Consider the following 226,764-nt stretch of genomic DNA (forward strand, 5'->3'; position numbering starts at 1 on the left):
CACCAGCAGCAGGCGCGGACGGCTTCCCGGTGCACGTGGTGTGGCCATGGCATCGTGTTCGACCGGTTGCTTGGGCGCATGCTTGATCGGCGAATCGGATTTGAGGTTCTGCCGCAGCGCCACGATGTAGTTGATCGGCGTGGCCAGGTAGCGCACCTCGCGGTGATTGCGCATCAATGCCGAGACGTCCTGCGACGACAGCATCGCGCCGGCCGCGCCGACCACTGCCACCACCAGCAAGAAGCCGGCGCGGATTGCCAGTGATCTGCCGATGCTGCGTGCCTGCAGGCGCGTGCGCCACAACAGCGTGGCCGGAATCAGGAAGTAGCACAGCAGCGGCAGGATCAAGCCGGGCGTGAGCAGTTCGCGCGATTCCTTGTGGTCGGTATGCAGCACATTGCGCAGCATGTCCGCATCCAGGTAGACGTTGTAGCTGTCCATGTAGTGCGCAGCCAGCGCGGTGGTGAACAGCAGCAGCGTCAACAGCGGCTTGGCGTTCCAGCGCCACACCAGCAGGCCCAGCAATAACGCATGCACGGCCACCAGCAAGGCCATCAACGAGATGGCAAACCCGAGACTGCCCGGATGCGTGGCCATGGCCGTGTGCCAGAACAGCTGGTTGCACACCAGTGCGAAGAACAGACTCGACAACAACACCAAGGTTTCGGTCGAGACCGTCGGTCGCGTCGTCCAGCTCAGTGCGCGCAGGCGCTTGAGCCCACGCGATTGCGGTAGATAGGTACTCATGCTGCATCCCCCGATTGCAACACCACATCATTGGCGCGATGCGGTCGAGCCAGCATCACGCAGTACAGTGCAAGTGCAGTTCCCCAACACACCGCCAGCGACCACAGGTCGTGCGACAGAAAATGCGCGCCGCGTAATTGCTGCGCAATCCCGAATAACAAGCCTGCCGCGATGCCCAGCCACAATGCAGGAACACGCCACGCAGGACGCAGTGCTAGCGCACAGAAATACAAAGCCACCCACGCATAACCGGCACTGGCGTGGCCTGCAGGGAAACAACCGGACGCAGCAATGCCGTTGCGCGATTCGAATAGCCCGATCATTGGATGGGTGCCGCCATAACGGCTTAAATCCCATGGGCAATCCATCGCCGTCCACGACTTGAGCAAGGAAACAAGCGACGTCGACAAGGCGATTGAGGTCGCGAGATATGTCAATGGCCAGCGCATTGCGCGCAGACGTTGGTTGCACCAAGCAAGCACAGCCAGCACCAATACACCGATGGCTGTAGCCGTGCTCAACCACTTTCCAATGCGATGGACGAGGTCGCTGGTAAACCAGTGGTCTTTCAGTAGCCAGTGTCCGCCTTCCAGTCGATACAGCGCATCGGCAATCCATTGGTCACCGCCGAGGTTCATCAATAGCGCACTGAGCAGTGCCACGCATGCCAGCGGAAGCCACAGGTGCAGAGCAAGAAATCGCGTCTGCAGCAATGCGAAAGAGCGCGCTGATCTCGGCGCGTAAATGGGAAGCGTGGTCATCGAAGAATCGGGCTGGTCGTCATTACCCTGCATCTTCGAAAGCGGCATGTCGGAAAGTGGTCGGACCCGAGTTGCGCGAACGTTAACGTTTATCGGGTATATCAATCCGCGTCGGAATCCGCACTTATCTCCTTTTCATCGGATATTCGTGAGATGCAGTCGACATGCCATGCCGTGCCGTGTATTAACTGCCATTGATTGCGGTTGGACTCGCCAATATCGATCCGTTGCGCCGGATCGATGCACGCCGGTACCGCCTGCTTGAGGACGAACAGCCAACGACGCTCAGGTGCGTGTGCAAGCCATGGACCGGCCTTGGCCCACTGCTGCTGCCAACTCGCCTTGAAGCCGAAGTCGGTGACCGGTCGATCCGCCTGCAGCATGTTCTGCTCGCGCCAGGCCAGCATGCCGAGCTCGGCCTCCGGGCCGATGCGCTGTCCCACGCGCTGCATCAAGCGGGCGGCAGAACTGTAAGGGTCCAGTGCCGGCATCAAGCCCAGGCCGTACACGCTCCATAGTGCGGCGGTCACCACCACCACCGCGGTACCGGTGCGCTTGCCACGCGACCATGCAATTGTCGCCAGGCCGACCACGCCCAGCCCGATCAACCAGAGACCCACCGATCGCAGCGAGGCCAACTCCATCCCGCGCTGCAGGGCGGTGTTTTCCGCCCAGTGCAGATGCAGTGCGATACCGCTGCCCAATGCAAGAGCGGCCAGCGCAAGCAGCAGCAGGTAGCCGGTCAGCAACACGCGGACGCCACGTTTGCGCAGCAGCCCGGCCAGAAGCGGTGCAGCGGCGATGCACAGGGCCGGCAGCATCGGAAAGATATAGACCTCGCGCTTGCCCGGGCTGGCGCTGAAGAACACCAGCACCAACACGCTCCAGGCAAGCAGCAACAGATAGCGCTGGTCGCCGCGTCGCAGCCGTCGCCACCAGGCCGGCAGCAACCAGGGCAACAGCAGGCAGCCGGGCAACCACAGCGTGGCGATCACCTGCAGGTAGTACCAGGCCGGCTTGACATGATGCCAGGCGTGCGCATAACGGGTACCGGTCTGCTTGAACAACAACTCGTGCGCGTAGGCATGCAGCGCCGGGTCGTTGCTCTGCCACAACGCGATACCCAGCGGACCGAGCCATACCGCGGTCCCCGCCAGGAACGCGGGCAGCACCAGCAACCAGCTGCGCCCGGCCTGTGCGCGTGCCGGCAGCACGCGCCAGTGCCTGCGCGGCAGCGCCATCCACGGCAGCAACAGCAGCAAGGGCAGAAAGCCCACGCCCTTGGTCACCGTGCCCACGCCGGCGGCGAACAATCCCAGCGTCCATGCGCGCCAGTCCGGCCCGCGCAGCAGATGCCGCAGCATCCCCCACAACGACAGCGTGGTCAGCGCCACCAGCACCATGTCGATCTGCGCACGCTTGGCCATCAGGCCGAACTGCAGCACCGCAAACAACGCAAGTACCGCATGCCGCGCCACGCGTCGGTTCCATAATCGCCGCGCGATGTCCCAGGTCAGCCATAACGTGGCGAGCGCAGCCAGCAGCGAAGGCAGCAGGAACGCGACCGACCAGTGCGGCACCAGCTCGTAGCTGGCTGCCTGCAACCACATGAAGACCGGCGGCTTTTCGGCGTACAGCTCGCTGCCCCGGTGCGGCAATAGCCACTGACCGGTCGCGACCATGCTGCGTGCGGCCAGCACAAAGCGCGGCTCGTCCGGCGGGTTGGGCTGGCGCAGGCCCAGCCCGGCCAGCAGGCTGACGATGATCAGCAACACGGCGGCGAGCAGTGCACGCTGGCGGGAAGTGGCGGCGGAGATGGCAGGCGACACGCGCACGCCCCGATCGGTGGGGCGCCACACTATCCGGCAAGCAGGTCGGAATTTTGTCGGAACCATCCAGAGCGGCTGTGTTCGGCCAGGCTCGGTTAGGATGCGCACATCGTCCCTGCCGGGCCGCCCTGGAAACGCGCTCATGCGGCTGCTGGTCATCGAAGACAACCGCAACATGGTTGCCAACCTGTTCGACTATTTCGAAGCGCGCGGGCACACCCTGGACGCAGCGCCCGACGGCATCACCGGCCTGCATCTGGCCACCACCCAGCAGTACGACGTGCTGGTGCTGGATTGGATGATGCCGCGCATGGACGGCCCGGAAGTGCTGCGCCGCCTGCGCGAGCAGCACCAGTCCGAGCTGCCGGTGATCATGCTCACCGCCCGCGACGAGCTGCCCGACAAGATCGCCGGCTTCCGGGCCGGTGCCGACGACTATCTGACCAAGCCGTTCGCGCTGCCGGAACTGGAGGTCCGCATCGAGGCCCTGCTTGCGCGTGCGCATGGGCGCCGACGCGGCAAGTTGCTGCAGGTGGCCGATCTGCGTCTGGACCTGTCCACGCTGGAAGCCACCCGCGCCGGCCAGGTGCTGCACCTGTATCCGGCCTGCCGCAAGCTGCTGGAAGTGCTGATGCAGGCCAGCCCCGCCGCGGTCACCCGCCAGCGGCTGGAGCAATCGCTATGGGGCGACGATCCACCCGATGGCGACATGCTGCGCTCGCATATCTATGAGTTGCGTCGCAGCGTGGATGGCCCGTTCGCGCAGAAACTGATCCACACCCTGCCGCGGTTGGGCTATCGCCTGGCGCCGCTGGAAGGTGCCGGCGATCCGGCCGCGGGCGAGTGCAGCGATGCTTAGGCAGCGCCCGTTGGGCCGCCGCGTGCTGGTGTGGTTGTTCGGCTACACGCTGCTGATGGTGCTGGCGGTGTTCGGCACCGCGCAGTATCTGCACGAACGCGCAGAACACGGCGTGTGGCGCTCGTTGTTGAATTCGGAGCTGGACAGCATCCTGGATCGCAGTGCGCAGAATCCGGATTACCGCTGGCAGGACTCGGACACCCTGCGGCTGTATCGCGTCGACGGCAGCGCGGCAGTGCCGCCGGTCCTGCGCACGCTGCATCCCGGCCTGCACGACGAGCTGGAAATCGCCGGCCGCCAGAGCGCGGTGATGGTGCGCGACACGCCGCATGCCGGGCGCCTGGCGCTGGTGCTGGACATCACCGATTTCGAAGCGCTTGAGCAGTTCATCACCCGCTGGATGCTGGCTGCAGGCGTCGCGCTGATCGGCATCACCTTGCTGATGGGGACTTATGCGATGGCGCGGCTGGTGCGCCCGCTGGTGGAGCTGGCGCGCGACATCGGCGCGCTGCGTCCGGAGCGGCGTGCGCAACGCATTGCTGTTGGCCCGCAGGGCAGCGCCGAGCTGTACGTGATTGCCGACGCGCTCAACGACTATCTCGATCGCAACGGCCAGTTCGTCGAACGCGAACGCGCCTTCATCGACAGTGCCAGCCACGAGTTGCGCACCCCGCTGGCGGTGATCGGCAACGCCGCTGAACTGGCGCTGGAGCAAGCCGGCACACCACCGGCGGTGCGCCACCAGCTGGAGCGCATCGCCCAGACCAGCGCCGCGGTGGAGCAGTTGATCACCTTGTTGCTGGTGCTGGCCAAGGACCCCGGCCGGCTGACGCGCACCAGCGATACGCTGCGTCTGGACCAGTTGCTGCCGGAGATCGTCGCCGACCACGCGCATCTGCTCGCCGACAAGGACCTGCAGGTACTCACCGATCCGCTTCCGCCATGCAGCCTCACCGCACCGGTGGCGATCGTGCAGACCGCCATCGGCAACCTGTTGCGCAACGCGATCGAGAACAGCGACCGCGGCATCATCCGCGTCTCGCTATCGGCACCAGGTGTGGTGCGCATTGCCGACCCGGGCCACGGAATGACGCCGGAGGAGATCAGCGCGATCTACGCGCGCCTGGCGCGCGGCAACGCACGCCAGGGCAACGGCATCGGGCTGGAACTGATCGGACGGCTCTGCGAGCATCTGGGCTGGCATCTGAACCTGGATTCCAATGCCGGGCAGGGCACGGTGGCGACGCTGGACCTGTCCGGGGCATTGGCCGCGACAGCGAAGGGATGATGGGGCAGTCACGCAGGCGGTGACATCGCACGTGGTCGCGCACACGCCGCGTGTGCGGCATCTGCCAGCGCCCGACGGCTGTTTACTACTTCGTGGCAGCCACTGCGTTGAGTGGACGCATCGACTGATCTCGAGAGCCGCATCCAGCGCAACGCCCCTCGACCACGGCGCGGGCACTCAGGCCGGCAGCAAACCGCGCGCGCTCAACCAGCTGCGCGCATTTTCCGCGTCCTGCTCGAACCAGGCACGCGTGGATCCCAGCCGGTAGGTGTAGCCCCAGGTGTCCATGTCGGTCATCAGGCGCGCGCTGCCCACGCCCGGCAATTGCTCGGCCAGCAGGATCTGCAGATAACAGGTGGCGTCTTCCTCATCCACCGAATCGGTGGCGTCGGTATGCACAGCCGCGCGTTTGTCGGCCGGCAGGACGATCAGGTGCCCGGCCTCGTGCAACAGCGAATGCACCGGCGTGTCGTCACGCACATAGACATCGCAGCCGATGATGCCGGCTTCCGGTTCGCCCCAGAAACTGCCGGGGATCGGCGCGCCGGCTTCCACGCGATGCAGGCGCAGGCCATAGCGGGCGAGCAGCGCGGCCGGCGCGTCCAGGCCGATATCGCCCACGCACAACACGCTGGCTGGCTCGGGGCTGGGAGAGGAATCGATGGTCACACGCAAGGGCTCGCGGTCGGTTCGGGCCGTCAAGGCGGCACCGTGCAAACACGGTGCCGCAGGGAACGCTTACTTGTCGCCGTCTTCGGGCAAGGCAACCGAAATATCGAGCACGTCATGCTCGCCATCCTTGACCAGATCAACCCGCACCGCATCGGCGTCGATGTTGACGTACTTCTTGATCACTTCCAGCAATTCGCGCTGCAGCAGCGGAAGGTAATCCGGCCCGCCGCGGTGGTTGCGCTCCTGCGCAATGATGATCTGCAGGCGGTTCTTGGCCGTCTCGGCGGTGTTCTTCTTGCTCTTGAGAAAATCGAGCAGGCCCATGCTTACCCTCCGAACAGCTTGCTGAAGAAGCCTTTCTTCTCCACGGATGTGAATCGCATCGGGCGCTCTTCGCCCATGATGCGGGCGACCGCGTCGTCGTAGGCCTGGCCGGCCGGGGACTCGGCATCCAGGATCACCGGCTCGCCCTTGTTGGAGGCGTTGAGCACATCGCCGGATTCGGGAATCACGCCGATGGCCTTCAGCCCCAGCACTTCCTCCACGTCGGTGATGCTGAGCATCTCGCCGCCTTCCACGCGGCCCGGGCTGTAGCGGGTCAGCAGCAGGAAGGCCGGCACGGTCTGGCCTTGCTCTGCCTTGCGGGTCTTGGAATCGAGCAGGCCGATGATGCGGTCCGAGTCGCGGACCGAGGAAACTTCCGGATTGACCACCACCACCGCACGGTCGGCGAAATACATCGCCAGGAACGCGCCTTTCTCGATGCCGGCCGGCGAATCGCAGACGATGTAGTCGAAGCCGTCGGCGGCCAGGTCCTTGAGCACCTTCTCCACGCCTTCCTGGGTCAGCGCGTCCTTGTCGCGGGTCTGCGAGGCAGCCAGCACGTACAGGTTGTCGAAGCGCTTGTCCTTGATCAGCGACTGCTTGAGCGTGGCTTCGCCATGCACGACGTTGACGAAGTCGTACACCACGCGCCGCTCGCAGCCCATGATCAGGTCCAGGTTGCGCAGACCGACGTCGAAGTCGATGACGGCGACCTTCTTGCCGCGCCGTGCCAGCCCGCAGGCCAGGCTCGCGCTGGTGGTGGTCTTGCCAACGCCGCCCTTGCCGGAGGTGACTACGATGATTTCAGCCAAAGGATTTCTCCGAATATTTCTGTGGTTGGGCTGCGTCAGTCCAGCGCAGCGATCTTGATCTGATCCTGCTCCAGCCAGACCTGGACGGCCTTGCCACGCAGGTCCATGGGAACATCGTCCAGCACCTTGTAGTGGCCAGCGATGGCAACCAGTTCGGCGTGGAAGTCGCGGCAGAAGATGCGCGCGTCAGGGTTGCCCTGGGCGCCGGCCAACGCGCGGCCACGCAGGGTACCGTAGATATGGATGCTGCCGTCGGCGATGACCTCCGCCCCGGCACCGACCGTACTGAGCACAGTCAGGTCGCAGTTCTCCGCATACAGCTGCTGGCCCGAGCGCACCGCGTTGCGTTGCATGCGTCCAGGCGCCGGCCGCGCCGCGGGCGCTGCGGGTTCGGCACGCGCCGGTGGTGGCGGCGGCGGCGGGCTCACCGCGGTCGGCTCGTATTGCGCACGGAACTTGGCCAACAGCGGCACGCCGAGCTGCTGCGAGAGCAGGTCGATCTCGCTGGTGCCGTAGGCCAGTGCCACCGGCAACACGCCGGCATCGCGCAGGCCGTCCAGCAGCGCCTTGGCCGTAGCCAGGTCCGGTACCTGCGACAAGCCGCCGAAATCCAGGATCACCGCCGCGCGTCCGAACAACTTCGGCGCGCGGGTCACGCGCTCGCGCATCTCGCGCACCAGGCGCGGCACGTCCAGCGTGCGCACGCGCAGGTTGGCAATGCCCACCTGGCCGATCTTCAGTTCGCCGGCCTGTTCAAAATCCACATTCACGCTCGCCACGCCTCAGCTCCCCGTCGACGGGTTGTCGGTGGCGGCGGCATGACGCGGCCGGCCGACCCACGGCAGGTGGTCGGGCAACTTGCCGGCATAGGTCTCCTTGACCCACGGATAGCTGCACATGTCTTTCATCAGCATGCTGGCGCGCACCTCGACATCGGCCATGGTGTTCTGGCCGACCTCGCGGAAGCCGAAGCTGCCATGGAACAGCAGCGCCGCATCGGCGCCATGGTCCAGGAACACCTCGCAGGCCAGTTGCGGGTAGCGCAACTCGGTGTAGCTCTGCACATCGGCGTAGAACGCACGCCCGACGCCACCGCCGCGACGGCGGCTGGCGACCACGATGCGGTCGATATAGAAGAATTCCGGGTAACGGTCCCGGAACCAGGCGAAATTGCTGCTGTCATGCGCACTGCCGCTGCCGAACCCGACCAGGAACCCGGCCAGGTTGCCGTCGCGCTCGGCGACGCGGAAATATTCGGCCTGCTCGTAGAAACGTTGCAGCTTGGTTGAATCCAGCGGCAGGATTGCCAGTCCGGCATTGTTGTTCAGGGCCAGGACGGAATCGAGCTCGTGCTCGCGCACGTCGCGGATAACGATCGACATTGGGACTCCGTGGGGTAACGCTCTCGACCCGAAATCGGATCTGCGTCGGATTATTGCATGCGTGGCCTGAAGCGGCGACCCGCCGTGTGCTGCCAGCCAGGCATGAGAACCGACTGCAGCATGCCAATGCCGGCAGCTCCTGCTGCCAGGCCCGGCGCGCCATGCCACACGCATGCATGACTTCCGGCAAGAGGGCAGCCGCCCGGCGAGCGCCTAAGATGCCTGCATGTTGGGATACCTCAGTCATACGCGCGTCCTGCGCTTCGCCGGCCTGTTCACCTGGGCAATGATCGCCATGCCCTTGGTGTACACCTACTGGCCGGCGGCCGAAGAGGGCGACCACCGCAGCGTGGCCGAAGGCCTGCTGATGTCGGCGTTCTTCGTCGGCTTCGGCGCCAGCTACTTCTGGCTGACCCGCGGCCTGAGCAGCGGCGGCCATGCGCATTGGTACGACCGGCTGATCCTGCTGCTGCTGACCATCTTCGCGCTGGCGGTCAGCTATCTGAGCGGGACCGGGCTGGGCAGCATCCTGATGATGGTGGCGGCCGGGGTGATCCCCTGGCTGCTGCCGCTGCGCATCGGCGTGGCCTGGCTGGTGCTCAGCCAGCTGGCGGTGCTGCCGGTGTTCTATTACCTGCGCCCGGACTTCACCCTGTTCGCCGCGCTGATGCAGTCGCTGCTGTACGGCGGCTTTTCGATGTTCATCTTCGTGACCAGCCTGGTCGCGCGCCAGCAGACCGATGCCCGCGAAGAACAGCGCCGGCTCAATGCCGAGCTGCGCGCCACCCGCGCGCTGCTGGCCGAAAGCGCCCGCGTCAACGAGCGCACCCGCATCTCGCGCGAGCTGCACGACCTGCTCGGCCACCACCTCACCGCGCTGAGCCTGAACCTGGAAGTGGCCGGCCACATCACCGACGGCCAGGCCCAGGAGCACGTGCGCCAGGCGCATACGCTGGCCAAGCTGCTGCTCACCGACGTGCGCGAAGCGGTCAGCCACCTGCGCGACAGCGGCGCGATCGATCTGGAAGCGGCCCTGCGCCCGCTGGTGACCCAGGTGCCGTCGCTGGACATCCACCTGGACATCGCCCAGCCGCTGACCCTGGACGACCCCGAACGCGCCCACGTGCTGCTGCGCTGTACCCAGGAAATCATCACCAATGCGGTGCGCCATGCCGGTGCGCGCAATCTGTGGATCCAGGTGCGGCGCGATGCCGACACCGTGTTGATCGACGCGCGCGACGATGGCCATGGCGCCGACACGGTGGCGCCCGGCAACGGGCTGCGCGGCATGCGCGAGCGGCTGAACCAGTATGGTGGTCAGCTCGAGATTCAAACCCGGCGGGGTGACGGCTTCGGCCTGCGCATCTCCGTCCCAGGCGCGCCGGCACTGATGCCTGCGGCCGTGACTCAAGGAGTGTTCTGATGATCCGTGTGTGCCTGGTCGACGACCAAACCCTGGTACGCCAGGGCATCCGCTCGCTGCTGGCGCTGGATAACGGCATCGAGGTGGTGGCCGAGGCCTCGGACGGCAAGCAGGCGGTCGAGCAGATCCCGCAGGTCCAGCCCGACGTGGTGCTGATGGACATGCGCATGCCGGTGATGTCCGGCCTGGAGGCGCTGCAGATGCTCTCGCGCAACGGCACGCTGCCGCCGACCATCATCCTGACCACCTTCGACGACGACCAACTGGTGCTGGCCGGGTTGAAGGCCGGCGCCAAGGGCTACCTGCTCAAGGACGTCTCGCTGGAACAACTGGTCGGCGCGATACGCACCGTGGCCGACGGCGGCTCGCTGGTGCAGCCGGCGGTGACCCAGCGCCTGCTGTCGGGCCTGGAGCACATGCGCAACGAGTTCGTCAGCCTGGACCGGCCCGATCCGCTGACCGACCGCGAGACCGAGATCCTGCGGCTGATGGCCAGCGGCTTCTCCAACAAGGAGATCGCCAACTCGCTGGGCGTGGCCGAGGGCACCATCAAGAATCACGTCTCCAACATCCTGTCCAAGCTCGGCGTGCGCGACCGCACCCGCGCGGTGCTGAAGGCCTTCGAGCTGCAATTGGTCTGATCGGCAGCGCAGGTGGCGCGGCATGCGGCATGGCGGCCACGCGTGCGCGACGCTGCGCGTACGCCAGGGCACCCGGCGGGGTGGTCTGGTCGTTTCCGACCTGATCACGCACGCGGCCGGGAGGCAGAACGTGGCGCCGGCGGCAATCGCATCACACACAGGCATCGCGCGATGTGCATGATAGCTGCGCGCAATCTGAGCAAACCCTTGTGCAGGTTGGGGTTGCGCAGTCATGGACTGCGCGGTTGCGCGGTGGATGACACCGCAAGACCGCGCTACCCGTCGCACAACTGAACATCTTTCTCGAAGCCTGCTAGGATGGCGGCTTCGCTTCACTCAACCCGGCCGTGGGATCGGCCCCGGAGACCTCCTGAATGACCCGTATTATCGAGTTCCTGATCGCCTTGGGGATCGTGGCTGGCTTGTTTGTCGTGGTGGGCTTGGTGTTGCCCTCGGAGCGGCAGATGTCCGAGAGTGTTGAGACCAACCGCAGGATGACGATTGTTTACGACACCGTGAACAGCTTCCGTCGTTTCAAGGATTGGAACCCGCTTGTGCTGCGTGACCCGAAGATCCAGCTGAAGCTGGTCGGCCCGACCGAGGGTAAGGGTGCACGCGTCGAATACAGCTCCACCGAAGGCTATATCGGCGACGGCAGCTGGGAGATCACCAACAGCGTCAAGAACGAGCGTGTTGAGATTTCGATCGACGATCCCACCAAGGGCTACGACAAAGTCACCAACTTCACCCTTGCGCCAACCGGCAAGAACAACAAGAACGTCAAGATCACCCAGGACTACAGCGTCAAGTACGGCTGGAACCTGTTCGGTCGTTATGCCGGCCTGTATGTCAGCCGCCACGTGGGCGACGACCTGAAGCTGGGTCTGTCGCGTCTGGCGACCGCACTGGCGACCGTGCCGAATTTCGACTACCGCGCCCAGCTCGACGGCAAGCCGGTGTTGAGCGATCTCAAGCTCGTCGATGTGCCGGCCGAGGACCTGCTGGTCGTCAACGCGGGCAACATCGATCGTGACAACGAGACGATCAAGAAGTCGATCAAGGACAACCAGGAGTGGATCAAGCGCGTGATGGACGCCAACGGCCTCGAGGCTGCTGGTCCGGTCCGCATCGTGACCACCGACTTCGCTAGCGACAAGTACGCGTTCGACGTCGTGCAGCCGGTCCGCAAGCGTGCCGGTGGCGCGCCGAAGACCGATGCCAAGGCCGACACCGCCAAGGCCGATGCCAAGAAGGATGACGCCGCGGCTGCCGCACCTGTGGATGCAACCCCGGTTGCTGCAGCGGGCGAGGAGTTGAAGGTCAACATCCCTTCGGAAGCACCGGTCAAGTACGAGCGCACCAAGGCACACCGTTCCGCGTTTGCGACCTACGCAGGCCACATGGCCGGCCTGGACGCAGTGCGCAGCTCCCTGCGTGCCTGGGCTGCCACCAACGGCAACGACGTGACCGAGCGTCCGTACGAGTCGTGGAAGGGCGGCGTGGACAAGTCGTTTACGCAGGACGGTACCTACGACGTCTACTGGGCCATCAAGTAATCGTCTCACCACGATGATCTGATCCAGACGAAAACGCGCCGCAGTCCTGCGGCGCGTTTTTTTTTGCGCCACGGTGCTGCAATGGAATCGCCTTTATGTCACTGCTCGAACGTCGCAAGAAACATCCGTCGCTGCTGGCGTTTTGCGGCGCCTTGCTGGCCGCCAGCGCGGTGGGCCTGTCGGCCTATGCCTCGCACGGGGTAGCCGATGCGCTGGTGCAATCGCGGCTGCAACTGGCAGCGCTGTATGCCTTTGGCCACGGTGCCGTGCTGACGGTACTCGGCACCACCGAAACGCGCGCGCTTGGCCGGCTCGGCCTGTATCTGCTGTTGCTCGGCACGCTGCTGTTTGCCGGCAGCCTGGTCGGCGGCGCGCTGCTGCACTGGCCCACCAGCCTTGCACCGGTGGGCGGCGTCAGCCTGATGCTGGGCTGGGCGGTGCTGGCGATCGGCGCGTTGAGGCGCTGAGCATGCCGCGCCATGCCCGCGGATTCGATGTGGAGGCCGCCTTCGCGCACCTGACCCGGCGCGATCGCGTGCTGGGCGCGTGGATGAAGCGCATCGGCCCGATCGCCGCACAGCCGGGTTGGCGCAAGCCGTTCGATCCGGTGGACGCGTTGGCGCGCGCGATCCTGTTCCAGCAACTCAGCGGCAAGGCCGCATCGACGATCGTGGCGCGGGTGGAGGCGGCCATCGGTGCGCCGCGCCTGCATGCAGACACGCTCGGTCGCATCGACGACGCGGCACTGCGCGCGTGTGGCGTGTCCGGCAACAAGTCGCTGGCGCTGCGCGATCTGGCGCGCCGCGAGCGCGATGGCGAGATTCCCTCCCTGCGCAGGCTCGCCTTCATGGACGAGGAAGCGATCGTGCAGGCGCTGATCCCGGTGCGCGGCATTGGCCGCTGGACGGTGGAGATGATGCTGATGTTCCGCCTGGGGCGCCCGGATCTGCTGCCCGTCGATGACCTGGGCGTGCGCAAGGGCGCCCAGCGCGTGGACAGGCAGGAACAGATGCCCACGCCGAAGGAACTGGCCATCCGCGGCGAACGCTGGGCCCCGTACCGGAGCTACGCCGCGTTCTATCTGTGGAAGATCGCCGACTTCAGCGTGGCAGCCAAAGTGCCGACGCCGCGCTCGCAGGAGTAGGGCGCTGCAGTGCGGTGCGTGCGGCTTGCCGCGCGCATTACGCCGCCGACCAACGCCAATGCCAGGGCTCGTAGATGATGCCGTAGGGATTGTCGCGCGGATAACTCAGCCGGTAGCCAAAGCGATCCGCGTGGTCGCGCAGCCACGCGAAGGCCGGCGTGGTCTCGAAGGATTCTTCCACCGGCGGCTCGCCGGGCGTGCCGATATCCAGTGCATCGCCGCTGTGGTGTTCGCTGAAGCCGGGCGCGGTGTTGACCGCCAGGATTTGCGGCACCGTCAGGCCGCGCGCCAGCTTGCGTTCGAAGATCGCCAGTTGGTAATCGTGGCTGCGATAGCCGGACAACGCATCCAGCAGCACGCCAGCGCGTGCAGCGTCGGCCTGCATCTGCCGCCATGCACGGCTTGCGCCGGCGCTGAGCCACAACGGCCGTGCAAAACGATCACGTCCGGCAAAGTGCAGGGCAGCAGGTTCGGCCACCAGGCTCAGCCCGGTCTGCCGTGGATACGCCTCCACGTCGATTTCCAGTTGCGCCAGCCGCTGCTGCACGCCGCTGACCGGCAACAGCGTGTTCGTACGGTCCGATGCACGCCCGCCTGGCAGTTCCAGCAGCGCCAGTGCCTCGTCCAGCCCCGGCTCGTACGCCAGTCGCGGGATCAACGGCATCACGCCCTGCGGCAGATGCGCGGCCAGGTAGCGTCCGTCGCGCTTGCGCCGCAGCAGCCAGTCGGCCTGCGCCAGCACGCGTGCATCCGCATTGCCGCGCGCACGCAGCAGGTCTGCCGGCCACAGTTCGATGTCGGAGGTGTTGAACAGAAAGCGTGGGGAGTTGCGCATCGCCGCAGCTTAGCGGGTGCCACGTGAGGGCTGCCAGTCCGGAGCGGCGCGAATGCTGGCGTGCGCCGATAGAGATGCTCCGTTGAGCAGCGGCGGGGCGGATGCATGCGAGCGGAAGCTGATCCGTTCTGACGATCACTCACGTCTGTGCTTGTTCTCAACCGGGCTTACTTTCAAGCATCGGCGTCCTTGTCGCCCTGCGGCTTCGGCAGGCGCCCGGCCTTGCGTAGCGCATCGCGCAGCACGTATTCGATCTGCGCGTTGAGGCTGCGCAGTTCGTCGTCGGCCCAGCGCTGCGCGGCGGCCAGCACGTCGGCGTTGATGCGCAGCGGGTAGGCCTTCTTCTCGCTCACTCGCGCTCCTGGCGGCCGCTGTGGCGGCGCAGGTGCATCACCATCGACACGATCAACACATTCACACCGACGAGCATGCCGATCACCACCGCGTAGATGCCGGCGCGGTTGTCGCCGGCCCAGTACAGGCAGGCAGCACCGATCAGGATGACCAGGCTGATCAGGGCCCAGCGCAGCCCCAGGCCGCGCGCGCGGTCGTCGTCGTCCGCACCGATGGAGGCGGCGATTGCCAATGCAGGCAAGCCGGAAAGCGCGACGACCAACGGCACCATGACATTCATTGCATCACCTCAATACAGCGAGCCGGCGTTGACCACCGGTTGGGTACCACGATCAGAACACAACACGGTGAGCAGGTTGCTGACCATGTGCGCCTTGCGCTCTTCGTCCAGCTGCACCACGCCGTTTTTCTGCAGTTCGGCCAGCGCCATTTCGACCATGCCCACCGCACCGGCAACGATGCGCGTGCGTGCGGCGATCACCGCATTGGCCTGCTGGCGTTGCAGCATGGCCTGGGCGATTTCCGGCGCGTAGGCCAGGTGGCTGATGCGCGCTTCGATCACGTCCACGCCGGCCTGGGTCAGGCGCTCGTCCAGATGGCGCTTGAGCTGTTCGCTGATTTCGGCCGGATGGCTGCGCAGCGAGATCTGATCGTCTTCGTGCTGGTCGTACGGGTAGCTGGTGGCCATCGCGCGCAGCGCCGCTTCGGACTGGATATGCACGAAGCTTTCGTAATCGTCGACGTTGTAGACCGCCTCGGAAGCGTCCAGCACCTGCCACACGATGACCGCAGCGATCTCGATCGGGCTGCCGTCCAGTTCGTTGACCTTGAGCCGGCCGCTCTCGAAGTTGCGCACGCGCTGGCTGACCCGGCGCTTGGAATAGAAGGGGCTGTTCCAGCGCAGGCCCGGGTCCTTGACCGTGCCGACGTACTTGCCGAACAGGCTCAGCACCGCCGCCTGGTTCGGCTCCAGCGTGTACAGGCCGGCCAGCATGAAGATGCCCGCCGCCACCACCAGCAGCGCAATCAGCAGCACGCCTGGAGTCGGGCTGCCGGCCGCCAGGGTGGTGAGAATGAACCAGGCGGCGCCCGCGCATGCGGCGCCAGCGGCGAGGATGACCGGAATGCCCGGCAGTGAGCTGATCGGCTTCTCTTTCATGAGGTGGGTGTCCTTGGGGAGTGGAAAAAAGATATCAAAGTGATATCAGTTGGTGCAAGTCGCGCAACCGGCGGCCATGGTGATGGCCCGTTAGAATGGCGGCCCCCTCCCGATCTGGACTGCGCTCATGACTACTCTCGGCACGCCGTTGTCGCCTTCCGCCACCCGCGTGTTGTTGCTGGGCTCGGGCGAGCTGGGCAAGGAAGTAGCGATCGAATTGCAGCGCTTCGGGGTGGAAGTGATCGCCGCCGATCGCTATGCCGACGCGCCGGCGATGCAGGTGGCGCACCGTTCGCACGTGCTGGACATGCTTGATCCCCAGGCGCTGCGCGCGCTGATCGCCCGGGAGCAGCCGCATCTGATCGTGCCGGAGATCGAGGCGATCCATACCGAAACGCTGCTCGCGCTGGAACGCGAGCAGGGCCAGCGGGTCATCCCGACCGCGCGCGCCGCTCGCCTGACCATGGACCGCGAGGGCATCCGCCGCCTGGCTGCCGAAACACTGGGCCTGCCGACCTCGCCGTATCGCTTCGTCGACACGGCTGCCGAGTATCGCGAGGCGATCGCCGCGGTGGGCCTGCCGTGCGTGGTCAAGCCGGTGATGTCGTCCTCGGGCAAGGGCCAGAGCACCCTGCGCAGCGAGGCGGACATCGAGGCGGCCTGGGACTACGCGCAGACCGGCGGACGTGCCGGTGCCGGCCGCTGCATCGTCGAGGGCTTCATCGACTTCGATTACGAGATCACCTTGTTGACCGTACGGCACGCCGGTGGCACCTCGTTCTGCAACCCGATCGGGCATTGGCAGAAGGACGGCGACTACCGCGAGAGCTGGCAGCCGCAGCCGATGTCAGCGGCCGCCTTGCAGCGCTCGCAGCAGATCGCGCAGGCCATCACCGACGACCTGGGCGGTCTGGGTCTGTTCGGGGTGGAATTGTTCGTCAAGGGCGACGAGGTGTGGTTCAGCGAAGTCTCGCCACGACCGCACGACACCGGCCTGGTCACGCTGGTCTCACAGGAGCTGAGCGAATTCGCCCTGCACGCGCGCGCGATTCTCGGCCTGCCGGTCGGTGCGGAAAACGGCGGCGTGATCCGTCAGAGCGGCCCGTCGGCCTCGTGCGCGCTGCTGGCGCATGGTCACGGCGTGCCGGTCTTCGACAATGTCGCGCAGGCCTTGCGCGACCCGGACACCGCACTGCGCCTGTTCGGCAAGCCGCGCGTGGACGGTCACCGCCGCGTCGGCGTCACGCTGGCGCGCGCGGACAGCATCGATGCCGCGCGCGCGAAGGCGCGGGTAGCCGCAGAGGCATTGCAGATCCGGCTGGACTGAGCGCTGCGCTCATCATGGCGCGGTTGCGGCAAACAGCCGCAATCGCACCACGACACAAGCAACCACCCGACGCGTCAAATCCCCAATCCCGAATCACCGCTGCCGAATCACCGCCCCCCAGCCACATCCACCCAAACCGCATGATGGTCGCTGCCATCGGCGATCGCCGCTTCCGGGGTGGTGCTGGCGGGCCAGAAGATGCCGCTGCCGACCAGGGTGAACTGGCGCGAAGGCAGCACGTAGTCCAGCCGCATCGTGCCCGCCTGCGGCCCGAAGTCGCCGGTGACCTGGCGTGGGTCGCCCGCATGTGCAATGCCTTGCGCGGCGTATTCGGCGGTTTTTTCCGGGCCGCCTGCACTATGCGGCGTGGGGTACTGCAGCACCCGCGGGTGCGTGATCAAGGCGCGGATCGCATCGTGCCGGCCGGCGCCGTCGACCGGGTCGTTATTGAGGTCGCCGAGAATGACGAAGCGCGCATCGGCGGGCAGCCCGCCGCAGCGGCCCTGGTCGTCGCACAGCCAGCTGGCGTCCTTGGGATTGTCCAGATACTCGCGCCACAGCCGCAGCTCGTCATGGTTGCGGGCGACGTTACGCTTCTCGGCGCCATCGAACACCGGCGGGGTGGGGTGCGAGACCAGCGCGTGCACCACACCAAGCGGCGTACGCACCGGCACGTCCCAATGCGATTTGGACGACAGCCGCAGTTGCGCCCAGATCGCGTCGCGATAGAACGCTTGTTTGCTGGACGGGTCGGTCGGGCGCAGCGCACCCGGCAGCGCGCTCCATTTCAGCAACTGGAAACTGCGCACCGCCTGCGTGTTGATCGGGTAGCGCGACAGCACCAGCATGCCGTACTGGCCGGGATGCAGCCCGTAACCCCAGGCATCGTTGCCGCGGGTGCGTCCATCGCCACCGACGCTGCCGTTGTTGTCCAGATCCAGGCCGCTCGGCACGCCGGTATTGACCGGGGCCAGGTAGCGATACGGGTAGCGCAACGCTGCGCCGCCGCCCGGCTGGGCGACCTCCAGATAGCGCTGCTGGAACAGATCGGCGGCGCGGTGCTCGGGGTCGAAGTCGAACTCGTTGAGCAGCACCAGATCCGGACGCACCCGCTGCAGCACCGCGGCGATCTTGCGCGCATGCGCGCTGTCGCCCTGCAGTTCGCGCACCAGGCCGCCGGCCTGATCCGAATACAGCGAGGTGTTGTAGGTCGCGATGCGTAGCTGGGCCGGCGCGGAGGCGGCAGTTGCCTTGGCGCTTGTCTCCGAAGAGGTCGCCTGATGGGCGCAGGCGGCGCAGAGCGCGGTCAGCGCAAGCAGTAAGAGAGGTCTGATCATCGCGATATTCTCGCATGTGCAAGACGACAGCCCGATGTCGTCCCGGCGGGGGTCACCCTTCCGGTGCAGCGGCAGGAAGCCCGCGCCATTGGCGGCCGTCGTAGGCCTCCAGCGCGCTGAAGCGGCGCTTGTAGTTCATCTTGGCATGGCCGTCGATCCAGTAGCCCAGATACACATGCGCGCGGCGCTCGCGTTGCGCCCACTGGATCTGCTGCAGGATCGCAAAGGTGCCCAGGCTGCGCGCAGTGGCATCCGGTGCGTAAAACGTATAGACCGCCGACAACGCATGCTCGGTGACATCGGTGACCGCAACGGCGAGCAGCCGCCCAGGCGCATGCGCCACCGCCGGTTCGCGGATTTCCAGGAAGCGTCCATGCGACCAGCCGCCGATCAGGAACTGGTCGAATTCGGTGGCGCCGTGTTCGTCCATGCCGCCGCCAGGATGGCGGTGCTTGAGGTACTGCCGGTACAACGCGAGTTGTTCGTCGGTGCGCTCGGCAGCGACCACGCGCACCACCAGGTCCTGGTTGCGCGCCAGGCAACGGCGCTGGCTGCGATCGGGCCGGAATGCATCCACCGCGATGCGCACCGGCACGCAGGCGCGGCAACGTTCGCAATGCGGCCGGTAGACCAGATCACCGGAGCGACGGAATCCCCATGCCAAGGCCTGCGGATAGATCGCACCCAGACGCGGATCGTGCGGATCCAGCACCAGGTCGCGCGCACGGCGCTCGGACCAGTAGCCACAGGCATGCTCGCCGGTCTGGAACAGGCGCAGGTCGTCATGGGTGTCGGCGTGGATGGCCATGGCGTCAGGATAGCGCCTGCGCGTCGCAACAGCGGCGACTGTCCGCCGGATGAATACGCCCGGTTGCCGCGTCAACGCGCGCGCCGATGGCTCGTTGATGTGGGTGTTGGTGGCAGCGCACGGTGGATCCGGATGCGCCACCCACGCGATGCGGCCCATGCAGGTGCCGCGTGTGGTTCCCACATTCCAGGAGTTTCTCATGACGTCTCGCAAACCGTTTCTCGCACTGGCCGTGCTGGCTGCCCTGTCCACCGGCGCGGTGTTCGCCGCTCCGCCTGCCGCCGGCGATGCGCCGCGTCCTGCCAAGCTCGACAAGAACGGCGATGGCGTGATCGATCGCAGCGAGGCCGCTGCCGATCCCAAGCTGGCCGCACAGTTCGACACGCTGGACACCAACAAGGACGGCAAGCTGTCGCGCGACGAGCGCCCGCATCATCGCGGCCCGGGGCGCGGTGGACGCGGCGAATGGCTGAGCAAGCTCGACACCAACAAGGACGGCCGCATCAGCCGCGAAGAGGCCAAGGCCGACCCCAAGTTCGCCGCGCGCTTCGATGAGATGGACATCAACAAGGACGGCTTTGTCGATCGCGCGGACCGTGAGCTGCGCATGCAGCAGCATCGCGACGCATGGTTTGCCAAGGCCGATACCGACAAGGACGGCAAGCTGAGCAAGGCCGAGTTCGATGCCGCATCCAAGCAGCGTGGCGAGCATGGCCGCTGGGGTCAGGGCGAGCATGGCGATCACGGCAAGCGTCCGATGCCGGCCAAGCCTGCCGCGGGCAACTGAGTTCATCCAGTCGCTTCCCCGGTCGCAGTGCTGCGACCGGGGCAGCACTTTCGTCATACGCAGCATGTAAACCGCAACACGCAACAAGGCGCCGATCGACCAACGGCCTCCCGCGCAAGCAGGAGGCCGTTTTTGTTGACAGGAATGGTCGCACTTGCCGCATGCGGCGATGGCGCCACGCCGGGATCAGAGCATCCCCAGCTTCATGTAGTGCCGCACGATGGGCAGCATGACCGCCGCCGTGCTCACCAGCATCGCGGCCGGGCTGAACATGCAGCGATACAGCAGCGGTGCCCGCGTGGTGCCGCGTCGTTGCGCATCGCGTTCCAGCATCGGGCGCATGACGCGTGGCAGCACCCGGATGGATTGGTAGTTGAGCACCGCCATGCCTGCGCCCAGCAGCAGCAGCGACGTCCATGCGCCGGCATCCAGGCGTTTGAGCAGCAGCGTGCTGCCCACCACCAGCACCGACGTCAGCGTGGTGATGTGCAGGAAACGACGAATCGCCGCTGCTTCGGCGGCGGTCTGCGCAAAGCGCAGCAGATACCAGCACGACCAGTACGTGCCGACGCCGGCAACCAGCACGGCGCCGGCGGCGAATAGAGACGGCAGGCCGAGCCAGAGGCTTAGCGCACCGGCGGCGCCACCCCCGCCCAATGCCGAGCCGGTCAGCCCGCTCACGCCTAATTTGCCCGCGCCCCCCATGCCCGTCAGCACGATGGCCGCGCTCGCCGTCCCCGGCGCGGCCAGCAGGGTTGCCGAGGTCACCGCGGTGGCAAAGGCCACGCTGGGCGCGCTGGCACGGGCCAACTCGCCGAACCGGCGCAGCAGCTCGCCGCGCACGCTGGCACGTGCCCGCGACAGGCGCTTGCGCACGGCCGCATCGCTCAGGCCGAGCAGCGAAGCGACCTGCCGCGAACTCTGGCCTTCGCGATAAAACAGCAGCAGCGTCTCGCGGCTCTCTTCGGGCAATGCAGAAATGATGTCGAGCGCGGCGATCTCTTCTTCCACCTGCAGCAACTGGTCGGCGGGCGAGGGGGCCGGGTCGGCGGCCATCGTGATCGCCAGGTCCGCCGCTTCGCCGCTGAGCGCGCGATGCCGGTTGGCGCGCAGCCAGTCGCGCGCCAGGTTGCGGGTGATCTGCCGCAGCCACGGCAGGAAACTGGCCGGCTGATGCAATTGCGCCAGCCGCTGCCAGGCGCGCAGGAAGGCTTCCTGGGCGATGTCTTCGCTGGCGGCGATATCGCGGGTGATCGCCAGTGCGATGGCGGTCACCGTGTTCTGGCAGGCGCGCACGATGCGGCCGTAGGCCTGCTGGCAGCCGGCGGCGGCGACCGGCAATTCGCGTTGCAACATCAGGTCCAGCGTGTCGGTGTGCATCGGCGCAATCCATGTCCTGGTCCCAGCATGACGCAGGCGAGCAGCGGATGTGACCAACGTGATGGCGGTGGCGCCTGGCGCACCGCCGGGTGACTGCGCTCAGCGCGCCGGCTGGATCCGTACACGCACTTCGTCATCCTCTGCGGCGGGCGGTGCGGTGGTGGCGGGCGCTGGCTGCGCGGCCGGGGGTGCCACTGGCCTGGCCGCATCCGGGGCATTGCGATGGCGCAGCACCACGAACATGGCGACCGCGCCGATCACCAGCAGTAGCACCAGCCGGATGCGCCAGGCCCAGCTGCGCGCATTGGTGCTCGAGCCGTTTTCGCCGTCGCGGAAGGTGTACTCCACATTCGGCAGATCGCGGCGGGTGGTGTCGAGCAGGCGTGCGTCGCGCAGCAGATCGCGGGCGCGCGGCTGATCGTCGGCGTGCACGATCCACACCGTGGGGTAGGCCTGGGCGTTGCCCTGTTCGAGATAGCTGAACTGGCCGCTGCGCTTGCTCTCGTAGGAGCGGCCGTTGCTCATGCGCACGTCGATACCGGCGTTGCGCAGGAGATCGGCCACGCCTTCGGCGGTTTCGATACGTTGACTGCTGAAGATCTTGCGCATGCTTAAAGAGTGCCAGCGATTGCCGAGCAGGGCGCGCTGCGAATGCGCTTGCTCGAGCTGAAAGAAAGGAGCGGCAAGGACGTCGATCCAGGCCGGAAAGTGCAGGCGGCCATCAGCATGCCTGCGCGCGACGAACGCGGTGCAGCGATCAACATGGCGAGTCGTTTGCCGGCACCGCGATCGCGTTGCCGTCGGGCACCACGCGGATCAGGCCTTCCTGGGTGGTGCTGGCGACCAGCACGCCATCGCGGGTGAAGAACTGCCCGCGCGCCAGGCCGCGCGCACCCTGTGCGGTGGGGCTGTCGAGTGAGTACAGCAGCCAGTCGTCGGTGCGGAACGGGCGGTGGAACCACAGTGCGTGATCGAGCGAGGCCATCTGCACATTCGGCGTGTAGTAGCTGATGCCATGCGGAAAGGTGGAGGTGCCCAGCAGCTGAAAATCCGAGGCATAGGCCAGCAAGGCCTGGTGCAGGCCGACGTCTTCGCCGACCGGGTCGCTCAGGCGCAGCCACATCTGCTGGAATGGCGGGCGCCTGGGCGGCTTGAGTTCGTCGCGCGGAAACACATGGCGAAACTCGAACGGGCCGCCACGCGACAGCCAGCGCTGCACCTTGGCAGGCAGTTTCTCCAGCACCTCCGCTGCCAGCGGCGGGGTGGGTTCGATGTCTTCGGGCGGCGGCACCACCGGCATCGCGGACTGGTGTTCGGCGCCGTCTTCGCGCTGCTGGAACGAGGCCGCGCAGAAGAAGATCACCTTGCCATGCTGGATCGCGGTGACCCGGCGCACCGAAAAACTGCCGCCATCGCGGGTGCGGTCGACGTCGTAGACGATCGGGTGGTCGATATTGCCGGCGCGCAGGAAATAGGCATGCAGAGAGTGCGCCTGGCGGCCGTTGTCCACGGTGGCCTGCGCGGCGGCCAGTGCCTGGCCCAGCACCTGTCCGCCGAACACGTACTTGGTGCCGATATCGCGGCTCTGGCCGCGGAACAGGTTGTCTTCCAGGCGCTCCAGCGACAGCAGGCTGATCAGTTCGGAGACGACGGGTTCGGCAGTGGCGGACAAGGGGCTGGCCTGGGCGTGCGACGGACCGAGATTATAGCGGGCCGCCCCCTGCGCGCCGCGCGGGAGCGCCTTCAGGCCTTCTGCAGCCGCGCCACCAGGCCGTGCAAGGCGGCCTGCGCATCCGGCGCGTACCAGCCGTCGATGAAGCGCTCCAGCTGGATCAGCTCCGGCGCCAGTGCCGCGCGCAGATCGGCGCGGGCGATCGCGCGCGTGGCCAGCATCGGCTGGCGCGGCAGCTGCTGCAGGTCCTGCAGCCAGGCCACCGCGCGGGCGGTGACCAATTCGCCATCGACCAGTTCGTCGACCAGGCCGATCGTGACCGCCTGCTCGGCCGGCAGCAGCTGCCCGGAGATCAGCAGGCGCTCGGCGCGGTGCGCGCCGACCACGCGGCGCAGCAGGCGCTGGATGCCTTCCGGCGCAGCCAGGCCCACCTGCACCTCGTTCAAGCCGATCGCATACGGTTTGGCGGTATCGGCGCTGCGTGCCATCACCCGGTAGTCGCAGCACAGCGCCAGCACGCAGCCGCCGGCCGGCGCATGCCCGCCGATGGCCGCGACCACCGGCACGCGGCTGTTGGCCAGCGCCTGCGCGGCCTCGAAGAAGGCCGTCCAGCTGGCCAGCAACGCGGCGCGGTCGGTGCCATGCGCCAGCAGGTGCGGCACGTCCATGCCACCGGAAAAGATCCGCTCGCTGCCCGACAGCACGATGCCGTCGGTCTCCTCGCCGGCCTGCTGCACCGCAACGCTCAGGGCCTGGCACAGCGCACTGTCCAGTGCATTGACCGGCGGGCGCGCCAGACGGATTTCGCGAAGACGGCCATGGTCTAAGATCTGGATGCTCATTCGGGGCTCCTGGAGGTTGGGTCATGATAGACGGCAGTCGAAGCAGGCAGCGCATATATGCACGCGTGCTCGGTGCATGGGTGATGCTGGCAAGTGCAGGCGCTGGCGCGCAGTGCCTGCCCGAGTTCAAGGGCGGCTGGATCCGCATTCCGCCACCCGGTGGCATGGGCATGGCAGCGGGCTTCGGGCAGTTCCACAATGGCTGTGCGCAGCCGTCGAAGGTCACCGCGGCCAAGAGCAGTGCGTTTGCCGATGTGTCCATCCACGAGACCACGCAAACCAACGGCGTCAGCCGCATGCGCGCGGTGCCGGAGCTGGCATTGCCGGCCGGCAAGTCGGTGCCGCTTGCACCGGGCGGCCTGCATCTGATGCTGATGGAAGCGCGTGCGCCGCTGCAGGAAGGCGCGCAGGTGCCGGTGACCTTTACCTTGCAGGATGGCCGCGAGGTCAAGACCACGCTGCAGGCGCGCAAGCGCGCGCCGGGTTCGTAGACGCGCGCAGTGCGCGGCTGAGCGGAGTCTGGGTCCTGCAGTGTTTGCCGAGCCCACTGCGCGATGTTGCCGATCAAACGCGATGCGTGGTGGCGAGCAGGCTGCCACTTCACTGTGTCGATCTCGATCACGCGGCCTGTCGGTGGTATCGCGCAGCGGCAGGACAGGAGCGCTGCAAACAACAACGGCGGCTCCCGGAAGAGCCGCCGTCGTCTTATGGCGCTGGCGAGCCAGCGCGCAACTGGCAAGTCTCAGCTGCTGGCGGCGCGTACCGCATCCGGCAGCGATGCGCTCTTGCCGGTCTGCGTATCGATCCACACCACCACCACGTTGCCATCGGAATACAGCACGCCCTCGTCCTTCTGGTCGAGGATGCGGTGGCCGATGGTGATGCTGCTGCTGCCCAGGCGCTCGACGAACAGTTCCACCAGGATGTCGTTCGGCCATATCAGCGGGCGCTTGTAGTTGACGTTGGTGGCCGCGACCACCGGCGCGATGCGGTCGGTCATCGCCACGCCTTCAACGCCCAGCATCCAGCGCACGCGCGCTTCCTCCAGGTACGAAATGTACTTGGCGTTGTTGACATGGCCCATGCTGTCCATGTCGCGCCAGCGCACGCTGATCGGGATGCGTGCCAACACCTTGTGCTCTTCGCTCATCAGCTTGCCTTCTTCTTTGCGGTTTTCTTGGTGGCGGACTTGGCGACTTTCGCCACCTTCTCCGGTTTGACCTTGCGTGGCGGGCGCGCATCGGGCTTGTTGGCCATCGCCGCCGGCCGGGTCTCGCGCGCCTTCACCGATGGCAGCATCTTGGCCAGGAACTGCCCGGTGTAGGACGCCTTGTGCGCGGCCACATCTTCCGGCGTGCCGGAGACCAGGATGCTGCCGCCGCGATGGCCGCCTTCCGGGCCCAGATCCACGATCCAGTCGGCGGTCTTGATCACGTCCAGATTGTGTTCGATCACCACCACCGTGTTGCCCTCGTCGCGCAGCTTGTGCAGCACGCCGAGCAGCGCTTCGATGTCGTGGAAGTGCAGGCCGGTGGTCGGCTCATCGAGGATGTACAGGGTGCGTCCGGTATCGCGACGCGACAGCTCCTTGGACAACTTGACGCGCTGCGCCTCACCGCCGGACAGCGTGGTCGCGCTCTGGCCCAGCTTGATGTAACTCAGGCCCACATCCACCAGCGTTTCCAGCTTGCGTGCGATCGACGGCACCGGCTCGAACAGCCGCAGCGCGTCCTCGACGGTCATCTGCAGCACGTCGCTGATGTTGAAACCCTTATAGCGGATCTCCAGCGTCTCGCGGTTGTAGCGCTTGCCGTGGCAGACATCGCAGGGCACGTAGACGTCGGGCAGGAAGTGCATCTCCACCTTGATCAGGCCATCGCCCTGGCAGGCCTCGCAGCGGCCGCCGCGCACGTTGAAGCTGAAACGGCCCGGCGAATAGCCGCGCGCGCGCGCTTCCGGCACCTGCGCGAACAACTCGCGCAACGGGGTGAACATGCCGGTGTAGGTGGCTGGATTGGAGCGCGGCGTGCGCCCGATCGGCGACTGGTCGATATCCACGACCTTGTCGAACAGATCCAGATTCTCCACCTCGCGATGCGCGGCCACCGGATGCGAGGCGCCGTTGATCTCGTTGGCCGCCAGCGAGAACAAGGTGTCGTTGATCAGCGTGGACTTGCCCGAGCCGGACACGCCGGTGATGCAGGTCAACAGGCCGGCCGGAATATCCAGGTCGACATTCTTCAGGTTGTTGCCGGTCGCCCCGCGCAGATGCAACATCATCTTCGGGTTGGGCTTGTGGCGCTGCTTGGGAATCTCGATGCGGCGCTTGCCCGACAGGTACTGGCCGGTCAGCGAGCCGGGTGCATCCAGGATGTCCTGCAACGAGCCTTGCGCGCAGATTTCGCCACCGTGCACGCCGGCGCCGGGGCCGATGTCCAGCACGTAATCGGCCAGGCGGATCGCGTCTTCGTCATGCTCGACGACGATCACGGTATTGCCCAGGTCGCGCAGCCGCGTCAGCGTGCCCAGCAGGCGTTCGTTGTCGCGCTGATGCAGGCCGATCGATGGCTCGTCCAGCACATACATCACCCCGACCAGGCCGGCACCGATTTGGCTGGCCAGCCGGATGCGCTGCGCCTCGCCACCGGACAAGGTATCGGCCTTGCGTTCCAGGGTCAGGTAATCCAGGCCCACGTCGACCAGGAAGCCCAGCCGCTCGCCGATCTCCTTGACGATCTTGCTGGCGATCTCGCCACGCCAACCCGGCAGCGACAAGCCGCGGAAAAAGCTCAATGCCTCGTTGACCGGCAGCACCACCAGCTCGGGCAACGGGCGGTCGGCGACGAACACGTTGCGCGCGGCACGGTTCAGGCGCGTGCCGTTGCAGGCTGGGCAGGGCTGCTGGCTGACGTACTTGGTCAGCTCTTCGCGCACGGCCGGCGATTCGGTTTCGCGGTAGCGGCGTTCCAGGTTCGGCAGGATGCCCTCGAAGCGGTGCTTGCGCGTGGTGCGCCCGCCCGCATCGGTGAAGTAGGTGAAACTGATCACCTCATCGCCGCTGCCGAACAGCACCGCCTGGCGCACCTTGGCTGGCAGCGTGTTCCACACCGCGTCCACGTCGAACTTGTAGTGCTTGGCCAGCGAGGCGATCAGCTGGAAATAATAGGCATTGCGCCGATCCCAGCCGCGCACCGCGCCGGCCGACAGCGACAGCTCCGGATGCACCACGACGCGATCCGGGTCGAAGAACTCGGCCACGCCCAGGCCATCGCAGCTGGGGCAGGCGCCCACCGGTGCGTTGAACGAAAACAGCCGCGGCTCCAGCTCCGGCAGCGAGTAATCGCAGACCGGGCAGCTGTACTTGGACGAGAACAGGTGCGGGGCCGCGGCCGGGTCGTCCAGCGACTGCACCGCGACCATGCCTTCGCCGAGCTTGAGCGCAGTCTCGAAACTTTCCGCCAGTCGTTGCTTGATGTCTTCGCGTGGACGGAAGCGGTCGATCACCGCCTCGATGGTGTGCTTCTGGCGCAGCGCCAGCGGCGGCACCGCGTCGATCTCGTATAGCTCGCCATCCACGCGCACGCGCACAAAGCCCTGCGCGCGCAGCTGCTCGAACACCTGCGCATGCTCGCCCTTGCGCTCGCGGATCACCGGTGCCAGCAGCATGTAACGCTGCTCCTGGTCCTGCGTGAGCATGTGGTCGACCATCTGGCTGACGGTCTGCGCCTCCAGCGGGAAGCCGTGGTCCGGGCAGCGCGGCTGACCGACGCGCGCGTACAGCAGGCGCAGGTAGTCGTAGATCTCGGTGATCGTGCCGACCGTGGAACGCGGGTTGTGCGAGGTCGACTTCTGTTCGATCGAAATCGCCGGGGACAGGCCTTCGATGTGGTCCAGGTCCGGCTTTTCCATCACGCTGAGGAACTGGCGCGCATACGCCGACAGCGACTCGACGTAACGGCGCTGGCCTTCTGCATAGATGGTGTCGAACGCCAACGACGACTTGCCCGAGCCGGACAGGCCGGTGATCACGATCAGTTTGTCGCGAGGCAGGTCGAGGTCGATGTTCTTGAGGTTGTGCGTCCGCGCGCCGCGGATGCGGATGAAATCCATCGCCATGGGGGATCCGATGTCGGGCCGGCGAACCGGCAGTGGTGCGAGCGTGCTCAGCAGGAATGAGTGGCAGTCGATCAGCCTACCCGCCGACCTAGGTGAGGGCAATTGCCCCAAATGCCAGTCTGACCGGGCGCCTGTGGCGGCCGGATGATGCGTTGCACGGGTGGATCGGGCGGGGTCACGGCCGGCTGGCCGGCAGGTTGACCCCAAACCCCGCCAGCCCGTACAATCCCGCTCCTGTCTGCCCTAGGGCACGTCAGTGCGACCATAATAACTACAGAGGAAAACCTGGTCATGTACGCAGTTCTGGTAACCGGCGGTAAGCAATACCGCGTCGCGCAGGGCGAAACGCTCCGCGTGGAAAAGCTCGATGTCGAAGCTGGCAACGAGATCAAGTTCGACACCGTCCTGATGCTGGGCGATAGCGATGGCATCAAGCTGGGCGATGCGCTGAAGGGCGCCTCGGTCACCGCCAAGGTCGTGGCCCATGGCCGCGCCGACAAGGTGCGCATCATCAAGTTCCGTCGCCGCAAGCACCACATGAAGCGTCAGGGACACCGTCAGCACTACACCGAAATCGAGATCACCGGCATCGCCGGTGGCGATAAGAAGTAAGGAGAACCAGTCATGGCACACAAAAAAGGCGTAGGTTCCTCGCGCAACGGTCGCGATTCCAACCCGAAGTACCTGGGTGTGAAGATCTTCGGTGGCCAGGCCATCGATGCCGGCAACATCATCGTGCGTCAGCGTGGCACCCAGTTCCATCCGGGCGCCGGCGTTGGCCTCGGCCGTGACCACACCCTGTTCGCGCTGGTCGACGGCAAGGTGGAGTTTTCCACCAAGGGCCCGAAGAAGCGTCGCACCGTCAGCGTGGTTGCCGAGGCGTAATCGCCCGCTCCATGCAGGCCAGTCCGTCAGGCATCGCTGCCTGGCGGACGAGACGGAAAGCCCCGCTTTTGCGGGGTTTTTCGTTTGACGGCCGGGAGTGGGGATTCGGGATTGGGGATTCGCAACGGCGGATTTCGAGAGTCCCGGTACCGCTGCTTCCTGCTGTTTCCGCGGCCGCCTAGCGGCGTCCTGCGGTGGTGTTACCAATCCCAAATTACGAATCCCAAATCTCATGAAGTTAGTCGACGAAGCAGAAATCCTGGTCATTGCCGGCAATGGCGGCAATGGCTGTGTCGGCTTTCGCCGCGAGAAGTTCATCCCGCTCGGTGGGCCCGATGGTGGCGACGGCGGTAACGGCGGCAGCGTATGGATCGTGGCCGACGAGAACGTCAATACGCTGGTCGACTTCCGGCATGAGCGCACCTTCAAGGCGCAGCGCGGCGAGAACGGCATGGGCCGCCAGGCCTACGGCAAGGGCGGCGAAGACCGCATCATCGTGGTGCCGGTCGGCACCGTGGTGATGAACGTGCAGACCGACGAAGTCATCGGCGACCTGACCCAGCATGGCGATCGCCTGCTGGTGGCCAAGGGCGGCAAGGGCGGCCTGGGCAACATGCATTTCAAGAGCTCGGTCAATCGCGCGCCGCGCCAGTCCACCACCGGTGAAGAGGGCGAAGAGCGGTTGCTCAAGCTGGAGCTGAAGCTGCTAGCCGATGTTGGCCTGCTGGGCTTTCCCAATGCGGGCAAGAGCACCCTGATTCGCGCGGTGTCCTCGGCAACCCCGAAGGTGGCCGATTACCCGTTCACCACCCTGTATCCGAATCTGGGCGTGGTCAGTGTCGAGGCATACCGCAGCTTCGTCATCGCCGATGTGCCGGGCCTGATCGAGGGCGCGGCCGACGGTGCCGGGCTAGGCACGCAGTTCCTGCGCCATCTGCAGCGCACCCGTCTGCTGCTGCATCTGGTGGACATTTCGCCGATGGATGGTGGGGTGGAGGCGTCGCCGGTGGATCAGGTGCGCACCATCGAGCGCGAGCTGGAGCGCCACGATCCGGAGTTGCTGAAGAAGCCGCGCTGGCTGGTGCTCAACAAGGCCGACCTGATGTTCGAGGACGAGGCGCGCGCTGCGGCCGAGACGATCGTGGCCGAACTCGGCTGGACCGCGCCGTGGTATCTGGTCTCGGCGCTGGGTCGCGATGGCACCTTCCCGATCATGAAGGACATCATGGCGTTCTTCGACCGTCAGCGCGAGGACGAGCTCGAGGCGCGCAATGCCGGCTGAGCGCATGCGCAGGCACACAAAAAACCCGGCCAAGGCCGGGTTTTTCTATGCCACCGCAAGCCAGGCCTGCGGTGATGCCAGCACGGCTCGCTTACGCGGCCTTGATGGCCTTGATGCGAGCGGTCAGGCGGCTCTTGTGACGCGCAGCCTTGTTCTTGTGAATCAGGCCACGGGCGCTGAAACGGTCGAGGATGGGCTGGGCAACGGCGAAAGCAGCTTCGGCGCCTGCAGCATCGTTGGCGTCAAGGGCCTTGATCACCTTCTTGACGGCGGTGCGCAGCATCGAACGCTGGCCCGTGTTGCGCTCATTGCGCACGACGGTCTGCTTGGCGCGCTTCTTGGCGGACTTGATATTGGCCACGGTGGTGGGTTCCTGAAAAATCGGTGTAGTGGAAAAAGCAAGCGGGAAAGTATGATGGGCTTAGTTATGTACGTCAAGTCAGTTGTCAAGAGGGATGCAGCGTGAGCAAGCCCGGCATGTTGAGAGGCCTGCTCTCATTCAGCAGTATGACCATGGTGTCGCGGGTGTTGGGCCTGATCCGCGACCAGGCGATCTCCACCACCTTCGGCGCCAATGCGGTGACCGACGCGTTCTGGGTGGCGTTCCGGATCCCCAATTTCCTGCGGCGGCTGTTCGCCGAGGGCTCGTTCGCCACTGCCTTCGTGCCGGTGTTCACCGAGGTCAAGGAGACCCGCCCGCATCCCGACCTGCGCGAGCTGATGTCGCGGGTGTCCGGCACGCTCGGCGGCATGTTGCTGCTGATCACCGCGCTGGGGCTGATCTTCACCCCGCAGCTGGCGTCGGTGTTTTCCGATGGCGCGGCCACCGATCCGGATAAATACGGCCTGCTGGTCGATTTGTTGCGGCTGACGTTTCCGTTTCTGTTGTTCGTCTCGTTGACCGCGCTGGCGGGCGGGGCGCTCAACAGCTTCCAGCGGTTTGCGATTCCGGCGCTGACGCCGGTGATCCTCAACCTGTGCATGATCGCCGGCGCGCTGTGGCTGGCGCCGCGGCTGGACGTGCCGATCCTGGCGCTGGGCTGGGCGGTGCTGGTGGCCGGGGCGCTGCAGTTGCTGTTTCAGCTGCCGGCCCTGAAGGGCATCGACCTGCTGACGCTGCCGCGTTGGGGCTGGACGCACCCGGATGTGCGCAAGGTGCTGACCCTGATGATTCCGACCCTGTTCGGTTCGTCGATCGCACAGATCAACCTGATGCTTGACACGGTGATCGCCGCACGGCTGGCCGACGGCTCGCAGTCGTGGCTGTCGCTGGCCGACCGGTTCCTGGAACTGCCGCTGGGCGTGTTCGGGGTGGCGCTGGGCACGGTGATCCTGCCGGCGCTGGCGCGCCATCACGTCAAGACCGACCGCAGCGCGTTCTCCGGCGCGCTGGACTGGGGGTTCCGCACCACGCTGCTGATCGCGATGCCGGCGATGCTCGGCCTGCTGCTGCTGGCCGAGCCGCTGGTGGCGACCTTGTTCCAGTACCGCCAGTTCACCGCCTTCGATACGCGCATGACCGCGATGTCGGTCTACGGCCTGAGCTTCGGCCTGCCGGCGTACGCCATGCTCAAGGTGTTGTTGCCGGCCTTCTACGCCCGTCAGGACACCCGCACTCCGGTGCGTGCCGGTGTGGCGGCGTTGATCGCCAACATGGTGTTCAACTTCGCGTTGCTGGCGGTGGTCTACCAGATCATGGTGCCGCCCGAGCTCAAGGCGCAGGGCGTGATGCAGGCGCTGGGCAAGCAGCCGGGCCTGCATCTGGCGCTGGGCATTGCCAGTGCACTGTCCAGTTATCTCAACCTGGGTTTGCTGTGGTACTGGCTGGGCAAGTCCGGCGTGTACCAGCGCCGGCCGGGTTGGGCTGGCTATGCGCTGCGCCTGCTGCTGGCATGCGCGGCGATGGTGGCGGTGCTGTTGGGCCTGCTGTGGTGGCTGCCATCGTTCACCGTGATGGACAAGTGGGATCGCATCGGCTGGCTGGTGGTGCTGGTCGGCAGCGGTGGGGCGACCTACCTGGTGGCGCAAGTGGCGCTGGGATTGCGGCCGCGGCATCTGCGCGAGGGCTAGTCGTCCGCCGAGCTGGCCGAGTGGGTGCAGAGCCAGCCGTCATGCACGGTGGGCGGGGCCGGTCCCGGGCCGGGAAGGCGCGCAATCGTCTGCCCGCTTCCGGGACGCGGCGGCACAGGCCCGCCCGGGGCCGCGCCCATGCGGATTGACAGGCACGGCTATACTTGCGGGTTATGCATCAACGAGGGTCGGCCGGCAGGCCGGCATCTGTTTGGATCGAGGAATGAGCAGGCTGTTTAGAGACGTCGAGGGCGGGACGCTGTTCCCGCACGGAAGCGTGGTCTGCATCGGCGCCTTCGATGGCCTGCACCTGGGGCATCGGGCATTGGTGCAGCACGCAGTCGCGCGCGCGCGCGCGCTGGGGGTGCCGGCGGTGGCGGTGAGCTTCGAGCCGCTGCCGCGCGAGTTTTTCGCCCCGGCCGCGCCGCCGCCGCGGCTGACCCTGGCCCGCGCCAAGATCGAAGGGCTGCACGGCTTCGGTGCCGACAGCGTGGGCATGATCCGTTTCGACGGTCGCCTGTCGGCGATGAGTGCCGAAGACTTCGTGCGCCTGGCCCTGGTCGGCCGACTGTGCGCCAAAGAGGTCTGGATCGGCCCGGAGTTCCGTTTCGGCCATCGGCGTGGCGGCGATATCGGCCTGCTGCGCTCGCTTGGTGCGCACTACGGCTTTGCAGCGGGCGAAATCGCGCCGGTGCACCTGCACGGCGAGCGCATCTCGGCCACGCGCATCCGCGAGCTGCTGGGCGCGGGCGAGTTCGCGCACGCCGGGCAATTGCTTGGCCGTCCGTATGCCATCGGCGGGCGGGTGGTGCGCGGCAAGCAGCTCGGCCGCACCCTCGGCTATCCCACCGCCAATCTGCGCTTTCCGCGCACGCCGGCGCTGTCGGGCATTTATGCGACCTGGGTGCATGGCGTAGCCGAGCGGCCGTGGCCGTCGGTCTCGAGCTTTGGCACGCGCCCGACCGTGGCCGGCGTGGAGCCGCTGCTGGAAGCGCATCTGTTCGATTTCCAGGGCGATCTGTATGGCCGGCATATCGAGGTCGAATTCGTCGCCAAGCTGCGCGACGAAGAGAAGTTCGATGGCCTGGACGCGCTGACGGTGCAGATGCATCGTGATGCCGAGCAGGCGCGTGCGGTGTTGGACAGGCACGCAGTTTCTGCAACACATGCGAGTTCCTCGCAACAGCCCGCCTATGATGCGAGTCCCTCGCAAGAGCCCGCACATCCATGTGCGGACTTTTTAAAAATCCAGCGCAACGGTAGAGACCTGTGACCCAAGACTACAAAGCCACTCTCCATCTGCCCGCGACGGAATTCCCGATGCGTGGCGACCTGCCCAAGCGCGAGCCGGCAATGCTGGACCGCTGGGAGCGCGAGGGGCTGTACGCGCAACTGCGCGCCAATGCGGCAGGGCGCCCGCTGTTCGTGCTGCACGACGGCCCGCCGTATGCCAATGGCCAGATCCATCTGGGCCATGCGGTCAACAAGATCCTCAAGGACATCATCGTCAAGTCGAAGTATCTGGCTGGCTTCGATGCGCCCTACATCCCGGGCTGGGATTGCCACGGCCTGCCGATCGAGATCGCGATCGAGAAAAAGTACGGCAAGGTCGGCGTCAAGCTCGATGCCGCCGAGTTCCGCCAGAAGTGCCGCGAGTACGCCACCGAGCAGATCGATCTGCAGCGCCGCGATTTCAAGCGCCTGGGCGTGATCGGCGATTGGGACAACCCGTACAAGACGCTGGATTTCCGCTTCGAAGCCAACGAGATCCGCGCGCTGGCCAAGGTGGTCGACAATGGCCACCTGACCCGTGGCGTGAAGCCGGTGCACTGGTGCTTCGATTGCGGCTCGGCGCTGGCCGAAGCCGAGATCGAATACGCCGACAAGGTGTCGCCGACGGTGGATATCGCCTATCCGGCGCGTGATCCGGCGGCTGTCGCTGCCGCGTTCGGCGCCAGCCTGCCGGCGGGCGTGGGCGTGGCGGTGCCGATCTGGACCACCACGCCGTGGACACTGCCGGCGTCGCTGGCGGTGAGCCTGGGCGCGGAACTGGACTACGTGCTGGTCGAAGGCCCGGCCGATCGCGGCCAGCCGCGCTGGTTGGTGGTGGCCGAGGCCCTGGCCGGCAAGGCGCTGTCGCGCTATGGCGTGGACACGGTGGTGGTGCACGGCCATGCCAAGGGCGCGGCGCTGGAGCAGATGCTGCTGAACCACCCGTTCTATGCCGAGCGCGAGATTCCGCTGCTGCTGGGCGACCACGTGTCGGCCGAGGACGGTACCGGCGCGGTGCATACCGCACCGGGCCATGGCCAGGAGGACTACCAGGTCTCCAAGCAGTACGGCCTGCTCGAGCGTTACGGCGCGGCGCAGATCAACCCGGTGGACGGGCGCGGCGTGTACCTGCCGTCGACGCCGCCGCTGGGCGACACTGTCTTGGCCGGGCTGCACATCTGGAAAGCCAACGACATCATCATCGAGGCGCTGCGCGATACCGGCGTGTTGCTGGCGGCCAGCAAGATGGAGCACAGCTATCCGCATTGCTGGCGGCACAAGACGCCGATCGCGTTCCGTGCCACGCCGCAGTGGTTCATCTCGATGGAGCAGGCCAACCTGCGCGCCGATGCGCTCAAGGCCATCGACAACGTGCACTGGTATCCGTCCTGGGGCCAGGCGCGTATCGCCGGTATGGTCGACGGTCGTCCGGACTGGACCATCTCGCGCCAGCGCACCTGGGGCGTGCCGATCGCCTTGTTCGTGCATCGCGAAACCGGCGAGCCGCATCCGCGCAGCACCGAGTTGCTGCGCCAGGTCGCCGACCGGGTGGAGCTGGGCGGCGTGGACGTGTGGTACACGCTGGATGCGGCCGAACTGCTGGGCGACGAGGCGGCCGATTACGACAAGATCACCGACATCCTGGATGTGTGGTTCGACTCCGGCGTGACCCACGAGGCGGTGCTGGTGGACCGCGGCCTGCCCAAGCCGGCCGACCTGTACCTGGAAGGCTCCGACCAGCACCGTGGCTGGTTCCAGTCCTCGCTGCTGACCGGCGTGGCGATGGACAAGGCGGCGCCGTACAAGCAGTGCCTGACCCACGGCTTCACCGTGGACGAGCACGGCCGCAAGATGTCCAAGTCGCTCGGCAACGGCATCGAGCCGCAGGACATCATGAAGACCCTGGGCGCGGACATCCTGCGCCTGTGGATCGCCTCGGCCGATTACAGCAACGAGATGTCGCTGTCGCAGGAGATCCTCAAGCGCAATGCCGATGCGTATCGCCGCCTGCGCAATACCGCGCGCTTCCTGCTCGGCAACCTGCACGGCTTCGATCCGCTGCAACACCTGGTGGCGCTGGACGACATGGTGCTGCTGGACCGCTGGATCGTGCACCGCGCGCACGAATTGCAGGAAAAGATCGTTGCCGCGTATGCGCGCTACGACTTTGCCGAAATCGTGCAGGCGCTGCTGAATTTCTGCAGCGTCGACCTGGGCTCGCTGTATCTGGACGTGACCAAGGACCGCCTGTACACGATGGCCGAGGATGCACGCGGCCGCCGCTCGGCGCAGAGCGCGATGTATCACGTGGCCGAGGCGTTCGTGCGCTGGATCGCGCCGGTGCTGAGCTTCACCGCCGAGGAACTGTGGGGCTACCTGCCGGGCAAGCGGGTTGACAACGTGTTGTTCGCCACCTGGTACGACGGCCTGGCGCCTTTGCCGGCCGACGCCGTGCTGAGCAGTGCCGATGTCGACAGGCTGCTGGCCTTGCGCGAGCAGGTGGCCAAGGTGCTGGAGCCGATGCGTGCCAACGGGGCGATCGGCGCGGCGCTGGAAGCGGAGATCACCGTGGCCGCCGATGCGCAGACCGCCGCGCGCTGGCAGCCGCTGGCCGACGAGCTGCGCTTCCTGTTCATCAGTGGAGATGTGACCGTGACCGCGGCCAGCACCGACGACATCTTCGTCAGCGCGCAGCCGACCAGCAAGGCCAAGTGCGTGCGTTGCTGGCACCATCAGGCCAGCGTGGGCAGCGATCCGCGTCACCCGGAACTGTGCAGCCGCTGCGTCAGCAATATCGAAGGCCCCGGCGAGCAACGCCGCTGGTTCTGACGGTGTTGCGTGAAGGCGCGCGGCGGGCAGGTCCTGCCACGCGTTGTCGAGACCCCGTACGGGCTGCGTGCGCCTCTATCGCGGCATCATGGGCAGGCGCTGGTGCCGGATGACGAGTGCCTCGGCGCTGCACGCACGCCCTTGCTGAAGCGTGGCGCATGCGGCACGGCGGAGCGGGGTAGCCGGCTCCGGTGCCCATGCCATCCTTGCCTGCCTGTCATCCAGCTTTCTTCAGCTTCATCTGCCACCGCCGTCACCTATCGCCATCCAGGCATCTTCTCCGGCGTCGGAGAAGTCACCACCAACTGCGACCTTCCGACATGAGTCAACGCCCCAAACCCTCCGGCCTGATCTGGTTGCTGCTGTCGGCACTCGTGATCGGGCTGGACCAGTGGAGCAAGGCCTGGGTGCTGTCCAGCCTGCCCGAATACACCCCGGTGCCGGTGATCGACGGCTTCTGGAACTGGTACCGCACCTACAACACCGGCGCGGCCTTCAGCTTCCTGAGCGATGCCGGCGGCTGGCAGCTGTGGTTCTTCACCGCGCTGGCGGTGGGCATCAGTGGGCTGCTGGCGTTCTGGCTGTCGCGCACCGCACGCAGCGAATGGCGCAGCGCGCTGCCGTATGCGCTGGTGATTGGCGGGGCGATCGGCAACGTGATCGACCGCCTGATGCACGGCCACGTGGTCGATTTCATCCAGTGGTACATCGGCACCCATACCTGGCCGGCGTTCAACATCGCCGACTCGGCGATCGTGGGCGGCGCCATCGGGATTGCGGTATTCGGTCTGTTCGACACGGCCGGCAAGCAGAAGTCGGAAATCGGGAATCGACGCTGAAGTCGTGGCGCACCGGCGCCGCCCGGTCTCATCCTCCAGTCCCCATTCCCGTAGAATGCCCGCCATGGATGTCCTGCTCGCCAATCCCCGTGGTTTCTGTGCCGGCGTCGACCGTGCGATCGAGATCGTCAAGCGTGCGATCGAAACGCTGGGCGCGCCGATCTATGTGCGCCATGAGGTGGTACACAACCGTTTCGTGGTCGACGACCTCAAGCAGCGCGGCGCGGTCTTCGTCGAGGAACTGGACGAGGTGCCCGACAACGCCACGGTGATCTTCAGCGCACACGGCGTCTCGCAGGCGGTGCGTCAGGAAGCCGAGCGCCGCGGGCTCAAGGTGTTCGACGCGACCTGTCCGCTGGTGACCAAGGTGCATTTCGAGGTGGCGCGGCATTGCCGGGCCGGCCGCGACGTGGTGCTGATCGGCCACGCCGGGCATCCGGAAGTGGAAGGCACGATGGGGCAGTGGAGCCGCGAGCGCGGTCCGGGCACGATCTATCTGGTCGAGGACATCGAGCAGGTCGTCACGCTGCAGGTCAGCCAGCCGGAGAACCTTGCCTACACCACCCAGACCACGCTGTCGGTGGACGACACCATGGGCATCATCGAGGCCCTGCGTGCGCGCTTCCCGGCGATGCAGGGGCCGCGCCACGACGACATCTGCTACGCCACCCAGAACCGCCAGGACGCGGTGCGCGATCTGGCGCGCCAATGCGATCTGGTGCTGGTGGTCGGTTCGCCCAACAGCTCCAATTCCAATCGCCTCAGCGAGCTGGCTCGGCGCGACGGGGTGGAGTCCTACCTGATCGACAACGCTGGCGAGATCGACCCGGCTTGGATCGTCGGCAAGCAGCACATCGGCCTGACCGCCGGCGCCTCCGCACCGCAGGTGCTGGTCGATGGCGTGCTGGCGCGGTTGCGCGAGCTGGGCGCTGAGGGTGTGTCCGAGCTGGAAGGCGAGCCGGAATCGATGGTTTTCGCGCTGCCCAAGGAACTGCGGTTGCGTCTGGTCAGCTGACGCCGGGCACGCCGGACTGGCTGAGCCGGCGTCCACTGCCTGCAGCAAGTCCGGGTGCCTTACCGTTGCAGGTGGCCATACCGGCCAGCTGCAGCCCGCGTCCGGCGCCGGACATGCCGTCTTCCGCCTGGCGGTGATTGACCGGGCACCGGCTCCGCTCCTACAATTCACGGCTCGCCGGAATAGCTCAGTTGGTAGAGCGGCGCATTCGTAATGCGTAGGTCGTAGGTTCGATTCCTATTTCCGGCACCATCGCTTCAGCACTGGGTCGACCATGGGTCGGCCCAGTTGCGTTTTGGGCCGATCACGCACATCCCGGCACTGCGCCGCCATATACGCCGCACATCACACAGGCCGCAATCGATGGCCGCAACCGCATCTTTTCCGCCCTGCGCAGCGCTGCGACAACATGTCGCACAGTTTTGCGCGCATTAATTGCGGCAGATCATTGCCGATGGGTTTCGTGCAGGTGCAGCAAAGTCTAAAATCAGGGAGCTAACTCGTGTCTTCGGTCTGCGTGGCTGCCTTCCCCCGGGAAGCGCGCCGTCAGGACGAGTCCACATGGATACGACGAACGAGGCTGGCGTTCCTTCGCACTTGGATCGACCGATGATTCCGTTGAAACATCTCGGGCGTGTACTTCGTCCAGGCCTGATGCTGCCGTTCCTGCTGTTGGCAGGCTGCAACTCGGCCATTCTCAATCCGAAAGGCCAGATCGGCCACGACGAGAAGCAGCTGCTGATCACCTCGGTCGTGCTGATGCTGATCGTGGTCATCCCGGTGATCGTGATGACGATTGCGTTCGCGTGGAAATACCGCGCGTCCAACACGAAGGCGCGCTACGAGCCGGACTGGTCGCACTCCACCGCCATCGAAGTGGTGGTGTGGTCGATCCCGTGCGTGATCATCCTGGTGCTGGCGGTGCTGACCTGGCGCTCCTCGCACGCGCTGGATCCGTACCGGCCGCTGGATTCGGACGTCAAGCCGATCACCATCGAAGCGGTGTCGCTGGACTGGAAGTGGATGTTCATCTACCCGGACCAGAACATCGCCACGGTCAACGAGATCGCGTTCCCGGTGCATACGCCGCTGAACTTCAAGATCACCTCCGATACGGTGATGAACTCGTTCTTCATCCCGCACCTGGGCACGATGATCTACGCGATGGCCGGCATGGAAACCAAGCTGCACCTGGTGGCCAACGAGCCGGGCGAATACTTCGGCCTGTCGACCAACTACAGCGGTCACGGCTTCTCGAAGATGAGCTTCAAGGCGCATGCGGTCGATCAGGCCGGCTTCGATGCGTGGGTGGCCAAGGTCAAGGCATCGCCGACCGCGTTGAACGCCGCCGAGTACCAGGTGCTGGCCGCCAATCGCAACGACAAGGAACAGTATCCGGTCACCTACTACTCGTCGGTGCAGGACGGCATGTTCCGCTCGCTCGTCGACAAATACATGAATGGTCCGGGCCATAACAAAGGCCATGGCGACCATCAGGCAGCGGCTGCAGAGCCGGTTGCCATGTGCACTTCTGGAGACAAGTGATGCTAGGCAAACTTACGATCGAGGCGGTTCCGTACCACGAGCCGATCATCATGGTCGCACTCGGTGGTGCCGGCCTGCTCGGCCTGCTCATCGCGGGCGCCATCACCAAGTACAAGCTGTGGGGCTACCTGTGGAAGGAGTGGTTCACCTCGGTGGATCACAAGCGCATCGGTGTGATGTACATCATCGTGGCGCTGGTCATGTTGCTGCGCGGCTTCGCCGATGCGGCGATGATGCGCACCCAGCAGGCGCTGGCGGGTAACGGCGGCGAAGGTGTGCTGCCGCCGCATCACTACGACCAGATCTTCACCGCGCACGGCGTGATCATGATCTTCTTCATGGCCATGCCGTTCATGACCGGCCTGTTGAACCTGATCGTGCCGCTGCAGATCGGCGCACGTGACGTGGCGTTCCCGTTCCTGAACTCGCTGAGCTTCTGGCTGTTCGTGGCCGGTGCGGCGCTGATCAACATCTCGCTGGGTGTCGGCGAATTCGCGCAGACCGGCTGGCTGGCCTACCCGCCGTTGTCGGGGCTGGAATACAGTCCGGGCGTAGGTGTCGACTACTACATCTGGGCGTTGCAGGTCTCAGGCCTGGGCACCTTGCTGACCGGCATCAACTTCTTCGTGACGATCATGCGGATGCGCGCACCGGGCATGACCCTGATGCGCATGCCGATCTTCACCTGGACCGCGCTGATCACCAACATCCTGATCATCGCCGCATTCCCGATCCTGACCGTGGCGCTGGCGCTGCTGGGTGCAGACCGTTACCTGGGCACGCACTTCTTCACCAACGACGGTGGCGGCAACGCCATGATGTACGTCAACCTGATCTGGATCTGGGGTCACCCGGAAGTCTATATCCTGATCCTGCCAGCGTTCGGCATCTTCTCCGAGCTGATCGCGACCTACAGCCGCAAGCGCCTGTTCGGCTACACCTCGATGGTCTACGCGACCTCGTGCATCGGCGTGCTGTCGTTCGTGGTGTGGTTGCATCACTTCTTCACCATGGGCTCGGGTGCCAACGTCAATGCCTTCTTCGGCATCACGACGATGATCATCTCGATCCCGACCGGCGTGAAGATCTTCAACTGGCTGTTCACCATGTTCCGCGGTCGTGTGCACATGACCTCGCCGGTGCTGTGGACGATCGGCTTCATCATCACCTTCACCATCGGCGGCATGACCGGCGTGATGCTGGCGATTCCGGCCGTGGACTTCGTGCTGCACAACAGCCTGTTCCTGATCGCGCACTTCCATAACGTGATCATCGGCGGCGTGGTGTTCGGCTACCTGGCCGGCCTGACCTACTGGTTCCCGAAGGCGTTCGGCTTCAAGCTCAACGAGAAGATCGGCAAGGCCTCGTTCTGGTGCTGGATCATCGGCTTCTTCGTGGCCTTCATGCCGCTGTACGTGCTCGGCTTCATGGGCATGACCCGTCGCATGAACACCTACAACCACCCCGAGTGGGCGCCGTGGCTGTACGTCGCTGCGGCCGGTGCTGCGATCATCGGCCTGGGTATCTTCCTGAACCTGGTGCAGATCGGTTACAGCGTGTGGAAGCGCAAGGAGCACATGGACTACACGGGCGATCCGTGGGATGGCCGTACGCTGGAGTGGGCCACCTCCTCGCCGCCGCCGTTCTACAACTTCGCCGTGCTGCCGCACATCGACGACCGCGATCAGTTCTGGGCCGACAAGCAGAACGGCAAGGGCTGGGTGCGTCCGTCCAAGTACGAGGCGATCCATATGCCGCGCAACACCGGGGCAGGCGTGTATATCGGTGCCTTCAGCGTGCTGATGGGCTTCGGTCTGATCTGGCACATCTGGTGGCTGGCCATCATCGGCCTGGTCGGCATGATCGGCAGCTTCATTGCGCGCACCTTCGATGACGACATCGATTACTGGGTGCCGGCCGACGAAGTGGAGCGCATCGAAAACGCGCGCTTTGCCCTGCTCGAACAGCAACATGCGGCGCAGGCCGCGAAGGTGGTATGACCATGTCTTCCTCGACCACGCTTGACCACGCCGCCCACGCGGGCGGCCACGACGACCACGAACATCACGACGCCGGTGGCAACACCGTCTTCGGGTTCTGGGTCTACCTGATGAGCGACTGCCTGCTGTTCGCCGGCCTGTTCGCCACCTATGCGGTGCTCTCGGGCGCCACGGTGGACGGACCGACCGCCAAGGAGCTGTTCGACCTGAAGTTCGTGCTGGTGGAAACCTTCCTGCTGTTGTTCAGCAGCCTGAGCTTCGGCGTTGCGATGATCTCCGCGCACAAGCGCAGCATGACCGGGCTGTACGCCTGGCTGGGCGTCACCGCACTGCTGGGTATCGGCTTCCTGTGCATGGAAGTGTGGGAGTTCAACCACCTGATCCATGAAGGGGCGGGTCCGGGGCGCAGCGCGTTCCTGTCGGCCTTCTTCACCCTGGTGGGCACGCACGGCCTGCACGTGGCCTCCGGTCTGTTGTGGATGGCAGTGCTGGTGATCCAGATCTCCAAGAACGGCCTGACCCCGCGCAACAGCACGCGTCTGGCCTGCCTGAGCCTGTTCTGGCATTTCCTGGACATCATCTGGATCGGTGTGTTCACCGTCGTCTACCTGCTGGGAGCGCTGTAATGGCCAATCACCACGCGCATGAAACCGCTGCCGACGCACATGCCGGCGGCCTGAAGTCCTACCTGATCGGCTTTGTGATGGCCGTGATCCTCACCGTCATCCCGTTTGCGATGGTGATGAGCGGGGCGTTCTCCAAGGGCGTCACCGTCATCGTGATCTCGCTGATGGCCGCAGTGCAGATGCTGGTGCACATGGTGTACTTCCTGCACATGGATCGCTCGCCCGAGCAGCGCTCCAACGTGCAGGTGGGCCTGTTCTCGCTGCTGATCATCGGCATCGTGATCGTCGGCTCGCTGTGGGTGCTACACAACATGAACGTCAACATGATGCATTGAGACGGCGCTGTGCCGGATTACGGCACGCCGGATCCAAGCATGCTGGACAAAAAGCCGCCGGGTCACCGGCGGCTTTTTTGTGTGTGAATCGCTGCGCAGCATGACCTATGGCATACGGGGAAGCGCGGGCAGGCGCTTAGCATCGTGGGCTTGCCTGTTCCAGGTCCCTGCGGAGTTGCGATGAAGATCCCCACCTTGTTGTCCGTGTCGTTGCTGGCGGCACTGTCGTTGCCTGCGGCCGCACAAACTGCCGCGCCGCAGGACGTGTCGTTCGACGGCACCTTGAAGATCGACGTCGATGCCACCGATCTGGCCCATCGCATCTTCAAGGTCAAAACCACCATGCCGGCCCGGCCGGGCCCGATGACGCTGCTGTATCCGCAGTGGATTCCCGGCAATCACTCGCCGACCGGGCCGATCGACAAGCTCGCCGGTCTGGTGATCAAGGTGGACGGCAAGGTAGTGCCATGGAAGCGCGACCAGTTCGATGTGTATGCCTTCACCGTGGACGTGCCGCAGGGCGCCAGCGAGCTGGTGGCCGAGTTCAAGTTCCTCTCGCCGCAAGCCCCCAACCAGGGCCGGGTGATGATGACCCCGGAGATGCTCAACCTGCAGTGGAACACCACGGCGCTGTATCCGGCCGGCGTCTTCGCACGCAACATCAAGGCCCAGGCCAGCGTCACGCTGCCAGCCGGCTGGAGCTATGCCACGGCGCTGGAGACCGACCGCCGGGTTGGCGACACGGTGACCTTCAAGCCGATCGACTTCGACGACCTGGTCGACTCGCCGATGTTCGCCGGCAAGTACTACAAGCGCGTGGAGCTGAGCGGCGGCAAGCAGCCGGTCTACCTCAACGTGTTCGCCGACGAAGCCAAGTCGCTGGAGGCCAAGCCCGAGCAGATCAAGGCGCATGCATCGCTGGTGCAGCAGATGGACAAGCTCTACGGCGCGCGGCATTTCGACCACTACGAATTCCTGCTGGCGCTGACCAAGAAGTTGGGCGGCATCGGCCTGGAGCACCATCGCTCCAGCGAAAACAGCGGCGTGCCGACCTACTTCACCGAGTGGGACAAGAGCTGGACCGGCCGCGACCTGCTCGCGCACGAATTCAACCATTCCTGGAACGGCAAGTACCGCCGTGGCGCCGACCTGGCCACGCCCAACTTCAACGTGCCGATGGGTGACAGCCTGCTGTGGCTGTACGAAGGCCAGACCCAGTTCTGGGGCGAAGTGATGGCTGCGCGTTCGGGCCTGTGGACGCAGGATCAGGCGCGCGAGATGCTGGCCGGCGTGGCGGCGAACTACGAGCGTGGTCGCCCCGGCATGGCCTGGCGCACCGTGCAGGACACCACCAACGACCCGACCATGTCGATGCGCCGGCCCAAGGCCTACCGTAGCTATCAGATGGCCGAAGACTATTACTCCGGCGGCCAGATGATGTGGCTGGAAGTGGACAGCAAGCTGCGCGCGCTGACCAACAACAAGCGTTCCATCGACGATTTCGGCAAGGCCTTCTTCGGCATGAAGAACGGCGACTGGGACGTCAACCCGTACACCTTCGACGACATCGTCGCCACGCTCAATGGCATCGCCGCCTACGACTGGGCGAGCCTGTTGCGCAGCCGCATGGACGGGCATGGCTCCTTGAACGGCGGTATCGAAGCCAATGGCTGGAAGCTGGTCTATAACGAGGAGCCGAACCTGGCCACCAAGGCCGACGAGAGCGACGACAAGGACGCCAGCCTGACCTATTCGCTTGGCGTGTCCCTGAAGGCCTCTGGCGATATCAGCGATGTGCTGTGGGACGGCCCGGCCTTCAATGCCGGCCTGATCGCCGGCAACACCATCGTGGCGGTCAACGGCCGCGCCTTCAGCAGTGAGGTGATCAAGGACGCGATCAAGGCGGCCAAGGGCACCACCGCGCCTATCGAACTGCTGGTCAAGCGCCTGGACCGCTACGACACCGTGCGCATCGATTACCACGGCGGCCTGCTGTATCCGCATCTGGAACGCATCCCCGGCAAGCCGGATCGCCTGAGCGAGTTGTACAAGCCGCGCTGAGTGGCAGCCGCCCGCTCGCAGCCGTTGAAGCGGGCAATGGCAAGACCTGGAGCTGCATGACCGGCTGCGATCGATCATGTAGCTCCAGACATTGGTTCTGGTCGGTACCGATGCCGACCGACCAAAAGACAGCGCGCCAGCCAAACGCTCGGCGCCATCGATGTCCGAGCGAGAACGCAGCAGCAGGAATGCGCGGTTGCATCCATTCCAGCGCCGCCGCAGCCTGGCCGACTCCCGACTCCCGACTCCCGACTCCCGACTCCCGATTCCCGATTCCCGATTCCCGAATCCCGAATCCCGAATCCCGAATCCCGAATCCCGAATCCCGAGCCAGCGTCGCGCATCCTGAGACCGACGCCGACTATCCTGTCGCTCCAGAAGCGATGGGTTAACTGACGATGGCGAAGGCGAAAACGGCCTATGTCTGCGGCGAGTGCGGCGCCGAATACAACAAGTGGCAGGGGCAATGCACCGAGTGCGGGGTCTGGAACACGCTCAGCGAGATCGTGCTCGAAAGCGCCACGCCCGGCGGCAAGGCCTCGCCTGCGGCATCGCGGCGTAGCGGCTGGGCCGGCAAGGCCGAGGCACCCAAGATCACCGCGCTCAAGGACGTGCAGCAGTCCGAGCAGGCGCGCGTGTCCACCGGCATTGGCGAGTTCGATCGGGTGCTGGGCGGCGGCCTGGTCGAAGGTGCGGTGGTGCTGATCGGTGGCGACCCCGGCATCGGCAAGTCGACGCTGTTGCTGCAGGCGCTGGCGAGCATGGCCAGCACACTGCCGGTGCTGTACGTCACCGGCGAGGAATCGCTGGCACAGGTGGCCGGGCGCGCAGTGCGGCTGGATCTGCCGTTGGAGGGCCTGAACGCGCTGGCTGAAACCGGCATCGAAAACATCCTGCAGCATGCCAGCGTGGCGCGGCCGAAGCTGATCGTGGCCGATTCGGTACAGACGCTGTGGACCGAATCGCTGACCGCAGCGCCGGGCTCGGTCAGCCAGGTACGCGAGAGTGCGGCGCGGCTGGTGCGTTATGCCAAGGAGACCGGCACCGCGGTGTTCCTGGTCGGTCATGTGACCAAGGAAGGCGGCATCGCCGGCCCGCGCGTGCTCGAGCATATGGTCGATGCGGTGCTGTACTTCGAAGGCGAGAGCGGCAGCCGGTTCCGGCTGTTGCGCGCGTTCAAGAACCGCTTCGGTGCGGTCAACGAGCTGGGCGTGTTCGCGATGGGCGAGAAGGGCCTCAAGGAGGTCTCCAATCCGTCGGCGATCTTCCTGTCCGGTGGCAGCACCCAGCAACCGGGCAGCTGCGTGATGGTCACCCGCGAAGGCACCCGGCCGCTGATGGTGGAGGTGCAGGCGCTGGTGGACGCCTCGCCGCTGTCCAATCCGCGGCGCGTGGCGGTGGGTCTGGAGCAGAACCGGCTGGCGATGCTGCTGGCGGTGCTGCACCGCCACGGCGGCATCGTGGTTGGCGACCAGGACGTGTTCGTCAATGTGGTCGGCGGCATCCGTGTGCAGGAAACCGCTGCCGACCTACCGGTGCTGCTGGCGGTGTTGTCCTCGCTGCGCGATCGGCCGCTGTCCGAGAAGACCATCGCCTTTGGCGAAGTGGGCCTGTCCGGCGAGATCCGGCCGGTGCCCAACGGCGAGGACCGTCTGAAAGAGGCCGCAACCCACGGCTTCAAGCGCGCGATCGTGCCCAAGGCCAACGCGCCCAAGACCACCAGCATCAAGGGTATGGAGATCGTCGCGGTGGAGCGGCTGAGCCAGGCGCTGGAAGCGGCCGCCGAGTGATACCGGGGCGGTAGGTGAGCGACTGTCTTTACGGGGCGTCGCTCTGCATGCGATGAGCTGACCCCGCACCGCCGTGCAGTGGGCGGTATGGCTGCCTGCGCCATGCTTGGATGACATCAATGAAGTTTCGGGCTGGCTGTCGCCAGCTCCGGTGACCGTCCGTCGGCCAGCAGGTCGCGATCCGCCATTCGTCGATAAGAAAACGTTTTCAGCGCAGGGCGGCTATGGCAACATGCGCGGCCCGTTGCACTGTGCACCGGATCACGGACAGCGCTCACTGCGCGTTATCAGGAGAAAACACGATGGAATGGATGTTGTTGCCACTCAAGCGCTACGCCGACTTCAATGGCCGCTCGCGCCGCAAGGAATATTGGATGTTCATGCTGCTGCAGGCGATCGTCCTGCTGGTGTTGGGCGGCCTGTTCGGCATCGCGGCTGCACTGATGGGCGGCGAGAACGGTCCTGGTGCACTGGCATGGCTGGTTGCTGCCGTCATGGGGATCGTGGTGCTGGCATTGATTGTGCCGAGCATTGCAGTGACCGTGCGTCGCTTGCACGACCAGGGCAAGTCGGGTTGGTTCTATCTGATCAGCCTGGTGCCTTATGTGGGCGGCTTCATCGTGCTGGTCTTCATGTGCCTGGAAGGCACGCCCGGCCCGAACGAGTACGGCGAGAATCCCAAGCAGTAACCGGGTGCAAGGCCTGATCGAACAATGGCGCGGAGACTCCTCCGCGCCATTGTCGTTTCTGGAGATGTACGGTCGGCGCAGGCTGACCAACAACACGCGTGCGTTTGAGTGCCGGATTCGGCTCGATTGATGCGTTCTTCAACTGCCGGCAAAAACTTGGACGTCCTGCCAGGGTGTAGGAAGCAGTCGGCCGGCAATGCGCCAAGCTCTATTTGTATATCCAATACATTATTGAACTATTAACTGGGTGCGTTTCCACTCAACATGGAGCCGGCGAACAAGCTCTGCCAGTTAATGCCTGACCAGCTCAACGCACGGCAACGGCCGATTCACTGCAATGCAGGCGCCGGTAGCAGGCAGCGAGCGCAGGTCGCCGCCGATCGCCGCGCCTCGCCTTTGCATGGCCGCATCGGTCAACAGGCCGCAGCATGATGGCCGGTGCTGGGGCTGACGACCTTGCCGGGCGTCGGTGCGTCCTTGTCCTGCAGGGCAAGTTCCAGCTTGTACCCATGCGAATACACGGTTCTGATGCGCACCACGCCGCTGTGATTGCACAGCTGCAGCTTCTTGCGCAGCTTGTAGATGTGTTGCTCCATCGTGCGGTCGGTGAACTCGGTGTGGCTACCCCACACCGCCTTGGCCAACTGGCAGCGGCGGAAACACACACCGGGGCTGGAAAACAGCAGCCAGGCGATCGAGAACTCGCGTGCGGTCAACACGATCGGCTTGCCGTGCAGGTATACGGTATTTTCGTCGCGGATCAGCTGGTAGGGGCCCACACTCAGCTGTTGGCTCTCGGGGCACGCCTCGGCCACCGGCGACAGCGCCAATGCTGCGCGCACATGCAGCTCGTGCGAATTGAAGGGTAGGGCGAGCACATCGTGTGCGCCGGCGCGGTACCAGGCCAGGATGTCGTGGGCACAGTCGAAACGCCCCAGCACGATCAGCGGCGTGGGATGGCCGCTGTGGCAGCGTTGCCAGGCCAGCAGCGAGCTGTCGTCCGACGCGACGCAGGTCGCATCGAAGATCAACAGCTCGCAAGGGGAATGCCGCAGCGAGCGCAGAAGTTCGAGTTCATCGGAAAACACCGCAAAACTCGGGGCCAGCGGTGCGAGGCTGGCATTGACCTGCGATGCCAGACGCGCGTCCTGCGTCAACAGGAAAGCCGATCCGTGCTTGCCGGGAAGGTTGCCGTGCATCAGCCGGCCTTCCCATGTCTGCACACGTACCAGGCGTGCGTCGGATGCCTGTTGCGGACAGCAGGCGTCAATACAAAACCCACATGTAGAGATAAGTGCATCGCCATCGCCTTCGGCTGCCAGGGGATCCGACCTGGGGTCGGACGAATGGTATGTACCATTGCCGAGCCAGAAAGTTTCACTGCTGCGTACTTTTCTTCGGCTTTGGGTAGGCCGGCTTTAACGTACGCTCATCTAGGCGTAAAGCAGCTCTTACATCCAGGGCATGCGTCGTCAGTAACTAACAAAATTCCGACATTGCGCAACGCGCAGTCGGTCGACGCGGCGAGACAACGGGCGCGGTCGCGGAGTCCATTCCATTGCGCGTCCAGGTCTATACCACGGTATTGCGATTTGCATGTGCTTGCAGCGCACATGGAATATCTGAGCGATCCGCCGATGCAGCACAACGGCGCGGCCATCGTTTGACGCGCATCTTTCATTTACTGAAGTACCGCGGATGCGGCCATTGCAACGTCATGCCGGGACATCAGTGAAGCCGACGCAAGGCATGGGATTTGGTTGGCCCTGCCAATCTTCTCCGGCTGCCGTCCTGTCTTCAATACGGTTTCGCATGGCGTGCAATGTCCTATGCACGACAGCGCCGGCGGTATGCAAAAAGTGCCCTTTATCTGCATGCCGCATAACTGGGTTGGCAGGAGACAGAGTGAGGTTTTTTGATTTTCTTAGTGCCTTGGAGTGAGAAATTCCATTGGATCCGCTGCATACAATCGGTTGCGCCAGCCAGACCGGCGCATTGTTGTTTTTGCTCATCCCCCTATGAGAGAGCCCGGCATGATCCTTTCAACCTACTTCGCGGCGATCTCTGCGTTGTCGTACGCAGACCGTCTTCCTACCTATACAAGCAGGATGCTGGTTGGTGCCTGGCCGCAAGGTCTGCAACATCTTCAACAACGCCGTGATGGCCAGGCCGCCGCGGATGGCGCCGACGACGAAGTCGGCCTGCTCGGCGCCAGCGGCGATGCCTTGTTGATCCTCGAATACCAGGAGGAGGCCGAAGATGCCTACCGCCACGCCTTGAAGGCGATGCGCGGGCATCAGCGCCAACTGCGGCTGCTGTCCTGCCGCAATACCGCCTGGTTGATGCTGAGCCAGCGCCGCCTGAGCGCTGCACTGAACTGCTTTGCGCAGCTGGCGATGGACCGCGAGACGCCGGCCTGCCTGTGTGGGGAAAGTCTGCTGGGCAAGGCGCTGACCCACTTCCACCTGGGCCAGAGCACCCTGGCACTGCAGACGCTGGAGCGTGCCAACGACGTGCTGGCGGAACTGGACAGCGGCGCAACCGAGTGGCTGCGCATCGCCACTGCGCTGCGCCTGGACATGATTGCGCAGTTGCGCATCCGGCGCGCCGACCGGATGAGCGACCACGTGTTCTGGCAGGCCACGCTGCGCCAGGAGGATGCGGCGCACGCGTTCGAGCCCAACGAGCTGCGCGCCTGCATCGCCGACCTGGCTGAGAGCATGCCGGTGCTCGCACAGCGCATGCGCCACGTGCGCAATCTGCTGCGCATCGCCGGTGGCGACACCTTCGGGTTCGATGCGCAGATCGATGCGCTGCCGGCCGCCGCCACCGGTTGCCCGCCCTGCGCCCGGCAGGATGCGCAGGTGGAGCTGGCGCTTGCCGCATTGGCGGTGGGGCGCGCCGATCTGGCAGAGCGTGCCCTGGCCGGTGCCGGCCGGCACCACGCGCCACGCTGGAATCTGGAGTTCGAGTATTGCCAGGCCAAGATCAGCCAGGCGCTGGGCAAGACCGAGCAGGCACTGCTGCTGTACAACCGCTACGCGCTGGGCGCGGTGCAGTGCCTGCGCAGCGAGGTACAGGCGCCGCGGCTGCTGGAAAGCGGCACGCCGGCGCATGTCAGCGACGACATCTCCGCGCGGCTGCCGGCCAAGTACCGGCGCGCCTACGCCTACATGATCACCAATGCGCACCGCTCGGATCTGTCGATCAACGAGGTGGCCGCGCAGATCGGCGTCACCGGGCGCGCCCTGCAGCAGGCGTTCAAGTCCGCTACCGGGCTGTCGCCGACCCAGGTGTTGCGTCGTTACCGGATGCAGAGCATTCGCGACGAACTGCTGGCCGAAGGCGGCTGCGGCAGCGTGCTGCAGGCGGCCAGCCGCTGGGGCGTGGGCAGCCGCTCGGCGCTGGCCAAGGGCTATCGCCAGCATTTCAATGAGGCACCGATGGAAACCCTGCAGCGCTAGGTCGTTGCGCGCCACGGCCGGGCGTCGATGCAGGCCGTGGCATGTCGTTTCCGAAGGCCATGCTGCAGTGGCGACCGAACGGCGGGCCAGCCATTGGAAGCCGTGAGAGTGCGGCGCGCGTGCGTACGGCGTGGCTTGCGGCTATCCTGTTCGGCTCGCACTGCCACCCAGGAAGGCGCGTCCGAGGATGGGCGTGGCCGCCAAGGAAACGACGAACGATCATGCAAGATCACACCTCCGAGGCGACGGACGCCTCCCAGATCCGCCGTGCAGGCGTCGATCTCAACGGACTGATGTCCGTCCTCAGCAAGCATCTGTATTCCACGCCGGTGGTCGCGCTGCGCGAGCTGGTGCAGAACGCGCACGACTCGATCCTGCGTCGCCGGCTGGAACAACCCGACTGGCAAGGCGAATCGCGCATCGAAGTGCATGCCGACGCTGCCCAGGGGATCGTGCGCATCATCGACACCGGCGCCGGGCTGACCCAGCAGGAGATCCACGATTACCTGGCCACGGTCGGCGTGGGGTATACGCGTGGCCTGCGTCAGGGCGGGCATGAGGACAGCGGCCTGATCGGCATGTTCGGGCTGGGCTTTCTGTCGGCCTTCGTGCTGGCGCGCCGCGTCACCGTGCGCACCACCTCCTATCAGAGCCCGACGCTGGGGCACTGCTATATCTCCAGCAATGCCGAGCAATACACGGTGAGCCCGATCCCGGCGCGTGCGCAGGTCGGGACGGAAGTGGTGCTGGAACTGCACCAGGACTATCTGTCGTTGGCCCAGGAAGCACGGCTGCGCGAGATCCTGTCGCGCTATTGCGCGCTGCTGCGCGAGCCGATCTGGATCGGCTCCGATACCCAGGCGATCAACCCCGAGCCGCCGCCGTGGCGCATGCACGATGCGGTGCCGTTGCATCCGGTGCAGGCCTGGCGGCGCCAACGCGAGTTTGCTGCACGTTTCGAGCGCAACTTCGAACCCTTGTGCTGCATGCCGGTGCGCGCGGAGGAGGGCAGCGATGCGGTCGGCCTGCTGTGGGTGCAGGACGGGGCCACCTACGGCACCAGCGACAACCGCAATCTGTCGGTGTTCCTGCGCGGCATGCTGCTGGACGACAACGCGCGTGAACTGTTGCCGCCGTGGGCGGGCTTTATCGGGGGCGTGATCGAATCCAATCGCTTGACGCCCACCGCCAGCCGCGAAGACCTGCAGCGCGACGCCACCTACGCGGCCGTGCAGCATGCCCTGTCCGAGGCGCTGGTGCAGGGCCTGGCCGATGTGGCGCGTCAGCAGCCGGAAGCCTGGCGGCGCATCCTGCTGCGGCACAACGAGGCATTGCTGGGCGCGGCGCTGTGCGACGAGCGTCTGTTCGAGTTGCTGATGGAACACGTGCGGGTGCCGACCTCGCAGGGCGACCTGCCGGCGCAGCAGTTGCCGGCGCGTGGTGCGGTGCACGTGATCCTGGACAGCGACAGCGGTTTCGAAGAAATGCTGTTCCGCGCGATGGGCGTGCCGGTGGCCTACGGAAATCGCTATGCGGTGGTGCCGTTCCTGCGCCGCTGGACGCAGGCCAAGGGCGTGCGCCTGGTCGAGCTGGGCACCGAGCAGGGCAACCGGCAGTTGTTCCAGCTGGACACGCTGCCGGCCGACGAACTGGCCTGGCTGGAACAGCATCTGGGCGATGGCGAAGCGCTGGTGCCGGCGCGTTTCAGCCCCGAGGCATTGCCGTTGGTGGTGGTGCCCGACCGCGAGGCCGAACTGAAACGCCGCCTGGAGCAGGACGAGAACGACAAGCGCGTGTCCACCGCTGCGCTGCGGCTGGCCCGGCAGTTCACTGCGGGGATCGAAGCACGGCAGACCCAGCGGCTGTACCTGAATCTCGACAACCCGGCGTTGCAGGCGCTGCTGGCGGCACAACGCGCCGGCAATCCGCAGGCGGCGGTGGCGGCACGGCTGCTGCGCTCACTGAAGGTGATCGTGTCGGCGCAGGGGCGCACCCAGCCGCAGCCCGGTGCCAACGCATCGGGCGGATCGGATTTGAACCGGGCCTTCGGCGATCTTGCCGAGGCCGTGACCCAATTGCTGGCACGCTGAGCGCCGCATCGAAGGAGCAACACGATGGAAATCTGGAACTGGGTGGAGAAGCTGCAGGACGATCTGGGCGAAGCTGGGCAGCCGCAGAATGCGCAGCTGCTGACGCGCCTGACCGACCATATCTGCGACCTGCAGATCGAACGCGCTGAAGCGCTGTTGCCCGAGGCGCGTGCGCTGGGCAAGACGCTGGCCAATCCGTGGCTGGAGGTGTTCGTCGGGCACTGGGAAATGCGCAACCGGGTCGGCAACCTGTGCGAAGGCGAGCGTGCGCTGAGCGATGCGGTGACGCTGTTCGAGCGCGCGCACCGCCCCGATGCGGTGGAATGCCCGCAGTCAGTTTGCGTGACCCAGGATCTGGCCGCGTGCTACGCCAACATCGATGGTCCGGGCTGGGTGGAAGAGCGCATCGAGGTGTGCGAGGAAACGCTGGGCCGCATCGATCCGAGCTGGTCGTGCTACCAGTGCCTGAGCTGCGAAAAAGCCGATGCCTTGCTTGACGACGGACGCGGTGAGGCGGCGCTGAGTTATCTGGACCAGCAATCGCAGACCATTCTTGCGCATGGCGGTCAGATCTACGACGGCGTGCCGGACATGCGCATCTCGATCCTGCTCTCGCTGGGCCGCGCGGAGGACGCGCTGGCACTGATCGAGCAGCGCGAGCGCGAGGCCGCGCGCGAAGGCGCGGAGTGGGCCAACTGCAGTCAGCCGCGGCGTTTGCAGAAAGCCCGCGCCTTGGCGATGTTGAATCGTGACGACGAAGCGCTGGAAGCGTTTCTGCCGTGGCGCGAGGTCGCGCCGCGCTATCGCCTGCACTGGTTGCGTGCGGTGGTGGTGCTGGTGTCGCGCCAGCCCGAGCGCAACACCTGGGATCTGGGCAGCCGCCTGCAGGTGATGCTCGATCATTACGCGCAGGTCGGTGCGCATCGCATCCTGATCGAGGCGGCCGAGATGGCGATCGGGCTGGCCTTGCAGCGTGGCGCGGTGTGGACTGCGCGCCGCCACCTGGCGCTTGCGCGTGCGCACGTGCCCAAGTTGCGCCAGGACCGGGGCGCCACGCAACTGCTGGACGGTCTGGCCGTGCGCATCGAAACCGCACCGGCCGGCGAGCCGGCGCCGGTACCCGCCGAGCAGTTGCTGGCATGGCTGGATGCGCAGGGCGAAGACGTGGCGCGTAACCCCGAGCGCGAGGCGCAGTGGTTGCTGCAGGCAGTGGCCGAGCGACCCGACGATGCCGAGTTGGTGGACACCACGGCGTCGGCATTGAGCGCGTGTGCGGCCGACGACGAGGCGATCGCGCTGCTGTGGGCCTTCGTGCAGCGGCATGCCGATCGCGAAACCAGCCCGACCTTCCGGTTGATGAATCTGCTGCTGGGCCGTGGCGACGAGGCCGGCCTGCGCCGGCTGGCGCAGCTGTATCGCCCGCTGGTGCCGGTGGCGGCGCTGTGGTGCGAGGCGCAGCTGGCCCAGCGGCTGGCCGATTGGCCGGCGCTGGAGCAGGCCTGCACCGCGTTGCTGGAACTGTCGCCCGGCTCGCACGGTGCGCGCGGCTTGCTGGGGCGCATGTATCTCAACACCGGCCGCTTCGCCGATGCCACCGAGGTGTATCGACAGCTGACCGAGTTGATGGAAGAACCGCGCTCCGCGCATTGGGATCACATGACCGCGGCCAGCGCGGCGCAGCAATGGGACGCAGTGCGCACCTCGGCGCTGGCGCTCGGCATGGAGCTGAGCAGCACCAGCGGCGTGGTCGAAGAAACCTGGGGTTGGGTGATCGTGCGCTGCGTGGATGACGGCGAGGCAGCCGAGTACTACGCGCGGCGCACCGGCCCGGTCACCGCGCGTATCGTCGAAAATGCACCGGCGCATCGGCGCCAGCATGTCGGCGACTGGGTGGTGTTCGATGCGGAGTTGTTGTATCCGCCGCCGGAGGACGAGGCCGAGCGCGAGCGCTTCGTGCCGACTTATGCGCAGGTGCATGTGCTGGAGGCGGGCGGTTACGGCAGCAGCTGGCTGGTGGATGGCGTGCATCCCGGCGAGCAGGCGATCGAGGCCTTGCGCGAGGACATCGAAGCGCGTGGCTGGAAACTGTGGCTGCATAGCCGCGACGACTATCGCGTGGTCGATCCGCAACACGCGGAGGCGTTCGACCCGGAAGATGCGAGCACGGGTCTGCCGGGCGTGCTGTTCACCGTGGCGCTGCCGGAAGCGGCGCCGCCGCTGGAACTGCATCGCGTCCTGCTGGCCACAACCGCGCAGTGGGCGCACCCGATGTGCTGGCTGCGCCTGGCCGAGGCCTGCGATCAGGACCCGCGTCCGCATCTGGACGCAGTGGAGCGCTACGGGCTGTAGGGCGGCGATCAAGCTCGTCGCGCATTAGCTGCTGACGCGGCCGCCGCCGGGATTGGGGATTGGGCATTCGGGATTGGCATGCGTGGTTGCATGCCAACTGCTGGCATGTCGTCAGGAATGGTGGCGCTCGGAAGAACGTGCAGCTCATCTGGCTGTTCGCATTTTTTTCCGCAACCGATAGCAATCGGTGGTGCTTGCGCGCGTACCGGTGTGGGATCTTGAGCGGCATGGATGCCGCGCCAGAGCCTACACGGATGTACTTGCGGCGTGTCCTACGCTGGTACGCGTGCAAGCTCCCTCGGCAGACCGAGGCATTCGCGTAAAACCGGTAAATGTCGTGGGCAAGATTGATCGGTGTGCGGAGTCGTTCGGCGGCGCGGCGCCGCATCCAGTGTCGGGACACGCCGTGAATCCGTCCCTGGAGGCTCGGTGGCGACATCCATGTCGCCACACGGTCCCGCCACCGGACGCGGCGCCACGCTCCCCATATTGCTATCGCTGATCGGCAAGCAATGCTTCAAGCAGGTGTTGATGCCTGCGGACTTCGTGGCCGATGTAATCAGTAAGCCTTCCATCTACGTCACGTCGCCAGGAATGGACGCTAGGAAGAACGTGCAGCTCAGCTGACCCTCCGCATTTCTTTCAGCAACCGACAACAACCGGTGGTGCTTGCACGCGTGCCGGCGTGGGACCTTGAGCGGAATGGATGCCGCGCCAGAGCCTACACGGACGTACTTGCGGCGTATCCTACGCCGGTACGCGTGCAAGCGCCTTCAGTAGACCGAAGCATTCGCATGGAACCGGCAGAGGTCTTGCACAAGATTGCCAGGGCTGCGGAGTCGGTCGGCAGCGCGGCGCCGCATCCAGTGTCGGGACACGCCGGGAATCCATCCCTGGAAACCCGGTGCAAGCGCCCGCAGCAGACCTAAGCATTTGCACGTACCGCAATCTCGCAGCGCATCGCAACTGTCTGATCAGCTGCGCTTGCCGTAACGCTCCAGCCAGTGCGCGTACGAGGGCGGCAGCACCCACGACGGGCGTTCTTCGCCCAAGGCCAATGCGGCGTCATACGGCCAGTGCGGGTTGGCCAGGTGCGCGCGGCCGACCATCACCAGCTCCATCTGTCCGGCGGCGACGACGCGGTCGGCTTCCAGCGGATCGTCGATGTTCCAGGACGAAGCAACCGGCAGCTGCGCCTCGCGGCTGACGCGTTCGGCGTAAGGCGCCAGCAAGGCCGGTCCCCACGGAATCTGCGCAGTCGGGGTGCTGAAGCCAATGCTGACGTTGAGCAGATCCAGGCCGCCTTGCCTGAAGTTACGCGTCAGTGCGATGGCTTCCTGCAGGGTCTCTTCGTCGCGGCCATCGAATTCGATCACGCCAAAGCGTGCGGTGAGCGGCAGCTGTTCCGGCCAGACCGCACGCACGGCCTGCAGCGTTTCCAGCAGGAAGCGCGCACGGTTGTCGGCCGTGCCGCCGTAGTGATCCTGGCGTTGATTGGCGTGTACCGAGAAGAAGCTCTGCGCCAGATAGCCATGGGCAAAATGCAGCTCCAGCCACTGGAAGCCGGCATCGCGCGCGCGCTGCGCGGCGGCGACAAAATCGCCGCGCACGCGGGCGATGTCGTCCAGCGTCATCTCACGCGGCACTTTGGGCAGGCCGCCGCCGAAGGCGATGGCCGAGGGCGAGATGGTGTCCCAGCCGCGCGGGTCGCCGTCGGGGATGTGGTCGTCGCCTTCCCACGGCAGGTTGGCACTGGCCTTGCGGCCGGCGTGGCCGATCTGGATGCCCGGCACCGCGCCGGCAGCGCTGATCGATGCCGCGATGCGCGCCAGTCCCTCGGCCTGGGCGTCGTTCCACAGGCCCAGGCACCCGGGGGTGATGCGTCCTTCCGGCGACACGCCGGTGGCCTCGACGATGACCAGGCCCGCACCGCCGCGCGCCATGCTGGCGTAGTGCACCTGATGCCACGCGTTGCTGAGGCCGTCGACGGCGGTGTACTGGCACATGGGCGGCACCGCGATGCGGTTGCGCAGGGTGACGTTCTTGAGTTGATACGGAGAGAACAGCGATGACATGGAGAGCGACCACCTGAGAAAAAGCAGGCTGCGATCAGACCACGCCCGGCTGCCGCGCAGACACCCTGCCGGTGGCACAGCGCGTTGCATGCGGTGCCGGTTGTGGACGAGCGGGCCAGCTGGCGCAGCGGGCGCGTCCGCTGGCATGGGATGCGCGCTTCCGACAGGTATGGGGCGGCGTCAGACGCGCTCTGCCCGCAAAACCATGACCACCGTTGCGTAGCGGTCGGCGGCTACACGCACGGCCGAGCCGGCGGTGGACGCCAACCGGCGGCCGTCGCGCCTGCAATCGTCGCGCCTGTGGCAAGGGAACGGGACGGCAGTTATCGCATCTTTCCAGGCGTGGTCGCGCTCACGTTCACCGCGTGCGCCGCAATGTCAAACTCTGTCTGCACGTTCCACTGACCGCTACAGGTTCGTCGCTGGTTGCCGAAACTGAATTGCTTTATTCTGCTGCGCTTCGGCGTGGGGGCGCCGCGCCAGTCAGGGGGCGCCATCGCCCCGCATGCCCAGCCTTCTCTCTTCTACTCTCGGCGGGTGATCTCATGGTGGCATTGCAGCAGCGCTCGATCGATGCGATTCGTGGCCAGGAAACGGCGTTGTTGGCTGCATGGCTGAGCTCCAGCCTGGGCAGCGATGGACGTATTTCCCGGCAGGACGTCGAAACCCAGAGCGCGGACTTTTTGCATCTGCTGGTCGCTTCCCTGAAGGACGGCGGCAGCAGCCTGGATAGCGTCGACTGGAGCGAGGTGCGTCGTTTCCTGGAAAACCTCTCGCGCGACCGCGCCACCCGTGGCTTCGATTCGCAGGAAACCGCCAACTTCATCTTCTCGCTCAAGCGGGTGCTGTTTGCGCTGATGCAGCGCGAGTATGCCGATGCGCCGGAGGATCTCGGCCAGCAGCTGTGGGCGCTGTCCGAGCTGCTGGACCGTCTGGGCCTGTACACCGTCAAGGCGTTCCAGAAGACCCGCGAAGACATCATCGTGCGCCAGCAGGAAGAAATGCTGGAGCTGTCCACCCCGGTGGTCAAGCTGTGGGAGGGCGTGCTGGCACTGCCGATGATCGGCACGCTGGATTCGCAGCGCACCCAGGTGGTGATGGAGTCGCTGCTGCAGCGCATCGTCGACACCGGCTCGGAAATCGCCATCATCGACATCACCGGCGTGCCCACCGTGGACACACTGGTGGCGCAGCACCTGCTCAAGACCGTCACCGCGATCCGCCTGATGGGCGCCGATGCCATCATCAGCGGCGTGCGCCCGCAGATCGCGCAGACCATCGTGCACCTGGGCCTGGACCTGCAGGGCATCGTCACCAAGGCCAACCTGTCCGACGCTTTGGCGCTGGCGCTCAAGCGCATCGGCGTGACCGTGGGCAAGGCGGGCTGACATGGAGCGCATCCCGATCCTGCGGATGGGCGACCTGCTGCTGGTCACCATCCAGGTGGACATGCACGACCAACTGGCGATGACGCTGCAGGAAGACCTGTCGGAAAAGATCAGCGCCACCTCCGCGCGCGGCGTGCTGATCGACATTTCCGCACTGGACATCGTCGACTCCTTCATCGGCCGCATGATCAGCACCATCTCCGGCTTGGCGGCAATCATGGATGCCAGGACCGTGGTGGTGGGCATGCAGCCGGCCGTGGCGATCACGCTGGTCGAGCTGGGCCTGACCCTGCCGTCGGTGCGCACCGCGCTCAATGTCGAACGCGGCATGCGCCTGTTGCAGCAACCCGATCACGCTTCATGACCACCGGTTCGCAACCGGTGCGCACCGAACAGGATGTGGTGCTGGCCCGGCAGACGGTACGCAAGCTGGTAGTGCAGTGCGGCCTGCGTCTGGTCGACCAGACCAAGCTGGTCACCGCAGCCAGCGAGCTGGCCCGCAACACCGTGATCTACGGCGGCGGCGGCGACATGGATTGGGCCCTGGTGGAAAGCGGCATCCGCAAGGGCGTGCAGCTGACCTTCCGCGACGAGGGCCCCGGCATTCCCGACCTGGATCTGGCGCTCACCGATGGCTGGACCTCCGGCAGCGGGCTGGGGCTGGGCCTGTCCGGCAGCCGTCGGCTGGTGGATGATTTCGTGCTGGACACCGCAGCCGGCAAGGGCACGCGGATCACCATCACCAAATGGAAGTGATGCTCGCCGGCGAGGTTACGCGCGCGTTTCGCGTCGACGAAACCAGCCAGGTCGGGCAGGCACGCCGCGAGGCGGCGGTGCTGGCTCAGGCGCTGGGTTTCGATGAGGCCGCCTGCGGGCGCGTGGCGCTGGTGGCTACCGAGCTTGCCACCAACATGGTCAAGCATGGACGTGGCGGCGTGCTGCAGTTGTCCACGGTCGCCACCGCCCAGGGCATGGGTGTGGAGATCTGCGCCATCGACGGCGGCCCCGGGTTCGCACTCGTGGACGGCCTGCGCGATGGCTATTCCACCGCCGGCACGCCAGGCACCGGGCTGGGTGCGATCCAGCGCCAGGCGCAGGTGCTGGATGCGTATTCCGATGCCAAGGGTGCGGTGGTGATGGCACGGTTGTTTGCGCAGCAACGCGCCGAGCTGGACCTGCCGTACGGCGCCATCCGCCTACCGCTGCACAACGAAACGGTGTGCGGCGATGCCTGGCATCTGGCGATTGGCGGGCAGCGGGCGACCGTTACCCTGATCGATGGCCTGGGCCACGGTCCGGGCGCCGCCGATGCCGCCGATGCCGGCGCGCGCGCGGCGGCGACGGCCCGCGGCGAACCCGGCGAGCGCATCGCGCAGCTGCATGCCGGCATGTCGGGTACCCGCGGCGGCGCGGCCGCGGTGATGCAGTTCGACAGCAGCACCGGCCGGGTGCGCTTTGCCGGGGTGGGCAATATCGTCGCCTCGCTGTGCGATGGCGACGGCGTGCGTGGCATGCCGTCGCATCCGGGCATCGTCGGGGTGCAGTTCCGCAAGGCGCAGCCGTTCGATTTTGCGGATGCCGCCGGCAAGCTGCTGGTCATGCACAGCGATGGCCTGCAATCGCGCTGGAACCTGCGCGATCACCCGGGCCTGCTGTCGCGCCATCCGCGTCTGATTGCGGCGGTGCTGTTGCGCGATTACACGCGTGGCCGCGACGATTGCGGCGTATTTGTCATGCGGCTGGGAGGCCTGCAATGAATGCTTCCGGTGAGACACCGCCGCTCGATCCGCTGGCCGAACTGGATGCGCTGCGGCGGCAGAACCAGGCCCTGCGCGAAGAGTTGGAAGAGACCAACCAGGGTGTGCTGGCGCTGTATGCCGAGCTGGATCAGCAGGCCGAACAGCTGCGCGATGTGTCCGAGCTCAAGAGCCGCTTCCTGTCGTACATGAGCCATGAGTTCCGCACCCCGCTCAGTTCGATCCTGAGCATCACGCGGCTGCTGGAAGACGGCATGGACGGGCCGCTGACTGCCGAGCAGTCCAAGCAGGTGCGCTTTGTCAGCGCCTCGGCGCGCGAGCTCACCGAGATGGTCGACGACCTGCTGGATCTGGCCAAGATCGAGGCCGGGCGCATCACCATCTCGCCGGGCTGGTTCGACCTGATGGACCTGTTTGCGGCCTTGCGCGGCATGTTCCGCCCGCTCACCGATGCCGGCAGCACCACCTTGATTTTCGAAGACCCGCCGGTGCTGCCGATGCTCTATACCGACGACAAGAAACTGGCGCAGATCCTGCGCAACTTCATTTCCAACGCACTCAAGTTCACCCCGCAAGGCCATGTGCGCGTATTCGCGCAGCTGGAAGGCGAGACCCATGTGCGCTTCAGCGTGCAGGACACCGGCATCGGCATTCCGGCCGAGCTTCACGACGCCTTGTTCGAGGATTTTGTACAGGTGGATTCGCCGTTGCAGAAACGCCTCACCGGCACCGGTCTGGGGCTATCGATCTGCAAGCGGTTTGCCGAGTTGCTGGGCGGCACGGTGGGGATCAACAGCGTGGTCGGGCAGGGCTCGGAATTTTTCGTGGTGCTGCCGGTCACGCTGGCAGCGGAGGATGCACTTGGGCAGTAAGCCACACATTCTGGTCGTCGACGATAACGCGGTGACGCGTTATTCGGTGCGCCGCGTGCTCGAACACCATCAGTTCGTGGTCGACGAAGCCGGCACCGGCACCGACGGCCTGGCCAAACTGGCCGAGCAGGCATTCTCTGCGGTGGTGCTGGACGTCAATCTGCCGGACATGAGCGGCTTTGACATCGTGCGCACGCTGCGCGCCGAGCCGCGCACCGCGTTGCTGCCGGTGGTGCACGTGTCGGCCGCGTCGATCGCCACCGGCGACATGATCACCGGCCTGGAGGCCGGTGCCGACGCCTACCTGATTCACCCGGTCGACCCCAGCGTGCTGGTCGCCACGCTGCGCACCCTGCTGCGCGCGCGCCAGGCCGAAGACGCCTTGCGCATCAGCGAGGCACGCTTCCGCGAGATCTTCGAGCACATCAGTGCACCGATTGCGGTGGTCGATGCGAGCTTGCACACGCATGAGGCCAACGCGGCGTTCCAGCGCTTGATCGGTACCGTCACGCCCGGCGAGGCGCTTGCCGTACCCGGCGTGGACCAGGCCGCCACCGTGCAGGCGCTGACCAACGCACTGGCGCAACGCGAGCGCTGGAGCGGTGCCTTGTCGATCCTGCGCGAGGGCAAGATGCGCGAAACCGAGTGGCGCGTGTCGCCGTATCGCGAACCGGATCTGGGCCTGCTGCTGGTCGAGGACGTCACCGAACAGCGCCTGCGCGAGCGTGAGCAGCGCCAGGAGCTGGATACCGCCACCACCGAGCTGGCCCACCAGATCGCCGAGCGCCAGCGCACCGAAATCCAGTTGCTGCAGGCGCAGAAGATGGAGGCGCTGGGCAAGCTCACCGGCGGCATCGCGCACGACTTCAACAATCTGCTGACCAGCATCATTTCCGGCCTGGACATGATCCAGCTGGCGGTCGAGTCCAACCGCATCGAGCGGGTGCCGCGGCTGGCCGAGATCGCCACCGGCTCGGCGCATCGCGCCGCCGCACTGACCCAGCGCATGCTCGCCTTCGCGCGCAAGCAATCGCTGGATGCGCAAGCCTTCGACATCAACACACGCGTGCGTTCGCTGGAAGACATGCTGCACCGCTCGATCGGCGAGAACATCGTGCTGGAGCTGGAGTTGGCCGACACGCCACTGGTGGCGGTGGCCGATGCCAACCAGCTTGAAAACGTGGTGCTCAACCTGGTGATCAACGCACGTGACGCCTTGAAGGGTCGGGGTACCATCCGCATCCAGAGCGCGGCCTACACCGCGCAAGGCGATCCGGAACTGGACGATGGTGATTACGTGGTGCTGAACGTGATCGACAATGGCAGCGGCATCGAACCGGCCATCCTCAATCAGGTCTTCGAGCCGTTCTTCACCACCAAGCCGATCGGCGAGGGCACCGGCCTGGGCTTGTCGATGACCTATGGCTTTGCGCGCCAGTCCGGCGGCACCGCACGCATCACCAGCACCGTGGGCCGCGGAACCACGGTGGCCTTGCTGCTGCCGCGCGGGCTCACTGCCAGCGCGGTGCCGCCGGCACCGGCACCGAGTTCGCCCCGTACACGCAGCGAGCGCATCTTGCTGGTGGACGACACCGATGTGGTGCGCATGATGGTGAGCGAGGTGCTCAGCGATGCCGGCTACCACGTGGTGGAAGCCGATGATGCCAACGGCGCGCTGGATCAGTTGCGTGCCGGGGTGGAGATCGATCTGGTGGTGTCCGACGTCGGCCTGCCCGGCATGAACGGGCGCGACATGGCCGACGTGGCGCGCGCGCTGCGGCCGGGCCTGCCGATCCTGTTCATCACCGGCTACGCCGAAAACGCCGCCACCCGCCAGGAATTCCTGGCCGACGGCATGGCGCTGCTGCCCAAGCCTTTCAGCCTCAACGATCTGCTCAACATGGTCGGGCAGATGCTCGATAGCAGCGTGATCGCCGCCCGCGCCTGACGCGGTTTACGCGCGTAGGCGCCAGCTGTCGGTGCCTGCGCCTGCCGCGCGACGATGACGATGTGCCGCGACGCCTCAGGCGTTGCGTGCGTCCAAACCAGCGTCCAGCTGCGTGTGTTTCAGGTGTGCGCCGCCTGTGCCTGACACGCCGTGTTGCACGCGCTGGATGCCTTTCCAGTGCGCCGGCAGCACCGGCGTGTCGTTGGCGTGCGTGCGCTCACTGCGCGTACGCGTACGGGCCGAACGTGGCACCCAGGAAACCGCCGGCGCTGTCGGTACTGAGCATGCGGGCATCGCCCTGTTCCTGCAGCGTGTGCCACTGGCCGCTGCCGACTGCGTAATCCACATGCACGCGTGCGCCATCCAGGGCGAAGCGCAGCGTGACCGGTTGGGTTGCATCGGCCAGCGGCGCGCGCGCCAGCACGGTGCCGCTGCCTGGCTCCTGCGTCCCGGCGCGGCGCGACAGCACCACCGACATGCCGGCATCCTCGCGCACCAGCAGTAAGGCCAGGTAATGCGTTTCCCTGGCGACGATCGCCAGCCCCGCCTGTTCGCCCGCTGCCAGCGTGCTGCCATCGACGGTCGCCGCCAGCGTGGCGTGGTGATGCTGCAGACGGTGGCCCAGATACGCCGGCTGCCCGCGGCCGATATCGCCCAGCGCCACGCTCGAGGGCGTGATGCGCAGACCCTGCGGGCCGGTGACATACCACGGCGCCGTTGGCGGATGGATGGTCATCCATTGCATCGGCACGCGCGCGTCCTGGAAATGCTCGCTCCACTGCATCGGCCCGCTGGTGGGTGCGTCCTGCGTGCCTGCCGGCAGCGGCGGGCGCGTGGCAACCGCAGGCACAGCCGTGCCGTGCGGCAGTATCACCGGCCAGCCGTCGCGCCATTGCACCGGCAGCAGGAAGGTTTCGCGACCCAGGGTGTAGTGGTTGCCTTGATACGGGCGGGTGGCCAGGAATACCGCCCACCAGGAGCCGTCCTGCAATTCGACCAATTGCGCGTGGGCGGCGGAGGTAATCGGCGCGCTGCGGCTGGGGTCCAGATCGCGCTGGGTCAGCACCGGATTGCCGCTCCAGGGCTGGTAGGGCCCGGCGATCTGGCGGCTGCGGTAGATCATCTGTGCATGCTGCTCGCCGGTGCCGCCCTCGGCTGCGGTCAGGTAGTAATAGCCATCGCGACGGAACAGGTGCGGGCCTTCGATATGCTCGGGGTTGCTGGCCGGCTGGAAGCCCGCATCCACCAGTACCTGGCGCGTGCCGACCAGTTTCATGCTGGCCAGATCCAGCCGCTGCAGCCAGATCGCGCGGTGCCCGTCGTAACGCAGCTTGCCTGCCGGCACATCGTTGTTGACCAGCCAGGCGCTGCCGTCGTCGTCGAAGAACAGCGATGGGTCGATGCCCTTGGCATCCAGCCAGATCGGGTCCGACCAGGGCCCGGCCGGATCCTTGGCGGTGATCAGGAAATTGCCGCCATCGCAGTAGAAGCAGGTGTTGGCGATGTAGAAGGTGCCGTCGTGGTGGCTGATGCTGGCGGCGAACAGGCCGCGGGTGAGTTCGTCGTTGCCGTATTTGATCTGATCGGGGCGATCGATCGCGTTGCCGATCTGCGTCCAGTGCACCAGATCGCGGCTCTTGAACACCGGCAGGCCGGGGAAATAGCCGAAGCTGGAATTGACCAGATAGAAGTCGTCGCCGACGCGGACCGCCGACGGGTCAGGATGGAAACCGGCCACGACCGGGTTGCGGTACTGTGCCGCGGTCGGTATCGGGCCGCCGTCATCGCCCTGGTAGTCGATCCGGCTGATCACCGCGCTGCCGGCCTGCGCCAGCTGACAACTCACTGCGGCCAGTACGCCCGCCATCCATCCAAGTCGTTTCAAGCTCTGTTCCTCTCCGCTGAGCGCGTCCGCATGGCGCCAGCATGACAGCACGCGGCCAGCGCAGGCATGCCGTTTCGAAATGCCTGGCGCGCGCCGCGGCATGGCTCTGCAACGGCGGCCATGTGCGCAACGCCACGCTTGCCATAGAGCTGCAACATTGCTGACATATCGTGCGCGCGGCGCCACCTTGCGTCGTCGGCCGGCATGCCCGGTGCCGACGGACGCTGGAGTGGCCAACAACACGTGGCGAGCAGGTGTCAGGTGGGTGCGGACGGTGGGGGAGGAACCGGCGTGTACGAGTGCGACGTGCCGATTCCAAGTACCGGCCGTGCCCGCCTGATCGCCGCGCAGTCATGTTGATCGCCACGTTTGCCTCCGTGTCACCCCTCGCGTCACCTACCCAAGGATCATCTCGCATGTCGTTGTACTCGTCTGTCTCCGCGTCCCTGACGTCCGCCACCACGCACGCACCCGCACGCCGTCGCGCCGCCTTGCAGCGCACGCCGCTGGCGCGTGCCTGCGCCGGCCTGCTGCTTGCCTCGCTGGCCGCTGCTGCCTCTGCGCAGCAGGCGCCGACGCGCCAGGGCGAGGGTGAGGGCAGCCCGACCGCGCTGGATACGGTCACCGTCACTGCCGAACACCGCGAGCAGAACCTGCAGGAAGTGCCGGTGTCGGTGGGCGTGGTGCAGGGCGCGGCGATGCGCGAGTTCACCGCCGGTGGCGACGACACGCTGCTGGCGCTGTCCGGCCGCGTGCCGGGCTTCTATGCCGAGACCACTACCGGGCGCATCTTCCCGCGCTTCTATATCCGTGGCCTGGGCAATATCGATTTCTACCTCGGCGCTTCGCAGCCGGTGTCCATCATCCAGGACGACGTGGTGCTGGAACACGTGGTGCTCAAGTCCAACCCGGTCTACGACGTGGACCAGGTCGAAGTGCTGCGCGGCCCGCAGGGCACCTTGTTCGGCCGCAACACCACCGCCGGCATCGTCAAGTTCGACACCATCAAACCCGGCGATACCTATACCGGCCGCGTCGATGCCAGCTACGGCAGCTACAACACGGTATCTCTGGACGGCGGCTTCGGCGGCCCGATCAACGACGTGCTGTCGTTCCGCGTGTCGGCCCTGTACCAGCACCGCGACGACTGGGTGGACAATACCTTCGCCGGCAGTAGCGCCGACGGCACGCGTACCCCGCGCAAGGATGCGATGGGCGGCTACAACGACCGCAATGCGCGCCTGCAGTTGCTGCTCAAGCCCAACGACGCGTTCTCGCTGCTGGGCTCGGTGCATACCCGCGACTACGACGGTACCTCCACGTTGTTCCTGCGCAATGCGGTCACGCGCGGCAGCGACAAGGTCGACGTGCCGCGCGATCGCGTGGCCTATGACGAGGCGCACGACAACCCGCAGGCGTATCAGACCGACGGCGGCTCGATCAAGGCGATCTACGATTTCGGCGGCGTGTCGCTGACCTCCATCACCGCCTACGAAACCACCTCCGGCTATAGCCGTGGCGACACCGATGGCGGCGCAGCGGCGAACTACCCGGTCAACGGCGTGCCGAACGGCTTCGGCCAGTCGATGGGGCAGATCCGCGACCTGGACCAGTACACCCAGGAACTGCGTCTGGCCAGCGAAGGCGACGACGCTCTGCAATGGCAGGTGGGCGCGTTCTACTTCGACGGGCGCGATACCACCGATTTCTATCAGCGGGCGTATTTCCTGCAGACCGCCGCGCGCAACCCCAACAACTGGGTGCGCCTGCGCAACACCAATACCTCCTGGGCCGGGTTCGGGCAGCTCAGCTACAAGGCCACCGACGCGCTCACCCTGACTGCCGGTCTGCGCCAGACCAAGGACAGCAAGGAAACCCGCCTGCTCAAGACCGCCGATACCGCCGCCGGTGCGGTGACCTATCGCGGCCGTCGCGACGTGCGCATGTCCGACACCCAGCCCAGCTGGGATCTCAGCGCGATGTATGAAATCAATCCCGAGCTGAGCGTCTATGCGCGCGTGGCACGCGGTTTCCGCGGCCCGACCATCCAGGGCCGCAGCGCGGTGTTCAATTCGGATTTCACCACCGCCGATTCGGAAACCATCCTGTCGTGGGAGGCCGGCATCAAGAGCAGCCTGTTCGACAATCGCCTGCGTCTGAACGTCAGCGGCTTCACCTACACCGTGGACGACATCCAGCTCAACGGCAACGATTCGGACGGCAATGGCGTGCTGTTCAATGCCGACAAGGCCAAGGCCTACGGCCTGGAGGCGGATCTGGACTGGCGCCCGATCTCCAACCTGTCGCTGACCGCCGGCCTGAGCCTGTTGCATAGCGAAATCCACGACGATCGCGTCTACGCGCAGGCCTGTGCGCTCAACGGCGTGGTGGTGTGCACGGTCAACGACCCGACCATCCGCGTCGGTGCCAACACCTTTGCGCAGATCGACGGCAACCCGCTGCCCAACGCGCCCAAGTACAACCTCAACCTGGCCGCGCGCTACGACATTCCGGTGGGCAACGATGGCGCCTTCTTCGTCTCCACCGACTGGAACAAGCAGGGCGAAACCAGCTTCGTGCTGTACGACTCCACCGAGTTCCGCGCCAACGGCAATTTCGAAGGCGGCCTCAAGCTCGGTTACACCGGCGGCTATGGTGCGTGGGAAGTGGCGGCGTTTGCGCGCAACATCACCAACGAGAAAAACGTCAAGGGCGTGATCGAAAACTACATGGCGGCGGTGTACAACGAGCCGCGCGTGGTGGGCGTGTCGGTCAACGTCAACTGGCAATAAGAGCGACTGAAAAGTCGCCAGCGGCTGCACAGTGCTCTGGTCAGCCGCTCCCGGTGCTTGATCGATCGACTGCATCACTGCGCGTGTGCCGTAGTGATGCCGATCGTAGAACGTAGAACAGACCCGCTGCGTGCATCATGCAGCGGGTTTTTTTGTGTCAACGGCTGCGCAACACCGACTGCACCCAGCTGACGATCTGCGCGCTGCTCACCGCGCCGGAGTGACGGCCCAGCTCACTGCCGCCGCGGATGACCAGCAAGGTCGGGATGCTGCGGATGCCGAAGCGCGTGCCCAGCGCCGGATGCAGATCGGTATCGACCTTCGCCAGCCGGACCTGCGGTTCGAGCAGTGCCGCGGCTGCGGCAAACTGCGGCGCCATGCTCAGGCACGGCCCGCACCACGGCGCCCAGAAATCCACCACCAACGGCAGCGCGCTACGCACCGCATGCTTGTCGAAATCGGCCTCCGACAGCGCCACCGGCGTGCCCAGGAACAAGGGCTTGTGGCAACTGCCGCAGTTGGGTGCATCGCGCAGACGCGCAGCTGCGACACGGTTCATCGCAGCGCAGCTCGGGCAGGCGATTAAAAGCGGTGCGTCGGTCATGCGGTGGTCTCCGGTGGCAGGCAATGCAGTCGCTGCGCCCGCGCATCGTGGGCGGCGAGCGCGGCTGCATGCGGCCAGTGTAACTGCCATTGTCTAAGGCCCGGTGCCGTCGGCCACTGCCGCAACACCGGGTGTGCGGCGCTCATGCCACAAGCTGGCGCACGCGCGCTGCAGTGCTCAGCCCGATTGCCCCAGGCTCAGGATCGGAACGAAGCCGCCGTAGATCAGTCGCTTGCCATCGAACGGCATCGGGTTGACCGACGGGTCCATGCGCGGGTCGTCCATCATCTTGCGCATGCCCGCATCGCGGGTCGCCTTGTCCGGCCATTCGATCCACGAAAACACCACGGTTTCGTCCTCGCCGGCAGCGACCGCGCGGTGGAAGTCGGTCAGTTGTCCATGCTGGACGTCATCGCCCCAGCACTCCACCACGCGCAGCGCGCCGTATTCGATGATGATGGCATCGCCCATGCGGGCATGTTCCAGAAACGCGGCCTTGTTGGCCGTGGGTACCGCGAGTGCAAATCCATCCACATACGACATGACCACCTCCTCGGACATGGCGCACGGCGTGCGCCGGATGATGACGACAGATGCTGGTGCGATCGAAACAGGCTGGAACGCTGCGCCGGGACGGGGCGTGGAGTACGAGCATACGGCGCATCCGTCATGCGGGCACTGGTCGCGCCCGCATGACGATGCAAACCGCTTTCGTGCCGGCTTCCGTTGTCGGATCGCAGGCGCCGCGCGCTGCGTGAGGCGTGCTGGATGAGTTCGTCAGAGGGATTATGTTGTCGCGATGGGCTGGGGTTGCGACAGGCCGCCAGCATCGGGATTGCATGGGTTTCGATCACCCCGCACGCCTTGCCGGGTGCGCCGTGGCGGCAGCCCGGCGTGCTGCCCGGCCGCCGCATGGCCGCGATTACGCGGCCAGGTTGTGTCGCCGCAGCACGGCTTCAAACACCACGTCGCCGTCTTCGTTGCGCGCCTGCAGCGTGCCGCCGTGCGCCTTGACGAACTGGTCGGCGATGAACAGGCCCAGCCCCAGGCCCTGGCTGGCATGGAAGCTGGCCTTGAACGGCTCGAACAGGCGCGGCATCAGGCTGTCCGGGATGCGCCCGACATTGCGCACCGACAGCCGCAGCGTGTCGCGTTCGCGTCCGTCCAGATGCACCCGCACCGGCTGGCTGCCGCCATGCAGCACCGCATTGCCGACCAGGTTGGACACGACCTGGGCCAGGCGATCGCCGTCGCCATCGCCGTCCAGATCGCCTTCGGTACGCAGGTCGATCGGCGTGTGCGGGTTGGCCTGCGCCACTTCGCCCACCACGCTATGGGTGACTTCGCCCAGATTGCAGGAGCCGAACTGCATCGACAGCCCGTCGCTCCGCAGGCGCGAGAAATCCAGCAACTGCTCGACCATCCGCGCCATCCGCCGCGCGCTGTTTTCCAGGTGATCGAGCGTGCGTGCGGCCGAGCCATCGGCCTCCACATCCAGGCCGAGCTTGTCGGCGCACAGCAGGATCACCGACAGCGGCGTACGCAGGTCGTGGGTGAGCACGGCCATCATGGTTTCGTTGAGCGTAAGCGCGCGTTCCAGCGAGGCGTTGCGTGCCTTAAGCAGGCGCCGCTGCTGGTACAACTCGATGAACACATTGACCTTGCTCAGGATCACGTGCGGCTCGATCGGCTTGTGCAGGAAATCCACCGCGCCGGTTTCGTAGCCCTGGAACGCGCGCATCGGATCGTTCGGCGATGCGGTCAGGAAAATGATCGGCACATGCCGGCTGCGCTGCGAGCCGCGCATCAGTTCGGCCAGCGAAAAACCGTCCATTTCCGGCATGTGCACATCCAGCAGCGCCAGCGCCACATCGTGTTCGAGCAGCAGCTCCAGCGCCTGCGCGCCGGACGCGGCACACAGCACCTGGAGGCCGTCGCGCTGCAGCAGCGCTTCCATCGCCACCAGGTTCTGCGGCACGTCGTCGACGATCAGCAGCTTGGCGGGTTCGTCGCCATTGCTGTGCGCAGCCAAGCCGGTCGCGGTGAGATTCATGGGTGAAAGGCTTCCAGTCGGCTGCAGATCGCCTGCAGGGTGAGCACCGCATCGGCGCCAGCATAGGCGAGAGCGGAGGCGGGCATCAGCGGTGAGGCGGCATCGTCGGGGCGCTGGATCCAGGCGGTGCCACCGACCGCGCGCACCGCCGCCACGCCGGCGCTGCCGTCGCTGCTGGCGCCGGTGAGCAGGATCGCCAGCAGGCGCTGCCCGAAGACGTCGGCCGCCGATTCGAACAGCGGGTCGATCGCCGGGCGCGAGAACAGCACCGGTGCATCCATCGACAACGCCAGGCTGTCGCGCGTTTCCACCAGCAGATGGTAGTCGGGCGGGGCGATGGTCACGCTGCCGGCAAGCAGCGGCTGCTTATCTTCGGCCTCGCGCACCGGCAAGGCGCAGCGTGCATCCATCAGCTCGGCAAGATGGCTGGTGCGGTCGCGCGGCAGGTGCAACACCACCAGTACCGGCATCGGCAGGTCTGCAGGCAGGCTGGACAGCAGCGCCTGCAAGGCCATGACGCCGCCGGCCGAGGCACCGATCACCATCGCGTCGAACTGCGCTGCCCCTGCGTGCATTGCGTTCATGCCGCCGCCTTGCGGAACAGGCGCTGCTCGCGTGCCACGGTCTCGAACGCCTGCGCATGCGCCCCGAACTGCAGCGATTCCTTACTGCCCAGGCCCAGGAACCCGCGGTGTACCAATGCATCGTGGAACAGGCCCACGGCACGGTCCTGCAGGCTGCGGTTGAAATAGATCAGCACGTTGCGGCACGACACCAGGTGTACTTCGGAGAACACCGTGTCGGTGGCCAGGCTGTGGTCGGCAAAGACGATGTTGCGCTTCAACCGGCGATCGAACACCGCGCCATCGTAGGCGGTGGTGTAGTAATCCGAGAGCGAGCCGCGGCCGCCGGCATCCAGGTAATTGCGGCTGAACTGCGCGATGCGGTCGATGCCGAAGGCGCCGGCCTCGGCCATGCCCAGTGCTTCGGGATTGATGTCGGTGGCGTAGATCACCGCCTTTTCCAGCAGGCCTTCTTCGTGCAACAGGATCGCCAGCGACCAGACTTCCTCGCCGGTGCTGCAGCCGGCCACCCATAGCTTGATCGACGGATAGGTGCGCAAGACCGGCACCGCATGCTCGCGCAGTACGCGGAAGTAGGCCGGGTCGCGGAACATCTCCGACACCTGCACGGTGAAGAACTGCATCGCCTGCGCAAAGGTGTCCGGTTCGTGCAGCAGGCGGTGCTGCAGATCGGCCACGCGCGTGCACTCCAGGCGTGCCATCGCGTGGCGCATGCGCCGGCGCAGCGACGACACCGCGTAATCGCGGAAGTCGTAGTGGTAGCGCTGGTAGACCGCTTCCAGCAGCACCCGCAGCTCCAGGTCGAACAGCTCCACCGCGTTCATTGCCGCGAGCACCACACCCGGCACAGCGACACCAGCTTGTCCACGTCGATGGGCTTGGCGATGTAGTCGTTGGCACCGGCCTCCAGACAACGTTCGCGGTCGTCGGCCATGGCCTTTGCGGTCAGCGCGATGATCGGCAGATCCTGCCACTGGCGGTTGGCGCGGATCTGGCGCATCGCGGTCAGGCCGTCCATCTCCGGCATCATGATGTCCATCAGCACCAGGTCCACTTCGTGCTTGGCCAGATGTTCCAGCGCCTCGCGGCCGTTGCGGGCGATCTGCAGCGTCACGCCCAGCGGCTCGAGCACGCTGGAGAGCGCAAAGATGTTGCGCACGTCGTCCTCGGCCAGCAGCACGGTGGCGCCGTCCAGCACCGCGTCGCGGCGGCGCGCCTCGCGCAGCAGGCGTTGCTGGTCGCTGGGCAGCGAGGCTTCCACGCTGTGCAGGAACAGCGTCACCTCATCGAGCAGGCGTTCGGGCGAGCGCACGCCCTTGATGATGATGCTCTTGGAATAGCGGCGCAGGCGTTGTTCCTCGTCGCGGGTGAGCGCGCGCCCGGTGTAGACGATGACAGGCGGAAACGCGACTGCGTCGTTGCCGGCCATGCGCTCGAGCAGGTCGTAGCCGCTGCCGTCGGGCAGCGCCAGATCGGTGACCATGCAGTCGAAGGTCGAGCCGGCCAGCTGCTGCATCGCCTCGGCGATGCTGCCCACCGCGATGATCTCCAGCTGATCGCGCGCCAGCAGCAATTGCAGATTCGCACGCAGCGCGCTGTCGTCTTCGACGATCAGCAGGCGGCGCACCGCGCGTGCATTGGTGTCTTCCAGTTGACGAATCGCGCCCGCCAGCAGCTCGCGCGTGGCCGGCTTGATTAGATAGCCCACCGCGCCCAGTTCCAGCGCAATCTGGCTGCGCTCCAGCGCGGACACCACATGCACCGGAATATGGCGCGTGGCCGGATCGCGCTTGAGGCGTTCGAGCACGCTCAGGCCGGACGCATCCGGCAGGCCGATGTCGAGCAGGATGCCGCTGGGACGCAGTTCGGCGGCCAGGCGCAGCGCCTCTTCGGCGCTGGGTGCCACCACGCAATCGAAGTCCAGCTCGTGCGCCAGGTCGACCAGCGCCTGTGCAAAGCGTGCTTCGTCTTCCACCGCCAGGATCAGCCGGCCGGGGCGGGTACGTTGGTCGCGATCATCGTCGGCGCGCTGCAGCGGCGGGGCGGCGGCTGCCGGAATCGGCAGCGGCATCCCCGTGGACGCACCCGTTGCGCGCCCATCGAGGCGCGAGGCCATGGCCGTGCCACTGGCGGATTGCGACAACGGCGTAGCGCCGATCGCCAGCGCACCCGCGTTGGCCTGTGCTGCGGTGACCAGCTCGGCCGGCGCGCCGTCGATCGGCAATTCCAGCGTGAAACAGCTGCCGCGTCCGGGCTGGCTGTCCACCCGAATGCTGCCGCCCATGCGCTGGGCCAGGTCACGCGAGATCGACAGGCCCAAGCCGGTGCCGCCGTAGCGACGGCGCGTGCTGCCATCGGCCTGACGGAACGCTTCGAAGATGATCTCGGTCTGTTCGTGCGCGATGCCGATGCCGGTGTCGTTGACCTTGAACAGCACTCGTCCCGGCGTGTGCGCCTGGATCGACAGGCTGACGCTGCCGTGCTCGGTGAACTTGATCGCGTTGGCCAGCAGGTTCTTGAGGATCTGCTGCAGGCGCTGGCTGTCGACGACCAGTTGCGTCGGTGCGTCCGATTCGGCAGCCAGCTGCAACGCCAGGCCCTTCTGGCGCGCCAGCGGCTCGAAGGTTTCGCGCAGGCGCTGCAGCACCGAACTGGTGGCGACGGTTTCGTCGGCCAGTTCCACATGCCCGGCCTCGATCTTGGACAGGTCGAGAATGTCGTTGATCAACGCCAGCAGATCGTTGTTGGACGACAGGATCGCCTGCGCGTATTTCACCTGCTCGGGGCTGAGCGTGCCGTCCTTGTTGTCCGACAGCAGCTTGGCCAGGATCAACGCGCTGTTGAGCGGCGTGCGCAGCTCGTGCGACATGTTGGCCAGGAACTCGGATTTGTAGCGCGAGGCGGTGGACAGCTCGTTGCTGTTGCGCACCAACTGATTCTGCGCGATGAGCAAGGCCTGCTTCTGCGCTTCCAACGCCTGGGTGCGTTCTTCCAGCTGCACGTTGGTCTGTTCCAGCTCGGCTTGCTGCAGTTCCAGATCGCTCTGCGACTGCTGCAGGCTGCGGCTTTGTTCCTCCAGCTCCTCGTTGGCCACGCGCAGCTCTTCCTGCTGGGTCTGCAGCTCTTCGCTTTGGCGCTGGGTTTCTTCCAGCAGGGCCACCAGCTGCGCGCGCAGCAATGCCGTGCGTAAGGCCAGGCCGATGTTCTCGCCGCAGCGCGTGAGGAGTTCTTCCTCGCGCGTGCGGGCAGTGCCCGGCGCAGCGGCGCGCCCCAGCTCGAGGATGCCGATCACCCGCCCATCGGCGATGACCGGTGCCAGCAGCAGTTCCTGGCAGGCGCTGCGGCCCAGGCCCGAGGCGATCTGCAGATGTCCGGCTTCCACACCGCGCACCCGGCGCACCGTGCCGCTGCGCAAGGCCTCGCCGAGTTGGCCGGCATCGGTCGGCAGTGTCCTGGACACATCGGCCGGCAGCGCGGCGCCGCCGGTCAGACGCAGGCGTTCGCCCTCGATGCGATACAACGCGCCGACCTGCGCATCCAGCGTGTCGCACAGCGCGCGCACGGCGGCATTGGCCAGATCGTCGGGGCTGTGATCGCCGCGCAAACTGGCTTCAACGGTGTTTTCGGCCTGCTGCAGCCACAGCGCCAGTTCGGCCTGGCGGCGCGCGCGGATCGCCTGCATCACCACCAGCGCCATCGCCAGGAACGACACCCCGCCGATGCTGCGGTTGATCGAGGAAAAACTCGAGCTGGTACTGGACGGCGCCAGCTGAAAACCGACGGCCAGCAGCACGCACGAGAGCGCGGCGACCACCAGGGGCACCTGCACGCGATTCTGGAAGACCGTCACGCCCACCGCGACGAAATAGGTCAGCCACACCGCATAGCCGAGCGGTGTGACCAATTCCACGCCGAGCGTTCCGGCCATCAGGGCCCCCGCGATCACCCACACCCAGCGGTCGCGTGTGGTCGAGATGTTCTGCATAAAGGCGCGGACCGGACGGGGAGGGCGGTCATGGTAGCCGATAACTTTCACGCGCAAATCGCCGGGATTTTGACGCTCTGCAGCCGGGTCGGCTTGCACGCAGCCTTCACGCACTCGTCACTATGGTCGCGCGCTTTTCCGGGGGAAAGTTGCGTGATGGATGCGGAAACGGCCGTCGACAGTGCGGGGCCGCTTTCTCACGACAGCCGGCAGTGCCAGCTGTTGGTGCAGAGCGTGTCCGATTACGCGATCTACATGCTCGATACGGGCGGCCACGTGTGCAGCTGGAATCCCGGCGGCGAGCGCATCAAGGGTTACACCACCGCCGAGATCATTGGCTCGCATTTTTCGCGCTTCTATCTGCCGGAGGATGCGCAGGGCGGCGAACCTGCCGGCAATCTGGACACCGCCAGACGCGAGGGGCGTTTTGCCACCGAAGGCTGGCGGGTGCGCAAGGACGGCAGCCGCTTCTGGGCAAGCGTGGCGATCGAGCCGGTGCTGGAATTCGGTGTGCTGGTGGGGTTTGCCAAGGTCACCTGCGACATCGACCAGCGGCACCAGGCGCAGCAGCTGTTGCAGCATGCGCAGCATGCCCTGCTGCAGTCGCAGAAGGTGGACGCGCTGGGTCGCCTGACGCTCGGCATGGCGCACGATTTCAATAACCTGCTGACCGTGATGGTGACCAGCCTGGACCTGATCGCGCTGCGTGCCGGCGACGACGCGCGTACGCGCATGCTGGTGGACGCGGCGCAGACGGCAGTCGATCGGGGCACCTTGCTGACACGCCAACTGCTCGCCTTTGCGCGCGGGCAGCGGCTGATTCCCGAACGCCACGGCGCCAACGCGGTGGTGACGCGCTCGCTGGAGCTGCTGCGGCGTGCCTGTCCGGCCGGGATCGTGCTGTCGCTGGCGTTCGCCGAACAGTTGCCCGATATCCGCGTGGACCCCGGCCAACTGGAGGCGGCCTTGCTCAATCTGGTGTTCAACAGCTGCGATGCCATGCCGGGCGGCGGCACCATCGTGCTGGAAACGGCGCTACAGCAGCGTGCTGCGCCATCCGATCCGCATGGCCGGCCGCGCGCTTACGTCAGCATTGCCGTACGCGATGATGGCCCCGGCATGTCGGCACACGTGGCGCAATGCGCCAGTGAGCCGTTTTTCACCACCAAGGACGTGGGCAAGGGTTCGGGCCTGGGATTGAGCCAGGTACACGGCTTTGCGTCCCAATCCGGTGGCTTCGTCGAGCTGGACACTGCGCCTGGCCGCGGCACCACCGTTACCCTGTTTCTCCCGGCCATCGAGGAGGCTGAGCATGACTGAATCCCTGCGTCTGTTGATGGTGGAAGATCAGCAGGAATTGCGCGAACTGATCGGCGAGGCGCTGCGCGACGCAGGCATCACCGTCGAAACCGCCGACGACGGCCACAGCGCCTTGCGCATGCTGCGCGAGAACGGCCCCTACGATGTGGTCTTCAGCGACATCCGCATGCCCAACGGCATGTCGGGCATCGAACTGAGCGAACACGTGGCGCAGCTGCTGCCGCAGGCGCGGGTGATCCTGGCCTCGGGGTTTGCAAAGGCGCAATTGCCGCCGCTGCCGGCGCAGGTGGATTTCCTGCCCAAACCGTATCGCCTGCGTCAGCTGATCGATGTGTTGAAAGGCGTGGCAACCAACGCCTGAGCGTTGGCTGCGGGTGTCCTGCGCTGCAGGGGCCGTGACCGAGCGTCCTGCGCCTGCGCTGCTCAACGGCTCTGGTAATACACCTTGTCGATGGCGATCTCCACTGGCGCAGCCGGCGGATCGGCCACCAGCATGAACATCTGTTTGACCGCCTGCAGATCCAGGTCGTAGAACGCACTGAAGGGAATGCTCACCTCATGCCAGGCGCCATCGCGCACCAGGCCGTACTGATTGCCGCCCGCGACAAAATCCACCCAGCTGTCGCCAAAGCTGGTGTTGATGCCGATCTTGAAGGTCGATGGCGTGGTGGTTTTCAGGTGCAGCTTCAGCGCGCCGCCGGCATAGGCGGCCATGTTGCGATAGTCGGTCTGGATGCCCAGGCCATACCAGGCACCGGCATTGGCGCGGTAGGCCATCACGTTACTGCCTTCGAACGGCGCCTGCGCAATCGGGGCGAGGTTGTTCCACAGATACAGTTCGGCATCCTGGCCGAAGTTGAGCCGCCCGCTGGTATCGGCCTGCTCGGTGAACACGCCGAAGCGCCCTGCGGGCGCCGCGTGTTGCGCGCCCACGTACAGCTGCGAACCGGGGTTTTGATACAGGCGGATGTAATCGATCTCCATCCTGCCCGGCAACGGCGCGGTCACCGCCGCAGGCGAGGTGATGCCGGTATAGGTGCCGCCCACGGCGAGATTGAGCAGCAGATACTGCTGCTGATGGAATTCGTGCAGCGAGGCGCCTTCGATATTGGAGATCGCAAACTCGAAGTACTGCTGGCCATCGATCGACACGCGGATGAACTGCGGGTCCCAGGTCATGCGGTACACATGGAAGTCGGCATGCAGATCCACCGGGCTGGTGTAGCTGGTGTCGTAGTCGGCCTGCTGGCCGTTGTAGTCCCAGTGCACCGCCGCGCCGATACGGCGATTGGCGGTGCCATTGGCGATCGCTGCGGCCATGCCGGCTTCCAGCAGGTCGATCTCGCCGCGACCTGGCCACACGCCGATGGTGCCCAGCATCCAGTACGCCGGCCATAGCCCGTTGCCCACTACCGGCGTCTTGATGCGCGCCTCCAGCGTGCCGTATTTGAAGTGCATGCGGCCTTCGGTCTTGAGACGCGCCGAGGTAAACGGCATGCCCTGGAACGCTTCGCGTCGCGCTTCGATCACCAGCCGGCCGTTATCGATGCGCGCGTTTTCGGCGCGGCTGGTGTAGTACTGCATCTCCCCGTTGCCCCAGCCGCACAGGCCGATCTGACAGCCGTTGCCGACGTCGTAGGTCCACTTGTTGCCGTCGATGCCGGGGCCGTTGAAATTGTCCTCCCACACCAGGGTTTGCGCGTGTGCGCCTGGTGGCATCGCCACTGCGCATAGCAAGGCGAACTGCACAGCGACACTGCGTAGCGTGTTCATAGCGTGCGTCTCCAAACGTGGATCGATGTCCATGGACACATGACGCTGCGCAGCGGATGGTTCAGTGTCAAAGCAATTGTGTGGCGTGTTTCAGTTCCGTGGTGTTCATTCCGGAATGATCAAGCATTGGCATGACGGCGGTCGCAGACTGCATTGGGCGGATGCTGCGTGGCAGCAGCTGGCTGCGGAGGTTTTGTTGCAGGCGCGACGGCACCTGCAGCGTCCAGCTCAATGCGTTCAAGCCGGCAGATGCTTCGAGCGCCAACGCATGCACGCGTTGGCAGGCTCTGGAGTGGCTACGGCGCTGGGAACGCCATCGGAATGCCACCGTGGCCGGCAAGCCAGGTGCTGCGGCACATCGATGGCCTTGCGGATGCATCGGCATGATTGCCTGCGGCAGCGTTTCGCGCATGCCGCATACGCCGGACTCAATGCCCGGCATGCACCGTCCAGGCCACCAGCCGTATCACCAACGGTCGCACCACCAGCACGCAGCAGAACGCGGTGGGCATCGCAATGCGGTAAGCGTCCAGCACGCGCCACAGGTAGCCGGGGGCAAGGCCGGTATTGGCGCCGGTGATCACCAGGCACATCAGCAAGGCCATGATCGTGGCCATATAGAACGCGAACACGAACGGGGTGGTGCGCACGCCGAGTTTCCAGCGCGGGCGCAGCAATGGGGAGGAGGGGGAAGATGACGACATGCAGTGGCCTCGGTTGCCGCGGATCGGCGTGATGGGCAGCACTGTAGAGACGCCACCGCGGGCGGGGTAGATCGCGTAGCCTTGCGGCTTACGTAAGAAAAAATTACGAATCGCTTGGTAATACTCGCCTGACCAATGAACATTCTTCAGTCCATCCGTAGCTTTGTCAGTACTGTCGATGCCGGCAGCATTGCCGGAGGCGCCAAGTTGCTGGGCATCAGTGCGGCTGCGGTCAGCCAGAACATCGCGCGGCTGGAGCAGCACCTGGGCGTGCGTCTGCTGCACCGGACCACGCGCAGCCTGGCGCTGACCGAGCGCGGCACGCTGTACTTCGAGCAGGTGCGGCAGCTGGAGCGCGACCTGGAGCGCGCGCGCCAGTCGGTGGCCGGGCCGCAGCAGGCGCCGGCGGGGCGCTTGCGGGTGGCCAGCACCGCGGCCTTCGCGCGGCACGTGCTCGCCCCGATGCTGCCGGCCCTGCGTCAGCAGTACCCGCAGCTGGAGATCGAGCTGCTGTGCACCGACCGGGCGGTGCAGCACGCGCAGGAAAGCGTGGATGTCAGCCTGCGCATCGAAGCGCAGCTGGAAGACGGCCTGGTCGCACGCTGCATCGCCCAGGTGCCGCTGGTGGTGTGCGCAGCGCCCGAGTATCTGGCGCGCTGCGGGACGCCCCAGGGTGCGGACGACTTGAAATATCACGATTGCCTGCTGTTGCGTTATCCGGTCGACGGGCGCTGCCTGCCGTGGAATTTCGTGCGCAATGGCGTGCGCTTCCAGCCCGAGCTGGGCAAGGCGATGGTCAGCGACGATATCGATGCGCTCGCCACCATGGCCGCGGCCGGCGGCGGCATCGCGCGCCTGGCCGCCTATGTCGTGCAGCCTTACCTGCAGCGCGGCGAGCTGCAGCCGCTGTTTGTCTCCGATCTCGGCAGCACCGCCCAGGCATTACCGGAGCCGCTGCGGATCTACCTCTGCGTCGCCGATCGCCGCGACTTCACCCCGAAGGTGCGCGCCTTCATGGAGCACGTGCTCGAACGCCTGCCGGTGCAATGGCGTATTGCCGAGCCCGCGCCGGCGCCGGCTCATGCAGCGACCGGGGGTGTAGCCAGCATCTGACATCTGGAGAGCGCCTGGTCCGTGCGCTGTTCGACAGGGCGCACGCGGGCGTGACGTGCTGATACGTGATGGACGCCGGGTTGCTTGAGAGCGAACGACGCTGAAGACGCAGTTTGCGCAGTCGTCGTTCTCGACCAACGACTAAGGCGGCAGTTGATGCTGCCGCCGCCATCGCTCACTCCAGCTTGAGCATCACCACCGAGCGTGCCGGCAGCTCGATAGTCACTGCGTTGCCTTGCATGCGTGCCCCCTTGAACGCCTTGGGTTCCACCGCATGTGGCTGGGCGAAAGTGTTGTGCGCAGTGATCGCCGGCCCGGTCAGAATCTGTCCGGTCACCCCGCGCGCCGTCAGGCCATCCACCTGCACACTGACGCTCGCGGCCGACGTCGCATCCAGATTGGTCAGGGCGATATAGACGTGTCCATCCCTGGCCTTGACCGCCGAGCCGTGCACTGCGGGCACGTGGACATCGCCATGGCGATACTCGGGTGTACTTAGTTGCAACGGCAGCTGGGTGGCGTCCTGGTAGGGCTTGTACAGCGCGAACACATGGTAGGTGGGCGTCAGCACCATCTTGTCGCCGTCGGTGAGGATCATCGCCTGCAGCACGTTGACCATCTGCGCGATGTTGGCCATGCGCACGCGCTCGGCATGCGCGCTGAAGATGTCGATGTTCAACGACGCCACCAGTGCATCGCGCAGCGTGTTCTGTTGATGCAGGAAGCCCGGGTTCGCATCCGGCAGCCCGGCGTACCAGGTGCCCCATTCGTCCACCACCAGCGCGACCTTCCTGCCCGGGTCGTAGCGGTCCATGATCGCGCTGTGTTTGCGGATCAGCTCGTCCATCACCAGCGTGCGCGACAGGGTGTCGATCCAGGCGGCTTCGTCGAAGTCGGTGGAGGAGGCGCGCGGTGGCCAGCCACCTGGCACGGTGTAGTAATGCAGGCTCAGGCCGTCCATCAGCGTGCCGGCCTCGCGCATCATCACCTCGGTCCAGTGGTAATCGTCGTTGTTGGGGCCGGGCGCGATCTTGAGGATCTTCTGATTGGCCGGCGCCTTGACGAAGGTCTGGTAGCGCCGATAGACGTCGGCCGCGTATTCCACGCGCATGTTGCCGCCGCAGCCCCACAACTCGTTGCCCACGCCGAAGTAGGGCACCTGCCACGGTGCATCGCGGCCATTGGCGCGGCGTTCGTTGGCCAGGCTCGAGCGGGTCGGCGCCGTCATGTATTCGGCCCACTGCGCAATCTCGTCCGGCGCCGCATTGCCCACATTGCCGGCGATATAGGCCTGGGTGCCGAGCAGTTCGGTGAAGTCCATGAACTCGTGCGTGCCGAAGCGGTTGGACTCTTCCACGCCGCCCCAGTGCGTGTTGACACTGACCGGGCGCTTGGCCGGCACACCGACGCCATCGCGCCAATGGTATTCGTCGGCAAAACAGCCGCCGGGCCAGCGGATGTTGGGCACTGCAATCGCCTTCAACGCGGCCAGCACATCGTTGCGATAGCCGCGCGTATTGGCAATCGCCGAGTCCTCGCCGACCCACACCCCGCCGTAGATGCCGGTGCCCAGATGCTCGGCGAACTGACCGAACAGCTGCCGCGACACCTGCGCACCGGGCTGGTCCACGCGCAGCGTGCCGGTCACCTTGACCTCGGCCGCAGGGGCGGCGAGCGCGCTGGCGAGCAAGGCCGCGCCAACGACAGCCTGCAACAGCCGTCCCGGTGAGATTCGCAAAGCGGGGGAAATCCACTGCATCGGCTTGGCGCTCCTGTGCTGATCGATCGAGGTGGTCACACGCCGCTGCGGGGCGGGCGCGTCGCTAGCCTAGTGCCTGCAATGGCAGGTTGTCGCTGCATCGCGATCAATCAGCCAGGGCTGGCGCAGGTCTCGCCGACACGATCATCGCATCGCACGCCAGGATGTGCGCCGGGGCATGGTCGGCGACCGCGCTCCCCCGCTATGCTCGCCAGCTTCCAGTATCGGCAGGACGATCCATGCAGCGAGTGTTCGGGCAGTTGCCAGACGGTGTCGAAGTCCACGCGCTCACGCTGCGCAGCACTGCCGGGCTGGAGGCGGAGGTGCTCACCTACGGCGGCATCCTGCATGCGCTGCGGCTGACCACCGAGCATGGGGTGGTGCCGCTGCTGCTGGCATTGCCGGATCTGCCGGCCTACGCCGCCGATGGCGACAGCCTCAACATCCTGGTCGGCCGCTTCGGCAACCGCATCGCCGGCGCGCGCTACACGCTGGATGGGGTCACCCACACGCTGGCCGCCAATGAGGGGCGCAACCAGTTGCACGGCGGCCTGCGCGGCTTCGGGCGGCGCGTGTGGAGCGTGCTGGAGCAGGCACCGGACCAGGTGCTGCTCGGTTACGACTCGCCCGATGGCGAAGAAGGCTATCCCGGCAATCTGCAGGTGCGTGCGCGGCTGCAATTGCGCGGATGCAGCCTGCAGCTGGACTTCGAGGCGCAATGCGATGCCGCCACCGCGTTGAACCTCACCCATCACCCGTACTTCAACCTATCCGGCGACCCGCATCGGCGCGCCGCGCTGCAGGTGCTGCGGGTGCCGGCCGATCGCTATCTGCCGGTGGATGCCGAATCGATTCCGACCGGCGAAATCGCCTCCGTCGCCGGCACGCCGTTCGATTTCCGCCATGCTGCGGCGTTGGCCGACAAAAGCGATCCGTCGCATCCGCAGGTGGTGCTCGGCAAGGGCTACGACCAATGCCTGGTGCTGGCCGCCGGAGCCGATTGCGTTGCCGAGTTGTACTCGCCGCACAGTGGCGTGGCGCTGCGCATCAGCAGCGACGCACCGGCGGTGCAACTCTACGAAGGCCAGCATCTGGACGACCACCATCCCGGACTCGGCCGCGGCGTCTGCCTGGAGCCGCAGGACTACCCGGACGCGCCCAACCACCCCAATTTCCCGTCGACGATCCTGCGGCCCGGGCAGGTCTACCGCCGCCGCATCGCCTATCGCTTCGCCAGCCCGGGGCCGGATCAGCCGTGGGCGGCGGTGAGCGCTGCGCTGGACGCCTGAGCGCGGGCGGTGTGGCGGCGGCGGGGCCTGGACGGGCCTGGAGCCAACGCGATCAGCGCGGCCCCAGCACCAGTTCGATCACGAACTTGCTGCCGAAGAACGACAACACCAGCAGCGCCATCGCGGTCAGCGTCCAGTGCACCGCTTTGGTGCCGCGCCAGCCATTGCGCCAGCGCCCGATCAACAGCGCACCGAACACGATCCACGACAGGATGCTGAGTACGGTCTTGTGCAGCAGCCGCTGCGCCAGGAAGTCCTGCACGAACAGCAGGCCGGTCAGCAGGGTCAGGCTCAACAGCACGAAGCCGACGGTGATCGTGCGGAACAGCAGCGTCTCCAGCTCGGTCAACGGCGGCAGCGCGCGCAGCCAGGTATGGAAGTCGCGCCGGCGCAGGGCGCGCTCCTGCAGCCACAGCATGATCGCCAGCAACGCGGCGATGCCCAACGTGGCGTAGGCCAGCAGCGCCATCCACGCGTGCAGTTCCAGCCGCCAGCCCAGGTCCGAGCTCGGTTCGTGGCCGTAAGCGTGATAGCAGGCCAGCAGGATTGCCGACAGCGGGAACACCACCACGCCCACCGCCGCCATGCGCCCGCGCGCGCCGAACACCGCCGTCAGCGCGGCCATGCCCAGGCCGCACAGCGATAGCGCCGCGAAGAAGTGCATGTCCGGCCCGCCGGCGGTGCGCAGCGCCACCAGCACGTGGTACCCGGCGTGCAGCGCCACGGCCGCCAGTGCCGGGATCAGCCAGCGGGCAGGCGCCTGGTTGCCATCGCGCAGCACCGAGCGGGTGAGCAGTGCCGTGGCCAGCAGATACAAGGCGAACGCGATGAGAACGATTGTCATCGTGGAAGTTTCGCATATTGGGGGCTGGGATTCGGGAATCGGGAATCGGGAATCGGGAATCGGGAATCGGGAATCGGGAATCGGGAATCGGGAAAAGCAGTTGCGAGCTGCGGGGGCTGGAGGTGGGCTGGCGTGCTGGGGGCGGAGCGCGAGCGGGCAGGGGCTACCTGCTGGCACTGCAGTTGCCGTTCCTGTCCTGGCGCTGCTGCGCTGGTTGGCCGTGCGCGTTGGTGAGGCTGCTCGCTAATCTGGCTTTGCCGGTCGGGCGCTGGCGGCCGCCGGGGCGGCCGGCTGGCCGGTGCCGCTATAATCGACGCCCGTTTCCCCTCACGCGGTCCCTTGCGCATGTTCGAGTCCCTTACCCAACGTCTCTCCGGCACCATGGAGCGCCTGCGCGGCCGCGGCCGCCTGACCGAGGAGAACATCCGCGAAGCCACCCGTGAAGTGCGCATCGCGTTGCTCGAAGCCGACGTGGCGCTGCCGGTGGTGCAGGCGCTGATCGAGCGCATCAAGGTGCGCGCGGTCGGTCAGGAAGTGCTCAAGTCGCTGACCCCGGGCCAGGCGCTGATCAAGATCGTTCGCGACGAGCTGACCGCCGTGATGGGCGCGGCCGCCACCGACCTCAACCTCAACGTGCCGGCGCCGGCGATCATCCTGATGGCCGGCCTGCAGGGCGCGGGCAAGACCACCACGGTCGGCAAGCTCGCCAAGCACCTGAAGGAAAAGCGCAAGAAGAAGGTCATGGTGGTCTCGGCCGACGTCTACCGCCCGGCCGCGATCGAGCAGCTCAAGACCCTGGCCGAGCAGGTCGGCGTGCTGTTCTTCCCGTCCGACGCCTCGCAGAAGCCGGTCGACATCGTGCGCGCCGCCATCAGCGATGCGCGCAAGTCGTTCGCCGACGTGCTGCTGGTCGATACCGCCGGCCGCCTGGCCATCGATGCGGCGATGATGGAGGAAATCAAGGCGCTGCACGCCGCGGTCAACCCGACCGAAACCCTGTTCGTGGTCGATGCGATGACCGGCCAGGACGCGGCCAACACCGCCAAGGCCTTCGGTGAGGCGCTGCCGCTGACCGGCGTGGTGCTGACCAAGACCGACGGCGACGCCCGTGGCGGCGCCGCGCTGAGCGTGCGCTACATCACCGGCAAGCCGATCAAGTTCGTCGGTACCGGCGAAAAGACCGACGGCCTGGACGTGTTCCATCCCGACCGCGTCGCCAGCCGCATCCTGGACATGGGCGATGTGCTGTCGCTGGTGGAACAGGTCGAGCACAGCGTCGACCAGGAAAAGGCCGCCAAGCTTGCCGCCAAGGTCGCCAAGGGCAAGAAGTTCGACCTCAACGACATGAAGGAACAGCTTGAGCAGATGCAGAACATGGGCGGCATCCATGGGCTGATGGATAAGCTGCCGGGCATGGGCCAGATCCCGGACAACGTCAAGCAGCAGGTCACCGGCAAGGAAGTGCCGCGCATGATCGCGATCATCAATTCGATGACCAAGAAGGAGCGCCGCAACCCGGCCCTGCTCAACGGCTCGCGCCGCGCCCGCATCGCCCGCGGCTCGGGCATGCAGCCGGCCGACGTCAACAAGCTGATGAAGCAGTATCAGCAGATGGAAAAGATGATGGGCAAGCTGGCCGGCGGTGGCATGAAGGGCCTGATGCGCAACATGAAGGGCATGATGGGCGCCATGGGCGGCCGCGGCGGCATGCCGTTCCGTTGAGTTTCAATCGGCGACGCGCGCGGTAAGTCCTTCGACAGGCACGCGTGGCGTTGAACTCGCGCATGACGCGTCATCACTTCAGGCCGCGCACGATGGGTTCGTTTTCGCAGATCGACGCCTTCCAGCAGCGTTTTGGTTTAGGCCTTCCCATCCTGCTCAGCCCCATGGCCGGTGCCTGCCCGGTGCCGTTGTCGGCGGCGGTTGCTGAGGCCGGCGGCATGGGCGCGATGGGTGCGGTGTTGTCGCAACCGCAGGACATCGTGGCGTGGATGGCGGCGTTTCGCGGCGCGAGCGCCGGGCCCGCCCAGGTCAATCTGTGGATTCCTGATCCGGCCCCTGTGCGCGACGCCGCGGCAGAGGCGCGCGTGCGTGCGTTTGTGTCGCAGTGGGGGCCGCCGGTTCCCGAGGATGCGGGCGACGCAACACCGGCCGACTTCGATGCCCAGTTCGACGCCTTGCTCGCCGCACGACCCGCCGTCGCCTCATCGATCATGGGTGTGTTTCGGCCCGATCAGGTTGCGCGGCTGAAAAGCGCCGGCATCGCCTGGTTTGCCTGCGCCACCACGCTGGACGAAGCGCGTGCGGCCCAGGCGGCCGGTGCCGATGCGGTGGTTGCGCAGGGCGCCGAGGCCGGTGGGCATCGTGGTGCATTCGATGCCGGTCGCGCCGAGCGGCAGATGACCGGGTTGTTCGCCTTGTTGCCACGATTGGTCGATCACCTGGATCTTCCGGTGATCGCCGCAGGCGGCATCGCCGATGCGCGCGGCATTGCCGCAGCGCTGACGCTGGGCGCGAGCGCCGTGCAGATCGGTACCGGCCTGCTGCGCACGCCCGAGGCGGCGCTGCCCAGTGCCTGGGCCGACGCCCTGGCCCAGGCCGAACCGGAACAGACCCAGCCGACCCGTGCATTTTCCGGCCGGCTGGGGCGTGCGTTCGCCACGCCCTATGTGCGTGCTGCCATTGCGGCCGAGGCGCCGGTGCCGGCGCCGTATCCGGTGCAGCGCGCGCTGACCGCACCGATGCGTCAGGCCGCCGCGCGCGACAACCGTCTGGACGCCATGCAGGCCTGGGCCGGGCAATCGGCCTGGATGGCACCTGCCCAGCCTGCCGCGCAATTGCTAACCCAGTGGTGGGCTGAAGCACAGGCGCTGTTGTGCCGCTGATCTTCTGCAACGGCGCAGTGGCGACAGCGCAGCAGTTGGGCGCGGCCGCATTGGTCAATTACGGCCACTTCACCACCCTGCAGGTGCGCGGCGGTGCGGTACGCGGGCTGGACCTGCATCTGCAGCGGCTGCAATACGACGGTGCTGCCCTGTTCGGTGCATCGATCGATGAGGCATCCCTGCGCGCCCAGTTGCGCGCTGCGTTGTCGGCTGCGAACTGCGAGGACGCCAGCGTGCGCATCACCGTGTTTGCGCAAGATTTCGACCTGCGCGATCCATTGCGCCAGCTTGCGCTCGATGTGCTGATCTCCATCGCGCCCGCAGCCCGGATGCCAGCTACCGCGTTGCGCGTGCAGCCGGTCCGTCATGTGCGCGAGCAACCCCGGCACAAGCATGTCGGCACCTTCGCGCTGCTGCATCTGCGTCGCCAGGCCATGGCGGCCGGTTACGACGACGCATTGCTGATCGACGCGCAGGCGCATCTGCTGGAGGGCGCCTTCTGGAATCTGGGCGTGTGGCAGCAGGGCAGGGTGGTGTGGCCGCAAGGGCCGGCGCTGCCCGGCACCCAGCAGCGTCTGCTGCAGGCCGGCCTGCAGACTCTCGGTATCCAGCAGGAGTTTCGCCCGGTCGTGCTGAGCGAGCTGGGCGGCTTCGATGGCGCCTTCAGCTGCAACGCGCGCGGCCAGCAGGCCATCGTGCAAGCCGGCGCGGCGTCGTGGCCGGCGCAGGCCGCGCAGCTGCCATTGCTGGAGCAGGCCCTGCAGACCCAGCCCTGGCAGGGGATCTGAGCGATTCCGGGGTGACTTGGCTTCGCCGCCGGAGCCCGCTATAATCGCCGGCTTACCGCGCCATTCTGGCGACTGGGCAACTCAGGAAAACGACACCATGGTCAAGATTCGACTGACCCGCGGCGGCGCCAAGAAGCGTCCGTTCTACCACATCATCGTGACCGACGTGCGCAGCGCGCGCGACGGCCGCAACATCGAGCGTCTGGGTTACTACAACCCGGTTGCGCAGGGCGCAGAACCGCGCGTCGTGCTGGACGTTGCTCGCGTCGACCATTGGGTCGGCCAGGGCGCTCAGCTGACCGACAAGGTGCGCAACCTGTATCGCGAAGCATCCAAGTCCCAGGCCGCTGCGGCCTGATCCTGGAGGGCCGGGCGCCAGCGCCTGGCCAGAGTCGACGCAGATGAAGCCGACCGAGCGCCGCATCCTGTTAGGCAGGATTGTCGGCGCTTTTGGTGTCAAGGGCGAGCTCAAGCTCGAATCCTGGACCGAGCCGCGCAGTGCGATCTTCCGGTATCAGCCGTGGATCGTGCGGACGCCCTCGGGGCAGGAATCGGTCGTGAGCGGCGTACGTGGGCGCGATCAGGGCAAGAATCTGATTGCGGTATTCCCCGACGTCACCGACCGTGACACCGTCGAGGCCATGCACGGAACCGAGATTTACGTCGCGCGCAGCGTGCTGCCGCCACCCAAGCCCGATGAATATTACTGGGTGGATCTGGAAGAGCTGCAGGTGGAAACCGTCGAAGGCGTCAAGCTCGGCACGGTGTCGCACCTGTTTTCCACCGGCTCCAACGACGTGATGGTGGTGCGCGGCGATCGCGAGCGGCTGGTGCCGTTCGTGCTGCCGGATTTCGTCAAGTCGGTCGACTTCGAAGCCAACCTGATCGTGGTGGACTGGGATCCGGATTTCTGACCGGAATGGCGCATCGCGCCGCTCCGCTATTGCTTTCCCCATTCCCACTTCCGATTCCCCAGTGCGCATCGACGTCATCAGCCTGTTCCCCGAGTTCATCGCGCAATGCGCGGCGTTCGGCGTGGTCGGGCGGGCGCAGGAGCGTGGCTTGCTGGAACTGCAGGGCTGGAATCCGCGCGAGCATGCGCAGGGCAATTACCGCCGGGTGGACGATCGTCCGTTCGGTGGCGGGCCCGGCATGGTGATGTTGATCGAGCCGTTGCGGGCCTGCCTGGACGCGGTGCAAGCGGCAGACGCGCGTCCGGCGCCGGTGATCTATCTCAGCCCGCAGGGGCGGCCGCTCACCCAGCCGCTCGCTCGCGAGCTGGCGCAGTTGCCACGCATGGTGTTGCTGTGCGGGCGCTACGAAGGCGTGGACGAGCGCTTTCTGGCGCAGGCGGTGGATATGGAAATCTCCATCGGCGACTACGTGCTGTCCGGTGGCGAGTTGGGCGCGGCGGTGCTGGTGGATGTGGTGACGCGGTTGCAGGAGGGCGTGTTGAACGACGCCGAATCCGCAGCCCAGGACAGTTTCGAAGGCCCGCAAGGCCTGCTCGACTGCCCGCATTACAGCCATCCAGCGACCCATGACTGGGGCGATGTGCCGGAAGTCTTGCGCTCGGGCAATCACGCTGCAATTGCGCGCTGGCGTCGGCAGCAGTCGCTGGGCCGGACCTGGTTACGTCGCCCGGACCTGCTCGATGAGGCCGTGTTGGACAAGAACGATCGCCGTCTGCTGGACGAGTTTCGCCGCGAACTCGCCCCGGGCGACGAGAAATAAGGGCTCACCCCTAGCTCTTGCACTATCGATTGGGGTACAATATGCGGCTTGCTGGCCAGCCTTGCGTCTGGCCCTCCTACGAACCTCGAGCAATCGCCGTGCGGCGACTGCCGGTCCAATATCACCAGACACGCGGTGCCCATCATGAGCAAACTCAACAAGACCATCCTGGCTGACTTCGAAGCCGCCCAGATTCAGCGCAAGCTTCCCGAGTTCAACCAGGGCGACACCGTCGTGGTGAACGTCAAGGTGAAGGAAGGCAACCGCGAGCGCGTGCAGGCCTATGAGGGCGTTGTGATCGGTACCAAGAACGCCGGCCTGAACTCGGCGTTCACCGTGCGTAAGATCTCGCACGGCTTCGGCGTCGAGCGCGTGTTCCAGACCCACAGCGCCATCATCGACTCGGTCGAAGTGAAGCGTCGCGGTAAGGTGCGCGCCGGCAAGCTGTACTACCTGCGTGGTCTGGAAGGCAAGGCTGCCCGCATCAAGGAAGATCTGGCCGCCGCTGCACAGGCCAAGGCCGCTCGCCAGGCTGCTGCCAAGGCTGAGTAAGTCACTGGCAGGCTGGTCCTGCTGTTGCCAGACGGCCGCCTTCGGGCGGCCGTTTGCGTTGTGGGGATTGGGGAATCGGGATTGGGGATTGGGGATTGGGGATTCGCCGGTTGTGCGTACGCGATGCTCATCGGTTTACACGTGAGCGCGCGGCTGCTGCGCAGTGGGCGGGATGTCTTTTCGTCGCGGCTCGGCGAGCGATGGCGTCGGTCGGCTGGGCCGATCACTCAAGAAATCCCTGCGCGCTGTATCGATCACTCAGTGCAGCGTCCGGCTCTTGCCTTCGCGTGTAATGTCGGCCGGTGTGGCAGCGTGCCGCCTGGTGCTAGCCGATGTCAGTGCCGGCGGGGCTGCGGCGCGTCCGCGATCGGCGCGGTATCGGCGACCGGCGAGGCCGGATGCGCCGGCACTTCTGCGGCGGCGGCCAGTTCGGCAGGATCTGCCGGCGTGGTCAGCATGCGTGCCTTGCGCCAGCCGCCCCAGCGGTAATACGCCAGCGACAGCAGCATCGAACACAGCGAACTGATCGGAAGGCTCCACCAGATGCCGTCGGCTCCCAGCTGCGGAATCAAGGCGTTTGCCAGCGGCACGCGCACACCCCACAGACCGAAGGCCAGGATCAGCAGCGGCGGGATCACCGCACCGGTGGCCCGCACCACGCCGGAAACCACAAAGCTCACGCCGAACAGCAGGAACGACCAGATTCCGATGTGGTTGAGATGCCGCGCGACCTCCAGTGTCGGGCTGTCGGACGGCAGGAACAGCGCCAGCGTCCAGCGATCGAACACGATCAGCAGCCCGATCAGTACGCCGGTCATCAGGAAATTGGCCGCGATGCCGGTGCGTGCGGTCGCATCCACGCGTGTCCACAATCCCGCGCCCACGTTCTGCGCGGCCATCGTCGAACATGCCGCGCCCAGCGCCATCGCCGGCATCTGCACATAGGTCCACAGCTGCAACGCGGCGCCGTAGGCGGCTGCGGTGTCGGTGCCGAAGCCGTTCACCAGCGTCATCATCGCGATCATGGCCAGCGAAATCAGCACCATCTGCAGGCCCATCGGCACGCCTTTGACGATGAGCGCGCGCAGGATGGTCGGCGCGATGCGGAACAGGTGCAGATCGTCGCGGCCCAGCCACAGCACATGGCGTTTGCTGCGCAGATACAGCAGCAAACCGCCCAGTGCCACCGCCTGCGCCAGCAAGGTGGCCCAGGCCGCGCCGGCGATGCCCAGCGCCGGGAACGGACCCAGGCCGAAGATCAGTAGCGGGTTGAACACGATGTCCAGCACCACCGACACCAGCAAGAAGCGGAATGGCGTGCGGGCATCGCCGGTACCGCGCAGCGCCGCCGACAGAAACGCAAACACATAGATCAGCGGCATCGCCAGGAAGATCACCCGCAGGTACTCCTCGGCCAGTGTCTGCGACGCCGGTGGCGTGCCCATGGCGGTCAACAGATGCGGGGCCAGAAACCAGCCCAGCACCGCGATCAGTGCCGACAGCCCGCCAAAGAAACTGGCACTGGTGCCCATGACCTTGCGCGCCTGCGCGATGTCGCGCGCGCCCATCGCCTGGCCGATCAGGATGGTCGAAGCCATGCCGATGCCGAACACCGAGCCGATCAGGAAGAACATGATGCTGTTGGCGTTGGCCGCCGCAGTCAGTGCTGCCTCGCCGAGGTAGCGGCCCACCCAGATCGCATTGATCGAGCCATTGAGCGATTGCGCGATGTTCCCGGCAAGGATCGGCATCGCAAACAGCAGCAGATTCTTGCCGATCGGGCCTTCGGTCAGGACAGCGGATTTGGGCATCGCAGGCGCGCCGTGGTGCGGAAGCTGCGAACACTAGCATTGGCAGGTGTGAGGCGTGCTGTCGCCAGGCCGATGACACGACGCACGCTGTGCGGATCAGTCTGTATGAGTCAGCCAGCGTGTGGAAGGAAGGCTGTACTTGGACGGCAGCCACGCTTGAGTTACAGCGGGCTCGCCCAGATATTTCCCGCTCAACGCAGCCCGTTGCGACGCGCCGATACAGTGGCGATCACGGCAGCGGCCCGCAGCCCATTGGATCCGACGGCAAGCACAACGCGATGACTCAACTGGTGGAACAAGCGACGACGGTCAGGCTGGATGTCTGGCTGTGGGCGGCGCGCTTCTTCAAGACGCGCAGCCTGGCCAAGACGGCGGTGGACAACGGCAAGGTGGACGTCGCCGGCCAGCGGCCCAAGCCCTCGCGCACGCTGCGCAGCGGCGAGCAGCTGCGCATCGACCGTGGCGGCGAGATCTTCGAAATCACCGTCGCCGCGCTGAGCGATGTGCGCGGCCCGGCACCGGTCGCACAGACGCTGTACGTGGAAAGCGATGCCTCACGCGAAGCGCGGGCGCAATGGCGGCTGCAGCGCGCCGCCGAACGTACCGGCTATCGCGCACCCGAGGGCAAGCCGGACAAGCGCGCACGCCGGCTGATCAACGCGCTGGGCGATATCGACGCGTTGTAGCACTGCGCGGGCTATTCGCTGCGAATCGACTGACGGAAACAAGAAACGCCTTGGCAACCGTCATGTTGTTCAATCAATAAAAACGGCGCTTCTCCATCGCGGGGGAAGCGCCGTTCGTGATGCTCTGCTCTCAACCATGCACACCGACCATCTCGACGGGTCCTTGCCCGCTCACCGTCGCGGGACCTTACGCGGCATGGATGCCGCGTAAGAGCCTACAAGGACGTACTTGCGGCGTGTCCCGCGATGGTGGGCGGGCAAGGGCCTTGCAGCCAAACCGCAGACCCGCCGCTCCACTGACGTCTTCCGTGCCGAGTCGGTCTCTTGCGTGCAGTTCAACAGAGAGTTGGAAGCGCACGCACGATGGCGTGCGCCTTGCCACTCACGCCAGATCGAAACGATCCAGCTGCATCACCTTGGTCCAGGCGGCGACGAAGTCCTGGACGAACTTCTCCTGTGCGTCGGCACTGGCATAGACCTCGGCCACCGCACGCAGGATCGAGTTGGAGCCGAACACCAGATCCACGCGCGTGCCGGTCCATTTGGCTTCACCGGTGCTGCGGTCGCGGCCTTCGTAGACCTCCTTCGATTCGGAGGTGGCTTTCCACTCGGTGCGCATGTCGAGCAGGTTGGCGAAGAAGTCGTTGCTCAGCACGCCGGGGCGGGTGGTGAACACGCCATGGCTGGAGTCGCCGACATTGGCGCCGAGCACGCGCAGGCCGCCGACCAGCACGGTCAACTCGGGCGCGGTCAGCGTCAGCAGCTGTGCCTTGTCGATCAACAGCGCCTCAGCGGGCACCGCATAGCGCTGCTTGGCGTAGTTGCGGAAGCCATCGGCCACCGGTTCCAGCACCGCGAACGATTCGACATCGGTCTGCTCCTGCGAGGCATCGGTGCGGCCGGGTGCGAACGGCACGGTGACGCTGTGACCAGCGGCCTGTGCGGCATGTTCGACCGCGGCATTACCGGCCAGCACGATCAGGTCGGCCAGCGAGATCTGCTTGCCGCCCGCCTGCGCGCCGTTGAAGTCGGCCCGGATGCGCTCCAGCGTGCCCAGCACCTGTGCAAGCTGCGCGGGCTGGTTGGCCTGCCAATCCTTCTGCGGTGCCAGACGGATGCGTGCGCCGTTGGCGCCGCCACGCTTGTCCGAGCCGCGGAAGGTCGATGCCGATGCCCACGCGGTGGACACCAACTGCGCCACGCTCAGGCCTGAATCGAGGATGGTCTGCTTGAGGGCGGCGGCGTCCTGCGCATCGACCAGCGGGTGGTCGACGGCCGGCACCGGGTCCTGCCACAGCAGTTCTTCGCTCGGCACCTCGGTCCCCAGGTAACGCGAGCGCGGGCCCATGTCACGGTGGGTGAGCTTGAACCAGGCCCGGGCGAACGCGTCGGCGAACTGGTCGGGGTGTTGGTGGAAGCGACGCGAGATGGCCTCATAGGCCGGGTCGAAACGCAGCGCCAGATCGGTGGTCAGCATGGTCGGCCGATGCTTCTTCGCTGCATCGTGCGCGTCGGGAATGATGGCGTCGGCATTCTTGGCCACCCACTGGTGGGCGCCGGCCGGGCTCTTGCTCAGTTCCCACTCGAACTTGAACAGATGGTCGAAGAAGTCGTTGCTCCACTGCGCCGGGGTGGTGGTCCAGGTGACTTCCAGGCCGCTGGTGATGGTGTCGGCACCCTTGCCGCTGCCGTAGCGGTTGTGCCAACCCAGGCCCTGGCTCTCCAACTCGCCGGCTTCCGGCTCGGCACCGACGTTGTCGGCCGGGCCGGCGCCGTGGGTCTTGCCGAAGGTGTGGCCGCCGGCGATCAGCGCCACGGTCTCTTCGTCGTTCATCGCCATGCGTGCGAAGGTGTCGCGGATGTCGCGCGCGGCGGCGACCGGGTCGGGCTTGCCGTCCGGGCCTTCCGGATTGACGTAGATCAGGCCCATCTGCACGGCGGCCAGCGGGTTCTCCAGATCGCGGGTGTGCGGCACTTCGCTGTCGTCGTCCTTCACCAGCACGCCGTGCGCTTCGTCCACGCCGGGCGAACCGCGCGAGTAGCGCTCGTCGCCACCCAGCCACTTGGTTTCGCGGCCCCAGTACAGGTCCTGATCCGGTTCCCAGGTGTCTTCGCGGCCACCGGCAAAGCCGAAGGTCTTGAAGCCCATGCTTTCCAGCGCGACGTTGCCGGTGAGGATCATCAGGTCGGCCCAGGAGATCGCCTGGCCGTACTTCTGCTTGATCGGCCACAGCAGGCGGCGCGCCTTGTCCAGGCTGACATTGTCCGGCCAGCTATTGAGCGGTGCGAAGCGCTGCTGGCCGCGACCGCCGCCGCCACGCCCATCGCCGATGCGGTAGGTGCCGGCGCTATGCCAGGCCATGCGCACGAACAGCGGCCCGTAATGGCCGAAGTCGGCCGGCCACCAGTCCTGCGAGTCGGTCATCAGCGCACGCAGTTCCTGCTTGAGCGCGGCCAGATCGATGCGCTTGAACGCCTCGGCGTAATTGAAGGTCTGGCCCAGCGGGTTGGACTTGCTCGAATGCTGGCTGAGCAGGTCCACGCGCAACTGCTTGGGCCACCAATCGCGGTTGGTGGTTCCGGTACCGACGACGGCGTGGTTGAAAGGGCACTTTGCTTCGGTTGTCATGGCAATACCTGTGTGCGTGAGCACTTGGGGAGCTGTGTGCCGAAACTGCGGACACGTGCTGGTGGAATCAAAAAGGTGGGCAATGCGTCAGCGGTGGTCATCGATCGAAGGCGCAGATGCGGCCGTGGGGTTATCGAGAATGGTCGCCGGGTGTGCCGATGCTAGCGCCTGCCTGCAGGCGCCGGTATAGGTCGATATGCAGACTGTGACTGGCAGACAGACGCATCAGGCGGACTCATCGTGGTGGCGTGCGCACACGATAAGCAGCATCGATCGGTTGGGGAATTCGAATTATTCAACCATATCGATAGCGAGACGCTATGGATGGCACGCCGGTGCCGAAACGACCTGTTGCTGCGATCTCAGCGCTTGCCGAACAGGCTGCCGCCGAGCTTCATGACATCGCCCAGTCCAAGCTTCCCGTCGCCGTCCTGATCCAGCACGCTGCCCAGCAAGCCGTTGATCCCGGTGTCGCTGCTGGCGCGCTGCTGTTCCTGCGCCAGGGCCGGGCCGAGCTGGCTGCTGGCATCGGCATTGCCGCCGAGGAAGCGCTTGGCCAGATACGCCATCACGATGGGTGCCAACAACTGCAGCAGTTGATTGGCCTTGCCGGTTTCCAGGCCGGTGGCCTGGCCCAGACCAGCGGCAGCCTGCGGCGCCCTGTCGCCGAACAGATGCCCCACGATGCCGGCGCCATTGCCTTGCGCACCGCTGGCCGAGCCGCCCAGCAACGTACCGAGCAGGCTGCCGATGTCCGGGCTGCCGGCATGATCGCGCTGCAAGGCACCCAGCAACGCATCGGTGCCGCCGGCCTGCTGGCTGTTACGGCCCAGGGCGCCCATCAACAGCGGCAGCGCGGTCTGCACCGCCGATTGCGCCTGCTCGGGCGCAATGCCGAGCCGGCTGGCGAGCTGCTGCAACTGCGGGCCTTGCAACTGCGCGGCGAGTTGATCGGTCAACGAGGCGGACGTGGTCATGGGTGTCTCCGGTTGGACAAAACGTTGCCGCAGCGTGCGCCCGTCGCGGCAGCAGAGCAATCCGCGCGCTGCACGTCACCGCGCGATGCAGCGTTATCGCAGCGCAGCATTCAAGCAACCACGCAAACCTGCAACAGCAATGGATTATCAGGCCCCGCAAGCATCAGTCATGCAGCTACACCGTGACGAACCTAAAAACCAGCATTCAAACGACCAGCCAACCTTGTCGCCGTAACAGATCCGTAAGCGCAGCAAGCTGCGCTATTACGAATCCCAAATCCCGACTCCCCAATCCCCGCCCTCAAAGCAACGCCTTCAACCGATACAAGGCTTCCAGCGCCTGCTTGGGCGTGAGTTCGTCCGGGTCCAGCGCCTGCAGCGCTTCCTGCGCAGCGGACGAGGGCGCGGTGAACAGGCCGAACTGTTGCGGGGCGTCCAATGCGGCCGGCGCCATCTGTGCGACATGGCTTTCGCCGCCGCGTTGTTCCAGTTCGGCCAGGCGATGACGCGCCTGGGTCACGGCGGTCTTGGGCAAGCCGGCGAGCGCGGCCACCTGCAGGCCGAAGCTGCGATTGGCCGGGCCGTCCTTGACCGCATGCATGAACACCAGGCGCTCGCCGTGTTCGACCGCGTCCAGATGCACGTTGGCGATGCCGCTGGCACCGCCAGCATGCGATTCGTCGGCCAGTGCGGTGAGCTCGAAGTAATGCGTGGCAAACAGCGTGTAACAGCGGTTGGTATGCGCCAGATGGCGTGCGACGGCATCGGCCAGCGCCAGGCCATCGTAGGTGGAGGTGCCGCGGCCGATCTCGTCCATCAGCACCAGCGATTGCGGCGTGGCGTGATGCAGGATGTAGCTGGTTTCGGCCATTTCCACCATGAAGGTGGACTGCCCGCGCGCCAGATCGTCGCCCGCGCCGATGCGGGTGAGGATGCGGTCGATCGGCCCGATCACCGCGCGGCTGGCCGGCACATAGCTGCCGATGTGCGCAAGCAGCACGATCAGGGCGTTCTGGCGCATGTAGGTCGATTTACCGCCCATGTTCGGGCCAGTGATGACCAGCATGCGGCGGTCGGCATGCAGCTCCAGATCGTTGGGTTCGAACGGCTGGTCGCGCACCGCTTCCACCACCGGATGGCGGCCGCGTTCGATACGCAGGCAGGGAGCACTCTCCAGTTCCGGCTGCGCCCAGTCCAGCGCCTGCGCGCGCTCGGCGAAGGCGGCCAGCACATCCAGTTCGCTCAATGCACTCGCGCAACGCTTGAGACCTTCCAGCTCGCTGCCGAGTGCATCGAGCAGGCCTTCATACAGCAGTTTTTCGCGCGACAACGAGCGCTCGCGCGCCGACAGCACCTTGTCCTCGAAGCTCTTGAGTTCTTCGGTGATGTAGCGCTCGGCGTTGGTCAGCGTCTGCCGGCGGCTGTAGTGCAGCGGGGCCTTCTCGGCCTGGCCCTTGCTGATCTCGATGTAATAGCCATGCACGCGGTTGTAGCCGACCTTGAGCGTGGCGATGCCGCTGCTGGCGCGTTCGCGCTGTTCCAGGTCGATCAGGAATTGATCGGCATTGGTGGACAGGCGGCGCAACTCATCCAGATCGGCGTCGTAGCCGGTGGCGATCACGCCACCGTCGCTGAGCTTGAGCGGCGGTTGTTCCGCCACCGCGCTGATCAACAGGTGCGCGGTGGCATCGTGCTCGCCGAGTTCGGCATGCAGCGTCTGCAGGCGCGGCGAATCCAGTGGTGCGAGGATCGTACGCACCTTCGGCAACAGCGCCAGGCCATCGCGCAAGGTGGAAAAATCGCGCGGGCGCGCCGAGCGCAGCGCCACGCGGGTGAGGATGCGTTCCAGATCGCCCAGCGCGCGGAAGGCCTCGCGCACGTCGGCATCGGCGCCGCTGTCGATCAGGGTGCCGACCGCGTGGTGGCGCTGCACCAGCACCTCGCGCAGGCGCAGCGGGCGGTGCAGCCAACGCCGCAGCAGGCGCCCGCCCATCGGCGTGACCGTGCTGTCCAGCACCCCGAGCAAGGTGTTGCGGGTGTCGCCATCGACGCGCGTGTCCAGCTCCAGATGCCGGCGCGTGGCCGCGTTCATCGAGATCGCTTCGCTGGCCACTTCCATCGCGATGGAGGTCAGATGCGGCAGCCGCTGTTTCTGGGTCTCTTCGACATAGCCCAGCAGCGCGCCAGCGGCGGCGGTAGCGCAGGGCTTGTCGTCGATGCCGAAGCCGGACAGGTCGTGCAACTTGAAGAACGCCAGCAACTGGCGCCGGCCGCTGTCGGCGTCGAACAACCACGGTGGCCGCCGCCGCACGCCGACGCGGCCACGCAGGAACTCCGGCCAGTTGTCTTCGTCGGGCACCAGCAGTTCGGCCGGTTCCAGGCGTGCGATCTCCGCTTCCAGCGCGTCCACGCTGTCCACTTCGTTGACCAGAAAACGCCCGCCGGCCAGATCGGCCCAGCCCAGGCCGTAGCCTTGCTTGCTGCGCGAGATCGCCATCAGCAAGGTGTCGCGACGCTCGTCCAGCAGCGCCTCGTCGGTGACCGTGCCGGGGGTGACGATGCGCACCACCTTGCGCTCGACCAGGCCCTTGGCCAGCGCCGGGTCGCCGATCTGCTCGCAGATCGCCACCGACTCGCCCAACGCCACCAGCCGCGCCAGATAGCCCTCGTAGGCATGCACCGGCACGCCGGCCATCGGGATCGGCGCACCGCCGGAGCTGCCGCGCTGGGTCAGGGTGATGTCGAGCAGCCGCGCAGCCTTGCGCGCATCGTCGTAGAACAGCTCGTAGAAATCGCCCATGCGGAAGAACAGCAGCAGGTCGGGGTAGTCCGACTTGGCAGCGAAGAATTGCTTCATCAGCGGGGTGTGCTCTACAGCCCCGTTGGTGTTCTTGGTTTTTTCTTTTGTATCAGTGCTTTGCAAGAAATGTTCTTCCGGGATGTGGCGGTCAATCAGGGTCGCCAGCGGCGAGTAACGGTGATTTGTTGCGAGGCTGTTGCGACGACCCTCCAAACGAGATCAATCGATGTTGCGACGAAACGGACGAAGCGTTGGAATGGCACAGGATGTTGCGACGGAACCAGAAGCCGCCTCACGTCGGCGCGGACGCAAGTTTAAGCCCACCCACCGACAAATCCTTGCGCTGGCGGTCGAGAGGGTGCCGGCCCTGGGTCCCGGTGGGCGATTTGCCATTGGGCCGGGGCCTTTCAAACGTCCACTGCCGGATCGCTCAACGCATACCGCCGCTGTCGCAGATGAATCGGCGACAGCGGCGCTAGTGCGCACCGCTGCCGGCTGGGCGGCCTGATCCCTGAGCGTGTGGCTCGGTCAGCCCAGGCACGTGCCGCTACGTCATGACCTGTGGACTTGCCGCAAGTCAGTACCAGCCAAGATGAGACCTCGACGGTCAATGTTGATGCCAAAACTTGGCAGGTGTTGGCACGCCGACGCTGTCGTGCGGTCCTTGTTGGTTGTCGTCGGTCAGCAATTGTCCGTTCTGTTCGCGGAACGCGCTTCGCGTACGCAAGATGCAGTCATGCGAGCACCCACAACGTAGCGTGCGGCGCGGCCATCAGCCGTTAAACGACGCATGCCCGGCTTGCTTGGCACGCTGTTCGGCGCTCGCCGCGCAAAGGCCCGCGTGCGCGCGGCGCATTGCACAAACCGCCTGTTGCTTTGGGACTCTTTCGCCTTGGGAAAAGCTAAGATCGAAACTTGTGCAAAGTCGGAGGCGCTAATGATCGATCGTCGTACCTTTCTTGCCACGGGTGTGGTGGCCGCCGCCAGCTTCAGTGCCTCGGCAGCTCGCATCGCGCAAACATCACGCGCCAGCAGCCCCGCGCCGTGGGGTGCGGTGCCCAGCGCGCGACAGCTGCGCTGGCATCGGTGGGAGCAATACGCCTTCGTGCATTTTGCGATGAACACCTTCACCGACAAGGAATGGGGCTACGGCGACGAGGATCCGCGCAGATTCGATCCCAGCGATTTTTCAGCCGATCAAATTGTTGCTGCTGCCAAGGCCGGCAATCTGAAAGGGCTCATTTTCACGGCCAAGCATCACGATGGGTTTTGTCTTTGGCCGACGCGCCTGACCGAGCATTGCATCCGGAACTCGCCCTACAAGAACGGCAACGGTGACATCGTCGGCGAAATGGCAGCGGCGTGTCGACGCGCTGGCCTGGCGTTCGGCATCTACCTGTCCCCCTGGGATCGCAATCATGCCGAGTATGGGCGTCCCGGCTATCTCGACTATTTCCGCAAGCAGATCGTCGAACTCTGCACAGGCTATGGCGACCTGTTCGAGTTCTGGTTCGACGGCGCCAATGGCGGCGACGGCTACTACGGTGGAGCGCGCGAATCGCGCAAGATCGATGCGCCCGCTTACTACAACTGGCCACGGATGATCGAGCTGGTGCATCGGCACCAGCCGATGGCCTGCACCTTCGACCCGCTCGGCGCCGATATCCGCTGGGGCGGCAACGAGGACGGTATCGCTGGTGATCCGAGCTGGCCAACCATGCCCAATGCCCCGTATACCCAGGAAAACGGCAATTCCGGTGTGCGCGGCGGGGCGCTGTGGTGGCCGGCCGAAACCAATACCTCCATCCGCCCTGGCTGGTTCTACCATGCCGATGAAGACGGCAAGGTGCGCAGCCCGGAGAATCTGGTGCGCTATTTCGACACCTCGGTCGCGCGCGGCACCAACATGAACCTCAATCTTCCGCCCGACCGACGCGGCCGCATCCCCGACCACGATGTGGCGGTGCTGCAGAGTTTCGGCGACGCGATCCGCGCCAGCTTCGCCATCGATCTGGCCAAGGGTGCCAAGGCCAGTGCCAGCGCATCGCGCGGCCCCGGGTTCGAGCCGGCGCGCGTCCTCGACCGCCAGCCGGACAGCTACTGGTCCACGCCGAACGAGGTCACCACGCCGACGCTGACGCTGGAGTTGTCGGCGGTGCACAGCTTCGATCTGATCCGGCTGCGCGAGTATCTGCCGCTGGGTGTGCGCGTCACCCGCTTCGCGGTCGAAGCCGAGGTCGATGGGCAGTGGCGGCGGCTGGCCGAAGCGCAGTGCATCGGTGCACAGCGCATCGTGCGGCTGGAGCGCCCGGTCGCCGCACGCCGAGTGCGCCTGGTCGTGCTGGAGGCGCCGGTGTGCCCGGCGATCAGCGAATTCGCGCTGTTCCGCGCCGTTGCGCCCGTGCCGGTCGCGCGGCCGACCACGAACGCGCCAGACGTGCTGTCCACCGCCGGCTGGCGAATCGTCGAGGCCAGCGCGCCAGGGGCGGACGCGTTGCTCGACGACGATGCCAGCACGATCTGGATCACGCCCGCTCCCACGCCGGGCCATCCCGTACAAGCGACCATCGACCTTGGTGCGCTGCGTCAGGTTGCCGGTTTCAGCCTCACACCCTCGCGCACGGTGATGAACGGTGCGGCGCCACCTAAAGGCTATCGCGCTGAAACCAGCGAAGATGGGCAGCACTGGCAGCCGGCTGGCGCCGGCGAGCTGTCCAATATCGCCTATGCGCTCTCGACCCAGCGCCTGAATTTCCCCGAGGTCCGCCAGATCCGCTACCTGCGGCTGTCGTTCGCGGAGACGGCGGTGCCCGCCGACCGGTTGGCGATCGCGGGTATCGGTGCGTTCTCGCGCTTGCGATGAGGCTTGCGCTCCCGCGCCGCCACGCGCCGCGCGGGAGCACATCGTTGCGGTGATGCAGTGTCGCGGGCCTGAGATGGCTCAGACGAAGCGATGGAGAGAGCAATCATGTGTTCGCATCACGTGGTGACCTGAATCTCGAACCGTGCTTGCACACGGCCGTTCCGGATGGCGCGCTATGGTGCGCGGCGCACGAGGCAAGCGAGTCGGTTGGGTATGGAACAGAAACAGCAAGAGTGGATGCAGGCCGTGACCGAGGCGCTCAGCGACCTGCTGGCCGCACGCGTGGCGCAGGCCACGCTGCTGGAAGCGATGATGGTCTCGCATCCCGATCCGGTGATGCTGCGCAAGGCGTGGGACGAGCTGTCGTCCCAGCGCATCGCGTATGTGGCGCAGAAAAAGGCGGTCGCCGCCGATCCACGGCCGATGGATGCCTACACGCTTGAGCAGTTCCAGGCGTGGGAAGAAAAGCTCAGCCGCTACTTTCCGCGTGCGCCGGATGCAGGGAGCACGGATGCTTGAACCCGCCCGCCAGCGGTCCAGTCGCGTGACCTAGCGGCGGTGGGCCGGGCGGGTGTCGCCACTGCCTGTCGCTTGCGCACGCAGGCGCAGGCGACTGACTGTGCCGGGAGCCGGTCATGGCTCCCGGCATTGCGGCGCGCTCAGGTGGTGCCAACCTGGTCGTTGGTGATCACTGCAGCCGCTGCGACGGCCTGCGTCAGGCCACCGATGCGCGCGGTTTGGCCTTGTCGGCCTCCAGGCGCAGGGTGGCAGCGGCAAGGCCGGGTGCGGTGGCCTGCAAGACGGTGCTGCCGGCGCTGCGCGTGCTCTGCAGCAGGGCCGCACACAGTCCATTGAAGGCCTTGCGTTGCGGCGCCTTGTCGTCCTCATGGCTGGCGGGGTCGCCGTTGCCCACGCCGATCAACCGCGCAGGGCCGCGCAGCGCGAACTGCACCAGGTTGTCGGCGGTCGGCACCAGGCGGCCCTGCGCATCGACGATCTCCACCTTGACCACCGCCACGTCTTCGGCATCCGCGCGCACTGCGTCGCGGTCGCAGCTCAGGCGGATCGCTGCCGGCTTGCCGGCCGTCTCGCGGCGTTCGCTGAGCACCAAGTTGCCGCCGCGATAGCCGCGTGCCTCGATCACGCCCGGTGCGTAGGCCACGCGCCATTCGACATGGCCGTAGGCCGGCACCTGCTGCAGGCCCTGGCTGACGCCGTTGACCAGCAGTTCCACCGCTTCGAGATTGCTGTGGCACCAGACCTGGACGCGGCCCTTGTCATCGGGCTGCAACAGGCCGTCCCAGTTCCAGTGCGGGAACAGATGCAGCACCGGTTCGCTGGTCCATTGCGCGCGGTAGTACCAGTAGTTGTCCTTGGGAAACCCGCAGCTGTCGAGCACGCCGAACTGCGAGGCGACATTCGGCCAGCGGTTGTAGGGCGTGGGTTCGCCGCGGTAATCGAAGCCGGTCCAGATGAAGCCGCCAGCGATATACGGGCGCTGCGCGACATAGCTCCACCAGGCTTCGGCGGTGCTGGCCCACCATGGGTGGTCGGTGTCGTAGGCGCGGGTGTAGCCGCGCGCATCGTCGCGCCGGTAGTTGCCACGCACCGACACCGTGCTGCCGGTTTCGCTGCCGTAGATCGGAATGTGCGGATATTGCGCGTGGAAGCCATCCATCTGGCTGGTGCGGTAGTTGAAGCCGACCACATCCACGACCTGGCCGACGCCATCGCCAAAGCCCTTGTCCATGGCGAAGGTGGTGGGGCGGGTGGGATCGAGCTGGCGCACGCGTTGCTGCATGCGGCTGACGATGCGCGCGCCGCGCTCGGTGACCTGCTGCGGCTCTTCGTTGCCGAGCGACCACAGGATCACGCTGGGATGATTGCGCCCGCGCCGCACCATCGTCTCCAGCTCGCCCATGGCTTCGGGGTCGGTGGACATGCGGCGGGTTTCCTCGATCACGAACATGCCGAGCCGGTCGCACAGCGCGAGCAGTTCGGGCGTGGCCGGATTGTGCGAGCTGCGGTACGCGTTGCAGCCCATCGACTTGAGCTGGCGCAGGCGCCATTCGTGCAGGCTGTCGGGGATGGCGGTGCCGACGCCGGCGTGGTCCTGGTGATTGTTGGTGCCGTGCAGCTTGAGCGGCGTGCCGTTCAACAGGAAGCCGCGTTGTGCATCGAAGACGGCCGTGCGCACGCCGAACGGGGTGACCAGCGCATCCACCGCCTTGCCATCGCTGTGCACGCTGGTGGTCAGGCGGTAGAGCTGCGGGGTGTCGATCGACCATAGCGCCGCTTCGCCGAGTGGCAGGGTCTGTTCGACGAGGTGCACCTGGCCGGGTGCAACAGTGACCGCGGCGCTGGCTGCCTGTGCGACGACGCGTCCATCCGGCGCGGTCACGCGCGCCTGCACCGTGCACTGGCGCGGGGTGCTGCCGTCGTTGCGCACCTCGGTGGACAGCTGCGCGGTGGCGGTGGCGCCTTGCAGCGTGCTGCGCACGAACACGCCGTCCTGCGGCAGATGCAGCGGGTCGGTCTTGTGCAGCCACAGATGGCGATAGATGCCGGCGCCTTCGTAGAACCAGCCTTCGCCCAGCGTGGCATCCACACGCACCGCAATCAGGTTGGGCTTGCCGTAGTCGAGCACCTCGCTGAGGTCGACCTCGAAGCCGCAGTAGCCGCTGGCGTTGCGCCCGACGATGTGGCCATTGCAGAACACGATGCAGTCGCGGAACACACCGTCGAACACCAGGCTGATGCGCTTGCCCAGATCGTCTGCGGGAATCTGCAGCACGCGCCGATACCAGCCCACGCTGGTTTCCGGAAAGCTCGTGCCCAGCGGCTTGTAGCCGTGCGCGGCGGCTGGATCTTCCTCGGTGATGGTGGCCGAGATCGGTTCCTGCCGGAAGGGCAGGGTGACGGCCCAGTCGTGCGGCAGATCCAGCAGTTCCCAGCCACTGTCGTCGAAGCCGAGTTGCGCGGCGGTGGCGGTGTCCTTGCCCGCCTTGGCGAAGCTGCGCTGGAAGGTGCCGAACTCGAAGTCGCGCGCTGGGTCGCTGGCATGGCCCAGATGGAAGCGCCAGCCGAAGTCGAACAGCAGCCGTTCGCGCGGTGCCAGGGCTGCATCGCCGAGCGCGACAAGCGGCGTGGCAGTATTACCTGCAGCTGGTGCTGCAGCGGCAATGCTGGGCAGCAACGCACCGGCCGTACCGACCGGGAGTGCGGCGCTCACGCCGCTGGCGAGCATGCCGCGCAGCAGTTCGCGGCGATTGATGCCGGTCATGGCTGGGTCCTCTTGTCGGTATCCGCAGCGTTGCCTTGTGTGCCCGCAGCAGGCTTGCTTGTCGTTGCAGGCACGCCGGTATACGGATGGCGCATGAAATCGATCGCCGGCAGCAGTTCATTGCCATGCTTGAAGTCGAAGAAGCTGGCGTTTTCCCACGACGAGCCGGTGCCCCAGCGTGTCTTGCAGCTGCTGCTGGTCCATGCCGGCTCCCAGTACACGACGCCGGCGCCGCCGGTGTCGATCACCAGCTGGGTGAGGTCGACCATGTAGCGGAACTGGCCCTGCGGCGTGGCCGGGTAGCCGGGAATCAGCGAGTCTTGGCCGAGCAGATTGTGCGAGGTGTCGCCGGAGTCCAGCGTCCACGGATAGGCGGTTTCCACCACCACCACGTCGGCATCAAAGCGGCCGCGCAGGCGCTTGATGGTCTTGCCCAGCTCGGCCATCGACTGGGTCGACCACTTGCGGTAGTAGCTGATGCCGATCAGATCGTAGTCGGTGACGCCGGCCTTGGTCGCGGCGGCAAACCACGGTTCCACATTCTCCGGCTGGGCGATATGCAGCATCACCCGCGGCTTGATCGCCGAGCGTGCGCCGATGTCGCGTACCGCCTTGATGCCGGCGTTGAACAGCTTGGCGTTGCGCTGCCAGTCGATGGGGCGCTTTTTGTCCCACGGCTTGCTGTCCATCAGATCGGAATTGCTTTCGTTGCCCACTTGCACCAGCTCCGGCATCAGGCCGGCACGGTCGAGCGCGCTGAGCGTGTCATAGGTGAAGCCGTACAGCGTGCGTGCCAGTTCATCGGTATCGGTGATGCTGGCCCAGGCCTTGGGAATCAGCTGTTTTTCGCCGTCGGCCCAGTCGTCGGAATAGTGCAGGTCCAGCAGCACCTGCATGCCTTGCGCGCGTGCGCGTGCGATGGTCTTCTTGACGTCCGACAGGTCGCTGTAGCGGGTCCAGCGGGCATCGTTCCACAACCGCACGCGCACCAGATTGGCGCCGTGCGCATGGAACAGTTCGAACGGGTCCTTGACCACGCCGTTCTCGCGGTACTGCACACCGCATTCCTCCATCTCGTTGACGTAGGACAGGTCCGCGCCCAGATACAGCGTGGCGGGGGCCGGGGCGGCGTGTGCGAAGGTGGAGATGGCCAGCGCGAGCAGCGCGGGCGTCCAGAGGCGGCGTGTGGAGCGCATGCAATTCCTCGACAGATGAAACGCGGAGCGGGTGACAGCCTGCCGCATGCGGCGGTGCCGTCGTGCGGGCGGTGCGCGCAATCACAACGTCAACGACGTAGGCGATTGCGCACACCGCGCGCAGTGGTGGAGCAGGCGTGCAACAGCGGTGTCAGCGGTGCTTTAGAACTTGTAGGTCGCTTCCAGCGCGTAGCGACGGCCGAACACCTGATAGCCGCCGTCGTCCTGGTTGGCCAGACGGTTGGGCTTGTTGTCGGTGTAGGCGCGCAGCGGTTCGTTGGTGAGGTTGCCGGCCTGGAAGCGGAAACCGAGCTGCTTGCTGTACTGCCAGTTCAGGCTCAGATCCACCGTGCCTTCGCTCTGCAACCGTGCCAGCCGCGCCGCATTCCAGCCGTACACCACGGTGTAGGGGCTGTGGTACTTGTAACCCACGCGCGCTTCGAAGCTGCCATTGCTGTACCACAGGTCGAAGGTGCCGGTCTTGCGTGCCAGCCCGCTCAGCGGCAGCGGGTTGTCTTCCGGCGAGAATTCCTTGAGGTTGGAATCGACCAGCGAGAAGTTGGAGTAGACGCCGAAGTTTTCCATGTGCGGGATGAAGTAGAACGGCGTCTGGAAGGTGAGTTCCACACCGTTGATATGCCCGCCGCCGCCATTGAACGGCGCACTGACCAGGTAATCCAGGCCGTTGATCACTTCGCGGTCGGTGCGGTAGCCGATGCTGGAATCCACTTCCTTGCGATACACCGCAATCGCCGCCAGCGCTTCCTTGTGGAAGTACCACTCGTAGGACAGGTCGACCTGGGTGGCCTTGAACGGATCCAGTTGCGGGTTGCCGCCGCTGCCGGTGAGCTGGCCGACGGTGACGTTGGGGTCGTCCAGGCGCCGGCCGGTGCGCAACTCGTCCAGCGGCGGACGTGCGATGACCTTGGCCACCGCAAAGCGCAGGATGCGTTGATCGTCGATCAGAAAGTTGACGGTTGCACTGGGCAACACGTCGGTGTATTCCTTGCTGTCGCTGCTGGCCTGCACGGTGGTGCCGACCGAATCGAAGCCGTCACTGGTGGTCTTGGTGTTGACCAGGCGCACGCCGATGTTGCCGGTGACATCGGTGCCGAACAGCTGCGAGCTGAACACCGCCTTGGCGAAGGCTTCGCGCACGTCTTCCTTGACGTTCCAGTGGTCGAGCAACTGCTCGTCGAGCGTGGCCGGGTCGAATCCGCCGAAGCCGATCTGGGCGATGGCATCCATGTTGCCGCCGGTCAGCGTGGGCACGTTCAAGTCCGGCATGGTGACCGGATAGATCAGGCCCTGGTACGCCGAGATCGGTTGGTCGTAACCGGACTGGTTGCTGATGAAGCGGCGGTTCTGCTTCTCGCGGCGCGCGGCGCGTGCGCCGAATTCCAGTGAGGTGAACGCCGCGGCATCGACCGGGCGGCTGGCGTTGAGCGCCAGCGCGGCGATCTTGTCGCGTAGCCCCTGCGGCTCGGTCTGGCCGGCGATGCCCCACTCGGGCGTGTCCGAGCTGGTGCTGATGGTGGGGGTGACGCTGCGGCGGAAATCGAACGAGACGGTGTCCGGGTTGCTGCCGAAGCGCACCGCCTGCCAGGTGTTGTCGCGCTTGGCCTGCGAGAACGACAGGTCGCTGCCCAGCGTCCACACGTCGCCGCTCCACTTGGCGTTGAGGCCGCCGGCGGTGAGCGTCTTGACCTCGTTGTAGTGGCTGACCACATGGTCGACCTGCAGGTTCGAGTTGGCCAGCGTGCCCGCCACCACGTCGCCATCGACGATGGTGTAGGACGAGCCCGGCGTGGTGTACGGATTGGCGCCGGTCGAGAAGGTGCTGTAGGCCAGGCCGTTGAACCAGTTCTGCAACTGGTCCTCGTCGATCTCGATACGCGAATACAGGCCGTCGAACTTCAACTCGAAGTTGCCCGAGCGCCATTGCACGGTGCCCATCGCACCGGTGCGGGTCTGCTCGGTGAGCTTGAGCTGGTCGGCCGCGCCCCACGGGGTCGGGTCCACGCGGCCGTCGCCGTCCACATCGCGCGAGGTGGTGGCATCGGTATAGCCCCAGCTGCCGATCGAGGAGTTGGAGTTCTTCTGTTTCTGGTAGGTGGCGCCGAGCGCAACCGCCAGGTTGTCGTTGATCTGGTGCACCCAGCTGGCACCGAGGCGGCTGCCCCACGGGGAATAGCCGTCCACGTCCTTGGCGTGGTCGTAGAACACCGGGCCGGCAGTGCCGACAAAGCCCGGGCCGGTGTAGTCCAGCGGGCTGATGGTGGAGATGTCCACCGTCGCGGCAAGGCCGCCGGCGACCAGGTCCGCCGACTGGGTCTTGTAGACCTTGACGGTGGAGACGATCTCGGTGGGAAACACTTCCCAGCGCACGGCGCGATTGGGCTCGGAGGAGGCGATTTCGCGCCCGTTGACGGTGCCCATGGTCATGCGCGGGCCAAGGCCGCGCACGGTGGCCAGGCTCTCGTTGCCGCGGTCGCGGGTACCGTTGACGCCGGGCAGGCGCACCAGCGCTTCGGCGACGGTGACATTGGGCATCTGGCCCATGTTGTCGGCGGAGATCACTTCCATGACGTGATCGGACATCTGCTTGGCCTGCACCGCCTGGTTCAGGCTGGCGCGCTGGCCGATCACGGTGATGTTGTCGAGCGTGACCGGCGGCGCAGCCGTGGTGGTGGCATCAGTGGCCGGCGGCGCGGCAGGCGCGCTGTCCTGTGCGTGCGCACTGAACGCGGTGGCCAGCACACAGGCGATGGTGGTGCAGAGAACGTCGCGCACGGGGGTGCGGCGCAGGCGCATGCGCCGGCTGGCCGGGTGGCCGGTGTGGTGAACGGGCATCGTTTGATCCCTCCCAGGACAAAGTTACCGAATGGACTAGTGGCCGCTGGTGCGGCGCTGTGGCGCGGCTGCGCGTTGGCGTGTCCAACGCGGGCATGGCGGTTGCTGCGGTGTGGAGCTGATTGATCGTTTGCGTGACGCTGCGACGATGGTCGATCGCCTTGACGTCCCCCTGTCCTGCATGTGTCCGCTTCAGGGTAGAAGCGCAAGTCATTCCATTCCAATGAAGCATTTTGCGGGAGCTATCTCGCGTTGGAATGCTGCAGTGCAGCGGTAGCGTCTGCCCGGTCACAGTTGCGGTGTGCGTGGCCTGTACCGCGGACCAAGGTTGCCTGGTCGGCGCGACGGACCAGGGTTCTGCACTAGCGCGGGTGGGCAGATAACCGGGGCAAGGCCGGAAAGGCGCGCTGCACGCAGTCGTTGCGTTCGCAGGTCAGGCAGCCGGGGCCGATCGGCACCGCATCGTCCACCGCGTCCAGATCCCAGCCGCGCGCATACACCAGTTGATCGGCATGGCGCAGGTCGCAGCCCATCGCCAACGCGAAGGTCTTGCGCGGGCGGCCGTAGCCGGGCGCGCCGCTGCTGACCTGGCGCGCCAGCCAGAAGTAGCGCCGGCCATCGGGCATGCGCGCGATCTGGGTCAGGATGCGGTCGGGCTGGTTGAAGGCCTCATAGACGATCCACAGCGGACAGGCGCCGCCGACATGCGAGAAGTGGAAGTCGGTGGCCGAGTGGCGCTTGGACACGTTGCCGGCACGATCGACCCGCATGAAGAAGATCGGCAGCCCGGCCGCACCGCGCCGCTGCAAGGTGCTGAGCCGGTGGCAGACCGCCTCGAAGCCGACGCCGAAGCGATCGGCCAGCCATTCGATGTCGTAGCGCGAGCGCTGGGCGCTGCGCAGGAATTGGCCATACGGCATCACCAGCGCGCCGGCGAAATAGTTCGACAGCCCGATCCGTGACAACGCGATACGCTCGGCATCTTCGAAGCCGGCATCGGCGATGCGTGCGTCGAGCAAGGGCGCGCATTCCAGCAAGGCCAGTTGCGCGGCCATCTGGAAGGCCTGCTGGCCAGGGCGCAGATGCGCGGGCAGCCACAGCACGCGCGCCTGCGTATCCACACTGCGCTTGTCGCTGTGCAGATCGGGCGCGTCCTGCACCAGCAGGCCGTGGCGATCGGCCAGGCGTTGGCGCAGCCGCAGCGGCAGGTTGTCCGAGGTCAGGCCGAGTTCGGCATACAGCGCCTCGGCGCGCTCATCCAGTTCCGGCAGATAGTTGTGCGCGCGGTTGAAGTAATCGCGCACCTGCTCGCCCGGCGACAGCGAGGGCAGTGCGGCGTGGTCGGCGCCGATCTGTATTTCCAGTGCGGCGGTGCGCTCGAGCAGGTGCTGGTGGGCGCGGTGCAGGTCCAGCAGGGCCTGGGCCACCTGCGGCAGGTTGCCGGTGAGCACGCGCAGTTCGGCGGCCGAGAGGCTGTGGCCCAGGCTGCGCAGCGATTCGTCCAGCGGCTCGACCAGCGCGGCCGGGTCGTCCAGGTCGAGCAGGCCGTCCAGATCGCCCAGGGTGGCTTTGAGCCGCTGCTGGATTGCCAGGGTCAGGGGGCGCTGGTTGCGCTCGATCTGGTTGAGGTAGCTCGGCGACAGCCCGAGCCGGCGTGCCAGCTCCGCCTGGGTCAGGCCGTGGCGCTGGCGCAGCCGCTGCAGGCGCAGGCCGAGCTGGTGGCGGAGCGGGAGGGACGACTGCGGCATTCGCAAGATTCGCAAAATAGTGGCGGCAGCTTAGCGCGATTAAGCAGTCTAGGGCTGGGAATGCCAGGTCACGCTGCGAACAATGCGAAGTATCCGTAGCGACCTTCTGCGAGCGACCCTGCAATGAGTGATCCCGTCCCGCGCGTTTCCCTGTTGATCGACGGCCAGTTCGTCACCTCCGCCAGCACCCACTGGCAGGACGTGGTCAACCCGGCCGATCAGTCGGTGCTGGCACAGGTGCCGTTCGCCACCACCGGCGAAGTGGCCGCGGCGGTTGCGGCGGCCAGCCAGGCCTTCGTGAGCTGGCGCAAGACCCCGATCGGCACGCGTGCGCGCATCTTCCTCAAGTACCAGCAGCTGATCCGCGAACACATGCCCGAGCTGGCCGCGCTGCTCAGCGCCGAGCAGGGCAAGACCCTGGCCGATGCCGAAGGCGATGTGTTCCGCGGGCTGGAAGTGGTGGAACACGCCGCGGCAATCGGCAACCTGCAGTTGGGCGAGTTGGCCAACAACGTCGCCAACGGCGTGGACACCTATAGCCTGCTGCAGCCGCTGGGCGTGTGCGCGGGCATCACCCCATTCAACTTCCCGGCGATGATTCCGTTGTGGATGTTTCCGATGGCCATCGCCACCGGCAACACCTTCGTGCTCAAGCCATCCGAGCAGGACCCGATGGTGACCATGCGGCTGGTGGAATTGGCGCTGGAGGCGGGCATTCCCAAGGGCGTGCTCAATGTCGTGCACGGCGGCGAAGACGTGGTCAATGCGTTGTGCGACCACCCGGACATCAAGGCGCTGTCGTTTGTCGGGTCGACCAGGGTCGGCACGCACGTCTATCGGCGCGCCTCGCTGGCAGGCAAGCGCGTGCAATGCATGATGGGTGCGAAAAACCATGCCGTGGTGCTGCCGGACGCCAATCAGGAACAGACGCTCAATGCGATGGTCGGCGCCGCCTTCGGTGCGGCCGGCCAGCGCTGCATGGCGGCGTCCACGCTGGTGCTGGTGGGCGAGGCGGGGCAATGGATTCCGGCGCTGGTGGCCAAGGCCAAGGGCCTGACCCTGGGCGCGGGCAATGCGCCGGGCACCGAGGTCGGGCCGCTGATCTCCTGCGCGGCGCGCGAGCGTGTGGAAGGCTTGATCGCCTCCGGCGTCGAGCAGGGCGCCACACTGGAACTGGATGGGCGCGCGCCCAGCGTGCCGGGCTTCGAGCAGGGCAACTTCGTCGGCCCGACGATCTTCTCCGGCGTGCGGCCGGGCATGCGCATCTACGACGAGGAAATCTTCGGCCCGGTGCTGGTGATCCTGGAGGCGGCCACGCTGGACGAGGCCATCGCCCTGGTCAATGCCAACCCCAATGGCAATGGCACCGCCTTGTTCACCCAGTCCGGCGCGGCGGCGCGGCGTTTCCAGGAAGACATCGACGTGGGCCAGGTCGGCATCAACGTGCCGATCCCGGTGCCGGTGCCGCTGTTCTCGTTCACCGGGTCGCGTGCCTCCAAGCTCGGCGACCTGGGCCCGTACGGCAAGCAGGTGGTGATGTTCTACACCCAGACCAAGACCGTGACCGCGCGCTGGTTCGACGACGAAACGCTGGGCCACGGCGTCAACACCACCATCTCCCTCAAGTGACACGATCGCCATGAATGCAGCCATCCAGCTACACGCCAATACAGCCGATTTGAATGACGAGCAGGAAGCCTTCCGCGCTGCCGCGCGCGACTTTGCCGACAAGGAACTCGCACCGCACGCCGCGCACTGGGATGCGGAAAGCCACTTCCCGCGCGAGGCGATCGCCAAGGCGGCCGAGCTGGGGTTCTGCGGGCTGTACACCGATGAGGGCGTGGGCGGCCTGGGCATGCGCCGGCTCGATGCCGCGGTGGTGTTCGAGGAACTCGCCACGGTCGATCCATCCACCTCGGCGTTCATCAGCATCCACAACATGGCCACCTGGTTGATCGCCAGCTACGGCAACGACGCGGTGCGCGCGCAGTGGGGCGAGGCGATGACCAGCGGTGCCAAGCTGGGTTCGTACTGCCTCACCGAGCCGGGTGCCGGCTCGGACGCGGCCTCGCTCAAGACGCGTGCACAGCGCGATGGCGACAGCTACGTGCTCAACGGCAGCAAGGCCTTCATTTCCGGCGCGGGCGCCACCGATGTGCTGGTGGTGATGGCGCGCACCGGCGACGACGGCGCGCGCGGCATCAGCGCCTTCGTGGTGCCCGCCGATGCGCCCGGCATCAGCTACGGCCGCAAGGAAGAGAAGATGGGCTGGAACAGCCAGCCCACCCGCGGGGTGAGCTTCGAGAACGTGCGCATTCCGGCCGGCAATCTGCTGGGCAAGGAAGGCGAGGGCTTCAAGATGGCGATGAAGGCACTGGATGGCGGCCGCATCAATATCGCCGCCTGTTCGTTGGGAGCGGCGCAAGGCGCGCTGGACGCCGCCCGCCGCTACATGGGCGAGCGCCGGCAGTTCGGCAAGAAGCTGGCCGATTTCCAGGCACTGCAGTTCAAACTGGCCGACATGGCCACGCAACTGGTGGCCGCGCGGCAGATGGTGCACACCGCTGCGCGCAAGCTCGATGCCGGCAGCCACGATGCCACCGTGTGGTGCGCGATGGCCAAGCGCTTCGCCACCGACGCCGGCTTTGCGATCTGCGACGATGCCTTGCAGATCCACGGCGGCTACGGCTATATCCGCGAGTATCCGATCGAGCGCCTGCTGCGCGACAGCCGCGTGCACCGCATCCTGGAAGGCACCAACGAGGTGATGCGCATGATCATTGCGCGCCACCTGCTCAACGGCGAGGAGGAATTGCGATGAGCGATTGGGCAACACGCACGCATACCGGTTTACATGTCGAACGCGACGGCCATGTCGCCATCGTCATCCTGCGCAATCCGCCGGCCAACACCTGGACCGTGCACAGTCTTGCAGCCTTGCGCGATCTGGTCCGCGCGCTGGATGCGGACCGCAGCATCTACGCGCTGGTGATCACTGGCGACGGCGAGAAGTTCTTCAGTGCCGGCGCCGATCTCAAGCAGTTTGCCGATGGCGACAAGGCTGCTGCACGGGAGGCCGCGCGCCGCTTCGGCGAAGCTTTCGAAGCCTTGAGCGCGTTTCGCGGCGTGTCGATCGCCGCCATCAACGGCTATGCGATGGGCGGTGGCCTGGAGTGCGCGCTGGCCTGTGACCTGCGCATTGCCGAGCAGCACGCGCAGCTGGCCTTGCCGGAAGCCAGCGTCGGCTTGTTGCCGTGCGCCGGCGGCACCCAGAACCTGCCGCGCCTGGTCGGCGAGGGCTGGGCCAAGCGCATGATCCTGCTCGGCGAGCGTCTGGATGCCGCCACCGCGCACCGTATCGGCCTGGTGGAAGAGGTGGTGGGCACGGGCGAGTCGCGCGCCCTGGCCATCGCCTGGGCACAGCGCGCCGGCAAGCAGAGTCCGGTCAGCGTTGCAGCGTGCAAGCGCCTGGTGCAGTCCACCCGCCACGGCACGCATGCCGCCGCGCTGGTGGCAGAGCGCGAAGCCTTCGTCGACCTGTTCGAGCAGGCGGATCAGGCCGAGGGAGTGGCGGCCTTTCTCGAGAAGCGCGCACCGCAGTGGAGCAATGGCTGATGCTGGATGTGAGCCTCCCCGAAGAAGCCCCGGTGCTGTTCGAACAACGCGATTGCGCCGACGGGCATCGCATCGGTATCGCCACCTTGAATGCGCCCAGGACGCTCAACGGCCTGTCCCTGCAGATGACGCGCCTGCTGGATGCACAGTTGCGCATCTGGGCCGACGATACCCAGATTGCCTGCGTGGTGCTGCGTGGCGCAGGCGAGAAGGCGTTGTGCGCGGGTGGCGATCTGCATGGTCTGTACCAGAGCATGCGCGCGCATCGCGAAGCGGTGCCGGATGCGCAGCAACGTCGCGCGCAACCGCAGGGCAATGCGCACGCCGCTGCGTTCTTCGAAGAGGAATATCGGCTCGACCATCGCATCCACACCTACCCGAAGCCGCTGCTGTGCTGGGGCCACGGCATCGTCATGGGCGGCGGTATCGGTTTGATGTCCGGCGCCAGCCATCGCGTGGTCACCGAGCGCTCGCGGCTGGCGATGCCGGAGATCAGTGTCGGCCTGTTTCCCGACGTGGGTGGCAGCTGGTTGTTGCGCCGCGTGCCGCACGGCGCCGGATTGTTTCTGGCACTGACCGGCGCGCCGCTGGATGCCAGCGATGCCATTTATGCCGGGCTTGCGGATGTGCGCCTGGAGCATGCGCAATACGCGGCAGTGCTGGACGCCCTGAACGCGCACGCCTGGACAGGCGATGCCGATGAGGATCGCGCCCAGCTCGGCGCATTCCTGCACGGGATTGCGCAACCGCTGGAGCCGGGCCCGCTGCAGGTGCATGCGGCGCTGATCGCGCAATTGGTGGCAGGCCAGACGCTGCAGGAGGTGGTCGCCGCAATCCTGGCACTGCAAAGCGAAGATGCCTGGCTGCAGGCCGCGCGTGCAACGCTGGCAGCCGGCGCCCCCGGCTCGGCGCGCTTGGCGTGGGAGCTGCAACGTCACCCGGGCACCGGCACGCTGGCCGACACCTTTCGCACCGAGTACGTGGTGGCGCTGCATGCCGCCGCACATGGCGACTTCGCCGAAGGCATTCGCGCGCTGTTGATCGACAAGGACCGCACGCCGCAGTGGCAGCCTGCCGCGCTCGAACAGGCCGATGCGCAATGGGCGGCGGCGTTCCTGCAATCGCCCTGGCCGCCTGCACGGCATCCACTTGCCGATCTTGGTACAGGTTGAGTCGCTGACGCGGGAGTGCGAACGGTCGGCGGATGCGGGCGCTGAGCAGCATCCGCAGTGCAGGACCGAGGGACGCCACTGCGCCCGTTTGCCGCACTGCGCTGCGGCCGGGCACACCATTCAACGGCCGCGCCAGTTGGTGATGGCCGCCCAACCCTGGAAAACCACACCATGAGCAAGATCGCTTTTATCGGCCTGGGCAATATGGGCGGGCCGATGGCCGCCAACCTGAGCAAGGCCGGGCACCAGCTACGGGTGTTCGATCTGGTGCCGGCTGCGCTGGACGCGGCAGTCGCTGCCGGCGCGCATGCCGCCAGCTCCGCACACGACACCCTGGCCGACGCCGAGATCGTGATCTCGATGCTGCCGGCCAGCCGCCATGTCGAAGCGCTGTACCTGGGCGAGGCCGGGATTCTGGCGCAGATTCCCGAAGGCGCCCTGGTGATCGACTGCAGCACCATCGCACCCGCCAGCGCACGCAAGCTCGCCGCCGAGGCGCAGGCGCGTGGCCTGGCGGTGCTGGATGCGCCGGTCTCCGGCGGCACGGCGGGCGCGGCGGCAGGCAGCCTGACGTTTATCGTCGGCGGCGCCGCGCAGGTATTGGAGCGCGCGCGGCCGGTGTTGCAGGCAATGGGCAAGAACATCTTCCACGTTGGCGACAACGGCGCCGGCCAGGTCGCCAAACTGTGCAACAACATGGCGCTGGGCGTGATCATGGCCGCCACCGGCGAGGCGCTGGCGCTCGGCGTTGCGCAGGGGCTGGACCCGGCGGTGCTGTCGCAGATGATGGCGGTCAGCACCGGGCGCAGCTGGGCCACCGAAGTGTGCAATCCGTGGCCGGGCGTGTTGCCCAGCGCGCCGGCATCGCGCGGTTACAGCGGCGGCTTCGGCAACGATCTGATGCTCAAGGACCTGGGGCTGGTCGCCGAATCCGCAGTGCAGGCGGGCGTGTCGATTCCGCTCGGCGAGCTTGCGCGCAATCTGTACGCGATGAACAGCCAGGCCGGCAACGGTGCGTTGGATTTCTCCAGCGTGATCAAGCTGGTAGCCAAGGTTTGAAGCGGCGAGCAAAAGTGTCTGCGCCCACCGTCAAGTAGGTGCGGCTGGAGTGGTGATTCGTCTCTGTCTGGAGAGTTGATCGAACTGGGGGTGTCGGCTGTAGAGCGGATGATCTGCGGCTTGGCTGCGAGGCCCTTGCCCGCCCACCATCGCGGGACACGCCGCAAGTACGTCCATGTAGGCTCTTACGCGGCATCCATGCCGCGTAAGGTCCCGCGACGGTGGGCGGACAAGGACCAGTCGAGTTGATCGGTGTGCATGGTGTTCAACAAAACAGCCGCAGCCGGTGCAGTGTCCTCGCCGCGCCCTCTACGCTGTGAGTTTGCTGCAGGCCCTTGCCCGCCTACCCTCGCGGGACACGCCGCAAGTACGTCCCTGTAGGCGCTTACGCGGCATCCATGCCGCGTAAGGTCCCGCGACGGTGGGCGGGCAAGGACCAGTCACGATGGTCGGGATGCATGGTTGCAAGCAGGGGTAGGTGGTGCATGCAGCGCAGCCGTCCGGCGAGGTGCGGTCTGATCAGCTTCTTCCTATCCCAGCAATGTCACTGCCAATACCCATCACTCCACCCGCTAACGAAAGCGAGGGTGGCCGACGAGTTGTCGCCATCGCTGCGGCGTTTGAGAGGTTCTGTTGGCCGCTCCAAGTCGCTACCCGCCCTGGGCAACAAGGTGCAGCGCCGCGCTCGCGTGATGTGATGTCATCACGCCCGGGTGTAATAGTCTCCGCCATCGCGTGCGCCTAAGGTGCGCGCATTGCACGAGGCCACCGCATCCATGGGACACGACCACAACCACGCACCCAGCGACATCCGCCACGAGACACCGCTGTGGTGGGCGCTGGGACTGACCGCCACGTTCCTGCTGGCGGAAGTCATCGGTGCGTTCATCACCAACAGCCTGGCGCTGCTGTCCGACGCCGCACATATGGCCACCGACACCGTCGGCCTGATGATCGCCCTGCTTGCCGTGCGCCTGAGCCGTCGCCCTGCCGATGCGCGCCGCACCTATGGCTATGTGCGGCTGGAAGCGCTCGGCGCGCTGGCAAACGGCGCGCTGTTGTTCGCAGTCGGCGCCTACATTCTCTGGGAGGCCGCGCAGCGCTTCCGCGCACCGCAGGATATTTCCTCCAGCGGCATGCTGCTGATCGCCGGCTTCGGCCTGGTGATCAATCTGATCGCCATGAAGCTGCTGCACGCCGGCAGCGGCGAGAGCCTGAACGTCAAGGGGGCCTATCTGGAGGTCTGGAGCGACATGCTTGGCTCGGTGGCGGTGATCATCGGCGCGTTGCTGATCCGCTGGACCGGTTGGCAGTGGATCGACCCGGTGCTGGCCGTGCTGATCGGCCTGTGGGTGTTGCCGCGCACCTGGGTGTTGCTGCGCGAAGCGATCAACGTGCTGCTGGAAGGCGTCCCCAAAGGCATCGATCTGCCGCAGGTGCAGCAGGCGCTGACCAGCTACCCCGGCGTCGAAGACGTGCACGACCTGCATGTCTGGGCACTGGCCTCCAGCACGCCCGCACTCACCGCACACGTGGTGGTCAGCGAAACCACCGACCGCGACCGCCTGCGCGACGCCCTCGCCGAGCTGCTGCACGCGCGTTTCGAAATCACCCACGTCACCTTGCAGGTGGAGAGTGGCGACTGCGGCACCGAGCCGTGTGGCGCGGCCCCGGCCGCGCAAGGCGCCGCGCATGACGATCACCGTGGTCACGCGCATTCGCACGGCGGCCACGCGCACTGACGCGGACCACGCCGCCAGTGGGCTTGTTGTCTGATCGGCGGTGGCATGGCGTTGCCTGGAGCAGCGCCCAGCCAGGTCATCGGGTCCGATCCAGGGGAGAACCGTCCTGCTTCCTGGCTGCCTCCCAGGCCGTATGATCGAGCCGGGGAAGACTGCGAGGCCGGCGGCGCGATGGCGGTACAGATCGAACAACGCAACGAACGCATCGCCGCGCTGATCGCCGAGGCGGGCGCGGCAGCATCGGCCGGGCAATGGCAACAGGCCGAGCAATTGTGGACACAGGTGCGCCAGTTGGCGCCGACGCACCCGCAGGCCTTGTACAGCCTGGGCGTGCACGCCTACCAGCGCGGCGATGCAACGGCGGCGCTGGAGTACCTGGCAGGCGCACGCGCAAGCAGCCCGGGCGATCCGATGATCGTGCTGACCATTGCGGTGGTGAAGCAGGCGCAAGGCGATGTGGATGGCGAATGGCAGGCCATCAGCGCGGCGTTGGCGCTGGATGCGTACTTTCTGCCCGGGCTGCTGGCAAAGGCCGCATTCCTGCAGGCGCGCGGCCGTCCGCGCGCCGCCGCCGGTGTCTATCGCGATGCGCTGAAGGTCGCGCCGCCGGAGCCGCAATGGCCTGCGGTGTTGCGTCGCAAGCTGGCCCTTGCCACGCAGGCGGTGGAGCAGGACACGCTTGAGCTGGAAGCGCAATTGCGCGCCGTCCTGGGCGCTCCTGGCATCGCCGTGAACGCCGCGCTCGCAGGACGCTGGGCGGAAGCGGCCGCGATCGCATGCGGGCGCAGTCGCCCGTTCCATTCCCAATCCAACCGCTTGTACATCCCGCGACTGCCAGCCCTGCCGTTTCACCCGCCGGACGCGTTTCCCTGGATCGCTGCAGTACAGCGTCACACGGCGGCGATCGCGCAGGAACTGCGCGCCGTCATGCACGAGGACAAGGGCGGCTTTGCGCCGTACATCGCCTACGCGCCGGACCAGCCGGTCAATCAGTGGAAGGACCTCAACCATTCGCCAGCATGGAGTTCCTATCCGCTGTGGGCACATGGACAGCCGGTGGATGAACATCTGCGGCAGTGCCCGGCAACCGCCGCTGCGTTGGCATTGGTCGATGCGGCGCAGATCGACGGCGTGTGCCCCAACGCGATGTTTTCGGTGCTTGCGCCGCAGACGGTCATTCCGCCGCACCACGGCGAGACCAACGCACGTCTGGTGGCGCATCTTCCGTTGATCGTGCCGGAGGGCTGCAGCTTCCGGGTCGGTTACGACTGGCGGCAGTGGGAGGTCGGCAAGGTGCTGGTGTTCGACGACTCGATCGAGCATGAGGCGCGCAACGCGAGCGCGCAGCTGCGTGCGGTGCTGATCTTCGATGTCTGGAACCCGCTGCTGAGCCAGGAGGAGCGGCAGATGGTCAATGCCATGGAGACGGCGATTGCCCACCACCGTGCGGGGTGAGGTGGTGCCGGTAGTCGGCCGGTTCAGTCCGCAGGCGTGATGCCAAACCGGGCAAGTGTGTCGCGCAGCGGCGCGAGCTGGGTCGCGTAGGGTTTCCAGCGTCCGGACGCATCGCCATGCAGGGGTTGGCGCACCTGCCAGTAGCTGGCTGTCCTGACGGCTCCAGGCGCCTCGTGGAAATCCAGGCAATCCGGTTCCCAGGGCAACTGCAAAAAGTCCAGCAGTGCGCGCAGGCTGGTTTCCGGCGCGGCGACAAAGGCGTCGTAGTCGAACGTGTGGATGCTGTCCGGATACAGCGACAGCCAATGTGCCATCAGTCGCTGGTAGGCGGCATAGAAATGCCCGATGTCCTCCAGCCGGCCCGCATAGTCAAAGCGTTGTGGATTGAGCTGCTGCATGAAGATCGACAGCCCGTTGTCCAGCGGGTGACGACGTGTGTGCACGATCCTGGCCGCCGGAAACAGCTGCTTGATCAGCCCGATCAGTAGAAAGTTGTCGGGGCGCTTGTCGGTGATGTAACGCAGTTGCGCATGCCGGGGAATGGCCGCAGCCACGCGTTGACGATAGGCCGCGGCCAGCTGCGCCAGCGTGTGCGAGGACAGATGCTGCGCGGCTTGCGGGAATGGCGACAGCGACTGTGCAACCAGTCGCGGCAGCGCATCCAGTTCGCCCCCGGCGACGATGCAGGAGTGGCGCGACAAGGCCTGTTCGATCAAGGTGGAGCCGGAGCGGAACATGCCGCAGATAAACAGTGCCGGCACCGCGTCGCCGACAGCATCCATGGGCGGTGGCTGGGGCGCGTCGCTTGCATCGGCAAATACCGCAGCGATGCTGTCGAACTGCTGCTGTGTGCGGATCGGGTCGTAGCGCCGCGCATGTGCATGGCCATGCCGGTTGGCGGCACTGGCCGCAGCGAATGACTGGCTGTGCAGGCCGAGGCGGTCGTAAGCATGGGCCAGTGCATGCAGCAGCGTGGCCGTCAACGCAGGATCCTGCCCCGCGACCGAGCCTGCCTGCGCAAGTGCAAGCAGGCGTGTGTCCTGCGCATGCGTGGGAGGATCCAGGTGCAGCAGGCGTGCGGTGGCTTGCAGCTGCAGCGCCCGTGTCTGGGCATCGACAGGAGGACTGGCGAGCAGTCGGCGATAGGCGGCGACCGCCTGGTCGCGTGCGCCCAGCTCTTCCTGCAGGTTGCCCAGATTGAGCAAGGCCGGGGCGTAGTCCGGCCGGCACTGCAGTGCCAGATCAAGTTCCTTCAGCGCTGCCGCCTCCTGATGTAGATGGTCGCTCAGCAACGCGGCGCGATTGAGATGGATTTGCTCCGGCAGCGCGGCACCGTGCTGCAATGCCTGCGCATAAGCGTCCAGTGCGGCGGATGCCTCGCCGGTCTGGCGCAGCAGATATCCCAGGTTGTACCAGGCATCGGCGCAGCGGGGCTGCGCCTGCAGGATGCGGCGATAGGCGGCGATCGCCTGCGCCAGATGGCCTTGTTGCAGTAAGCGTGCGGCGTGCTGCAAGGACGGGTCCAAGGCGTTTTCCAGGCATTCTTGCAGCGGGTGGGAGAGCTGCAGCTTAGGCGGCGCCAGCGGTGCGTTCAATCGCCCCGCGGCCGGACGGTGATGAGCGGTCTTTCCTGCGTTCGCCGCTTGCCTTGTATGCTCTGCTGCAATCGACGAGTGAAGATGCGCGCATGCACAAGCGAGTGGTGTGGGGGCTGACGGTGTTGAGTTGGGCCTGGGCGGCATCGGCGCAGGACGTGCCGACGCATCGCTGCGCCGCAGTACTCGATCCCTTGCCGCGGCTGGCTTGCTATGACGCCAGCTTCCCGCCAACGCAGGCGGTGCGGGCGGCGGAGGCGGACAGGGCAGTCAGGGCATTCGGCCGCAGCAGCCAACAGGCCTCGGCAGCGACAGGCGCGCAGCAGTCAGCGCCTGCGCAACTCACCGCGAAGGTGCTTGCAGTGGCGTATCAGCCAGACGGCACGCGTATCGTGTCGCTGGACAGTCGCCAGCGCTGGGCGCTGACAGAAGCGACCAGCCGCGGGCCGCTGGTCGAGGGCGAGGTCGTGGTGATCCGCAAGGCCGCAATGGGAAGCTACATGCTGGTCACCGCTGCCGGTGTGGCGCTACGCGCCCGCCGTATCGACTAGCCAGACCAACGACGGCATCGCAACAAACAGAAGAGAACGAATGACTGAGAGACAGCTGCGCGCACTGTTGCACAACGGGTATCAACTGCTGCGTCAGGGACGTTATGCCGAGGCAGCTGTTTTCGCCGACCGCGCCTGCGCAGAGCAGCCTGGCAATGCGCATCTGTTGGAGCTTGCCAGTGAAGCCCGGCTGGCCAACGGCGATCCGCAGGCCGCAGCCGACCGCATCGCACAGGCTGCGGCGGTTGCAACGTCACCGCTCCCGCTATTGATCAAGTACGCCAGCTTGCTGCTGCAGCTACGTCGCCGCCGCGAGGCCCGGCTTGTCGCCGGCCAGGCAAAGGCGCTGGCCGCCGCCGACGGCGCTGCATGGTGGCGGATCGGCGCGCTGTACAGCGGCTGCCACAAGGTGGCGGCCGCCCGCGACGCGTATCGGCATGCGATGACATTGCTGGGAGAACAGCCCGGCTTGCTGTACGACCTTGCCACCATGCAGTTCTTTGGCGGTGAATTCGATGCGGCTGAGCGCACCCTGGAGCGGCTATTGCAACTGGCACCCAGCACGGGCGATGCCTTGTACCTGCGCGCCACGCTCCGGCGTCAGACCGGGCAGCACAACCATCTGGACGATCTGCGTCACCGCTTGACCACGCTATCGGAACCATCCGCCCGAGCGGCCGGTCTGTACGCCTTGAGCAAGGAGCTGGAGGACCTGGGCCAGCATGCGGAGTCGTTCGAGACATTGGCCGCCGCAGCGGCCTGCAAGCGCAAGACTTTGCAATACGACGTTGCTGCCGAGTGTGCGCATATCGCTCAGGTGCGCGAGGCGTATGATTCGGCTGCCTTGCGCGCACTGCAGCCCGGTCATGCGGGCGAGGGGGCGATCTTCATCGTCGGTTTGCCACGCTCTGGCACCACTTTGCTGGAGCGCCTGCTGATCCAGCGCGGCGGTGCACGCTCGGCCGGGGAGCTGATGGATTTCGGTGCGTTGCTCGGCAGTGCGACCTCCGGCGTACTGTCGACCAATCCCGAACTGACCGCCGCCCAGGCTTCGTTGCAGATCGATTTCGCGGCGCTTGGGCAGGAGTATCTGCGCGGCGCCCGTGAGCTGGTGCACGACCATCCGGTGTTCATCGACAAGCTGCCGGTCAATTACCTGTATTGCGGCATGATTGCCGCCGCGCTGCCACGCGCACGCATCATCCATCTGGTGCGCGATCCGCTGGACGCCTGTTATGCGATGTACAAGACCTTGTTCTACAACGCCTATCCGTTCTCGTATGCGCTCGATGAGCTCGCGGATTACTACCTGGCCTACCAGCAGACCATGCGGCACTGGCATGCGGTGCTGCCCGGCAGCATTCTTGACGTGCACTACGAGGAGTTGGTGCGCGATACCGACCAGCAGATCACCCGGGTGCTGAGCTGGTGCGGGCTGACGCGCAGCGACACCATCACCGAACTGGAGCATGTGCCGTTCGTGACTGCGAGCGCAGCGCAGGTGCGCGGCGATGTCCACCAACGCTCGGTGCATAGCTCTCGGCGTCATCTGGACGGACTGCTTCCGTTGTTGAGGCGACTTCAGGCGGCTGGCGTGATCGTGCCCGGCACCGAAGTGGTGTAGCGATTGGCGCTGGCCGATCAACCGGTCCAATCCTTCGAGTGAGCGCGCCGCCGGCTCGCGAGCGACGAGCGAACACACGTGGCGGTATCGAGCCCTACATCAGACACCGGCGGAAAAGGGCCACTTTTTCCTGACTTTCGCACTGTTTTGGGGATTCTTCGCACCGATTCGGAGCATTTCTGAATGGCGCTTTAATTCTCCTCAACGTGGTCTTAACATCGGGTTGGCAACGTTTTTTCGGGCGCTCTTTCGTCCGGCCGTTCGCCAGTGTGGAAGCGCAGTTTGATGCGCTTGCCAACAACGTCGCAGCACGTGCCGGCATTGCCTCAGATGCCGATGCAGTGCGTCGCGCTCACCCGTTCGAACTTCTCGGAGAGAGAGATGAGATTGAAGACCACCAAGCTGCGCGACGCCATCCGGGTATCGCTCACGGTTGGCGCTGCCGCATTTGCCCTGTCGGGAACCGTGATGGCGCAGGAGCAGCCCTCGACGGAACTCAAGAGCCTGGACGCGATCAGTGTCACCGGTACGCGCATCAAGAGCCAGACGATGACTGCCTCCAGTCCGGTGGCAGAGATCAACAAGGAAGAATTCCAGTACACCGGCTCGACCAAGGTCGAAGATCTGATCAACCAGTACCCGCAGCTCTCGGCGAGCTTCGACAACTTCGCCAACAATGGCTCGCAGGGGTATGCGACCGTCGATCTGCGTGGATTGGGCGCGCAGCGCACCTTGACCCTGGTCAACGGCAGGCGCATTCCCAAAGGCATCGGCGAGAGTCCGGACATCAGCATCATTCCGGCAGCGCTGGTGCGCCGCGTGGACATCCTGACCGGCGGCGCCTCGGCGGTGTACGGCTCCGATGCCGTCGCCGGCGTGGTCAATTTCGTGCTCGACGACGAGTTCGAAGGTGTCAGTGTCGACATGGGCTACAACGCCTACCAGCACGACAACGGCAACACCTTGATGCGCGGCCTGATGGACGACGCCGGTTACGATTATCCGACTGGAAACTCCGGTTTCGACGGCATCTCCCGCAATGTGGACCTGGCCATCGGCGGCAGCTTCGGCGAGGCGGGGCATGCCACCGCATGGGCCACCTGGCGCGAAAACGATCCACTGCTGCAGGGCCAGCGCGATTACTCCGCATGCGCATTGAGCAACCGCGGCACCGCCTGCGGCGGCTCGGCCACCGCAGATCCGGCCAACTTCTATGTCGTCGCTCCGTCGGCTGGCGCGTTCTACGTGCAGCCTTCAGCCGGCGGCACCTGGTCGCAGGTCGCATCCCCTAACCTCTACAACTTCGCGCCGTTGAATTACTACCAGCGTCCGGACACGCGCTACACGGCCGGCACCAACATCAAGTACGAGGTCAACGAGCACTTCAAGCCCTATCTCGAAACCTTGTTCGTCAACCGCAAGAGTTCGACCCAGATCGCGCCGTCGGGTGCGTTTTTCACCGACCTCAACGTCAACTGCGCCACCTCGGTGATCGGCAGCCTGTGCAACGATGTGGGCATCACCGACGACGAGTTCACCGTCTACGTGGCCAAGCGCAATGTCGAAGGCGGCCCGCGCATCACCGACTCGGATACCAACAGTTTCAGCATCACCACCGGCGCCCAGGGCGACATCAACGACAACTGGTCGTACGACGCCTCGTTCACCTACAACCGCAGCACCACCAAGTCGGAAAACAGGAACGACTTCGTGACCACGCGTGTCCGCGATGCACTACTGGGCTGCCAGCCTGGTTCGTTCGATGGCTGCGTGCCCTACAGCGTGTGGACCGACAGTGTCACCGCAGCAGAGGCAGAGGCATTGCAGGGCGTGGGTATCGTCAACTACGAAACCTCGATGCGCGTGTTCAACGCCTATGTGACCGGCAATTTCGGCTACAGCCTGCCGTGGGCCGGCGATAACCCGATCAGTCTGGTCGGCGGTGTCGAGACCCGTACCGAAACCTTCAAGCGGGTGGCCGACAGCAACATGCAGACCGGCAACTTCACCGGCCTGGGTGGCCCGACCTCCAATGTGTCCGGCGACATCGGCGTCAAGGAACTGTTCCTCGAGGGCGCGGTGCCGCTGGTGGCGCAGGCCGGTAGCCTGGATCACCTCGACATGCAGCTTGGCTATCGCTATTCGGACTACGACACCTCCGGTGGCGTGAGTACCTACAAGGCCGGTCTGGGTGCAACATTCGTCGATGGCAAATACCACCTGCGCGCCGGCTGGAACCGTGCGATCCGCGCTCCGAACGTGACCGAGCTGTATAACGAAAATACGATCGGGCTATGGAGCGGTAGCGATCCGTGCGCCGGTGCCAATCCGGTCTTCACCCAGGCCCAGTGCGCCAACACCGGCGTGACGGCAGCGCAATACGGCCGCGTTGCGGCCAACCCGGCCGGCCAGTACAACGAAATCGGCGGCGGCAATACGACGCTGCAGCCGGAAACGGCCAACACCTGGACCGTCGGTTTTGCTGCCAGCCCGATCAAGGGGCTCGATCTGAGCGTGGATTACTACGACATCAAGATCGACGACGCGATCCGCAGCATCGGCTCGTCCAACATCCTCACCGCATGCGGCGTGACCGGTAATGCGGATATCTGCAGCCGCGTGCGCCGCAATGCCACCACGGGCGATCTGTTCCGCGGTAGCGACCCGGACGTGTCCGGTCTGATCCTCAATTCCCAGGATAATTTTGGTTCGCTGCATTTCCAGGGCGTGGATCTGACCGCATCGTATGCCTGGAGCGTTGGCCCCGGGCGCCTGACCGCCTCGATGATGGGCAGCTACGCCATCAAGCAGGAGTACGAGCCGGTTCCGGGTGTGCAGGAAGTGACCTACGACTGCGCGGGCGTGGTCAACGTGGCCTGCAACAGTGCCGAATGGCGGCATGTGCTGAGCACGCGCTACAGCTTCGATCGCTACACCGTCGGGTTGCGCTGGCGTTATATCGGTGAGCTGGATTACCAGAACACCGACGGCACCCGTGGCACAACCGACGTACGCCTGGTGAACCAGGGCAACAAGGTGTCGGCGTACAACTACTTCGACCTGTCCGGTTCGATGCAGTTGGGCGATTACGTCACCTGGACCTTGGGCATCAACAACATCGCCGACAAGGAGCCGCCGCTGGTGGGCGGCAGCCTGACCTTCAACGGCAACTCGCTCGCCGGTTACGACCAGGCAGGCCGTTACTTCTTCACCAGTGTGGGTCTGCGTTTCTGAGTGACTTTGCAAGTTGGTAAAAACAACGGCGAGCCTCGGCTCGCCGTTGTTGTTTGTTGCCTGCGACCGCGTGTGTCGATGGTTCGCCGCGCTGCAACCTACAGATCACCCCAGTCGCCGATCGCCCCCCGCTTGCGTGTCTGATCGACGTCGAAGACAGCGTCGACGGCTCACGCCACCGGTTCACGCAGCAACGGCGACTCCCAGCCCGGGCGCGGTGCGAAACGCTCGCCATAGCGCGCCTGCAGTGCCTGCAGACGTGCCAGCAAGGCGTCGGCGCCGACACTGCGGATGTGCTGGATCGGGCCGCCGCGGAACGGGGCAAAGCCGGTGCCGAAGATCACGCCGGCGTCGAGCAGGTCCGCGTCGGCCACCACGCCGTCGTGCAGGCAGGCGACGGCTTCGTTGAGCAGCGGCAGGATCAGGCGATCTTCCAGGTCTGCCGGCGCCTCGTAGCCGCTGGCGACCTCGGGCTTGACCGCGCGCCCGTTCTCCCACTTGTACAGGCCCTGGCCGTCCTTCTTGCCGCGCTTGCCCGGCTCTACAGTGGCCAGCGCCGCCGGAATCGGCAGGTGCAGGAACGGTGCGAGCTCCGCGCCCACGCCGGCGGCAACGTCCAGCCCCACCGTGTCGATCAGTTCGATCGGCCCCATCGGCATGCCGAACTTCACCGCGGTCTTGTCCAGCACCGGGCCCGGTACGCCTTCGGCATAGGCGGTGGCCGCTTCGAGCAGGTACGGGAACAGCACGCGATTGACCAGGAAGCCCGGCGTGCCGGCCACCGGTACCGGGAACTTGTCCAGCGCCTTGCAGAATGCCGCCAGGCGCGCGACGTTGGTCGGATCCAGCCCGTCGTGCTGCACAATTTCGACCAGCGGCATCATCGATACCGGATTGAAGTAGTGCAGGCGGGCAAACTGCGCCGGGCGCTGGATATGTCCGCGGAGCTCGGTCAACGGAATCGACGAGGTGTTGGTGGTCAGCAAGGCATCTGGCTTGAGCTGCGGCTCGATGGACTGATACAGCTCGCGCTTGGCCTGCGGGTTCTCGATGATCGCTTCGATCACCAGGTCCGCCTGCGCCACGCCCGCGCCGGCCAGGTCGCCACGCAGGCGCGCCGCCACCTCCGGCCGCTTGGCCTGGTCCTTGACGCGCTTGGCGAACAACTCGCCGCCGCGGCCCAGCGCCGTATCGATGAAGCGCTGCTCGCGATCCTGCAGCGTCACCTCGAAGCCCTTGTACGCCGCCCAGGCCGCGATATCGCCGCCCATCACGCCGGCGCCGACCACATGCACATGGCGGATCGGAGCCAGCGCCGCAGCGCCGGCATCCTTGCCGCCCAGTGCCTTCAGGCGCTCGGTGAGAAAGAAGATGCGGATCAGGTTGCGCGCGGTCGGCGTGCTGGCGAGCTTGACCACCGCCTTGCGCTCGGCCGCCAGGCGCGCCTGGATGCCGCTGCCGCCGGCCCGTTCCCACACGTTGATCAAGGCGTAGGGCGCCGGGTAATGCTCCTTGCGCGCCTTGCGTGCGACCTGCTTGCGCATCTGGGGCGCCAGCAGCTTGCGCGCGAGCAAGGTATTGGTGGCCCACGCGGTGGCGCGCTGCTTGAACGGGCGTTTGCTGCCGGTAAGCGCCAGCGCGGCGGCGACATCGACCAGCACCGCGGGCGCGGCGACCTTGTCGACCAGGCCCATCGCGCGTGCGGCCTTGGCCGCGACGGTGCGACCGGTCAGCATCAGGTCCATCGCCGCCGGCGCACCGATCAGGCGCGGCAAGCGGGCGCTGCCGCCCCAGCCGGGGAAGATGCCGAGCTTGGTTTCCGGCAGGCCGATGCGCGTGCCGGCATCGTCGGAGGCCACGCGATACCGGCAGGCCAGCGCAATCTCGGTGCCGCCGCCCATGCAGAAGCCGTGGATCGCCGCCACCGTGGGGCAGGGCAGTTCGGCCAGCTTCTGGAAGACGCTCTGGCCACGATGGATCGCATCGTTGACGGTGCCCTTGCGGTCGAACTCCTGGAATTCCTTCAGGTCGGCGCCGGCGATGAAGCCGTTGGGCTTGCCCGAGCGCAGCACCACGCCCTTGGGCGGGTCCAGCGCCAGACGTTCGACCAGCGCGCCCAGTTCGAGCAGCACCTCCTGCGAAAACGCGTTGACCGGTGCGCCCTGACGATCAAGGCTGAGCACGACCACGCCGTCCTCGCGCAGGTCGGCCTGCCAATGGCTGAATCGGAGCCCGTCGAAACCTGGAAGCATGCGTCTGGCCGTCCGGAGATATAAGGAAAGGTCGTTATCATCCAGAGGTTGTTTCCTTCACGTCAAATACCCATACCTGTCGGCAGGGCGGCGCGCGCCTCGTGCGAGGCGTCGCCAGTGGCGCATCGGTGCAGCTAGTCTGATGCGTGACGATCGTCCGGATCGGTATGAACTTTTCTTTTCAATGGTTGTCTCATTGCCCGACTTCGGTGGGCTGACAGGAGTGCGGCCCGACATGGCCGAAGTCGATACACCTCAGGAGCTGGACCTGGAACTGGTCCGGCGCGTGCAGCGCGGCGAGAGCGCAGCGTTCGATGTGCTGGTGCGCAAATACCAGCACCGCATCGTTGCGTTGATCGGGCGCTACATCGCCGACTGGAGCGAGTGCCAGGACGTGGCCCAGGATACGTTTGTGCGCGCCTACCGCGCGATCAACAGTTTCCGCGGCGACTCGCAGTTCTACACCTGGTTGCACCGCATTGCCGTCAACACTGCCAAGAACCATCTGGTTGCGCACAACCGCCGTCCGCCCACCGACGATATCGAGATCAGCGATGCCGAACAGTTCGATGGTGCCACCCGCCTGCGCGATACCGACACTCCGGAGCGCGAATTGATGCGACAGGAGCTGGAACAAACGGTGATGCGTGCGGTCCAAGCCCTACCGGAAGAACTTCGGTCGGCCATCACCCTGCGCGAGGTGGAAGGGCTGAGCTACGACGAAATCGCGCGAAAGATGGATTGCCCGATCGGAACGGTGCGCTCGCGCATCTTCCGGGCGCGCGAGGCCATCGACATCGAGCTGCGGCCTCTGTTGGAGACCGAAAGCGCCACCCGTGAGCGACACCGTGTATGAGCCATAACCCTGCCATGTCCACCACCGACAAGTTCGAGCGTCACTACCGCCAGCAGCTGTCTGCGCTGGTGGATGGCGAATTGAGCGCCGACGAGTCGCGCTTCCTGCTGCGCCGCCTGGCCCACGACGAGGAACTGGCCGGCTGCCACGAGCGTTGGCAGCTGTGCGGCGATGTGCTGCGCGGCGCGGCCAGCGCGCCGGCACCGCTGGATTTTGCCGCGCGCGTGCGCAGCGCCATCGCCGATGAGCCGGTGCCGCAGGCGCAGCCATCCACGCGTCCGGCCACGCGCTGGCGCTGGGGTGGTGGCGCAGCGATCGCGGCATCGGTCGCTGCGATTGCCCTGTTCATGGCGCGCGAGCGCCTGCCCGAGACCGTGCCGCCGGCCGAGCAGGTCCCGGTGTTCGCCACGACGGCGCAGCTGCCGGCGGCCACGCCGGCCCCCGCCACGCCCGCAGCACCGAAGGCTCCGGCCCAGCCCGGCCCGGCCGCTCCCGACGAGGTGGCCGCGCTGGCCGCAGCGGTGCCGGCCGCCGCGCTGGCATCCACGCGCCGTGGCGCGGCCACACGCAACCAGCAGGTCGCCCGCAGCGTCGCTTCGCGTCAGCAGCAGGCGCCAACCCGCATGCTGGCGTCCGCTGCTCCTGCTTCGACGACGGCCACGGCCGGTGCGGTGTCGCCATCGAATCCGTTCACGCATCCGGATACCACCTTGCAGGCACGCCCATGGCCGCGCGCGGCGCTGTCCGGTGCCGGTGAAAGTCCGCTCAATGCCAGCTTCCGCCAAGGCGGACAGGGCACCGCGTTCTATCCGTTCGAGCCTGCGCCGCAGGGTGTTGCCAGCCCCGCGCCCAATCGGCCGCTGCCGGTGCAGCCGCCGCAGGATTGATGTCGCCGCCGATCTTCATCCGTTCGGCGCCCTCCCTCCCGTTATCGTGCCGGACCCCTGCAGTGGCAGGGGCTTTGGCCCCTGTCGCCCTGCCATCGGAGGCAACCTGATGAACCATCGCATTCGCACCCAGATGTTCGGCCTGATCGCCATGACCCTGCCGCTGGCCGCCTGCGCGCAGCAGTCCGCGCCCACGGCCAAGGATGTTGCCCCGATTGCCGCCAACCGCAGCGCCAACCCGGCTCCGCAGCTGGTGGCCGGCTTGCCGGACTTCACCAATCTGGTCGAGCAGGTCGGCCCGGGTGTGGTCAATATCGAAACCACCATCACTCGCAAGGACGCCATGGCGCGCCAGCGGCGCGGTGGGCAGGACGGCGGCGCGATGCCCGGCGACGAGCAGATGCCGGAATTCTTCCGCCGCTTCTTCGGGCCGGATTTCCAGATGCCGGGCGGGCCGCGGCAGGGGCCGGGCCAGGGCGGCGATGACGATGGCGGCATCGCCGGCAAGTCGATGGGCTCGGGCTTCATCATTTCCGCCGATGGCTATGTGCTGACCAACCACCATGTGGTCGATGGCGCCAGCGAGGTCACCGTCAAGCTGACCGACCGCCGCGAGTTCAAGGCCAAGGTGGTCGGCAGCGACGAGCAGTTCGACGTGGCGCTGCTCAAGATCGAGGCCAAGGGCCTGCCGACGGTACGCCTGGGCGATTCCAACACGCTCAAGCCGGGCCAGTGGGTGGTGGCGATCGGCTCGCCGTTCGGTCTGGATCACTCGGTCACCGCCGGCATCGTCAGTGCCACCGGGCGCAGCAATCCGTATGCGGACCAGCGCTACGTGCCCTTCATCCAGACCGACGTGGCAATCAACCAGGGCAACTCCGGCGGCCCCTTGCTCAACACGCGCGGCGAGGTGGTCGGCATCAATTCGCAAATCTTCTCCGCGTCGGGCGGCTACATGGGCATCAGTTTTGCGATCCCGATCGACCTGGCCTTCAGCGCTGCCGAGCAGATCAAGGCCACCGGCCATGTGAGCCGCGGCATGCTGGGCGTGGCGGTCGGCCCGATCGACTCGCTCAAGGCGCAGGGCCTGGGCCTGCCGGATACGCGCGGCGCGCTGGTCAACGACATTCCGCCCGGCAGCCCAGCCGCCAAGGCCGGAATCGAGGTGGGCGATGTGATCCGCGCCGTCAACGGCAAGCCGATCGATGTCGCCAGCGATCTGCCGCCGATGATCGGGCTGATGGCGCCGGGCACCAAGGTCAACCTGGACGTGTTGCGTGATGGCAAGCCGCGCAAGGTGGCCGTCACCCTGACGACGCTGGACAACCCCGCCGGCAACGCCGCCCCGCGTACCGCGGCCGAAGACGCCAAGCCCAGCGCCCCGGCCAGCGTGGAACTGCTCGGCCTGCAGGTCGCCGATCTCACCGCTGCCGAGCGCAGCCGCCTGGGCCTGGAGGCCGGCGAGGGAGTGCGCATCGCCTCGGTGACCGGCGCGGCAGCACGCAGCACCCAACCGCCGCTGTCGCCGGGCCTGGTCATCGCCCGCGTCGGCCGCACCAAGGTCGGCAGCGTCGCCGACCTCAACCGCGCCCTGTCCAGCTACAAGAAGGGCGACGTGGTCATGCTGCTGGTCACCGACGGCAAGGCGACCAGCTATGTGGCCTTGAAGGCCGGCGGCTAACGGAGGGAATGGAGAATCGGGAATCGGGAATGGTAAGAGCGGCTCCGCGAGGCGATAGCCCGCCTGGCTTTTGCGATTCCCGAATCCCGATTCCCCAATCCCCGGCCCCAAAGGGGCCGACCGTGCGATAATGCTGCGTTACCCTGACGACGGCACCGCCGGCGCCCACCTCAATGTCCTCTGATTCAATGCGGAATATCCGCAACTTCTCCATCATTGCCCACGTCGACCACGGTAAATCCACCCTGGCCGACCGGATCATCCAGCTGTGCGGCGGCCTGCAGGCGCGCGAGATGGAGGCCCAGGTCCTGGACTCCAACCCGATCGAGCGCGAACGCGGCATCACCATCAAGGCGCAGTCGGTGTCCCTGCCGTATACGGCCAAGGACGGGCAGGTCTACCACCTGAACTTCATCGACACCCCCGGGCATGTGGACTTCTCCTATGAAGTCAGCCGCTCGCTGGCCGCCTGCGAAGGCGCGCTGCTGGTGGTGGATGCGGCCCAGGGCGTGGAAGCGCAGTCGGTCGCCAACTGCTACACCGCGGTGGAGCAGGGCCTGGAAGTGGTGCCGGTGCTCAACAAGATCGACCTGCCGACCGCCGACATCGAGCGCGCCAAGGCCGAGATCGAAGCGGTGATCGGCATCGACGCCGAAGACGCGGTTGCGGTCAGCGCCAAGACCGGTCTGAACATCGATCTGGTGCTGGAAGCGATCGTGCAGCGGATTCCGCCGCCCAAGCCCCGCGACACCGACAAGCTGCAGGCGCTGATCATCGACTCCTGGTTCGACAACTACCTGGGCGTGGTGTCGCTGGTGCGCGTGATGCAGGGCGAGATCAAGCCGGGCAGCAAGATCCTGGTGATGTCCACCGGCCGTACTCATCTGGTCGACAAGGTCGGCGTGTTCACGCCCAAGCGCAAGGAGCTTGCCGCGCTGGGCGCGGGCGAAGTGGGCTGGATCAACGCCTCGATCAAGGACGTGCACGGCGCACCGGTCGGCGACACGCTGACCCTGGCGGCCGACCCGGCGCCGCATGCGCTGCCCGGTTTCCAGGAAATGCAGCCGCGCGTGTTCGCCGGCCTGTTTCCGGTCGATGCGGAGGATTACCCGGATCTGCGCGAGGCGCTGGACAAGCTGCGCCTGAACGATGCGGCGCTGCGCTTCGAGCCGGAAAGCTCCGAAGCGATGGGCTTCGGCTTCCGCTGCGGCTTCCTGGGCATGCTGCACATGGAGATCGTGCAGGAGCGGCTGGAGCGCGAGTACAACCTCAACCTGATCTCGACCGCGCCGACCGTGGTCTACGAGGTGCTCAAGACCGACGGCAGCATCATCCCGATGGACAATCCATCCAAGTTGCCGCCGCTCAACAACGTGGAAGAGATCCGCGAGCCGATCATCCGCGCCAACATCCTCACCCCGCCCGATTACGTCGGCAACATCATCACCTTGTGCGAGGAAAAGCGCGGCACCCAGATCGGCATCAACTACCTGGGCAGCCAGGTGCAGATCAGCTACGAGTTGCCGATGGCCGAAGTGGTGCTGGATTTCTTCGACAAGCTCAAGTCGGTCTCGCGCGGTTACGCCTCGCTGGATTACCACTTCCTGCGTTTCGATGCCGGCCCGTTCGTGCGCGTGGATACGCTGATCAATGGCGACAAGGTCGATGCGCTGTCGATCATCGTGCACCGCAGCTACGCCGACCGGCGCGGCCGCGAACTGTGCGAAAAGATGAAGGATCTGATCCCGCGGCAGATGTTCGACGTGGCGATCCAGGCCGCCGTGGGCTCGCAAATCATCTCGCGCTCCACGGTCAAGGCGATGCGCAAGAACGTGTTGGCCAAGTGCTATGGTGGCGACGTTTCGCGCAAGAAGAAGCTGCTCGAAAAGCAAAAAGAAGGCAAGAAGCGCATGAAGCAGGTCGGCCGCGTGGAGATTCCGCAGGAGGCCTTCCTGGCTGTCTTGCAGATGGATAAGTAGCAGGGATTCGGGAGTCGTGATTGGGGATTGGCAACGACTTGCCAGCCCGTCATCTTTGCGAATCCCCAATCTCCAATCCCAAATCCCGTTCCGAAGGAACATCAATGAAATGGTTTGAAATCGCCCTCGTTGTGTTGACGCTGGGCACCGGCTTCATCTGGCTGCTGGACAAGCTGTTCCTGGCCAAGCGCCGCGCGGCACGCGCCGGTCTGCTGGACAGCGAGCCTGCCATCATCGACTACTCGCGCGCCTTCTTTCCGGTGCTGGCGGTGGTGTTGATCCTGCGCAGCTTCGTGGCCGAGCCGTACAAGATTCCGTCCAGTTCGATGATGCCCAATCTGCTGATCGGCGATTTCATCCTGGTCAACAAGTTCGCTTACGGTTTCCGTCTGCCGATCACCAATACCAAGTTCATCCCGACCGGCGAGCCCAAGCGCGGCGACGTGGTGGTGTTCAAGCCGCCGCATGCGCCGGACCAGAACTGGATCAAGCGCGTGGTGGGTCTGCCGGGCGACAAGATCGGCTTCCACGGCGATACGCTGTACATCAACGACAAGCCGATGCGCTACACGGTCAAGGGCGAATACATCGGCAAGGGCAAGGGCGCCGAGATGACCGGCACCACCTTGCTGGTCGAGGATTTGCCGGGCCGCACCCACACGGTGCTGGAGTGGGTCGATCGCAACATGCCGGCCGGGCAGGGTGACTGGACTGTGCCGGCGGACAGCTATTTCGTGATGGGGGATAATCGCGACAACAGTGAAGACAGCCGGTTCTGGACCCAGACGCACTTCCTGCCGGAAGCCAACCTGCGCGGCAAGGCGTTCCTGATCTGGCTCAATTGCGAAGGGTGGTTCTGCAAGGGGAGTTTCGATCCGTCGCGGATCGGGACCGGAATCCAGTAATGCACGCACGGCGTGCCGGGGGAAGCACAATGAAGCGCAAGCAGAGTGGTATGACGTTGACGTCGTTCGTGGTGGTGCTGGCGGTGGTGGGGTTCGCGCTGTACATCGGAATGAAGCTGTTTCCGATGTACCAGGAATACTATTCGGTGCGCACGGCCATGAAAGGCCTGGCCAAGGAACCCGACAGCGCCAACATGGATCCGTCCAAGTTGCAGGATCTGTTCTTTCGTCGGCTGTACATCAACTACTCGGAAAACGTCAAGAAAGAGGACGTCAAGTTCGAGCGCGTCGATGGTGGCTGGCGCATGAAGGTCAACTACGAAGTTCGCCGCGAATTGATCGGCAATCTGGATGTCGTCGGTAAATTCGAGACGTCCCAGGACATGACGGGACGTGGTGGCGAATAGGACTTTCCAGCGTGGCGATCCGATCGGGCATGCGTTTGCCGATCCGGGATTGCTCGCCCAGGCGCTGCGACACCGCAGCGCCGGGACACCGCATAACGAACGACTGGAATTTCTCGGCGACGGCATCGTCAACCTGCTGGTCGCCGAGGCGCTGTACCAGCGCTGGCCCAAGGCCGACGAAGGCGCATTGACCCGCGCGCGTGCCGAACTCGTACGCGAGGGGGCGCTGGCGGTGATCGGCCGCACCCTCAATCTGGGCGAGCGGCTGACGCTGGGGCCGGGCGAGCTGAAATCCGGCGGCCATCGACGTGATTCGATCCTGGCCGACGCGGTCGAGGCGATCGTCGCGGCGATCTATCTGGACTGCGGCTTCGAACGCTGCCGCGCGGTGGTGCTGCCGTGGTTCGAGCCCTCGCTGGCGGCGCTGCCGGTGGGCAAGGCCGAGAAAGACCCCAAGACCCGGCTGCAGGAATGGCTGCAGGCGCGGCAGCTGCCGTTGCCCACTTACGCGCTGATCAGCGAAAGCGGCGACGAACATGCCAAGCAGTTCCATGTCGCCTGCATCCTGGAACAGCCCGTCGCCCGCGCCGAAGGCCAGGGCAGCTCGCGTCGCCTCGCCGAGCAACAGGCGGCCACCCTTGTCATCGCACAACTGGATTCCAACACGTGAGCGAAACCTCTTCCCCCCACCGTAGCGGCAGCGTTGCGGTGATCGGCCGGCCCAATGTCGGCAAATCCACCCTGACCAATGCCCTGGTCGGCGCCAAGGTCAGCATCGTGTCCAACCGGCCGCAGACCACGCGCCATCGGTTGCTGGGCATTGCCACCTTCCCCGAGGGGCAGCTGGTGCTGGTCGACACGCCCGGACTGCATCGCGAGCAGAAGCGCGCCATGAACCGGGTGATGAACCGCGCTGCGCGCGGCTCGCTGGAAGGCGTGGACGCGGCAGTGCTGGTGATCGAAGCCGGCCGCTGGGACGATGAAGACACCCTGGCTTTCAAGGTCCTGAGCGACGCCGGAGTGCCGGTGGTGCTGGTGGTCAACAAGGTCGACCGGCTCAAGGACAAGACCGCGCTGTTCCCGTTCCTGGCCCAGGTCAGCGAGGGGCGCACGTTCGCTGCGGTGCATCCGGTGTCCGCGCTCAAGCGCAAGGGCCTGGAGGCGCTGGTCGGCGACCTGCTCAAGCTGGTGCCGGAGGCCGAAGCCATGTTCGGCGAGGACGAGATCACCGACCGCAGCCAGCGTTTTCTGGCCGGGGAACTGGTGCGTGAGCAGTTGATGCGTCAGCTCGGCGAAGAACTGCCGTATGCCACCACGGTGGAGATCGAACGCTTTGCCGAAGATGGCGCGCTGCTGCGCATCGGCGCGGTGATCTGGGTCGAGCGCGAAGGCCAGAAGGCGATCGTGATCGGCAAGGGCGGTACCCGCCTGAAGGACATCGGCGGCAAGGCGCGCCTGCAGATGGAGCGCCTGTTCGGGGCCAAGGTATTCCTGGAGACCTGGGTGCGCGTGCGCGAAGGCTGGTCGGATGACGAAGCGGCATTGAAGGCGTTCGGATACGAGTGAGGCCCTGGCTGGCGCCAGTGCCAGTGCCGTGCTGACAGCCTGTCGATGCGGTCGCCGGCACCGGCACGGACATGGGGCTGCGATGCAAGCGATGTCCCGATGCACCGGATGGCGCCTGGCCATTGCGGCGGCTGCCGTCGACGGTTGCGACCAACTGCGCTGCCGGCAGCGGCTCACGGCGGACATCGCTGCTGGCCGCTCTTGTGTCCTGCAATCGCGCTCCTTGCCGCATAACAGACCATGCTGATCGAACACGAACGCGGTTTCATCCTGCATGTGCGGGCCTGGCGCGAGACCAGCCTGCTGGTGGAAGTGTTGACCGAGCAGCATGGCCGGGTCGGGCTATTGGCGCGTGGGGTGCACGGACCTCGCAAGCAGGCCTTGCGGGCCGCGCTGCAGCCACTGCAGTTGATCCAATTCACTGCGGTGCAACGCGGCGAACTGGCCCAGCTGCGTCAGGCCGAGGCGCTGGACACCGCCCCCCGCCTGGCGGGCGAATCCATGCTGGCCGGCTTCTACATCAGTGAACTGCTGCTGCGCCTGGCGCCGCGCAACGACCCGGTGCCAGAGTTGTTCGATTGCTATGCGCAGGCGCGTGCGCATCTGGCATCCGGCCTGCCGCTGGCCTGGGGGCTGCGCCAGTTCGAGCGCGATGTGCTCGACGGTCTGGGTTTTGCGTTCGATCTGCAGCACGACCGCGATGGCCAGCCGATCGACCCGGCGGCGCGCTACCGGCTCGATCCGCAGGAGGGCGCGCTGCGCGTACTGAGCGAGGCGATGGCGCAGGACCGGCGCGACACCGTCACCGGTGCGGCGCTGCTGGCGCTGGGCCAGGACGTCATGCCGGCGGTCGACGACATGCCGGGCCTGCGTCGCAGCATGCGGGGCGTGCTGCTGCATCACCTGAGTGGACGCGGGCTCAAATCCTGGGAGATGCTCGAGGATCTAGCGCGGCGGCGTTGAGGCGCGCAAAGCGGGTAACCAATCTGGCGAGTGGTGGTCGACCACGCGTTGGGGTCCAGGCGAACTCGCTGCGCACGCGGGGTGCCCGATGTCACCTGTCCATCGCCGACGCTGCGCCGGGCCCAGGGACACCGCTGCAGTCCTCCTTCAGTGCAGCAGTGCAGCCACCGCCGCATGGAACTGGGTCTGCGCCGTGCTGGAGTGCGGGTCGCCGCGCAGCAGGCGCACTGCGCCGGCAAGCCGTGCCGCGCCGACAAAGCCGCAGCTGGCCTGTAGCCGATGCAGATGGCTGCGCAGTGCCTGATCGTCGCTGACCTGCAAGGCCGAATCCACCGCGTCGCGAGTGCCCGGCAACTCGGCCAGGAACAATTCGCGCAGCGCGTTGAGATGGTGTTGCTGGCCGTTGAGCGCGCTGAGCGCGGCCGCTTCGTCCCAATCGCTGGCGGCAATGTCGACCACGCCCACCGGCGCCACGCTGTAGCGGCCGCGCGCCAGCCCACGACGCACCGCCTGCAGTAGGCGCTCGGAGGTCAGCGGCTTCACCAGTAGTTCCAGAAAACCATCGGACTGCAGGCTGCGTTGCATGGCCGTGGTGGTGTCTGCGGTATGGGCCAGTGCAGGCACGTCCGGGTGCAGCAGGCGCAGTGCGCGCAGCAGGCCGCTGCCGGTGCCATCGGGAAGATTGACGTCGATCAGCCACAGGTCGTGGCGACGCTCGCGCGCACGGTCCAGTGCCGACGACAGCGAGTCTGCACAATCCACATGGGCGGGAAGACCTTCCAGCACCGCCTGCAGAAAGCCACGGCTGATCGGGTCGTCCTCTACCAGCAAGAGGCGTGGTTGGGGTTCCTGGCGTGTCGCCATGTTCATGCTGCCTCCTTGTCAGCGATGCCGCGTCCTAGCAGCCGCGTGCAGCGGAAGTGTGCCTGTGTTTGCGGGGCGCGACAATTGTTCCACCGCGCGAAGCGGCCGGGATCGGTCGCATCTGCGACAATACGCACCCTTTTTGCCCGCAGCTCGTCGCCACGTGGCCAGAACCCGAAACCGCTTCGACCGTACTCCGTTCCAGACCGCGATCACCGACCTCAGCCACGACGGACGCGGCGTGGCCCGCCGCGACGGCGAGGGCGGCAAGGTCACCTTCATCAGTGGCGCCTTGCCCGGTGAGCTGGTGCGGGCCGAACCCACCGCGCGCAGCCGGCATTTCGACGAGGCCAGGACGGTTGAGGTGCTGGAGGCATCGCCGCAGCGGGTGACCCCGCGCTGCCCGCATTTCGGCGTCTGCGCCGGCTGCGTGCTGCAGCATCTGGACGAGTCGCAGCAGATCGTGGCCAAGCAGCGCGTGCTGATGGACAACCTGGAACGCATCGGCCACGTCACACCGCAGGCGGTGCTGCCGGCACTGGTCGGCGATACCTGGGGCTATCGGCGCAAGGGCCGCTTTTCGGTCCGTCGCGTCGAAAAGAAGGACAAGACCCTGGTGGGCTTTCGCGAGCTGGATCCGCGCTTCGTGGCCGATCTGTCGGTCTGCTACACGGTGATCCCGCAGATCGGCGAGAAGATTCCGCAGCTGGCGGCGCTGGTCGAAGGCCTGGATGGCAAGCGCGACGTCCCGCAGATCGAATTCATTGCCGGCGACGAGGCGGTGGTGTTGACCATCCGCCATCTGCAGCCGCTCAGCGAGCGCGACCTGCAGGCGCTGACCGCGTTCGCCCAGGCGCACGGCTTTGCGATCTTCCTGCAGCCCGGTGGCGTGGAGAGCGTGCATCCGCTATGGCCGCAGGAGGTGCCGCTGTCGTTCCGCCTGCCGCAGTGGGATGTGGAGCTGGCATTCCGGCCGCTGGATTTCATCCAGGTCAACGCCTCGCTCAACCAGAAGATGATCGCGCATGCGCTGGCACTGCTCGACGCCGGGCCGGACGACCGCGTGCTGGACCTGTTCTGCGGGCTGGGCAATTTCACCCTGCCGCTGGCGCGCGGTGTGCGCGAAGTGGTCGGCGTGGAGGGCGATGCCGGGCTGGTGGCACGCGCCCGGGACAACGCGCAGCGCAATGGTCTGACCAATGCGCAGTTCCATGCGGCCGACCTGACCCAGGACCAGCGCAACGCGGCGTGGATGCGGCAGGGCTTCGACAGGCTGCTGCTGGACCCGCCGCGCTCGGGCGCGCTGGAAGTGCTGCAGCAGTTGCCGCTGAAAAAGTTCGAGCGCATCGTCTATGTGAGCTGCCACCCCGGCTCGCTGGCACGCGACGCCGGCTACCTGGTCAACGAGCAGGGCTTCACGCTCAAGGCCGCCGGCGCGATGGACATGTTTCCGCATACCGCGCATGTGGAGAGCATCGCGGTGTTCGAGAGGCGGTGATTGGGGATTGGGCATTGGGGATTCGCAGGAGCGCATTCCCTAAGCCCGCCAGTTAGCCGCTGTGACCAATCCCCAATCCCGAATCTCTAATCCCCCAAATCCCATGCCCATCGAAATCGAACGCAAATTCCTGGTCACCGGCGAGGGCTGGCGCAGTGCCGCGCATGCGGTGATCCCGATGGCGCAGGGCTATATCAACGACCAGGCGGCGTTGCGCAGCGGTGCGCAGAATGCGTCGGTGCGGGTGCGCATCCAGGGCGAGAGCGCGTTTCTCAATCTGAAATCGCGTGAGGTGGGGCATACCCGGCAGGAGTTCGAGTACCCAATTCCGGTGGTCGAGGCGCGTGCGCTGCTGGCGCTGTGTGTCGGCGGTCTGATCGACAAACGTCGTCACCTGGTCCAGTACCAGGGGCATGTGTGGGAAGTGGACGAATTCCTCGGCGACAACGCCGGGCTGGTGGTGGCCGAGATCGAACTCGGCAATGCCTACGAGGCCTTCGCCAAACCCGAGTGGATCGGCGCCGAAGTCACCGACGATGTGCGCTATTACAACCTGGCGCTGGCCTCGCACCCGTTCAAGCACTGGAGCGGGGATTTGTAGGTCGGGATTCGGGATTCGGTATTCGGGATTCGTAAAAGCTAACGCGATGCGTCGGAGTTGGGGCTGATTGCGTTGCGCCCCCCCAGTCCCTGCCTTGGTATTGGGTTTATGCTTTGCGAGTCCCCAATGACGAATCTCCAATCCCCGCCCATGCGCATCGATATCTGGTCTGACGTGGTCTGCCCCTGGTGCTGGATCGGCAAGCGCCGTTTCGAGCAGGCGGTGGCCGCACTCGGTGCGCAGGCACCGGCGCTGGACATCCATTACCACGCCTTCCAGCTGGACCCAGATGCTGGCCTGGAGCCGACCCCGCTGCGTGATGCGCTGGCGCAGAAGTTCGGCGGTGCTGCGCGCGTGGAGCAGATGCTGGCGCAGACCCAGGCCACTGCGCGCGCCGAAGGCCTGCCGTTCGATTTCGGGCGTGGGCAGGTGCAGGTCAGCACGTTGCGCGCGCATCGGCTGATCTGGCTGGCCAGCCGCGAGGGCGATGTCCAGGCTGTGATCGAAGCCTTGTTCCATGCGCATTTTGCCGAAGGCCAAAACGTTGGCGCCACCGAAACGCTGGTGGCTGCCGGGGCCGCCGGCGGTCTGGACGAGGCCCGCGTGCGCGTGCTGCTGGACTCCGACGAAGGCGTCGTTGCCGTCGAGGCGCAACTGGCGCAGGCCGCTGCGCTGGGAATCCGTGCGGTGCCCAGTTTCGTCATCGATGGACGCAGCCTGATCCAGGGTGCGCAGCCGCCGGAGAGCTTTGCGCAGGCACTGTTGCAGCTGGCCGCCGAATCGGCGCCGATCGGTGGTCCCGATGCCTGCGGGCCGGACGGCTGCGCGGTGTGAACGGCCGGCGGCGTGTTGCAACGGCCTGCCGCTGACGAGATGACGCGGCCCACTCCATCGAGGACGGTTGCGGTGATCGGCGCCGGGCTGGCCGGGCTTGCCTGCGCGCAACGGCTGCAGGCTTCGGGATTGGCTGTGACGTTGTTCGAGCAGGGCGACATGCCCGGCGGACGCATGCGCAGCTGTGGCGGCGCTGGCTGGCAGTGCGATCACGGCGCGCAGTATTTCACCGCCCGCGACCCGGCGTTTGCCGCAGTGGTGGATGCATGGATCGCGCGCGGCGTCGCGGCGGTCTGGCCTGCGCGCGTCGCCAGTTGGGATGGCACCGACCTGCGTGCGTCGCAGGGCGGGTTGACGCGCTTTGTCGGCGTGCCGGACATGGGCGCACCGGCGCGTGCGCTGGCGGCGGCCCTGAATGTTCGGTTGGGCGCCTCTGTGCGATCGCTGCAGCGCAGTGGCGACACCTGGCAACTGGAGGTGGCAGAAGACCGAACGACACGCAACTGTCGCTTCGACATCGTGCTGCTGGCGGTACCGGCACCGCTTGCAGCTGCATTGCTGGCGGACGGCGCGCCCACGCTGGCGACGACGGCCGCCAACGCACGGATGCAGCCGGCCTGGGCGGTGGTGCTGCGTTTCGACATGCCGGTCGACCCCGGGTACGACGCATTGTTCGTCAACGCCGGCCCGTTGCGCTGGGTGGCACGCAACGCCAGCAAGCCGGGCAGGGATGGCGTGGAAACCTGGCTGCTGCATGCCACTGCCGACTGGAGTCGGGCGCATCTGGACGCAACGCCTGAAACGGTGACTGCCAGCGTGTTGCCCGCGTTGGCCGCGCTCGGCCTGCCCCTGCCGCAGTCCTGCGATGCGTATCGCTGGACGGTGGCCAGCACTGAGCCTGCCTTGCAGATCGGCTGTGCCTGGGATGCGCCGCTGAGCATCGGCATCTGCGGCGACTGGTTGGCCGGTGGCAAGGTCGAAGGGGCCTGGCAAAGCGGTGTGGCCTTGGCTGCGCGTGTGTGTGCCGGCGATGCCGCCTGCAGTGGGCAGGAGTGATGCGGTGGCATGCGCGGCGGGAGATATGCGCTGGCGTGTCGATGCAGAGCGCGTCTGCACGCCAGGCCGTTCGCCAACGCAAACGGGCCGCGCAGGCATGACAGACCATGTGCCGCTATGCAGTGCGCGCGCGCGTGCGACCTCGATCGTTGCGACGCTTTGTGCGCGTGCACGCGTCCGGCATAGATGAGCAATCCTGACGCGACCGCAGGCGAGCGTCACCCGCAGCCAGCTGCACACACGCTGCGCCTGGTCCTGGGCGATCAGCTCAACCCGCAACACAGCTGGTTCGATGTCACCGATGCGGGCGTGGTCTACGTGCTGATGGAAGTGCGCGAGGAAACCGACTACGTGCTGCACCACGCGCAGAAGATCCTGGCGATCTTCGCGGCGATGCGCGCGTTTGCCGCGCGTCTGCGGCAGGCCGGTCATCGGGTGCGTTACGTGGCCATCGACAATCCCAGTAATCGGCAATCGATTCCCGCCAATCTGGACGCGCTGATCGCGCACTACCGCGCCAGCCAACTGGAGTATCAGGCGCCGGACGAATGGCGGCTGGACGAAGCATTGCAGCACTGGTGCGCGCGGCAGCCGTTCGCCACGCGCATGGTCGACAGCGAACATTTCCTGACCGAGCGCGATGAGGTGGCCGGGTGTTTTCGCGCTGGCGGCCAATGGCGCATGGAAGTGTTCTATCGAAAGATGCGCCGCCGGCACCGGATCCTGCTCGATGCCGCAGGCGAGCCGGAAGGCGGGCGCTGGAATTTCGATCACGACAACCGTGCGCCATGGCCAGGCGATCCGCCCGCGCCGCAGGAGTGGCGCGCCGCGCACGATCACCACGCGCTGTGGCGTGTCATCGAGGCAGCCGGCGTGCACAGCTTCGGTGCGCCGAATGCCGATGCGCTGCCGTGGCCGCTGGATCGCGACGAAGCCTTGCAGCACCTGGATGCCTTCATGACGCATGCGTTGCCGCACTTCGGTCGCTACGAGGATGCGATGAGCACGCGCAGCCCGCGGCTGTTCCATTCGCTGCTGTCGTTCGCGCTCAACGTCAAGCTGCTGCATCCGCGCGAGGTGATCGCGCGCGCGGAGGCGGCCCTGCATGACGGGCATGCGCCGCTGGCATCGGTGGAAGGCTTCATCCGTCAGATCCTGGGCTGGCGCGAATACGTGCGCGGCGTGTATTGGTCGCAGATGCCCGGTTACGCGCTGTCCAATCGGCTCGACCAGCATGCGCCGCTGCCGCACTGGTTCTGGGACGGGCAGATCGGCATGCGCTGCCTGGCCGATGCGATCGGCAATTCGCTGACCAACGCGCATGCGCACCACATCCAGCGGCTGATGGTGATCGGCAATTTCGCGCTGCTGGCAGGCCTGGATCCGCAGGCCCTGCATCGCTGGTATCTGGGCATCTACATCGATGCGTTCGAGTGGGTGGAGCTGCCCAATACGGTCGGCATGAGCCAGTTCGCCGACGGCGGCCTGCTCGGCAGCAAGCCGTACATCAGCGGCGCGGCCTACATAGACCGCATGAGCGATTACTGCGGTGGCTGCCGCTATCAGCGCAAGGTGCGGGTGGGCCCGCAGGCCTGTCCGTACAACGCGCTGTACTGGGATTTCCTGGCGCGGCAGCGCACGCTGCTGGGCGCCAACGAGCGCCTGGCGCTGCCCTACCGGCAGCTCGACGCCATGGCACCGGAGGTACTGGAGCAGGTGCAGGCGCAGGCCGCGCATTGGCGGGCGAATCTGGAGGTGCTTTGAGCTGCAGCCGAAGGGCAGCGACCGGGCCGAGACGGCCCGAGACACGGGCCTGCCTGAATGCGCGATCTGACGCTGCAACGCGCATCTGCGACAATGCCGCGCTGCGCCAACGTGGCGCCTGGCCCGGGAGTCCCCCAACATGCTTCTGATCGGCGTTGCCGGTACCGAACTCAGCGCACAGGAACGCGACTGGCTGCAGCACGACGCGGTCGCCGGCGTGGTGCTGTTCAAGCGCAACTTCGCCTCGCGCACGCAGGTGGCCGAGCTGTCTGCGTCCATCCGCGCGGCCGCACCGCGCCCGGTGCTGATCTGCGTGGACCAGGAAGGCGGGCGCGTACAGCGCTTTCGCGACGGCTACAGCGCCCTGGCGCCGCTGCAGAGCTTCGGCGCGCAGTACGCGCAGGACCCCGAGGCCGCGCTCGCCGCCGCGCGCGCGCATGCGCAGCTGATGGCCAGCGAAGTGCGTGCCAGCGGCGTGGACCTGAGCTTCGCGCCGGTGGTGGACCTGGGCCGCGGCAACCGCGCCATCGGCGATCGTGCCTTCAGCGACGATCCGCAGATCGTGGCCAGCTTCACCCGCGCCTATGTGCAGGCGCTGCACGGCGCCGGCATGGCCGCCACGCTCAAGCATTTCCCCGGCCACGGCACCGTGCTGGAAGACACCCACGTCGACCATGCCAGCGACCCGCGTCCGCTGGAGGTCCTGTTGGCCGAAGATCTGCTGCCGTTTATGGCCGGCATCGAGGCCGGTGCCGACGCGGTGATGATGGCGCACGTGGTCTACCCGCAGGTCGCCCCGGAACCGGCCGGCTATTCGCCGCGCTGGATCGAGCAAATCCTGCGCGGGCAACTGGGCTTTCGCGGCGTGGTGTTCTCCGACGACATCGGCATGGCTGCCTCGTTCAGCGCCGGCGGCGTGGCCGGCCGGGTGCATGCGCATCTGGATGCCGGTTGCGACGTGGTGCTGGTCTGCCACCCGGAACTGGTCGACGAATCGCTGCAGGCCGTGCAAGGCCGCAGCCTCAACACCGCAGCATTGATCGGCCTGATCGGCCGCGGCGCGCTGGGCTGGGATGGCCTGCTCGCCGGCTCCGACGCCTCATTCACCACTCCCCTTTCCGCCTCTTTCGGAACAACTGCCTGATGTCCACGCTCACCATTTCCCAGGCCCTGGCCCAAGCCGATCTGCTGGTCGACCGCCCTGCCATCGATGCGGCGGTCGCCAGCATTGCCGACGCCATCGCGCGCGACTATACCGGCGAAGTGCCGGTGTATCTCACCATCATGCACGGCGCGTTGCCGTTCTCCGGGCAGCTGGCGCTGGAGCTGGGCGCACGCGGCCAGGACCTGCAGTTCGATTACCTGCATGCCACCCGTTACCGCGGCGAAACCACCGGCGGCGAGCTGGTGTGGAAGCACCGTCCGGCCACTGCGCTGTTCGGTCGCCGGGTGATCCTGGTCGACGACATCCTCGACGAGGGCTACACGCTGCAGGGCGTGCGCCAGTGGTGCCTGGAGCAGGGCGCCACCGACGTGCGCGTGGCGGTGTTGACCGTCAAGCGTCACGACCGTTGCGTGCCTGGTGTGGCCGCCGACTACGTCGGCGTGGAAGTGGCCGACCGTTACGTGTTCGGCTTCGGCATGGACGTCAACGAGCAGCTGCGCGGCATTCCCGCCATCTACGCGATGAAGCAGTAACTGTCGCAGTTTGCCCGCGTCGCTGCGGGCAGCCCGGCGCGCAGGGCTGCGCGTCACCATCCTGTCTTTCGTTGCAGAGGTTGCTTGTGTCCTCCACTTTCATCGCATTGGCCGTCATCGGCGGCACCGGCGTCTACAAGCTCGCACAGCTGGATCAGGTGCAGACGCACGACATCGAAACACCGTATGGCGCGCCCTCCGGCCCGATCCGCGTGGGCATGTTGCTGGGCCACCGCGTGGCATTCCTGGCGCGTCATGGCGAAGGCCATTCGCTGCCGCCGCACAAGGTGAATTACCGCGCAAACATCGCTGCGCTGCAGCAAATCGGTGCTGCGCGGGTGCTGGCGCTCAATACCGTCGGCGGCATCACCGAGCAGTTCGGCCCACGCGTGCTGGCGTGCCCGGATCAGCTGATCGATTACACCTGGGGCCGCGTGTCCACCTTCTGCGAAGAGCCAGGCAGCGAGGTGCAGCACGTGGATTTCGGCCATCCGTATTCGCCGATGTTCCGCAGCAAGGTCATCGCCGCCGCCAAGGTGACCGGCGTCACGATGGTCGCCGGCGGATGTTACGGCGCAACCCAGGGGCCGCGACTGGAAACGATTGCAGAAATCGCCCGCATGCGTCGCGACGGCTGCGATCTGGTCGGCATGACCGGCATGCCCGAAGCGGCTCTGGCACGCGAAAAAGGCCTGGAATACGCATGTTTGGCGATCGTGGCCAACTGGGCGGCCGGCTGTGGCGACGCGCAGGAAATCACCATGGCGGAGGTGTTGGCCAACGTCGATGCCGCCTCGTCCGGATTGCCGGAGCTGATCGGCGAACTTGCACGCGGGTGATTGTCATCGGGGCATAAGCTTTGCATACTCGGCGCGTACGCATCGCCGTACACCACCCATTAATTATTGCAAAGGTCTCGCATCACCATGCCGAACGGTACCGTCAAGTGGTTCAACGACGCCAAGGGATTTGGCTTCATCTCACCGGAGGACGGCAGCGCCGATGTCTTCGCGCACTTCTCCGCGATCAACTCCAAGGGCTTCCGCAGCCTGCAGGAAGGCCAGCGCGTCAGTTATGACGTGACCCAGGGCCCCAAGGGTGCCCAGGCTTCGAACATCACGCCGGTCGAGTGATGTGACTCGATTGTGCGGTTGAAGAACCCCGCCACGGCGGGGTTTTTTTTGCATCGGCCCATGCGGGGTCGGTGCCGTCCAGGGAGCGAAGGACATGCAGCGAGCATTGCGCATTGCGGTAGTGGGTTATGGAACGGCGGGGCAGGCACTGGCCGTGCTGCTGGGCGCCGACGGGCACCGGCTGGACGTGTTCGAACGTGCCGCCACGCCCGGGCCGGTGGGAGCGGGCTTCCTGCTGCAGCCCAGTGGCCTGCAGGTGCTGTGGAAGATGGGCTTGCTGCCGCAGGCGCTCGCGCATGGCGCACCGGTGCGCCGGCTGTATGGCGAAACGCCGTGCGGACGCGCGGTGATGGACATGCAGTACCGCGATCTGGATGCGCGGCTGATGGGCCTGGGCATGCAGCGCGGCGCCTTGTTTGCGCTGTTGCGCGAGGCCTGGCCAGAGCACGCGCAGCTGCATGTGGATACCCGGATCACCGCGATCGATCACGACGGCGCGCGCGTGCAGGACCAGCGCGGGCACTGGCACGGCCCCTACGATCTGATCATTGCCGCCGATGGTTCTGCATCGAGCTTGCGCGCGCAGGCGCAGGGCACGCGGCTGGATCGGGTGTATCCGTGGGGTGCGTTGTGGTGCTTGCTGCCACGCGAGGACTGGCCGTTCGTCGATGAGTTGCGCCAGCGCTATGTCGGCGCGCGCAAGATGATCGGCCTGCTGCCGGTGGGCACGCGCCCGGGCGACGCCACCCCGCGGCTGAGTTTTTTCTGGAGCCTGCCGTGCAGCGATTTTGCCGCGTGGGAACAGCGCGGCATTGCCGCATGGCGGCAGGAGATTGCGCAGATGTGGCCGGATGCATATGCGCGTCTGGAAACCGTGCAAGTGCATGGCGCATTGGCGCGTGCGAGTTATCGCGATGCGGTGGTCACGCGCTGGCATCGCGGCCGCTTCGTGCTGGCCGGCGATGCCGCGCATGCGATGAGTCCGCAGCTGGGGCAGGGCGTCAACATGGCGCTGCTGGATGCGTTGGCGCTGCGCGATGCCTTGCGGGTCGGCGCCGATCTGGATGCGGCCTTGCAGCATTATCAGCGCGAGCGCCAGGCGCATGTGGCGATCTATCACCGCTGGAGCCGTTGGCTGACACCGTTGTTCCAGTCCGAACGCGATCTCTGGGCGCACGGGCGCGATCTGCTGCTGCGCCCGATGGGACGCGTGCCCGGCGGACGCGGGCATATGCTGCGGGTGCTCAGCGGCACCCAGCACGGCTGGTTCGGCAAGCTGGCACTGGCGCCGGACTTTGTGGACGCGTTGGCGCAACCGGTGCCGCGTGTTGCCGTCGACAAGGCCGAAGCGGCCGCATAGAAGAAGCGGCGGCCTACGCAGTGCCGCGCCCGCTAACGCACCGGCAATGCCAGCGCATCGTCTTCCACGCAGGCGACCAGGCGCTCGCCTTCGACCAGCGTTGGCACGATGCCCGCGGTGAAATGCGAGAACGCCGGCAGGATGGTGACGCGCTCGCGCAACCAGAACGCCGGCCAGCGACGCGACATGCCGGGCAGCGCAGCCAGCGGATGCAGGTGCCCGCACAGCACATGCCCGGTCGGATGCGGCAGCGGATCGTGGCGCAGCACGAAGGGGCCATCTTCTACCTGTTCGCCGGCCGCTTCGATATGCAGGTCGGCGCCCGACAATGCGCGGTCGTGATTGCCGCGGATGGCGATCACGCGCAACGCGCAATGGCGCTCGCGCCATGCGCTCCAGCGGCGATGCCAGGCCGCGCGCGGTACGGGGCCGTGCAGCAGGTCGCCGAGGATCCATAATGCGTCCACCGTGCGCTGTTGCAGCAGCGCATCCAGCCGCTCCAGATCGTGCGCGGTGCCGCCGGCCGGCATTCCGATGCCGGCGCGACGGAACACATCGGCCTTGCCCAGATGCAGGTCGGCGATCAGCAAGGCGCGTTGCGCCGGTCGATACAGCGCTCGTTCGCCCAGCAGTTCCACTGTTTCGCCGGCCAGCTGCAGTTGCACGCTATCGCCCATGTTTACGCTCCAGTTGTTCGGCAGCGCGCAACACGCGGGCCTTCCAGTCTTCGGTACTCAGTTGGCCGCGCACGCGTTCGGCCCATAACGGAAACGACAGTGGGGTGAGGCTGCGCGGTTTGCACAGGCGCAGTTCGCGCCGCGCGCAATCTTCCAGTGCATGCGCAAGCCGCGCCAGTTCGAGCTGGCCTTCGAACACTTCGCGCTCGGCCTGGGCAAGCAGCAGGTGATCTGGGTCGAAACGTTGCAACACGTCGTACAGCAATCCGCTGGAGGCCTGCAGCTGCCGCAGGCTGCGTGGTGCACGGCCGGGCAGCGATGGCGACAGCAAGCCGGCCACGCGCGCGATCTCGCGGAACTGGCGGCGTGCCAGTTCGCCCAGGTTGAGGCTGTCGCGCAGATCGGCAAACAGCTCCTCCGGCGACAGCAGCGCCTGCAGGACGCCCGCATCGAGTTCCACATCCTGCGCCGGTGACAGTACGAATCCGTAATCGTTGGCAGCAAAGCTGAAGGTATTGCGCTGACGCCTGCCCCAGCGCGCTGCCAGCAACGCGGCCAGCCCTTCGTTGACCTGGCGGCCAGCGAACGGATACACGAACACGTGCCGGCCATCGCGCGCCTTGATGCTTTCCACCACCAAATGGTCCGGGCCGGGCAGCGAGGACAGCGAGGCCTGCAGGCGCAGCAACGGCGCCAGCGCCTGCATTTCCGGCGCGTCGCTGGGATCGGCAAACACCGCTTCGACCTCGCGCCCCAGGGCCGAGGACAACGGCATGCGCCCGCCCATCCATTTGGGCACCACGCCGCTGCCACCCTTGGCCACGCGCACGTAGGCGGTCATGTCTTCCAGCCGCACCAGCTCCAGCAAGCGGCCGGCAAACTGAAACCGATCGCCACGGCGCAGGCGGCCGACGAACTGCTCTTCCACCGCGCCCAGGCGGCCGCCGCGCAGGAACTGCACGCGCACGCTGCCGTCGCTGGTGATCGTGCCGATGGACAGGCGGTGCCGCAGCGCGACGCGCCGGTCGATGACCCGGTACACGCCTTCTTCGTCGCGCACGACCTTGTGGAAATCGGGGTAATGCGCCAGCGCACTGCCGCCCTGCACGATGAAGTCCAGTACCGCCTGCCAGGTGGCGTGATCCAGTGCCGCAAACGCATCGGTGCCGCGCACCTGCTCGAACAAGGCATCGGCCTGAAAACCGCCGCCCAATGCCAGGGTCACGCAGTGCTGCGCCAACACGTCCAGCGACAGGCGCGGCGGCGGCCGTGCCTCGATCTGGCCATGCACGATGGCGCGTCGCGCGGCAGCGTATTCCACCAGTTCCAGCGCATGCGAGGGCACGCACACCACATGCCCGGATTCGCCCGGACGGTGGCGCGCGCGGCCGGCACGTTGCAGCAGGCGCGCAATGCCCTTGGGGCTGCCGACCTGCAGCACCTGATCGACAGCCGGGAAGTCCACGCCCAAATCCAGGCTGGACGTGGCGACCACACAACGCAGGCTGCCGTCGCGCAGGCCTTGCTCGGCCGCCGCGCGCAAGGACGGGTCCAGCGAGCCGTGATGCAACGCGAGTGTGGCCAGATCGTCCGGCCACACCGCACTCAAGGCCTGATGCCACAACTCGGCCTGGGCGCGCGTATTGGTGAACACCAGGCTGGTGCGCTGCTGCATGATCTTCTGCAGCACGCGCGCCAGCTGCGCCAGGCCCAGATGCCCGGCCCACGGAAAGCGCTCGCCGCTGTCGGGCAGCAGCGTCTCCAGGGTCATCGCGCGGGGTTTGACGCCCGACACCAGCGCGGCATCGGGGCGATGCGGCAACAGCACGTCGCGCGCCTGCGCCAGGTTGCCCAGCGTTGCCGACAGGCCCCAGATGCGCAGCTGCGGCGCCCAGCCGCGCAGCCGCGCCAGGCACAGCTGCAGCAGCACGCCACGCTTGTTGCCGAGCAGCTCATGCCATTCGTCGACGATCACGCAGCGCAGTGCCGACAGCTGCGGCGCGGTGTCGGGATACGACAACAGCAAGGCCAGCGATTCGGGCGTGGTGACCAGCACATCGAGCTTGCCGCTGCGCGCCAGCCGCTTGTCGCGCGCGCTGGCGTCGCCGGTACGCAGGCCCACCTGCCAATCCAGCCCCAGGGCCTCCACCGGCTCGCGCAGCGCGCGTGCGGTATCGGCGGCGAGTGCGCGCAGGGGCGTGATCCACAGCACCTGCAGCGTGCGCTGCTGTTGGCGTCGCGCGGCCGCGGCGGGCTTGCTCGCCGGCTTGCGTCCACGCGTGGACAAGGCCTCCAGCAGCGGCCCACCGAAGGCTGCCAGCGTCTTGCCGCTGCCGGTGGGCGTATGCAGCAAGCCGGACTCGCCCGCGAGATAGCGCTTCCACACATCGCGTTGAAACGGCAACGGCGCCCAACCGCGCTGCGCGAACCAGACACGCCATTGTTGCAAGGGCGTGCCGCGTGTCTGCGCCGCAGCACTCACCGTGCCAGCGCCTGCAGGCTGCTCAGGTGATCGGCCTCGCGCATCGGCTTGTCCTGTCGCCAGCGCAGGATGCGCGGGAAACGCACCGCAATGCCGGACTTGTGCCGCGCGCTGCGGTTGACCGCTTCGAACCCCAGTTCGAAGACATGGTGCGCGGTGACCGCGCGCACCGGGCCGAAGCGTTCGGTGGTATTGGCGCGGATCCAGCGATCCAGCTGCAGGATCTCCTTGTCGTCCAGCCCCGAGTAGGCCTTTGCGATCGGCACCAGCTGGCCCTCGTGCCACAGCCCGAAGGTGTAGTCGGTGTACAGCGTGCTGCGGCGGCCATGGCCGGCCTGTGCGTACAGCAGCACCGCATCGATGGTGAGCGGGTCGATCTTCCACTTCCACCAGTCGCCGCGCCGGCGGCCGGACTGGTAGCTGGAGCTGGCGCGCTTGAGCATCAACCCTTCCACGCCGCGCTCGCGCGCATCCAGGCGCAGCTGCGCGGCCGCCTGCCAGTCGCCGGCCTGCACCAGCGGCGAGGCAACGATGCGCGGGTCGGCGAGCGTACTCAGCACGCCTTCCAGCAATGCGCGACGCTCCTGCAAGGGGCGCTCGCGCAAATCCTCGCCATCGAGTTCGAGCAAGTCGTAAGCGACCACACGCGCCGGCGCCGCCGCCAATGTCTTCGGCCCGGGCTTGAGCCGCTGGATGCGCGTCTGCAAGGCGGTGAACGGCATCGGCAGGGGCTGCTCCGGTTGCCAGGCCAGCAGCTCGCCATCGATGACCGTGCCGTCGGGCAACTGCAGCGCGGCCTGTTCGATCTCCGGGAAACGGCCATCCAGGCGTTCCTCGCCACGCGACCACAACGCCGCTTCGCCAGCGCGCCGGATCAGCTGCAGGCGAATGCCGTCCCACTTCCATTCCAGCAACCAGTCATCGACCGCGCCCAGCGTTTCGACCTCCGCTTCGAGTGGCGAGGCGAGAAAGAACGGGTAGGGCTGCTGGCGATCGCCGGGCAGTTCCTCGGCGGTCAGCAGGGTGGCCAGATAGCCCGGATGCGGCCGCCAGCTGCCGAGCATGCGCTGTGCAATGCGCGCGATCTCTATCCCGGACATCTCGGCCAGCGCCTGCTGCACCAGTCGCTGCGATACCCCCACGCGCAGGGCGCCGGTGAGCAGCTTGTTGAACACCAGGCGCTCGTCGAAGGCCAGGCTGCGCCACGCCTGCACGATGCAGGCCTTGCGCACTTCCACGTCCTGGTTGGCGATCGGCAGCAACCGCTGTTCGATCCACTCGGCCAGCGGCAGATCGGCCGCTTCGGCGATCGGGTCGTCCAGCAACAAGGCCAGGGTCTCGGCCAGATCGCCGACATGGTCGTAGCTGTCGGCCACCAGCCAGTCGGCGATGCCGGCGGTGTCGGTGATCCATTCGCGCAGTTCGCCGCTGCTGGCGATGCGCATGCGCGTGCTGGCCACCTTGCCACCCGCCAGCAGGTACAGCGCCCACGCCGCATCGAACGGTGGCGCACTGCGGAAATACGCGACCAAGGCTGCACGCTTGTCGAGCGTGCCGGTGCTGCGATCCAGGGTGCGGTACAACGCGGCAAATCGCTTCACGCCGGGCCCTGCAGCTTGGTGCGGTTGTCGGCAGCACGCAGTTCCAGCGCGCGCCGCGTAAATGCGCCCAGACAGCGCGGGCGCCGGTAAGGCCGTGGCGGCCCGATCACCGCCGCCGGCAATGCGCGGTGCACGCGAAACGCCAGTGCGTGGCGACGGAACGCGAGTGCGCCGGTCAAGCGGATCCGTGGGCGCGCGCGCGCATAACGACGTGCAGGCAAGGGGTTCATTCCTCGGCTCCGAAATCGGTACGGAAAGCTTCGGCAGCGACGCCGCGTTCCAGCAGGTGCTGAATCAGGGCATCGGTGTTGCCGTGGGTGGCGATCACCCGCCGTGCGCCGGTGTCTTCGATGGTGCGCAGCAGGTCCGGCCAGTCGGCATGATCGGACACCACAAAACCGCGGTCGTAATTGCGCCGACGGCGATTGCCGCGAATGCGCATCCAGCCCGATGCGAAACCCTGTTGCGCGTGCCGGAAGCGACGGATCCAGGCGCTGCCGGCCGCCGATGGCGGCGCCAGAACCAGTTGCCCGGCGTAGTCGGCGCCACGCGCATGGTCGCTGACCGGTTGGGTGTCCAGCATCGGGATGCCGGCCTGGCGATACACCTCCACGCCCACCGCGATCGCGCCATGCAGCAAGGCCGGTTGCGTATCCCAGGCGCGCAATTCGGCCAGCACGCGTTGCGCCTTGCCCAAGGCATAGCAATACAGAATGGCGGCCTCGCCGCGCTCGGCGCATTCGTGGCGCCAGGCGACGATGTCGGCCGCGACATCGGCGGTATCCGGCCAGCGATACACTGGCAGCCCGAAGGTCGCTTCGGTGATGAAGGTGTCGCAGGGCACCACTTCGAACGGTTTGCAGGTGGGATCGTGCTGGCGCTTGTAGTCGCCCGATGCAACCCAGACTTCGCCATCCACCTCGATGCGCACCTGCGCCGAGCCGAGCACATGCCCGGCCGGATGCAGCGACACCCGCGCGCGTCCCAGCTCGAAGGCTTCACCGTCGGCATGCGTGTGATAGACCTGCTCGCCCAGGCGCCACTGCAGGATCGGCAAGCTCTCGTGCGTGCAGTGGTATTCGCCCATGCCGCTGCGTGCGTGGTCGCCATGCCCATGCGTGATCACCGCACGTGGCACCGGTCGCCAGGGATCGATATGGAAGTCGCCCTGCGGGCAATACAGGCCTTCGGGGCCAAGCACCACCAGATCGCCAAGTTGTCCGTTGCCGTTGCGCATGCGGCAACTCTGGCCAAGCCGGTGTGCAGATCCTGAGAATGGGAATGGCACGCATCGACGCACCACTGCGCCAAGGCCTGCAGATCGCAATCGCTAGTCGAGCCAGTGCGCGATCAAGGCAAGGCCATCGACTCGAGCAAGCGCCTGGCGTGGCGTGAGCTGGCCGTCAATGGAGCATGCCCGCCGCCAGCTCGCACCATTGCGTATCGAATAATCAGTCAGCACTCGAAAATCGAACACCCACGCAGGCGCTGGCCCGCATCATCCGCCCCGACTCCCGACTCCCGACTCCCCGCCCCAACCGCTAATGCCGCGACCGCCGCCCAGGCGAACGCACCGCAGTCGCCTCCACCGCCAGCGTAAAGCCGCGCTCCTCGCCACCCTGCATTGCGCCGACATCCACGACCTGGCGCCGAATCTCCTCGCCCTTGCCGTTACGCACCACCACCACCACGGTGTATTCCCATGGATCGCCATCGGCGGGATGGCGAATGGTGCCGTCGACCTTGAGCGGCACGATCGGTGCCGGCTGTGCGTGCTGCGCCGCCGCCGAGTCGAAGCGCAGGTGGTGCCTGCACGCAGGGCAGACGCTGGCGCTTTCCAGGATCGTCGCCTTGCAGTGCGGGCAGCTGCGCGTGGCACCGGGCGTGCCCGGGCGGGGCGCACTCATGTGGCGTCGCTGTCTCCGCTGACGACCGGCTTGGCCGTAACGACCGGTTTGCCGGTGTCCTCGCCCCAGCCGAAATCGGCCTGGCCGCGCATGCGCGCACCCGAGGCCACGGTCAGGCTGCCGGCCTTGACGTCGCCGACCAGCACGCCGGAGGTCTGCAGCTCCACCTGCGCGGCCGATTCGATATTGCCCTCCAGCTCTCCGGCGATGATCACCTTGTTGGCGCGCACACCGCCGTTGAGCTTGGCGCCGCGCTCGATGGTCAGATCGCCCTTGACGTTCACATCGCCCTTGAAGCGGCCGGCCAGACGCACGTGACCGGCGCCCTCGATCTTGCCTTCGATGCTGATGTCGGCGGCGATCAGCGATTCCTTGGCCTCGCTCTGGCGCTGCGGTGTGGCCGCGGCGGGTGCGGCGCTCGGTGGCGCGGCGGCGGGCACTGGCGGTGCCGGGCTGGCCTCGGCGGTGAACAGCCGCCCATCGGCAGCCGGGACCTCAGGGGCTGCGGGAACGCCGTCTTTCTTATTGGGACCTTGATCGCGCCACATCGACATCGGACTGTCTCGCTCGGGGGTCAAGACCGACTATCGCCGCGCGGACCGATCTTTTGTGTGACGGGTTACGCAAACCAGCACCGATGGCGCGCGTGCTCAGTCCACTGCGGGCGTGGCGGCGCCATGCCGCTCGACCCGGTTACGACCGCCGTGCTTGGCGACATACAGGGCCGCATCGGCCTTCTGGATCAGGCTGGCCCCCAGTTCGCCATCGACCGGGAAGCTGGCCACGCCGATCGAGGCCGTCACCCGCGGCAACGAGCGCGGGCCGTCGCTGACTGCCAGGGCCGCGATATGGCCGCGAATGTCCTCGGCCACGCGCAGCCCCTCGACGCCATCGGCCTCGGGAAGAATGACCGTGAACTCTTCGCCGCCGTAGCGGCAGGCGACGTCTTCGGCACGCAGCCGGGTCAGCAGCAACTCGCCCAGCGCCGCCAGCAGCAGATCGCCGCCGGCGTGGCCCTGGCTGTCGTTGAATTGCTTGAAGTGGTCCACGTCCAGCATCAGCACCGACAACGGCAGGCCGCGGCGTGCGCAGCGCGCCAGTTCGTGGCTGAGCGATTCTTCCAGATAGCGGCGGTTGTACAGTCCGGTCAGCGGGTCGCGAATCGACTGCCGGCGCAGCGATTCGCGCAGGCGCAGATTGCTCAACGCCAGCGACAGCTGTTCGGCGGCCGCCTCGGCGATTTCCAGGCGGGGCATCGGCCCCGGACCCGGCGAAGACAGGAACAGGAAGCCGAGCTGGGTGCCTTGCGCGGACATCGGCAGGCATGCGGTGGTGACGGCGCTGCCGGGCTCGGGCGTACCGATATGCGCGCACAGCGCATCCCGGCCCAGGTCGTCGACGATGTGCGGTTGACCACGGCGCAGCGCCCAGCACTCTTCAGGCAGCAGATGTGGCGCGCTGTGCACCAGCGGCTCGCCCCAATGGCTGATCGCCTCGGCGCGATCCTGCGAGGCACGCAGCAGATACACGCTTCCGGCAACGCCCGGCAGCAGGCTGGCCAGGGTGCGGCTGCTCACCATCAGCGCCTCTTCTGCGCTGATGCAGCTTTGCAGCAGGCCGGTATAGCGGCTGAGCAGATTGAGATCGGCGGTACTGCGTTGTAGCGCAACGACGCTGTCGCCCAACTCGCGATTGGCCTGCGCTGCCAGTTTCTCGGCCTGCGAGCGATGCCGCAGTTCGCGCATCAGCAAGGCATAGACGGTACCGACCACCGCCAGCCCGAACGGGATGCCGGCCAGTGCCAGAACCAGCAGCAAGGCCGCACTTTGTCGGCTGCTTTCGGCGCGCTGGGTCAGCAGCTCCTGCTCGCGTTGCACCATGGTCAGCGCCTGCTCGCGGATCGCGCTGGTGGTGCGGAAGGCGGTCTGCCGGATGCCCGCGCGGGCCGGCTCCAGGCCCTGCTGCGCGTACACGTCGAGCACGTGCTGGATCTGCTGCAGGCGCGTTTCCACCAGTCGCTGCAAGGTGTCCAGGTGCTGCACCTGGTCGGGATTGTCGGCAATCAGGCGACGCAGGTTATCGAGCAGGATCGGCAGGCGCTCGACGCTGGTCTGATAGTCGAGCAGATAGGCATCGTTGCCGGTGAGCAGAAAGCCGCGCTGCGCCGATTCGGCATCCAGTACGCGCGCCTGGATCTCGTCGACCCGGCCAATCACTTCATGCGTATGCGAGACCAGCGCTGCATCGGCCAACGAGCGACGGGCACCGACAAAGATGCCGATACCGATGGCGATGAAGATCAGGGCAGAGAACGCCAGCGCCAGCTGGTTGCGGCGGCGCGCAGTAAAAGAGGAGGGCATGGACGAATGCTAGCCTGCCAGCCTCGACAACACGAGGTCGCCGTTGGCGGGAAACAAGCGCGCCGGCCCAATTTGGCCGGCGCGTTCGCAAACTGCTGATACGGTCACACGATCAATCAATGCTGCGGATGTTCGGCGTCGTGCTTGTCGGCGTTCTGCTCGGCCTTGTTGGCCATCTCGCGGGTCTTGTCGGCAGTGGCGTCTGCGGCATTGGCAGTTGCGCGGCTCGCATCGGCGGCCAGTTCGCGTGCAGCCACGCGTGCATCGGCGGTGGCGGCCTTGGCCTGCACGGCGGCGCGATCGGCAGCTTGTTCGGTCGCGGCTGCGGCGTGCTTGGCAGCGGAGGCAGCATCGCGTTGCGCCTGCTCGGCGTCAGGGCCCTGGCAAGCGGCGAGGGTGAGAGCGGCGATGGCGCTCAGCGACAGCATGCGGATCGTCTTCATGGGTGGTCCTGTTCCTGTTCCGGTGTTGGAAGAGCGAGCTTATGCACGGGCCGATGCAGCCGGCGTCAATGCGCGGCCGGCCATTCAGCCAACGGGCGGCATGCACCGTGCACGTCGCGACAGGGAGCCGCTCCGGTGCAGGAACGGCAACGCTGGCCAGGCGCCTATAAATCGCGGGCAAAGAAAAAGCCGCTGGAAACCAGCGGCTTTTTCCGAACTCGCTTGGAGCTAAGAAGTGATTACTTCTTGGCTTCTTCGGCGGTGTCCTTAGCAGCTTCGGCGGTGTTTTCAGCCGTCTTGGCAGCGTCGGCAGCCTGCTCAGCAGCAGCGTCGGTGGCGGCGCCGGAAGCAGCCTGGGCAGCGTCAGCAGCGGTGTCAGCCGAAGCAGCGGCGGTGTTGGCAGCAGCCTGAGCGGCGTCAGCCGACTGCGAGCCCGAGGCAGCAGCCTGGTCAGCAGCGGTCTGAGCGTCGGCAGCAGCTTCGTTAGCCGAAGCAGCAGCGTCCTGAGCCTGTTCCGGCTTCGAGCAAGCGGTCAGGGCCAGGCCCAGAGCCATTGCGATCAGCAGCTTGTTAATGGTCATTGTTTCAATCCTCGTCGTTAGATTAGGCAACGCGCTATTGCGCGCCCCCGACATGATGACGGTCCAAAGACCAGTGTCAAGCGTGCGCGCATTCAGTTTTGCAAAATCGCCGTTAAAAACAATTAAATCAATTCGATAGCGATGGCAGTCGCCTCGCCGCCGCCGATGCACAGGGTCGCGATTCCGCGCTTGCCACCGCGCGTGCGCAACGCATTCACCAATGTCACCACCAGGCGGGCACCGGATGCGCCGATTGGATGCCCCAAAGCGCAGGCACCGCCGTTGACGTTGACCTTGTCGTGCGAAATGCCCAGCTCGGCGATCGGCGTCATCGCCACCACCGCGAATGCTTCGTTGATTTCGAACAGATCCACCTCATCCAGTTGCCAGCCGATCTTGCCGATCAACTTCTGGATGGCAGCGACTGGCGCAGTGGTGAACCACTCAGGTTCCTGCGAGTGGGTGACATGCCCCACGATGCGCGCCAACGGTGCGATGCCACGCCGCTGCGCCTCGTCTGCGCCCATCAGCACGGTGATCGCCGCGCCATCGGAGATGCTCGACGAGCTGGCGGCGGTGACGCTGCCGTCCTTCTTGAAGGCCGGCTTCAGGGTCGGGATCTTGGCGATGTCGGATTTGCCAGGTTGCTCGTCGCTGTCGACGACCACCTCGCCCTTGCGCGTGGCCACGGTGACCGGAACGATTTCATCGGCGAACGCGCCGCTGCGCTGGGCAGCCTGCGCGCGTTCGACCGAGGCGATCGCAAACGCGTCCTGATCGGCGCGGCTGAAACCAAACTTCTCGGCGGTGGCCTCGCCGAACACGCCCATCGCCTGGCCGTCGTAAGGGTTGGTCAGCCCATCCCAGGCCATGTGGTCGACCGCCTGGAAGTTGCCGTAGCGGTTGCCGGTGCGCGAATTGGGCAGCAGATGCGGCGCATTGCTCATCGACTCCATGCCGCCGGCGACAACGATGCTGGCCGAGCCTGCCTTGATCAGATCGTGTCCGAACATGATCGCCTTCATGCCCGAGCCGCACACCTTGTTGATGGTGGTGGCGCCGGTGGAGGTGGGGATGCCTGCGGCAATCGCCGCCTGACGTGCGGGCGCCTGGCCCAGGTTGGCCGGCAGGACGCAGCCAACGATGACTTCTGAAATGTCGGCCGGCGCGATGCCGGACTGCGCCAGCGCGCCGCGGATCGCAGTGGCGGCGAGCGTCGGCGCCGGCACACCGTTGAATTGACCAAGGAACGAGCCGATGGCAGTGCGTTTGGCAGCAACGATGACGATGTCGGACATGAAGGAGATACCGTTTAAAGTGAAACGATTATCTGCCTCATGCTCGGTTCGCGCCAGCACGCCCCCGGCGCTGCAACATTCGCTACGCAATCAGCTGCGACAGCCGTGTGAGGATGCAGTATAAAGACGGCGTTCGGGCCCGGGATTGGGCCCTATCCATGGAATGGGTTCGGGGAGAGCATCAAATGAACAAGACAGACGTCGCCAGGACTGTCCTGGCCTCGGCGTTGGCCGTGGCGTTGACCGCGTGTGGCGGCGGTGGTGGGGGCGGTGGTATCCGTCCGAGTACACCGACGGCACCGCCACCGACGTCGCCACCGCCGCCACCGCCGCCGACTTCACCGCCTCCGCCTCCGCCGCCGGTGGTGGCACCGCCGACGACCCCGGAACCCGCATTCGACGCGCATCTGGCGCTGACCAACGCACGCGCTGCGCAGGCGTTGGGGTTCACCGGTGCGGGCTATCGCATCGGCGTGATCGATACCGGCATCAATTCCAATCATCCGGCCTTGCAGGGGCGGGTCAGCAACAGCTTCATCTATGTGGATCCGCGTACCAACAACGTCGCTGCGGGCGATGTGGTGGGCCACGGCACGGTGGTTGCGCAGCTGGCAGCCGGGCGCGCAGTAGGCCAGTGGCCGGGCGGCATCGCCAGCGGCGCCGGCCTGGTGTCGGCACGCATTATCAGCGACGAAGCGCCGGACGATGACGGCAGCGGTCAGGGCAACGAGGTCGATGGCCCGCTTGGCCTGGGTCCGGTGCATGCCGATCTGATCAGCGCCGGCGTGCGCATCATGAACAATTCCTGGGGCGGGCTGTATTGGAACGACCCGGCGGTGACCAACCAGATTGCGCAGGAATACCGGCCGTTCGTCATCGGCAACGATGGGTTGGTGGTGTTCGCGTCGGGTAACGAATCGCGAGCGCAACCCTCCGATACCGCCGCGCTGCCCAGCCAGCTGGGCCCGAACGGCACGCTGCCGGCCGCCGATCTGGAACGCGGCTGGCTGGTCGTCGCTGCGCTGGATACCGCCAATCCCACGCAGCTGGCCTCGTACTCCAATGCCTGTGGCGTGGCGATGCGCTATTGCCTGGTGGCGCCGGGCACCTCGATGTTCCTCGACCCCGATGCGACCGCCAGCAATATCCGCTACTTCTACGGCAGCGGCACCTCGTTTGCGGCGCCATTGGTCTCCGGTGCGGCTGCGCTGGTGTGGCAGGCGTTTCCGTACTTCAGCAACGATCTGGTGCGGCAGACGCTATTGGGAACGGCCACCGATCTGGGTGTGGCCGGCATCGACCCGACCTTCGGCTACGGCTTGCTCAATGTCGGCAAGGCAGTGTTGGGGCCGGCGCGCTTTGATTGGGGCACGGTGGATGTCACCGTCAACACCTTGCGTTCCACCTGGGCCAACGACATCAGTGGCACGGGTGGCCTGACCAAACGCGGCACCGGTACGCTGGTGTTGAGCAGTGGCGCCAATACGTTCAACGGCGACACCCAGGTACTGGGCGGCACCTTGCAGACGGCCAGTCTGCAGAGTGCGCGCGTTGGTATCGCCAATGGTGCGACGTTGATCGGTGCGGGCAGGATCGGCGGACGCGTCGATAACGCCGGCACCCTGCAGGTCAACAGTGCGACGCTGTCGATCGCGGGCAATTACACGCAGGCCAGCAACGGTCGCCTTGCCTTGAACGTGGGCGACCGGGTGAACGTGACCGGGACCGCGACGATTGCAGGTGATCTGCAAGTGCTCGGCCGCCGCGATTACGTGGTCGACGACGCGACCTACACGCTGTTGCAGGCCAGCAGCGGATTGCAGGGCACGTTCGACACGCTCAGCCGCGGCGCGGCCGTGACCTTCCTGGATGCCTCGCTGACGTACGACAGCAATACGGCTTACCTTGCCTTGCGCAGCTTGAATGCCACCGCCGTCGCCGCCACGCTGGGTATGACCGGCACGGCAGCGATGGATTCGGCAATCCGCGTCGAGCAGGCGTTCCAGCAGGTGGATGCGCAGCAACTGCAGGGCACTGGCGGCATCAGCAGCGGGTTCATCCGCGCCGCAGCGGCGTTGCAGCAGTCGCCGGATGCCAAGGCTGCCGCCGATTCGCTGCGCAGTCTGTCCGGGCGTGCGCATGCCGAGTCGGCAGCGACGACCTTCGACACCATCGATCTGGGGCGGCGTGCGTTGGCCTCGCATTTCGACGGCTTGTCGCAGCAGCCGCGCATGCTGGGCGTCTGGCAGCGTGCGCTCGGCGGGCCGGGCGAAGGTGGCGTGACCACCGCAGGATTCGCCACCTCCGGCTGGATGATGGGCAACGACCTGCGCCTGGCGTCGGGCGCAGTCACTGGCTTTGCCTTCGGCGAAACGCGCTCCAACAGCCTGGGCGATCTGGACGGTGCACGCGGGCGCGATCGGCAGGTGCAGGGGCAGTTGTACTGGGGTACCACGCTGGGGTCGGCGTACACGCTGAGTCAGTTGGGTTTCGGCAACGTCAACCGGCAGATCGAGCGCAGCCTGCAGTTGGGCGAAGACCGAAGCAGTGCCTTCAGCGACTACAGCGGCAGTTACCTCAGCGGCAACCTGGAAACCGGGTATCGCCTGGGTGGCGCGCGCGCCAGCCTGACACCCTACATGGGGCTGGATTATGTGCGTCTGCGCAGCGAGGGATTCCGCGAAAGCGGTGGCGACGGCTTCGGCTTGCGTGCCGATGCCAGCACCTCCTCGCGCACCCAGGTGCTGGCCGGCGTGCGTTCGTCCTATCGCTGGCGCGGCGTGCAGCTGGGCGGTTATGCCGAATGGCAGCAGGCGTTGAGCAGCGACGGCCTGACGCTGGATGCCAGCTTCATCGGCGTGGACGCATGGGCGCCGTTGCGCGGCATGCAGCCGGCGCGCTCGGGTGGTCTGTTCGGGATCACCGCGGCCGCGCCGTTGGGGCCGCAGAGCCAGTTGCGCTTCGGCTACGACCAGCGGGTGGGCGAGCGCGGTGACGATCGCGCGCTTAGCCTGCGCTACAGCGCCGATTTCTGATCGGCGCGCCTGATCGGTGGTTCATCTGTCCAGGCAAGATGCCTGGACAGCTGGGTCACTCGCCGCGCAGCTTGTGCAGGAAGCGCGGTGCGGTGCGGCCCAGCGGCAGTTTGAGCTTGCTGATGGCCTCGATACGCGCCTCGGCAATCTGGTCGGCCGCCTGCTGCGGCGCGACACCCAACCGGGAGGACAGGTCGAAGACCTTTTCCAGGTTGTGATAGATGCTGCGGATCAGCCGCATCGCGCGTTCGCGGTTGTAGCCGTCGATCTCCAGCGACACGTTCATTACGCCACCGGCATTGACCACGTAATCGGGCGCATACAGGATGCCGCGCCTGTGCAGCTCTTCGCCGATGGCGGCGCTGGCGAGCTGGTTGTTGGCGGTGCCGCAGATGATCTTGGCCTTCAGCCGCGGCAACGTGTCTTCGTTGATCGCGCCTTCCAGTGCGCAGGGTGCGAATACATCGGCCGGCACCTGGTAGATCTCCTCGATGCTGACCGCTTCGGCACCGTATTCGGCCACCGCGCGATCCACCAGCGCCGGGTTCAGGTCGGCCACATAGAGTTTGGCGCCGCGCTCCTTGAGCAGCTTCACCAGCTCCATGCCGATATGGCCCAGGCCCTGGATCGCGATGCTGGTCTTGCCGACTTCCTCGTGGCCGAGCCTGCGATTGAGCGAGGCCATCAACGCCTGCAACGCACCGTAGGCGGTGAACGGGGCCGGGTCGCCGGAGCCGCGATGCACCTGGTGCACGCCGGTGACGTACTCGCTCTCCAGATAGATCTGTTCCATGTCGTTGACGTCGGTGCCGACGTCTTCGGAGGTGATGTAGCGCCCGCCCAGGGTGTCGACAAAACGGCCGAATGCGCGGAACAGCGCCTCGCTCTTGTCACTCTTTGGGTCGCCGATGATCACCGCCTTGCCGCCGCCGACATTCAATCCCGCCAGCGCGTTCTTGTAGGTCATGGTGCGGCTGAGCCGCAGCGCATCGTCCAGCGCCGCCTCGCTATTGGGGTAGGGGCGCATGCGCACGCCACCCAGCGCGGGCCCGAGACGGGTGCTGTGCAACGCGATGATCGCTTTCAGGCCGGCGTCGCGGTTGTGACAGAAAATCACCTGCTCGTGGCCGGTGGTGTCGAGGGTTTCGAAAAGCATCGAAGGCTCCGCGGGGCTGCGTGATGTGCCTTCCCTGAGGCCGGGCCGGAACCCGTGCAATGGGAAACAAAAACGCGACGTCTGCAGACCCTGTCCGATCACGTCGCGCTGCAACATTTTAAACCACGTCGGCGGGGGCTAGTGTATGAATCTGTTCACCAATGCCGATAGCGCTGCTGCCGGAACCACAGCGTTCCCAGCCATTTGCTCCCTGCGCTGACCGGCAGGCCGGCGTGCAGCGAGTCGGGGTCGGGGCGGCCATCGGCATGCAGATTGTCGAAGCACACCACCGACCCGGCACATGGACGCACGCGCACGCCGGCGACCGGGAAGTCGGTATCGCCCCCCGCTTCGACGTCGTTGAGGTAGACGCAGGCGGTGCGCAGGCGATTGCCGGCAGTGGGGCGGTCGGCGGCGATCGTGCCGGGCGGCAGGTAGTCGCGATGCGCGCGGTACTGCTCACCCGGCGCGTAGCACAGCACCGACAGCGCTTCGGCATGGGTCAGCGGCAGCTGCGCGCAGGCCGCCACGCGCGCCTGTGCCGCACGCGCGGCAAAGTCTTCGAGGATGGGGTCCAGGGTGGCGCCGCGGCTGGTGCGGATCGGCGCGCGGCGCGTGCTCGCATCGTCGGGGTCGACCACCTCGGAGGCGCGCAGGTGCGGCCGCGCCAGCAACATCAACAGGCGGCACTCGTCAGCAGACAGCACGCCGCAGACTTCTTCGATCATGGGCGCGTCGTGGCGGCGCGTTGCGACATGTCGGGCAGCGAAACGGATGCGGGGATCGTCGCCGAGCGGATCCGGCGGCGTGATCTGCACGGCAGGCGCCGCGGCGATACCCAGCGGCTGCAATTGCCGCAGCAGCTGCGCCGCAGCGTCGGGTTGCGGCGGGACGCCTTCGCCACGCAGCAGGCGCTCGGCCAGTAGCGCCGCAGCCAGTGCGTCACCGGCTGCGGCGGCGCGCTCCAGCAAGGCAACGCAGCTGCGTTGCTGCGCGGGGTGATCGATCCGGCCGTGCTGGATGGCCAGCGCGCGCAGCGCAGGCGGGTAGTTGGCTGCGGCCGCTGCATGCAAGCGGGATTGCGCCTGCGTGTCGAGCATCAACGGGGCGTCGGTGATGGCCACGGTCGCTAACAGATAGCGCGCTGCCGCAACATCCTGGCGCTCGGCGTGTTGCCAGTGCTCCTGCGCACGGGCCAGGTCCACCTCGCAACCCACACCGTAGGCCAGCATGCGGCCGGCTTCGATCTGCGCGCCGGCATCGCCTGCGGCCGCACTGCGCGTGTACCACGCCAGCGCCTGCTCGGGCTGCCCGGTACGCACCAATGCATGTGCCAGCGCCGTCATTGCCGCGGGTTGGGCGGTCTGTGCGGCCTGGGTGAGCTGCTGGAGGGACGGTGCCTGCATGGAGGCATTCTAGGAGAGGCCGGCAACCCTGTCGTGCCTGATCCCAGGCGGGCGCCGCTGCGGCCCGCGTAGGTCGATGGCGGTCTCGCCGAGATCAATGCAGGTCGTGCGTCCCCGGCGGGCGACCGGTGGCCATGGACCGGTGGTCGCAGCGATGGGCTGCCTCGTCTAGCCGGTGCACGATCACGCGTCCGTGGACAGCGCCAGGTGGGTCAGATAGAGGCGCAGGTCGAACTCCAGTTGGTGGTAGTCCGGGCTCATGTGGTTGCACAGCTGGTAGAAGGCCTTGTTGTGATCGGCCTCCTTCAGATGCGCCAGTTCGTGGGCGACGATCATCTGCAGGAACGGTTCGGGCGCATCGCGGAAGATCGAGGCGATGCGGATCTCGCGGCTGGCCTTGAGCCGGCTGCCGTGGACGCGCGAGATCGCCGTATGCGTGCCCAGCGCATGCTTCACCACCTGCAGATGGTTGTCGTAGAGCGCCTTGTGCAGCGTAGGCGAGGAGCGCATGTAGCGCTCCTTCATGGCCTTGACGTAGTCGTACAACTGCCGGTCGGTGCGGATGCTGTGGCGGTCCGGGTAGCGGCGTGCCAGTACCAGGGCGAGTTTGTCCTGCGCGATCAGCTCGCGCACCTGATCCAGGACGGCGGGCGGGTAACCGGCGAGATAGCGAAGAGTGTCCATGCCAATCGATTGCTGCGAGCTGCGCATGATCGCCGATGCAGGCGCTGCTGGCGAATCTGCATGCGCGAATGTGGCGTCATGTGTCAGGCGTATTCACGAATGCGGCACATCCGGATGCGTAGCGTGCAGCGCATGTTTTGCGGCACGACCGCGCAAGCACACGACTGAACACGGCACCGTGCCGGATGAGGAGACAACAAACATGATCAAGTGGGCCATTATTTTCGCCATCATCGGACTGATTGCCGGTGCGCTCGGGTTTGGCGGCATGGCGGGCGCTGCAATGGGGATTGCCAAGTTCCTGTTCTGGGCCGGCATCATCATCGCTATCGTGCTGTTTGTGCTTGGCATGACGATCGCCAAAAAGGTGACCTGACGCCCGAGGCGTGCATCGGCATGCGGTTCGCATGCCGGCTACATCGCCCGGAGTGCAAAGGAGCGGCCAGTGGCCGCTCCTTTTTTTTATTCCTGCAAGCTAATCAACCAAGCTAATCAACCAACAAAACGACAAGCCGGCCGCGAGCGAGGTCTAGCGCAGGACACTCGCTGCGTTCTTGCGCGGATCAGACGCCAGTGTCGTCGGCAGTGGTGTGCAAGGCGATATTGAGTTGATCGATGGTCACGATCCAGTCGGCATCGTCGAGGCGCTCTTCACGCAGCAGCTGCGCCTGCGCCGGTGTCCAGAAGGGCGCTTCCTCCAGGCGCATGTCGCCTGGCAGCGGAGAGTGTTCGTCGATGAAGCTGCGGATGCTGACCTCATCCGACGGCAGGCCCAACTGGGCGAATAATTCGGAGAACGGGTGGATGTGTTGTTCCATTGCGACTTCCTCGAAGAGTGCGAATGGGCGGATGCTAAAGCACCTGATTTGAGCGCGCTGTGCACGTCCGGCTTGGATTTGCCTGGGCGCATGCCCATATTTGAGTTCTGAGCAGACAAGCCGAGGCGAACATGGCGACCGGATGGGCAGGTGATGGGGCGGTGCAGGACCAGATCGATGCGACCGTCGAGGACGCGATCAAGCGCGCGCGGAGCCAACTGCATCAGGGCCCGAGCCTGACTCACTGCGAGGAGTGCGATGCGCCCATCCCCGAGGCGCGCCGCAAGGCAGTACCGGGCGTGCACCTGTGCGTGAACTGTCAGCAGGCGCACGACCAGGAGCAGGCGGCGCAAGGCGGCTACAACCGTCGGGGCAGCAAGGACAGCCAGCTGCGTTGATTGCCACGCGGCTTCAGCGCAACCGGCAAACGACTGCGCTTGCCGCCAGGCGGCTGCGGCCATCGCTTGGGCCTACATGCGACATTCGTATGCCGTGTCCTTGCGACGCGCCGACCGAGTCACCCGATAACGGCTCACTACGTCCTGCCAGACGCCCTCAGCTGGCGTTGAAGTGGCTGGTCTCGCGCCAACGGCGCGTGGTGCGCTGGAAGAACAGACTGTTGGGAACCTGCAGCACGCTCCCGGCGTGATCGCCGGTTTCTTCCAGGGTCGTGTAAATGACGTTGATGTCGATCACCCGGCCCTTCAGGCCGGGCTTGTCGCCGCCTTCCAACAGCTCGATGTGGTCGTGCAGGCGGAACGGGCGCGTGGTGATGATCAGGAAGGTGCAGAAGATATTGGACAGCACGCTCCATGCCGCGAAGAACGCCACGGCACCGACCGCCGCGAATCCGGTGAACGCGGTCCACAAGGTGCCGCTGGAGACGCCCAGCACGTTCAGTACCGTCAGCACCGCGGTGACGGAGATGACGAAGCTGCCCACGCGACGGATGCCGATCATCATTTCCGCCGGCAGGCTGTAGCGCGTACACAGGCGGCGCAGCACTTGCCGCAGCAGCAACCGAACCAGCGCGGCAACGGCGAGGATCAGCGCGATCTGAACCGTCAGCACTGCCACGGTCAGCCACTGCGGATTCCAGTGCGGCAGCAGGCTACGGATCATGGTGGGCAAAGCGTCGGACGCGGACATCGGATCGTGCAGGTTCACAGAGACCGCCCATTGTAACGGGGGCGTCATTGCGCAGCCGGTGCGCGGGGTGAACGCGCGCTCAGCGGTGGCGGCAGCGAGCTTGATTCAAGGGTGCTGCGATGGATTGCCGCATCTCAGCTGTGCGTGGCCGGGGCGCTCGCTGCCATGCGCATCGATGGAGGCCAACACGGCGATACAGCAGCGACCGAAATTCATGATGACGCTGCAACCGGTCAACGCGTTGAACTGCGGCCATGCGCGGACAACGCGACAACGCGCCGCCACAGCTGCTCGGCGCGGCGTACCGGCAACCAGTGCGCCGGTGAGTTCAGCTCGACGCATGATAGCCGCGTCGACGGCAGGTGCAGCAGGCAGGCCTGCAGGCGCGCAGGCGTCAGCGTGAGCTGCACTGCATCCATCGGCAGCGGGGCCGGGCACTGGGTGGAGCACAGGCTCAGCAGGATTCCGAGAACATGCGGCATGGCGACGTCCGATCAGGGGGCCTGCGCCTGGAGCGGCCAATGGCCGTACTCCCGGCAAACGATGCGGCGCAGGATTGCGCCATCGCAGGCTTGGATGCGGCAAATGGCGAAAGGGTTTAGAACGGCAAAAAAGGAAGCGAGCAGTCGTCAGGTGGGTAAGGACGGCACGCTCTGAACCGAAGTGGCACGACGGGGCCATGCCGATTCCGACCACCGGCCGCGCCCGCCGGGCGGCGGCGCAGTAGGCTGGTCGGTCGCGACTGGAACCGTGCTCGAAAAAACCTGGGCGCGGTTTAAACCTTTGCGCTGCCCGGCGCATCGAAGTGGATATGCTCGACACCTCCATGCCCATCGATGCCTCAGCTTGTGACGGTCCGGCCGGACGCGACGATGCGGCGCTGGCGCGTGCCGCCGCAGGCGGCGATCGCACCGCCTACGAGGCCATCTATCGCCGTCATGCGCCGCGCCTGTATGCGGTGGTGTGGCGGCTATGCGGCGGCAATGCGGCGCGTGCCGACGATGTGCTGCAGGAGACCTTCATTGCCGCATGGAAGGCCTTGCCGCAATTCCGCTTCCAGAGCGCGCTGGGCACCTGGCTGCATCGGCTGGCCGTCAATACGGCCCTGATGGAGCTGCGTGCGCGTTCGGCTGCGGGCGATCAGATGGTGGACGATGCCGATGGCGAGATCCTCGCTGCCATTCCAGGCGCCGCTGCCTGCCAGGCCACCCAGATGGATCTGGAGCGCGCGCTGGAGACGCTGCCGCCGCGCGCACGCGCGGTACTGGTGTTGCACGACATCGAAGGCTGGAAACATCAGGAAATTGCTGACGAACTGCAGATGGCGGTCGGCAGTTCCAAGGCGCAACTGCATCGCGCGCGCGGCCTGCTGCGCGTGCGGCTGGGAGACATTGCATGAATCACGATCCGCTTGATCCGCACGCAACCGATGATGCCGCGTTGTCCGCGCGTCTGCGTGCGTTGCCGCAGCAACGTCAGCCACCGGCACAGCTCTGGGAGCGCATCGCGCCCGCACTGACGCCGCACACCAACGTGGTTGCCCTGCAGCCGCGCCGCCAGCGTGCCTGGGCCTGGCCCGCGTTCGGTGTGGCGCTTGCTGCTGCGCTGGCCGTGGTGGCAATCGTGCCAGGGCTCGATCGCTCGACCCAGGCGCCAGCGCCAGCGTCGGCGCGCTCTGGCCTGGTGGCGCAGGCGCAGGCAATGGCCGGCCAGTACCAGCAGGCCATCGATGCAGTGCCGGTGCAGCAGGTGCCGGCCGATCTGCGCCCGGCGCTGGCCGAGCTGGACCAGAGTGCACAGGCCATCCACCACGCCATCGCGCAGAGTCCGCGCTCTGCATTCCTGTTGTCGCAGCTGCAACGCACCTATGCCAAGCGCCTGCAACTGACCCGTCTTGCCGCGCAGGGCGAGACGTCCTTTCCAAGCTGAGGAGCATGCCCATGCGTTACGCCCATCTATCCGTGTTGTTGCTGCTTGCGTTTTGCGCACTGCCGGCGGCAGCGCAGACCACCGTGAAGCAGAGCCATCCGCTGACGCGCGGCGGGCGCGTGGAGCTGGACAACATCGCCGGGCAGATCCGCGTGCGCGGCTGGGACCGTGACGACGTGGCGCTGACCGGCACCCTGGGCGAAGGGCAACGCCTGGAGGTGGATGAAAGTCCGGACCGGCTGCAGTTCGAGGTGATCTACCCGCGTAACAACCGCAACAGCAGGGGGGCCCAACTGGAGCTGCGGGTTCCGCGCGCGGCGCTGCTGGAGGTGGAGGCGGTGAGTGCCTCGGTGGATGTCGATCAGGTCGATCTGGCGCGGTTGCAGCTCAAGTCGGTCAGCGGCAACGTGGTCGCAGCCGGACGCGCCAGGGAAGCGCAACTGGAAACCGTCAGCGGCGCTCTGCGCAGCACGGTGGCCAGCGCACGGCTGAGCCTTGGCACGGTCAGCGGGCAGATCGATGCGCCGGCCGGCGCCAGCGGCGTAGTGTCGGTCGAGTCCGTTTCCGGCCAGATCCGGGTCGGCGCGGGGCAGGTGTCGCAGCTGCGCGCCGAGAGCGTGTCCGGCGCAACGGCGCTGACGGTGGCCGGTCTGGCGCCGGGCGGCAGCATCGCTGCGGAGAGCGTCAGTGGCACCATCAGCCTGGGTGTGCCGCGCAACGTGTCGGCAGCGCTGCAGGTGGAGGTGTTCAGCGGCGACATCCGTTCGGTGGCCGGGCAGGTGGAGCGGCCGGAGTACGGCCCGGGCAAGAGCCTGAGAGCCCGGCTGGGGGCCGGCAATGGCGACATCAAACTCGAGTCGCATTCCGGCTCGGTGCGCATCGATTACGGCAACTGAGCGGCTGCGCCAACTGTGGCCGGAAACGAACGTGCCACCTTGCGGTGGCACGTCGGTACAACGCTTCGGCTTGCGGGGGGTGACGCTTAGGCGATCTTGTCGCCATCGTTACGCGCAGGGCCGAAGTTGGTGGTGAGCACTTCGATCCGGCCGCCGGTCTTGCGGAACGCGGCGATGTCGGCAGCGATGCGCTCACGACTGAGCGGCTGCGACTTGCCTTCGCTGCGAGCGATGCTGGGCTGGGATTTCTGCTTGGTCGCGGGACGTGCCATGTGGCCTCCTGTAGCGGGGAAGTGCGATGACACCGCGTGCGGCTAGGGTGGCGCGCGCGGAAGCGGTGTCGAGAGGTGCGGTCGCGTTCGGTGCGCAATCGCGGCGGCACGGCAAGCGTGCCTTGCTGACAAGCCGGCTAAGCGGTATGCAGCAACCGTGCATTGTAACGGATGGGCGCCCGCGTTGCCTTAACCGTCCGACGGACGGGCCTGGCGGGCCGCCGCCCAGGCCAGGCCCTGCACCACGCCGAAGGACGGATCGCCCTGCACCAGGCGCGATTCCGGGAACGCGGCAGCCACCGTGTCGCGGATATAGCCGGCACGCGACATGCCGCCGGTGAGGAACAGCGTGGCCGGCGGCGCGTCCATGTCGGCACGGACCTGTGCAAGCAGGCCTTCCAGTTCGCCCAGGTAGCTGGAAGCGGACGCAACCAGCGCGCTTGCCTGCACCTCTACTTCCAGCCCGCGTTCGATGAAGTCCAGCCCGGCCTGGTGCCGGTCGCGCTCGCTGAGCGCGATCTTGCAGGCTTCCACGCCGCGGTACAGGCGCGCGGTGTTGCCGGTGTCCTGCAGCGCCTGCAGGCGCTTGTCGAACGGGGCGGGGACGTCCTGGTACTTGTGCAGGCGGAATTCGCGCTGGCGGGTCATGTCCTGCACCATCGCCGCTTCCACGTAATGGTGGGTGGGCACGCGGGTGATGCCGCGGCCGAACAGCGGCATGTAGGCGGCCAGACTCAGCGCCAGATCGATATCGGTACCGCCGCGCGCGATGCCCCAGGCGCGGTGCACCTGCGGAGCGGCGCTGCCGCCGACGCTGGCATGGGCGATGTCGGTGGTGCCGCCGCCGATGTCCACCACCACGGTGTCGTGACGGCTGTCGTGGCTGACGTGGTAATGCATCGCGGCCGCTGCGGGTTCTTCGAGGAAATCCACGCTGTCGAAGCCGGCCGCGATGGCGGCGGTCTGCAGAATCTCCAGCGCCTGCGCGTTGCCGGCCTCGCCGATGGAACTGCGGAACTGCACTGGGCGGCCCAGCGTGGCGCTGCGGATGTTGATGTCGAACTGGCGCGAGGCGGTGAGCCGGATATGTTCCAGCACGTGCGTGGCGATGCCGGTGATGGTCTGGCGTGCACGCGGATGCAGGTTGTAGCCCAGCATCGATTTGGGGCTCTGCACCAGGCTGCCTTCGCCTTCCAGGAAATACGCATCCAGCGCTTCGTCGCCGTAGACCGCGTTCTGCAGCAGGGCGGCGGAGCTGCGCGGTTCGCGCACCTGCTCTTCCATCCACTGGCGGCGCACGATGCGGATCGCATCGCGGCGCAGGCTGTCGGTGCTGGACGTGCGGCCGGCCGCGGCGGCGTCGCGACGGCCGGAGTCGATCAGCCGTTCGACCTCGTATTCCAGCGCCGGGGTCAGGCTGAAATCGTCCGGGTCGCGCATGGTCTCGGGGAAATACACCGTGGTGCGGAACTGCAGGGCCTCGCCGAAGCGCACCGGTACCACCTGGCCATCGACGATCGCCGCAGCGGCGGAGTTGCTGGTACCGAAGTCGATGCCGAGTTTCATGCAAGCGGGCCTGTGAGCGGGCCGCGCACTTTACTACTTCTGTCGCCGGCGACGCCCGTCGCGCTGCGTTCGGACGTCGCAGCAGCCGAACTGCCGCATGCCCACAGGCACGCGGCACACCCAATCAGGCCGCGACGCTGGCGACCTGGCCTTCGTTCAGTTCTTCGGTGGTGGCTTCGCGCACCTCGATGACTTCGACCGCGAAATGCAGGGTCTGCCCGGCCAGCGGATGGTTGCCGTCGACGGTGACCTGCTCCGGGCCGACCTCGGTGACGGTGACCAGCACCGGGCCTTGCTGGGTGCGCGCCTCGAACTGCACACCCGGCACGACCTCGACATCGGTCGGAAATGCCTCACGCGGCACCTGCTGGATCAACTGCTCGTGGCGCGGGCCATAGCCCTGTTCGGGCACGACATCGGCAGTGAGTGTCTCGCCGACGCGCTTGCCGTCCAGTGCGTGTTCCAGGCCGGGCACGATGTTGCCGGCGCCGTGCAGGTAGCTCAATGGCGCGTCCGGCGTCGAGCGGTCCAGGACCTGGCCGCTGTCGTCGGAAAGGGTGTAATGAATGGTCGCAACGCGACCCTGGCTGATTTCCATCGGAAACCTCCATGACTTGTGATCGAGTGGGATGCGTCGGCTGACTCACGACGCCAAGAGGTGGTGCCCGCCTACCGTAGGCAATCGACCCGGATGATGCAACCGCAGCCGGGGCTGCGGTTAGGGCGAGGATCAGCTTGGTGGTGACGATGTCACCGCTGCGATGCAACTGCTTCCTGCGCGATGCGTCGGTGCGAAGATGAGCCGATCGATGCGCGTCACGTGCGGCGTTTGGCCGCGTGGCGATGCACGCATTCCACGGCCTGCCGTGCGCTAATCCTTCTCGGCGCCACGTTCGATCTGGGCGCGGCGCGCGTGCCAGGTTTCCGGCGTCTGCGGCTTGATGAACAGCGCGGTGAGCTCGGGGTGTTGACGCTTGGCGGCCGCTTCGATGCGCCCGACGCAGGCTTCGATCTGTGGCGTGGTGCGGCTGTCTTCGAACTCGGCGCTCAACGCGGCGACCACCTGGTTCGGGCCCATCTGCATGGTCAATACGCCGTTGGCGGCACGCACATCCGCATCGCTGGCGGCAATGCGCAGCAGCGATTCGGTGACGTGCGCATGCGCGGGCTCGCCGATCAGCAGGCCCTTGGTTTCGCGCGCCAACAGGAAGGCGGTAAAAGCCAGCACGCAAGCGATGCCGATCGAGGCGATGCCATCGAGTTCGGGCATGTCCAGCAGCTGCGCGCCGGCCAGGCCCAGCACCGCCATGAACAGGCCGATCAAGGCGGCGCTGTCTTCGAGCAGCACGGTGAACGTGCTGGGGTCCTTGCTCTGCCGGAATGCCTGGAAATAGCCCATGCGGCCCTTCTTGGCGCGGAATTCGCGCAGCGCCACCACCCAGGAAATGCCTTCGAACACGATCGACACACCGAGCACGATGTAAGCGAGCAGATGGCTCTTGGCCGGCTCGGGATTGCGCAGATGCACGATGCCCTCGTACAGCGACACGCCTGCGCCCATGGCGAAGACCAGCAGCGCGACGATGAAACTCCAGAAGTACAGCTCACGCCCGTAGCCGAACGGATGGGTCGGCGAGGGGGCCTGCGCGGCGCGGCGCAGGCCGTACAGCAGCAACACTTCGTTGACGGTGTCCACCAGCGAGTGCACGCCTTCGCTGAGCATCGCCGAGCTGCCCGAAATGCCTGCGGCGATGAATTTTGCGATCGCGATGGCAAGGTTGCCAGCCAGCGCGACGTAGACGACCAGATGCGAGCCGGTTTTTTTAGCCGTGCCCGGTTCGCCAACCGTAGGCGCGGTGGATCCTGGCGCAGCGCCGGGGGCTTGGGGAAGCGATGGGTTGGGCACGTGCGACCTGCAGGGCATTCGACAAGCGCCGCACTATCGCGCCGGCGCCGTGCCGGAGACGTGATCGCGCGGCCGGGGCGCTACAATCCACGCCCGTTTTGAACCTAGGAATCGCATGTCTTCCGTTCCCGCCTGCCCGCAATGTGGCCTGGACAATACCTATGCCGATGGCGCGTTGCTGATTTGCGCAGACTGCGGCTTCGAATGGAGCGCGGGCGAGTCCGCCGCGGCTGCGACGGTGGTGCGCGACAGCAACGGCAACCTGCTGCAGGCCGGCGACACGGTGACCGTGATCAAGGATTTGAAGGTCAAGGGCTCGTCGATTCCGCTCAAGCAGGGCACGCTGATCCGCAACATCCGCCTAGTCGAGGACGATGCCGAGCACATCGAAGGCAATTCGGAAAAGATCAAGGGCCTGGTGCTGAAGACCTGTTTCCTGCGCAAGGCCTGAGGCTGTTGCGGAGCCAGCAGCACAGCCTGCAGCGTGTGTAGGAGCGCGCTTGCGCGCGATGAAGCGGTATCGAGACCGCCTCATCGCACGCAAGCGCGCTACTGCGTTGCGGCGTGCTCAATCGCGCGGATACACCGCCGCCACCGTGCAACTCTGGCGCATCCGCGCGGCCAGGCCGCCACGCGTGGTGCTCAGGTCGCCCTGCTGGCCGGATCCGGCAGCCGCGCCGGCAAGCGCCATTTCGTCGAGCACATCGACCTTGTCGCCGGGATTGCCGCAGATCGCATTCAGGCCCATGCCGGAGACGAAGCGGATCGGCGGCGCGCCGCTGAGTTCGCGGCAGCTGTCCATCAGTTCGACGCGGTAGTGGCGATGCGTGCCGGGGTGACGTGGCGAGACTTCCACCACCAGGCCCTGGCCGTCTTCCGACCACGAACGCAGCATGCTGGGATTAAAGCAGTAGCTGGACGAACCGGCGAAATTGCGCCGGCGCGCTTCGCGCACGCTGACCCCATCCAGGGTCGGGATGCCGCTGTCGCGTTGCCGTGCCGCACTGGCGTATTCGCGCGCATTCAACGTGGCGATCTGGCTGACCGCGCAGTGCTGCTGGCCCGAGCGCACGTATGCCGGCGCACCGTTGCAGACCCAGCCGTGCGCCGCCAGCAGGCTCGCATCGGCTTGTGCGGCCAGTTGCGGGCAGTCCTGCGCCAGGCTGATGCGGAACAGCCGCCCGCCCTGTTCGGCCACTGCCAGCGTGCGCGGATCGGCTTGATGCAGCTCCGTCACCTTGCGCGCATCCAGGCACTCGGCGTTCGGTGCGGCAGGGCGCAGCGGCTCGGCCGCTGCGGTGGAGGACGCGTAACCGACTAGCGTGCTGCCGAGCAGAACCACAGTGAGTAAACGCATCACGCACATCCTTGGCAATGAGGGGATGTCCGCATCATCTGCCAAGCAGGTCGCGCTGACAATCGCAGCAACGCGCGTCGGGTCGCTCGCTCAACAACGCCGGGCGGGCGGCCAGTGCTCGGCACCGCCAACGCATACGAGTGCATGCCAATGCTGGGCTGCAAGCATGTGCGCGCGCGAGCTCACGCGCAGCTTGCAACTCGCCGCCGCGATAATGCGGCGCAGCCTGCGCTCAGGGTGCTTCGGGCGGGTCCGAATCCAGTACCTGCAGCTTACCGCCGGTGGTTTCGGGAAGGATGCGTTGGTCGGTGGCCACCAGCACCACACCAGGTGTCAGCAGCGGCAGCAGGCCGGCCAGGAATGCCGGCGGCACCTGCAGCCGCGCGATGGTGTCGGCATCCAGCGGCTGTCCTGCCGCGGCGCTGCTGCCCGGGATGCCGATGCGCATCCAGTTGGGCATGCGTTGACCGGGCAAGCCGGGCACTTCGCCAGGCAGGAAGCCCTGGCCGACGATGAACGCTTGCGTGCCCAGCGGCGCGGCGCCGGTCTGCGCGCGCAATGCCACTTGCGCGCGTCCGATCTCCACGCCGTTGCGATACACCACCAGTTGCTGATCGCTGCTGCTGACCAGCATCGAGATCGGGCCGGTGGGTGCCAGCGCCGGCTGCCACGCAAAGCTCTGGCCGTTGGGCAGCGGCAGCAATGCCCGCTGCGCACCGGTGGTCGGGTCGATCGGGCTGAGCGCGCGGGGATGCACCACCGCGTCCGCATCCACACCGGCTTGCGCGACCACCACCACCATGCCCATGTTGGAATTGTCGAACAGCAGCCGCGCGAATTCCGACGGCAGATGCACGCAGCCATGCGATTCCGGATAACCGGGCAGGCCGCCTGCGTGCAGGGCCACGCCGTCCCAGGTCAGGCGTTGCTGATAGGGCATGGGCGCGGCGTTGTAGAGGTTGGAGCGGTGGTCCTTGTCCTTCTGCAGGATGGTGAACACACCGGTCGGTGTCTCGTGCCCGGGCTTGCCGGAGCTGATGGTGGAAACGCCGATCAGGATGCCGTTGCGATACGCATACGCGCGTTGCTCGGTGAGGCTGACGATCACCGCCATCGGCCCCCAGCCCTTGCTGACGCCGCCCCAGATCCATTCGCCCGGCTTGAGGTCGGCCGGCGCCGTTTCGGCAGGGCTGGACTGGCGCGCGCCCCAGAACGGCACCGCAAGCGCTGGCCCGCAGAACAGCAGCGTGCAAAAAACAATGGCAGTGAGCAGGGGCCGCATCGGCATTCCAGAGAGCAGTGTCGGCACGATCCTAGCGGGGCCGGGTGTACGCGTCATGTGGTTGCTACCGGGATGGCTACGTTGCGAAGCTCCCGGCATTGCGAGGGACGTGCTGTGTATGCATTTGCGTATTTGCCGAGCCCAAGGCGCAACACACGCACAAGCGCCTGGCCTTGCGCGCCGGTTCAACGATTGACTTGGCAGATGCACGAGGACCGCCGCATTGCGTGGGCGATCGGGCAAGGGATGCGTATCGCGCCTGCACGAAATACCGGGCCGGCGACGTGCCCAGGTCCAACGTGCGCGTGCGGACCGGTCGATCCGATACGGCAGCTGCGCTCGCTTGATGCCGAGCGCAGCCGCTGTGTCGGCGAGACCTGGAGCGACTGACAAAACGGAGCGGGCAGTCGTCAGGTGAGCGCGGACGGCGCGCAGGAACCGGAATGTACGCGTGGTACATCCCGATTCCGGGCGCCAGCCGCGCCTGCCTGGCGGTGAGCGCAGGCGTCTTGCAGCCGCGCTCAGTTCGGCAGGGCGGGGTAGTCGGTGTAGCCCTTGGCACCACCGCCGTACAAGGTGGCCTGGTCGAGCTCGGCCAACTGGGCGTTCTCGCGCAGGCGACGCACCAGATCCGGGTTGGCGATGAACGGCCGGCCGAATGCGATCGCATCGGCGTAACCGCTTTGGATGGCGTGGTCGGACAGCGCCTTGTCGTAGCTGTTGTTGGCGATCCAGGCGCCGTCGAACTTTGCGCGCAGCGCGGCATAGTCGAAGGCAACGTTGTCACGCGCACCGCCGGTTGCGCCTTCGATCACGTGCACGAAGGCCAGCCCGCCGATCAGGTTGAGACGCTCCACCGCACGTTCGAACAGCGGCTGCGGATCGGAGTCATGCATGCCGTACACCGGCGTGACCGGCGACAGCCGCACACCGGTGCGTTCGGCGCCGATCTCGTCGGCGATCGCCTGCACCACTTCGGTCAGCAGGCGGGTGCGATTTTCGATGTCGCCGCCGTACGCGTCGGTGCGCTGGTTGGAGCCGTCACGCAGGAACTGATCGAGCAAGTAGCCGTTGGCCGCATGCACTTCCACGCCGTCGAAGCCGGCATCGATGGCGTTGCGCCCGGCGATGCGGTAGTCCTCGATCAGGGCGGGGATTTCGTCCAGCGCCAGCGCGCGCGGCTCGGAGACGTCCTGGAAGCCGTCCTTGGTGTAGGTCTTGCCTTCGGCGCGGATGGCGCTGGGCGCCACCGGCGATTCGCCGGGCGGCAGCACGCTGCTGTGCGAGACGCGGCCCACATGCCACAGCTGCAGCACGATCTTGCCGCCACGGCGATGCACTTCATCGGTGACCGCACGCCAGCCCTGGACCTGCTCGGCGGTGTGGATGCCGGGCGTATCCAGGTAGCCCTGACCCAGCGGGCTGATCTGCGTGCCTTCGGCCACGATCAGGCCGGCACTGGCGCGTTGGCCGTAGTACTCGGCGGCGAGCGGCGAGGGCACCTGCCCGGCGACGGCGCGATTGCGCGTCAGCGGCGCCATGATCACGCGGTTGGCAAGATCCAGTGCGCCCAGGCGCACGGCGGAAAACAACGGGGACTCGGTGGATTTGGACATCAGCAACCAATTGGGTGTGGATCACGCGCCAGGCGCGACACCGCGCCGATCGCGAGTGCCCCCTAGCGATGGTGGCGGAGCAGCGCCGATTCGAGCGATAGCGATAGGACACAGCGTCTCCTGGCGCATCGAGAGCGGCCAGACCGTGATGTGCCGGGGCTTGGCGCTGAATCGCAGCAGGCGCCGCGCTTCCGTTGATTGCTGCGTTGCACAATAATACGCTGCCCCGTCATCCTGGAGTCGGGCATGTCCGATACCGATCTTTCGACGCCGCGCGTATCACGGCGCGACTACGTGCTGATTCTGTTTGCGTTGGCGATGGGCGGCTTTGCGATCGGCATCAGTGAATTCTCCACCATGGGCCTGATGACCCAGATCGCGCAGGGCCTGCAGATCAGCGAGCCGCAGGTCGGCCACGTGATCAGCGCCTATGCGCTGGGCGTGGTGGTCGGTGCACCGTTGCTGGCGATCATTGGCGCGCGCTGGCCGCGGCGCACCTTGTTGCTGCTGTTGATGGTGTTCTACGCGCTGGGCAATCTGGCGAGCGCGTTGGCGCCGAGCTATCACACGATGTTGCTGTGCCGTTTCATCGCTGGTTTGCCGCATGGCGCGTACTTCGGCGTCGCTTCACTGGTGGCCGCGTCGATCAGCCCGCCCAACCAACGTGCCACTGCGGTGGGGCGGGTGTTGCTGGGCCTGAGCATTGCCTTGCTGGTCGGCAATCCGTTGGCGACCTGGCTGGGTCAGATCGTGAGTTGGCGGTGGGCCTACGCGGCGGTGTCGGTGCTTGCGCTGTGCACGGTTGCGGCAGTGGCGGCGCGCCTGCCGCCCGCGCCGGACGAGCCGCGGCAACAGCCGCTGCGTGAGCTGCGCGCGTTCAATCAGCCGCAGGTATGGCTGGCCCTGGCGATCGGCGCGGTGGGCTTTTCCGGCATGTTCTGCGTCTTCAGTTATCTGGCGCCCACCCTGACCGCGGTGACCGGCGTGGAGCCGGCGCGGATCCCGCTGGCGATGGTGGCGTTCGGGGTCGGCGGCGTGCTCGGCAGCATCCTGGGCGGCTGGCTGTTCGACCGCATGCAGTTCCGCGCGGTGCCGGTATTGCTGGTGTGGTCGGTGGTGGTGATGCTGACCTTTCCGTTGGCTGCGCAGTCGGGCCTGTGGGTGTTTGTGTCCATCGTGGCGGTCGGCACCATGGGCGCACTGGCACCTGCGCTGCAGACGCGCCTGATGGATGTGGCCGCGGAGGCGCAGACCCTGGCAGCGGCGTCCAACCATGCCGCATTCAATACCGCCAATGCGCTGGGCCCGTGGCTGGGCGGTATGGCGATCACCGCCGGGTGGGGCTGGACCTCGACCGGCTACGTGGGCGCGGCCACTGCGCTGGGCGGCTTGCTGGTGTATGCGCTGGCGGTCTGGCAGGAGCGCCGCCAGCGCGCGTCGCTGGCGAGCTGCTGAGGCGCTGCCGGCCTGCACTGCCTGCTGCAGTTGGAGTGATGAGTGGCAGAGTTGGCAGAAGGCGTGCTGGTTGCCACGTTGGTCAGTGCAGGACGCAAGGCCATATCCACGGCCAACTCACGAGCGCACGTCGAGACTGCACGCTTCACTGCAAGCGGACCGTACAGCGCCATGACCGAACACACGCCACCGCCCTGGAAGCGCGGCAAGCCCAAGGGTAACTCCGCCTCCACGCCGCTGACCGCAAGCCAAAAAGCCGCTGCCAAGCAGCGCGCAGAGGAGGCCGGTCGCCCCTATCCCAACCTGGTCGACAATATGTGGGCGAGCCGGCAGCCAAGGTAGGTTTGACCTGCTCTTGGCATCGATGAATCGCCATTCATTGCCTGCATGATCGCGTGAGGACAATCACCACATCACTCACATGTCGATTATGTGTGTCCCGCCAAGCTAAGTTCGTACACAAGGCCAAGGCATGCAATCAGCACATCGATTGCCTCATCCCCGAAAGCCAGCGCAAACGCATCCACAACTTGCGCAGCGCTGGCCCATCGCAACCAGGAGCGACACATGAGCATTCAGAGCAAGACCGAGCATAGCCTCAACGACCTCATCGCCATTTCCCGCGACGGCAAGGACTTCTACGAAGAAGCGGCCGCCAAGGTGGGTGATGCGGAACTTGCAACGTTGTTCCGCCGCATCGCCGGCGTGAAGTCCGACATCGTCAGCAATCTGAGCAGTGTGGTTGCATCGGTCGGCGGCAAGCCGGAAACCAGCGGCACCATGGTCGGCAGCATGCAGCAGTTCTACGGCAAGGTGCGCGCTACGCTGGGCGATACCAAGTACGGCTACGTCGCCGAGCTGGAAGAGTCCGAAGATCGCCTGTTGAAGGCGTTCGACGAAACCATCGCCGACCAGGATACCCCGGCCGCCGCACGCGACGCCGCACTGCGTCTGCTGCCGGAAGTGCGCGCATGTCACGACGTGATGCGTAACCGCAAGCATGCGATGAAGAACGCCGCGTAAGCTGCGTGCGTGACCCAGGCGCATCCAGGTGATGCAGCTTGCGGAGTGAACCGATAAAGGCGGAAACGGGCAGCGCAAGCTGCCCGTTTCTTTTTGTGTCGCGCGTGGTCAGTGCTGCGCGGTTGTTGTTCCACGCATTGCACGCGTTCCACGTTTTTGCATTGGCGTTGAATGCGTGTCACACATGCATCTGGTCTGCTAGTATCCGCCGCCCTTCTTCCCGGCAGGTCCGCGTACGCGGTCGTGGAATCAGCCCATGCAACAGCAGTTTCTGTACCTGTCCTCGGCCGAGGCGCAGTTGTCGCTCGGCCTCGGTGAGGAGAAGACCACCGAGCGCCTGTTCTTTGCGGTGATGGCCGATGCGGTCACCGCCCAACGCGCTGCGGCGATCGCCGATGGGCTGCTGCACAATGGTCATGTCGATGGCAAGCCGCTGGCGCGCGAGCGCTTGCATGTGACCCTGCATCATCTGGGCGATTACGCGGGCGGCTTGCCGCCTTCGCTGGTGAGCCGCGCCAGTCAGGCAGCCGAGCGTGTGGTGCTGGATGCGTTCGAGGTGGAGTTCGATCGGGTTGGCACTTTCGGGGGACGGCGCTCGCAGCTGCCATGCGTGCTGCGTGGCGAAGACAAGGTGCGCGGGCTGTACGAACTGCAGGGCGCGCTGGGCCGGCAGCTGGCGCATGCGGGCATTGCCGGCGACGCGCAGTACACGCCGCATATGACGCTGCTGTATTGCAACCAGTCATTGCCGCAACGGCGCTGCGATGCGCTGGCGTGGACGGTGCGCGAGTTCGCGCTGGTGCGCAGCTTCCTGGGCCAGTCGCGTTACCAGATCGAGGGGCAGTGGGCGCTGCGCTGATGTGCAGGCAGATGCGTACGCGGTAGCCTGCGTGCATGGATGCCACCACCACACCACTGCCACTGCAGCCCGAGCACCTGGCCGCGCTCGAACAGGCCTATGCCACGCCGCCGCGCGCCTATCACCACTTCGGCCATGTGCGTGCGCTGCTGCAGCACTACGCCGAGGTCGCCGCCGGGCCGGGTTGGCAGCAGCCGGTCGAGGTCTGGCTGGCGGTGCTGTTTCACGATGCGGTGTATCAGCCCGGACGCAGCGACAATGAGGCAGAATCCGCCAACTGGGCGATGGACTGCATCCCGCGCTGGTGGCCGCAGGCGTCGGTGGATCTGCAGCGCGTGCAGCGCCTGATTCTGCTCACCGCACGCCACGGACAACTGCAGCCGGCGGATGTGGACGCCGAAGCGGCATTGTTCCTGGACTGCGACATGGCGATCCTGGCCGCACCGGCAGCGGTGTTCGATGCGTATGACGAGGGCATTGCCGCCGAGTACCGCGGGCATGTCCCCAGCCTGCTGTTTCGGCTCAACCGCAGGCGCTTTCTGGCCGGCCTGCTCGAGCGTCCGCGCATCTTCCTGAGCGACTACTTCCATGCGCGCTGCGACGCCGCGGCGCGGGCCAATCTGCGCCGGCGACTGGGGCGCTGACCTGGCACGCTGCGCGCCGTGATTCATCCAGGCGCGGCCGTGGCGCACGCTACAATGCGCGCATGCACGACCGCGCAGCTTCCGATCACGATCCACGCCCGCAGCCACCCGAGCCGCCTGCGCCCAACGAGTGCTGCGAAAGCGGTTGCCCGCTGTGCGTGCACGATCTGTACGCGGAAGACTTGGCGCGCTACCGGCAAGCCTTGGCCGCCTGGGAAGCGCGCCAGCGAGCACATGCGCGATAAGCGAAGCGCCGCGCTTCGCGTGGCCGCCTGGAACGATTATCTTTGAACCACTTTTCCCGATGGTGCGACATGCGACGACTTGAGATGTGGAGCGCGCTCTGCGGCGCGGCGGTGTTGACGCTATCGGGCATGGCGGCTGCGCAGACCATGCAGCCAGTGAGCCACGGCCGCTTCGAGCAGGTGCCGGTGCTGATGCCCAAGGGCGAGCCACAGCGCGTGGTGATCTGGCTGACCGGCACCGGCAACAACGTCAAGCGCCAGACCCAGGCGGAAAGCCTGCGTGCCGATGGCGCGATGGTGGCGATGGTGGATACCGCGCATCTTTACGCGGTGCTGCGCAAGGCCGGCGGTACCTGCGCGTTCTCGGTCGGCGATGTGGAAAATTTCTCGCGCTACGTGCAGGCCTTCTACCACATCCCCACCTACCGCCTGCCGCTGCTGGTCGGCGACGGCGAGGGAGCTGCGCTGGCCTATGCGATCGCGGCGCAAGCCAAGCCGCATGTGCTGGCCGGCGTGCTGACCGACGGGCTCTGCCCGGCGACGGTGTCCGACCAGGCGATCTGCCAGCCGGGCGTGCGCCCGGGCAGCAACACGCTGCTGCCGGTGCCGTTGCAGATTCCCTGGGTGCTTGCCGGCAGCCAGGACAAGCGTTGCCCGGCCGCGGCCGAAGACGGCTTCCTCAAGCAGGTGCCGCAGGCGCGCACGTTCACGCGTTCGGCGCAGGGCGACATCCTGCCGGGCCTGCGCGCGGCGGCACGTTCGCTGGGCGAGCAGAAGGGCGTGGCGCTGCCGCCGCCGCCGGGCGGGCTGGAAGATCTTCCGGTGGTGGAGCTGCCGGCCAAGCCCGATGGCGACAGCGACGACGACACCTTCGTGATCTTCGTCTCCGGCGACGGTGGCTGGGCGGGTCTGGACGAAGAGGTTGCTGATGCCCTGGCCGCGCAGGGCATTCCGGTGGTCGGCCTGGATTCGCTGCGTTACTTCTGGACCGAGCGCACGCCGCAGGGCTTTGCCACCGATCTGGATCGCATCGCGCGTTTCTATGCGCAGCGCTGGCAACGCCAGCGGGTGGTGCTGATCGGCTTCTCGCAGGGCGCGGACGTGTTGCCGGCCGCAATCAACAAGCTGCCGGCGCAGACCAAGCAGAACCTGCGCATGACCGCGCTGTTGTCGGTGGGCAAGCTGGCCGATTACGAATTCCATGTCAGCAACTGGCTGGGCTCGGACGACGAAGGCCTGCCGATCGCGCCGGAAGTGCAGCGGCTGCCCGCTGGCACCACCGTGTGCATCTACGGCCAGGACGACCAGGACGCGCTCTGCCCAAGCCTGCCGGCGCAGGCCGCCAAGCGGGTCGCGCTGCCGGGTGATCATCACTTCAAGGGCGATTACGCGACCCTGGCCAAAGTGATCATGGAGCAGCTACACGCGCTGTCGAAGCCGTAAGCGAGCGCGGCATGTCTGACCTGGTTCGGCCCGACTCCAGGCCGACACAGGTCAACAACCCGGTCGTCACCGTTCGGTTTGGCCCCCCTGCAGCCCAGCAGGCCCCTGCATTTCTTTCCGTAACCGACAGCAACCGGTGGTGCTTGCGCGGGTGCCGGCGTGGGACCTTGAGCGGCATGGATGCCGCGCTAGAGCCTACATGGACGTACTTGCGGCGTGTCCCACGCCGGTACGCGTGCAAGCGCCCTCGGCAGACCGAAGCATTCGCGCGTAAACGAAAGATGTTCTGCACAGATTGATCGGTGTGCGGAGTCGGTCGGCGGCGCGGCGCCGCATCCGGTGTCGGGACACGCCGTGAATCCATCCCTGGAGGCTCGGTGGCGACATCCATGTCGCCACACGGTCCCGCCCCCGGACGCGACACCACGCTCCCAGCGTTGCCACTGCTGATCGGCAAGCAATGCTTTCAAAGCACGTGCGGCTGCCTATGCAGTCTGTGGCCAATGCAAATCGGTGAGCCATCTATCTGCTGCCACGTCGCCGGCGATGGTGACACTTCGAAGGCCCTCCGCATTTCTTTCAGCAACCGACAACAACCGGTGGTGCTTGCGCGGGTGCCGGTGTGGGACCTTGAGCGGCATGGATGCCGCGCCAGAGCCTACATGGACGTACTTGCGGCGTGTCCCACACCGGTACGCGTGCAAGGGCCCGCAGTAGACCGAAGCATTCGCGTGGAACCCCCAGATGCCGTGCGCAAGATTGATCGGTGTACGGGGTCGGTCGGCGTCGCGGCGCCGCATCCGGTGTCGGGACACGCCGTAAATCCATCCCTGGAGGCTCGGTGGCGACATCCATGTCGCCACACGGTCCCGCCCCCGGACGCGGCACCACGCTCCCAGCGTTGCCACTGCTGATCGGCGAGCAATGCCTTCAGGCACACGTGCAGGCGCCCGCAGGCATTCGCGTAAAACCGCAGGTATCGAGCGGCCTTACTCCTGCCGGCCCGGATCCGCCGAGATCAATCGGGTGACATCCAGCAGCGCCGCCGGCAGATGCATGCCACCGGGCGCGACCAGATAACGCGGGCGCCAGGTCGGGGCAAACTTCGACTTGAAGCGGCGCAGGCCGCTGAAGCCATAGAAGCGCTCGCCATGACGTGCGACCAGGCTTGCGAAGCGATTCCAGCGGCCGGCCAGGCGATGCTCGGCCAGGCCCGACAGCGGTGCCATGCCCAGCGAGAAGCGCGTATAGCCGTTGGCTTGCCCCCACAAGAACAGCTCGATGAACAGGAAATCCATCGTGCCCTTGGGTGCCTGCGCGCTGTGCCGCATCAGGTCCACCGACAGCTCGCCGCCGGCCGGCGCCCACCACACATTGGCGAAGGCCACGATTTCGCCCTCCGCCTCGGCCACTGCCACCGGGAAGCGGCGCAGGTAGTCCGCATCGAAGCTGCCCAGCGAGAAGCCCTTCTCTTCGCCGGACTTTTCTTCCAGCCATTGTTCGGACACTTCGGACAGGCGCGGCAGTACTGCGTCCACCTGTTCGGGCTGCAGCATGCGGAAGGTCAGGCCGCCGCGCTTGCCGCGGTTCCAGGCCTGGCGCAGATCGGCGCGGTCGCGGCCTTCCAGGGTGAAGCCTTCCAGCGGCACGATCGCCTCTTCGCCCAGTTTGACCAGGGTCAGGCCCATGTCGAGATAGGTCTGCCAGTATTTTTCGCCGACCTGGTAGAACACCGGGCGCAGGCCCATATGGTCGGCCTCCTCGCGGAAGCGCCAGATCAGGGCGCGCGCGACCTCCGGCGGGCCGACCGGGTCGCCCATCGAGATCAGCGAGCCACCGTAACGCTGCATCATCACAAACCCGCGGCCCTGCTCGTCGAGCAGGAAGGCCTTGTCGCCGGTCAGCGCCAGACATGCCTGGGTGTCGGTGCTGATGGCCAGGATCGGCGCCAGCGTCTGCAGGGTCTGCGCATCGGCGGACGGCATCGGGCGGCGGCCGCCACGCAGCAGGCGCGCCATGCCGAACACGATCACGCCCACGCACAGGATCAGCGCCGCGCGCAGCGCGCGTGGCGCGTTGGCCGAGGTGGCGAATTCCCACCACAGGTCGTTGCTGTATTCGACGTGGCTGTAGACGAAGAACAGCAGCCAGAACGTGGCCACCAGCACCAGGCCGAGGTTGCTCAGCCAGCGCCACGACCAGGCTTCGTCCAGCAGCGCGCCCTGGCGGTAGAACTCGCGGCGTGCCGCCCACAGCGCCACTGCGGCCAGTGCCGCCGACAACGACACCGAGATATGGCTGCCGCGCAACAGCGACAGCGGCGGCAGCAGGATGCACACGCCCAGCGCCAGCACCCAGGCCGCATGGCTGCGCCGTTGCAGGCCCTGGCCGATCAGCAGCAGCACCATGCCGCCCAGGCTGACCAGCAGGTGCGAGGTTTCGATCAGCGGCAGCGGCGCCACTTCCTGGCGCGCGCGCGGAGTGGGCAAGGTGCCGTCGATGACCAGCGCCGCGCCCACCGCAAACACCGCCAACGCCAGGATCTGCGGCAACCACGGGCGCAAGGCCTTCCATACCGTGCGTGCGGTGCTGGCGCTGGCGCGCACCGGTGCGCCCAGGCCGGAGGCTGCCGCCATCGCCACCGAGATCAGCAGCGGCACGATGTAGTAGGTAACCCGGTAGGCCAGCGCGGCGGCCAGCACCGCGGCGGGGGTGACATGCGGAAGCAGCTTGAGCAGGCTCCACTCGAACACGCCCAGGCCGGCCGGCACCGTGGAGATCAGCCCGGCGACCACCGCCACCAGCCAGATGCCGATAAACCCGAAGTAGCCGGTACCCGGGTCCGGCGGCAGCAGCACGTAGAACGCGGCGGCGGCCAGGCCCAGCTCGACCACGCTCAGCGCGGTCACGCCCAGGACCGTGGTGCGGTCGGGCAGCCAGAAGCGATGACTGCGGATCCCGAATTCGCGGCCCTGTCTGCCGACCAGCCCCAGCATCGCGACGTAGCCGACCAGCAAGGCGATGCCGGCGATGCGGATGCCTTCTGCGGTGATCGGCAAGGCACGTGCAGCCGCTTCCGGTTCCAGCAGCAGCGCCAGGCCAAGCAACACCCAGGCGCCGAAGACGAAGCCCAGCGTGCTCATCAGCACCACCTGGCCGATCTCGGCCAGGGTCAGCCCGACGCTGCCATAGCCGCGCAGGCGGACCGCGCCGCCGGTCAGTGCGGCAAAGCCCAGCGTCTGCCCCACCGCATGCGCCATGAAGGCGGTGATGCCCACGCGCGCCGGATGCAGCCGCTTGCCGGTGCGCTTGAGCCCGACCCAGTCAAAGCCCACCAGGCAGGCGTAGCTGCTCAAGCCCAGCAACAGGGTGAGCGCGATCTGGCCGGCACCCAGGGCGCGGAAGGCCTGGCGGATCTGCCGATAGCCATGGTCGGTGAATTGCCCCGACAGCGCGTGCAGCGCCATTGCCAGGATTGCCAGGCTGATGATCACCGGCAAGGCGCGGCGCCACCCGCTGGCCGGCGCTTGGGAAGACACGGAGGTATCCGTCATGAGGGAAACGGGATCTGCTGAAGGGGAAGAAGGGCACATGCACGGTGCGTGCCGCGCGGGCGGTTGCTCTGCATGGGACGGTCGGTGTCAAGGTACATGCAGGGTGATCGCACGGATGCCGAATGAGGTGAACGCAGGGTTCGGTCGCGCCGACAGGTGTCGGCTCAGGACGGCCGCGCGCATCATAGGGCATCGCCGCGCCCGCGTGCCGCAGGAGACCGACATGGACACGATGACCGTTGCAACACAGACAGGCTGCTGATGGAAGATCAACACAACAGCGGCACTGTGATGCCACCCGGGTCGGCCTGCCCGCCACGCTGGGCCGGGCAGGCCGGCGCAGTCGCCGCCTGCATGGGCCTGGCCTTCATCGCCTTGATCCTGCTGCTGCAATCGCTGCGCGGCGATCTGGACTGGATCGACGCACAGCTGAGCGCGTATCTGCACGGTGCCTACGGCCTGCTGCTGCGCACGGCCTATTGCGTGCTGGCTGCGGCGATGGCGTGGATGGCGCTGGGCCTGCATGCGGCACTTGCACCGCCCGCGCGCAGCCGCGCCGTGGTGGGGCTGTTCTGGGCGGCGGCGGTGGGCCTGTGCATGGTGTCGATCGGCGATAGCTGGATGCCGGAGCTGGCGCCCGACGCGGCCGTGCCGGTGCACCTGCTCTCGGCCGACATGACGTTTCTGTGCGTGATCGCGGCGGTATTGCTGCAGTCCTGGTACTTCCGCCGCGACCGGATGTGGCAACGCCACTTCGCCGCCGCGTTCGGCCTGGGGCTGTGCGCATTTGCGGTGTTGCTGTTCCACGTCACGGTCACCGGCGCGCCGCTGGGCATCAGCCAGAAGAGCGCCATCGTGTTGATCGTGGCCTGGATGGTGCGGGTGGGGGCGTGGTTGGCGCAGCACGTGCGCGCCGGGGCTGCACGTTTGCCGCATTCGCGGGACAATGCCCGGGTCAATCAACCGTAGGAAGTCTGAAAATGCTGCAGCGATTCGATGCGGGTCCGCGGATGTCGGAAATGACCGTCCATGGCGGCGTGTGCTACCTGGCAGGCCAGATTGCCGAAGACACCAGCCAAGACATCACCGGGCAGACCCGCCAGGTGCTGGGCGAAATCGACCGGCTGCTCGCGCAGGCGGCCAGCGACAAGACCAAGATCCTGCGTGCGGAAATCTTCCTGGCCGACATCGCCGATTTCGACGGCATGAACAAGGCCTGGGACGAATGGGTGCCGCACGGCTTCACCCCGGCGCGGGCCACGGTCGAAGCCAGACTGGCGCGGCCGGAATGGAAGGTGGAAATCGTGATCACCGCCGCGGCGAGCTGATCGCAACGCGGCGCGCGGCACGATCGCGCGCCGACGTCGCGTCATCTGCGCATATGCGCTCGGACATGCAGCGCAGCGTTGGTGGACGACAGCGGCGAAGAACCGCTCACACGTTTGCTTGGCAGGACCGCCAGCGCGCTTGTCGGCGCACCCCATGCGTGGAACGCCGACATGTCGCGCTTCACTTACGCGGGCCGCCTCGTCGTTTCGATGCGCGCGCGTGCGTAATCAGCGTTTGACGAAGCGGTAATGCGCCACGCCCCATTCGCGGCCCTGGTCGTAACCGAACAGCTCGGCGCAGGCCAGCCAGAACATCCGCCAGCGCTGCCACCAGCGCTGCGCATCGTCGCCATAGGTCTGCCGCAGTAGCGGCATGATCTGCTGGCGGTGGCGGTCCTGGTTTTCCAGCCAGGCGTTGGCGGTTTTTTCGTAATGCTCGCCCGATAGCACCCAGCGCTGTTCGATGACCACGTCCTGCTGGAAATGCAGCAGGGTATCGGCCGCCGGCATCAGCCCGCCGGTGAAGAAATGCCGTCCCATCCAGTTGTCTTCGCCGGCCACTTCGAACGGGTAGGCCAGGTCGCGGTGGCAGAAGATATGCACGAACAGCTTGCCGCCTGGCGCCAGCCAGCTGCCGACGCGCGCCAGCAGCTCGCGGTAGTTGCGCATGTGTTCGAACATCTCCACCGACACCACGCGGTCGAAGTTGCCCGGCGGCAGCGCCAGCGCGTTGACGTCGGCGGTGATGACCTGCACGTTGCTCAATCCGCGCACCCGGCACTGCTCCAGGATGTGCGCGCGCTGCGGACGCGAGTTGGACACCGCGGTGATGGTGGCGCCGGGATAGCGCTCGGCCATCCACAAGGTCAGCGAGCCCCAACCGCAGCCCAGCTCCAGAATGCGTTGGCCATCGGCCAGTTCGGCGCGCTCGCCGTACAGCGCCAGCATGCGTTCTTCGGCCGCATCCAGATCCGGCGTGGTGGCGTCCCAGTAGCAGCTGCTGTACTTGAGCCGGCGGCCCAGGCACAGGGTGAAGAACTGCGGCGGCAATTCGTAGTGCTGGCGATTGGCGGCATCGGTTTCGATCGCGATGGCGCTGGCACGCAGGCTGTCGATGAAGGCGCGTTGGCGCTCGCCGCTGGCGTCGGCACCGCCGGTACGCTCATCGCGCAGACGTTGCGCACACAGCCGGCGGATGCCGTAACGCAGTGCGGCGTCGGGGAGCACGCCGGATTCGGCCAGCCGGGTGGCGAAGGATTCTTCGGGCAGCGAGGAGGGCGGGATGGTGACAGTGGACATACGACTCTCCAGGCGACTCAGGACGAAGGGGGAAGTGGGAAAAACGCGCTGGTGCTGCGCTGGTATTGCGCGTAGTCCTCACCACGCGAGCGCAGCGCCTGCTGCTCGGTGTAGGGAATGCCGGTAAAGCGATACAGGAATACGAACATCACCACCGGCCCGAGCGCAGCCAGGGCAAGCGGCCACGGCCCGGCACCGACGGCCAGCGCCAGATAGGCGAACCAGTGCACGAACTCGAAGAAGTAGTTGGGATGGCGCGAATACCGCCACAATCCGCTGCGGCAGGTGACGCCGCGATTGGCCGGGTTGGCCTTGTGCGCAGACAGTTGCCGGTCGGCCAGGGCTTCGCCACCGACCGCGATCAACCACACCGCAATCGCCAGCGTGCTCCACGCGCTCCAGGCCGGAGTCGGATTGCTGGCAGCGGCCAGAAACGGCACACAAAACAGCACCACGACCACCGCCTGCGCCAGGAAGAAGCCCAGGAATTTGCGTTGGTCGCCGTTCCAGTGCTCGCGCAGGGCGCGATAACGGCCATCTTCGTGCGGGTCGCCGAACACGCGCACGCCCAGATGCAACGCCAGGCGCGCGCCCCAGACACCGCCGAGCACGCCGACCAGCACGCGCGGCAGCAGCGCGCCATCGGACATCCACGCGCAATACGGCGCCGCCACCGCCAGGCACGCGGCCCACAGCACGTCGACCGGGCCGGCATTGCCGCTGCGGCGTTGCCACAGCCAGCCGACCACCATCACCACGCTCGCAAACACGCCCACATGCAGCAGCGGCCAGGCATTCATTGCAGTTCTCCCCTCAGGTGTTCAGGCGATGGTCGCGCGAGGCGGCGTGCATACAGCGACAACAGACCGCAGGCCACGCCCCAGCCGATGCCGACCGCGACCGCCGCATGCAGCTGCGGCGGCTGGAATTGCACCGCCTGCCAGCTGCGTTGCGCCAACCAGTACGAAAACGGCCCGAAGATCGCGCCCAGCAGCACCGCCAGCCACGGCCGCTGCATCACCGACGCCAGCGAATGATTGAGCGTGAGCGCAAAGCCCAGCCACAACGCCAGGATCCAGGCCGGCGCCAGCAGGGTGCCCGGCCACGGCGCGGCATAACGCACCCAGCCTGCGGCGGCCAGCGTGGTGTCCAGCAGCAAGCCCAGCGACAGCGCGGCGACCAGCAATTGCAGATCGCCCGGCGCACGCCGCGACGGCCACAGCTGATACAGCGCGAACAGCGCCAGCACCAGCAGGGTGGGCCAGATGCGCGCATGCGCAGCGGCGCTGACGGCCACCAGCCACAGCACCTGCAGGCCCAGATAGTTGCCGAGCTGCTTCATGCGTCAACGGGAAGGCCGGGCACGAACTGCGGCGGGCGTGCGCCCGGCTTGCTCAGCCATAGATGCACATCGCCGATCGAGCGTTCCAGGAAACCGGCTTCGCAATAGGCCAGATAGAACTCCCACATGCGGATGAAGCGCTCGTCATAGCCGAGCGCGCGCACCTGCGGCAGCTGCGCCATGAAGCGCTGCCGCCAGGCGCGCAGCGTCAACGCATAGCTCGGCCCGATGTCTTCCAGGTTGAACAGGCGCAGGTCGCTGGCGCGTGCGATCGCGCCGGTCATCGCCGCCACCGACGGAATGAAGCTGCCGGGGAAGATGTGCCGCTTGATGAAGTCCACCGAGCGCAACGCCTGCGCATAGCGATGGTCTTCGATGGTGATGGCCTGGATCAGCGCCTCGCCATCGTCGGCCAGCAGGCTGCCGACCTTGGCGAAGTAGGTGTCCAGATACTGATGGCCGATCGCCTCGATCATCTCGATCGACACCACCCGGTCGTAGCGGCCGTCCAGATCGCGGTAGTCGCGCAGCAACACGGTGACCCGGTCGCTCAGGCCGGCCGCGGCGATGCGCTGGGTCGCCAGTTCGAACTGCTCGCGCGAGATGGTGGTGGTGGTGACGCGGCAGCCATGCTCGCGTGCGGCGTGCAGCGCAAAGCCTCCCCAGCCGGTGCCGATTTCCACCACATGGTGTTGCGGGCCGAGCCGCAGTTTCTGGCAGATGCGTTCCAGCTTGCGTGTGGCTGCGCGCTCCAGGGCGGCCTCGCCCTGGGCTTCTTCGCCCTCGACGAAGATCGCCGAGGAATACATCAGGTTCTCGTCCAGGAACAGGCGGAACAACGGGTTGCCCAGATCGTAATGCGCGGCGATGTTGCGCCGGCTGCCGCTGCGGGTATTGCGTGCGAACGCATGCAGGCTGCGCATCGCCCAGCCGCCCAGCCGCGCGGTGCCGGTCTCCATCGCATCCAAGCGCTCGCGATTGCGCAGCAGCAGGCGCATCAATGCGACCAGATCGTCGCATTGCCATTGCCCGTCCATGTACGACTCGCCGGCACCGACGCTGCCGTTGAGCGCGGCCTGGCGATAGAAGCCGGGGTCGATGACGCGCAACTGCATCTGCAGCGCATCCGCACCACTGGCGTTGCCGAGGGTGGTGACGCCATCGGCTTCGTGCAGCTGCAACTGTCCATCATGCAGCTCGCCGAGCGTAGCCAGCAGGCGCTTGCGCAATAGGCGGTCCGTCCAGGAAGCCGCGCGCGGCGCAGCGGTGTCGGGCAGGGACGTGGCGTTCATCGGGGTTCTCGCACAGGCGGATGAGGGTGATCGTGGACGGGGTTGCCGCGCAGCCACAGGCGCAGGGCCTGCCAGTGGATGGCCAGCACCACCTGCACGGTCATCAAGGGGTAGGCCAGCAGCGTGCGCGCCAGGGTGCGTGCGTTGAGCGGCTGGCGTTGCAGAACCAGGGTGGCATCGAAGCGGCGCGTGCCGCGCTCGCTGCCTGCGCCACCGGCGTCAGGATGAGCGGCCGGCGTATCGCCGCCGGGTGCATCCAGCACCTGCATATGCACGCGTAATTGCGCATCCGGCACACTGAAACGCCAGTCGTACTGGTGCTGCATGCCCATGAACGGCGAGACATGGAAGCGCTTGTCGAAGCGCCAGGCATGCACGTCGCGATGCGTGCGCGCCTGCGCGACCGGCAGCACGTAGGTGTGGCGCTGCTGCCAGGGCGTATTGGTGATTTCCGCAACGATCCAGCGCAGGCCACCGTGGCGATCGAAACAGTAGTAGAAGCTGACCGGATTGAACACATGGCCGAAGTAGCGCAGATGCGTGAGCAGGCGGATCGCGCCATCAGGGCGCTCGCCGGTCTGGGTCTGCACGCAATCGCGCACGGCCTGGTCCAGCGGAACGTTTGGATCGCCGAGATAATCGCTGCGCCGGAACTGCGCCAGGTTGGCGCGCCCCACCGACCACAGCCAACGGCGGGCAAACACCGCATCGAGCTCGGACAGATCCAGGTACATCAGGAACAGCCGGTAGCGGAACGCCAGCGCCCTGGGCGCGAACCGACGGTGCCGCACCCAGCCGGTGTAGATCGCGCTGCGCAGTGTGCCGGCCACGCTGCCGGCACCGCTGTCCTCGCCCGGAGGCAGCGGTACCGCATCGGAGCTGGCTTCGCGCAGCAGCTGCATCACCAGTCCACTCCCAGGCCACGGGCCACGTCCACGCCGCTGCGCAGGCCGTCCTCATGGAAGCCGAAGCCCCATGCCGCGCCGGCAAACCAGGTGTGCTGCAGGCCCTGGATCTCGGCCTTGCGCGTCTGCGCGGCGAGCGCGGCGGCGTTCTGTACCGGGTGGCGGTAGCGCATGCGCCGCAGCACCTTGTCCGGAGCGATGTCGTGGTCGCGATTGAGGCTAACGATGAACGGCTGCGGCGCTTTGATCGACTGCAGGGCGTTCATCCAGTAACTGACCGTGCACGGCGCCTGCGGGTCGGCCGGCACATGCGCATTCCACGCTGCCCAGGCGCGGCGGTCGCGCGGCAGCACGCTGGCGTCGGTGTGCAGGACGGTGTCGTTGTCCTGGTAGGTGATGCCGCCCAGGATCTGCTGCTCGGCCGCTGTGGCATCGCTGAGCAAGGCCAGGGCATCGTCGGCATGGCAGGCCAGCACCACGTTGTCGAAGTGCTCCTCGCCACGCAGGGAGCTGAGCACCACGCCGTTGGGCGCGCGCCGGATCGCATGCACCGGCGTGGACAGGCGCTCGAGCACCTGCCAGCGCCGACGCAGCGCACGCACATAGCTGTTGGAGCCGCCGCGCACCACCTGCCACTGCGGACGCCCGCTGAGCTGCAGCATGTGGTGATTGGCCATGAAGCCGATCAGCTGGCCCATCGGGAATTCGAGGATGCGTTGCGAGGGCGATGACCACAACGCCGAGGCCATCGGCACCAGATGCTGGTCGCGAAACGCGTCCGAGTACCCATGCCGCTGCAGATACGCGCCCAGCGTGCTGAAGCGCTCCTCGCTGTGCAGCACTGCCGGTGCCTGCCGGTAGAAGCGCCGCAGGTCGGCCAGCATGCCCCAGAAGCGCGGGCTGAGCAGGTTGCTGCGCTGGCAGAAGAGCCCGCCCAGGCTGCCGGCGTTGTATTCGAGCCCGCTGCGCGCATCGTGCACCGAGAAGCTCATCGTGGTCGGCTGCGCGGCCACGTCGAGCTCGGCGAACATGCGCGTGAGCAGCGGATAGTGCTGCGGGTTGAACACGATGAAGCCGCTGTCCACCGCATAGCGCTGGCCGTCCAGCTGGATGTCGTGTGTATGCGTGTGCCCGCCCAGATAATCGGCGGCCTCGAACAAGCTGACCTCGTAGCGGCGCGACAACAGCCACGCTGCGCCTAGGCCGGCGATTCCGCTGCCGACCACGGCAATCCTGCCCTCGCTCATCGGCTCACCCGCTCGGCACGTTGGGTGAGCGATTTCGGCATCGGCTTGAGGTCCCACACCAGGCCCACCCACGACATCGCGGTGAGCCCGTACCAGGTGACGTCGTACTCCCACCAGCGCAGGCCCTGGCGCGCCGAGCCGGGAAAGAAGTGGTGGTTGTTGTGCCAGCCTTCGCCGAAGGTGAGCAGCGCCAGCAGCCAGTTGTTGCGGCTGTCGTCGCGGGTGTCGAAGCGCCGGCTGCCGAAGCGGTGCGCCAGCGAATTGATGGTGAAGGTGGCATGGAACAAGGCCACGGTGGAGATCACAAAGCCCCACACCAGCAGCTGCGCACCGTTGGTCTTCAACGCGGGCGCGGCAACCGCCAGCCAGTCGCCGAGCAGGTACAGCCCGATCGCCAGCAGCACCGGCATCACGATGTCGAAGCGGTCCAAAAAGCGCAGCTCGGCAAAGCGACGCAGGTCGGGGATGACCTCCCAATCGGTGCGGAAGTTGCGCGGGGTCAGGAACCAGCCGGTGTGGCTCCACCAGAAGCCGTGCTGCGCCGGCGAATGCGGATCGCGGCCGGTGTCGGTATGGCGGTGATGGTTGCGATGATGCGCGGCCCACCACAGCGGCCCGCGCTGCACGCAGGTGGCGCCGATGGCCGCGAACAGGAACTGCAGCACGCGCGAGGTCTTGAACGCGCGGTGCGAGAAATAACGGTGATAGAACCCGGTCAGCGCGAACATGCGTAGCGCGTACAAGGCCACCGCCATGCCGACCGCGAACCAGGACGCACCGACCCAGAACACCGCCAGGCAGGCCAGGTGCAGCGCGATGAAGGGCAGGGCGCGCAGCCAGTCGATGCGGTCTGCGCGTGCTTCGTCCAGCGGCTCGTCGGTTTGCGAATCCACCCAACGACGCAGGCTGCCGGTGCGTGCTGCGAGCCACCCGCGACGGCGGGTGTCGGCAGGCTGCGGCGGCGCGGCATGTGGGTCAAAGCCAGTACTCGGCACGCGTGGTTCTCCGTGTGTAGTCGTGACCCTTTACGGACGCCGCCGGCAAACAGATGCACCAGCCGGTTTGATCGTCGCATGCGTGCGCACAGTTGGCGTGCCGGTGCGAACGAATCGCGCAATTGCGCACACATTCAACGGCGCACGCCAGGGTCGAGGCGGATGAGGCTGTTGCCTGGAGGCCGCCGCCTGCGACGTGGTCGCAGGCGGCGTCAGGCGCGCCGGATCAGGGCGCCATTGCCAGTGTGCTGATGCCGCCCTTGGCCACCACGGTCCCGGTGGCAATGCCGCCCGGTGCGCCGCCTGGCGGCTCCAGCGTGACGGCCAGGATGGCCTCGTTGCTGAGCATGGGCATCAGCTGATCGGGAATCTGCGCGCGGCGTGCCCGCTGGTCGTCGAAGGTACCCATCGAATGGGCCTTGCCGTCCGGCGTGATCAGCCACAGCTCGGGCACCTTGTCGGCGGTGGCGGTGCGATCCAGCGGCGTCACCGTGATGGTGTGCTTGTCGGCATCCATCAAGGCGACATAGCCCGGACGGCCGTCTTCGGTGGCCAGCGTGGAGGTCATCGCGATGCCGGTCGCCGGCGCGGTGGTGGTTGCAGGCGGCGTCACCGGTGTCTGTACCACCGGGCCGGTGCCCGGCGGCGGCTGCACCGCTGCCGGCGGCGTGCGCAGGTTCAGCAGCGCCAGCACGCAGACCGCGGCAGTGGCCAGGCCAGCGGCGCTTGCCCAGCGCCAGAACCGCACGCTGTTCCACACCGCTGGCTTTGGCGTGCCTGACGGCGGCGCTGCCGATGGCGCGGAGGCCACCGCATGCAACGGCGTATCGAAGCCCAGCGTCTGGCGGATGCGTGCCCAGACCTGGCCGGGCGGCGTCACTGCGGCGATCTCGTCCAGCAACGGCGCCAGATGTTCCTGCCACTGCGTCACCGCCTGGGCGAACTGGCCGTCGGTGGCGACGCGTTGTTCGGCAGCCAGGCGCTGGTCGGCACTGAGCAGGCCCAGCACGTATTCGCCGGCCAGCACGTCGCGCGGCGGTTCCTGGTCAATGGGAAAGGGCGTGCTCATCGTTCCAGACATGCCTTGAGTTTGGCCAGGCCGCGGCGGATCCAGCTCTTGACCGTGCCGATCGGTGTGTCGGTGCGCGCGGCGAGTTCTTCGTAGGTAATGCCATCGAAGAACGCGGTGCGGATCAATTCGCTGCGCGGCGGCTCCAGCTCGGCCAGGCAATGGTCGATGCGGCGACGCGTGCTGGCGCGCTCGGTGCGCTCCAGCGGCGAGGCATCGCCGGCGCGCAGTTCGCCGGCATCGTCCAGCGCCACGTTGCGGCGTTGCGGTGCATTGGCGCGCAGATGATCGATGGCCTTGTTGCGCGCGATCATCGCCAGCCAGGTGAGCCCGCGTGCACGGGCGGGATCGAACTGCCCGGCCTTGTGCCAGATCAGCGTGAACACGTCCTGCAGCACCTCTTCGGCTTCGGCACGTTGCGGGATCATGCGCAGGCAGACCCCGAACAGTTTCGGCGAGGTCTGCCGGTACAGCGCTTCGAAGGCATGCCGGTCGCCGCCCGCGGTTGCGGTCAGCAGTCGTCCGGTTTCATCGTCGTCGTGGCCAGGGATGGCACTCATGCGGTCGGGCGTTGTCTGAGGTGGGGGCGATGCTACCGGACTGTGCTGACGCTGTCCTTCACTTGCGCTGAAACCACAGCAGCACTGCCGCGAGCAGCAGCAGGATCTCGACGCCTGCCAATGCCACCGTGGGTGCGGAGACCGGCCACAGGCGCGCCAGCGAGACGCTGCGGAACAGCACGATCGGCACGTAGAACGCGAGTGCGACCAGCAGGCCGGTGCGCGGTTGATCGATCCAGGCGAAGTAGCCGAACAGGAACGCCATGCCCAGCTGCAGGCCGCCATAGATGACCAGGTATTCCGATTGCCCGGCCGGCGAGAGCTGGGTGTAACCCACGGCATTGGCGGTCTTGGCCGGCGAGAGCGTGCACCAGATTGCCAGGACGACGTAGAGCACTGCGTTGATCCAGAGGTAGGCCTTGGCCATGGCGATGGTCCTGTATGGGGAAGAAGTGACCGGGCCGTTGTACGCAACCGCGTGTGGTCGAACGTGAAGATGGCAGGTGTCTGGTTCACGGGGCGCTGCAGCTCTTGGCCAGCGGCTGCTCGCGCGCCTGGCGCAGTTCATCGGCGCCGACGGCACGCGCAGCGGTGTCCGGAAAAACGATGCGTACGTGCGGATAGCGGCCACGCGCGTCGCGCAGGTTGCCCACGCCACGGAACTGCAGCAGGCGCTTGTCGGCGATGGAATAACGCACTTCGAGCGAGGGCACCGCCGCGCCGTACCAGGCATCCAGGCTCAAGCGAAACCGCCGCTCGCCGCCGGTATCGCCGATACGCTCGACACGAAACGCCAACTGGCGTTGCAGGCTGGGCAGCACGAAGTCCACGCGTTGCGGCGCGCTGGCGAGCGCCTCCCAGTTGTTGCGCAGGTAGGCATCGAAGCCGGCATCGATCACGCGTGGGCCGTCGTCGGCCGGCAATGGCGTGCGCTGCTCGGCCTTGCCGGGCTCCTGCTGGAACATCTCGCGCACGCCGTTGCGTTGCCGCACGCCCTGGCGATAGCCGTCGCGGCCGTCGATCAGGCTGAAGTCGGGCGAGCTGCCGCCGCCATCGACCTGCTTGCGCGCGAACGGGCGCCCATCCGGGCAGCGATACAGCACCACGCGTCCGCCATCGTCGAGCAGCCAGTGCGACTCGCGATAGCGCAACGCGCCGCTGTCGCCATCGAAGGCATCGCCATCTACGCGGGTGACCGCAGCCGCACTCAGTGGCAGGCCGCCCAGCACCAGCAGCAGCAACGGCGGAATCGGCCGGCAGACGGTGGCGAGCGCGGCAACGGCGGCGGCGAATGGGCGCATCGGCGGATTCCTCGATGGGAGTGCCTACCAATACGAGCGCATCCGCAACACGGATGCGCCGGACGCGTCAGGACGTTCCTGACAAACAGGGCGTCGTTGGCGGCCGGTGCCGTTGGTCAGGGATCGCGTCGCGGTGAGATGCGCGCAACGCTGGCAGGCGTTGCGTTTGACGCGGCATGCCGCCTCGCCAGCCGCTCAGCTGCCTGGGTGCAGCGCGATGCAGTCCACCGGGCAGGCCGGCAGGCACAGCTCGCAACCGGTGCACAGCGCGGCGATCACCGTATGCATGTGCTTGGCGCCGCCGACGATGGCGTCCACCGGGCAGGCCTGGATGCATTTGGTGCAGCCGATGCAGTCGGCCTCCACGATCCAGGCCACCTGCGGCGGCGTGTGGCTGCCACGGCTGCGATCGTACGGGCGTGCCGGACGCTGCAGCACGTGCGCCAACGCGCGTGCCCCGGCGTCGCCGCCGGGCGGGCAGTGATCGACATCGGCCTGGCCGTTGGCCATGGCGTGCGCATACGGGCGACAGCCGTCGTAGCCGCACTGGCCGCACTGGGTCTGCGGCAGCAGGCGGTCGAGGCGTTCGACCAGATCGGGCGATGAGGCGGGCGTTGCGATGTGCATGTCAGTGCAGCAGGTTGCCGCGATACCAGCGCTGCTGCGCCAGCGCCAGCATCGGCTTGTCCTCGCGGCTGTCGCCGTAGGCATGCACGCATGCGTAGTGCGACAGGTCGTAGCGCAGGCGGATCTGCGCAGCCTTGTGCGGGCCGCAATCGCCGTCTGCATAGCGCCCGCTCAGCACGCCGGCGTGGTGTCCCAGCTTGTTGCAGATCAACGACAGGCCATGCTGGGCGCACCACGGCTGCAGATACAGGTCCAGCGATGCCGACACCAGCACGACTTCATGCCCCTGTGCCTGGTGCCAGTCGATGCGTCGCATCATCTCGGCGCGCAACATCCCGGGCAATGCGTTGCGTGCATGGTCAGCCCCATGGGCGGCCATCTCGTCCAGCGAGCGACCACTGAAGACCAGGCGCGTGACGCGCGCACGCAAGGCGTGTGCGGAGACCAGCCCGATCCGATAGCCGAACACCCAGAGACCGGCCTGCCATTTCGCCGTCGCCAGCTGCGCAGGCGTCGCCACCTTGCGCAGGAAGCGCGCATAGCTGTCGCAGGTGGTGATGGTGTGGTCGAAGTCGAACAGGGCCAGGTGCATGGGGGCGGGGATTGGGGAGTTGGGAGTGGGGATTGGTTGGAGGCGTGGTGTCTGTTCCTTCTCCTTTCGGGAGAAGGTGCCCCGCAGGGGCGGATGAGCGGTCGGGCCAGGCACGCGTGTCAGGTCTCCCTCAACAATCAGCTCCGGCTTTTACGAATCCCGAATCCCGATTCTCCAATCCCGCCCCCCAATCCCGCCTCACCGCACCGGCATCCCCGGCTGCGCACCACTATCGGCGTCCAGCAGTGCCAGCGCGCCGCCGTCGAAGCCGGCCGACAGGATCATGCCTTCGCTGATGCCGAAGCGCATCTTGCGCGGGGCCAGGTTGGCGATGAACACCACGCTGCGGCCGACCAGCGCTTCCGGCTCGCCATAGCTGGCGCGGATGCCCGAGAAGATCTGGCGCTTGCCCAGTTCGCCGGCATCCAGTTCGAAGCGCAGCAGCTTGTCCGAGCCTTCCACGAATTCGCACACCAGCACCTTGCCGATGCGCAGGTCGAGCTTGGCGAAATCGTCGATGCCGATGAGGTTGGAAGTGGCGGTCGGGGATTGGGGATTGGCAACGGCCGCCGGTTTCGTCTCGGCCTTAGACGGGGCGGGCTTGGCGGTAGTGACAGCGGGTGCCGCAGGTGCGGCCATGGTGTCTTTTGAAGCGTCGGTCATGGCGTCGATCAGTTTGGGGTCGATACGGGTGAACAGGGCGGTGTAGGGCTGGATCACGTGGGTGGTCAGCGGGCGGGCGACGTCTTCCCAGCTGGTCATCGGTGCCGACAGGAAGGCTTCGGCCTCGGCACAGGTGCGCGGCAGGATCGGCTTGAGCGCGGCCACCAGGATCCGGAACAGGTTCAGGCCCTGCGTGCACACCGATTGCAGTTGCGCATCGGCGCCGTCCTGCTTGGCGATCACCCACGGCTTGGTGTCGTCGATGTACTTGTTGGCCTCGTCGGCCAGCGCCATGGTCTGGCGGATCGCGCTGGCCGCATCGTTGCGCTCGTAGGCCTCGCGGATCGGCGCCAGCGCGGCGACGAAGCGGTCGTACTGTGCCGGGTCGGGCAGGGCGTCGGCCAGCTTGCCGTCGAAGCGCTTGCCGATGAAGCCGGCGCAGCGGCTGGCCAGGTTGACGAACTTGCCGACCAGATCCGCATTGACCCGCGCGATGAAATCGCCCAGGTTGAGGTCCAGGTCGTCCACGCCGCCGGACGACTTGGCCGCGAAGTAGTAGCGCAGCGCCTCCGGTTCCAGGCCCACGTCCAGGAAGGTCCGCGCCATCACGAAGGTGCCGCGCGACTTGGACATCTTGGCGCCGTCCACGGTGAGGTAGCCGTTGACGTGCAGCCGGGTCGGCGCGCGATGGCCGGTGCCGTGCAGCACCGCCGGCCAGAACAGGCCGTGGAAATTGACGATGTCCTTGCCGATGAAGTGATGCAGCTCGGTCTGCGTGCCGGCCACCAGATGCGCATCGAAGTCTTCGCCCATCTGCGCGCACAGCGTCTTGAAGCTGCACAGGTAGCCGATCGGCGCGTCCAGCCACACGTAGAAATACTTGCCCGGCTGGCCGGGAATCTGGAAGCCGAAATACGGCGCATCGCGCGAGATGTCCCAGGCGCGCAGGCCGCCTTCGGTGTCCAGCCATTCCTTGAGCTTGGCCTTGACCCCGGGCAGCGCCACATCGCCGGCCAGCCACTCGCGCAAAAATCCATCGAAATGGCCTACTTCGAAGAAGAAATGCTCCGAGTCGCGCAGCTCCGGCGTGGCGCCGGAGATCACCGATTTGGGCTCCTTCAGCTCGGTCGGCGCGTAGGTGGCGCCGCAGACCTCGCAGTTGTCGCCGTACTGGTCGGCGCTGCCGCAGTTGGGGCAGATGCCCTTGATGTAGCGATCCGGCAGGAACATGCCCTTTGCCGGGTCGTAGAACTGCGCCACCGAGCGGCGGCTGATGTGACCGGCGGCCTCGAGCTTTGTGTAGAAGGCTTCGGTGAGCGCGCGATTGACCGGCGAATTGGTCGAATCGTAATGATCGAAGGTCACCCCGAACGCGGCGAAATCGCGCTCATGGCTGGCCTGGATGTTGGCGATGAAGGCTTCCGGGGTGACCCCGGCCTTTTCGGCGGCGAGCATGATCGGCGTGCCGTGGGTGTCGTCGGCGCAGACGAACCAGGTCTTGTCGCCGCGCAGCCGGCGTGCGCGCACCCAGATGTCGGCCTGGATATAGCCGACCAGATGGCCAAGATGCAGCGGCCCGTTGGCGTAGGGCAGGGCGGTGGTGACGAGTGCGGTGCGGGTCATGGCAGGCGTAATGCGGGGGACAGCCGATTATCGCATTAGTCGGGAGCAGGGATTGGAGCTGGGAATCGGGAATCGGGATTGGGGAATCGGTCAAAGCAGGGTCATGCGGCCGTGTTGTCAAGGCGCGCCGGTGTTTGGGCACGCATGTAGCGTCAGGATGGAGGCGCACAAAAAAGGCGCCCTCACGGGCGCCTGCTCTTACCGATTCCCCAATCCCGATTCCCGATTCCCGGCTATTCGCGAATCCAGGTCTGGGTCCGGCCCAACGCCTCGATGCCGACATAGCCGCGCATCTGCAACTTCTTGCCGCCGTCGGTCAGGGTGACCTTGGCCTTGTAGGTCTTGCCCTTGGCCGGGTCGAGCACCGAGCCGCCGCTCCACACCGCGGTGCCGTCCGGCTTGAGGCCCCACAGGATGGTCATGCCCTTGATCGGCTTGCCCTTGAGCGCGCCATCGCACTTGTCGCAGGTCGGGTTGGGCCCGTGGTTGGACTGCAGGATGTCGACTACCTTGCCGCTCAGCGTGCCGTTGCCGAGCTGTTCGATCTGCACCACCGACTTGGGCTTGCCGGTCTCGTCGTCGATGGTCTTCCAGCGGCCCACCGGCGAATCGGCGGCCTGGGCCAGCAGCGAGGCGGCGGCCAGCGGCAGGGCCAGCATCAGGGTCTTGAAGGTCTTGCGCATGTGTCCCCTCCCAGGGATTGCTATGGCCGCCGTCGACGGCCTGACCGGAATGTATACCGTGGAGTATGGTGGCGGAAAGACGCGCTGCGGAATGCGTTCATTCGGCTACTGCAGCGTCACCTGCCTGCGGTTGTCCGCCGGCACGCGGTCGATCAGCTTGTTGTCCGGATCGAAGCCGGCTTCGACCGGCAGGCGGTCCACGGTCATGCTGAAACTGGGCGCGGCGCTGGTGACGTGCTGCCGTTGCAAGGCCAGCACCGGCGCTTGCGCGTCCTTGCCGGCCGGAGCGCCGTAGATCGCCACTTCGATCCAGTCGTCCAGCGGCACTGCATGCTCCTTGCCCTTGCCATCAGCCTGCAGCTTGGCCGCCTGCGCTTGCACGGTCACCTCGAAGCGGCCATCGGGGCGCTTGCGTGCCTGCGCGCTGACCACGCGGTTGTCGTAGAAGGTGATCTTCTCGAACAGGTCGGTGATCAGCCCTTGCTGGTCCGGGCGTGCTTCGGCGCGAATGGCCTGCAGCAACTCGGCCGAGGTGGTGTAGGGCGGTTGTTGAAACGCCTTGGCCGCCAGAAAGCGCTGCAATGCGCGATTGAGCGCCTGCTCACCGATGTCCTCGCGCAGCCGATAGAATGCCAGCGAGCCCTTGCGGTAGTGGATGTATTGCTGATCCTCCACCCGATACAGCGGCAACTCCTCGATGGTTTCGCCACCACGGCCTTCCAGGTAGCGATCCAGCTCGTAGCGGAGGAAACGGCGCATATGCGCGCGTCCGTACTCGCGCTCCATCACCATCAACGCCGAATACTGCGCCAGCGATTCGGACAGCAGGGTGGCGCCCTGCACGTTCGCACCGATCACCTGGTGCGCCCACCACTGGTGCGCCACTTCGTGCGCGGTGACATAGAACACGTAGTCGATGTCGTCCTTGTCGCGCAGGTCGGCGATGAAGCCGATCGACTCGGAGTAGGGAATGGTGTTGGCGAACGACTGCGCAAACCGCGCGTAGCCGGGGAACTCGATGATGCGCACCTGATGATGCTGATACGGGCTGAAGTTGGCTTCGTAATAGGCCAGCGATTTCTGCACGCTCTCGATCATGCGCTGCACGTTGTACGGATGCTTGGGGTCGTAATAGATCTCGATCGGGATGTTCTTGTAACGCGCCTTGCGCACTTCCCAGCGTGCCGACAGGTAGGCGTAGAAATTGAGCATGGGGCGATCCATCACGTAGCGGAAGCAGCGCCTGCCATTGCGTTGGAATTCCTGTTGCAGATAGCCCGGCGCCAGCGCGATCTGGTCCGGCGCGGTGCAGACGGTGCTGGCGAAAGCGAGCCAGTCGGCATCGTTGCTGACGTAGGTGTTGGCGCGCGCGGCCTGGTCTTCGAGCTTGGGCATGCGGGTGGGTTCGCCCAGGCCGCGCTTGCGGCGCTCGTTGCGGTCGCTGATCTCTGCCTGCGTGTTGTAGCCGAACCAGGGCAGCCGGGTGGTGTTGAAGAAGCTGCCGTTGGCGACCAGTTCGGTTTGCGCCTGCTCGGCGGTGAGGCCGTGCGGATGCTGGTCCACGCGGAAGCGGAACACGCGCTCCTGCCCGGGTTGCAGCGGTGTCTGCAGGCGGTAGATGCGATAGCCGGCCGGGATATCGTGCGTGGTCAGCGTCTGCCCGCCCAGATCCACCTTGACCAGGCTGCGGTCGCCAGTGCGGCCCTGCATGCCGATGTGCACTTCGCTGATCGGTGTGGGGTGGGTGTTGCGCACCGTCCAGGTGGCATCGACCACGACCGACTGGGTTTCCGGATGCAGGTCGACGTGGTTGTCGACGGCGACGATGCGCGGCTGCGGCAGATCCTTGTACTTGCGGTAATCGCGCTCGTAGCGTGCCTGCAGGTCCAGCTGTTGTTCCGGCGACAGGAAGCTGTTGTAGACGTTGGTGTTCCAGTACAGCCAGCCGCCGATCGCCGCGAAGCCGAGCAGGGTGATCGCCAGGGCCGCACCGGTCGGGCTGTGCAGGCGCCGTAACGCCAGCCGCACGCGCTGGTGCAGGCCATGGCCCACGCCGCGCGGCCAGAACGCCGAGGACAGCAGCAGCAGTGCCAGCAGGAACACGCCCCAATAGCCCTGAAACCACAACTGGCCGGGCAGGAAGTGCCCGTAGCCGTTCATGTCCGAATACGGCGCGTTGGGCCAGCCGCCAAAGGTGTAGAGGTTCTGGGCGTAGTCGAGCATCGACAGCACCGATTGCCCGATCAACACCAGCATCAGCAGCGCATAACCGACGAACTTGTTGTTGCTCAGCACCTGCAGCGCCAGCGCCATGCCGCCCATCAGCACGTACAGCACCGAGCCCAGCGCCAGCGTCTTGAGATACAGCAGCGGCTCGATGCTGGTATAGCCACGGCCCAGCTGCAGCGCGATCGAGGTCAACGCACCGGCGGCCTGGAAGCTGGCGATCACCGCCAGCAAGGCGACGAACTTGCCGAGCAGCGGCACCCAATCGGGGACCGGCATCGCGTCGGTGATGCCGTCGATGCGGTTGCTGCGCTCCTTCCACACCAGCTCGCCGGCATAGAACAGCACCACGATGATCAGCAGAAAGCTGTAGCTGTTCTGCAGCGCCTCCAGCATCAACGAGGTCACCGGCAGCACGGCAGTGCCGTAATAGCGCGCTTTGAACAGCGCGGTCGGAATGAAGTTGGCCAGGCCCAGCATCAGCAGCACCACGAACGGCGCGCTGCGCAGCACGCCCAGCGTGTCGAAGCGGATCTGGCGCAGCAGTTGCCGCCATGCTGTGGCCGCGCCGAAGCGCGGGGTGACCGTCAGGCGTGTCGTGCTGACGCGCGCGCTGGCGGGAGGTGCATCAGCGGGCGTAACCGACGCCACACCATGGCGCCGCCGCGTCCCGCTGCGCTCGGTACGGAACAGCGCGAAGGTGGCGGCAAACAACACACCGCTCATGCCCAGCCACACCGCGCGATTGGCGAGCAGGTAGCCGGTCAGCGGCGGTAGCTGGTGGTTGCGCTGCTCCACCGACCAGTAGCGCAGCGTCTGCGATAGCGCGCGAATGCCGAGCGGGTCGGCCAGCGTGGCAATCCACACATTGTCCAGGTCGGCCATCAGCGCACGGCTCACGCCGTACAGCACGAAGAACACGATCACGCCGATGTAGACCCACAGGATGCTGCGCGTGGTCACCGCCAGCACCGACAGCAGCGCGGTGGTGAACAGCAGGTTGGGCAGCACCAGCACCAGCAGCGACCACAGATAGGGCAGCACCGCGACCGGCCCGAGCCGCGCCCGATCGATCCACGGCATGAACTGCGCGGCGAACATGCCCAGCGCGATCACCACATACATCAGCATGCCGGCGATCAGTGCAGCACCGATGCGGCCGAGCAGGTAGTCGCGCCGCCGTATCGGTGTGGAAAACACCAGCTCGGCAGTGCCCAGGTCAAAGTCGCGCAGCAGGGCATTGCTGACGAACAGGGTGATCACCAGCAGGCCAAGCAGGCTGAAAAGCCCCAGCAGCGTGGCGATCACCGTAGGCGCATTGCGCAGCACGTTGCCGATGCCGCCGCCGATCTGCACCGCATCGCTGGACAGCGCGGCAAACGCCAGCAACGCGTACAGCGCGGCCAGCAGCCACAGCAAGGGTGAACGCAGTTGTTCGCGCAGCTCGAAGCGCAGGAACGCCATGATCATCGCCGCGCTCCGTCAGGCGGCCAGCGCTTGCTTGCGCAGGCGCTGGAAATAGACATCCTCAAGATCGGGAGCGACCTGTTCGAACCCCGGCTCCGGGCAGTCGGCACTGAACACGTGGATCACCGGGTGGCCGGCAATCAGGCGCGTGGACAGCACGGTGAAGCGCGCCTGGTAATCGGGCAATGCCTGCTTGCTGACCTGTTTGCGCCAGACCTGCTGATGCAGCATGTCGATCGCATCGGCGGGCCGCCCACTCAGCAGCACCTGGCCCTTGTTCATGATGGCCATCGTCGGACACAGGTCGGTAACGTCTTCGACGATATGGGTGGACAGGATCACCACCACGTTTTCGCCGATTTCGGCCAGCAGATTGAGAAAACGATTGCGCTCTTCCGGATCCAGCCCGGCGGTGGGCTCGTCGACGATGACCAGTTGCGGATTGCCCAGCAGCGCCTGCGCAATGCCGAAGCGTTGCCGCATGCCGCCGGAATAGGTGCCGAGCTTGCGCTTGCGCGCGTCCCACAGGTTGACCTGCTGCAATAGTCGCTCGACCACCTCCTTGCGTTGGCCGCGATCGGTAAGCCCCTTGAGCACGGCGAAGTGATCGAGCATGTCCAGCGCGCTCACCTTCGGGTACACCCCGAAATCCTGCGGCAGATAGCCCAGCCGGCGTCGCAATGCGTCCTTGTCGGCGAGTACGTCGATGCTGCTGCCATCGGCGTCGGTCAGGCTGACGCTACCCGAGTCGGGCTCCTGCAGCGTGGCCAGCGTGCGCATCAGCGACGACTTGCCGGCGCCGTTTGGCCCCAGCAAGCCGAACATGCCGCGCGGGATGTCGAGCGTGACGCCTTGCAGCGCATGCACGCCGTTGGCGTAGGTCTTGGACAGCGCACGGATCTGCAGCATGGACGGTTCCTGTGTCCTGGGTGGCCTGATCTTCACGGCGTGACCGCAGTGCCGCATGCGCCGAAAGTCACAGAGACGATCGACTACGCCTGCTCGACATGACCGTGCGGCGGATGTGACCGAACCCGCAGGGGATGCTGCGCTCAACCCACTTCGTACAACTCCAGCGGCAGGTCATCCGGGTCGGCGAAGAAGGTGAAGCGGCGGCCGGTGTACTCGTCGATGCGGATGTCTTCGGTGACCACGCCATGCGCAGTGAGATGCGCCACGGCCACGTCCAGATCCTCGACGCGGAAGGCGAGATGGCGCAGGCCGCGTGCTTCCGGGCGGCTGGGACGCAGCGGTGCGGCGGGAAACGAGAACAGCTCGATCTGGCCGCCGTCGGGCAGTGCCAGGTCCAGCTTCCAGGAATCGCGCGCCTGCCGGTAATGCTCATCGAGCACGCGCAGGCCCAGGATGTCGCAGTAAAACCGTTTGGACACTGCGTAGTCGCCGGCGATGATCGCCACATGGTGGATGCCGACAAGCTTCATGCGGCACCTCGCAAGCGCTGCGCGATCGGCTGCGACGCGCCCAGACTGTCGGCGAACGCCGATGCGTTGCGCGCAGCGGCGGTGTCACGTGGTGCGCGTGCGGGCACCACCGCGCTGGTCGAGCGAGACGTCTTCGCATGCATGGGTGGTTGCAGGGCGTGCGGCATGGCGACCTTCCGGGTGAACAGTACGCAAGCATACCCGCGGGCCGTTGCACGCTGGTGCACCGTCACAGCTTGCCATCGCATGGCTGTGCTCGCCTGGCTGCGCATGGCAGGATGCGTTGCCACCGATCAGACACGCCGATGCCCGAGCCGCCGTCCACCGCCGCACCGCAATTCCAGCGCAGCATGCAGGTGCGCCACCTGGTGATGTTGTCGCTGGGTGGGGTCATCGGCACCGGCCTGTTCTTCAATACCGGCTACATCATCGCCAGCACCGGCGCGCTCGGCACGGTGATCGCCTATCTGATCGGCGCGCTGGTGGTGTATCTGGTGATGCAGTGCCTGGGCGAGCTGGCGGTGGCGATGCCGCAGACCGGCGCCTTTCATGTGTATGCCGCGCGTTATCTCGGCCCGGCCACCGGGTACGTGGTGGCGTGGTTGTACTGGCTCACCTGGACGGTGGCGCTGGGCTCGAGCCTGACTGCGGCGGCGTTCTGCATGCAGTACTGGTTCCCGCACACACCGGCATGGCCGTGGTGCCTGCTGTTCTGCGCGCTGATCTTCGGCCTGAACACGGTGTCGGCGCGCTGGTTTGCCGAAGGCGAATTCTGGTTCTCGCTGATCAAGGTGATCACGATCGCGCTGTTCATCGTGCTTGGCGGCGCGGCGGTGATCGGCGTGCTGCCGTTGGCCGATGGGTCGCCGGCACCCGGATTGCGCCACCTGCGCGCCGACGGCTGGTTTGCGCAAGGCACGCTGCCGATCCTGATGACGATGGTGGCGGTGAACTTCGCCTTTTCCGGCACCGAGTTGATCGGCGTGGCCGCTGGCGAAACCGCGCAGCCGGCGCGTGCGATTCCGCTGGCAATCCGTACCACGCTGGTGCGGCTGGTGGTGCTGTTCGTCGGCACCGTGCTGGTGCTGGCCGCGTTGCTGCCGGCCGAGCAGGCGGCGGTGGACACCAGCCCGTTCGTGCGCGCGTTCGAGTTGCTGGGCATCCCGTATGCGGCCGATGTATTGAACGCGGTGATCCTGACGGCGATCCTGTCGGCGGCCAATTCCGGCCTGTATGCGGCCGCGCGCATGCTGTGGTCGCTGGCCAACGAGGGCACGCTGCCGGCGCGGCTCGCAGGCCTGACCCGGCGCGGCATCCCGTTGCCGGCCTTGATACTGAGCATGCTGGGCGGCCTGTTGGCGCTGCTCACCGGCGTCTATGCGGCCGATACCGTGTTCGTGGCGATTTCGGCAGTGTCCGGCTTTGCGGTGGTGGTGGTGTGGCTGAGCATCTGCGCCTCGCACTACCGGTTCCGGCGCCAGTTGCTGCGCGATGGCATCGCGCCGGAGAGCCTGGCCTATCGCGCACCGTGGTATCCGTGGACGCCGCTGCTGGGCTTTGCACTCTGTCTGCTGGCCTGCATCGGCCTGGCATTCGATCCGCAGCAGCGCATTGCGCTGTGGTGCGGCATCCCGTTCGTGGCGCTGTGCTATGGCGCCTATGCACTCACCCAATGGCTTGCGAGCAGGAGGCAACCCGCATGACGATTCTTCCGCGCCAGCCGCGTGCCGGTGCGCCGTTCAGCCAGGCGCTGCAGCACGACGGCTACGTGCTGCTCGATGGCGCGCTCGCCACCGAACTGGAGCAGCGCGGCTGCGATCTCAACGATGCGCTGTGGTCGGCGCGCGTGCTGATGGAGCAGCCGGAGCTGATCTACCAGGTGCATCGCGACTATTTCGCTGCCGGCGCGCAGTGCGCCATCACCGCCAGCTACCAGGCCACGCCGCTGGGCTTTGCCGCGCGCGGTCTGGATCTGGCGCAATCGCAGGCGTTGATCGCACGCAGCGTGGCCCTGGCGGCACAGGCGCGTGCCGATCATCTGCAGGCGCAACCGCAGGACGCGCCGTTATGGGTGGCCGGGTCGGTCGGGCCGTATGGCGCCTACCTGGCCGATGGCTCGGAATACCGCGGCGACTACGACCTGCCGCTGGCGCAACTGATGGACTTCCATCGCCCGCGCATCGCCGCGTTGGCCGAGGCGGGGGTGGATGTGCTGGCCTGCGAGACGCTGCCGTCGGCCAACGAGATCGTCGCGCTGCGCCTGCTGCTGGAGGAGTTCCGGCAGCTGCACGCGTGGTTCTCGTTCACCTTGCGCGATGCGGCACATTTGAGCGATGGCACCGCGCTGGCGCAGGTCGTACCCGCGCTGGATGCGTGTGCGCAGGTGATCGCGGTGGGCATCAACTGCATCGCGCTGGAGCAGGTCACCGCCGCGTTGCAGACATTGTCCGCGCTGACGGCGCTGCCGCTGGTGGTGTACCCCAATTCCGGCGAGCACTACGATGCCGGCGCAAAACAGTGGCATGCCGGCAGCACGACCGCCTGCACCCTGGCCGACCAGCATGCGCAGTGGCTGGCGGCCGGTGCGCGGCTGATCGGCGGTTGCTGCCGCACCACACCGCGCGACATCGCCGCGCTGGCGCGTGCGCGGGTGGCGGGCTGAGCTGCCTCAGCCCTTCTGCGTGGCGATCCAGCGCTGGATCTTGTCCTGCAGGATATCCAGCGGCACCGAGCCGTCCTTGAGCACTTCGGTGTGGAAGGCGCGCACATCGAAGCGCGGGCCCAGTTCGCGTTGCGCCTGCTCGCGCAACTGCGCGATCTTCATCTCGCCGACCTTGTAGGCCAGCGCCTGGCCGGGGATGGCCATGTAGCGGTCCACCTCGGCCTCGGCATCGGTCCGGGTCATGGCCGAGTTGTTGAGCATGTAGTCGATCGCCTGGGTGCGGGTCCAGCCCTTGCTGTGCAGGCCGGTGTCGGTGACCAGGCGAATCGCACGCCACAACGCATTCTGCAGATAGCCGTAGTAGTTGTACGGGTCCTGGTACAGGCCCAGTTCGCGGCCCAGCGATTCGGCATACAGCCCCCAGCCCTCGATATAGGCGGTCTCGCCGCCCAGGCGGCGGAACTTGGGCAGGTCGGTCAGCTGCTGCTGCAGCCCGAGCTGGAAATGGTGGCCGGGGATGGCCTCGTGCAGATACAGGCTCTCGGTCTCCCAGGTCCGGCGCGTGTCCAGGTCGGAGGTGTTGACGTAGAACACGCCCGGTGTGCTGCCGTCGCCGCTGGGGCGCATGTACGAGCCGCTGGCGGCCGACTGCGCACGCTGCGGTTCCACCACGCGCACTTCCAGCGCCGGCATGCCCTGCACATTGAACAGGCGCGGCACCGCAGCCTGTACGCGTCCCTGCAGGCCGCGGTAATAGCCCAGCAGTTCGGTCTCGCTGCGGAACGCAAAGCGCCTGTCGGTCTGCATGAACTTGTAGAACTTGGGCAGGTTGCCGCGGAACCTGACCTGCTTGGCCAGCGTGGCGATCTCTGCCTGCAGGCGCGCGACCTCGTCCAGCCCGATCTGATGGATCTGCTCCGGGGTCAGCTCGGAGGTGGTGCTCTGGCGCACATCGTAGGCGTACCAGGCCGCGCCATTGGGCAGCGCGGTCAGGCCGTCGGTGTCGCGGCAAGCCGGCAGGTACTCGGTGGCGATGAATCCGCGCAATGCCCGGTACGCCGGCATGATCCGCACTTCGATCAGCCGCTTGTACTCGGCGGTGATGCGCTGCTTGTCGGCCTCGGGCATGTCTGCCGGCAGGTTGCGCACCGGACCCCAGAACAGGCTGTCTTCGGCATTGCGCGCGATGATCGCGTCCAGCTGCGGCAGCACCTTCTGCATCAATACCTTCGGCTGCACCACGCCGGCCTGCATGCCCGCCCGCATGTTGGTGATGGCCTGGTCGAACAGCTCCGGGATGCCCACCGCGCGCCGCGACCAGTTGTCGTAGTCCTTGACCGTTTTGAACGGCTGCGCGCCGGTGCCCGAGCCCAGCACCACCGCGATGCTGGCGATGTTGTAGAACTGATTGATCGGCAGCATCCAGCTGGGGAACTGCTCGGCCGCCAGTGCGCTGCGCGCATCGCGCACGAAGATCTGGTAGCTCAGCAGGTCCTGCCCGCTCAGCCCGTCCGGCCCCAGCGCCTCGGCCTTGCCCAGCCACAGCACGGTGAAGTCGTGCGACTGCTGCCGGAACGCCGGCGACAGGAAGTTGGGCAACTGGTCGTTGTAGCGGGTCTCGCCCTGGAAGGTGGCCTGCAGCGGGTTGAGCTTGAGCGAGGCATCCCAGTACTGGTCGTAGAGCAAATTGAGCTGCTGCGCCTTGGTCAGCACCACCGGTGCGGCCACGGCACGCGGCCTGGGCTTGGCGGCCTTGCCACCCTTGGCGGCCTTGGTGGTCTTGGCCGCCGGCTTGGCGGTCTTCTTGCCCTTGCTCGCCTTGGCGCGGGTTTGCGTGGTCTGTGCCTTGCCGGTTTTCTTCTTGGCCGCGTCGGCGGGCGCTGCCACTGACAGGCTCAGCACGGCGGCCAGGGCCAGGGACAGCAGGCGGGAAAAGCTGAGGGGCATTACCGGCTCCGGGAACAAGCGAGCGGGGAGCTTGCCCGATCCGCACCGTTCCGGCCACCCATGCGGCACACGGGGCGCGCCTGGAATTCATGAAGCCCGCTGCGCACGCCTGCAGCACGCAGGCATGTTGCAGTGCGATAGGCTTGCGCACATGCCAAGGGATGAATCGACATGCGGGACGCAGCTGCCCGTGCAGGGCGGGCAGGGTTTCTGGCGCGATCCGGCGTTGCCCTTCGTCGAACTGCGCCAGGTGATCAACAGCCGCAGCCTGTGTTATGCCGCGCATACGCATGAGCAATGGTCGGTGGGCGCGATCGATCGCGGGCTTGCGCGCTATCGCAATGGACGCATGCAAGCGCAGGTGGGTGCGCGGTCGCTGACCCTGATCAACCCTGGCGATGTGCATGCCTGCAATCCGGATCAGCAGCAGGACTGGTCGTTCCGCATGCTGTATCTGGACGTGGCGTGGCTGCGCGAACAACAACGCGCACTCGGCCTGGCCGCCAATGCGGATGTGCACATGCTGGCAGCGCCGCTGTGCCAGACCCCGGCTGCCTATGCCGCGTTCGAGCGCATGCATGCCGTGTTGACCGATGGCAACGCCGATGCGCTGGCACGCGAGAGTGCGTTGATCGTGTTCGTGGCGCGGCTGCATCTGCATGTGGAGCCGATCAGTCGTGCGCTTGCGGTCGATACCGGGCCGATGCAGCGGGTGGCCGAGTATCTGCAGACCCATCATGCACGTGCGGTCTCGCTACGCGAGCTGTGCACGCTGGCCGGGATGCCAGCGCCGCGCTTGATTCGCGGCTTTCGTCAGGCGCACGGGCTGACCCCGCATGCGTATCTGCTGGATTGCCGTTTCCAGCGTGCGCGCGAGGCCTTGCGGCGCGGCGGTGACATTGCCGAGGTCGCCTACGCGCATGGCTACGCCGACCAGGCGCATCTGCAGCGCAGCTTCAAACGTGCCTGGGCGGTGACGCCAGGGCGTTACCGCAATGCCGTGCCCCATTCGGTCAGCAGATAGACCGCGCTCAGCACCAGCAGCGCCGCCAACACCCGGTTCAACCGCCGCAGCTGCCTTGGTACCTGCACGTGCCGCCGCAGCACGGCGCCGGCCAGCAACCAGCACCCCAGCGAGGGATAGCAGATCAGCGCATACAACGCCGCAAAACCCGCCAGCTGCGTGGTGCCTGCCGTCGCATACAGGGCAACACCGGAGGTCGCCGCCAACCAGGCCTTGGGGTTGAGCCATTGCATCGCCGCACCGGTCCAGAACGAGGCCGCCGGGCGCGTCCCGGTGGTCTGGATGACGCCATCGTCGCGCAGCAGGCGCCAGGCCATGTAGAGCAGAAACGCCACCCCGGCCAGATGCAATGCACGGCCGAGCAGCGGCCAGCGCAGCAGCACCTGCTGCAGTCCCATGCCCACCAGCAACAGCAGCGCGACGAAGCCGACGGTGGCGCCGATCACATGGCCGTGCCCGGCACGCGCGCCGGCGCTGGCGCCGGTGCTCAGCGCGACCAGGTTGACCGGCCCGGGCGAAATCGAGCACACCAGCGCGAAGCTGGCCATTGCGACAAGATGGTCCATGGCACGGAATCCATAGCGGGGCGCAACAGCATGGCCAGCGAGCGCGGCGACGGATTGAACAAAATTTCGATGGGCGGTCGCTGCGGGCGTTGCATGATCGGTAAACGCAGCCAGCGGTCGTCAGGCAGCGACACGTATGACCGACGAGGCGGGGTGCAAGCCACGGGCGCTAGCCGTCGCCTGGCAGTGCTGCGGTCGGCAGGTCTTGCGTTGTCAGCCGGCGGCGGCTTCTTCGCGCAGTTGCTCGGCGCGCTCGGCGCCCAGGTATGCGCCGATGGCGCGGCGCGCCAGATACAGCAGCGGGATCAGTGCGATCGCAAAGCCCATCTTGTAGACGTAGTTGAGCGTGCTCACTGCCAGGAACTGGTCGGTGGACCAATGCTGCGGGCCGAGCACGAAGGCGATGTAAATCACCACGAAGCTGTCTACCAACTGCGACACCGCCGTGGAGCCGGTGGCGCGCAGCCACACGTGCTTTTCGCCGGTGGCACGGCGGATGCGATGGAACACCGACACATCGATCAACTGGCCGAACAGGAAGGCCACCAGCGAGCCGCCGATCGTCCACAGCCCCTGGCCAAACACCGCTGCAAAGGCTGCCTGGTAATCGGGCACACCCTGGCTCTGCGCCGCCGTGACCCACCAACCCGCCGGCGCCAGTGCGATGGCGGCGAACGCAAACACGAAGCCGTAGCCGATCAGCGCCACCGCCACCCACGAGATGAAACGCACCCCGCGGCTGCCGAAGAACTCGTTGATGGTGTCGGTCATGATGAACACCACCGGCCACAGCAAGGTGCCGGCGGTGAAGCTGAGCGAGCCGGTCTGGCCGAACAGGTTCCAGTTCAACGGCGCGATGCCGAGGGTGTCTTCCAGCGCGAAGATCTTGACCCCGATGAACTCGGCCAATGCCGCGTTGACGCAGAAGAACGCGGCCAGCGCAATGAACAGGCGAACCGCACGATCGTCGAGGGTGCGCACCTGTGTCATGGCGTTAGCGATCCGCGGTCCGGGTAAAGGGAACCGATTCGGGCGCCACTGCGCCGCCGGAGATGATGAAGCTCATCGCCTGGTCCACGCTCCAGTCGGTGGGCGTGAGCAGCTCCACCGGCACGATCTCCAGATAGCCGGAGGTCGGGTTGGGCGTGGTCGGCACGTACACCGCTGCCAGCTCGCGGCCGGTGCCCTGTTCCTTGATCACCCGCGTGACCAGACCGACCGACTTCATGTCCCGGTGCGGGAAGTCGATCAGCACCACGCGCTGGGTGCTGCCGGGCTGGGTCTGCAGGATGTCGAGCAATTTGCGCGCGCTGTCGTACACCACGCTGGCCAGCGGGATGCGCCGCATGATCGCCTCGAACCAGCGCAGCAGGCGCTGGCCGATCACCCGCCGGCTCAGGATGCCGACAAACAGGATCGCGCCCACGGTGGCGATCAGCGCGATGGTGTTCTGCACCCACAGTGCCTTGATCCAGCCCAGATAGTCGGGGAACGAGGCAGCGATGCGTTCGGACAACGGCACCACCCATGGGCTGCTGATGCCCGACAACAGCGAGAACACGAACTTCACCACCACCCAGGTCAGCCAGACCGGCAGCAGGGTGAGCAAACCGGTCAGAAAGACGCGTTGCAGGGAAGGGCGGGTGGGCGGAGTGGGGGATTCGGACATACGCGCATTGTAGGCATTCGGCCGCGTCCGGTGCAGGCGCACGGTGCGCCTTGTTCGCCGGGGAGACGGCAAGTGCGCATCGGCGTATGCCACTCGCGGCTCTGTCCGGGCCGCTCTAAGATGGCACAGCTCATCCACGGACGGTTGCCCCCGCATGCTCGCCAAATTCCTCAAGTCGGCCCTGCTGGGGCTATGCATCCTGATCGCCCTGCTGGTGGCCCTGTACGCGATCTCCGCGCGCTGGCCGATTCCTGACGCGCAGCGCCAGGCGTTGGCGCAGATCGATCAACCACCAGCCGCACCGCCGGCAGGCTCGAATCTATTTGCTGCACTCTGGTTGCTGCCGTATGCCGTGCCGGCTACCGAACAGGACGTCGTGATGGCACGCGATCTGCAGCGGTTTGCGAACACCAGGACTGCGGCCGGTTTTGTCAGCGACGCAGCGCGCTATCCGCGCACGCCGCCGTGGCCAGTCGCCGCACCGCCCAAGTGCAACTGGTCCACTCCAGACTGCCTGGACAAGGTGCGCGCTCAGCCCCAGGCCTATGCCGATGCGCTGATGTCACAGGCACCGCTGTTGCAGCGCGCCGCCACGCTGTCATCGCGTGACTATTACCGCAATCTGTTTCCGACCCGTGCCGACACACCGCTGCCGGAGTTGCAGGGGTTGAGTGTGCCGATGACCCAGCACGCGCTGGACTTCGTCCAGGGCCACCAGCAGGCTGCGTTGTCTGGCGTGTGTGCGGACGCACAGGTGGCGCGCGTGCTGTTGCGCGGTCAGGACACACTGATCGCGACGATGATCGGGGCAGCCATGTTGCGCGGTAACGCCGAGCTGTTCACCGACATGCTGAGCGAACTGCCGTCCACCCAGCCGTTACCTGCGCATTGCCAAGCGGCATTTGCGCCGTTGACGATGGATGAGACCAGCCTGTGTAGAGGTCTACGCGGCGAAGCACGCTTGGTCAGCGCCAATTACCGCGCGGTCGTCGAAGCCGGCGGCGAGCAGCGGCGCTGGTACGACAGGTTGGTACCGCCGCTGCTGGACGTTGAACGAACCCGTGCACTGACCGCGCCGTATTACACCTGGGCCTGCCACACCGACGTGCGCACGCAGCTGGAGCAGGACCGAAAGGTGGCGACCAGTGCCATACCCGCCGCGCCAACAGTGACCTTCGCCTGTATCGCTAACGCAATCGGCTGCCTGTTCGCCGACGTGGAGCATATGGATAGCGCGCAGTATCAATGGCAGTTGCAGGATCTGGCCGCGACAACGCGGCTGACCTCGGCAGTGCTGTGGCTACGTGCGCATCCTGCCGAGCAACAGACGCTGGCGCAGCGCCTGGATCAACTGCCCGCCACGCTGATCCGACCAGGGCGCGACATCACCGCTGTAAAAGATGGAAAGACGCTAGAACTGCCGCGTTACGCGCGCAGCGATCACGCCAACTTGCAGATGCCATTGGCGGCAAGCAAGGTGGCACAGGCAGCAGCGATGCAGGGCAAGCCGTGACACTTGCGGCTGCAGAAGGCGACACCGGGGCAGGCAAGCACGCGTCGCTGATTGCATAACGGGCAACGCCACCCAGGAACGGATCCCGGGTGGCGTTGTCAGGCACTACATCAGCGTGATGCCCCTACTTAGAACCGGAAGTTCAACCAGCCCATCACGAAGGTCGAATCGCCGTAACCGGCCTTTTCGAGCGCGGGCCCGGCCATCAGGTGTTCGGCGCGGAAGGTCACCGACCAGTTCGGGTCGATGTTCCAGGTGGCGTTGATGCGCGGCATGGTGCCGATACGGCGCTCGCCGGTGTTCTGCGTGCGGGCGTAGGCGCGTGCCTGGTTGTTGTAGATCGCATCGCTGGTGGTCTGCCGCCACAGGGTTTCCCATTCCAGGTTCACGGTGATCTTGGAAGTGGGCGAGAAGGTGAACGTGGGCGCGGCGGTGACCAGGTTGACCGGGCCGAAGAACGTGGCCCAGCTGAAGTAGATCGTATTGCCGTACAGGAAGTTGTTGTTGCGCAGCGTGCCGGTGCCGGAGGTGCCACCGCCGCCGGAAGCGATTTCGCTATGGAAGCCCAGCCGCGGTTTCCAGCCCGATTCGCTCAGCGTCCAGGCATTGGAGGTGCTGGCCATGTAGGCACGCAGATCGCGCCCGCCGTAGCTGCCGCGCTGCACGGTCACGAACGAGTCGGTGCGCAGCTTGCCCACATTGCCCCACAGGCGCAGGCCGTAATAGTTGCGGTTTTCTTCGGCGGTCTGCCGGCCCCAGATCTGATTGTCGTTGCGGAACTGGTAGAAGAACGGCTCCAGGTACATCGGCTTGGCGGTCGGCATGCGATAGCCGCCGACCACGCCGCGGAAGTGCCGCGAGCGGTCGATGCGATCGTCGCCCAGGCCCTCGGTGCCATCGAGGTTGAAGTTGAAATCGAACAGGTCCACACGGGTCTTTTCGCCGATCGCCCAGGCGCGCACACCGTTGAAGGTCACGAAGATATCGGTGTTGTCGCGCAATGCCATCAGCGTGGTGGGGCCATCGACAAACACCTGACGACCGACTCGCAGGCCGAGGTCGGCATCTTTGACGCGTCCTTTCACATCGAAGAACACCTGCTGCAGGATCGCGTTGTTTTCCTGCGTGCCGGTCTTGGTACCTTCGTTGCGTCCATCCAGGCTGCCGTGCGCCAGTTCCGTATACAGACGGAAATGCTCGCCGACATGGAAGTCGGCGCCGAAGAACGCGCGCAACAGATACTGCTGCTGCGAATGGCTGCCGGGAATCAAACCGGGATTGGTGATGGTGTTGCTGCGCACGCGCAATTCATTGCTGAGCGAGACATACACATCGCCCGATTCATTGAGCGGAATATATTTGAGCGGATCGAACGGACTCTTGCGCTTGGACGGATCCTTCAGATACGACCAGTCTTCGGCCCAACGCACCTGCCACATGTTGCCGCCCTGCTTGGCGCCCCAACCCTGCGCTTCCAGGGGATAACCCTTCGCGGCAGCGGGCGCTGCCGGAGCGGCGGGCGCAGCCTTTGCAGGCTCCGGCTGGGTCTGCTCGGCGTTGACCGGCGCGGTCTGCGCCTGCGCAAACCCCAGTCCCGGCAGTGACAACCCGATCGCCAAGCACAGGCGCCGGGTGGCACCAAAGGAAGTTTCAGCCATGGCCGGCTGTGCCAAGCGTGCTAGTCGCATCGTGTCGCCCTATCGAAAAAAGTGAGTCGTCTGAGCGAGTGGTATCGGCTCAGTGGGCACTGACTGTAGTGGAGCGCTGCCGCAAAGGGAGTAACCCAATGGTTCTAAGCACATGAGCGGGAATTGGGGAGTCGTGATTGGGGATTTGCAAAAGCAGGCGTGCAAGTGATGCGTCAGTTCTTCTTCAGTCCGCTTGAGTCAACGCAAGGAAATTCTCGGCCGGAATGCTCTGCGAATCCCCAATCCCCAATTCCCGCCTCATGACTACCGGCACATCCACTATACCCAACTTCGCAATAGCATTGCCTTCGACCTAGCGGAGATGGCCGATGAGCGAACCCGATGCCTACCTGCGGAAATTTCAGAAAGAGCTGAGTGCCGGCACGGTGTCGCTGGCCTTGCTGGCGGTGCTGGCGCAGGCCGAGGAGCCGCTGTACGGCTATCTGATCGCCAAGCGCATGGAGCGGCTGGACGGCGTGCTGAGCGGCAAGCAGAGTGCGTTGTATCCGGTGCTGCGCAATCTGGAGGGGGCAGGGTTGCTGCAAAGTCATGTCGAGCCGTCGGCGTCCGGCCCACCGCGGCGCTATTACCGCATCACCCAAACCGGGCGTGATTGCCTGCGCGACTGGACCGCCGCCTGGCGCGCCACCCGCGATTCCGTTGACTCAGTGCTGGAGGGGACCCACTCATGACGACCATTGCGCAGGCACGCCCGTTGCCGACCACCATTCCCGATTACCTGGCACAACTGCGCCAGGCCCTGGCCGGCGCGGACCCGGCGATGATCCAGGACGCGCTCTACGACGCCGAAGAGTATCTGCGCGCCGAACTGGCCGAGCAGGCCGGCAAGAGCGAAGCGGAAGTAATCGCCGGCGTGGCAGGCAGCTATGGGGCGCCCGATGAAGTGGCCGAGATCTATCGCGAAACCGAAGTGACGGTGACACGTGCACTGCGCGCGCCGTTGCCGCGCAGACGCAGCACATGGTTCGGCAGGTTCTTCGGCGTGGCTGCCGATCCACGCAGCTACGGCGCGCTGTTCTACATGTTGTTGTCGTTGGTCACCGGCGTGTTCTATTTCACCTGGGTGATCACCGGCGCGAGTCTGTCGGCCGGCTTGATGATCCTGATCATCGGCGTGCCGTTGCTGGTGCTGTTCTTCGGATCGGTGCGGGTGCTGTCGCTGGTGGAAGGCCGCGTGGTGGAGACGCTGCTGGGCGTGCGCATGCCGCGTCGTCCCGCCCATCCGGGGCCGCAAGGCGGCTGGCTGCAACGCATCGGCGCGATGTTCACCGATGCGCGTACCTGGAGCACGATGCTGTACTTCCTGCTGATGCTGCCGCTGGGCATCGTCTACTTCAGCGTGTTCACCACCTTGTTGTCGTTGGCGCTGGGCCTGGCCGCTTCACCGCTGGTGCTGCTGTTCGACAACACGGCGGTGCTGACCTGGGATGGTGTGGATGTCACCAGCGCTTGGCTGACGCTGCCGTTGTTCGTCGTGGGCGTGCTGCTGCTGTTCGTCACGCTGCATCTGGCACGCGCCTTCGGCAAGCTGCACGGCATGTTCGCCAAGCACCTGCTGGTCAAGAGCGGTGAAGGCTGAGTGCATCGTGTGATTGCGGGTTGTGTGGCACGTGGCTGCGATCGCCGCAGTGTCACGTGGTCTGTAGTGAAAGGTCTGAAAGACGCAACGACTTGAAGTCCCGTAGTCGTGTAGGTGGTTGGACAGTGCGGATGGAGCGGTTGCAGGGCGGCCGCTCTGTGGCTTGGCAGCAGGGCCCTTGCCCGCCCACCCTCGCAGGACACGCCGCAAGTACGTCCTTGTAGGCTCTTACGCGGCATCCATGCCGCGTAAGGTCCCGCGACGGTGAGCGGGCAAGGACCAGTCGAGATGGTCGGTGCGCAGGGTTTTAAACAAACAATCGACCAACTCTCTGGTGCGGTGTCCTCGCCGGTTGCGGGACCCTCAGCGGCATGGACGCCGCTGAGGAGCCTCCAGGGACGGATTCACGGCGTGTCCCGCGAGCGGCGAGGGCACCGCACGCTCGACGACCCGAGGTGTTTGACTGCACTTAACTGACGCTGCTGCGCGAAGGCCTGGTGTTAGCTGCGTAGCGTTTGATCTGCAGCTTGGCTGCAGGGCCCTTGCTCGCCCACCCTCGCAGGACACGCCGCAAGTACGTCCGTGTAGGCTCTTACGCGGCATCCATGCCGCATAAGGTCCCGCGACGGTGGGCGGGCAAGGACCATCGAAGATGGTCGGTGGGCATGGTTGCAAGCAGTTTCAATAAAGCGACCGGCAAACTGTCTTGTGCGGGCGCCACGCACGTTGCCACGCAGTGCGCTGTCTTTACGCGAACCAAAAATCTGCGCATAAAAAAACGCCCCTTGATCGGTCTCGATCAAGGGGCGTTTTTTGTCGGCCGATCAGGCGCGCTTGCCGCGCTTGCGGATCGGGGTGACGGTGGCGGGGTCGCGGCTGCCGACCGGGTCGGCATCGTAGCGAGCGATGAATTCGCGCACCTGCGGGTACACCACTTCGCGCCAGCGACGGCCGCTGAAGATGCCGTAGTGACCGGCACCTTCCACCACCAGATGACGACGATGCGCCGCGTCGATCCCGGTGCACAGATCGTGCACCGCTTCGGTCTGACCAAGGCCGGCGATATCGTCCAGTTCGCCCTCGATGCTGAGCAGTGCGGTATTACGGATCGCCGACGGCTTGACCAGCTGGCCATCCACTTTCCACTTGCCCTGCGGCAGCAGGAAGTCCTGGAACACCACGCGGATGGTGTCCAGGTAATACTCGGCCGGCATGTCGAGCACGGCGTTGTATTCGTCGTAGAACTGCCGGTGCGCCTGCGCGTCCTGCAGGTCGCCCTTGACCAGGTCGGTGTAGAAATCCCAATGCGACATCACGTGCCGGTTGGGGTTCATCGACAGGAAGCCGGCATGCTGCAGGAAGCCCGGATACACCTGCCGGCCGTGGCCCGGATACGGGAACGGCACAGTGTGGATCAGGTTGTTCTGGAACCACTCGATGCCATTTTCGGTGGCCAGGTTGTTGACCTGGGTCGGGCTGCGGCGCGCATCGATCGGCCCGCCCATCATCACCAGCGAGCGCGGCGTGGGCTCATCGTTGGTGGCCATCAACGACACCGCCGCAAGCACCGGCACGGTGGGCTGACACACGCTCACCACATGCAGGCGCTCGGCGCCGATGTGACGGATGAACTCCTGGATGTAGCTGATGTAGTCCTCGAGCCGGAAGGCGCCGGCTTCCAGCGGCACCATGCGCGCGTCGACCCAGTCGGTGACATAGACCTTGTGGTTGCGCAGCAGGGTGCGCACGGTGTCGCGCAGCAGGGTGGCGTGGTGGCCGGACAACGGCGCCACCACCAGCACGGCCGGCTGCTGCTTCATCGTGCCGATCAGCTCGACATGGTCGCTAAAACGCTTGAAGCGCAGCAGGCGGCAGAACGGCTTGCTCAGCACCTCGCGTTCGATGATCGGCAACGAATGGCCGTCGACCTCGACATCGTCGAGCGCCCAGGCCGGCTTTTCGTATTCCTTGCCCAGGCGATGGAACAGCTCATTGCTGGCCGCCATGCGTTCGGCGCCCGGGAGCGAGGCCCACAGACTGTCGGGGTCGGAGAACATCTTGGCGTTCGCCTGGGCCTGGTGCACCCAAGGGGCTAGCAGATTGCGGGTCAGCTCGTGCAGTTGATAAAGCATTCCACCCATCCGTGCGGCTCTTTGCTGCCGCGCAGCATACCCCCTTTGGCGCATTTGCACCTTAATGGGGCTGCGGACGGTAGAGGCTGTCATACGACTTATGGCAGGCGTCAGCGCGTTGATTGGCCGCGATTTTGTTTGCCGCGATTGGTGATCCTTCGGATGGCTGTGCGAGCCGAAAGCGCGCGTTCGTCCCAGAACCCTATGGCTGCTGGACGCGTCCTCTTTCCTGCAGGGCAGGGATGGGTGAGGTGCGCGGCAAAGCCCAGTGCACTCAACCCTCATCAGCGCTCGATCCCCACCAGGCTTCGCACGCACCCTCATCCGCCCCTGCGGGCACCTTCTCCCGGCGGGAGAAGGAAATGAAGCCGCTCAGCCTGCGAGGAGGGATGCGTGAACTAAAGCCCCTCTCCTGCAGGAGAGGGGGTGGGGTGAGGGGACGCGGCGAAGCCACTCGCCGTGCGTGCCTCACCGGCCAACGTCTTGCTCAGCCGCGCTCCAGCGCAGCCGCCTCATCGGCCAACTGCGGCGACAACCAGCAGTGCGAGCCGAGTGCAGCAAACCCCACGCTGGCGAAGCGGCGCCGATACCAGCGCGCCGGCCGCGCCTGAAAACCATCGTGGTCGCCTTCGAAGGCATCCTCTTCGGCGAAGGTTTCCAGAAATGCCACGCCCGCGCACATCTCGGCCAACCCCGGCAGGCCCTGGTTGAACTCGCGCGTGGGTACGTAATGCAGCACGTCCGAGCAGATCAGCAGATCCACCGGCGCGCACGGGCGCAGCCAGGCGAAATCGCCGAAGCGGGCAGGGTGGATCTGCCGGCTGCGTCCGTAACGCTGCACCGCGTAGGCGCTGCTGTCGAAGCCCAGATAGCTCAGCTTGGGGCGTAACGCCAGCAATGGCGCACGCCAGGCCGCCTCGCCGCAGCCGATATCCAGCACGCTGCGGATCGGGCGCTCCAGGTAGTACTCGGCCTGGCTCACCGCCAGTGCGACCTTGCGTCGCAGACGCGCAGGGTCGGCCAGCCCGGCATCCCGGTACCAGCGGCGGAAATAGTGGGCGTCGTACTGCTTGTCGTCGGGTTCGGACATGGACGTCAGGTGCTTTCGCGTCGGCGGATAGGTGAAAATGCGGGCCATCCTACGCCAGCCAGCGAAGCCAGCACATGACCCTGTACCTGTGGATCAAGACCTTCCATCTGTTGTTCGTCACTGCGTGGATGGCGGCGGTGTTCTACCTGCCACGCATCCTGGTCAATATCGCCGAAGCCGGTGCCGAGCCTGCGGTGCGCACGCGCCTGGTGCTGATGGGGCGCCGCCTCTACAAATTCGGCCACAGCATGCTGGGACTGGCGCTGCTGCTGGGCGCGGTGCTGTGGCAGGGCTATCGGGTGATTCCGGATTTCCCGACGATGGTGGCCGGTGGCTGGCTGCACGCAAAACTGTTTGCGGTGGCCTTGATCCTGGCGCATTACATCGTGGCCGGGCGCTGGTTGAAGGGCGTGGATCAGGGCCGCAGCCTGCCCAGCGGCCGCGCATTGCGGCTGTTCAATGAAGTGCCGGTGGTGTTGCTGGTCGGGGTGATCTGGCTGGTGCTGGCCAAGCCGTTCTGACACAACACCCGGGCGGTGCATGCGCTCGCCGGATGCGCCGGTCGTCGCTGGCGTGTTCGCGCAGCACGGCGGTGATGTGGCGCGGATGGTCGAGGGATTCCGCCAGGGCGCGATTGCGAAACGGCTGCATCGACGATTGCAGCAGGTGATCGATCCGGGCCTTCAGGCTTGCCGCCATCCCAGGCTTTCTGGGCATCGCGGCACTCTATCGTTGCGTACCAGTCTTCTGGGAACACGGTGCTCTCACCATCCGTGTTTCGCCGCTTGAGTATCGCGTCAGGCGGAGATCACGCCTGGGCACCGAGCTCGCTCAGTCCCTTGCGCGCCAGGTCGATCCAGGCGCGCTGCTCGCGCTGGTAATGCTTGGGGGAGGCGGCTGCGTGGCGCAGCACCTGCTCGAAGACGGCCCTGGCGTCTTGCGGGCGCGCGGCGCGCAACAACAGCTGCGCATAACGCACGCGTGCTTCTTCGCCCGGATAGCCTTGCGCAAGCGTCTCGTACTCGTGCAGCGCCTCGTCGATGCTGCCGCTGTCTTCGACTGCGCGTGCGTACAGCAGGTGCCCGTCGTGCGAACGGAAATTCGGATTGGCCGCGATCAACGCGTCCAACGTCTTGCGTGTGTCTGCGGCCTGGCCCAGCCCGTATTGGGCCTTGGCCAGGCCCAGCATCAGGTCCGGATCGTCCTGGTAGATGCCGCGCAGCGCGCCCTGATACAGCTCGGCGGCACGCGCGTAGTCACCCTGTTCCAGCAGCGTCTGCGCGAGGCGACGGCGATTCTCGGGGGTGTCGGCCACATCCAGCTGGCGCGATGCGTCGCGTTGTTCGCGTTGCGGATCGATGCGCTGACGCACCTTGCGCAGGCCACGGCGCGCCGTCGGGTCGTTGCGCAGGTCCGGGATCACCGCCACGCACACGTAGACCAGGACCGCCAGCAACGAAAACGCCAGCAG

Annotated in this window: 198 protein-coding genes, 1 tRNA gene, 3 other RNA genes and 1 pseudogene (2 of these 203 only partly in view); 102 read left to right on the forward strand and 101 right to left on the reverse strand. The window is 66.3% G+C overall.

Going from position 1 to position 226,764, the window contains the following annotated elements; all coding sequences use genetic code 11:
* The 3 genes from ABQ137_RS06385 to ABQ137_RS06395 all read right to left on the reverse strand — a co-directional run.
* A protein-coding gene (locus ABQ137_RS06385; protein WP_065049271.1) for a phosphoethanolamine transferase crosses the window boundary here: on the reverse strand, nucleotides 1-747 show its 5' end (the start). It extends 909 nt beyond the left edge of the window; only the first 747 of its 1,656 coding nucleotides appear in the window; its start codon is at nucleotides 745-747; its stop codon lies off the left edge, out of view.
* A complete protein-coding gene (locus ABQ137_RS06390; protein ID WP_184516510.1) occupies nucleotides 744-1,508 on the reverse strand; it encodes a phosphatase PAP2 family protein in 765 nt (254 codons plus the stop codon). The genes ABQ137_RS06385 and ABQ137_RS06390 overlap by 4 nt, the downstream gene beginning before the upstream one ends.
* A 101-nt stretch (nucleotides 1,509-1,609) precedes the next feature.
* Nucleotides 1,610-3,343 (reverse strand): ArnT family glycosyltransferase, encoded by a 1,734-nt coding sequence (locus tag ABQ137_RS06395; protein WP_184615364.1) that lies wholly within the window; start codon nucleotides 3,341-3,343, stop codon nucleotides 1,610-1,612.
* A 136-nt stretch (nucleotides 3,344-3,479) separates the two neighbouring features.
* Between ABQ137_RS06395 and ABQ137_RS06400 the strand changes: the two genes are divergently transcribed.
* Nucleotides 3,480-4,196, forward strand: coding sequence for a response regulator transcription factor (locus ABQ137_RS06400; RefSeq protein ID WP_016901685.1), 717 nt, complete (start codon nucleotides 3,480-3,482; stop codon nucleotides 4,194-4,196).
* Nucleotides 4,189-5,484, forward strand: coding sequence for a sensor histidine kinase (locus tag ABQ137_RS06405; protein WP_184516516.1), 1,296 nt, complete (start codon nucleotides 4,189-4,191; stop codon nucleotides 5,482-5,484). The genes ABQ137_RS06400 and ABQ137_RS06405 overlap by 8 nt, the downstream gene beginning before the upstream one ends.
* A 177-nt stretch (nucleotides 5,485-5,661) precedes the next feature.
* Here the strand turns inward: ABQ137_RS06405 and ABQ137_RS06410 are convergent, their stop codons facing one another.
* The 5 genes from ABQ137_RS06410 to ABQ137_RS06430 form a co-directional block, all read right to left on the reverse strand.
* On the reverse strand, nucleotides 5,662-6,153 hold the full coding sequence (locus ABQ137_RS06410; protein ID WP_102252572.1) for a hypothetical protein: 492 nt from the start codon (nucleotides 6,151-6,153) through the stop codon (nucleotides 5,662-5,664).
* A 69-nt stretch (nucleotides 6,154-6,222) separates the two neighbouring features.
* A complete protein-coding gene (gene minE / locus ABQ137_RS06415; protein ID WP_005994583.1) occupies nucleotides 6,223-6,480 on the reverse strand; it encodes a cell division topological specificity factor MinE in 258 nt (85 codons plus the stop codon).
* 2 nt (nucleotides 6,481-6,482) lie between these two features.
* Nucleotides 6,483-7,292, reverse strand: coding sequence for a septum site-determining protein MinD (gene minD, locus ABQ137_RS06420; RefSeq protein ID WP_046342008.1), 810 nt, complete (start codon nucleotides 7,290-7,292; stop codon nucleotides 6,483-6,485).
* A gap of 35 nt (nucleotides 7,293-7,327) precedes the next feature.
* Complete coding sequence (minC, locus tag ABQ137_RS06425; RefSeq protein WP_046342009.1) at nucleotides 7,328-8,071, reverse strand: septum site-determining protein MinC; 744 nt, start codon at nucleotides 8,069-8,071, stop codon at nucleotides 7,328-7,330.
* 3 nt (nucleotides 8,072-8,074) lie between these two features.
* On the reverse strand, nucleotides 8,075-8,674 hold the full coding sequence (locus tag ABQ137_RS06430) for a GNAT family N-acetyltransferase (protein WP_024939465.1): 600 nt from the start codon (nucleotides 8,672-8,674) through the stop codon (nucleotides 8,075-8,077).
* A 226-nt stretch (nucleotides 8,675-8,900) separates the two neighbouring features.
* Between ABQ137_RS06430 and ABQ137_RS06435 the strand changes: the two genes are divergently transcribed.
* From ABQ137_RS06435 to ABQ137_RS06455, 5 genes are all read left to right on the forward strand, one after another.
* Complete coding sequence (locus ABQ137_RS06435) at nucleotides 8,901-10,097, forward strand: sensor histidine kinase (protein ID WP_016901692.1); 1,197 nt, start codon at nucleotides 8,901-8,903, stop codon at nucleotides 10,095-10,097.
* Nucleotides 10,097-10,738, forward strand: a complete 642-nt coding sequence (locus ABQ137_RS06440; RefSeq protein WP_016901693.1) for a response regulator — start codon at nucleotides 10,097-10,099, stop codon at nucleotides 10,736-10,738. Before ABQ137_RS06435 ends, ABQ137_RS06440 begins: the two co-directional genes overlap by 1 nt.
* 374 nt (nucleotides 10,739-11,112) lie before the next feature.
* Nucleotides 11,113-12,294: a polyketide cyclase gene (locus tag ABQ137_RS06445; RefSeq protein WP_039815379.1), complete on the forward strand. Its 1,182-nt coding sequence runs from the start codon at nucleotides 11,113-11,115 to the stop codon at nucleotides 12,292-12,294.
* A 95-nt stretch (nucleotides 12,295-12,389) separates the two neighbouring features.
* On the forward strand, nucleotides 12,390-12,761 hold the full coding sequence (locus tag ABQ137_RS06450) for a DUF423 domain-containing protein (protein WP_184516519.1): 372 nt from the start codon (nucleotides 12,390-12,392) through the stop codon (nucleotides 12,759-12,761).
* Nucleotides 12,762-12,763: 2 nt separating this feature from the next.
* Nucleotides 12,764-13,438, forward strand: coding sequence for a DNA-3-methyladenine glycosylase family protein (locus ABQ137_RS06455; RefSeq protein ID WP_184516522.1), 675 nt, complete (start codon nucleotides 12,764-12,766; stop codon nucleotides 13,436-13,438).
* A gap of 37 nt (nucleotides 13,439-13,475) precedes the next feature.
* Here the strand turns inward: ABQ137_RS06455 and ABQ137_RS06460 are convergent, their stop codons facing one another.
* The 4 genes from ABQ137_RS06460 to ABQ137_RS06475 all read right to left on the reverse strand — a co-directional run bounded on the left by ABQ137_RS06460 (nucleotide 13,476) and on the right by ABQ137_RS06475 (nucleotide 15,786).
* On the reverse strand, nucleotides 13,476-14,273 hold the full coding sequence (locus ABQ137_RS06460) for a M15 family metallopeptidase (protein ID WP_184516525.1): 798 nt from the start codon (nucleotides 14,271-14,273) through the stop codon (nucleotides 13,476-13,478).
* 173 nt (nucleotides 14,274-14,446) lie between these two features.
* A complete protein-coding gene (locus ABQ137_RS06465; protein WP_024939461.1) occupies nucleotides 14,447-14,626 on the reverse strand; it encodes a type II toxin-antitoxin system antitoxin in 180 nt (59 codons plus the stop codon).
* On the reverse strand, nucleotides 14,623-14,907 hold the full coding sequence (locus tag ABQ137_RS06470) for a hypothetical protein (protein WP_016901699.1): 285 nt from the start codon (nucleotides 14,905-14,907) through the stop codon (nucleotides 14,623-14,625). The genes ABQ137_RS06465 and ABQ137_RS06470 overlap by 4 nt, the downstream gene beginning before the upstream one ends.
* Before the next feature lie 9 nt (nucleotides 14,908-14,916).
* Nucleotides 14,917-15,786 (reverse strand): SPFH domain-containing protein, encoded by an 870-nt coding sequence (locus tag ABQ137_RS06475; protein ID WP_349781640.1) that lies wholly within the window; start codon nucleotides 15,784-15,786, stop codon nucleotides 14,917-14,919.
* Between the two features lie 127 nt (nucleotides 15,787-15,913).
* Between ABQ137_RS06475 and purT the strand changes: the two genes are divergently transcribed.
* Nucleotides 15,914-17,113: a formate-dependent phosphoribosylglycinamide formyltransferase gene (gene purT / locus ABQ137_RS06480; RefSeq protein WP_115043205.1), complete on the forward strand. Its 1,200-nt coding sequence runs from the start codon at nucleotides 15,914-15,916 to the stop codon at nucleotides 17,111-17,113.
* 107 nt (nucleotides 17,114-17,220) lie between these two features.
* Here purT and ABQ137_RS06485 read toward each other — a convergent pair whose 3' ends face one another.
* Together ABQ137_RS06485 and ABQ137_RS06490 are read right to left on the reverse strand one after the other, a co-directional pair.
* Nucleotides 17,221-18,450, reverse strand: coding sequence for an endonuclease/exonuclease/phosphatase family protein (locus tag ABQ137_RS06485; protein ID WP_349781643.1), 1,230 nt, complete (start codon nucleotides 18,448-18,450; stop codon nucleotides 17,221-17,223).
* A 52-nt stretch (nucleotides 18,451-18,502) separates the two neighbouring features.
* Complete coding sequence (locus ABQ137_RS06490) at nucleotides 18,503-19,417, reverse strand: arginyltransferase (protein WP_039519976.1); 915 nt, start codon at nucleotides 19,415-19,417, stop codon at nucleotides 18,503-18,505.
* Between ABQ137_RS06490 and ABQ137_RS06495 the strand changes: the two genes are divergently transcribed.
* The gene (locus tag ABQ137_RS06495) at nucleotides 19,308-20,045 is read left to right on the forward strand and encodes an EF-hand domain-containing protein (RefSeq protein WP_374057716.1); all 738 of its coding nucleotides are present in this window, start codon (nucleotides 19,308-19,310) and stop codon (nucleotides 20,043-20,045) included. The two genes, ABQ137_RS06490 and ABQ137_RS06495, sit on opposite strands and share 110 nt — an antisense overlap.
* A gap of 186 nt (nucleotides 20,046-20,231) precedes the next feature.
* Here the strand turns inward: ABQ137_RS06495 and ABQ137_RS06500 are convergent, their stop codons facing one another.
* The 4 genes from ABQ137_RS06500 to ABQ137_RS06515 all read right to left on the reverse strand — a co-directional run bounded on the left by ABQ137_RS06500 (nucleotide 20,232) and on the right by ABQ137_RS06515 (nucleotide 23,939).
* Nucleotides 20,232-21,425 (reverse strand): RNA polymerase sigma factor, encoded by a 1,194-nt coding sequence (locus ABQ137_RS06500; RefSeq protein ID WP_349781645.1) that lies wholly within the window; start codon nucleotides 21,423-21,425, stop codon nucleotides 20,232-20,234.
* A gap of 99 nt (nucleotides 21,426-21,524) precedes the next feature.
* Entirely contained in the window at nucleotides 21,525-22,034 is a 510-nt protein-coding gene (locus ABQ137_RS06505) for a putative signal transducing protein (protein ID WP_016901706.1), read from the reverse strand.
* A gap of 148 nt (nucleotides 22,035-22,182) precedes the next feature.
* Entirely contained in the window at nucleotides 22,183-23,097 is a 915-nt protein-coding gene (gene tesB, locus ABQ137_RS06510; protein WP_349781647.1) for an acyl-CoA thioesterase II, read from the reverse strand.
* A 71-nt stretch (nucleotides 23,098-23,168) separates the two neighbouring features.
* On the reverse strand, nucleotides 23,169-23,939 hold the full coding sequence (locus ABQ137_RS06515; protein ID WP_046342022.1) for an enoyl-CoA hydratase/isomerase family protein: 771 nt from the start codon (nucleotides 23,937-23,939) through the stop codon (nucleotides 23,169-23,171).
* An 83-nt stretch (nucleotides 23,940-24,022) separates the two neighbouring features.
* On the opposite strand from ABQ137_RS06515, the gene ABQ137_RS06520 reads away from it, so the two are divergent.
* A complete protein-coding gene (locus tag ABQ137_RS06520) occupies nucleotides 24,023-24,430 on the forward strand; it encodes a copper chaperone PCu(A)C (RefSeq protein WP_374057845.1) in 408 nt (135 codons plus the stop codon).
* A 251-nt stretch (nucleotides 24,431-24,681) separates the two neighbouring features.
* On the opposite strand, the gene ABQ137_RS06525 is transcribed toward ABQ137_RS06520, so the two are convergent.
* Both ABQ137_RS06525 and uvrA read right to left on the reverse strand, forming a co-directional pair.
* Nucleotides 24,682-25,089 carry an acyl-CoA thioesterase gene (locus tag ABQ137_RS06525; RefSeq protein WP_024940078.1) on the reverse strand — a complete coding sequence of 136 codons (408 nt, stop codon included), beginning with the start codon at nucleotides 25,087-25,089 and terminating at the stop codon, nucleotides 24,682-24,684.
* Nucleotides 25,089-28,055, reverse strand: coding sequence for an excinuclease ABC subunit UvrA (gene uvrA, locus ABQ137_RS06530; protein ID WP_016901711.1), 2,967 nt, complete (start codon nucleotides 28,053-28,055; stop codon nucleotides 25,089-25,091). The genes ABQ137_RS06525 and uvrA overlap by 1 nt, the downstream gene beginning before the upstream one ends.
* 291 nt (nucleotides 28,056-28,346) lie before the next feature.
* On the opposite strand from uvrA, the gene rplU reads away from it, so the two are divergent.
* The 3 genes from rplU to obgE all read left to right on the forward strand — a co-directional run bounded on the left by rplU (nucleotide 28,347) and on the right by obgE (nucleotide 30,222).
* Complete coding sequence (gene rplU / locus ABQ137_RS06535) at nucleotides 28,347-28,667, forward strand: 50S ribosomal protein L21 (RefSeq protein ID WP_046342025.1); 321 nt, start codon at nucleotides 28,347-28,349, stop codon at nucleotides 28,665-28,667.
* A gap of 12 nt (nucleotides 28,668-28,679) precedes the next feature.
* Nucleotides 28,680-28,940 (forward strand): 50S ribosomal protein L27, encoded by a 261-nt coding sequence (gene rpmA / locus ABQ137_RS06540; RefSeq protein ID WP_003484326.1) that lies wholly within the window; start codon nucleotides 28,680-28,682, stop codon nucleotides 28,938-28,940.
* 232 nt (nucleotides 28,941-29,172) lie between these two features.
* A complete protein-coding gene (obgE, locus tag ABQ137_RS06545; protein ID WP_349781651.1) occupies nucleotides 29,173-30,222 on the forward strand; it encodes a GTPase ObgE in 1,050 nt (349 codons plus the stop codon).
* A gap of 91 nt (nucleotides 30,223-30,313) precedes the next feature.
* Here obgE and rpsT read toward each other — a convergent pair whose 3' ends face one another.
* Nucleotides 30,314-30,583, reverse strand: coding sequence for a 30S ribosomal protein S20 (rpsT, locus tag ABQ137_RS06550; RefSeq protein WP_002807888.1), 270 nt, complete (start codon nucleotides 30,581-30,583; stop codon nucleotides 30,314-30,316).
* 116 nt (nucleotides 30,584-30,699) lie between these two features.
* Here rpsT and murJ point away from each other — a divergent pair, with 116 nt between their 5' ends.
* The 13 genes from murJ (at nucleotide 30,700) to ABQ137_RS06615 (ending at nucleotide 47,293) form a co-directional block, all read left to right on the forward strand.
* The gene (gene murJ / locus ABQ137_RS06555; RefSeq protein WP_349781653.1) at nucleotides 30,700-32,292 is read left to right on the forward strand and encodes a murein biosynthesis integral membrane protein MurJ; all 1,593 of its coding nucleotides are present in this window, start codon (nucleotides 30,700-30,702) and stop codon (nucleotides 32,290-32,292) included.
* 223 nt (nucleotides 32,293-32,515) lie between these two features.
* Nucleotides 32,516-33,565: a bifunctional riboflavin kinase/FAD synthetase gene (locus tag ABQ137_RS06560; protein WP_184455326.1), complete on the forward strand. Its 1,050-nt coding sequence runs from the start codon at nucleotides 32,516-32,518 to the stop codon at nucleotides 33,563-33,565.
* Nucleotides 33,562-36,393 carry an isoleucine--tRNA ligase gene (gene ileS / locus ABQ137_RS06565; RefSeq protein WP_167708605.1) on the forward strand — a complete coding sequence of 944 codons (2,832 nt, stop codon included), beginning with the start codon at nucleotides 33,562-33,564 and terminating at the stop codon, nucleotides 36,391-36,393. The genes ABQ137_RS06560 and ileS overlap by 4 nt, the downstream gene beginning before the upstream one ends.
* A 320-nt stretch (nucleotides 36,394-36,713) precedes the next feature.
* Entirely contained in the window at nucleotides 36,714-37,232 is a 519-nt protein-coding gene (gene lspA, locus ABQ137_RS06570; RefSeq protein WP_349781655.1) for a signal peptidase II, read from the forward strand.
* A gap of 64 nt (nucleotides 37,233-37,296) precedes the next feature.
* A complete protein-coding gene (gene ispH / locus ABQ137_RS06575; protein WP_184455330.1) occupies nucleotides 37,297-38,247 on the forward strand; it encodes a 4-hydroxy-3-methylbut-2-enyl diphosphate reductase in 951 nt (316 codons plus the stop codon).
* A 176-nt stretch (nucleotides 38,248-38,423) separates the two neighbouring features.
* Nucleotides 38,424-38,499, forward strand: a tRNA-Thr gene (locus ABQ137_RS06580).
* 357 nt (nucleotides 38,500-38,856) lie between these two features.
* Nucleotides 38,857-39,792, forward strand: coding sequence for a ubiquinol oxidase subunit II (gene cyoA, locus ABQ137_RS06585; RefSeq protein ID WP_024940071.1), 936 nt, complete (start codon nucleotides 38,857-38,859; stop codon nucleotides 39,790-39,792).
* Complete coding sequence (gene cyoB, locus ABQ137_RS06590; protein WP_039511404.1) at nucleotides 39,792-41,792, forward strand: cytochrome o ubiquinol oxidase subunit I; 2,001 nt, start codon at nucleotides 39,792-39,794, stop codon at nucleotides 41,790-41,792. Before cyoA ends, cyoB begins: the two co-directional genes overlap by 1 nt.
* Complete coding sequence (cyoC, locus tag ABQ137_RS06595; RefSeq protein WP_006450194.1) at nucleotides 41,789-42,418, forward strand: cytochrome o ubiquinol oxidase subunit III; 630 nt, start codon at nucleotides 41,789-41,791, stop codon at nucleotides 42,416-42,418. Before cyoB ends, cyoC begins: the two co-directional genes overlap by 4 nt.
* On the forward strand, nucleotides 42,418-42,753 hold the full coding sequence (gene cyoD / locus ABQ137_RS06600; protein WP_006450195.1) for a cytochrome o ubiquinol oxidase subunit IV: 336 nt from the start codon (nucleotides 42,418-42,420) through the stop codon (nucleotides 42,751-42,753). The genes cyoC and cyoD overlap by 1 nt, the downstream gene beginning before the upstream one ends.
* Before the next feature lie 180 nt (nucleotides 42,754-42,933).
* Complete coding sequence (locus ABQ137_RS06605) at nucleotides 42,934-44,814, forward strand: M61 family metallopeptidase (protein WP_349781658.1); 1,881 nt, start codon at nucleotides 42,934-42,936, stop codon at nucleotides 44,812-44,814.
* Between the two features lie 398 nt (nucleotides 44,815-45,212).
* The gene (radA, locus tag ABQ137_RS06610) at nucleotides 45,213-46,604 is read left to right on the forward strand and encodes a DNA repair protein RadA (protein WP_016901522.1); all 1,392 of its coding nucleotides are present in this window, start codon (nucleotides 45,213-45,215) and stop codon (nucleotides 46,602-46,604) included.
* Nucleotides 46,605-46,906: 302 nt separating this feature from the next.
* A complete protein-coding gene (locus ABQ137_RS06615; protein ID WP_016901521.1) occupies nucleotides 46,907-47,293 on the forward strand; it encodes a DUF805 domain-containing protein in 387 nt (128 codons plus the stop codon).
* 413 nt (nucleotides 47,294-47,706) lie between these two features.
* Here ABQ137_RS06615 and ABQ137_RS06620 read toward each other — a convergent pair whose 3' ends face one another.
* Together ABQ137_RS06620 and ABQ137_RS06625 are read right to left on the reverse strand one after the other, a co-directional pair.
* The gene (locus ABQ137_RS06620) at nucleotides 47,707-48,492 is read right to left on the reverse strand and encodes a winged helix-turn-helix domain-containing protein (protein ID WP_102581795.1); all 786 of its coding nucleotides are present in this window, start codon (nucleotides 48,490-48,492) and stop codon (nucleotides 47,707-47,709) included.
* 516 nt (nucleotides 48,493-49,008) lie between these two features.
* On the reverse strand, nucleotides 49,009-49,305 hold the full coding sequence (locus ABQ137_RS06625; protein ID WP_146010813.1) for a hypothetical protein: 297 nt from the start codon (nucleotides 49,303-49,305) through the stop codon (nucleotides 49,009-49,011).
* Nucleotides 49,306-49,401: 96 nt separating this feature from the next.
* Here ABQ137_RS06625 and ABQ137_RS06630 point away from each other — a divergent pair, with 96 nt between their 5' ends.
* The 3 genes from ABQ137_RS06630 (at nucleotide 49,402) to ABQ137_RS06640 (ending at nucleotide 55,196) form a co-directional block, all read left to right on the forward strand.
* The gene (locus tag ABQ137_RS06630; RefSeq protein ID WP_349782339.1) at nucleotides 49,402-50,757 is read left to right on the forward strand and encodes a helix-turn-helix transcriptional regulator; all 1,356 of its coding nucleotides are present in this window, start codon (nucleotides 49,402-49,404) and stop codon (nucleotides 50,755-50,757) included.
* A gap of 221 nt (nucleotides 50,758-50,978) precedes the next feature.
* Complete coding sequence (locus ABQ137_RS06635) at nucleotides 50,979-52,847, forward strand: ATP-binding protein (protein WP_024940066.1); 1,869 nt, start codon at nucleotides 50,979-50,981, stop codon at nucleotides 52,845-52,847.
* A gap of 24 nt (nucleotides 52,848-52,871) precedes the next feature.
* Nucleotides 52,872-55,196 (forward strand): tetratricopeptide repeat protein, encoded by a 2,325-nt coding sequence (locus ABQ137_RS06640; protein WP_349781660.1) that lies wholly within the window; start codon nucleotides 52,872-52,874, stop codon nucleotides 55,194-55,196.
* Nucleotides 55,197-56,170: 974 nt separating this feature from the next.
* Here ABQ137_RS06640 and ABQ137_RS06645 read toward each other — a convergent pair.
* Nucleotides 56,171-57,271, reverse strand: a complete 1,101-nt coding sequence (locus tag ABQ137_RS06645) for an NADH:flavin oxidoreductase/NADH oxidase (RefSeq protein WP_349781662.1) — start codon at nucleotides 57,269-57,271, stop codon at nucleotides 56,171-56,173.
* Between the two features lie 545 nt (nucleotides 57,272-57,816).
* On the opposite strand from ABQ137_RS06645, the gene ABQ137_RS06650 reads away from it, so the two are divergent.
* The 6 genes from ABQ137_RS06650 to ABQ137_RS06675 are packed head-to-tail and all read left to right on the forward strand — an operon-like array spanning nucleotide 57,817 to nucleotide 63,236.
* Nucleotides 57,817-58,659 carry an STAS domain-containing protein gene (locus ABQ137_RS06650; protein ID WP_349781664.1) on the forward strand — a complete coding sequence of 281 codons (843 nt, stop codon included), beginning with the start codon at nucleotides 57,817-57,819 and terminating at the stop codon, nucleotides 58,657-58,659.
* 1 nt (nucleotide 58,660) lies between these two features.
* Nucleotides 58,661-59,023, forward strand: a complete 363-nt coding sequence (locus tag ABQ137_RS06655; protein WP_104552896.1) for an STAS domain-containing protein — start codon at nucleotides 58,661-58,663, stop codon at nucleotides 59,021-59,023.
* Entirely contained in the window at nucleotides 59,020-59,415 is a 396-nt protein-coding gene (locus ABQ137_RS06660; RefSeq protein ID WP_016901512.1) for an ATP-binding protein, read from the forward strand. The genes ABQ137_RS06655 and ABQ137_RS06660 overlap by 4 nt, the downstream gene beginning before the upstream one ends.
* Nucleotides 59,406-60,416, forward strand: coding sequence for an ATP-binding protein (locus ABQ137_RS06665; RefSeq protein ID WP_104568784.1), 1,011 nt, complete (start codon nucleotides 59,406-59,408; stop codon nucleotides 60,414-60,416). Before ABQ137_RS06660 ends, ABQ137_RS06665 begins: the two co-directional genes overlap by 10 nt.
* A complete protein-coding gene (locus ABQ137_RS06670) occupies nucleotides 60,413-61,288 on the forward strand; it encodes a sensor histidine kinase (protein WP_065031873.1) in 876 nt (291 codons plus the stop codon). The genes ABQ137_RS06665 and ABQ137_RS06670 overlap by 4 nt, the downstream gene beginning before the upstream one ends.
* Nucleotides 61,278-63,236, forward strand: a complete 1,959-nt coding sequence (locus ABQ137_RS06675) for a response regulator (RefSeq protein WP_184516553.1) — start codon at nucleotides 61,278-61,280, stop codon at nucleotides 63,234-63,236. Before ABQ137_RS06670 ends, ABQ137_RS06675 begins: the two co-directional genes overlap by 11 nt.
* 217 nt (nucleotides 63,237-63,453) lie before the next feature.
* Here the strand turns inward: ABQ137_RS06675 and ABQ137_RS06680 are convergent, their stop codons facing one another.
* Both ABQ137_RS06680 and ABQ137_RS06685 read right to left on the reverse strand, forming a co-directional pair.
* The gene (locus ABQ137_RS06680) at nucleotides 63,454-65,103 is read right to left on the reverse strand and encodes a glycoside hydrolase family 43 protein (protein WP_184517776.1); all 1,650 of its coding nucleotides are present in this window, start codon (nucleotides 65,101-65,103) and stop codon (nucleotides 63,454-63,456) included.
* A 249-nt stretch (nucleotides 65,104-65,352) separates the two neighbouring features.
* Nucleotides 65,353-65,429: non-coding RNA, sX9 sRNA (locus ABQ137_RS06685), on the reverse strand.
* Between the two features lie 108 nt (nucleotides 65,430-65,537).
* Here ABQ137_RS06685 and ABQ137_RS06690 point away from each other — a divergent pair.
* Nucleotides 65,538-67,913 (forward strand): TonB-dependent receptor, encoded by a 2,376-nt coding sequence (locus ABQ137_RS06690; protein WP_039520026.1) that lies wholly within the window; start codon nucleotides 65,538-65,540, stop codon nucleotides 67,911-67,913.
* A gap of 157 nt (nucleotides 67,914-68,070) precedes the next feature.
* Here the strand turns inward: ABQ137_RS06690 and trxC are convergent, their stop codons facing one another.
* From trxC to ABQ137_RS06720, 6 genes are all read right to left on the reverse strand, one after another.
* Complete coding sequence (gene trxC, locus ABQ137_RS06695) at nucleotides 68,071-68,517, reverse strand: thioredoxin TrxC (protein ID WP_104576313.1); 447 nt, start codon at nucleotides 68,515-68,517, stop codon at nucleotides 68,071-68,073.
* A 177-nt stretch (nucleotides 68,518-68,694) separates the two neighbouring features.
* A complete protein-coding gene (locus ABQ137_RS06700) occupies nucleotides 68,695-69,060 on the reverse strand; it encodes a DUF1428 domain-containing protein (protein ID WP_046345870.1) in 366 nt (121 codons plus the stop codon).
* A 379-nt stretch (nucleotides 69,061-69,439) separates the two neighbouring features.
* Nucleotides 69,440-70,570 carry a hybrid sensor histidine kinase/response regulator gene (locus ABQ137_RS06705; protein WP_349781668.1) on the reverse strand — a complete coding sequence of 377 codons (1,131 nt, stop codon included), beginning with the start codon at nucleotides 70,568-70,570 and terminating at the stop codon, nucleotides 69,440-69,442.
* Nucleotides 70,567-71,145: a chemotaxis protein CheB gene (locus tag ABQ137_RS06710; RefSeq protein ID WP_349782342.1), complete on the reverse strand. Its 579-nt coding sequence runs from the start codon at nucleotides 71,143-71,145 to the stop codon at nucleotides 70,567-70,569. Before ABQ137_RS06710 ends, ABQ137_RS06705 begins: the two co-directional genes overlap by 4 nt.
* Nucleotides 71,146-71,150: 5 nt before the next feature.
* Nucleotides 71,151-72,002, reverse strand: a complete 852-nt coding sequence (locus ABQ137_RS06715) for a CheR family methyltransferase (protein ID WP_172454412.1) — start codon at nucleotides 72,000-72,002, stop codon at nucleotides 71,151-71,153.
* Entirely contained in the window at nucleotides 71,975-75,139 is a 3,165-nt protein-coding gene (locus ABQ137_RS06720) for a response regulator (protein ID WP_154831651.1), read from the reverse strand. Before ABQ137_RS06720 ends, ABQ137_RS06715 begins: the two co-directional genes overlap by 28 nt.
* A gap of 156 nt (nucleotides 75,140-75,295) precedes the next feature.
* On the opposite strand from ABQ137_RS06720, the gene ABQ137_RS06725 reads away from it, so the two are divergent.
* Together ABQ137_RS06725 and ABQ137_RS06730 are read left to right on the forward strand one after the other, a co-directional pair.
* Nucleotides 75,296-76,459 carry a PAS domain-containing hybrid sensor histidine kinase/response regulator family protein gene (locus tag ABQ137_RS06725; protein ID WP_349781670.1) on the forward strand — a complete coding sequence of 388 codons (1,164 nt, stop codon included), beginning with the start codon at nucleotides 75,296-75,298 and terminating at the stop codon, nucleotides 76,457-76,459.
* Complete coding sequence (locus ABQ137_RS06730; RefSeq protein ID WP_024938072.1) at nucleotides 76,452-76,820, forward strand: response regulator; 369 nt, start codon at nucleotides 76,452-76,454, stop codon at nucleotides 76,818-76,820. The genes ABQ137_RS06725 and ABQ137_RS06730 overlap by 8 nt, the downstream gene beginning before the upstream one ends.
* Nucleotides 76,821-76,882: 62 nt before the next feature.
* On the opposite strand, the gene ABQ137_RS06735 is transcribed toward ABQ137_RS06730, so the two are convergent.
* The 3 genes from ABQ137_RS06735 to ABQ137_RS06745 form a co-directional block, all read right to left on the reverse strand.
* Nucleotides 76,883-78,232: a glycoside hydrolase family 16 protein gene (locus tag ABQ137_RS06735; protein WP_349781673.1), complete on the reverse strand. Its 1,350-nt coding sequence runs from the start codon at nucleotides 78,230-78,232 to the stop codon at nucleotides 76,883-76,885.
* 67 nt (nucleotides 78,233-78,299) lie between these two features.
* Complete coding sequence (locus tag ABQ137_RS06740; protein ID WP_349781675.1) at nucleotides 78,300-78,674, reverse strand: hypothetical protein; 375 nt, start codon at nucleotides 78,672-78,674, stop codon at nucleotides 78,300-78,302.
* A complete protein-coding gene (locus ABQ137_RS06745; protein WP_104561649.1) occupies nucleotides 78,661-78,936 on the reverse strand; it encodes a DUF2798 domain-containing protein in 276 nt (91 codons plus the stop codon). The genes ABQ137_RS06740 and ABQ137_RS06745 overlap by 14 nt, the downstream gene beginning before the upstream one ends.
* A 135-nt stretch (nucleotides 78,937-79,071) precedes the next feature.
* On the opposite strand from ABQ137_RS06745, the gene ABQ137_RS06750 reads away from it, so the two are divergent.
* Nucleotides 79,072-80,049: a LysR family transcriptional regulator gene (locus tag ABQ137_RS06750; protein WP_102581767.1), complete on the forward strand. Its 978-nt coding sequence runs from the start codon at nucleotides 79,072-79,074 to the stop codon at nucleotides 80,047-80,049.
* Between the two features lie 175 nt (nucleotides 80,050-80,224).
* Here the strand turns inward: ABQ137_RS06750 and ABQ137_RS06755 are convergent, their stop codons facing one another.
* Entirely contained in the window at nucleotides 80,225-81,808 is a 1,584-nt protein-coding gene (locus ABQ137_RS06755; RefSeq protein ID WP_184516565.1) for an alpha-N-arabinofuranosidase, read from the reverse strand.
* Between the two features lie 239 nt (nucleotides 81,809-82,047).
* On the opposite strand from ABQ137_RS06755, the gene ABQ137_RS06760 reads away from it, so the two are divergent.
* Entirely contained in the window at nucleotides 82,048-83,097 is a 1,050-nt protein-coding gene (locus ABQ137_RS06760; RefSeq protein ID WP_024938066.1) for an aldose epimerase family protein, read from the forward strand.
* 52 nt (nucleotides 83,098-83,149) lie between these two features.
* Here ABQ137_RS06760 and ABQ137_RS06765 read toward each other — a convergent pair whose 3' ends face one another.
* Nucleotides 83,150-83,941 carry a cytochrome C assembly family protein gene (locus ABQ137_RS06765; protein WP_016901491.1) on the reverse strand — a complete coding sequence of 264 codons (792 nt, stop codon included), beginning with the start codon at nucleotides 83,939-83,941 and terminating at the stop codon, nucleotides 83,150-83,152.
* Between the two features lie 345 nt (nucleotides 83,942-84,286).
* Here ABQ137_RS06765 and ffh point away from each other — a divergent pair, with 345 nt between their 5' ends.
* The 7 genes from ffh (at nucleotide 84,287) to rplS (ending at nucleotide 89,900) form a co-directional block, all read left to right on the forward strand.
* Complete coding sequence (gene ffh / locus ABQ137_RS06770; protein WP_016901489.1) at nucleotides 84,287-85,663, forward strand: signal recognition particle protein; 1,377 nt, start codon at nucleotides 84,287-84,289, stop codon at nucleotides 85,661-85,663.
* A 92-nt stretch (nucleotides 85,664-85,755) separates the two neighbouring features.
* Nucleotides 85,756-86,826 (forward strand): NAD(P)H-dependent flavin oxidoreductase, encoded by a 1,071-nt coding sequence (locus ABQ137_RS06775; RefSeq protein WP_166771055.1) that lies wholly within the window; start codon nucleotides 85,756-85,758, stop codon nucleotides 86,824-86,826.
* Nucleotides 86,817-87,614, forward strand: a complete 798-nt coding sequence (locus ABQ137_RS06780; RefSeq protein WP_166771056.1) for an aminotransferase class IV family protein — start codon at nucleotides 86,817-86,819, stop codon at nucleotides 87,612-87,614. Before ABQ137_RS06775 ends, ABQ137_RS06780 begins: the two co-directional genes overlap by 10 nt.
* A 97-nt stretch (nucleotides 87,615-87,711) precedes the next feature.
* Nucleotides 87,712-87,972: a 30S ribosomal protein S16 gene (rpsP, locus tag ABQ137_RS06785; protein WP_011036396.1), complete on the forward strand. Its 261-nt coding sequence runs from the start codon at nucleotides 87,712-87,714 to the stop codon at nucleotides 87,970-87,972.
* Between the two features lie 43 nt (nucleotides 87,973-88,015).
* Nucleotides 88,016-88,528 (forward strand): ribosome maturation factor RimM, encoded by a 513-nt coding sequence (gene rimM, locus ABQ137_RS06790; RefSeq protein ID WP_016901486.1) that lies wholly within the window; start codon nucleotides 88,016-88,018, stop codon nucleotides 88,526-88,528.
* 61 nt (nucleotides 88,529-88,589) lie between these two features.
* On the forward strand, nucleotides 88,590-89,348 hold the full coding sequence (gene trmD, locus ABQ137_RS06795; protein ID WP_349781680.1) for a tRNA (guanosine(37)-N1)-methyltransferase TrmD: 759 nt from the start codon (nucleotides 88,590-88,592) through the stop codon (nucleotides 89,346-89,348).
* Nucleotides 89,349-89,492: 144 nt separating this feature from the next.
* Nucleotides 89,493-89,900: a 50S ribosomal protein L19 gene (gene rplS / locus ABQ137_RS06800; protein WP_005989873.1), complete on the forward strand. Its 408-nt coding sequence runs from the start codon at nucleotides 89,493-89,495 to the stop codon at nucleotides 89,898-89,900.
* Between the two features lie 335 nt (nucleotides 89,901-90,235).
* Here rplS and ABQ137_RS06805 read toward each other — a convergent pair whose 3' ends face one another.
* Nucleotides 90,236-91,711, reverse strand: coding sequence for an MATE family efflux transporter (locus tag ABQ137_RS06805; RefSeq protein WP_349781682.1), 1,476 nt, complete (start codon nucleotides 91,709-91,711; stop codon nucleotides 90,236-90,238).
* Between the two features lie 278 nt (nucleotides 91,712-91,989).
* Here ABQ137_RS06805 and ABQ137_RS06810 point away from each other — a divergent pair, with 278 nt between their 5' ends.
* Entirely contained in the window at nucleotides 91,990-92,397 is a 408-nt protein-coding gene (locus tag ABQ137_RS06810) for an RNA-binding S4 domain-containing protein (protein WP_016903197.1), read from the forward strand.
* 382 nt (nucleotides 92,398-92,779) lie between these two features.
* Here the strand turns inward: ABQ137_RS06810 and katG are convergent, their stop codons facing one another.
* The 3 genes from katG to mutS all read right to left on the reverse strand — a co-directional run bounded on the left by katG (nucleotide 92,780) and on the right by mutS (nucleotide 98,860).
* Nucleotides 92,780-95,026 carry a catalase/peroxidase HPI gene (gene katG / locus ABQ137_RS06815; protein ID WP_102256849.1) on the reverse strand — a complete coding sequence of 749 codons (2,247 nt, stop codon included), beginning with the start codon at nucleotides 95,024-95,026 and terminating at the stop codon, nucleotides 92,780-92,782.
* 362 nt (nucleotides 95,027-95,388) lie between these two features.
* On the reverse strand, nucleotides 95,389-96,003 hold the full coding sequence (locus tag ABQ137_RS06820; RefSeq protein ID WP_065031854.1) for a DUF937 domain-containing protein: 615 nt from the start codon (nucleotides 96,001-96,003) through the stop codon (nucleotides 95,389-95,391).
* 301 nt (nucleotides 96,004-96,304) lie between these two features.
* Entirely contained in the window at nucleotides 96,305-98,860 is a 2,556-nt protein-coding gene (mutS, locus tag ABQ137_RS06825) for a DNA mismatch repair protein MutS (protein ID WP_503021202.1), read from the reverse strand.
* 880 nt (nucleotides 98,861-99,740) lie between these two features.
* Here mutS and ABQ137_RS06830 point away from each other — a divergent pair.
* Together ABQ137_RS06830 and ABQ137_RS06835 are read left to right on the forward strand one after the other, a co-directional pair.
* The gene (locus ABQ137_RS06830) at nucleotides 99,741-101,666 is read left to right on the forward strand and encodes an alpha-L-fucosidase (RefSeq protein ID WP_349781687.1); all 1,926 of its coding nucleotides are present in this window, start codon (nucleotides 99,741-99,743) and stop codon (nucleotides 101,664-101,666) included.
* Between the two features lie 165 nt (nucleotides 101,667-101,831).
* Entirely contained in the window at nucleotides 101,832-102,185 is a 354-nt protein-coding gene (locus ABQ137_RS06835; protein WP_104552909.1) for a hypothetical protein, read from the forward strand.
* Nucleotides 102,186-102,381: 196 nt separating this feature from the next.
* On the opposite strand, the gene galA is transcribed toward ABQ137_RS06835, so the two are convergent.
* The 4 genes from galA to ABQ137_RS06855 all read right to left on the reverse strand — a co-directional run bounded on the left by galA (nucleotide 102,382) and on the right by ABQ137_RS06855 (nucleotide 110,746).
* Nucleotides 102,382-104,949 carry a beta-galactosidase GalA gene (galA, locus tag ABQ137_RS06840; protein ID WP_349781689.1) on the reverse strand — a complete coding sequence of 856 codons (2,568 nt, stop codon included), beginning with the start codon at nucleotides 104,947-104,949 and terminating at the stop codon, nucleotides 102,382-102,384.
* Complete coding sequence (locus ABQ137_RS06845; RefSeq protein WP_349781691.1) at nucleotides 104,946-106,145, reverse strand: glycoside hydrolase family 53 protein; 1,200 nt, start codon at nucleotides 106,143-106,145, stop codon at nucleotides 104,946-104,948. Before ABQ137_RS06845 ends, galA begins: the two co-directional genes overlap by 4 nt.
* Nucleotides 106,146-106,307: 162 nt before the next feature.
* Nucleotides 106,308-108,998 (reverse strand): TonB-dependent receptor, encoded by a 2,691-nt coding sequence (locus ABQ137_RS06850; protein ID WP_349781693.1) that lies wholly within the window; start codon nucleotides 108,996-108,998, stop codon nucleotides 106,308-106,310.
* Between the two features lie 362 nt (nucleotides 108,999-109,360).
* A complete protein-coding gene (locus ABQ137_RS06855) occupies nucleotides 109,361-110,746 on the reverse strand; it encodes a short-chain fatty acyl-CoA regulator family protein (RefSeq protein WP_102252527.1) in 1,386 nt (461 codons plus the stop codon).
* A 123-nt stretch (nucleotides 110,747-110,869) separates the two neighbouring features.
* On the opposite strand from ABQ137_RS06855, the gene ABQ137_RS06860 reads away from it, so the two are divergent.
* From ABQ137_RS06860 to ABQ137_RS06890, 7 genes are all read left to right on the forward strand, one after another.
* On the forward strand, nucleotides 110,870-112,375 hold the full coding sequence (locus ABQ137_RS06860; protein WP_349781695.1) for a CoA-acylating methylmalonate-semialdehyde dehydrogenase: 1,506 nt from the start codon (nucleotides 110,870-110,872) through the stop codon (nucleotides 112,373-112,375).
* Nucleotides 112,376-112,385: 10 nt separating this feature from the next.
* The gene (locus ABQ137_RS06865; protein WP_024938048.1) at nucleotides 112,386-113,567 is read left to right on the forward strand and encodes an acyl-CoA dehydrogenase family protein; all 1,182 of its coding nucleotides are present in this window, start codon (nucleotides 112,386-112,388) and stop codon (nucleotides 113,565-113,567) included.
* Nucleotides 113,564-114,361 (forward strand): enoyl-CoA hydratase, encoded by a 798-nt coding sequence (locus tag ABQ137_RS06870; protein WP_349781698.1) that lies wholly within the window; start codon nucleotides 113,564-113,566, stop codon nucleotides 114,359-114,361. Before ABQ137_RS06865 ends, ABQ137_RS06870 begins: the two co-directional genes overlap by 4 nt.
* The gene (locus tag ABQ137_RS06875) at nucleotides 114,346-115,533 is read left to right on the forward strand and encodes an enoyl-CoA hydratase/isomerase family protein (protein ID WP_349781700.1); all 1,188 of its coding nucleotides are present in this window, start codon (nucleotides 114,346-114,348) and stop codon (nucleotides 115,531-115,533) included. The genes ABQ137_RS06870 and ABQ137_RS06875 overlap by 16 nt, the downstream gene beginning before the upstream one ends.
* 156 nt (nucleotides 115,534-115,689) lie before the next feature.
* Nucleotides 115,690-116,592 carry a 3-hydroxyisobutyrate dehydrogenase gene (gene mmsB / locus ABQ137_RS06880; RefSeq protein ID WP_181097777.1) on the forward strand — a complete coding sequence of 301 codons (903 nt, stop codon included), beginning with the start codon at nucleotides 115,690-115,692 and terminating at the stop codon, nucleotides 116,590-116,592.
* Nucleotides 116,593-117,368: 776 nt separating this feature from the next.
* Nucleotides 117,369-118,334 (forward strand): cation diffusion facilitator family transporter, encoded by a 966-nt coding sequence (locus ABQ137_RS06885; protein WP_046342095.1) that lies wholly within the window; start codon nucleotides 117,369-117,371, stop codon nucleotides 118,332-118,334.
* A gap of 171 nt (nucleotides 118,335-118,505) precedes the next feature.
* Nucleotides 118,506-119,789, forward strand: coding sequence for an aspartyl/asparaginyl beta-hydroxylase domain-containing protein (locus ABQ137_RS06890; protein WP_349781702.1), 1,284 nt, complete (start codon nucleotides 118,506-118,508; stop codon nucleotides 119,787-119,789).
* A gap of 23 nt (nucleotides 119,790-119,812) precedes the next feature.
* On the opposite strand, the gene ABQ137_RS06895 is transcribed toward ABQ137_RS06890, so the two are convergent.
* Entirely contained in the window at nucleotides 119,813-121,315 is a 1,503-nt protein-coding gene (locus ABQ137_RS06895) for a tetratricopeptide repeat-containing sulfotransferase family protein (protein WP_349781704.1), read from the reverse strand.
* Between the two features lie 161 nt (nucleotides 121,316-121,476).
* Here ABQ137_RS06895 and ABQ137_RS06900 point away from each other — a divergent pair, with 161 nt between their 5' ends.
* The 3 genes from ABQ137_RS06900 (at nucleotide 121,477) to ABQ137_RS06910 (ending at nucleotide 126,793) form a co-directional block, all read left to right on the forward strand.
* Nucleotides 121,477-121,935: a hypothetical protein gene (locus ABQ137_RS06900; protein WP_167709872.1), complete on the forward strand. Its 459-nt coding sequence runs from the start codon at nucleotides 121,477-121,479 to the stop codon at nucleotides 121,933-121,935.
* A gap of 40 nt (nucleotides 121,936-121,975) precedes the next feature.
* Nucleotides 121,976-123,559 (forward strand): tetratricopeptide repeat-containing sulfotransferase family protein, encoded by a 1,584-nt coding sequence (locus tag ABQ137_RS06905; RefSeq protein WP_349781707.1) that lies wholly within the window; start codon nucleotides 121,976-121,978, stop codon nucleotides 123,557-123,559.
* Between the two features lie 381 nt (nucleotides 123,560-123,940).
* Complete coding sequence (locus tag ABQ137_RS06910) at nucleotides 123,941-126,793, forward strand: TonB-dependent receptor (protein WP_054591499.1); 2,853 nt, start codon at nucleotides 123,941-123,943, stop codon at nucleotides 126,791-126,793.
* Between the two features lie 170 nt (nucleotides 126,794-126,963).
* Here the strand turns inward: ABQ137_RS06910 and ABQ137_RS06915 are convergent, their stop codons facing one another.
* Nucleotides 126,964-129,045, reverse strand: coding sequence for a 3-hydroxyacyl-CoA dehydrogenase NAD-binding domain-containing protein (locus ABQ137_RS06915; protein WP_349781709.1), 2,082 nt, complete (start codon nucleotides 129,043-129,045; stop codon nucleotides 126,964-126,966).
* A 235-nt stretch (nucleotides 129,046-129,280) separates the two neighbouring features.
* Between ABQ137_RS06915 and rpoE the strand changes: the two genes are divergently transcribed.
* The 9 genes from rpoE (at nucleotide 129,281) to recO (ending at nucleotide 138,289) form a co-directional block, all read left to right on the forward strand.
* Nucleotides 129,281-129,901, forward strand: a complete 621-nt coding sequence (rpoE, locus tag ABQ137_RS06920) for an RNA polymerase sigma factor RpoE (protein WP_016903799.1) — start codon at nucleotides 129,281-129,283, stop codon at nucleotides 129,899-129,901.
* A complete protein-coding gene (locus tag ABQ137_RS06925; protein ID WP_349781711.1) occupies nucleotides 129,898-130,788 on the forward strand; it encodes a sigma-E factor negative regulatory protein in 891 nt (296 codons plus the stop codon). The genes rpoE and ABQ137_RS06925 overlap by 4 nt, the downstream gene beginning before the upstream one ends.
* A 109-nt stretch (nucleotides 130,789-130,897) precedes the next feature.
* A complete protein-coding gene (locus tag ABQ137_RS06930; RefSeq protein ID WP_024938036.1) occupies nucleotides 130,898-132,469 on the forward strand; it encodes a DegQ family serine endoprotease in 1,572 nt (523 codons plus the stop codon).
* 188 nt (nucleotides 132,470-132,657) lie between these two features.
* Nucleotides 132,658-134,448: a translation elongation factor 4 gene (gene lepA / locus ABQ137_RS06935; RefSeq protein ID WP_024938035.1), complete on the forward strand. Its 1,791-nt coding sequence runs from the start codon at nucleotides 132,658-132,660 to the stop codon at nucleotides 134,446-134,448.
* 104 nt (nucleotides 134,449-134,552) lie between these two features.
* Nucleotides 134,553-135,353 carry a signal peptidase I gene (gene lepB, locus ABQ137_RS06940; protein ID WP_011036465.1) on the forward strand — a complete coding sequence of 267 codons (801 nt, stop codon included), beginning with the start codon at nucleotides 134,553-134,555 and terminating at the stop codon, nucleotides 135,351-135,353.
* Nucleotides 135,353-135,760: a DUF4845 domain-containing protein gene (locus ABQ137_RS06945; RefSeq protein WP_024938034.1), complete on the forward strand. Its 408-nt coding sequence runs from the start codon at nucleotides 135,353-135,355 to the stop codon at nucleotides 135,758-135,760. Before lepB ends, ABQ137_RS06945 begins: the two co-directional genes overlap by 1 nt.
* A complete protein-coding gene (rnc, locus tag ABQ137_RS06950) occupies nucleotides 135,750-136,430 on the forward strand; it encodes a ribonuclease III (protein WP_039511552.1) in 681 nt (226 codons plus the stop codon). The genes ABQ137_RS06945 and rnc overlap by 11 nt, the downstream gene beginning before the upstream one ends.
* On the forward strand, nucleotides 136,427-137,326 hold the full coding sequence (gene era, locus ABQ137_RS06955) for a GTPase Era (protein ID WP_024938032.1): 900 nt from the start codon (nucleotides 136,427-136,429) through the stop codon (nucleotides 137,324-137,326). The genes rnc and era overlap by 4 nt, the downstream gene beginning before the upstream one ends.
* Nucleotides 137,327-137,566: 240 nt before the next feature.
* Complete coding sequence (gene recO, locus ABQ137_RS06960; RefSeq protein WP_046342104.1) at nucleotides 137,567-138,289, forward strand: DNA repair protein RecO; 723 nt, start codon at nucleotides 137,567-137,569, stop codon at nucleotides 138,287-138,289.
* 147 nt (nucleotides 138,290-138,436) lie between these two features.
* Here the strand turns inward: recO and ABQ137_RS06965 are convergent, their stop codons facing one another.
* A complete protein-coding gene (locus ABQ137_RS06965; protein WP_349781714.1) occupies nucleotides 138,437-139,159 on the reverse strand; it encodes a response regulator in 723 nt (240 codons plus the stop codon).
* Nucleotides 139,160-139,316: 157 nt separating this feature from the next.
* Here ABQ137_RS06965 and rlmD point away from each other — a divergent pair, with 157 nt between their 5' ends.
* The 10 genes from rlmD to ABQ137_RS07015 all read left to right on the forward strand — a co-directional run bounded on the left by rlmD (nucleotide 139,317) and on the right by ABQ137_RS07015 (nucleotide 149,097).
* Entirely contained in the window at nucleotides 139,317-140,651 is a 1,335-nt protein-coding gene (rlmD, locus tag ABQ137_RS06970) for a 23S rRNA (uracil(1939)-C(5))-methyltransferase RlmD (protein ID WP_349781716.1), read from the forward strand.
* A gap of 103 nt (nucleotides 140,652-140,754) precedes the next feature.
* Complete coding sequence (locus ABQ137_RS06975) at nucleotides 140,755-141,252, forward strand: CYTH domain-containing protein (protein WP_349781718.1); 498 nt, start codon at nucleotides 140,755-140,757, stop codon at nucleotides 141,250-141,252.
* Between the two features lie 150 nt (nucleotides 141,253-141,402).
* Nucleotides 141,403-142,086, forward strand: a complete 684-nt coding sequence (locus tag ABQ137_RS06980; protein WP_349781720.1) for a DsbA family oxidoreductase — start codon at nucleotides 141,403-141,405, stop codon at nucleotides 142,084-142,086.
* Nucleotides 142,087-142,101: 15 nt separating this feature from the next.
* Nucleotides 142,102-143,142 carry an NAD(P)/FAD-dependent oxidoreductase gene (locus tag ABQ137_RS06985; protein WP_503021209.1) on the forward strand — a complete coding sequence of 347 codons (1,041 nt, stop codon included), beginning with the start codon at nucleotides 142,102-142,104 and terminating at the stop codon, nucleotides 143,140-143,142.
* Between the two features lie 186 nt (nucleotides 143,143-143,328).
* Nucleotides 143,329-144,906, forward strand: a complete 1,578-nt coding sequence (locus ABQ137_RS06990; RefSeq protein WP_349781724.1) for a cryptochrome/photolyase family protein — start codon at nucleotides 143,329-143,331, stop codon at nucleotides 144,904-144,906.
* 139 nt (nucleotides 144,907-145,045) lie between these two features.
* Nucleotides 145,046-146,050 (forward strand): beta-N-acetylhexosaminidase, encoded by a 1,005-nt coding sequence (nagZ, locus tag ABQ137_RS06995; protein WP_024938024.1) that lies wholly within the window; start codon nucleotides 145,046-145,048, stop codon nucleotides 146,048-146,050.
* On the forward strand, nucleotides 146,050-146,604 hold the full coding sequence (locus ABQ137_RS07000) for a hypoxanthine-guanine phosphoribosyltransferase (RefSeq protein WP_349781726.1): 555 nt from the start codon (nucleotides 146,050-146,052) through the stop codon (nucleotides 146,602-146,604). The genes nagZ and ABQ137_RS07000 overlap by 1 nt, the downstream gene beginning before the upstream one ends.
* 86 nt (nucleotides 146,605-146,690) lie before the next feature.
* On the forward strand, nucleotides 146,691-147,443 hold the full coding sequence (locus ABQ137_RS07005; RefSeq protein ID WP_349781728.1) for an S-methyl-5'-thioinosine phosphorylase: 753 nt from the start codon (nucleotides 146,691-146,693) through the stop codon (nucleotides 147,441-147,443).
* Between the two features lie 87 nt (nucleotides 147,444-147,530).
* Nucleotides 147,531-147,737, forward strand: coding sequence for a transcription antiterminator/RNA stability regulator CspE (cspE, locus tag ABQ137_RS07010; RefSeq protein WP_003488188.1), 207 nt, complete (start codon nucleotides 147,531-147,533; stop codon nucleotides 147,735-147,737).
* 94 nt (nucleotides 147,738-147,831) lie between these two features.
* Nucleotides 147,832-149,097, forward strand: a complete 1,266-nt coding sequence (locus ABQ137_RS07015) for an FAD-dependent oxidoreductase (protein ID WP_349781730.1) — start codon at nucleotides 147,832-147,834, stop codon at nucleotides 149,095-149,097.
* A gap of 32 nt (nucleotides 149,098-149,129) precedes the next feature.
* Here the strand turns inward: ABQ137_RS07015 and pdeM are convergent, their stop codons facing one another.
* From pdeM to ABQ137_RS07070, 11 genes are all read right to left on the reverse strand, one after another.
* Entirely contained in the window at nucleotides 149,130-149,774 is a 645-nt protein-coding gene (gene pdeM / locus ABQ137_RS07020; protein WP_126965717.1) for a ligase-associated DNA damage response endonuclease PdeM, read from the reverse strand.
* Nucleotides 149,764-152,256, reverse strand: a complete 2,493-nt coding sequence (locus ABQ137_RS07025; RefSeq protein WP_349781732.1) for a ligase-associated DNA damage response DEXH box helicase — start codon at nucleotides 152,254-152,256, stop codon at nucleotides 149,764-149,766. Before ABQ137_RS07025 ends, pdeM begins: the two co-directional genes overlap by 11 nt.
* Nucleotides 152,253-153,857 (reverse strand): ATP-dependent DNA ligase, encoded by a 1,605-nt coding sequence (locus tag ABQ137_RS07030; RefSeq protein WP_349781735.1) that lies wholly within the window; start codon nucleotides 153,855-153,857, stop codon nucleotides 152,253-152,255. The genes ABQ137_RS07025 and ABQ137_RS07030 overlap by 4 nt, the downstream gene beginning before the upstream one ends.
* Nucleotides 153,854-154,087, reverse strand: a complete 234-nt coding sequence (locus ABQ137_RS07035) for a hypothetical protein (RefSeq protein ID WP_039528398.1) — start codon at nucleotides 154,085-154,087, stop codon at nucleotides 153,854-153,856. The genes ABQ137_RS07030 and ABQ137_RS07035 overlap by 4 nt, the downstream gene beginning before the upstream one ends.
* On the reverse strand, nucleotides 154,084-155,094 hold the full coding sequence (locus tag ABQ137_RS07040) for a ligase-associated DNA damage response exonuclease (protein WP_046342116.1): 1,011 nt from the start codon (nucleotides 155,092-155,094) through the stop codon (nucleotides 154,084-154,086). Before ABQ137_RS07040 ends, ABQ137_RS07035 begins: the two co-directional genes overlap by 4 nt.
* Nucleotides 155,095-155,398: 304 nt before the next feature.
* A complete protein-coding gene (locus ABQ137_RS07045) occupies nucleotides 155,399-155,764 on the reverse strand; it encodes a hypothetical protein (RefSeq protein WP_024938016.1) in 366 nt (121 codons plus the stop codon).
* Complete coding sequence (locus ABQ137_RS07050) at nucleotides 155,761-156,318, reverse strand: bactofilin family protein (RefSeq protein ID WP_102252384.1); 558 nt, start codon at nucleotides 156,316-156,318, stop codon at nucleotides 155,761-155,763. The genes ABQ137_RS07045 and ABQ137_RS07050 overlap by 4 nt, the downstream gene beginning before the upstream one ends.
* A 96-nt stretch (nucleotides 156,319-156,414) precedes the next feature.
* Nucleotides 156,415-158,124, reverse strand: coding sequence for a diguanylate cyclase (locus ABQ137_RS07055; RefSeq protein WP_226426638.1), 1,710 nt, complete (start codon nucleotides 158,122-158,124; stop codon nucleotides 156,415-156,417).
* A gap of 116 nt (nucleotides 158,125-158,240) precedes the next feature.
* Entirely contained in the window at nucleotides 158,241-158,567 is a 327-nt protein-coding gene (locus ABQ137_RS07060) for an XAC1346 family secretion chaperone (RefSeq protein WP_016904095.1), read from the reverse strand.
* Nucleotides 158,568-158,806: 239 nt separating this feature from the next.
* Nucleotides 158,807-159,148 carry a hypothetical protein gene (locus ABQ137_RS07065; RefSeq protein ID WP_016904096.1) on the reverse strand — a complete coding sequence of 114 codons (342 nt, stop codon included), beginning with the start codon at nucleotides 159,146-159,148 and terminating at the stop codon, nucleotides 158,807-158,809.
* A 122-nt stretch (nucleotides 159,149-159,270) separates the two neighbouring features.
* The gene (locus ABQ137_RS07070; RefSeq protein WP_127159296.1) at nucleotides 159,271-160,446 is read right to left on the reverse strand and encodes a thiolase family protein; all 1,176 of its coding nucleotides are present in this window, start codon (nucleotides 160,444-160,446) and stop codon (nucleotides 159,271-159,273) included.
* 185 nt (nucleotides 160,447-160,631) lie between these two features.
* On the opposite strand from ABQ137_RS07070, the gene ABQ137_RS07075 reads away from it, so the two are divergent.
* A complete protein-coding gene (locus ABQ137_RS07075) occupies nucleotides 160,632-163,481 on the forward strand; it encodes a S8 family serine peptidase (protein WP_349781739.1) in 2,850 nt (949 codons plus the stop codon).
* 55 nt (nucleotides 163,482-163,536) lie between these two features.
* On the opposite strand, the gene ABQ137_RS07080 is transcribed toward ABQ137_RS07075, so the two are convergent.
* From ABQ137_RS07080 to ABQ137_RS07090, 3 genes are all read right to left on the reverse strand, one after another.
* Nucleotides 163,537-164,637 (reverse strand): Glu/Leu/Phe/Val dehydrogenase dimerization domain-containing protein, encoded by a 1,101-nt coding sequence (locus tag ABQ137_RS07080; RefSeq protein WP_102581102.1) that lies wholly within the window; start codon nucleotides 164,635-164,637, stop codon nucleotides 163,537-163,539.
* Nucleotides 164,638-164,792: 155 nt separating this feature from the next.
* The gene (locus ABQ137_RS07085) at nucleotides 164,793-166,043 is read right to left on the reverse strand and encodes a 2OG-Fe(II) oxygenase (RefSeq protein ID WP_349781741.1); all 1,251 of its coding nucleotides are present in this window, start codon (nucleotides 166,041-166,043) and stop codon (nucleotides 164,793-164,795) included.
* Nucleotides 166,044-166,226: 183 nt separating this feature from the next.
* Complete coding sequence (locus tag ABQ137_RS07090) at nucleotides 166,227-166,754, reverse strand: M48 family metallopeptidase (RefSeq protein WP_039520180.1); 528 nt, start codon at nucleotides 166,752-166,754, stop codon at nucleotides 166,227-166,229.
* 175 nt (nucleotides 166,755-166,929) lie between these two features.
* Here ABQ137_RS07090 and ABQ137_RS07095 point away from each other — a divergent pair, with 175 nt between their 5' ends.
* A complete protein-coding gene (locus tag ABQ137_RS07095; RefSeq protein ID WP_003489471.1) occupies nucleotides 166,930-167,103 on the forward strand; it encodes a DUF1328 domain-containing protein in 174 nt (57 codons plus the stop codon).
* A gap of 187 nt (nucleotides 167,104-167,290) precedes the next feature.
* On the opposite strand, the gene ABQ137_RS07100 is transcribed toward ABQ137_RS07095, so the two are convergent.
* The gene (locus tag ABQ137_RS07100) at nucleotides 167,291-167,545 is read right to left on the reverse strand and encodes a DUF2789 domain-containing protein (RefSeq protein ID WP_349781744.1); all 255 of its coding nucleotides are present in this window, start codon (nucleotides 167,543-167,545) and stop codon (nucleotides 167,291-167,293) included.
* Between the two features lie 131 nt (nucleotides 167,546-167,676).
* On the opposite strand from ABQ137_RS07100, the gene ABQ137_RS07105 reads away from it, so the two are divergent.
* Nucleotides 167,677-167,943 (forward strand): DksA/TraR family C4-type zinc finger protein, encoded by a 267-nt coding sequence (locus tag ABQ137_RS07105; protein WP_024938007.1) that lies wholly within the window; start codon nucleotides 167,677-167,679, stop codon nucleotides 167,941-167,943.
* A 157-nt stretch (nucleotides 167,944-168,100) separates the two neighbouring features.
* Here ABQ137_RS07105 and ABQ137_RS07110 read toward each other — a convergent pair whose 3' ends face one another.
* From ABQ137_RS07110 to ABQ137_RS07120, 3 genes are all read right to left on the reverse strand, one after another.
* Nucleotides 168,101-168,694, reverse strand: a complete 594-nt coding sequence (locus ABQ137_RS07110; RefSeq protein ID WP_349781746.1) for a mechanosensitive ion channel domain-containing protein — start codon at nucleotides 168,692-168,694, stop codon at nucleotides 168,101-168,103.
* A gap of 233 nt (nucleotides 168,695-168,927) precedes the next feature.
* Nucleotides 168,928-169,176 (reverse strand): hypothetical protein, encoded by a 249-nt coding sequence (locus tag ABQ137_RS07115; protein ID WP_065046504.1) that lies wholly within the window; start codon nucleotides 169,174-169,176, stop codon nucleotides 168,928-168,930.
* Between the two features lie 123 nt (nucleotides 169,177-169,299).
* Nucleotides 169,300-169,375, reverse strand: a non-coding RNA gene (locus ABQ137_RS07120) — sX9 sRNA.
* Nucleotides 169,376-169,505: 130 nt separating this feature from the next.
* On the opposite strand from ABQ137_RS07120, the gene ABQ137_RS07125 reads away from it, so the two are divergent.
* From ABQ137_RS07125 to ABQ137_RS07135, 3 genes are read left to right on the forward strand one after another with little or no spacing between them, the layout of a single operon-like run.
* Nucleotides 169,506-170,093, forward strand: a complete 588-nt coding sequence (locus tag ABQ137_RS07125; RefSeq protein WP_054591650.1) for an RNA polymerase sigma factor — start codon at nucleotides 169,506-169,508, stop codon at nucleotides 170,091-170,093.
* A complete protein-coding gene (locus ABQ137_RS07130; protein ID WP_126965728.1) occupies nucleotides 170,090-170,623 on the forward strand; it encodes a hypothetical protein in 534 nt (177 codons plus the stop codon). Before ABQ137_RS07125 ends, ABQ137_RS07130 begins: the two co-directional genes overlap by 4 nt.
* Before the next feature lie 11 nt (nucleotides 170,624-170,634).
* Nucleotides 170,635-171,519 (forward strand): DUF4097 family beta strand repeat-containing protein, encoded by an 885-nt coding sequence (locus ABQ137_RS07135; protein WP_349781749.1) that lies wholly within the window; start codon nucleotides 170,635-170,637, stop codon nucleotides 171,517-171,519.
* An 86-nt stretch (nucleotides 171,520-171,605) separates the two neighbouring features.
* Here ABQ137_RS07135 and ABQ137_RS07140 read toward each other — a convergent pair whose 3' ends face one another.
* The 4 genes and pseudogenes from ABQ137_RS07140 to ABQ137_RS07155 all read right to left on the reverse strand — a co-directional run.
* Nucleotides 171,606-171,791 (reverse strand): hypothetical protein, encoded by a 186-nt coding sequence (locus tag ABQ137_RS07140; RefSeq protein WP_010366034.1) that lies wholly within the window; start codon nucleotides 171,789-171,791, stop codon nucleotides 171,606-171,608.
* 189 nt (nucleotides 171,792-171,980) lie between these two features.
* On the reverse strand, nucleotides 171,981-173,357 hold the full coding sequence (locus ABQ137_RS07145; RefSeq protein WP_349781751.1) for an Hsp70 family protein: 1,377 nt from the start codon (nucleotides 173,355-173,357) through the stop codon (nucleotides 171,981-171,983).
* Nucleotides 173,358-173,481: 124 nt separating this feature from the next.
* Entirely contained in the window at nucleotides 173,482-173,955 is a 474-nt protein-coding gene (locus ABQ137_RS07150; protein WP_024938000.1) for an FKBP-type peptidyl-prolyl cis-trans isomerase, read from the reverse strand.
* Nucleotides 173,956-174,228: 273 nt separating this feature from the next.
* Nucleotides 174,229-175,182: pseudogene (locus ABQ137_RS07155) on the reverse strand (cation diffusion facilitator family transporter); the annotation flags it as partial.
* A 196-nt stretch (nucleotides 175,183-175,378) separates the two neighbouring features.
* Here ABQ137_RS07155 and ABQ137_RS07160 point away from each other — a divergent pair.
* A complete protein-coding gene (locus ABQ137_RS07160; RefSeq protein WP_016904453.1) occupies nucleotides 175,379-175,714 on the forward strand; it encodes a zinc ribbon domain-containing protein YjdM in 336 nt (111 codons plus the stop codon).
* 117 nt (nucleotides 175,715-175,831) lie between these two features.
* On the opposite strand, the gene ABQ137_RS07165 is transcribed toward ABQ137_RS07160, so the two are convergent.
* From ABQ137_RS07165 to ABQ137_RS07180, 4 genes are all read right to left on the reverse strand, one after another.
* On the reverse strand, nucleotides 175,832-176,629 hold the full coding sequence (locus ABQ137_RS07165) for a hypothetical protein (RefSeq protein ID WP_349781753.1): 798 nt from the start codon (nucleotides 176,627-176,629) through the stop codon (nucleotides 175,832-175,834).
* Between the two features lie 223 nt (nucleotides 176,630-176,852).
* Entirely contained in the window at nucleotides 176,853-177,908 is a 1,056-nt protein-coding gene (locus ABQ137_RS07170; RefSeq protein WP_126965731.1) for a L,D-transpeptidase, read from the reverse strand.
* 378 nt (nucleotides 177,909-178,286) lie between these two features.
* Nucleotides 178,287-178,362, reverse strand: a non-coding RNA gene (locus ABQ137_RS07175) — sX9 sRNA.
* A 61-nt stretch (nucleotides 178,363-178,423) separates the two neighbouring features.
* Nucleotides 178,424-179,518 (reverse strand): alkene reductase, encoded by a 1,095-nt coding sequence (locus tag ABQ137_RS07180; RefSeq protein ID WP_349781756.1) that lies wholly within the window; start codon nucleotides 179,516-179,518, stop codon nucleotides 178,424-178,426.
* A 246-nt stretch (nucleotides 179,519-179,764) separates the two neighbouring features.
* Between ABQ137_RS07180 and ABQ137_RS07185 the strand changes: the two genes are divergently transcribed.
* From ABQ137_RS07185 to ABQ137_RS07215, 7 genes are all read left to right on the forward strand, one after another.
* On the forward strand, nucleotides 179,765-180,973 hold the full coding sequence (locus ABQ137_RS07185; RefSeq protein WP_039528349.1) for an MFS transporter: 1,209 nt from the start codon (nucleotides 179,765-179,767) through the stop codon (nucleotides 180,971-180,973).
* A 42-nt stretch (nucleotides 180,974-181,015) separates the two neighbouring features.
* Nucleotides 181,016-181,315: a hypothetical protein gene (locus ABQ137_RS07190; RefSeq protein ID WP_184380521.1), complete on the forward strand. Its 300-nt coding sequence runs from the start codon at nucleotides 181,016-181,018 to the stop codon at nucleotides 181,313-181,315.
* Nucleotides 181,316-181,540: 225 nt separating this feature from the next.
* On the forward strand, nucleotides 181,541-181,996 hold the full coding sequence (locus ABQ137_RS07195) for a PA2169 family four-helix-bundle protein (RefSeq protein ID WP_024937995.1): 456 nt from the start codon (nucleotides 181,541-181,543) through the stop codon (nucleotides 181,994-181,996).
* Between the two features lie 256 nt (nucleotides 181,997-182,252).
* On the forward strand, nucleotides 182,253-182,855 hold the full coding sequence (locus ABQ137_RS07200; RefSeq protein ID WP_184627404.1) for a 2'-5' RNA ligase family protein: 603 nt from the start codon (nucleotides 182,253-182,255) through the stop codon (nucleotides 182,853-182,855).
* Between the two features lie 35 nt (nucleotides 182,856-182,890).
* Nucleotides 182,891-183,499, forward strand: coding sequence for an HD domain-containing protein (locus ABQ137_RS07205; RefSeq protein ID WP_102581111.1), 609 nt, complete (start codon nucleotides 182,891-182,893; stop codon nucleotides 183,497-183,499).
* A gap of 62 nt (nucleotides 183,500-183,561) precedes the next feature.
* Complete coding sequence (locus ABQ137_RS07210; RefSeq protein WP_016903504.1) at nucleotides 183,562-183,744, forward strand: oxidoreductase-like domain-containing protein; 183 nt, start codon at nucleotides 183,562-183,564, stop codon at nucleotides 183,742-183,744.
* A gap of 69 nt (nucleotides 183,745-183,813) precedes the next feature.
* On the forward strand, nucleotides 183,814-185,187 hold the full coding sequence (locus ABQ137_RS07215; RefSeq protein WP_349781759.1) for a virulence factor: 1,374 nt from the start codon (nucleotides 183,814-183,816) through the stop codon (nucleotides 185,185-185,187).
* Between the two features lie 989 nt (nucleotides 185,188-186,176).
* Here the strand turns inward: ABQ137_RS07215 and mprF are convergent.
* Nucleotides 186,177-188,741, reverse strand: a complete 2,565-nt coding sequence (gene mprF, locus ABQ137_RS07220; RefSeq protein WP_065031816.1) for a bifunctional lysylphosphatidylglycerol flippase/synthetase MprF — start codon at nucleotides 188,739-188,741, stop codon at nucleotides 186,177-186,179.
* Between the two features lie 261 nt (nucleotides 188,742-189,002).
* On the opposite strand from mprF, the gene ABQ137_RS07225 reads away from it, so the two are divergent.
* Both ABQ137_RS07225 and ABQ137_RS07230 read left to right on the forward strand, forming a co-directional pair.
* Nucleotides 189,003-189,710, forward strand: coding sequence for a DUF998 domain-containing protein (locus tag ABQ137_RS07225; protein WP_024940519.1), 708 nt, complete (start codon nucleotides 189,003-189,005; stop codon nucleotides 189,708-189,710).
* A gap of 11 nt (nucleotides 189,711-189,721) precedes the next feature.
* Nucleotides 189,722-190,069, forward strand: a complete 348-nt coding sequence (locus ABQ137_RS07230) for a RidA family protein (RefSeq protein WP_024940520.1) — start codon at nucleotides 189,722-189,724, stop codon at nucleotides 190,067-190,069.
* A 228-nt stretch (nucleotides 190,070-190,297) separates the two neighbouring features.
* Here ABQ137_RS07230 and ABQ137_RS07235 read toward each other — a convergent pair whose 3' ends face one another.
* The 18 genes from ABQ137_RS07235 to gloA2 form a co-directional block, all read right to left on the reverse strand.
* A complete protein-coding gene (locus ABQ137_RS07235) occupies nucleotides 190,298-191,368 on the reverse strand; it encodes an SAM-dependent methyltransferase (RefSeq protein WP_047130759.1) in 1,071 nt (356 codons plus the stop codon).
* 17 nt (nucleotides 191,369-191,385) lie between these two features.
* A complete protein-coding gene (locus ABQ137_RS07240) occupies nucleotides 191,386-192,168 on the reverse strand; it encodes a DUF1295 domain-containing protein (protein WP_047124205.1) in 783 nt (260 codons plus the stop codon).
* Entirely contained in the window at nucleotides 192,165-192,710 is a 546-nt protein-coding gene (locus ABQ137_RS07245; RefSeq protein ID WP_047128427.1) for a DUF2878 domain-containing protein, read from the reverse strand. Before ABQ137_RS07245 ends, ABQ137_RS07240 begins: the two co-directional genes overlap by 4 nt.
* Nucleotides 192,707-194,002 carry a class I SAM-dependent methyltransferase gene (locus tag ABQ137_RS07250; protein WP_349781762.1) on the reverse strand — a complete coding sequence of 432 codons (1,296 nt, stop codon included), beginning with the start codon at nucleotides 194,000-194,002 and terminating at the stop codon, nucleotides 192,707-192,709. Before ABQ137_RS07250 ends, ABQ137_RS07245 begins: the two co-directional genes overlap by 4 nt.
* Nucleotides 193,999-194,904, reverse strand: a complete 906-nt coding sequence (locus ABQ137_RS07255; protein WP_349782344.1) for a DUF1365 domain-containing protein — start codon at nucleotides 194,902-194,904, stop codon at nucleotides 193,999-194,001. The genes ABQ137_RS07250 and ABQ137_RS07255 overlap by 4 nt, the downstream gene beginning before the upstream one ends.
* The gene (locus tag ABQ137_RS07260) at nucleotides 194,904-196,154 is read right to left on the reverse strand and encodes an NAD(P)/FAD-dependent oxidoreductase (protein ID WP_184516690.1); all 1,251 of its coding nucleotides are present in this window, start codon (nucleotides 196,152-196,154) and stop codon (nucleotides 194,904-194,906) included. The genes ABQ137_RS07255 and ABQ137_RS07260 overlap by 1 nt, the downstream gene beginning before the upstream one ends.
* The gene (locus ABQ137_RS07265; RefSeq protein ID WP_024940527.1) at nucleotides 196,151-197,149 is read right to left on the reverse strand and encodes an acyl-CoA desaturase; all 999 of its coding nucleotides are present in this window, start codon (nucleotides 197,147-197,149) and stop codon (nucleotides 196,151-196,153) included. Before ABQ137_RS07265 ends, ABQ137_RS07260 begins: the two co-directional genes overlap by 4 nt.
* A gap of 226 nt (nucleotides 197,150-197,375) precedes the next feature.
* Entirely contained in the window at nucleotides 197,376-198,218 is an 843-nt protein-coding gene (locus tag ABQ137_RS07270) for an anti-sigma factor (RefSeq protein WP_184433995.1), read from the reverse strand.
* Nucleotides 198,215-198,778 carry a sigma-70 family RNA polymerase sigma factor gene (locus tag ABQ137_RS07275; RefSeq protein WP_024940529.1) on the reverse strand — a complete coding sequence of 188 codons (564 nt, stop codon included), beginning with the start codon at nucleotides 198,776-198,778 and terminating at the stop codon, nucleotides 198,215-198,217. The genes ABQ137_RS07270 and ABQ137_RS07275 overlap by 4 nt, the downstream gene beginning before the upstream one ends.
* A gap of 58 nt (nucleotides 198,779-198,836) precedes the next feature.
* Nucleotides 198,837-199,205 (reverse strand): DUF4345 family protein, encoded by a 369-nt coding sequence (locus ABQ137_RS07280; RefSeq protein ID WP_024940530.1) that lies wholly within the window; start codon nucleotides 199,203-199,205, stop codon nucleotides 198,837-198,839.
* Nucleotides 199,206-199,290: 85 nt separating this feature from the next.
* A complete protein-coding gene (locus ABQ137_RS07285) occupies nucleotides 199,291-200,079 on the reverse strand; it encodes a hypothetical protein (RefSeq protein WP_184379932.1) in 789 nt (262 codons plus the stop codon).
* Between the two features lie 195 nt (nucleotides 200,080-200,274).
* Nucleotides 200,275-200,706: an Rnf electron transport complex subunit RnfB gene (rnfB, locus tag ABQ137_RS07290; protein ID WP_049818222.1), complete on the reverse strand. Its 432-nt coding sequence runs from the start codon at nucleotides 200,704-200,706 to the stop codon at nucleotides 200,275-200,277.
* A 1-nt stretch (nucleotide 200,707) separates the two neighbouring features.
* Nucleotides 200,708-201,298 (reverse strand): HAD family hydrolase, encoded by a 591-nt coding sequence (locus tag ABQ137_RS07295; protein ID WP_349781766.1) that lies wholly within the window; start codon nucleotides 201,296-201,298, stop codon nucleotides 200,708-200,710.
* 198 nt (nucleotides 201,299-201,496) lie between these two features.
* Nucleotides 201,497-203,584, reverse strand: coding sequence for a methionine--tRNA ligase (gene metG, locus ABQ137_RS07300; RefSeq protein ID WP_349781768.1), 2,088 nt, complete (start codon nucleotides 203,582-203,584; stop codon nucleotides 201,497-201,499).
* 233 nt (nucleotides 203,585-203,817) lie between these two features.
* Nucleotides 203,818-204,267 (reverse strand): DUF2147 domain-containing protein, encoded by a 450-nt coding sequence (locus ABQ137_RS07305; protein WP_016904108.1) that lies wholly within the window; start codon nucleotides 204,265-204,267, stop codon nucleotides 203,818-203,820.
* 105 nt (nucleotides 204,268-204,372) lie between these two features.
* Complete coding sequence (locus ABQ137_RS07310) at nucleotides 204,373-207,963, reverse strand: ABC transporter permease/M1 family aminopeptidase (protein ID WP_349781770.1); 3,591 nt, start codon at nucleotides 207,961-207,963, stop codon at nucleotides 204,373-204,375.
* 12 nt (nucleotides 207,964-207,975) lie between these two features.
* A complete protein-coding gene (locus ABQ137_RS07315) occupies nucleotides 207,976-208,869 on the reverse strand; it encodes an ABC transporter ATP-binding protein (RefSeq protein WP_228911057.1) in 894 nt (297 codons plus the stop codon).
* A 143-nt stretch (nucleotides 208,870-209,012) separates the two neighbouring features.
* The gene (gene gloA2, locus ABQ137_RS07320; protein WP_349781772.1) at nucleotides 209,013-209,402 is read right to left on the reverse strand and encodes an SMU1112c/YaeR family gloxylase I-like metalloprotein; all 390 of its coding nucleotides are present in this window, start codon (nucleotides 209,400-209,402) and stop codon (nucleotides 209,013-209,015) included.
* Nucleotides 209,403-209,707: 305 nt separating this feature from the next.
* On the opposite strand from gloA2, the gene mmuP reads away from it, so the two are divergent.
* Together mmuP and mmuM are read left to right on the forward strand one after the other, a co-directional pair.
* A complete protein-coding gene (gene mmuP, locus ABQ137_RS07325) occupies nucleotides 209,708-211,105 on the forward strand; it encodes an S-methylmethionine permease (protein ID WP_102252345.1) in 1,398 nt (465 codons plus the stop codon).
* Complete coding sequence (mmuM, locus tag ABQ137_RS07330; RefSeq protein WP_349781775.1) at nucleotides 211,102-212,064, forward strand: homocysteine S-methyltransferase; 963 nt, start codon at nucleotides 211,102-211,104, stop codon at nucleotides 212,062-212,064. The genes mmuP and mmuM overlap by 4 nt, the downstream gene beginning before the upstream one ends.
* 6 nt (nucleotides 212,065-212,070) lie before the next feature.
* On the opposite strand, the gene ABQ137_RS07335 is transcribed toward mmuM, so the two are convergent.
* Nucleotides 212,071-214,011, reverse strand: a complete 1,941-nt coding sequence (locus ABQ137_RS07335; protein ID WP_349781777.1) for a DUF885 domain-containing protein — start codon at nucleotides 214,009-214,011, stop codon at nucleotides 212,071-212,073.
* Nucleotides 214,012-214,237: 226 nt separating this feature from the next.
* On the opposite strand from ABQ137_RS07335, the gene ABQ137_RS07340 reads away from it, so the two are divergent.
* Entirely contained in the window at nucleotides 214,238-215,035 is a 798-nt protein-coding gene (locus tag ABQ137_RS07340; protein ID WP_349781779.1) for an AraC family transcriptional regulator, read from the forward strand.
* On the opposite strand, the gene ABQ137_RS07345 is transcribed toward ABQ137_RS07340, so the two are convergent.
* The 3 genes from ABQ137_RS07345 to ABQ137_RS07355 all read right to left on the reverse strand — a co-directional run bounded on the left by ABQ137_RS07345 (nucleotide 214,999) and on the right by ABQ137_RS07355 (nucleotide 217,270).
* Nucleotides 214,999-215,601 carry a LysE family translocator gene (locus ABQ137_RS07345; RefSeq protein ID WP_065031803.1) on the reverse strand — a complete coding sequence of 201 codons (603 nt, stop codon included), beginning with the start codon at nucleotides 215,599-215,601 and terminating at the stop codon, nucleotides 214,999-215,001. The genes ABQ137_RS07340 and ABQ137_RS07345 overlap by 37 nt on opposite strands.
* Nucleotides 215,602-215,814: 213 nt before the next feature.
* A complete protein-coding gene (locus ABQ137_RS07350; protein ID WP_016904276.1) occupies nucleotides 215,815-216,591 on the reverse strand; it encodes a queuosine precursor transporter in 777 nt (258 codons plus the stop codon).
* 4 nt (nucleotides 216,592-216,595) lie between these two features.
* Nucleotides 216,596-217,270, reverse strand: coding sequence for a DUF502 domain-containing protein (locus ABQ137_RS07355; RefSeq protein WP_024940643.1), 675 nt, complete (start codon nucleotides 217,268-217,270; stop codon nucleotides 216,596-216,598).
* Between the two features lie 154 nt (nucleotides 217,271-217,424).
* On the opposite strand from ABQ137_RS07355, the gene ABQ137_RS07360 reads away from it, so the two are divergent.
* Nucleotides 217,425-218,783, forward strand: a complete 1,359-nt coding sequence (locus ABQ137_RS07360) for a hypothetical protein (RefSeq protein WP_349781781.1) — start codon at nucleotides 217,425-217,427, stop codon at nucleotides 218,781-218,783.
* Nucleotides 218,784-218,911: 128 nt separating this feature from the next.
* Here the strand turns inward: ABQ137_RS07360 and ABQ137_RS07365 are convergent, their stop codons facing one another.
* Nucleotides 218,912-220,471 (reverse strand): alginate export family protein, encoded by a 1,560-nt coding sequence (locus ABQ137_RS07365; protein WP_164738872.1) that lies wholly within the window; start codon nucleotides 220,469-220,471, stop codon nucleotides 218,912-218,914.
* A 329-nt stretch (nucleotides 220,472-220,800) separates the two neighbouring features.
* Here ABQ137_RS07365 and ABQ137_RS07370 point away from each other — a divergent pair, with 329 nt between their 5' ends.
* Both ABQ137_RS07370 and ABQ137_RS07375 read left to right on the forward strand, forming a co-directional pair.
* Entirely contained in the window at nucleotides 220,801-221,163 is a 363-nt protein-coding gene (locus ABQ137_RS07370) for a PadR family transcriptional regulator (RefSeq protein WP_016904272.1), read from the forward strand.
* Nucleotides 221,160-222,071, forward strand: a complete 912-nt coding sequence (locus tag ABQ137_RS07375) for a sensor domain-containing protein (RefSeq protein ID WP_167762839.1) — start codon at nucleotides 221,160-221,162, stop codon at nucleotides 222,069-222,071. The genes ABQ137_RS07370 and ABQ137_RS07375 overlap by 4 nt, the downstream gene beginning before the upstream one ends.
* A gap of 824 nt (nucleotides 222,072-222,895) precedes the next feature.
* Here ABQ137_RS07375 and ABQ137_RS07380 read toward each other — a convergent pair.
* Entirely contained in the window at nucleotides 222,896-224,203 is a 1,308-nt protein-coding gene (locus ABQ137_RS07380) for a polyhydroxyalkanoate depolymerase (RefSeq protein WP_039520278.1), read from the reverse strand.
* Between the two features lie 487 nt (nucleotides 224,204-224,690).
* A complete protein-coding gene (locus tag ABQ137_RS07385; RefSeq protein ID WP_167704363.1) occupies nucleotides 224,691-225,293 on the reverse strand; it encodes a methyltransferase in 603 nt (200 codons plus the stop codon).
* A gap of 74 nt (nucleotides 225,294-225,367) precedes the next feature.
* On the opposite strand from ABQ137_RS07385, the gene ABQ137_RS07390 reads away from it, so the two are divergent.
* A complete protein-coding gene (locus ABQ137_RS07390) occupies nucleotides 225,368-225,814 on the forward strand; it encodes a CopD family protein (protein WP_016902407.1) in 447 nt (148 codons plus the stop codon).
* Nucleotides 225,815-226,101: 287 nt separating this feature from the next.
* Here the strand turns inward: ABQ137_RS07390 and ABQ137_RS07395 are convergent, their stop codons facing one another.
* A protein-coding gene (locus ABQ137_RS07395) for a tetratricopeptide repeat protein (RefSeq protein ID WP_046342159.1) crosses the window boundary here: on the reverse strand, nucleotides 226,102-226,764 show its 3' portion. Its footprint extends 93 nt past the window's final position; the window shows 663 of its 756 coding nt (coding positions 94-756); its start codon lies beyond the right edge, outside the window — the gene reads right to left on this strand; its stop codon occupies nucleotides 226,102-226,104.

Source organism: Xanthomonas sp. WHRI 8393, assembly GCF_040203315.1.
Classification (GTDB): domain Bacteria; phylum Pseudomonadota; class Gammaproteobacteria; order Xanthomonadales; family Xanthomonadaceae; genus Xanthomonas; species Xanthomonas arboricola.

What these genes read in the sequence shown, in the direction of transcription:
- ABQ137_RS06390 (WP_184516510.1), bottom strand. Translation starts at nt 1,508, where the DNA reads ATGACCACGCTTCCCATTTACGCGCCGAGATCAGCGCGCTCTTTCGCA.
- ABQ137_RS06400 (WP_016901685.1), top strand. Translation starts at nt 3,480, where the DNA reads ATGCGGCTGCTGGTCATCGAAGACAACCGCAACATGGTTGCCAACCTG.
- ABQ137_RS06405 (WP_184516516.1), top strand. Translation starts at nt 4,189, where the DNA reads ATGCTTAGGCAGCGCCCGTTGGGCCGCCGCGTGCTGGTGTGGTTGTTC.
- minE (WP_005994583.1), bottom strand. Translation starts at nt 6,480, where the DNA reads ATGGGCCTGCTCGATTTTCTCAAGAGCAAGAAGAACACCGCCGAGACG.
- ABQ137_RS06430 (WP_024939465.1), bottom strand. Translation starts at nt 8,674, where the DNA reads ATGTCGATCGTTATCCGCGACGTGCGCGAGCACGAGCTCGATTCCGTC.
- ABQ137_RS06435 (WP_016901692.1), top strand. Translation starts at nt 8,901, where the DNA reads ATGTTGGGATACCTCAGTCATACGCGCGTCCTGCGCTTCGCCGGCCTG.
- ABQ137_RS06440 (WP_016901693.1), top strand. Translation starts at nt 10,097, where the DNA reads ATGATCCGTGTGTGCCTGGTCGACGACCAAACCCTGGTACGCCAGGGC.
- ABQ137_RS06445 (WP_039815379.1), top strand. Translation starts at nt 11,113, where the DNA reads ATGACCCGTATTATCGAGTTCCTGATCGCCTTGGGGATCGTGGCTGGC.
- ABQ137_RS06450 (WP_184516519.1), top strand. Translation starts at nt 12,390, where the DNA reads ATGTCACTGCTCGAACGTCGCAAGAAACATCCGTCGCTGCTGGCGTTT.
- ABQ137_RS06455 (WP_184516522.1), top strand. Translation starts at nt 12,764, where the DNA reads ATGCCGCGCCATGCCCGCGGATTCGATGTGGAGGCCGCCTTCGCGCAC.
- ABQ137_RS06460 (WP_184516525.1), bottom strand. Translation starts at nt 14,273, where the DNA reads ATGCGCAACTCCCCACGCTTTCTGTTCAACACCTCCGACATCGAACTG.
- ABQ137_RS06470 (WP_016901699.1), bottom strand. Translation starts at nt 14,907, where the DNA reads ATGAATGTCATGGTGCCGTTGGTCGTCGCGCTTTCCGGCTTGCCTGCA.
- ABQ137_RS06475 (WP_349781640.1), bottom strand. Translation starts at nt 15,786, where the DNA reads ATGAAAGAGAAGCCGATCAGCTCACTGCCGGGCATTCCGGTCATCCTC.
- purT (WP_115043205.1), top strand. Translation starts at nt 15,914, where the DNA reads ATGACTACTCTCGGCACGCCGTTGTCGCCTTCCGCCACCCGCGTGTTG.
- ABQ137_RS06485 (WP_349781643.1), bottom strand. Translation starts at nt 18,450, where the DNA reads ATGATCAGACCTCTCTTACTGCTTGCGCTGACCGCGCTCTGCGCCGCC.
- ABQ137_RS06495 (WP_374057716.1), top strand. Translation starts at nt 19,308, where the DNA reads ATGAATACGCCCGGTTGCCGCGTCAACGCGCGCGCCGATGGCTCGTTG.
- ABQ137_RS06490 (WP_039519976.1), bottom strand. Translation starts at nt 19,417, where the DNA reads ATGGGCCGCATCGCGTGGGTGGCGCATCCGGATCCACCGTGCGCTGCC.
- ABQ137_RS06500 (WP_349781645.1), bottom strand. Translation starts at nt 21,425, where the DNA reads ATGCACACCGACACGCTGGACCTGATGTTGCAACGCGAATTGCCGGTC.
- ABQ137_RS06505 (WP_016901706.1), bottom strand. Translation starts at nt 22,034, where the DNA reads ATGCGCAAGATCTTCAGCAGTCAACGTATCGAAACCGCCGAAGGCGTG.
- ABQ137_RS06515 (WP_046342022.1), bottom strand. Translation starts at nt 23,939, where the DNA reads ATGAGCATCCAGATCTTAGACCATGGCCGTCTTCGCGAAATCCGTCTG.
- ABQ137_RS06520 (WP_374057845.1), top strand. Translation starts at nt 24,023, where the DNA reads ATGCTGGCAAGTGCAGGCGCTGGCGCGCAGTGCCTGCCCGAGTTCAAG.
- ABQ137_RS06525 (WP_024940078.1), bottom strand. Translation starts at nt 25,089, where the DNA reads ATGAGCGAAGAGCACAAGGTGTTGGCACGCATCCCGATCAGCGTGCGC.
- uvrA (WP_016901711.1), bottom strand. Translation starts at nt 28,055, where the DNA reads ATGGCGATGGATTTCATCCGCATCCGCGGCGCGCGGACGCACAACCTC.
- rplU (WP_046342025.1), top strand. Translation starts at nt 28,347, where the DNA reads ATGTACGCAGTTCTGGTAACCGGCGGTAAGCAATACCGCGTCGCGCAG.
- rpmA (WP_003484326.1), top strand. Translation starts at nt 28,680, where the DNA reads ATGGCACACAAAAAAGGCGTAGGTTCCTCGCGCAACGGTCGCGATTCC.
- obgE (WP_349781651.1), top strand. Translation starts at nt 29,173, where the DNA reads ATGAAGTTAGTCGACGAAGCAGAAATCCTGGTCATTGCCGGCAATGGC.
- murJ (WP_349781653.1), top strand. Translation starts at nt 30,700, where the DNA reads ATGTTGAGAGGCCTGCTCTCATTCAGCAGTATGACCATGGTGTCGCGG.
- ABQ137_RS06560 (WP_184455326.1), top strand. Translation starts at nt 32,516, where the DNA reads ATGAGCAGGCTGTTTAGAGACGTCGAGGGCGGGACGCTGTTCCCGCAC.
- lspA (WP_349781655.1), top strand. Translation starts at nt 36,714, where the DNA reads ATGAGTCAACGCCCCAAACCCTCCGGCCTGATCTGGTTGCTGCTGTCG.
- ispH (WP_184455330.1), top strand. Translation starts at nt 37,297, where the DNA reads ATGGATGTCCTGCTCGCCAATCCCCGTGGTTTCTGTGCCGGCGTCGAC.
- cyoA (WP_024940071.1), top strand. Translation starts at nt 38,857, where the DNA reads ATGATTCCGTTGAAACATCTCGGGCGTGTACTTCGTCCAGGCCTGATG.
- cyoB (WP_039511404.1), top strand. Translation starts at nt 39,792, where the DNA reads ATGCTAGGCAAACTTACGATCGAGGCGGTTCCGTACCACGAGCCGATC.
- cyoC (WP_006450194.1), top strand. Translation starts at nt 41,789, where the DNA reads ATGACCATGTCTTCCTCGACCACGCTTGACCACGCCGCCCACGCGGGC.
- cyoD (WP_006450195.1), top strand. Translation starts at nt 42,418, where the DNA reads ATGGCCAATCACCACGCGCATGAAACCGCTGCCGACGCACATGCCGGC.
- ABQ137_RS06605 (WP_349781658.1), top strand. Translation starts at nt 42,934, where the DNA reads ATGAAGATCCCCACCTTGTTGTCCGTGTCGTTGCTGGCGGCACTGTCG.
- radA (WP_016901522.1), top strand. Translation starts at nt 45,213, where the DNA reads ATGGCGAAGGCGAAAACGGCCTATGTCTGCGGCGAGTGCGGCGCCGAA.
- ABQ137_RS06615 (WP_016901521.1), top strand. Translation starts at nt 46,907, where the DNA reads ATGGAATGGATGTTGTTGCCACTCAAGCGCTACGCCGACTTCAATGGC.
- ABQ137_RS06620 (WP_102581795.1), bottom strand. Translation starts at nt 48,492, where the DNA reads ATGCACGGCAACCTTCCCGGCAAGCACGGATCGGCTTTCCTGTTGACG.
- ABQ137_RS06625 (WP_146010813.1), bottom strand. Translation starts at nt 49,305, where the DNA reads ATGAGCAAAAACAACAATGCGCCGGTCTGGCTGGCGCAACCGATTGTA.
- ABQ137_RS06630 (WP_349782339.1), top strand. Translation starts at nt 49,402, where the DNA reads ATGCTGGTTGGTGCCTGGCCGCAAGGTCTGCAACATCTTCAACAACGC.
- ABQ137_RS06635 (WP_024940066.1), top strand. Translation starts at nt 50,979, where the DNA reads ATGCAAGATCACACCTCCGAGGCGACGGACGCCTCCCAGATCCGCCGT.
- ABQ137_RS06640 (WP_349781660.1), top strand. Translation starts at nt 52,872, where the DNA reads ATGGAAATCTGGAACTGGGTGGAGAAGCTGCAGGACGATCTGGGCGAA.
- ABQ137_RS06645 (WP_349781662.1), bottom strand. Translation starts at nt 57,271, where the DNA reads ATGTCATCGCTGTTCTCTCCGTATCAACTCAAGAACGTCACCCTGCGC.
- ABQ137_RS06650 (WP_349781664.1), top strand. Translation starts at nt 57,817, where the DNA reads ATGGTGGCATTGCAGCAGCGCTCGATCGATGCGATTCGTGGCCAGGAA.
- ABQ137_RS06655 (WP_104552896.1), top strand. Translation starts at nt 58,661, where the DNA reads ATGGAGCGCATCCCGATCCTGCGGATGGGCGACCTGCTGCTGGTCACC.
- ABQ137_RS06660 (WP_016901512.1), top strand. Translation starts at nt 59,020, where the DNA reads ATGACCACCGGTTCGCAACCGGTGCGCACCGAACAGGATGTGGTGCTG.
- ABQ137_RS06665 (WP_104568784.1), top strand. Translation starts at nt 59,406, where the DNA reads ATGGAAGTGATGCTCGCCGGCGAGGTTACGCGCGCGTTTCGCGTCGAC.
- ABQ137_RS06670 (WP_065031873.1), top strand. Translation starts at nt 60,413, where the DNA reads ATGAATGCTTCCGGTGAGACACCGCCGCTCGATCCGCTGGCCGAACTG.
- ABQ137_RS06680 (WP_184517776.1), bottom strand. Translation starts at nt 65,103, where the DNA reads ATGGCGGGCGTACTGGCCGCAGTGAGTTGTCAGCTGGCGCAGGCCGGC.
- ABQ137_RS06690 (WP_039520026.1), top strand. Translation starts at nt 65,538, where the DNA reads ATGTCGTTGTACTCGTCTGTCTCCGCGTCCCTGACGTCCGCCACCACG.
- trxC (WP_104576313.1), bottom strand. Translation starts at nt 68,517, where the DNA reads ATGACCGACGCACCGCTTTTAATCGCCTGCCCGAGCTGCGCTGCGATG.
- ABQ137_RS06700 (WP_046345870.1), bottom strand. Translation starts at nt 69,060, where the DNA reads ATGTCGTATGTGGATGGATTTGCACTCGCGGTACCCACGGCCAACAAG.
- ABQ137_RS06705 (WP_349781668.1), bottom strand. Translation starts at nt 70,570, where the DNA reads ATGAATCTCACCGCGACCGGCTTGGCTGCGCACAGCAATGGCGACGAA.
- ABQ137_RS06710 (WP_349782342.1), bottom strand. Translation starts at nt 71,145, where the DNA reads ATGCACGCAGGGGCAGCGCAGTTCGACGCGATGGTGATCGGTGCCTCG.
- ABQ137_RS06720 (WP_154831651.1), bottom strand. Translation starts at nt 75,139, where the DNA reads ATGCAGAACATCTCGACCACACGCGACCGCTGGGTGTGGGTGATCGCG.
- ABQ137_RS06725 (WP_349781670.1), top strand. Translation starts at nt 75,296, where the DNA reads ATGGATGCGGAAACGGCCGTCGACAGTGCGGGGCCGCTTTCTCACGAC.
- ABQ137_RS06730 (WP_024938072.1), top strand. Translation starts at nt 76,452, where the DNA reads ATGACTGAATCCCTGCGTCTGTTGATGGTGGAAGATCAGCAGGAATTG.
- ABQ137_RS06735 (WP_349781673.1), bottom strand. Translation starts at nt 78,232, where the DNA reads ATGAACACGCTACGCAGTGTCGCTGTGCAGTTCGCCTTGCTATGCGCA.
- ABQ137_RS06740 (WP_349781675.1), bottom strand. Translation starts at nt 78,674, where the DNA reads ATGCCGGGCATTGAGTCCGGCGTATGCGGCATGCGCGAAACGCTGCCG.
- ABQ137_RS06745 (WP_104561649.1), bottom strand. Translation starts at nt 78,936, where the DNA reads ATGTCGTCATCTTCCCCCTCCTCCCCATTGCTGCGCCCGCGCTGGAAA.
- ABQ137_RS06750 (WP_102581767.1), top strand. Translation starts at nt 79,072, where the DNA reads ATGAACATTCTTCAGTCCATCCGTAGCTTTGTCAGTACTGTCGATGCC.
- ABQ137_RS06755 (WP_184516565.1), bottom strand. Translation starts at nt 81,808, where the DNA reads ATGCAGTGGATTTCCCCCGCTTTGCGAATCTCACCGGGACGGCTGTTG.
- ABQ137_RS06760 (WP_024938066.1), top strand. Translation starts at nt 82,048, where the DNA reads ATGCAGCGAGTGTTCGGGCAGTTGCCAGACGGTGTCGAAGTCCACGCG.
- ABQ137_RS06765 (WP_016901491.1), bottom strand. Translation starts at nt 83,941, where the DNA reads ATGACAATCGTTCTCATCGCGTTCGCCTTGTATCTGCTGGCCACGGCA.
- ffh (WP_016901489.1), top strand. Translation starts at nt 84,287, where the DNA reads ATGTTCGAGTCCCTTACCCAACGTCTCTCCGGCACCATGGAGCGCCTG.
- ABQ137_RS06775 (WP_166771055.1), top strand. Translation starts at nt 85,756, where the DNA reads ATGGGTTCGTTTTCGCAGATCGACGCCTTCCAGCAGCGTTTTGGTTTA.
- rpsP (WP_011036396.1), top strand. Translation starts at nt 87,712, where the DNA reads ATGGTCAAGATTCGACTGACCCGCGGCGGCGCCAAGAAGCGTCCGTTC.
- rimM (WP_016901486.1), top strand. Translation starts at nt 88,016, where the DNA reads ATGAAGCCGACCGAGCGCCGCATCCTGTTAGGCAGGATTGTCGGCGCT.
- rplS (WP_005989873.1), top strand. Translation starts at nt 89,493, where the DNA reads ATGAGCAAACTCAACAAGACCATCCTGGCTGACTTCGAAGCCGCCCAG.
- ABQ137_RS06805 (WP_349781682.1), bottom strand. Translation starts at nt 91,711, where the DNA reads ATGCCCAAATCCGCTGTCCTGACCGAAGGCCCGATCGGCAAGAATCTG.
- ABQ137_RS06810 (WP_016903197.1), top strand. Translation starts at nt 91,990, where the DNA reads ATGACTCAACTGGTGGAACAAGCGACGACGGTCAGGCTGGATGTCTGG.
- katG (WP_102256849.1), bottom strand. Translation starts at nt 95,026, where the DNA reads ATGACAACCGAAGCAAAGTGCCCTTTCAACCACGCCGTCGTCGGTACC.
- ABQ137_RS06820 (WP_065031854.1), bottom strand. Translation starts at nt 96,003, where the DNA reads ATGACCACGTCCGCCTCGTTGACCGATCAACTCGCCGCGCAGTTGCAA.
- mutS (WP_503021202.1), bottom strand. Translation starts at nt 98,860, where the DNA reads ATGAAGCAATTCTTCGCTGCCAAGTCGGACTACCCCGACCTGCTGCTG.
- ABQ137_RS06830 (WP_349781687.1), top strand. Translation starts at nt 99,741, where the DNA reads ATGATCGATCGTCGTACCTTTCTTGCCACGGGTGTGGTGGCCGCCGCC.
- ABQ137_RS06835 (WP_104552909.1), top strand. Translation starts at nt 101,832, where the DNA reads ATGGCGCGCTATGGTGCGCGGCGCACGAGGCAAGCGAGTCGGTTGGGT.
- galA (WP_349781689.1), bottom strand. Translation starts at nt 104,949, where the DNA reads ATGACCGGCATCAATCGCCGCGAACTGCTGCGCGGCATGCTCGCCAGC.
- ABQ137_RS06845 (WP_349781691.1), bottom strand. Translation starts at nt 106,145, where the DNA reads ATGCGCTCCACACGCCGCCTCTGGACGCCCGCGCTGCTCGCGCTGGCC.
- ABQ137_RS06850 (WP_349781693.1), bottom strand. Translation starts at nt 108,998, where the DNA reads ATGCCCGTTCACCACACCGGCCACCCGGCCAGCCGGCGCATGCGCCTG.
- ABQ137_RS06855 (WP_102252527.1), bottom strand. Translation starts at nt 110,746, where the DNA reads ATGCCGCAGTCGTCCCTCCCGCTCCGCCACCAGCTCGGCCTGCGCCTG.
- ABQ137_RS06860 (WP_349781695.1), top strand. Translation starts at nt 110,870, where the DNA reads ATGAGTGATCCCGTCCCGCGCGTTTCCCTGTTGATCGACGGCCAGTTC.
- ABQ137_RS06865 (WP_024938048.1), top strand. Translation starts at nt 112,386, where the DNA reads ATGAATGCAGCCATCCAGCTACACGCCAATACAGCCGATTTGAATGAC.
- ABQ137_RS06870 (WP_349781698.1), top strand. Translation starts at nt 113,564, where the DNA reads ATGAGCGATTGGGCAACACGCACGCATACCGGTTTACATGTCGAACGC.
- ABQ137_RS06885 (WP_046342095.1), top strand. Translation starts at nt 117,369, where the DNA reads ATGGGACACGACCACAACCACGCACCCAGCGACATCCGCCACGAGACA.
- ABQ137_RS06890 (WP_349781702.1), top strand. Translation starts at nt 118,506, where the DNA reads ATGGCGGTACAGATCGAACAACGCAACGAACGCATCGCCGCGCTGATC.
- ABQ137_RS06900 (WP_167709872.1), top strand. Translation starts at nt 121,477, where the DNA reads ATGCACAAGCGAGTGGTGTGGGGGCTGACGGTGTTGAGTTGGGCCTGG.
- ABQ137_RS06905 (WP_349781707.1), top strand. Translation starts at nt 121,976, where the DNA reads ATGACTGAGAGACAGCTGCGCGCACTGTTGCACAACGGGTATCAACTG.
- ABQ137_RS06910 (WP_054591499.1), top strand. Translation starts at nt 123,941, where the DNA reads ATGAGATTGAAGACCACCAAGCTGCGCGACGCCATCCGGGTATCGCTC.
- ABQ137_RS06915 (WP_349781709.1), bottom strand. Translation starts at nt 129,045, where the DNA reads ATGCTTCCAGGTTTCGACGGGCTCCGATTCAGCCATTGGCAGGCCGAC.
- rpoE (WP_016903799.1), top strand. Translation starts at nt 129,281, where the DNA reads ATGGCCGAAGTCGATACACCTCAGGAGCTGGACCTGGAACTGGTCCGG.
- ABQ137_RS06925 (WP_349781711.1), top strand. Translation starts at nt 129,898, where the DNA reads ATGAGCCATAACCCTGCCATGTCCACCACCGACAAGTTCGAGCGTCAC.
- ABQ137_RS06930 (WP_024938036.1), top strand. Translation starts at nt 130,898, where the DNA reads ATGAACCATCGCATTCGCACCCAGATGTTCGGCCTGATCGCCATGACC.
- lepA (WP_024938035.1), top strand. Translation starts at nt 132,658, where the DNA reads ATGCGGAATATCCGCAACTTCTCCATCATTGCCCACGTCGACCACGGT.
- lepB (WP_011036465.1), top strand. Translation starts at nt 134,553, where the DNA reads ATGAAATGGTTTGAAATCGCCCTCGTTGTGTTGACGCTGGGCACCGGC.
- ABQ137_RS06945 (WP_024938034.1), top strand. Translation starts at nt 135,353, where the DNA reads ATGCACGCACGGCGTGCCGGGGGAAGCACAATGAAGCGCAAGCAGAGT.
- recO (WP_046342104.1), top strand. Translation starts at nt 137,567, where the DNA reads ATGCTGATCGAACACGAACGCGGTTTCATCCTGCATGTGCGGGCCTGG.
- ABQ137_RS06965 (WP_349781714.1), bottom strand. Translation starts at nt 139,159, where the DNA reads ATGAACATGGCGACACGCCAGGAACCCCAACCACGCCTCTTGCTGGTA.
- ABQ137_RS06975 (WP_349781718.1), top strand. Translation starts at nt 140,755, where the DNA reads ATGCCCATCGAAATCGAACGCAAATTCCTGGTCACCGGCGAGGGCTGG.
- ABQ137_RS06980 (WP_349781720.1), top strand. Translation starts at nt 141,403, where the DNA reads ATGCGCATCGATATCTGGTCTGACGTGGTCTGCCCCTGGTGCTGGATC.
- ABQ137_RS06990 (WP_349781724.1), top strand. Translation starts at nt 143,329, where the DNA reads ATGAGCAATCCTGACGCGACCGCAGGCGAGCGTCACCCGCAGCCAGCT.
- nagZ (WP_024938024.1), top strand. Translation starts at nt 145,046, where the DNA reads ATGCTTCTGATCGGCGTTGCCGGTACCGAACTCAGCGCACAGGAACGC.
- ABQ137_RS07000 (WP_349781726.1), top strand. Translation starts at nt 146,050, where the DNA reads ATGTCCACGCTCACCATTTCCCAGGCCCTGGCCCAAGCCGATCTGCTG.
- cspE (WP_003488188.1), top strand. Translation starts at nt 147,531, where the DNA reads ATGCCGAACGGTACCGTCAAGTGGTTCAACGACGCCAAGGGATTTGGC.
- ABQ137_RS07015 (WP_349781730.1), top strand. Translation starts at nt 147,832, where the DNA reads ATGCAGCGAGCATTGCGCATTGCGGTAGTGGGTTATGGAACGGCGGGG.
- pdeM (WP_126965717.1), bottom strand. Translation starts at nt 149,774, where the DNA reads ATGGGCGATAGCGTGCAACTGCAGCTGGCCGGCGAAACAGTGGAACTG.
- ABQ137_RS07035 (WP_039528398.1), bottom strand. Translation starts at nt 154,087, where the DNA reads ATGAACCCCTTGCCTGCACGTCGTTATGCGCGCGCGCGCCCACGGATC.
- ABQ137_RS07040 (WP_046342116.1), bottom strand. Translation starts at nt 155,094, where the DNA reads ATGCGCAACGGCAACGGACAACTTGGCGATCTGGTGGTGCTTGGCCCC.
- ABQ137_RS07045 (WP_024938016.1), bottom strand. Translation starts at nt 155,764, where the DNA reads ATGAGTGCGCCCCGCCCGGGCACGCCCGGTGCCACGCGCAGCTGCCCG.
- ABQ137_RS07050 (WP_102252384.1), bottom strand. Translation starts at nt 156,318, where the DNA reads ATGTCGATGTGGCGCGATCAAGGTCCCAATAAGAAAGACGGCGTTCCC.
- ABQ137_RS07055 (WP_226426638.1), bottom strand. Translation starts at nt 158,124, where the DNA reads ATGCCCTCCTCTTTTACTGCGCGCCGCCGCAACCAGCTGGCGCTGGCG.
- ABQ137_RS07060 (WP_016904095.1), bottom strand. Translation starts at nt 158,567, where the DNA reads ATGAAGACGATCCGCATGCTGTCGCTGAGCGCCATCGCCGCTCTCACC.
- ABQ137_RS07065 (WP_016904096.1), bottom strand. Translation starts at nt 159,148, where the DNA reads ATGACCATTAACAAGCTGCTGATCGCAATGGCTCTGGGCCTGGCCCTG.
- ABQ137_RS07070 (WP_127159296.1), bottom strand. Translation starts at nt 160,446, where the DNA reads ATGTCCGACATCGTCATCGTTGCTGCCAAACGCACTGCCATCGGCTCG.
- ABQ137_RS07075 (WP_349781739.1), top strand. Translation starts at nt 160,632, where the DNA reads ATGAACAAGACAGACGTCGCCAGGACTGTCCTGGCCTCGGCGTTGGCC.
- ABQ137_RS07080 (WP_102581102.1), bottom strand. Translation starts at nt 164,637, where the DNA reads ATGCTTTTCGAAACCCTCGACACCACCGGCCACGAGCAGGTGATTTTC.
- ABQ137_RS07085 (WP_349781741.1), bottom strand. Translation starts at nt 166,043, where the DNA reads ATGCAGGCACCGTCCCTCCAGCAGCTCACCCAGGCCGCACAGACCGCC.
- ABQ137_RS07090 (WP_039520180.1), bottom strand. Translation starts at nt 166,754, where the DNA reads ATGCGCAGCTCGCAGCAATCGATTGGCATGGACACTCTTCGCTATCTC.
- ABQ137_RS07095 (WP_003489471.1), top strand. Translation starts at nt 166,930, where the DNA reads ATGATCAAGTGGGCCATTATTTTCGCCATCATCGGACTGATTGCCGGT.
- ABQ137_RS07100 (WP_349781744.1), bottom strand. Translation starts at nt 167,545, where the DNA reads ATGGAACAACACATCCACCCGTTCTCCGAATTATTCGCCCAGTTGGGC.
- ABQ137_RS07105 (WP_024938007.1), top strand. Translation starts at nt 167,677, where the DNA reads ATGGCGACCGGATGGGCAGGTGATGGGGCGGTGCAGGACCAGATCGAT.
- ABQ137_RS07110 (WP_349781746.1), bottom strand. Translation starts at nt 168,694, where the DNA reads ATGTCCGCGTCCGACGCTTTGCCCACCATGATCCGTAGCCTGCTGCCG.
- ABQ137_RS07115 (WP_065046504.1), bottom strand. Translation starts at nt 169,176, where the DNA reads ATGCCGCATGTTCTCGGAATCCTGCTGAGCCTGTGCTCCACCCAGTGC.
- ABQ137_RS07125 (WP_054591650.1), top strand. Translation starts at nt 169,506, where the DNA reads ATGCTCGACACCTCCATGCCCATCGATGCCTCAGCTTGTGACGGTCCG.
- ABQ137_RS07130 (WP_126965728.1), top strand. Translation starts at nt 170,090, where the DNA reads ATGAATCACGATCCGCTTGATCCGCACGCAACCGATGATGCCGCGTTG.
- ABQ137_RS07135 (WP_349781749.1), top strand. Translation starts at nt 170,635, where the DNA reads ATGCGTTACGCCCATCTATCCGTGTTGTTGCTGCTTGCGTTTTGCGCA.
- ABQ137_RS07140 (WP_010366034.1), bottom strand. Translation starts at nt 171,791, where the DNA reads ATGGCACGTCCCGCGACCAAGCAGAAATCCCAGCCCAGCATCGCTCGC.
- ABQ137_RS07145 (WP_349781751.1), bottom strand. Translation starts at nt 173,357, where the DNA reads ATGAAACTCGGCATCGACTTCGGTACCAGCAACTCCGCCGCTGCGGCG.
- ABQ137_RS07150 (WP_024938000.1), bottom strand. Translation starts at nt 173,955, where the DNA reads ATGGAAATCAGCCAGGGTCGCGTTGCGACCATTCATTACACCCTTTCC.
- ABQ137_RS07160 (WP_016904453.1), top strand. Translation starts at nt 175,379, where the DNA reads ATGTCTTCCGTTCCCGCCTGCCCGCAATGTGGCCTGGACAATACCTAT.
- ABQ137_RS07165 (WP_349781753.1), bottom strand. Translation starts at nt 176,629, where the DNA reads ATGTGCGTGATGCGTTTACTCACTGTGGTTCTGCTCGGCAGCACGCTA.
- ABQ137_RS07170 (WP_126965731.1), bottom strand. Translation starts at nt 177,908, where the DNA reads ATGCCGATGCGGCCCCTGCTCACTGCCATTGTTTTTTGCACGCTGCTG.
- ABQ137_RS07180 (WP_349781756.1), bottom strand. Translation starts at nt 179,518, where the DNA reads ATGTCCAAATCCACCGAGTCCCCGTTGTTTTCCGCCGTGCGCCTGGGC.
- ABQ137_RS07185 (WP_039528349.1), top strand. Translation starts at nt 179,765, where the DNA reads ATGTCCGATACCGATCTTTCGACGCCGCGCGTATCACGGCGCGACTAC.
- ABQ137_RS07195 (WP_024937995.1), top strand. Translation starts at nt 181,541, where the DNA reads ATGAGCATTCAGAGCAAGACCGAGCATAGCCTCAACGACCTCATCGCC.
- ABQ137_RS07200 (WP_184627404.1), top strand. Translation starts at nt 182,253, where the DNA reads ATGCAACAGCAGTTTCTGTACCTGTCCTCGGCCGAGGCGCAGTTGTCG.
- ABQ137_RS07205 (WP_102581111.1), top strand. Translation starts at nt 182,891, where the DNA reads ATGGATGCCACCACCACACCACTGCCACTGCAGCCCGAGCACCTGGCC.
- ABQ137_RS07210 (WP_016903504.1), top strand. Translation starts at nt 183,562, where the DNA reads ATGCACGACCGCGCAGCTTCCGATCACGATCCACGCCCGCAGCCACCC.
- ABQ137_RS07215 (WP_349781759.1), top strand. Translation starts at nt 183,814, where the DNA reads ATGCGACGACTTGAGATGTGGAGCGCGCTCTGCGGCGCGGCGGTGTTG.
- mprF (WP_065031816.1), bottom strand. Translation starts at nt 188,741, where the DNA reads ATGACGGATACCTCCGTGTCTTCCCAAGCGCCGGCCAGCGGGTGGCGC.
- ABQ137_RS07225 (WP_024940519.1), top strand. Translation starts at nt 189,003, where the DNA reads ATGGAAGATCAACACAACAGCGGCACTGTGATGCCACCCGGGTCGGCC.
- ABQ137_RS07230 (WP_024940520.1), top strand. Translation starts at nt 189,722, where the DNA reads ATGCTGCAGCGATTCGATGCGGGTCCGCGGATGTCGGAAATGACCGTC.
- ABQ137_RS07235 (WP_047130759.1), bottom strand. Translation starts at nt 191,368, where the DNA reads ATGTCCACTGTCACCATCCCGCCCTCCTCGCTGCCCGAAGAATCCTTC.
- ABQ137_RS07240 (WP_047124205.1), bottom strand. Translation starts at nt 192,168, where the DNA reads ATGAATGCCTGGCCGCTGCTGCATGTGGGCGTGTTTGCGAGCGTGGTG.
- ABQ137_RS07245 (WP_047128427.1), bottom strand. Translation starts at nt 192,710, where the DNA reads ATGAAGCAGCTCGGCAACTATCTGGGCCTGCAGGTGCTGTGGCTGGTG.
- ABQ137_RS07250 (WP_349781762.1), bottom strand. Translation starts at nt 194,002, where the DNA reads ATGAACGCCACGTCCCTGCCCGACACCGCTGCGCCGCGCGCGGCTTCC.
- ABQ137_RS07255 (WP_349782344.1), bottom strand. Translation starts at nt 194,904, where the DNA reads ATGCAGCTGCTGCGCGAAGCCAGCTCCGATGCGGTACCGCTGCCTCCG.
- ABQ137_RS07260 (WP_184516690.1), bottom strand. Translation starts at nt 196,154, where the DNA reads ATGAGCGAGGGCAGGATTGCCGTGGTCGGCAGCGGAATCGCCGGCCTA.
- ABQ137_RS07270 (WP_184433995.1), bottom strand. Translation starts at nt 198,218, where the DNA reads ATGAGCACGCCCTTTCCCATTGACCAGGAACCGCCGCGCGACGTGCTG.
- ABQ137_RS07275 (WP_024940529.1), bottom strand. Translation starts at nt 198,778, where the DNA reads ATGAGTGCCATCCCTGGCCACGACGACGATGAAACCGGACGACTGCTG.
- ABQ137_RS07280 (WP_024940530.1), bottom strand. Translation starts at nt 199,205, where the DNA reads ATGGCCAAGGCCTACCTCTGGATCAACGCAGTGCTCTACGTCGTCCTG.
- ABQ137_RS07285 (WP_184379932.1), bottom strand. Translation starts at nt 200,079, where the DNA reads ATGCGCCCATTCGCCGCCGCCGTTGCCGCGCTCGCCACCGTCTGCCGG.
- rnfB (WP_049818222.1), bottom strand. Translation starts at nt 200,706, where the DNA reads ATGCACATCGCAACGCCCGCCTCATCGCCCGATCTGGTCGAACGCCTC.
- ABQ137_RS07295 (WP_349781766.1), bottom strand. Translation starts at nt 201,298, where the DNA reads ATGCACCTGGCCCTGTTCGACTTCGACCACACCATCACCACCTGCGAC.
- metG (WP_349781768.1), bottom strand. Translation starts at nt 203,584, where the DNA reads ATGACCCGCACCGCACTCGTCACCACCGCCCTGCCCTACGCCAACGGG.
- ABQ137_RS07305 (WP_016904108.1), bottom strand. Translation starts at nt 204,267, where the DNA reads ATGCGCAAGACCTTCAAGACCCTGATGCTGGCCCTGCCGCTGGCCGCC.
- ABQ137_RS07310 (WP_349781770.1), bottom strand. Translation starts at nt 207,963, where the DNA reads ATGATCATGGCGTTCCTGCGCTTCGAGCTGCGCGAACAACTGCGTTCA.
- ABQ137_RS07315 (WP_228911057.1), bottom strand. Translation starts at nt 208,869, where the DNA reads ATGCTGCAGATCCGTGCGCTGTCCAAGACCTACGCCAACGGCGTGCAT.
- gloA2 (WP_349781772.1), bottom strand. Translation starts at nt 209,402, where the DNA reads ATGAAGCTTGTCGGCATCCACCATGTGGCGATCATCGCCGGCGACTAC.
- mmuP (WP_102252345.1), top strand. Translation starts at nt 209,708, where the DNA reads ATGCCCGAGCCGCCGTCCACCGCCGCACCGCAATTCCAGCGCAGCATG.
- mmuM (WP_349781775.1), top strand. Translation starts at nt 211,102, where the DNA reads ATGACGATTCTTCCGCGCCAGCCGCGTGCCGGTGCGCCGTTCAGCCAG.
- ABQ137_RS07335 (WP_349781777.1), bottom strand. Translation starts at nt 214,011, where the DNA reads ATGCCCCTCAGCTTTTCCCGCCTGCTGTCCCTGGCCCTGGCCGCCGTG.
- ABQ137_RS07345 (WP_065031803.1), bottom strand. Translation starts at nt 215,601, where the DNA reads ATGGACCATCTTGTCGCAATGGCCAGCTTCGCGCTGGTGTGCTCGATT.
- ABQ137_RS07350 (WP_016904276.1), bottom strand. Translation starts at nt 216,591, where the DNA reads ATGACACAGGTGCGCACCCTCGACGATCGTGCGGTTCGCCTGTTCATT.
- ABQ137_RS07355 (WP_024940643.1), bottom strand. Translation starts at nt 217,270, where the DNA reads ATGTCCGAATCCCCCACTCCGCCCACCCGCCCTTCCCTGCAACGCGTC.
- ABQ137_RS07360 (WP_349781781.1), top strand. Translation starts at nt 217,425, where the DNA reads ATGCTCGCCAAATTCCTCAAGTCGGCCCTGCTGGGGCTATGCATCCTG.
- ABQ137_RS07365 (WP_164738872.1), bottom strand. Translation starts at nt 220,471, where the DNA reads ATGCGACTAGCACGCTTGGCACAGCCGGCCATGGCTGAAACTTCCTTT.
- ABQ137_RS07370 (WP_016904272.1), top strand. Translation starts at nt 220,801, where the DNA reads ATGAGCGAACCCGATGCCTACCTGCGGAAATTTCAGAAAGAGCTGAGT.
- ABQ137_RS07375 (WP_167762839.1), top strand. Translation starts at nt 221,160, where the DNA reads ATGACGACCATTGCGCAGGCACGCCCGTTGCCGACCACCATTCCCGAT.
- ABQ137_RS07380 (WP_039520278.1), bottom strand. Translation starts at nt 224,203, where the DNA reads ATGCTTTATCAACTGCACGAGCTGACCCGCAATCTGCTAGCCCCTTGG.
- ABQ137_RS07385 (WP_167704363.1), bottom strand. Translation starts at nt 225,293, where the DNA reads ATGTCCGAACCCGACGACAAGCAGTACGACGCCCACTATTTCCGCCGC.
- ABQ137_RS07390 (WP_016902407.1), top strand. Translation starts at nt 225,368, where the DNA reads ATGACCCTGTACCTGTGGATCAAGACCTTCCATCTGTTGTTCGTCACT.